The following is a 182,463-nucleotide window of genomic DNA, read 5'->3' as shown; positions in this document are numbered from 1 at the left end:
GTAGAGCTCAGCGAGCAAAGCGTCTGAACAGCACGCCGAAGGCTAAAAGGGTTTTGAAGCTTTAAGGTTTTGAGCCGTAGAGCTCAGCGAGCAAAGCGCCTGAACAGCACGCCGAAGGCTAAAGAGGTTTTGAAGCTTTGAGTTTTTGAGCCGTAGAGCTCAGGGAGCAAAGCGCCTGAACAGCACGCCGAAGGCTAAAGAGGTTTTGGAGCTTTGAGTTTTTGAGCCGTAGAGCTCAGGGAGCAAAGCGCCTGAACAGCACGCCGAAGGCTAAAAGGGTTTTGAAGCTTTTAAGGTTTTGAGCCGTAGAGCTCAGCGAGCAAAGCGCCTGAACAGCACGCCGAAGGCTAAAAAGGTTTCGGAGCTTTGAGTTTTTGAGCCGTAGAGCTCAGGGAGCAAAGCGCCTGAACAGCACGCCGAAGGCTAAAAGGGTTTTGAAGCTTTTAAGATTGTTCAGGCTTTAAGGTAATTAAAGCCTCGATCCATAAGTCTCTTAGTTTTTGAGCTAAGGATTCTCCCAACATATCTCTAGCAATGTTGGAATTAATGTTGAAAAAATCATTGCGAAATGAGGGGCGATAAGCCCCCATTCACCAACAAAAAAACTGCAAGGCGAGGGTATCGGGATGGAGCGACTTTTGGATTTGCGGAGCAAACCAAGGGAAGCGAGAGGTCGATACCCGAGCCCCACGAAAGGAGCAACATCCATGAAACTTAAAGTATACCAATATGCCAAATGTGGTACGTGTCGCAAAGCCGTGAAATGGCTTGAAGCGAAAGGACATGAACTGGAACTGATCCCTATTTTTGATACACCGCCATCGAAAGACGAATTAACCGAGCTGATTCAGAAGAGTGGACTCGAAGTGAAAAAGTTTTTTAACACGAGCGGGGAAGTCTACAAAGAGCAACAGCTTAAGGACAAGCTGCCAGACATGTCCCAGGAAGAACAGATTGCGTTACTGGCTTCCAATGGTCGTCTAATCAAACGTCCCATTGTAACCGATGGAGATCAAGTCACAGTTGGCTTCAAAGAAGAAACGTACGAACAGCAATGGAGTAACGGATAACCCATAGCTCGACACATGTACCGGGACAAGCATTGTCCATAAGTACATACCAGGGAGTTTAGCCTTGAATTGTTCACAATTCAGGGCTTTTTTGGTTCAGCGAGGCAGTGGCATAATTATGCTGAATGAGGGTTGGCGTAACTATGGTATAATGATAGAATGAGTTTCGACATTTAATATACTATTGAAGTTGGTAGCGAAGTTTGTTTATCCAGCTTTCATAGATCAAGGAGAGAATAAATTCAAGTGAATCAACGTAATGAACCTACTTTGTTACTGGTGGACGGTATGGCAGTGTTGTTCCGGGCTTTTTATGCGACATCTGCAAGCGGATATATCAGACGTACAAAGGCAGGGCTTCCGACCAATGCAGTCTATGGTTTTATCCGTTATTTTTGGGATGCGGTTCAGACGTTCGGACCAAGCCATGTCATCTGCTGCTGGGATATGGGAGGCAAGACATTTCGCGGTCAGGAATACGCAGCGTATAAAGGGAATCGTGCCGAAGCACCGGATGACCTCATTCCGCAGTTTTCTCTGATTCGTGAAGTAATGGATAGTCTCAACATTCCGAATATAGGTGCTGAGGGATTCGAAGCCGATGATTGTATCGGAACGCTAGCTAAGTATTACACCGAAGAAACCGATATGAATGTAATGGTGCTGACGGGTGACCATGACATGCTGCAGCTGATTAATGACCGCACAAGTATCATTATTATGAAAAAAGGTCACGGCAACTACATGGTTTACAATCCGGAAACGCTGATGGCTGAGAAACAATTGACGCCTCGCCAGGTCATTGACATGAAGGGTTTGATGGGTGATGCCAGCGATAATTATCCCGGAGTACGTGGAATTGGTGAGAAAACGGCTTTGAAGCTTGTACAGGAGTATGGATCAATTGAAGGGATTTTAAGCAATTTGGATCAACTTACCCCTTCGGTACGCAAAAAAATTGAGAGTGATCTCGATATGCTGCATCTGTCTCGCAAACTGGCAGAGATTCACTGCGAAGTCCCGGTGGCGTGTACGCTGGATGGCTGTGAATTGCGTTTAGACCCGGATATGGTGATGGACAAGTTTGAACAACTTGAGATGAAGAGCCTTGGCTCTTGGATGGGAGTGGCAATAGGGTGAGCAAGATGATGATGAGAAAAACGAGTAAAACGTGGTGGACTGGGGCGCTCGCCCTCGTCCTGGCATTTCCGGTTTTACTGTCCGGGGCAGTAAGTGCACCGCAGACTGTGGAAGCTAAAGCAGCTATCAGCACGAAAGTACAGAAAGTGAATGCAGCAGGACGTAGTTTTAGCGTGCAGACTGTTTCGATTCCCAAAGGTACACCGGTAACGGTAGGACTTGCGAAGAAACAGGTTGGTCAAACCGCGACATTGCCTTCTATTGTGAAAGCGTACGGCGCACAAGCCGCGATTAATGGAGCTTTTTTTGAAGCGTATCACGGAGCGCCTGATCCTTACGGTATGTTAATAGCAAATGGAAAAGTTATACATATAGGAAGATATGGCACGTCGATCGGCTTTAAGGCCGATGGCTCAGCGATGATGGATTCACTTCAAGTGAGTTTGACAGGCACGGTCACAGATACAAATGGAAAATCACGCAGCTGGTATGCAACATTTATTAACCGAACGCCTTCTGCAGACGCAAGTATCTCGATGTTATACACTCCTGAGCGCGGAGCCAACGTTGGATTTAAGGGCGGAACAGCAGTGGTTATGGAGAAGGGTGTAGTAACCAAAAAAGTACCTAACACAAATGTAGCGATTCCCAAAAACGGTTCTGTCCTTGTCTTCACAGGTCGGGAGAAGTCCACATCAGACCGTTTCACGGTTGGTTCTACAGTAGAGATGAATTACAGGTATACTAACGCAGCCGGTCAGGAAATTCCTTGGCAGGATGTTATTACGGCTGTGGGGGCTGGTCCACGACTAGTCAAAGATGGCAAGATCGCTGTTAATCCGGCAGGTGAAGGGTTCAAAGATCCCAAGATTCTGAATGCATCCGGAGCAAGAAGCGGAATTGCAATCATGGGCGATGGTTCGATTATGATTGCCACCGTTTCTGGTGCTACAATAAAACAGTGGGCAGCTGTGATGCAAAAGCTGGGAGCTAAACAGGCAATGAACCTGGATGGTGGTGCATCCTCTGGTATGTATGCAGGTGGCAAGATGCTGACCTCTCCAGGCAGGCTGTTAAGTAATACACTCGTGTTTGGCGGTTCTGTTCGATAAAAGAACAATTGCAGGAGGTATGATGCGGCATGACACCTATAAGCGATCCGATAACTGAAGAGGGTAGCACGGCAGTTCTCGCAATTAATGTAGGCCTGCCTAAGCCACTGCCTGGTCAGAAGCATGAAGTGTTGAGTGGTATCGTGAAACATCCTGTCTCTTCCCCGGTATTCCTGTCATTCACCGGAATGACTGGGGATGCCCAGGCAGATATGGTGCATCATGGTGGTCCTGATAAAGCTGTTTGTGTATATGATTACAGCCGTTATGCGGCGCTTGAGCAGTTGATGGATCGCAAGCTGAATTGGGGAGCTTTCGGAGAGAATCTGACCGTTACAGGCTGTACGGAAGAAGAGGTGCGCATTGGTGACGTATTTGAATTAGGAGATGCGCAGGTACAAGTCAGCCAGCCGAGACAGCCATGCTTCAAGCTGAGTGCACGATATGATTATAAAGAGCTGCCTTTGTATTTTCAGGAAAGTGGACATACTGGCTTTTATTTTCGAGTGCTGAAAGAAGGGGAAGTTGGTCCTGCGTCAAGTTTCAGAAAAGTTCGTACAAATGCTGCATACATGACGATCCTTGAAGCTAACCGGATCATGCATCAAGGGAAGCAGGATGCGGAAGGCATGCGGGCTCTCTTGGCTATTCCTGTGCTTTCGGATAGCTGGAGACAGACTTTGCTGAAGCGGCTAAACAAGCTTGAGCATAACTGAGCTGTATCACAGAGCCTCATTCATATTCATTGGGGCATTCGAGTTTCTTTATTTTAAACCAACGTGGGAGTGAGGAACTAACATGACAGTTTTAGGTGCGATTGAAGCAGGAGGAACCAAATTTGTATGTGGTATCGGGACAGAAAATGGAGAGGTACTGGAACGAGTAAGCTTCCCTACGACCACACCGGAAGAAACGATGGCCCACGTCATCTCTTTCTTTGAAGGCAAAGGCATTGAAGCGCTCGGTGTAGGTTCATTCGGTCCGATTGATCCCATTGAAGGAAGTCCAACCTATGGTTACATCACAACAACACCGAAGCCGCATTGGGGACAATACAATATGATGGGCAAACTCAAAGAACACTTTGATGTCCCCATGACGTTTGACACCGATGTAAACGGAGCTGCTCTGGGTGAAGCTACTTGGGGAGCTGCGCAGGGACTGGATAGCTGTCTGTATATAACGGTAGGTACAGGCATTGGTGCAGGAGCCGTTGTTGGCGGGAAAATGGTGCATGGATTGTCACATCCCGAGATGGGGCATATCATCGTACGAAGACATCCGGAAGATGAATATGCAGGATTTTGCCCATATCACGGGGACTGCCTGGAAGGTCTCGCAGCAGGGCCAGCCATTAACAAACGCTGGAAACAACCAGCTTATGAATTGCCGGCAGACCACAAGGCTTGGGAGATCGAAGCACATTATCTTGCACATGCTCTGATGCATTATGTGTTGATTCTTTCGCCTCAGAAAATTGTAATGGGCGGAGGCGTGATGAAGCAGGAGCACCTGTTCCCGATGGTTCGCAGCAAACTGCAGGAATTGCTCGGAGGTTATGTGCAGCATCCGTCACTTCACACTGGAATGGATGAGTATATTGTTTCACCAGGTTTGGGAGATAATGCTGGCTTGTGCGGTTCACTGGCACTGGCGAAATTAGCCTTGGCGAAATAAACCGTTCAGGGATTGACGAATTTTACCAGTGTGTTATGATATAGCCAACAGTATAGTACGGTTAATGAGGAAGCACCTCTCTTGCAACGATTTTGCAGGAGGGGTGCTTTTTTGTGCTGTCTGGAAACAGAGAGTGCTTTTCTTAATCGGACAGGCTGTAACATCCAAAGGAGGGAACAAACAATGGAAGTTATCTTCATGAACAAATTATCCAGAGTGTCAGATCAGAATGAGGAGATTGCCCAGTTATGGATTGGCGAGGAGGAGTATACCTGGCATTTGGGATGGAGCCAATATGAAGCAGGTGATCGGGAAGATACGATCTGGTATGAAGGAACATCGTGGGAAGAGCTGCTACACATTTATCGTCATCAACTTGCCATGCGAATGAGCGAAGGGTATCGTCCACTGCTGCATGGATTGTACCACGAAAATGAGGATTTGAAGCTGCGTAGTTATGCGGGCCAGCGCCTGCATTGTTTTAGTGAATTATACGGAAATGAGCAATTGTATGAGGAACTGTGCGCATGGCGCAGGCAAAAAGCGGCTTCGGACCGAAAAGCTCCTTATTTTGTAGCGACGAATCGTTTACTACGGTTAATCAGTGCCTTTATTCCACATACGATGGACGAACTAATGCAGCTGCCAGGTGTTGGCGAGAGCAAAGCAACGGAATATGGGCTGGAATGGCTGGAAATGACGAGTGGGATCGAGCGATTGAGATCTTTCCCGTTAGACTGGGTGTATACAGTGTTGAAAGAAGAAGAGTACGAAAGCTGGCTATACAAGCAGAAAGAGCAGAAATACAAGCAGGAACTGGATAAATTCATCACGCGTAAACATGTGCTGGAAGGAATGAAGGCAGGACATACCTTGGAAACGATTGTGACTAAGTCGGGATTATCCCGGCGGGAATTAATCGAACTTTTGGAAACGCTGGATCTGGAGGGATATGACACGGATTCTTTGCTGGATGTAGAACTGTCCGTAATGCCTGAGACTGAACAAGAGGCAGTATGGAATGCCTATGAGGAGTTGGGAGATATGTTTTTAAAGCCTGTCTTACATAAAGTTTATGGGGGAGAGCGCCCAGAAGGAGGAAGTTTGGAGCAAGTGTACGAGCGGTTACGTATGATTCGCATTCGTTTCCGCAGACATGCCGAAACTGAGCGCAATGCAGGTTAGTTAAAAAGCGTTCAAAAGCAAAAGATATCAAAAAGACGAAGTCGTCCCGAGAAGGATCGCTTCGTCTTATTCATTCGTGTGATGGTATGATATTGCGCATGTAATGATCGTTTCAGATCCAGTCTTTTTTGCGGAAAATGAAAAACATGGTTAGACCTAATGTGACCATCAAGCCAATAACCGCATAATAACTATATTTCCAGTGCAATTCAGGCATGTTATCAAAGTTCATTCCGTATATTCCGGTAATCACGGTCAACGGCATGAACACCGTGGTGATGGCGGTAAACACCCGCATGATCTCATTGGCCCGGTTTGCAATACTGGACTGATAGGCTTCTCGCAAGTTGCCCATCAGATCGCGGTATGTTTCGAACGTTTCCGATATTTTTACGGCGTTCTCATAGATGTCACTGAAGTATTTCTGCAACTGATCATCAATGAGACGCAGATCTTTTTTGTTGAGTGTGTTGATGACCTCTTTTTGAGGACCCAGCACCTTTTTAAGCCACAAGATTTCGCTTCGCAGACCAATAATCTCATTCAGGTGTGACTTTTTGGTATGCATCAGGATGTCTTCCTCAAGCTTCTCAATTCGTGCTTCAATTCGATCTCCAACGGTAAAGTAATTATCTACGATCAAGTCAACCAGCAGGTAAAGCAGGCGATCAGGGCTGCTGATCTCCTGTTCCCAGAGAATAGGCTTCAATGTACGTAATTCACTGATCTTTTGTTTGGTAACCGTGATGATAAAATGTCTGCCGAGAAAGAGATTGAGTGCTCTCAGGAAAATTTCTTCATCATCAAAACGAATACTATTAATAACGATAAAATAATGGTTCTCATAAATTTCAATCTTCGGACGCTGCTCCTCATCACTCAAGCAGTCCTCCACAGCCAGATCATGCATGGAAAAGAGCGGCTGAAGTACAGCCAGATCGTCCACGTCCGCATCAATCCAGTAAAATCCTTCCGCTGGTGGAGTCAGCGCTTGCTGAATGTCATCCACCGGGATAAATACACCATTGTTAACCAACCGGATTTTCATGTTATCTACTCCTTCTGCACCCGCCATTTTGGCGGATTTCATCATTAATATGGGCGCAAAAGAACAGATCAGCCGGTCGGCAGCGGAGCCTGGTAATCAGGGCTGTACTGCGTTCATCAATCTATAATCAAACGGAAGAAACGTCCCGTTGCCRACATGCTGATGTCAATTCTCTATGCAGTTGTTCGGAATTCGACTGCCAGTTGGGCCTCGGGTCGCCATCCATTTAATATGTCACCTCTCACATAAGGACTTATAAACACTTGTATAGTATACCGCTGGTCCAGAGTGCTTTCAAGCGCAAAAATGTGTCTATTTAGCGCTCTGAGGCAGTGTATGACAACAGAGGATGAACGGTTCCCAGTGTATACTCAAATCAAACAACTGGTTCTTGACGTGAGGGCGGTAATGTTTTAAAGTAAAAGTTAATATATTTGAATTATAATTGAATACAGCGAAATCTTATCAAGAGTAGGTGGAGGGACCAGCCCGATGAAACCCGGCAACCGGCGAAACAACGCACGGTGCTAATTCTTGCAGCGACCAAGTACCCCTGAGGTGCTGTTGTAACTGAGAGATGAGAGAGGCGCATATCTGTTTACATATGACCTTTCTCGGAATCCGAGAGAGGTCTTTGTCATATACAGAGCTTCTCAGGAAATGATTTTCGCACCCAATGCGATCTATGAAAAAGGAGGAGTCGACTCACCATGCCAATTAAAATTCCGGATACACTGCCAGCAAAAGAAGTGCTTGAAGGGGAGAATATTTTCGTTATGGACGAATCATCTGCGTACAAGCAGGATATTCGTCCGCTTCGTATAGCCATACTCAATCTGATGCCTACGAAGGAGACGACCGAAACGCAATTGCTGCGTCTGGTGGGTAACACACCCATTCAAGTTGATGTTGTGCTGGTGCATCCCAAATCTCACACATCCAAGAACACGTCACAAGAATATTTAGACTTGTTTTACAAAACATTTGACGAGATCCAGCACCGCCGTTTTGACGGCATGATCATTACGGGTGCACCGGTTGAACAAATGGATTTCGAGGATGTGAATTATTGGGAAGAGATTCAGGAAATCTTTGAGTGGACCAAAACCAATGTAACCTCGACAATGCATATATGTTGGGCCTCACAGGCAGGTTTATACCACCATTTTGATGTACCCAAAGTTCCGCTGGATGAAAAGTGTTTTGGCGTATTCCCACATACAATCAACAAACCTCATGTTCCTTTGCTCCGCGGATTTGATGAAGTTTTCAACGTTCCACACTCCCGTCACACAGAGGTAAGGCGAGAGGATATCGAGAAAAACGATAAGCTGGAGATCTTGGCTGAATCGGAAGAAGCTGGCGTATTCCTGGTTGCAACCAAAGACGGGAAGCAAATTTTTGCTACAGGACATGCCGAGTATGATCCATTTTCATTAAAGTGGGAATATGATCGTGATGTTGCCAAGGGATTGGATATCGCGCTACCGAAGTATTACTATCCTAAAGATGATCCATCCCGTATACCTCCGGCAACATGGCGTGCACACGCTAACTTATTATTCTCTAATTGGCTCAATTACTATGTGTATCAGGAAACGCCTTACGATATTGGCCCGCAAATCTAATCGAGATTACAGGAGGATACAGTAATGGAAGATAACAAGTTGAAAATGGAAAGCCGTCTAGCTCAAATTGGGTCCATCAATGAACCGGTAACAGGTGCTGTTAACTTTCCGATCTATCAATCCACTGCGTTTCGTCACCCGAAGCTGGGACAAAGCACGGGGTTTGATTACATCCGTACGACGAATCCAACACGGAAAGTGCTTGAAGAAGCAGCAGCGGTGCTTGAGTCCGGAGATGCAGGTTTTGCCTGTAGTTCAGGTATGGCAGCATTGCAAACGATCTTTGCTTTGTTCAGTCAAGGGGATCACCTGATTGTTTCTCTTGACCTGTATGGTGGTACTTATCGTCTGCTGGAACGGATTTTGTCCCGGTTCGGTATATCGGCAAGTTATGTGGATACTAATGATCTTGCAGCACTGGAGAACATCCGTCAGCCGAATACCAAGGCAGTGTTTATCGAGACGCCAACCAACCCGCTTATGATGATTACGGACATACAAGCCGTTGCTTCCTGGGCGAAAACGCACAACCTGTTGACCATTGTGGACAATACGCTTCTAACGCCTTTCTTCCAACGTCCGATTGAACTTGGAGCCGATATCATCATTCATAGTGCGACCAAATATCTGGGTGGACATAATGATGTGCTCGCTGGATTAATTATTACCAAAGGTGAAAAATTGTCTGAAGAGATGGCATTCCTGCATAACTCCATTGGAGCCGTGTTATCGCCGAGTGATTCCTACCAATTAATGAAAGGCATGAAAACGCTGGCTCTACGCATGGAACGTCATGAGTATAATGCACTTACCATTGCAAAATTTCTGTTGGAACATCCGGCGGTTGCCGAGGTATTTCACCCGGGGTTGTCCGATCATCCTGGATATGAGATCCAGCAGAAGCAATCCTCCGGGAATACAGGTATTTTCTCTTTCAAAGTGAAGGATGCACGCTATGTGGAGCCATTGCTGCGCCATATCGAGTTAATTGCATTTGCTGAAAGCCTCGGAGGGGTAGAGTCACTCATGACCTATCCAGCAGTGCAAACTCACGCGGATATTCCACTTGAGATTCGTGACGCGGTTGGAGTGGATGATCGCCTTCTCCGATTCTCGGTAGGCATCGAACACGCGGAAGATTTGATTGCGGATCTGAATCATGCACTACTGACAGCACAACAGGAAGTTGAAGGGGGCGTAACCTCATGAGCGAGACCAACAACCATAAATCCAATTCACCCGAACTGAAGTTTGATACCAAGCTGCTTCATTTTGGGGATGAGATTGATAAAACGACAGGTGCTTCCAGCGTGCCGATTTATCAGGCGTCTACTTTCCATCACTTTGATATCTTCAATCCACCGCAACATGATTACAGCCGTTCAGGTAATCCTACCCGTCAGGCACTTGAAGATTATATTGCGCTTCTTGAAGGCGGGGTACGCGGATTTGCGTATTCATCAGGAATGTCCGCAATATCCAGTGTGTTCATGATGTTCTCGGCAGGGGATCACGTGATTGTAACAGAGGATGTTTACGGAGGAACGTATCGACTGCTGACAACTATACTAAGTCGGATGCAGATTGAGACTACTTTTGTCGACATGACCGACATAGAACAAGTCAAAGCAGCACTTAAACCTAATACCAAGGCTGTATATATGGAGACACCTTCCAACCCGACCTTGAAAATTACGGATATTGCCGCTGTGACGTCCTGGTCCAAGCAGCAGGATCTGATTACGATTTTGGATAACACATTTATGACACCGTACTATCAGCGTCCCATTGAGCTTGGCGTAGATATTGTTGTACATAGTGCTACGAAGTTTCTAGGCGGTCACAGCGATGTACTGGCAGGTCTGGCTGTTGCACGTACAGACGAACTGGGCAGACAGCTGAAACAGCTGCAAAATGGGTTAGGTACCGTTCTCGGAGCTCAGGAATCTTGGCTTCTGATGCGCGGGATGAAGACACTTGGTGCGCGTATGGCTCACAGTGAACAGAGTACAGCCAAGCTGGCTGCATGGCTGAACGAGCGTCAGGATATCACAGCTGTGTATTACCCTGGACTTGCGGATCATCCGGGTCGTGAAGCGCATGAGCGCCAGTCTACTGGCTACGGAGCAGTCGTATCGTTTGACGTAGGTTCAGGTGATCGTGCAAAAGCTGTTTTGAATCAGGTGAAACTGCCGATTGTTGCTGTAAGTTTGGGAGCAGTTGAAAGTATTCTTTCGTACCCTACGATGATGTCTCATGCGGCTATGCCTGCTGAGGTTCGACATGAGCGCGGGATTACCGATGGTCTGCTTCGTTTCTCAGTTGGGCTTGAAGACATTGATGATTTGATTGCTGATCTCGAGCAAGCGTTGCAGGCCACACAATAAGTTGAAATTATATGGTTTATAAATGATTTTATATGTCAAAATTTTAACTCATTTTTTAAGCACCTTTTCATAAGGTGCTTTTTTTCACATGTAACCTGTGTTACGATATGTGGAGTACAGAAATGCGATGTTACAGCCACGACTTGCTTTTTGCTAACAAGCCGGGAGTGATCTTCGTATTATTTTCTCTTTACGAGGGAGGCTTTTTACGATGAGTACGGTAGACCGTATCTTAGATAAAGCCCTTCGGGGCGAACGTTTAGACTTGGAAGACACGATTCAGTTATTTGAATCAGATGAAGTGGACAAAATCGGGGCAGCTGCCAATGTGGTTATGAAACGTATGCACCCTGAACCATACAGAACATTTGTCATTGGGCGTAACGTCAACTACACGAATGTGTGCGACGTATACTGCCGTTTTTGTGCTTTTTACCGTAGACCTGGGTCAGAAGAAGGGTATGTTTTGCCCGATGAAGTGATTTTCCAGAAAATTAAGGAAACAGAAGATGTCAACGGAACCGAGATTTTGATGCAGGGTGGAACGAACCCAAATCTGCCTTTCAGTTATTATACGGACTTGTTGAAAGCGATCAAGGAGCGTTTCCCGAATATTACGATGCACTCCTTCTCGCCAGCTGAGATTATGAAAATGGTTGAAGTATCCGATGGTCTTACGCTAGAAGAGGTTGTACGTGCCATTCATGAGGCTGGACTGGATTCCTTGCCTGGTGGTGGAGCTGAGATTCTTGATGACCGTACACGCCGCAAAATCAGCCGTCTGAAAGGTTCATGGCGCGACTGGATGGATGTAATGCAGACGGCTCACCGAATCGGTATGAATACAACCGCTACAATGGTTATTGGTCTAGGTGAATCCATGGAAGAGCGTGCGCTGCATCTGATGCGTGTACGTGAAGCACAGGATGAGTGTATCGCGAATAAGTATGATTCTGAAGGCTTCCTCGCTTTTATTCCTTGGACATTCCAGCCGGACAATACAAACCTTAAGCTGGAGCGTCAAACACCAGAGGAGTACCTGAAAACGGTAGCGATCAGTCGTCTAGTTCTGGATAATATCAAAAACATTCAATCTTCCTGGGTTACAATGGGACCTGAAATTGGCAAGAAATCGCTCGAATTCGGTTGTAATGACTTCGGCAGCACCATGATTGAAGAGAACGTTGTGTCCTCTGCGGGAGCAACGTACAAAGTAAATATTGAATCTATCCTTCGTCTGATTCGGGAGTCCGGTTACATTCCGGCACAGCGTAATACCCGTTATGATATTTTGCGCATGTTTGATGAGGAAGGTATTGTGCCTAAAGATTTCGTCATGCAGAATTAATATTTACATTTATAGCTATTATGAGTTTGTATTCGAATACCATCATGTTAGATGAATAGTAACTCGTTCCGCAGCATTAGGGATAAAGCAGGTCAAACCTGTTTTGTCCCTTTTTGTCGTGCGTATACAGTACAGTTACACGTTATCTTGTTACGGTGTCAACCGTAGTTAAGCAGTTTGTTGTCCTTTTACCAAGGAACAGAGATCATCAAACAGTATATATTACGCATTTAACGATATGTTATATTGATTTTTAACTGATACAATGGAGGGACAGTTGTGTAGTCAAACCTGCTGGGAGGAACGAATCGATGAAAACAAGAAAACTTGGAAAGACAGCAATAGACGTACCTGTTTTAAGTTTCGGCGCATCTTCACTGGGTTCTGTGTTTCGTGATATTGACCGAGACGAAGGCATTCGCACCGTTCATGCGGCCATAGATGCAGGCATGAATTATATAGACGTTTCGCCTTATTACGGATTAACCAAGGCGGAAACAGTACTGGGTGAAGCGATCCGAAGTTTGCCGCGCAGCTCTTATACGTTATCTACCAAAGCCGGACGTTATGGTGAAAACGAGTTTGATTTTTCACGCAAGCGTATTCTGGATAGTGTACAAGAGAGTATGACTAGGTTGCATACGGACTATCTTGATATTTTATTTTTGCATGATATTGAGTTCGTGGCTCCTGAAATTATCATTGAGGAAGCTTTTCCGACGTTGTTAGAACTGAAAGAGCAGGGCGTGATTCGTTATGCCGGAATATGTGGGTTGCCACTGCCTTTGTTTGAAAAAATGCTGCCGCAACTGGATGCGGATGCGATTATCTCCTACTGTCATTATGCTTTAAATGATACGTCGTTGGTATCGCTCTTGCCATTGCTGGAGGAAAAAGGGGTTGGACTTGTAAACGCTTCCCCGCTCTCGATGGGACTGTTAAGTACACGCGGGACGCCGGGCTGGCATCCAGCAGGTGACCGGGTGAAAGAGCTTTGCTTGAAAGCTGCACGTTTCTGTGAGGAACAAGGCAGTAATATTGCGAAGCTGGCTGTTCAATTTTCCACAGCGAATGAACAGATCCCGACAACACTCGTAAGCAGTGCAAGCCAGCAAAACATTGTCAACAACGCGGCCTGGGTTGAAGAGCCTTTAGATGAGCAGCTTCTAGAAGAGGTGCTACGTATTCTGGCTCCATTAAATAATGAAACTTGGCCGAGTGGTCGTGCTGAATATAACGTGTAGATGAGTACAACGTCGAATGGATCTGAGGGGGAACAGTGATGAGAGCTATCGTATGTGAAGAAATTGATCGTTTGGTGCTGAAGGAATTGCCAGAGCCCGAAAGAGGTGAGGGAGAAGCACTGGTCGCTATTCAGCGGATTGGTATTTGCGGTACGGATCTGCACGCGTACAGAGGCAATCAGCCTTTTTTTACGTATCCTCGTGTACTTGGTCATGAACTTGCAGGCATCATTGAAGAGATTGGACCGAATGAGGCTGGTTTACAGCCAGGGGATCAGGTAAGCATTATTCCTTATCTGCATTGCGGGCACTGCATTGCTTGTCGTTCAGATAAGACAAACTGCTGTGCATCCATGCAGGTTATGGGCGTACATGTGGACGGAGGTATGAGAGAACGGATCACAGTACCTGTCTCTCATCTGCTGAAAGCGGAGGGATTAACACTGGACGAGACAGCTATGGTTGAGCCGCTTAGCATTGGGGCTCATGCCGTACGTAGAGCTGCACTTCAACCAGGGGAGCGTGTCGTTGTTATTGGAGCCGGACCTATAGGACTTGGGGTAATGGCTTTTGCCAAAGAAGCAGGCGCATATGTCATTGCGGTGGATCGTAATCTGGACAGGCTGGAATTGAGCAGAACGTGGGCTGGGGTAGATGAGACTGTGCAGGCAGACGAACAAGCTCTGCAGCGAGTATCCGAGATCACTGGCGGTGATTATGCAACGGCTGTATTTGATGCGACAGGTAATGTGCATTCCATGAATGGGGCTATTCCGTATGTGGCGCACGGTGGACAGTTGATTTTTGTTGGGCTGGTGAAGGCGGATATTACGTTCCATGACCCGGAATTTCATAAGCGTGAGATGAGTATGTTGGGTAGCCGGAATGCAACGCGTGAAGATTTTGAACAGGTGTTATCGACGTTGCGTGACAAAAAGTTAAGCATGGACGGTTATATCACACATCGAGCACCATTTGATGAACTGCCAACTGCAATGGACAAATGGCTGTTACCAGAATCACAAGTGGTTAAAGCCATTGTAGACTTATAATAATTGTGGCTTAATTGAAGAAACGCTCTCTTCCGAGGCGATGAGCAAATGGAATTCAATCCATTGGTTCATCGGGGATGAGAGCGTTTTGTATTTGTTGAGCTAGTTATTTTTATTTTTCTGGATTCGATACAATACCTGCATGGGGATCAATATGCCGAACAATGGATTTCAACCAGATCATCTCCAGGAAGTGTACTTCGTAATAAAGCGTCCCTGGAATCTGTCCAATCCAGCCCTCTGTCCCAGCGATTGGGGGAAGCTCAATTTCAGGACTGAGCCTTTCTGGTTCCCTTCGCAGGCGATTGCGTACAGCTTTTTCAACTTGAGCGCTTTGTGTGGTCAGAATGCATATTTTGCGTTTGGGGGAAAATCCCCGAAATGCAAGGTAAACCATTTCATAGGCGATCAGATAAGCGATAACAGAATACATGGCCTGATCCCAGCCAAAAACAACACCAGCAGCTGTGAGAATGACCAAGTTAAGCAGCATGATTATTTTTTCGATAAGCATCCGTTTCCCGCTAAAAACACGTTCAGGTGGCCGGGAGGACGGATCACCGATTTCCAGCGTATCCAGTGTCCCTCCATACCGAACAACTAGCCCGATTCCGAGCCCCAGGCATAACCCGCCAAACATGGCAGCAGCCAAAGGGTGCTCGACGAGCGGCGGCATGGGATGTAGCACGATGGCACCGATCGAAAAGACAACCAAACCCAGAACAGTAACCAGTACAAACTTCTTCTTCACGATCTTGTAGGACAGAAATATAAACGGAACATTGAATAAGAACAAGAACAGGCCGATTCGAAGCTCAGTCCAGTGTGCAAAAAGGGAAGAAATTCCCGTTATGCCGCCAATAATAATTTTATTGGGGTGTAGAAACAACTCAAGTCCAACGGAGGCCAATATTCCGCCAATGATGACCAGAAACAGATTCAACCAGGAGCGGGATGGCGATATGCTGCTCTTAGCAGTGCGTGGCACCGGATTAGCCGATATCAGAGGTGTTTTCACAGGTCATCCTCCTTCAGTGCGGCTTCGAGCCATTCTCCCTGGGTTCTTCACAGAAAGTTCGGCGTGCAGCCGCTCAGTTGCTTGATATGATCATAGGTCTGCTCAGCACAGACATCTCACTTATCCTTCTTTCTGCAGAACTTTAGGTTCCTCTTTTTTCTTGCGAGGATCTTTGAACTTGAATATTTTATCCAAAATACGGAATACGTGTTTGGACTCTTTGGTGAGCAATGGTCCAAGAATAGCCAGAATTAATACATACAACGCGGCAAACGGTTGGAGTAATGGTAACAGCCCACCAGCCTTACCCATGTTAGCCATAATAATTGAGAATTCACCACGAGATACAATGGTTAACCCGATATTCGCGGAAGCTTTTGGTGAAAGTCCTGCACTTCGTCCAGCTAACATACCCGCAAGGAAGTTACCAAACAGTGTGATAACGACAGCGATCAACGCAAGCCAGACTGCCTCACCGCCAAGGGACAACGGATCAATAGACAGACCAAAGCTAAAGAAAAAGATAGCCCCAAAGAAATCACGGAACGGAAGAATCAGGTGTTCAATACGTTTAGCATGCTCCGTTTCCGCCAGTACAAGACCAACCAGCAAAGCGCCGATTGCTTCAGCAACGTGGATTGTTTCAGAGAAGCCGGCTACAAGGAACAGTGCCCCGAAAACAACAAGTGAGAATAATTCATTGGAACGAATTTTGAGCAGTTTATTCAATAATGGTGTCGCTTTGCGACCGATAATGATAACGACAAGCATGAAGCCCAGAGCAATCAGAGCGGACATGATCACGCCTCCGATAGAGGAGGAATCACTGAGTACAAGTCCGGAAAGGATGGAGATATATACGGCGAGGAATACGTCCTCGAACATAATAATACCCAAAATCATCTCGGTTTCCGGATTAGCCGTTCGTTTCAAATCAACGAGTACCTTGGCTACGATGGCACTGGAAGAGATTGTTGTAATCCCTGCAACGATGAGTGCTTCAGCTGGCGGGAAATCGGCTGCAAATCCGAAGGCAAGACCTAATGTAAAGTTAATCCCGATGTAGATCGAGCCGCCAACAACGATGGAACGACCGGACTTGACCAAACGGCCTACTGAGAACTCTAACCCCAGATAGAAGAGCAGGAACAGAATACCGATCCGACCCATAAAATTGATGAACGGCTGACTTTCGATAAATCGGAAATCCAGATGCCAGATTTGCATGGCATGTGGTCCCACGGCCATCCCGATCAAAATATAGAACGGAACCACCGAAAATCTTAGTTTTGCGGATAAAAGGCCGGCTGCTGCAATCAGCACGAGTGCCAGACCCACTTCAAAAATCAAATGATCCATCGAATTACCCCCTTCCTGTCAGGAGGAGGGACTTGAAAAGCTTTTGCTGGTTGCGTTCGCCAACGGCGACTACTGTAGATTCTGAGCTAATCACAACCTCCGGACCTGGGCTGATGTGTTTTTTATGATTTTTCTCCACAACGGCAATAACCGTTGCGCCAGAGTTTTGACGTACATTCAACTCACCAATGGATTTGCCAATGCATCCGAAGGATGCTTCGATTTTGTACCATTCGATAATCAGATCGTCAAAGGTAACTTCTATATTTTCAAGCTGCTTCGGTTTGTAAGTCAGTCCGCCAACGATCGCGGCAATCTGTCTGGCTTCATTATCGTCAAGTGTAATCATGGAGATGCTTTGATCTGGATCATCATATTCAAAATGGTACATTTCACGGCGGCCATCGTCGTGAATAATAATGACGATTTTATCACCGCTGCTTGTTTCAATTTGGAATTTTTTGCCGATTCCCGGCAAGTCTGTTTCGCGTACATCCATGGATAGTATGCCTCCTTAGTAATTGAGGCTGGCCATAGAAGGTGGGCTTATCTTCCCGTAATCAAGTCATCTGCTGCTCAGGGTGGAACATCAAATGGTGCGGGGAAACAGAGCCAGTAATTCCTGACACAGCCGAATATATAATGTGAAATAAAAATTAATTTGCAAAAAAAGTGAAACAAAGAACACTTCAATAAATAGTGGTTCATACCATGTCTCAAAACTAACGTTTCATAAAGGGTTGTAGGTTATGCATGAGAACACCGTCTTCATTAAAGAGGCGGTTCCATGCGCAGGCAGCCAGACGAATACGGCAAACAGGCTCTTATCGAGCGTAGGCGTATTTCGGTGCCATCGGAGAGAGGGATAAATACATACTGGTAAACTTAATAGGCAACAGAAACAATCTGCGCTTGAACAGACAATACCACGGTTTAAAAGACAGACCTGCTGTAGGAATTCGCAGCACGATTAACAATGCGAGGACAAGAAATACAGGCTTGGTTTGCTTCATTGCAGCCAGCTTAGACATTACTTGCGGATGTTTGCGAATGACAGGTTTCTGCTTAGACTCGGGTATTTGAGACAGTACTTCAAGCCCTTCTTTATTCGAAGTGGCATCGACGGATACACCAACGGCAGACTCTGTCTGCATTGGAATCGGGAAGCACAGCGCCTGAAAGACACACAAGATGATGATAATCATGTGATGGAGCAGTCTAGGTTGTTGTCTCATGGTTGGCTTCCCCCCTTCCGTCAAGATACTGTTATAAAAATAATAACACATTTTTGCTTGATCTCCAAACCATTCATTCAGAGTTCACCAAACCTTCATTATGAATTTTGCAAAAGATTCTATTGCAGTCTTCCAAATCGTTCATTGAATTATCCTGCAAACCTCTCATTCAATTGTCATCCAAATCTTTTCTGTAGTACTGAGAAATCATGACACTCTTTCCATCAACAGCTTCGTATATCCCTTTGGGCCTTGCCATATACTTTGAAGAGAAGGAAAGGAGTGATTCTTATGGAACTGTTTGCAGTATGGACCGATGTGTCCGGGCAGGATGAAGCAGATCATTTTCACCAATGCATCAAGGAAAAAATCAAAGGTTTACATATAAGCAAAAGAGGCTTCCGGCTCACCTTCAAACATCAGGATGGGAGAGCAGTCTGGATGTGCAGAGGAAATGAGAATCACGAGGAATTCCAGCAATGGCTCCCGCGTATCAGTGAATTGCTCTCCTTGGGTATAGCCGATTTTATTATGGAGACCCAAGAACGTAACATGGTAGAAAATATCATTGCCAAAACATGTTCTGTAATGGATGAGCACGAAGTCGAAAAAGTTCACCGAATCTGTATGCCTCTGCTTATGAATAGTGAATTGGATCAACCAGGTCTGCGTGAACGCCGCCGTGCAACATTAGCCAAAGGTTTAAGGCAGGATCTGGAGGATATTCATTTTTTTCATCTCGAAGGTATTATGAATTTCCGAATCCGTTCTTATAAACAGGAATTACAGGAACTGGTGGAATATGCACTCGATGAATTCTGGATGGATCGTCAGTATGAAGAGTTCATGGGGTTGCTGAAGTACTTTGTATTTTTTCAGGAGGCGAAGGTTCCCTTGATCCATCTGATTCACAAAGGCAAACATGAATTTCAGGTGCTTGATGAAGGACTTAATCTGCTGCCGGTTCAGAAGGATGAGCAAGTTGTCGTGGAGATGCCGGGACTTGAACTGGAGATGGATATTGAAGACATGATCGTAAGTACGCTTATTTCAATATCACCTGAAAAAGTAATGCTTCATACCAGTACACCAGAGTTGCCCATCATCTCGACCATATGTCAGATTTTCGAAGATAAGGTGCAGATATGCCATCAATGTCCTGAATGCGAAGTACTCCGTTCTGGATTGCTGACAAGTCTTGACGCGGGCGATCTGGGCAATTATAATAACTGTTGATCCGTGATTATATGCTGATGAGTATTGAGGGTATGTTCACGGGAAATGTTTTAACAGGATCAACTGAGAATCAAAAGCGTTGACAAAGACACGAGCCACACGTTAGATCGGTGCAGAGAGAGGAACCTGGGCTGAAATTTCCTCCGGATATCACGTATGGTTTACCCCTTTGGAGCTGCAATTTTGAAAATAAAACCGGTCTATCCACCATTTTTCCGAAAAATGATTGGCGGTTTTGTGAGTAAGGATTTGCCGGGTCATGCCCGTTACCGTCATGCCAATGAGGGCTGTATTCCTGTTCACCAGGAACAACAAGCYGAATTAGGGTGGAACCACGAGTATAACACTCGTCCCTTTACCGGGACGGGTGTTTTTTGCGTTTTTTGCGCTTTTCCTCTAAGGGAGCGGAAATGCGTAATAGATGATCAGTCCATGCAAGGAAATGAAAATGGATGATGTTTATTTTACAGGAGGAATGAGACAAATGGCAGTAAACATTAAACTACCGGATGGTTCTGTACGTGAGTACGCAGATGGAAGCAGTATTGAGGATGTTGCCGCTTCGATTAGCAGCGGGCTTCGCAAAAATGCTGCAGCAGGTAAACTGGATGGCATCGTGGTTGATCTATCCACTCCAATTCATGAAGGGGCTTTGGTCGAGATCGTAACACTTGATTCCCCGGAAGGTCTTGAAGTGATGCGTCACAGTACAGCTCACTTGCTGGCTCAGGCGGTAAAACGTCTTTACGGTAATAAAGAAGTGCATCTGGGCGTAGGGCCAGTCATTGAGGATGGTTTCTACTATGACATGGATCTGGAACATCCTCTTAACCCGGAAGATTTGCAAAAGATTGAGAAAGAAATGGAACGCATCGTCAATGAAAATCTGCCTATTGTGCGCAAGGAAGTTAGCCGTGCGGAAGCGATCAACATTTTCAATGAAGTCGGCGACCCATACAAATTGGAGTTAATCAATGCTTTACCGGAAGATAGCGTAATTACAATCTATGAGCAAGGCGAATTTTTCGACTTGTGCCGTGGACCACACGTTCCGTCTACAAGCAAAATTAAAGTGTTCAAACTGATGAACGTAGCGGGTGCATACTGGCGCGGAGACAGCAAGAACAAAATGTTGCAACGTGTATACGGTACAGCTTTTGTAAAAAAAGCACAGCTGGACGAGCATCTGCACTTCCTGGAGGAAGCGCGCAAGCGTGACCACCGTAAACTGGGTAAAGAACTCGAAATGTTCACATTCTCGCAACTCGTGGGTCAAGGTCTGCCGATCTGGTTGCCTAACGGTGCGAAATTGCGTCGTACACTGGAACGTTACATCGTAGATCTGGAAGAAAGCCTTGGTTATCAGCACGTATACACTCCGGTTCTGGGGAATGTAGAGCTGTACAAAACTTCTGGTCACTGGGAGCACTACCAAGAAGATATGTTCCCGAAAATGATTATGGATAACGAAGAACTGGTTCTTCGTCCGATGAACTGTCCTCACCATATGATGGTGTATAAATCCTATATGCACAGCTACCGTGATCTGCCGATCCGTATCGCTGAACTGGGCATGATGCATCGCTATGAAATGTCTGGTGCTTTGACAGGTCTGCACCGTGTACGTGCGATGACACTGAATGATTCTCATATCTTTGCACGCCCGGATCAAATCAAAGAAGAGTTTGCTCGTGTTATCGAACTGATTCAAACGGTATATAAAGACTTTGGCATAAATGAATATCGTTTCCGTCTGTCCTACCGTGATCCACAAGACACCGAGAAATACTTCCAAAACGATGAGATGTGGGAAATGTCCCAGCGCATGCTGCGTGAAGTTGTGGAAGAACTTGATCTCCCGTTCTATGAAGCTGAAGGTGAAGCGGCATTCTACGGTCCGAAGCTGGACGTTCAGATCAAAACAGCACTGGGCAAAGAAGAAACACTGTCTACCGTACAACTGGACTTCCTGTTGCCTGAGCGCTTTGAGCTTGAATATGTTGGTGATGATGGACAGAAACACCGTCCGGTCGTTATCCACCGCGGCGTAATCAGTACAATGGAGCGTTTCACTGCATTTTTGCTGGAGAACTTTGCAGGTGCATTCCCGCTCTGGCTGTCTCCGGTTCAAGCCAAAGTTATTCCGGTTTCCGGAAACTACGATGAGTATGCGCGTGAAGTAGAAGCAAAGCTGAAACGTGCAGGCATTTCGGCAGAGGCAGATCTGCGTAACGAGAAACTGGGTTACAAAATCCGTGAAGCCCAGTTGGAGAAGATGCCTTATATGTTCGTAGTGGGCGAGAACGAGAAAAATGCTGCATCCGTATCCGTCCGTAAGCGCGGAGAGGGTGATCTGGGCATGAAGCTGGTTGATGAGATTGTTGCTCAGTTGAAAGAAGAAATTGCTTCAAGACAAGTTTAATTTTGAATCGTGTTCTGTAAAATAAATGAAACAAAACCGTCTGAGATCATGGCTGACCCGTGATTTTCAGACGGTTTTTTTATTGTTTGTCTCTCTGTCTATGTTAAGTCAATAGTATAGACAAGGTATAGAATGAATGCTTTTTGGTAACCCTTTGCAAGTGAGGGGGAGGTTATACCATGAAAAAGCATCTTTTAAAATTAAATGAAAACCACAAGTTCATCATCATGTGCTGTTTCGTATTTGCCGGGATTTTGATGAGTTACAATGAGGCTAAAGCCTATATATTTGAAGAAGAAAGCACTGTACTGCACGTTCAGGAATATAAAAGCCAGGATGGAAATGATGTAACCAATACGGGAAAAACCGAGCGGGTAGCTAGGTCGAATCAAGCTAAACCCGACTACACAGACGAGGCTCAATTGACTACGCTTGTATATATGGCTTTCATGTGGTCTCCGCAGCCGATGGTCCTACCCAAACCTGAAATGCCGCAGAAACGGGGAATTGAGTCTGTCGATCCCGCAATGCCAGTACTGGCACCTCGTTCAGAACAAATTCTGGAGACACAGAAAGTTACCGCAACGGGGTACACCGCTGGAATCGAGTCCACAGGCAAAACTCCAAAACATCCACAATACGGTATTACGTATTCAGGGGTAAAGGTTCGCCGGGATAAGGAAACAGTCTCGACCATTGCAGCTGATCCAAAGTTATTTCCGATGGGTTCCGTTTTATATATTCCCGGTTATGGATACGGTATTGTTGCTGATACCGGTTCAGCCATCAAAGGTAATAAGATCGATTTGTATTTTCCAACAACCAAGCAGGTCTATAAAGAATGGGGAAAAAAGGATGTTGAGGTTCAGGTGATCAAGCAGGGTGCTGGAAAATGTACCGAACAGATGCTGGCGGAGTTGTCCAAAGCCATCGATGTCTATAAAACTGTACCGGATTCATGGCTAGACAAAGCCATTTAATGAAATGTTGGAATGTTATGCCTGAATAACAGAAAGGCTCTCTTCACATAATATTGACTGGGGACGAACCCCGCACTGCAGCAAGCAGTGTAAATATGAAGAGAGAGGTGATTCGTTGTGGCAAAGAAATCCCAAGGTTACCAAACGCCAAACGAGAAGTACAATGCAGAGTTTGGACAGGAGAATGGAACAGGCAGCGCGGCTTCTAAAGTGAAGCAATCCGCTCAAAACAAAGTACAAGACAATTTCCAAACACCTGATGAAAAATATAATGCCGAGTTTGGTGTAGAAAACACAGGTCAAACCGGCCGTGCAGGCAAATACCAAAAGTAGTTCGGTGAAAATTAGAGCAACAAATCATGCAATAAAAAAGAAATGATGATTCACACACCCTGGAGCGATTGCTCCGGGGTGTTTTCATATTTCGTTATACAAAATAGTGAAATCTCAAATTTACATAATTATCCTTAGGTCTCAGTCTCAAGACGGAGAGAACTTCAACCTGTCGGCGCTGTTAACGTTGGCATGTCTGAGGTACACTGGATATAGAATAAAGACAAAGGAGACATGTGTGATGAAACGATCTACGCAAGACCGTTGGTGGGTTGGCATACCTCTTATCGCTATCGGTGCATTGATCTTGTTCAGACAATTGGGATATGACATTGATATAGGTTACTTGTTTAGAACTTACTGGCCGGTCTTTTTGATCTGGTGGGGTGTTAAAGGGTTAACAGAAATTCGTCGCAACGGTGGGTATGCTGCGATGGGACCTGTTATTGTGCTTGCTATAGGCGGGTTTTTCCTGGCTCGTAACTTGGGTGTGATTGGTTACTCACTGGGAGAGTTTATCCGTTATCTAGTTCCAATTCTGCTGATCGGTGGAGGATTATATGTACTGATTGGATCAGGACATCGGGATCGGAAACCTGATGGAAATGGAAGCAAAACACCGCCCCCGCCGCCTGAGCAGCCCTATAAGCCGTTGTCCCCTCAAGATTTGGAGATGCCCTCATCATTTGATGAAGAGTTCGAGAAGACATTTGGCAAACCAAAGCAAGAGCAACCCTCGGATAAGCATCAATCCTTTCATTCCGAAGAGGGACCGAATCTGAAAAAAGACAGTGAACAGTTCGGACAGTCCCATAAGAAATACAATTCACATTCGGATGATCAGAAATTTGGAGGCTTTGGCCACGCTAATTCTTACAACTATAAGTATGGATATGAAGAAGGCTATGGCAAAACATTTAATAAATCCACTTTCATTGGTGATTTTCATATGGGCAAAGAAGTGTTTACGCTGAAACCGATGAACATCTCCTCATTTATTGGTGATACCGTTATTGATTTGACCAAGGCGCAGATTCCATATGGAGAGACTAAAATTGTCATTTCACATTTTATTGGTGATGTTAAGTTGTTTATTCCTGAGGATATGGATCTCGGTATTTCATTAACGACTAATTCCTTTATCGGAGATATGAAATTACTGGATCACAAACGAAGCAGTTTCATGGGCAGTGCACAAGAAGAGACTCCACATTATCATGAAGCAGGCAAGAAAGTACGCATTATTGTCAGTGTGTTTATTGGTGACGTCAAAGTGAACAAGGTGGGTTAACACATGATTCGAACGATTCTCAAAGCAAACAAATGGGAACTAATGATGTATTTTGTGTTAACCGGATTGATTACACTCGGTGGATTTTACCTGTTATACGGGGATGTGCTTACAGGGAGTAATCGCAATCGGGCTTGGGCGTATATTGGAGTTGTTATTGTAGGAACCATTGTCACGGGATATATCGCTGCATTACGCCTTCAGCGCAAAATTGATGTCCTGGATCTCAATATGCTGAAAGTGTCTAAAGGCAATCTGTCGGTTAGAATGCCGGAAGCTGATGATGCATCCTTTGGCCGAGTCTATCAGGAATTCAACGTGATGATGGAGTCCATCGAGAAAAAAATGAGGTTGCTCCAGCGGCTTGGCGAGCAGGAAGTGATCGAGAAAGAACAGGCTTCTGAGCGTGCCGTTATCGAAGAACGTAAACGTATGGCAAGGGATCTGCATGATACGGTAAGTCAGCAATTATTCGCAATGCATATGTCTGCTTCGTCTTTGCCACGTTTGCTGGAAATGAATCCTGAGCATGGCCGGAATGTGCTGGATCAGTTAATTCAGATGTCTCATATTGCACAGCGCCAAATGCGTGGATTGATCGCCCAGCTCAGACCTGTAGAATTGGAAGGACGCGACTTGGCTGGCGCACTGGACAGCTGGTTTCCTGATTATTGCCGGCAAAATGGTCTAAAAGGCATAAAAGAGCTGGAACTGGATGGCGGAGTGTCGGATGCCATTGAGCACCAGCTGTTTCTCATTATTCAGGAGGCTGTCGCGAATGTGGTTAAACATGCTGAAGCCGGACTGGTTAGTCTTGCCATCCGTGAATCAGAGCATCAGATCAGTATGAGTATCAGCGATGATGGGCAAGGTTTTGTGCAACAGGCGGAAAGACCGGGGTCGTACGGGCTATCTACGATGGGTGAACGTGCAGAGAAGCTTGGCGGACAAGTGCAGATCATATCCAAGCCCGGAGCGGGTACAACAGTAAGGGTGCTCATCCCGAAATTTCAGAACGTGTCTGAGGAGGAAATGGAATGAATGGCATAGTAAACGTAATGATTGTGGATGACCACGATATGGTACGAATGGGATTGAAGACATATCTGATGCTGGAGCCTACATTTCATGTGATGGCAGAAGCTGGAAACGGACAGCGTGCGCTGGATCAGCTTCGTCAGATGAAGGAGTCGGATATGCCGGATCTGATTCTAATGGATCTGATGATGCCGGTGATGAATGGTGCGGAGGCCACACGAGCCATTATGTCTGAATTTCCGGAAATGAAGATTGTAATGCTCACCAGTTTCCTTGAAGATGATCTCGTTGTTCAAGCAATTGAGGCAGGAGCGGTCAGTTATGTACTCAAAACAGTATCAGCCGAAGAACTCATCTATGCTCTACAAGGTGCCAACAGAGGTATGCCCGTGATGACTGGAGATGTTTCTCAGGCTTTGACGCGGGGAATTCGTCAGCGGACAGCAAGAGAGAGTGAATCCGGGCTCACGGAACGGGAGAAGGAAGTACTTTTGCTCATTGCTGAAGGGAAAACCAACAAAGATATCGGAGAAGAATTACATATAAGTATCAAAACCGTTAAGACACATGTGAGCAATCTGCTGATGAAATGTGAAATGGATGATCGGACGCAGCTGGCAATTTACGCCCATCGGCAAGGCTGGGTGAAAAAGCAAGGCTGAAAATGTTGTTATGACGGGAAAAAACAGCAAATATTGCATGCTTTTATCTCCTTTTTAATTGTTTTTAAGGTACGATTAAGGTTCAAAGTACAAAATAAGGACAGTTAAAGAATATCTCTTGCAAATAAGAGATCGGGAGGTAGAGAGGCATGGACGAACGAAATTATAGATCAAATCGACAAGATGAGGAAAAGGAAACTAATCAAAACGAGAATCGCAATCCTGCCGGAAATGATGACTCCTCATATTATTACTCTTACGGACCATTCCAGTCCGTGAATCAGGAAGATACAGTTAGTACTAACGGGGCACGACAAGAAGGAAATGTGGAGATTACAAGACCCGATCCAGTAAAACCTGTACCTTCTTATAGTCATGACTCCTCTGGGCAAACGGGCAGAAACTCTGTTGGTGGCGGCTCGAGCCAAGGCGGAGGTCAAGGAACTGGAACTAATAATGGCAACTGGAACTACAACAGCCGTAGACCAAGGTCTTCTGTAAGATCACTTTTGTTCTCCTTCATCGCCGGTATGTTGGTGATCACCGTGTTGATGTACACAGCGGATAGAACCAACATGTTCACACCACAAGCCGCGCTGACGAATAACGGAACAGAATCTGCTCAGGGAACTCCGAGCAATACGGGGGGCGGAAACAACGTAACAGCATCCCTGCTGCCAACAGGTAAAGAGGATGTATCATCTGTGGTGAAACAAGCCAGTCCGGCTGTCGTGAAAATTGAAACGCTGGCTAAACAGTCCACACGTGGTTCTGGACAGGGTGGAGCGAATACAAGTGATCCGCTGTATCAGTATTTCTTTGGTGGTGGACTTGGTGGACCTAACGGAAATCAGGAACAAGGTCAACAGACTCAACCTCAAGCGAGTAATCAACTCGTACCAATGGGTATTGGCTCCGGATTTATTTTTGACAAAGAAGGTTACATTCTGACCAATCAGCACGTTGTTCAAGGTGCTGACGTTATTCAGGTAACACTTGAAAACAATAGCAAGCCATATGAAGCTAAATTGCTGGGAAGCAGTTTTGACCTTGACCTCGCTGTGTTGAAAATTGAGAAAAATAGCGGAGATAAAGATTTTCCTGTTGCACCGCTGGGCAATTCAAACAACACTCAAGTGGGTGAATGGCTCGTAGCAATTGGTAACCCGGAAGGTTTTGAGCATACGGTCACTGCAGGTGTTCTCAGCGCCAAAGAACGTACGATCAGCATCCCGGATCAAGAAACAGGTAAAACACGTGAATACAGCCACTTGCTGCAAACGGATGCTTCCATTAACCCGGGTAACTCTGGTGGTCCGTTGCTTAACCTGAACGGTGAAGTCATCGGTATGAATGTGGCCGTGAGTGCGGATGCGCAAGGTATAGGTTTTGCAATTCCGTCCAGTGTGATTTCTGAAGCGGTGAAATATTTGAAAGAGAATAAAGATGTTCCAAAAGAACCTGTACCGTTCATTGGTGCTTCTCTGATGAATCTTACCCCTGAAGTGGCTAAACAAATGGGAACAGATATTAAAGAAGGTTCGGTGGTAGCGAGCACGGTTTACCAATCACCAGCTTATCTGGCTGATCTGAGAGCGTATGATATCATTACAGGTGTAAATGGTACACCATATGCAACTAGTCAGGAACTGATCGACTTTATCAAGACCCAGAAAGTTGGCGGTGAAATCACTCTCAATGTAGTTCGTGATGGTAAGAAAATCGATGTGAAAGTGAAGATCGGCAACAAGAATGATTTCAATACGTCGCAAACTCAACAGCAATAATGGCAACCAAGAGATGAAGTAGATGAAGGTAAGAAAGTAAGAAAGGAAGAACGGAAGGGTTTGAGGCCCTTCCGTTTTTTTGCACGATGTCTCTGTTCTGTTTTTGCACAGTTTCTCTAGTATGGATTATGGAGAAGATGCGAATCGGGCTTTGGCCTGTTACAATGGGGAGACTACGATAGGGTAAAGGAGAAAGACCATGCGCTCAACGATTTTAATTGTAGATGATGATGAGAAAATTGTTTCTATGCTGCGCCGAGGCCTGGCATTTGAAGGATATGAGGTACAGACAGCTTCCAACGGAGCAGAAGGCCTTAGCAAGCTGATGGATAAGGAGCCGGACATTGTAGTGCTCGATGTGATGATGCCGCAGATTGATGGTTTTGAGGTGTGCCGTAGATTGAGGGAAGCAGGGAGTAAAGTTCCCGTGCTGATGCTTACTGCGAAGGATGAGGTTCAGAGCCGGGTGACCGGACTGGATACCGGTGCTGACGATTATTTGGTGAAGCCGTTTGCACTGGAAGAATTGCTCGCACGTGTCCGTGCTCTGCTACGTCGCAAAGCGGATATCTCCAACGTGACAGACAATCGCCTGATATATGAAGATATCATTCTGGATAATGATTCACGCGAAGTGCTCCGAGATGGCAAACGTCTTGAGTTGACAGCAAAAGAGTTTGAATTGCTTAATCTTTTTATGCAAAATCCGAGACGGGTACTCTCTCGTGACCTCATTATGGATAAAATATGGGGATACGACTATAGCGGAGAGTCCAATGTGCTAGAGGTTTATATCGCGATGCTTAGACAGAAAACAGAAGAACATGGTGGCAAACGTCTCATCCAGACGATCCGGGGAGCCGGCTACATTTTGAGAGGTGACTCGTAACATGTCCATTCGGTTAAGACTAACCGCATGGTATTCGGGTATTCTGGCAGCCGTGCTGATCTTTTGGGGTGTGGTGATTTATGCGTTTGTCTATTTTAATACGTACAACGAGGTGGAACAGCAGTTAAGAGAAAAGAGCTTGAGGATTACGGAGCAGATAGGCGTTAATCCGTTATCACAGACGCTTGACCTGGAACCTTTTGCAGAGAGTCAGCTTCAAGAAGCACAAATCTATATTCAGTTGGTCGATTATCAGAGTGGATCATATAAGCGTTCTGACAATTTAGGCAAATCTGGAATTACTTTTCCGATTGCCAAGATCCAGAATATACGTGAAGAAATAGGAATTAGTAAAATGGTTGTGGATGGTATTCCTTTTCTCGTTAACCAGCAGGCGTTGTCTCTTAAGGGAACGAATGATATCAGGGGACTGCTGCAAGTAGGGGCAAATGTCAGTTCACAGGAGCGTTTGTTGGAGGCATTACGGAATATCCTGGTATTTGGATGGCTTGTAGCTATGGCGCTTGCCATTACATCCGGTTTGATTCTGGCCCGCAAGTCCATGCGGCCGCTGGTTAATGTGATTGATGCCGCTAATCAGATACAGTCTGGAGACGATCTTAGTGTGCGTATTCAGTATTCGGGGCCTAAGGATGAGATTGGCCGTCTGATTGAAACGGTGAATAACATGCTGGAGCGTACCGAGCTGTCTTTCCGTGGACTGGAAGAGACGAATGCAGCGCAGCGACGTTTCGTATCCGATGCTTCTCACGAGCTGCGGACGCCACTGACTACAATTCGAGGAAATGTGGATTTCCTAAAGAAGCTGTGGGATCAAGATGGCAATGATCGGTCGAATCTGGATGAAGAAACGATCAAGCAAATGACTCTCGAAGCAATTGAGGATATGGCTGATGAAGGCAAACGTATGAGTCGTCTGATCAGCGATATGTTATCACTTGCGAGAGCGGATACAGGTCAGAAAATCGAGCTTAATCCTATTCCGCTGCAGATTCTGGTGCAGGAAGTGGCACGCAGAGCCCAATTTCTGGATCGTCAGGCCGACTGGCTTCCGGGTGATCTGTCGATTCTAAACGGTATTTATGTAAACGGAAGCAAAGATTATCTGCAACAAGTCTTGTTTATTTTTATCGAGAATGCCTTTAAATACACACCGGAGGGCTCGGTTACGCTAGATGCTCTGTTATACAAAGGGCAGGTTGGACTGCGGATCAGCGATACCGGTATTGGCATGGAACGGGACGAGGTACCGTTTATCTTCGACCGATTCTACCGGGCCGACGAATCCCGCGGAGCAACGCCAGGTATTGGACTTGGATTATCTATCGCCAAATGGATCATCGAGGAGCATAATGGCTCTGTTGAAGTCGTGACGAGACGCGGAGAAGGAACCACTTTTATTATCTGGCTGCCTGTAGTCTTTGCCCCGCCTATCGAATAAAGGTATAATAAACAGAGACTGCAATTACATCGGCTATACTGCCGAAAAGAAAGCGGGTGGCAACCAAGTGGAAGTACTGCGAATTTCACCGCGGGGATATTGTTACGGAGTTGTGGACGCCATGGTGCTTGCGCGTCAGGCGGCACGCAACCTGGATTTACCACGGCCTATTTATATATTAGGTATGATTGTGCATAACAAACATGTGACGGATTCCTTTGAAGATGAGGGCATCATTACACTGGACGGCCCTAATCGGATGGAGATTCTGAATCAGGTGGAGAGCGGCACGATCATTTTCACGGCACACGGTGTCTCACCGGAGGTACGCAAGCTGGCTCGGGAGAAAGGACTTACCACAGTGGATGCAACCTGTCCGGATGTAACGAAGACTCATGATCTGATCCGGGAGAAGACGGCTGAAGGTTATGAAATTATCTACATCGGTAAGAAAAATCACCCGGAACCGGAGGGTGCGATTGGTGTTGCGCCAGACCGTGTACATCTGATTGAGAAGGAAGAAGAGATTGAAGGTCTGAACGTGCCCGCAGGCAAAATTTTGATTACCAATCAGACGACAATGAGTCAGTGGGACATCAAACACATTATGAGCCGATTGCTGGAGAAGTTCCCAGGAGCTGAAATTCATAATGAGATTTGTCTCGCTACACAGGTGCGTCAAGAAGCGGTAGCTGAGCAAGCCGGGCAGTCTGACCTCGTCATTGTTGTGGGTGATCCTCGCAGCAACAACTCGAACCGTCTGGCTCAAGTATCAGAGGAAATTGCGGGTGTGACGGCATACCGTGTATCAGACGTATCTGAGATTCAACAGGACTGGTTGAAAGGTGTGCAGAAGGTGGCTGTAACGTCTGGCGCTTCAACACCGACACCAATTACCAAGGAAGTTATTCAATATCTGGAGCAGTATGAGCATGATCAGCCGGAAACGTGGGAAATCAAACGTACCGTGAACATGAGTAAATTGCTGCCTCCGGTCAGAGAGAAGACACGTACCACATAATTCTAAAAATTAAATAGTTCCAATAGAAAGATAGGAAACATCCTGTATTGCATATCCGCTTTTTGGATATGGCGTAGCGGGATGTTTTTTTGTCTATATTTTGCCTGAAGGGGAGAGAGCGGCATAAATATCACTTCTTGACGATAGGAAGAAACTGTGCTATATTTACTTTAGTGATTAAAAGCTTAAAAGCGAACAAGCGTTTAAGCGCGACAGAGTTTTGGGGTTTTAGAAATCAGACATCAGACGCACGAAGTAAACGAGTGCTCTTATACAAGGAAGGATGGGAAAATTTATGATCGTAATTGCAGGCAAAGCTACCTCGGAGGACCAAATTCAGGATATCGTTAGTGTGATTGAAAAGGAAGGGCTCCAAGCACATGTATCCCGTGGAGAGGATCGCACGATCATTGGATTGATCGGTAAAGTGGAACCTAAGATGCAAGAGCACCTTCGCCAAATGAAGGGCGTGGAGAATGTGGTGAAAATCTCGAAATCTTACAAACTGGCAAGTCGTGACTTCCATCCGGAAGATACGGTTATTTCCATCAAAGGTGTAGATATTGGCGGAAAAGAGCTTGTCGTTATGGGGGGGCCTTGTGCCGTTGAATCCGCTGCACAGATTGATGAGATTGCAGGACTCGTGAAAGCAGCTGGGGGGCAAGTGCTTCGTGGAGGTGCCTTCAAGCCGCGTACAGGTCCTTACAGCTTCCAAGGAACGGGCGTAGAAGGCTTGATCATGATGGCAGAAGCAGGTCAGAAGCATGACTTGCTCACGATTACGGAAGTCATGACGCCTGAATACGTAGATATTTGCGCAGAGTATGCGGATATTCTACAGGTGGGTACACGTAACATGCAGAACTTCGACTTGTTACGCAAGTTGGGTGAGTGCGGCAAACCGGTATTGTTAAAGCGCGGATTCAGTGCGACATACGATGAATTGCTTAATGCAGCGGAGTATATTCTTGCTGGTGGTAATCCGAATGTGATGCTGTGTGAACGCGGTATTCGTACGTTTGAACAATACACTCGTAATACACTTGATCTGTCGGCTATCCCTGTTCTGCAGTCCCTAAGCCATCTGCCAGTCATTTCTGACCCGAGCCATGGTACAGGACGCCGTGAACTGGTAGAACCGATGACCAAAGCCTCGGTAGCCGCAGGAGCTAACGGTTTGATTATTGAGATGCATACAGATCCCGATAACTCTATGACTGGAGACGGTGTGCAGTCTTTGTTCCCTGACCAGTTTGCTAACCTGCTACAAGATCTGGAGAAACTAGCTCCGATTGTGGGCAAAACATTTAATACGGCTAAACAGCCTGCTGCATTTTTTCCGGCACGAGTAGGCGTATAAATTACGTAGATAGTGGGATTTAAAAGTCAAAACCGGACCTCTACTCCAAATTTGTTCCTTGTGAACAATTTGGGTAGATGTCCGGTTTTTCGTCTATTTTGAACATATGAACATATTTATTATCAAAGGTGATAAGAAACATTTATGATGTTACGTTTTTTCCATTATTTAGGGTATTTTAGGGGTTGCTTTACCGCATTAAACCAGTCAAATGCTAATCAATAACGTTGTTATGTGAAATTTAGCATATTATAAAATGTAAGTATACCTAACATGCTCGCAAAAAATACCTTACATAAGTATTGACGATGTTATGTTTCAGAATTTATAATGACGACAGAAAAAAATTCGAATATATAGACATTTTCTTCGTGGGGTTGTTTAATGTTCGGAATATTTGGGAGGACGAATACATGTCGGTTGAAAACGTATTGAAATCAATTCAAGAGAACAACATCGAGTGGGTAGATTTTCGTTTTGTAGATTTGGCTGGTCGTGCGCATCATATCTCTTTGCCAGCTTCGGCTGTTGATGCAGACACGTTCGTAAATGGAGTAGCGTTTGATGGTTCTTCTATCCAAGGTTTCCGTGGTATTGAAGAGTCCGATATGGTTATGATGCCAGATCCTGAAGCGACTTATGTCGATCCGTTCACTGCACACCCTACATTGAATGTTATGTGTGACATTTTCACACCGGATGGCGAGCGTTATGAGCGTGACCCACGCAGCATCGCAGTTAAAGCTGAAGCTTTCCTGAAAGAGAGCGGCGTAGGTACTGCAGCGTTCTTCGCACCAGAGTCCGAGTTCTTCATCTTTGACGATGTTCGTTATGAGAGCGGCACGAACAGCTCTTCTTATTTCGTAGATTCCGAAGAAGCATCATGGAACACAAATCGCAAAGAAGAAGGCGGCAACCTGGGCTTTAAAGTTCGTACTAAAGGTGGATATGTTCCAGTAGCTCCAGTGGATACTCAACAAGATATCCGCAGCGAAATGTGTCGTTTGTTGGAAGAAGCCGGTTTGTCCATCGAGCGTCATCACCATGAAGTGGCAACTGCCGGTCAAGCTGAAATCAACTTCCGTTTTGATACGTTGAAGAAAACAGCAGATAACCTGCTTGTATACAAATACATCGTTCACAACACGGCACGTCAATATGGCAAAGTAGCAACATTCATGCCAAAACCATTGTTTGGTGATAACGGAAGCGGAATGCACGTTCACCAATCCATCTTCGATGGCGATTCCCCATTGTTCTATGACAAAGGTGGCTATGCTAACCTGAGTGAAATGGCTCTGCACTACATCGGAGGTATCTTGTACCATGCTCCAGCACTGATCGCTTTGACGAACCCAAGCACGAACTCGTTCAAACGTTTGGTTCCTGGTTATGAAGCACCGGTTAACTTGGTTTACTCCAAAGGTAATCGTTCCGCAGCTGTGCGTATCCCGGTAGCGGCTGTAACTCCTAAAGGCTGCCGTATCGAGTTCCGTACACCGGACTCCACAGCTAACCCTTACTTGGCATTCTCTGCAATGTTGATGGCCGGTTTGGACGGAATTAAACGCAAAATCAACCCAACTGAGCTTGGATACGGTCCACTGGACAAAAACATCTATGACCTGTCTGATGCAGATAAAGAAAACATCCGCAGTGTACCTGCTTCCCTCGAAGAAGCATTGGATGCTCTCGCAGCTGATAACGAGTTCCTGACTGAAGGCGGCGTATTCACTAAAGAATTCATCGATAACTACATCAACCTCAAACGTGATGAAGCTAAAGCTGTTGCAATCCGCATTCATCCGCATGAGTACAGCCTCTACTTCGACTGCTAATCGGTCGGAGGGGAACCGAAGTTGTTCTAGCTTAAAGCCTCCGGGATTCGCTCTCGGAGGCTTTTCCTTGAAACAAACAGTGCAGTGCTTTAACTTTTTAGGGTGATAAAGGAATTTGATGGCTTTTAACGCGTTTTCAGTGCATATTCCCCTTGAAGCGGTCAGGGAATACTGATATCATAGCGATAATATTTACTTCATATGTCAGTTAAGGATGGAAAGGGTGGGGATTTCGTGACAAAGAGAGCGTATAACTTTAATGCAGGACCAGCAGCGTTGCCACTAGAAGTATTGGAGCGTGCTCAGGCGGAATTTGTAGATTTTCGTAATACAGGCATGTCGATTATGGAGATGTCTCACCGTGGGGCCGTGTACGAGTCCGTACATAATGAAGCTCAGGAGCGTTTGCTGTCACTGCTGGGTAATCCGAAAGGCTATAAAGTTCTTTTCTTGCAAGGCGGTGCAAGCACACAGTTTGCGATGTTGCCGATGAACCTGCTTGGGGCAGGTCAGACAGCTAGTTACATCATGACAGGCAGCTGGGCCAAAAAGGCTCTGTCTGAAGCGAAGTTAATTGGTGAGACTCATATCTCCGCTTCTTCGGAATCTGATAAATTCATGAAATTACCGGATGTTTCGAATCTGAGTTTGCCTGAACGTACGGCTTATGTACACGTAACTTCAAACGAAACAATTGAAGGTACGCAGTTCAAGACTTTCCCTGATACCGGATCGGTACCGCTCATTGCAGATATGTCCAGTGATATTTTCTGCAAACCGTTTGATCTGAATCAGTTTGGTATGATTTATGCAGGTGCACAGAAAAACCTCGGTCCTTCGGGAATTACCGTTGTTATTGCGCGCGAGGAATTGGTGAGTGAATCTCCGAAGACCATTCCAACCATGTTCCGTTACAGCACTCATGTAGATAACAATTCCCTATATAATACACCACCATCCTTCTCGGTATATATGGTGAACGAAGTGTTGAAATGGATTGAAGAACAAGGCGGTCTGGCTGGTGTGGAACAAAAGAATATCAAAAAAGCGGAATTACTTTACAATACGATTGATTCCTCAGGTGATTTCTACCGTGGCTGCGTTGCGTCAGAAGACCGCTCGTTGATGAATGTGACGTTCAGGCTTGCTTCTGAGGAACTGGAAAAGAAATTCATTAAAGCTTCAGAGCAGGAAGGTTTTGTAGGTCTGAAAGGGCATCGCAGTGTAGGGGGGCTTCGTGCTTCAATCTATAACGCAGCCCCATACGAGAGCGTTAAGGCGCTTACCGACTTTATGAACCATTTCCAGCAGACAAACGGATAACTTTATTTTCAAAAAAAAGAAGAAATATAGCAGCAGTGAGGCTTGGATGAGCTGTGCTTCTGCTGTGGCAAAGCCTTCCACATTGACGTGTGGAGGGCTTTTCTTTAAAATTAGAGGATTGTTGTATACATGTACATGAAATAAAAAGGAGATCAAACACATATGGCATTACACATCGTTCTTGTTGAACCGGAGATCCCGGCTAACACGGGGAACATCTCGCGTACTTGTGCGGCGACTGGCACTCATCTTCATCTTGTGCGTCCTCTGGGATTTAGAACAGATGATGCGACTTTGAAGCGTGCTGGACTCGACTACTGGCATGCGGTTCACATCGAATATCATGATTCATTTGACGAGGTTCAGGAGAAGTATCCGGACGGACGTTTTTTCTACGCAACAACGAAAGCTAAAAACCGGTATTCGGATTTCGAATTTCAGGATGGAGATTTTCTCGTGTTTGGTAAAGAAACGAAAGGACTCCCGCCTGAATTAATTGCTGCTAATCCAGAAACATGTATGAAAATGCCGATGAGCGGAGATGTTCGTTCATTAAATCTTTCCAATTCAGCAGCGATTATTGTATACGAAGCACTGCGTCAGCTAAATTTTCCAGGACTGGATTAGGGAATCGCATCTTAAAAAGACGGTTAGAATTCGCTAAAAAAACATTTTTCAAAAAAAAGGACAAAAAATGTTTATTTCCAGCAGGATTCGACAAAATTTTGGCGAATCTATAGATATAGTACTAATGTACCTAGAAATTCAGAGTGAGATAGGAGAGGTGTGCCGTAGCTATGAAGCCAGCTGGAGTAGTTCGCAAAGTTGACCAATTGGGTAGGATCGTATTGCCTAAATCTTTGCGCAAAAGGTATCAAATGAATGAGGGAGATCCTGTAGAAATTTTAGTTCAAGGGGATCATATTATCTTGGAAAGATATCGCCCGAAATGTATTTTCTGCGGATCAATGGAAGATGTCAATGACTTTAAAGAGCGTTACATATGCGCACAATGCTTAGAAGAAATGACCCAGCTTTCATAAAAAGTAGCAAAAAAAAACGCCATGGATTCTATAAACTCCATGGCGTTTTTTGCATCTTTATTTATCGTTAAGCAAGTATAGGCAAGATCTGCTCCCAGACAGCGTTCAGAATACCTTGCATATTCTCTTCCTCACTGTTGATACTGATGACAGTCTCTTTGTAAGGGAGGACAATGCAGAATTGACCATGAGCTCCATCAGCTCGATAAGCATCATGCGAGCACATCCAGAACTGATACCCATAGCCTTGTCCCCAATCCCCATCTCCGCTAGTCTCAATCTGTTTACGAGTAGCTGCTCTAATCCACTCAGCTGGAACCAGCTGTTGGTTATTCCAGCGACCTTCTTGAAGTAAGAACTGACCAAATCGGCTTAATTCCTCGTTACTCAGCCACAAACCTGCACATCCCAGAGTAACGCCGAGCGGAGAAGTCTCCCATTCTATATCAAGCATACCGAGTGGTTCAAAAAGACGTGGAATGAGGTAATCTTTTACTGTCTGACCAATAGCCTCTTGCAACATGGCCGAAATCATAAACGTATCCCCACTACTGTATGTGAACTGCTCTCCTGGCCTTCGATCCAGTGGTAGAGACATATAGTGTTTTCCCCAGTCCTTTTCCTGTAATGAAGCTCGTTCGTCCGCCCAAAGAGGAGGGGAATCATGTCCCGAAGTCATTCGAAGCAGATCTCGCAGTGTAAGCTCTCGCGGAGAAGGGAATTGTGTGGGATATAGCTGTACTTGATCATAAGGGAAGTAGTCGCCTAATGTGTCATCTAACCGAATAATTCCTTCCTGAACGGCCAACCCAACCGCCATGCAGGTGAAGGATTTACTTACAGAATGTTGCACGCGCCGGCGATCCCCGTCTGGATGCCACTCATCCAGAAGTAGTCCGTTCTGTTGTACACGTACAGAGTGTACAAGAAGTTCCTCTGCTGTGATTTTATCTATGAATCCTTTAAGCTGTTCGGACATGATAACCCTCCAGTTTCAGGCTTGTATCTGAATGAATTCAGGTTGGTGAAACGTTTCCGTAATCTGATTACAAAATTAGAACCCATGTTAGTATATTCTTAGTTTAATGTCAATTCAGGTGTAATAATGAATGAGTAAACCTTATTTTATTCGCAAAAAAAGTGTCTTTGGAATCAAAAATGAAACAACCAGGTCACTTTTTTGATAAAAAAACGCGAAAAATGTAAAAAGGTTATTGACAGGATTTACTCATCGGGCTTATGATTTATTCGAAACGATTCGAAGAAATCGCTTCCAAGTAAAACGTTGATATTTAAGCTTCAAGTAAATCAATGTTGAGTGTTTTTGAAACGATTCGAGAGAATCGTTTCGATAACAAAAGGTAGTTAAGGGGAGCAAGCTGAGGGTAAAAGTTACGGCACACAGAGAAAGAAAAAACAAACCGCAGTTAAGAGCAACAAAGATGAAAGGGGTTACGATCATGGCGCACATTACTATCGAAACCGGATCGCCCACATTATGCATGAACACCAGCATACACGTGGTGTCCAGTGACTCCGGAGAGACTTCAGGCGGTACACTATATCTGCTTCATGGGGCGGGAGACAATGCGAGTACGTGGCAACGTCTGACCACAATTGAGATGTATGCAGCCCAATACGGTTGTACTGTCATCATGCCGGAAGCTAATCGCAGTTATTACACCGATATGGAATACGGCCTGAATTACTTCCACTACATCACTAAGGAATTACCCGAAATATGTGAGAGATTGCTGAAACTGAATTCCGATCCAGCCAAAACATTTGTTGCCGGTTTGTCCATGGGTGGATACGGAGCGTTGAAATGTGGGCTGACCTATCCTGAGCAGTACAGCAAAGTGGTGTCCTTATCCGGTGTAACGAATATTCAGGCACGTCTTCGTGATCCTCATATGCCAGAAGGCATGATCAAGGAAATGAAAGCGGTTTTTGGGGAACGTTTACAGGTTAAGGCTGAACAGGATATTTACGCATTGTCAGCCAGACTTCTGGAGCAGGGAAAGTCCTTGCCGAAGATTCTGAGTTGCTGCGGAGATCATGATCCTTTCGTGGAAATGAACCGGGAGTATGCCGAGTACATGCAGGGAACTGCATTTGATTTTCGGTATGTCGAGACACCTGGCACACATGAATGGAGATTTTGGGAGCAACATCTGAAAACGATGTTTGATTTTCTTTATAACGACAACACCATAGTAGAGTGAGGAGATGCAAATTGAAACCTGCAGCCGAAGGACCTAACAAAAAGCTGAAGGCAAACACGAGAGGCAAGTCGCTCTGGACTGAAGTCTGGAAGCATCGGATGACGTACACCCTGCTTGTTCCGGGACTAGTCTGGTTGATCTTGTTTGCCTACATGCCAATGGGTGGCTTGTCATTGGCATTCAAAGATTACAAGGCGAACCTTGGAATCTGGGGAAGTCCATGGAGCGGATTTGAAAATTTCAAATACGTTTTCCGTGATCCAACCTTTATTGATGCCGTATGGCGGACGCTTTACATTAACATTCTGAAACTGATCATTCAGTTCCCGTTCCCGATTATTCTGGCACTGTTGCTGAATGAGCTGCGGATGCGCAGAGGGAAAAAGTGGTTCCAGACCGTCCTGACTTTCCCGCACTTCCTATCCTGGATCATCGTATCCGGCGTAGTCATCAATGTGCTTGCCTATGACGGACTAGTGAACAGTGCACTTGGATTACTTGGTTTGCCAACGATTAATTTCTTGGGTTCGGAATCCAACTTTGTTCCCATGTTGCTGCTGACTGACATCTGGAAATCGAGCGGTTGGGGCGCAATTATCTTCCTGGCAGCAATCTCCGGTATCGATCAGGATCAATATGAATCTGCACAGATTGATGGTGCATCCCGGATGCAGCAGATGTTCCGCATTACACTGCCAAACATTATGCCAACGATCACGGTTATGTTTATTTTGTCGGTGGGCGGATTGATGTCCTCCGGTTTCGACCAGATCTTCAACTTGGCGAATGCGGCAACGAAAAATGTATCTGAAGTACTCGATGTATATATTTATCGGATTACGTTCCAATCATCAACCGACTTTTCATTCTCGACAGCGGTCAGCTTGTTCCGTTCCCTGGTGAATATGGTGCTGCTACTTCTGGCCGACAGATTTGCCAAATGGCTTGGTGGAGACGGTTTATTCCGATAAGAGAGGAGGAGAAGTGAGATGAGCAAAGCTGGAAGAAAGCCAAAGATTGGCACCGAACGGATGACCTTTCTGGATTACATGATATTCGCCGTTTTACTGGTGCTTGCCCTGATGATTCTGATTCCGTTCTGGAATGTCATTATGATCTCGTTTGCAACACAAAAAGAGTATGCTGAAAATCCGTTCCTGATGTTCCCGAAAGAGTTCACGCTTGATTCATATAAAGCACTGTTCGCTGACGGAAGAATCCTGTCGGGATACAAAAATACATTGATTTTGCTAGTTATTGGTTTGCCGCTCAGCTTGTTCCTGACAACAAGTATGGCTTACGGACTGAGCCGAGGCAATTTCCCGTTTAAAAAGTTTATCTTTTTCCTGGTACTGTTCACCATGATCTTTAACGGAGGTATCGTTCCTCTGTATCTGATTATGAAATCACTACAACTGACAGGCACGTTATGGTCTGTCATTCTGGCAGGAAGCTTCAGTGCCTTTAACATGATTCTGATGATGAACTACTTCTACACATTGCCTGAATCGCTTATGGAATCTGCACGACTCGATGGGGCAGGAGAGTGGAGAATTTTATTCTCCGTCGTTCTTCCGTTGGCAACGCCAATTATGGCAACCATTACACTCTTTTACGGGGTAGCCTACTGGAACAGTTGGTATGACGCGATGATCTTCCTGCGAAAAGCAGATCAGTTACCGCTGCAAAACGTGCTGAGGAACATTATTGTAACTGCCACAACGAATGCCTCCAATGCATCCAGTGTCGATGCAGTGAAACTGAGCAGCTTCTCCATGGGGATGAAGATGGCTGCAGTATTTGTCACGATGGTACCAATTATGTGTTTCTTCCCACTGCTACAAAAGCACTTTGCCAAAGGGGTATTAACAGGGGCTATCAAGACCTGATATACACATAGGATTTCAATGCACAAGAAATTCGACTAAAAACATGGGGGTAAAAGCATGAAAACGGGTAAAAAGTTGTCAGTCAAATCGTTATTTGCGATCACACTCTGTCTCATGATGTTGGTTGTGTCGGCTTGTTCCAACAGCAGCAAAGGCTCAGATGGTGGCAACGAAAAGGATGCGGAAGGGAATTACAAAGATAACCTGACCATTTCTGTAGCGAATCTGACCGAAGTGAAAACCGGAAATATGGACAATGAGTTCCATAAGTTCTGGGAAGACAAATTCAACATCAAGTGGGATTACAACTATATTGACTGGGATTCATGGGGTGAGAAACTTCGCCTGTGGATTAACTCGGGTGACCTGCCGGATGTAGCGGTATGGAACTATGTACACGGCGATGCAATCAATAACATTGATCAAGGCTTGTTCTATAAATTCCCGGATGATTGGAAAGAGCGCTGGCCCAATGTTGCTGCGGCTTACAAGCTGACAGGTCTTGGCGACAAGTTGGAAGAACTGACAGGCGGTACGTACGTGCTTCCTAGACCTATTTATTTCGAAAACAAACCCGCTGATCCACTGACGAACCAAATCGGTGTTATCGCTCTTCGTAAAGACTGGGCAAAAGCGGTTGGTTTTGAACTGAAAGATGCGTACACAACGTCTGAGTTGAATCAGTTTGCTGAACTGGTGAAAGAAAAAGACCCAGGCAAGGTTGGTAATAAACTGGTGCCATTGTCTTACAATGCTGCTGATGCAATGACAAACATGATCATGCCGAACAGTGTTCATGCGATGACAGACGTTCCTTTCTACAAAGGTGAAGATGGTAAGTTCCATTGGGGCCCTGCAGATCAGGAAACACTGACAGGTTTGAAATTGATGCAAAAAGCGTACAAGGATGGGCTGCTTAACCCAGAGTTCTACACTTGGAAAAACAATGAAGGACAAAACAACTTCAAAGTAACAGGTACTGCGGCTGTAACCAGTCTTGGTGGACTTGCTTCCTATAGACAAGGTCTGGATTCTGATATGAGAAAGAACCTCGGCGTTAACAGTGATGATCTCGTTCACACAGCGATCGTTCTTGGTGATGACGGTAAATACCGCAATATGGAGCAAGCGAACTTCTGGTCTGCTCTGATTTTCAACCCGAACATTAGTGATGAGAAATTCGAACGCATCATGGACTTGATCGATTACTCTGCAACCAAAGAAGGACAATTGCTGATCAACATGGGCTTCGAAGGCAAGGACTGGAAATACGATGACAACAAAGAATTGGTAAACTTGCTGCCAGAGGGAACGGTACTCGAAGATAAGTACCCTGCACGTTTTGAAGGACTTTATCTTCTTGGCGATGACTTCAGTGTAGTAAACCCTGCAATCAAAAAAGATTATCGTGATAGAGCAGTAGAATTGTTCCAGGAGAAAGCAAAACTTGGTACTGAAAGTAAATCACTAGCACCATACGATTGGGATGTTAACTTGTACGATTCTAAAGCGAAAAGTCAGGCATCTTTTGATTATCAAAACGAATATGCGAACTTGATCCTTAAAGGCGGAGACTTGGAAGCCAACTGGAAAGAGTGGGTTAACAGCAAAATGTCTCTGGTTCAGCCTTATCTGGACGAATTGAACGAAAAGTTCCAGTAAACGTAATGAAATGAAGAACAACACGGGGAAGGCAGGAGCGTTCTGCCTCTCCGTCCGATTGAACCCGGTGCGCGGTCTCTCCCCGAACGCAGCCGGGTTCTTTCTTTCAATTAAAATGTAGTTAGTGGAGGATGGTTACGTGAATAATCAGCAGTTGATGGATTTGGTCAATCAGATGACGCTGGAAGAGAAAGTTGCGCAGCTCTTGCAGCTGACTGCCAATTTCTACGAAGGAACAGATACGCTGGGGCAGATTACAGGTCCGATGGAAGAGATGGGTATTACAGAACAGTCCGTGAGAGCGAGTGGATCCATCCTTGGCTTATCTGGTGCACAAGCGATTATGGATGTACAAGAAGCCTATTTGAAAAAAAGCCGTCTTGGCATTCCGCTGTTATTCATGGCAGACGTAGTGCATGGCTTTAAAACGATTTTCCCGATTCCGTTGGCCATTGGCTGTTCATGGGATCTGGAGCTCGCGGAGAAAAGTGCCGAGATTGCGGCACGAGAATCCGCAGTATCGGGATTACATGTAACCTTTGCACCGATGGTGGATCTGGTTCGTGATCCACGCTGGGGTCGCGTGATGGAAACAACAGGCGAAGACCCGTATTTAAATAGTTTATTTGCTGCCGCTTTTGTTCGCGGTTACCAAGGGGATAACTTGACAGATGAGCTGGATCGTCTTGCAGCCTGTGTAAAACACTTCGCCGCATACGGTGCTGCGGAGGGTGGGCGTGATTACAATACGGTAGATATGTCAGAGCGTCAGCTCCGTGAATATTATCTGCCAGCATATAAGGCGGCACTGGATGCTGGTGTGGAGATGGTAATGACTTCATTCAATACCGTTGATGGTATTCCAGCCAGCGGAAATGAGAAATTAATGCGTGGTATTTTACGCGAAGAATGGGGCTTTGATGGCGTGTTAATCTCGGACTGGGCTTCCATTCGTGAGATGATTGCCCATGGTGCGGCCGAGGATGACCGAGAGGCGGCATATCGTGCGATTCGTTCGGGTGTGGATATGGAGATGATGACGCCATGTTACGTCAACCATTTGCCTGAACTGGTTCAAAAGGGTGAAGTGGAAGAGCACCTTGTCGATGAAGCGGTTTTGCGCATTTTACAGCTCAAAGACAAGCTCGGTCTGTTCGAAAATCCATTCCGAGCTGCTGACCCAGAGCGTGAGCGCGAGATTGTTTTCTCCAAGGAACATCGTCAGGTATCACGGGAACTTGCTGCGAAGTCTGCGGTACTTCTCAAAAATGATGGACAAGCTCTTCCGCTCCAGCCAGACACGAAGGTAGCCTTGATTGGACCGTTCGCTCAAAGCGAAGACATCCTTGGCTGGTGGTCTTGTGAAGGTGTCAAAGCAGATGCGGTGAAGCTGGGAACAGCGTTACAGGAGCGCCTCCCACAAGGTAAGGTTCTCGTAGCTCAGGGCAGTGATGTGCATACCATCACGGATGAGCAGATTGCTGCAGCGCTGGAAACAGCAAGTCAGTCCGATATCATCGTGCTTGCACTGGGCGAAGATTCCGAGATGAGTGGAGAAGGCGGTTCGCGGACAGATATTCGTTTGCCAGCAGCGCAGTTGCAATTGGTACAGGCGCTCAAGACGGTAGGCAAACCGATCGCCAGTGTCATTTTCAACGGACGCCCACTTGATCTGAACGGAGTTATTAGCGAATCAGATGCTGTACTCGAGGCCTGGTTCCCAGGGAGTGAAGGAGGAGCAGCGGTTGCGGATATTCTCACAGGAGCAGTGAATCCGTCCGCCAGACTCACAATGTCCTTCCCGCAATCGGTTGGACAAGTCCCGGTATATTACAACCATTTCAATACGGGGCGTCCAATCAACCCGGATAATACAGAGAATCGTTATGTTTCCCAATATATTGACAGTCCGAATGAACCGTTGTTCCCGTTTGGATATGGTCTTTCCTATACGACATTTGTTTATGGAGAGGTTGAAGTGTCGGGACAGGAGCTGACTGCAAATGATTCTCTGACGGTTCAGGTACGTGTAACCAATACAGGAGATCGTGCTGGTGTGGAGACTGTGCAATTGTACGTTCGGGATATAAGTGGCGAGGTGGTTCGTCCCATGCGTGAGTTGAAAGATTATGTGAAGCTGTCCCTTGCACCGGGAGAAACAGGTACGGCTACTTTTACATTAAAAGAAGAGCAATTACGTTATCACCATGCTGATCTCAGCTATCGCAGTGATCGTGGAGAGTTTCATTTGATGGTCGGACCAAACAGCCGGGATACACAGAGCCATACATTCAGACTTATCTGATCCGGTTCATGTTGTAACGAACGTAAGTTAATTTATTTTTAAATATCAGGTCTTTCGTGATGAAAGGCCTGGTTAACATAACAGAGGAGCGAAGAATATGGTCAGTATCAAGGATATCGCCAAAAAGGCGGGAGTTTCCATCTCGACCGTATCATACGCGCTGAATGGAAGCAACAAAGTGACCGATGAGACCCGTTCTAAAATTCTGGCCATCTCTAAGGAGCTGAACTATGTTCCCAATGCGGCTGCCAGAACACTGAAAAAGAGAGAATCGCGGATTCTGGGTGTGTTTCTGACTGACTTCAGCGGTGATGTATACGGAGACTTGTTAACGGGTATGAAAGCGATATGTAATGCCCGAGGATATGATCTTATTGTATGCAGCGGCAAACAGTCTCATCGGATGTTGCCAGAGCGAATGATTGACGGGGCCATTATTCTCGATCATACGTTTTCAAGTGAGGAACTTATGCAGTACGCTGATCGAGGACATAAAATTGTAGTGCTTGACCGTGAGTTGAAACATCCTAATATTAATCAGGTTCTGCTTGATAACAAGGCTGGGGCCACACTGGCGATGGAATATTTGATTGAACAAGGGCACAAAAAGATCTACGTAGTTACAGGTCCGGAAGGTTCGTTTGATTCCGTGCAGCGATTGAAAGCCGTAAGACAAGTTGTGGAGCGTCAAACGGATGTCAAATGGATTGAACTCGAGGGAGATTTTGAGAAAAGTGGAGGGGAACGAGCGGCGAATTACATTATACAGACGTATAACGAACCAGCGGGTGTCTTTTGTCTCAATGATGAGATGGCAATCGGTTTATGTGATCGTCTTGCAGAAAGTGAACTTCAGGTAGGCAGACAGATCGATGTGATTGGCTTTGATCATATTGAGCTCAGTAACTACGTTCAGCCCAAGCTGGCAAGCATCGATTATTCCAAGCGAAAGTGGGGCGCACTTGCAGCTGAACAATTAATAAAAATTATCGCTGGTGAACCCGTAGATCACGAACGAATATATGTCACCTTGGTAGAAGGGGAGTCTGTGACAGGCCCAAATCAGGCTGATGTTATGCTGTCCATGCCAAACGACCGTGCAGTCAGTTTCTAAACAAAGATTGGTATCATCTGTTGGTTGGCGGCAAAATCAATTGTTTATAACAAGAGACAAGTTTTGGAAGGAGGGAAACGTCCTTTTAGATCTTGTCTTTTGCTGTATGTGAAAATATAAAAAAAGCCTCTCCCATGGAGAGGCTTGGCCTTACAGGCCTTTTGTTTTGTCTTGGTTGTAGGATGAAGTGAGGATGCCTGTGATAAATAGCGTTAATACAACTGCAATAATCCAGAATGTCAGAGAAAACGACATACACTTCGCACCTCCTGCAAAAGCTCATTTACTTCTATTATAACCATATTAGTTAGAAAAGGAATGCCCTGTCCCATCATTTGTAAAATAAAAAGTGGGTAGGCACAGGTCTGAGATTACCATCCGAAGGTTTGTTGATCACACGGTTATTCAGGATTAACGAGGAGGAACCGCCGCCATCCAGATTATAGGCGTCCATCACGCCCAGCTTAAGCATTCTTCCTTGCATCTCTTCTAGGGTAGCACCAGAGCTTCCGCTCTCGTTATAACCATCGACAACCATAATGAGTAATTGATCATCCTTGTAGTTGCCAATAACGGTTCTTGGAGCCCGTTTCGGTGATACCTTCCATTTGTCTGGAATAATCGTTTTCTGTCCATTTTTCATAAGGATTGGTACAAATGTCGCTCCAAATTGCGGGCGTAGACGATCCAGGGAGCTTTTATCAAAAAATTTGCCTCCCACCAGCTTGCCGGCATCGTTAAGTCCGACAAAGAAGAGGTCTTTGAAACTGGCTTGAAAACCGTTGATATACTTACCGTTCATGACGGTTGTGCTGAGTGGATAACGCTTGCCGCCACTGTCGGCAAATCCGCCAGCATTAATCCCGGCAATGGCTCCGCTTCGTTTCACGGCCTGCATCGTCGTCTCTGATCGTCCAAGTTCACTATTTAAGGCCATCTGCATCGCACTGTGATCCTTCAGCTTGATCTTCATGGCATATCCCGTGTAAGTACCCGGATTAACCCGATACAACTCGATGGTGATCCGATCACTGTCTACACGATCCAAAGGAACCCCTAGTTTAGAGGTGATTCGCTTATTGTAGATGGTTTCTGGACGCGAAGCTTGAGCGGTAGCCTTTTGTACAAGAGTTGTCATGGTGCTGGTAGTTTTGTTGTAGAGCTGGGTCGTTCTTTTAATAGAAGAAGAAGTTTCAACAGCAGCCTCTTTTGCCCCCGCAAGCTCTTTGCTAATTGCTTGGGTCTGAGAGGTTACACGTTCCTCGGGCAAGTTCGAAGGAACCACAGTTCCGGCTTCAAACTCTGGACGAAACAGCAGCAAACATATGATCAATCCTATAAAGGGAGCGAGTGCAAGCATAAAAAAACGATTAACCTGTTTCGCGGGTGTAATCATTTGAGCAAGTCCATCTTTTTCTGGAGAGCTTCCAGTTGTTTCTTCACTTCGCTCAGTTGCGTATACAATTTGTTGCTGTTGTCCGTTTTGTTGCTTGCATTATCCTTGGTGAAATTCAGCAGTTCATTGAAGGACTGAACTTGCCCCTGCAATGCTGCAACTTCAGATGATATCGTTGTTAGCTGCTTTTCGTAATCGGTTTTCAAGGCGTCAATCTGATGATCAGTATGGACCTGAAGCTGGTTGATCATCTGTTGCTGGAGGTGGTTACTATAATAGTAGGTTCCAGTGACTCCTAGTGCAATGAGGACGATCCACATGACCAGAAACCATTTAACCGATGATCTGATCTTGCCTTTGGCGCTCCTGGTGTGATGGATGTCAGAAGACGGGTCGGATAGTTTCATATCATCACTCCTGGTTCGATAGAATAAAGATTAAAAATACCAATCCTCATTCTACCATGCTGCATTTATTTACGCAAAAATGAAATTCTTTAAATAATAGATGAAAAAGAGATTGCATCGGAAGGAAGTCCTAGGATACAATTTCTTATAGATGCAATAAGTAGGAACTTTGGATGGGTTTTTCGACTTTTTTAGATAGAAATGCAGGAAATTTATACTAGCTTTTGATCATTTCAGGCATGGAAAGAGATCCATCTTGCCGTCTCAGCAGTGAAATACAGTCAGAAAACAGAGCTTTTGAGAGCTTTAGTCCTGTATTTCCTTTTTATTCGACATAATCCGACTTTTGCTTCATCTATACTCGGACTGTCGCATAAACTGCGTATAAGGAAATAGATGGGAAACAGAAGTCAATTGTCCAATACATAACAGGGGGAACCACAATGAAAAAAGTATGGCAGGTGGTCATCGTAGATATCCACCCCACCAGCATGCTGGGTACAAAATTAATCTTGGAAGAGCAGCAGGATCTGACGGTACGAGGCATGACTTCCACGGGAACAGAAGGCCTTGAATTGGTAAGGGTACACAAGCCTGATTTAATTCTTATGGATTATCGTCTTCCAGAGGGACAGGCGGATCAATACATCGCTCAAATAAAAGGGCTATCGAATGACACGCATATTATTATTCTGACAGACGAAGACAACGTAAAGCTGTTTCGTTATCTGATGAGCCTTGGGGCGAGCGGCATGTTATCCAAACAGGCCTCGCCTAGCCAATTGATTCACCTGATCTCTGGACTAAGAGAAGGGTACGTTTCTATTCCCATGTCGTGGTTAAACAGTGAGGACTGGGGACAGCCTGCCGACTCACAGGCAGAAAAAGGTTTTATTGAACTAACAGAAACTGAAACTTTTATTATGGAAAGAATTGTTCAAGGGGTAACCTATGATAAAATAGCGAGTGAGATCAATGTGAGCCGACGCTCGATTGACAATTATTTGCGTAAAATCTATGTGAAGCTGGAAGTAAGCAGCCGAGCGCAGGCCATCGAACGTTATGCCTTGCATGCAAGGCAGTCCAAGACGGTTTCCTGATTATTGCCTTCACTGATCCTAGCAGGTCAAATTCGTGTAGTTCTGGCAGGTCAAAATCGGATTCGTCCAGACAGGTAACCTTTCAGTTATATTTGATGACCAGTCGGAATAGGTTGTAGGGCGGCTGCGAGAACAGTTTCGGAATAGGGATGAAGGGGGATCTATCCATGAAATATTTCTTTGCTTCCCGTACCAACAGGCTTTTGTCTTCACCTCTGAGGGATATACGTGAGATGTCTGGCAAGGAGTATTTCATTTCTCTCGCTGAAGAATTGCCTGCGGAGGAACTGTTTCCTTTTAAACTATTGGAGGAAGCGGCACTGTCTGTATTCAGTTCAGGCCCTTCTGCTTTGCAGTATGGTGAGCCGGGAGGATATGCCCCATTAAGGGAATGGTTGAACACCGATTGGAATAAGCGCAAGGGGATCCGGACTGTCTCCAATCAGATTCTGTTGACCACAGGCACCCAACAAGCTATTGATCTTGTAATGCGTCTGTTATTGGAGCCGGGAGACTCCGTGCTTGTTGAACATCCGACTTCACCTGGTTGTCTTGAGGTATTGGAAATGCAAGGGGCCACGATTGTACCTGTTTTGGGAGATCAGGATGGCATTTTGCCGGATTTATTGGAACAGCACATGCAGCAGGTGAGACCGAAGCTGCTTTTTGCTGCACCCAGCTTTTCTAATCCTACGGGAATCTTGTGGAGCATGGAACGTCGAGAAGCCGTGCTTGATCTGTGCTCGCGTTATGGTGTGTTGCTTGTAGAGGATGATTCCTATGGCGAGTTGCATTTTGATGGCTTGGAACCAGCCGCATTCTACGGCAAATATCCTTCACTCTTTGCATTGGATAACGCAGATCAGGGTGGACATGTCCTTTATATTGGCTCTTTCAGCAAAACGGTTGCACCTGCACTCCGCACAGGGTGGGCAGCTGGCCATCCGGCACTGATTCAGGCGATGACCTCCGTCAAACGAATTGCAGATGGACAGTCTAGTCCAATGAACCAGCGGCTGTTATACCAGTTGCTTGCACAGTCACCTTTCCGATGGAGTGATCACCTATCAATGCTGAACAGGGAATATAAAACAAGACTTAAACTGATGCTTGAATTATTGAAAAGGCCCGGCTGGAAAGGATGCAGTTATAACATCCCTCAAGGTGGAATGTATCTATGGGTGCAGTTACCAGAAGGACTCAACAGTGAGGCATTACTTAAGGCAGCTTTATTGAAGGGTGTATCCTTTTTGCCTGGAACGTTATGCTCTACAGGAACGCTAGATCAACAATACATTCGGTTAAACTTCAGCCGTCCCGGTCGCGATGAGCTGCTTCTTGGCATGAATCTGATTAGCGAAGCCATCTCTGAATTTACCGCTCGTACCTAAACAACCAGAAGGTAGTATATACAGTAATTCAAGTTTATTTATAACCAAAGAGATTACGTTATTGCATCCACTAACATTTTTATATATAATATGAATTAATGAGTGATCGGCTTCTTTATACTAGGCAACAACCGTTGCGAGTTCAGGGCACGCACTCATACATTTTAGTTATTGGGGGAAATTTTAATATGTCTAACGTTCTTTTTATTAAAGCTAATGACCGTCCTGCGGATCAAGCAGTTAGTGTTCAATTGTACGATGCATTCCTGAGCGCATACAAAGAGTCCCACCCAGGTGATACAATCACTGAGTTGGACCTCTACAATACGGATCTTCCATACTACGGCAACACTGTAATCACAGGCGGCTACAAAGCAGCTAACGGCATTGAAGCAACTCCAGAAGAGCAAAAAGCAGCAGCACTGGCTGCACAACTGCAGGATCAATTCCTGGCGGCTGATAAAGTGGTATTTGCATTCCCACTGTGGAACTTCACTGTTCCAGCACCACTGGTTAACTACATCTCTTACCTGAGCCAAGCAGGCAAAATGTTTAAATACACTGCTGAAGGCCCAGTAGGTCTGGTAGGCGACAAAAAAGTAGCATTGCTGAACGCACGTGGTAGCGTATATTCCGCAGAGCCTATGGCATCTGCTGAAATGTCCGTTCGTTATGTAACAAACGTACTTGGCTTCTGGGGCATTCAAAACCCTGAGGTTGTTGTTGTAGAAGGTCATAATGCAGCTCCAGATCGTTCCCAAGAGATCGTGGAAGCTGGTTTGAAATTGGCTAAAGAAGTAGCAGCAAGCTTCTAATTCATTTCAAATAGCTTTACTAAAAATGCCCGTTGTCTCTGTAAGGAGATAACGGGCATTTTTGTGTTTTATTTTGGCGAGGGTGAGCTTCCTAGCTCTACATTCACATGGGATACAGGTAACTCAAAAACTACAAAAGGGTCTTTATCGATCATCATATCGTTCAGTTCTTAATTGTGCTCAGGTGATAACGTTCGGTGACCTCGGCAATCTGAGCAAGTTCCTCATCCGTCGAATCGCCGGATTCATCTGAGCTAACATAGAACGTGTCCTCTTGATCATGCTTGGTCCAAGCGTCTATTTCCCCAGCCGTCAGATTTTGATCCTGAATCATAAGTTCATGTTCGGTTAATGCCTCCATACCTTTGATGGTGAGCATATACTTGCCGCGGGAAACACGTTCAAACCAGTTGTAATAGTTTTTTTGTAAAATAGCTGCTGCTGAGCCTACACCGGTTTGCCGGGCAAGAGCTGCTGGTGAAGACTCACCGCTGGATCTTAGCGCAGCTGCGACACGTATAGCTTTTTCCCGATAGGCTGTCATCAGCTGTCGGCCTCTGCTTCCGCCTATGTTATAGTCTCCACTCCGTTCATCAAATTCCTTGAGCAGACGCTGGCGGCGTATACCGCTCTTTCGGGTTACCGGTAGGGATGTGCCAGTGCCGGATATCACAGCGGGTTCACATAATACATCAATCAGAGGTGCTTTGGTTTTGTAAAAGGTGACCGTCAATAACCCCAGACCGAGCTGACTGCACAATGCGGTCAGTTCCCCCCAGCGCTGATTAACGGCGCCGCGTTTACTCCGGTTTCGCTCTACCGCCAAATATACGAGCGGGCTGAGTTTTAGGCGCTGCATGCCTTGCAATAGCAAAGACAGGTTAAACGTTTTTTTCATCTCCACAATAAGTGGCTCAGACTGATTCGCTCTGACCCCGACCAGGTCACAATGCTTAACCTCTGCCTTGACATCAAAGCCGCGCTGTTCAAAAAAAGTTTTGACAGGGGAATACAGTTCCGTTTCATACTGCACAGCCATACATTCTGCTCCTCTCCTGAAGTTGTCTGCCCGTCTGCATTACGTTGTTCCGGTTTCCTTCAATAGAACCTACATTATAGCATATTCATGCTTTTTTTTCTGAGGCCACGAGATGTCTGATAGAACAACATATGCGTAAAATTCAGGGGTAAGGTTTGAAAAAAAGAGGTCAACTTATCCAAGTTGCCGCATAGGTATGTAATACACTTTTCACATCCATATAAGACCACTGGAACTAGGGTAGCGGGACTAAGCCGGACCGCAGAAGGGTATTCAAGCAGGAGCTGCAATTCTATTGATTTCTTCATACCATTCGGAATGGTTGACAATCACACTAAAGGAGCCATGGGAGGTACCAAGCATGAATATTTTTGAACGCGTTGCGGAATATCGGGCAGAGAGTGACCGTTTGTCATGGAACGGAACATTTGAAGATTATATTGCACTGCTGAGAGAGGACCCGACTCCGGCAATGACGGCTCACGCACGAGTGTATCAGATGATTGAATCGTTTGGGGTAGAAGAGGTCGGGGGACACAAGCGGTACAAATTTTTCGAGCAAGAGATCTTCGGACTGGATCGTTCGATTGAAAAACTGGTGGAGGAGTATTTTCATTCGGCTGCGCGCCGATTGGATGTACGCAAACGGATATTGCTTCTGATGGGACCGGTCAGCGGAGGGAAATCCACGTTGGTGACACTATTGAAACGGGGCCTGGAACAATTTTCACGTACGGAAAAGGGAGCAGTATACGCTATTAAGGGATGTCCGATGCATGAGGAGCCGTTACATCTCATTCCGCTGGAGCTTCGGGCCGATGTGGAGAAAGAGATCGGTGTGCGCATTGAGGGCAATCTGTGCCCTTCCTGCCAGATGAGACTTCGCACCGAATTTGGCGGGGATATCAGCAAGGTTCCGGTGGAACGGGTCATCATTTCTGAAGATAACCGGGTAGGGATAGGTACATTCAGTCCGTCAGACCCGAAATCTCAGGATATCGCTGATCTTACAGGCAGCATCGATTTCTCCACGATTACCGAATTTGGATCAGAATCAGATCCACGGGCGTATCGTTTTGACGGGGAGTTGAATAAGGCTAATCGGGGGTTGATGGAATTCCAGGAGATGTTGAAATGTGATGAAAAATTTCTGTGGAACTTGTTATCCTTGACACAGGAAGGCAATTTTAAGGCGGGCCGGTTCGCACTAATCAGTGCAGATGAAATGATTGTGGCACACACGAACGAATCCGAGTATAAGTCTTTCATTTCTAATAAGAAAAATGAGGCTTTGCAGTCGCGGATGATTGTCATGCCGATTCCGTATAACCTGAAAGTGTCGGAAGAAGAGAAAATTTACGCCAAGCTGATTCAGCAAAGTGATATGAAACATGTGCACATTGCTCCGCATGCACTGCGTACAGCAGCTATTTTTTCCATACTTACACGATTGAAGGAAACAAAAAAACAAGGCATGGATCTGGTGAAAAAAATGCGGATGTACGATGGCGAAGAAGTTGAAGGTTATAAAGAAGCCGATCTTCGAGAAATGCAAAATGAATATTTGGACGAGGGCATGTCCGGTATTGATCCACGGTACGTCATTAACCGGATATCCAGCGCTTTGATTAAGCAAAACCTTCAGTGCATTAACGCGCTGGATATCCTGCGTGCGATTAAGGATGGGCTGGATCAACACGCCTCGATCACAAAGGAAGAACGAGAGAGGTATTTGAACTTTATCGCCCTGGCACGTAAAGAGTATGATGAACTTGCGAAGAAAGAAGTGCAGAAAGCTTTTGTTTATTCGTTCGAAGAGTCAGCCAAAACGTTGTTTGAGAATTATCTGGATAACATTGAAGCGTTCTGCAACTGGTCCAAAATACGTGATCCGCTGACAGATGAAGAGATGGACCCGGATGAGCGGCTAATGCGTTCCATTGAGGAGCAGATTGGTATCTCCGAAAATGCGAAGAAAGCGTTCAGGGAAGAGATTCTGATTCGAATCTCGGCTTACTCCCGTAAGGAGCGCAAGTTTGAATACAGTAGTCATGATCGTCTGCGGGAAGCGATTGAGAAAAAGTTGTTCGCTGATCTCAAGGATATCGTCAAGATTACAACCTCAACGAAAACACCGGATGCTACGCAATTGAAGCGCATGAATGAAGTCATTAAACGTCTTATCGAAGAACATGGATACACAGCAGCAAGTGCCAATGAATTGTTAAGATACGTAGGTAGTTTGCTTAACCGTTAACCTGCTGCACCATTCCGAATTAGGTCCTGAAGATTTGTTGTGAGGCTCCTTCACAATAGATTCAGGGCCTTTTTACATTAAAATAATCCAATAATAAACATATTTATACAATTAAATATAATCAATCCCATATTAAATAGTTCTTAGGGTATATGTGTGATTAGGTAGTTTAGTCTATAATCAATTAAAATCTGTTTAATTTTGGTTGAAAAAGTTATTGAGGAGTTGATCCGATAGGATATGGGCAGCATTTCGGCTGAAAGGCAAAAACAACTGGATTATGTGGGGTTAACTGCACAGGATTTGAAACTACTTGCTGATCATCGGCCTGTCTTCGAAAAAGTTGTTGAAGAAGTGGTGGATCACTTCTACAAGCATGTTGGGAAGTATCCTGAATTAATAGAACTGATCGCCAGGTTTTCCAATATTGAACGCTTGAAGGAAACACAGCGGATGTATTGGTTATCCATGACAGATGGCATCGTGGATGATGCATATATTGAACAACGAATCACCATTGGATTAGTTCATTCGCGCATTGGACTGACAACCAACTATTATCTCGGTGCTTACATGGCGTATCTGGATATTGCTACCACTATATTTAAGCAGCTTATCCCGGATTCGTGGCACTACGTCATACATGCACTAAGCAAAATGTTCAATCTGGATTCTCAGCTTGTGCTGGAAGCTTATGAGAAAAAAGAAAAAGAGCAGCTTCACCAGCTTACTGCTGATCAGGATGGTACACTACAAGCGATCACACAAATTACACAGGAGCTCACCGGTATGATTACGGAATTAAATGAAAATGCACTATCCATTTCCGCTGTAGCGAAGGAAACGGTTGTTTCCCAGGATCAGGCGCATGTACTCCTGGAAGAGTTAACTGGAGGAATGCAGCAGATTGAAAAAATGGGTGAGCTCATTCGTGAAATTTCGGATCAAAGTCACCTTGTTGGCTTGAACGCTGCAATTGAAGCGGCGCATGCCGGAGAGTTTGGACGTGGGTTCGAAGTGGTTGCAAGTGAAGTACGCAAGCTGGCGGCAAGCTCCAGAGATGCGCAAAGCAAAATTCAATCCAATCTGAATCAGATCATGGAAATATTAAAAAGAGTGCAGCAGGAGTCTGAGCGTACTTCGAGCGGGGCGCGAAGTCAGGCCGCACGTTCATCCGAGCTTGCCGTTTTTGCGACAGCGATGGAGAAACTTGCAACAGATTTGAGGAAACTGTAGCAGTAACGTGAACCCGGTGCACCAGGAACCTTCCATACCGTTTCCGGTTGTAATAAGCTATAATGGGTAGACAAACCTGCTGTTGTTATAGATAATATAGCCGGAGACAGGCGATTTAAAAAGAGGTCGAGGTGATTAGATGGCTTCTATCCATGATGTAGCCAAAGAAGCGGGAGTATCTGTTGCAACCGTTTCCAAAGTGTTGAACGACTATCCGGATGTTAGCGAAAAAACACGCAAAAAAGTAAATATAGCTATCGAACTATTAAAATATCAACCCAATGTAGTCGCTCGTGGACTGGTTAAACGCCGTTCATGGACAGTGGGGGTACTGCTTACCGTTCCGTTTACGAATCCGTTTGTATCCGAGTTACTTGAGGGTATCAAAACAGCCTTGGAAAATAGCGGTTATGATCTTGTTCGATTATCAACTCGATTTGATGACCCTACATATTCTTTCATCAAGCACTGCCGTAGCCGAAATGTGGATGGCGTTGTTGTTTTCGGGGAAGGCCGGGAAAACAAAAGCATTCAGGAACTGGTTTCAGCAGAGATACCAACCATGTTCATTGATACCGATCTGTTTGGCAAACGCGCAGGTTACATTACGACAGACAATGTAAATGGTGTTGCCATGGCAGTGAAGCATCTGCATGAGCTTGGGCATCGAAAGATTGCCTACATTTCAGGTACACTTGGACCTGCTGTAGCTAACCTTCGATTAGATGGATACAAGGAAGGACTTCGTTTATGTGGCATTCCTTATGCAACGATCTATCTGGAAGTATGCGACTACTCATTTGATGGCGGTGCCAAGGCAGCTCGGCGTTTGCTGGCTCTTAGGGAACAACCTACAGGCATCATCTGTGCCTCGGATATGTCTGCTTTTGGCGCGATCCATGAGATTGAGAAACATGGTTTCAGTGTGCCAGAGGATATCTCAGTGGTCGGATTCGACAATACGTATTATGCTGAGGTGTTTAAGCCGGGATTAACAACGGTGAATCAGAATATCTACACCATAGGTATTCGAGCGATTGAATATCTGATTGCGATGATTGAGAATCCAACCTATACACCTCCTGTCGTGACGGAACCTTCGAATTTAATTGTTCGTCAGACGACAGCGCCAGTAAATGAAGTGTATCCAGAACTACCTGCACAGCCATAGGCTGTGCTTTTTTTGTTACCGAGTAGTACGTTAATATTGAAGTGCGAATGGCATGGGTGGCGATCATAAATATAAAAAGAGGGGGATAAACACTAATTTTCCATATTTACAGTAAAAGGTATCATGACATAAATTTGATAATGTAACCGCTTACTYAAAAGTAAAGCAGGTTCCCAAGGGCTCAATCAGGCTCACTTGAGGAGGTTAGGTACCGTGCATTGAAGTTCCTGATTCCATCCGTGCGACGTACTATGTTGCCAGTTAACAGACCAGCAGAGGAAATCCATGCATGCAGAAGTGTGTTGTGAAATGCCCGATGTTTGACCGCGTTACAGGATGGATAACGAATTTCACAAGGAGGAGTTTACGTGCGGAGAAAATGGTTGAGGTTATGCTTGGCAGTAGTTTTAGTCTTTAGTTTGTTGCCAGGGATCGGAGCAGGAGAACAGAAGGCAAGCGCAGCAAATGCAGGTGACATTTTGTTATCTCATTCGTTTGAGGATGGCACAACTCAAGGTTGGACAGCCCGGGGCGGAGTGACGGTTGGGGTGATTGGGGATCAGGCATACCAAGGTACACATTCCCTAAAAACAACGGGACGTACGGAAGCCTGGAATGGACCTTCGCTTTCATTGTCAGATGTAGTGAACAAGAATGCTGTCGTTGAAATTTCTGGTTATGTGAAACTGGTTGCTGGTTCAGCACCGGCTAATCTGAAATTCACTGTGGAACGCCTTGATGGCAACGGGGATACGCAGTACGATCAGGTTAACGCAGCCGAGCAAGTAACCGATCAGAAATGGGTGAAGTTGCAAGGGGAATATAGTTATGAACAAGGCAGTGGCCTGCAACTGTATTTGGAGAGCACGGATGCAACAGCTGCTTATTTGTTAGATGAGTTCCAGATCCGGCTTGTTAAACCTGCTCCAGAGAATCCAGGTGAGCCGGGAGAACCAGGCAAAGCTTTGTTTAACGCTGATTTTGAAGATGGGAATATCGGAAAATGGAAGCCACGCGGTACTGAAAAGCTGGAGGTAGTCAGCGGCATCGGACACAATAGTAACCGCAGTTTGAAAACTTCCTCCAGAACGGAGACGTTTCATGGACCGTTGGTAGAGGTGCTGCCTTACTTGCAAAAGGGAAGTACAGTTCATGTCTCCTTCTGGGCGATGTATGATGAAGGGCCTGCAACACAGGTGATCAACGGCTCATTGGAGAAGGAATTTAACGGTGACTCCACTAAGCTTGAATATGCAACCTTTGCTTCTACTACGCTCAATAAAGGCCAGTGGAAGAAGATCGAAGCAGATGTCATCGTGCCAGCAGAAAGCACAGGTGTAAGTGGGTTACGAATGTATGCCGAGACACCGTGGAAGCAGTCTTCCGAAGTGACTGAGACGGATACCATTCCGTTCTACATCGATGATGTGCAGATTACAGCAACGGAAGCGATCGCGATTGAAAAGGATATACCAGATTTGGCAAAAACGCTGGGCACGTCTTATGCACTGGGCGCAGCAATTGACCAAACGGCTCTGGATGCACAAGATCCGCACTCGGATCTGCTCAAGAAACATTTTAAAAGTATTACTGCGGGCAACTTCATGAAAATGGATGCCATGCAACCAACGGAAGGCAATTTTGTCTGGTCTGAAGCGGATCGACTGGTTAACTTTGCTGCAGCGAACAATATGGAGGTCAGAGGCCATACGCTGCTCTGGCACAGTCAAGTGCCGGATTGGTTCTTTACCGATCCAAACGACCCTTCAAAGCCGGCTACGCGTGAGCAGCTTCTGAAACGAATGAAAACACATATCCAAACGATTGTGAGCCGTTACAAAGGCAAAGTGCATACGTGGGATGTTGTCAATGAAGTCATCTCGGATGGCGGCGGTCTGCGTGATCAGGCTAGCAATTCGAAATGGCGGGATATCATTGGCGATGTAGACGGCGACGGAGATGACAGTGACTACATTGAACTGGCTTTCCGTTATGCACGCGAGGCTGACCCTGACGCGGTGCTGGTTATCAATGATTACGGTATTGAAGGCAGTGTCAGCAAAATGAACGACATGGTCAAACTTGTAGAGAAACTGCTGGCTAAGGGTACACCAATTGATGCCATCGGTTTTCAAATGCATGTATCCATGTATGGACCGGATGTAAAACAAATTCGTGAAGCATTCAACCGGGCGGTAGCTCTGGGGGTTCACATTCAAGTAACAGAGCTGGATATGTCGATCTATTCCGGGAATTCGGAGCAGGAGAAACCTGTAACGGATGAAATGATGCTGGAGCAAGCTTATCGTTACCGTGCATTGTTTGACCTGTTCAAAGAGTTTGACGATCGTGGTGTTATGGACAGTGTGACGTTATGGGGACTTGCTGATGACGGCACATGGCTGGATGATTTCCCAGTCAAGGGCAGAAAGGATGCACCGCTGCTGTTTGACCGTAAACTGAAAGCTAAACCGGCTTACTGGGCATTAGTTGACCCCGCATCCTTGCCTGTATATCGAAATGAATGGACAGCCGCACAATCCAAGGTGTCTTTGCCGGATCGTAAAGGACAGGAGGATACTCTCTGGGGAGCTGTTAAGGCACAGCCATTCTCTCATGTCATTGAAGGCGCAGCAGGCACTTCAGGAGAAGTGAAGACATTATGGGATGGTAAAAAACTTAATCTGCGTATTGAAGTCAAAGATGCCACACGTTTGAAGGGCGACCAAGTAGAGGTTTTTGTCAGCCCAGAAGATTTGGCAACGAGCAAAAAGACCAACACACCGAAAGATGGACAATACGTCTTTAATCGGGATGGCGGCAAAGGGAAGGATCAGAAGCTGTATCAAGTAAAGGAGAATAAATCAGGATATATTGTCTATGCATCTTTACCGTTCTCCTCAGCTGATCTGACCGAAGGCAAAGTATTATCTCTGGATTTCCGTATCACGGATAAACAGCCTAACGGTAAAACTTCCATTATTGTCTGGAACGATACGAATAATCAGCAACCACAGAAAAAGGAAAGTCGGGGCAAGCTTAAGCTGGGACCGGCATTGAAACAAGTCAAAGTTACGTATGGCACTCCTGTTGTAGATGGCAAGGAAGATAAGGTATGGAAAAAAGCGGTGAGCATCACAACGGATGTTAAGGTTGCCGGAAATGCTGGTGCCAAGGCAAAAGCGAAATTGCTTTGGGATGAAAAGTATCTCTATGTGCTCGCTGATGTCAAAGATCCTTTACTGAGTAAAAAAAGTGCGAATGCACACGAGCAGGACTCCATTGAGTTATTTATTGATCTGAACAAAAATCAGACCAGCAATTACGAGGATGATGATGCACAGTACCGGGTTAATTTCGACAATGAAGTTTCCTTCGGAGGCAATGCTCGTAAAGAGTTGTTTAAGTCGAGTGCACGTTTGACCAAGGATGGATATGTGATCGAGGCAGCTATTCCACTGGAAAATGTTAGCTCCAAGCAAAGCAAATGGATTGGTTTCGATCTGCAGGTGAATGATGACGGTGCAGGGGATGGCAAACGCAGCAGTGTCTTCATGTGGAGTGATCCTTCAGGCAATTCGTACCGTGATACGTCCGGATTTGGCAGCCTTATGCTAATGAAAAAATAAGACTGTAGATCAAGCACTGGATCAGGATGTTTAATGAAGCGTGTAAATATGCAAAATCAGGTATAAATGGCCTGTGCTTCTGGAAATAAGTGTTGATTTTCGTCGCTGGGACGTTTAGACTATAGACATTCATCATAAACGGGTTTCAAATGTATGCCATTCGGTTTATGACTAAGTCGTTGGTCGCAAAGTCAAATGATACGGAGGGAGTGCCTGTCATCCAGACAGCGCACTCGCTTCTTTTTTACATTCACATACATATGAGGATCGCCCGGCTGAAAGGAAAGAGTGAGTGGAGCACATACATGGCACGTACAACCTACAACTTGTTATTTTATCCTATATCATTGCATCGGTAGCCTCTTATGCAGCACTTGATCTTGCAGGCCGTGTATCTCTGACGAGCGGAAGGGCACGTCACTGGTGGGTTGCTTGCGGCGCTATCTCGATGGGGCTTGGCATCTGGTCAATGCACTTTGTTGGCATGCTTGCTTTTGTGCTACCTATGCACGTTTCATATTCCACAGATCAAGTCATTTTGTCCGTTTTGCTTGCTATTGCTGCATCGGGGGTGGCACTGGATTTTGCCGGCCGTCAGTCCAATAAAATCAGTACGCTCGTGATTGCGGGCTTGCTGATGACAACAGGAATTACCTCCATGCATTACGTAGGGATGGCAGCGATGTCAATTACTGTGACGTACAAGCCTGTTCTAGTATCTTTATCGATTCTTATTGCAGCCGCTGCTTCGTTTGCCGCACTGTGGCTTATGTTTTATTTTAACCGCCGGGACTCGAAGCGTGATTGGGTTTACAAAATTGGCAGCGGATTTATTATGGGTCTTGGCATTACAGGCATGCATTATACCGGGATGGCAGCTGCACATTTTCATCAAGCTGCAGTAATTCCTGAGAGCTTGAGCAGACAAATGGAGGCAGAGGTTCTTGCTTATCTGATTACAGCAGGTTCATTTATTACGATAGGACTAACAATACTTGGCAATTTTATTAATCAGCGGATGTCCCAGAAGGATCAGCGTATTCGTGAGAACGAACAGTGGTATCAAGCACTGTACCATAATCATTCGGATGCCATCGTTTCCGTGGATCGCGAGGGTATCATTAAAGGTATTAATGCAGTAGTCACTACAATTACTGGATATCCTGAGAAAAGGGTAATTGACCGCCCAATTAATCAAATCATTGAGCAGATCAGTGTCGAGTGTTCGAGTAATGATAACGCTCGCACATGGGACAACCAGGAATTGCAACAGCGGCATTACATTGCGAAAATGAGAAATACACGAAATGAGATTCTAGACCTTAGCATTGCGGTCATTCCAGTCATTATTGATGAAAACCATGTCGGCAGCCATATTCTGATTAAAGATATTACGGAAGAGACCCAAGCTCAGGAAAACATCCGTCATCAGGCTCTGCATGATCCGCTTACAGGGCTGCCTAATCGACGCAAGCTGGATGAAGTGCTGGCTTCTACGATACAAGTATGTGAACAAAAACAGCATAAGTTTGCTGTGATGGTTATGGATATCGACCGCTTCAAAATGATTAATGACTCCTTGGGCCATTCTATTGGAGATATTTTTTTGAAAGAAGTGAGCAACCGAATTGTAACGATTATTGAAGCTTCGCATCCGGAGGCAATGTCTAATGTTACGCTGGCCCGAATGGGCGGGGATGAGTTTACAATGGTGGTCACAGGAGAACAAGCGAATGAGCTGCAAGTTGTTCATTTGGCAGAACAGATTGTTCAAGCGATTCAGCAACCTTATCGTTTAAAGGAAAATGATTTTTATGTAACAGCCAGTATCGGTATTGCCATGTACCCTGAACATGGGGTAGGAACGGATGCCTTGATTAAACATGCGGATTCCGCAATGTATGAGGTGAAGAAAAATGGCAAGAACGGCTACCAGTTCTATACGGCCCAGCTCGACTCTGAACTTTATGAACGAATTGAGTTGGAGGGTTATCTAAGGAAAGCGCTGGAGCGCAATGAGATGGTGCTGTACTATCAGCCGCAGATACGCACAGAGGACAGTCAAATGATCGGGGTTGAAGCTCTGATTCGCTGGCAGCACCCGATTAAAGGCCTACTTGCACCCGATGTATTTATCCCGCTGGCTGAAGAGACTGGCATGATCTATGAGATCGGCAACTGGACGCTTCGTGAAGCTTGCCAGCAGATGAAACTCTGGCATGCCAGCGGAGGACCGCTCATCCCGGTGTCTGTCAACTTGTCCAGTCAGCAATTTCACCAGTCCAACCTTGTGGAGCAGGTAAAGAATGCTTTAACTGAGACAGGGCTGGAAGCCAAATATCTGGAACTGGAAATCACAGAGAGCATGATGATGGATGCAGCAGTGTCCACGGCAATTCTAAACGAGCTTTCTGCTTTAGGTGTGAAGATCAGTCTGGATGATTTCGGCACGGGATACAGCTCACTAAGTTATCTGAAGCATTTCCCGATCCACAAACTCAAGATCGACCGCTCGTTTGTCACGGATATTACCGAAAGCCACAGTGATCAGGCGATCGTAGCCACGATTATCTCGATGGCCCAGAATCTTAAGATGGAAGTGATCGCAGAAGGGATTGAGACCAAAGGCCAGCTCGATATTCTGATGCAAAATGATTGTCGGGAGATTCAGGGTTACTATTTTAGCAGGCCATTACCAGCAAGCGAAGTGGAAAATATTTTCTTTGTACCCTTGCGTTTGCTTGGGGAACGTAACACGGTGTTTCATTCGGTATAAACGGCCAAGAGGCAAGTTCCTGAGTTGTATCTGGAACTTGCCTCTTTTTGATTATAGAAGTATGACTGCTTGTGTCTATAAAAACTTGCGGTGGTGCTTTTTGCCGTCATAGGTGAACCAGATCGGTTTATCCTCCACACGGGTCTCCACGTGCACCGTACGTCCCCAGAGGCGGTACAGATACGGGAGTGTGCGCTCCATGTATTTCAAATCCAGCTCGATGCCCTCATATTGATGTTTCAATACGAGTTCGCCAGTACGCAGATAGTCTGCATCTTGTACGACCAGATACGGAGAGCCGCCGTTAATGCGGGAAAATACAAGCTGGTCGCGGATGTTTTCCCAGGACTTGTCGGTGATTTTCCAGTCCGGGCCTTTTTTCTCAAACACGTAGAGATCGAGATCCTCAGTTAACTTTTTGGTCATGTAGTTACGGATAAAGGCTATTATCCAGAAATACGGTGACGATTCGGAATACCGGAAGATGATGAATACCGGATTGCTTGTCGTTATGTATGGAACGTCAATGTGGACGCTATTAGTTCAATTGGGCATAACGGTCGAAGAGATAAACAGTTCATCGAACATTTCTATATTGTTACAGTGGGGACAGTACATGACGAAGCGCTTCTTCAAGTGGAAAGCACGATTACGCGTGAAGAAATAGCCGCGATCAAAGCTTGTATGACAAATGTTGCAACACTTGATGTACCGTTGAAGGTTGATGTTGAAATTATGCAACGATGGGGTGAAGGAATTAAGCAGGAAGATTAATCTGGAACGATTTACGTAGGACACCATATGTGTAGATTAAAAAACAGCCGTATAGGCTGTTAGAAAAAGCATGGTATGTTAAGAGTCTTTTAAAAGTAACTCGCATAATTCTGAAAACATGGATTGTCTATGCATTGCTTTTAATAGATACTTTGGGTTAATATCACTATTCATAATTTTGTCTATATATCCGCAAAATTCGTGGTAATTAGGCATATTATTTACATTTAATTCTTGGACAGTTATTCCATGATTTTGCAACTTATTTAATATGTTATCAGAAATTAAAGCAGTAGTATCATTTATTTCGCGGTTGTCTACTAAATAGCGGCGGCGTGAATTCATTGAAATCATTAAAGAGTTCAGTAAGTTTGTTTGATCTTCTGTTACCTCATGATCGAGTAGATACATGAAATAAGGGTGACTATCACCGCCTATTACCATTTTCATCAGTTTGATTTGATACTTCAACAGTTCAATTTCTTTGTTCAAAAGATCGCTTCCTTTATTTATTTATTTATTTATTTATTTAATAGTGTAGCAAGGCGCTAGAGGACTTACAAATTAATTAAAGAAGAATGCCAGCAATTACCCGAGCATAGCCTTGTGGTATATCACATTGGAATATTAAGAAATCTATCAATTTCTTTTCGATCTCGTCAGTGACAGAATCGAGGAAATCAGCTATTTTGCTAGAATGCTTAGATAAGTATTTAGCTTCTTTACTAGCAACTCCTAACCAGTCTAACAGAGTGTCAAGAGCTTCTCCACCATGTCGCAATGCTTTGACAACAATAGTCTTTTTAAAACCCATTGCATCAACTGTGTCATTAGCAGGTTCTTCAACTATAGTTGGTTGTGGAAAGTGTGGTTGTACTCGATCTTGTGGATTAGCAGCATAAGTTAACGACGGAGCAACTACGCCAAGACCTAAAGCTACTACTAATGTAGCAGCAACATACTTGATTTTTTTTGAATATCAATATATTACACCTTTATACTATTTTTTCCTCTAGAGCCTTTTTTGAATATAAATGGGCGTGTATTAAATGTCAATAAAATACTTAATTTTACTATATTATATTATTTACTCTATTTTTAGTCATTTCTTGTCTAACTGCTTAAAGAAATCGGCTTCAAAGGGGGAATCATGGAAAAGAAATCGCTTATCACTAAAAAGGGAAAGGACGTGAAAACTGAAATCGGGAAGGAAAAGAAAACAATGCGGAGCGGTCGTTCATACGGTCGCCAAGCGGAAGTAATCGTTTCGGAACGCGGTCAAGAAATGGTCGCCATCATGAAAGAACACTTCGATCGTTTTCACCTGTTACCCGAACAATTCGATAAGCCGCTTGAAATGGCGCTGCTTAACATGGAACTTCGGAACCTGACGAATCCGAAACGAATCAATTTCGAACGCGGTCTTGTAACGTTCTCGCCGTCGTCCGCGTCCAAATGCGAACGGGAATTGTTCTATAAGGCGTTGAAAGTCGATAAGGACGAACAAGTAATGTTCCCGTATCAGAAACGTTGGGTTCGTAACGGTTCCGCGATTCACGGCGCTGTTCAAAAGGATCTGATTTATGCCGAGCGTATGGAAGCCGCGAAGTTTACCGTTGACCGTATGCCCGACAAAACGCCCGCATGGGAACACAACTTGAAGGACGTTAAGCAAGTCGAGCATAACGGCATTCGATTCCAAATCTTCCGCATGATGGACGGTATTCTTGTTTACAAGGACGGTTCGAAGGTTGGCTTCGAGTTCAAGACGAAATCAACGACGTTGGGTGCGATTGGCGAATACAAAATGAAGGACGCCCAAGACGGGCATAAAGAAAAATGCGTTTCTTATTCGATTCTCTTCGACGTGGACGAGTTCTATTTGACGTATGAAAGTCTTGCTAAGGATGGATGGAACAAAGGCGAAGAAGCTAAAGTGGGTCTAAATGAAGCAATTGTGAGAAAGTATATTCTTGAGCAAGAAGCTTATGGTCAGGCGGTAGATAAGCAGAATGTAAAAGTAATACGAAGATCCATTCAGTAGTAATCGGAGGCAAAAGAAGTAAAACGAGTTTAACTGGTAAGTGAAGGTGACAAATAACACTGAGAACAACCTTGCTGTCAGGCTAGCGTTTTTAGGCAGAGTTTGGAAACAGGGGGTATACTCCGAGAGAAAACCACCCGTTGGACGGGTGGTCATGATTTCAAAATATTATCACTCCAACCTATAAAAACTTGCGGTGGTGCTTTTTGCCGTCATAGGTGAACCAGATCGGTTTATCCTCCACACGGGTCTCCACGTGCACCGTACGTCCCCAGAGACGGTACAGATACGGTAGCGTGCGCTCCATGTATTTCAGATCCAGTTCGATGCCCTCATACTGATGTTTTAATACGAGTTCGCCGGTACGCAGATAGTCTGCGTCCTGTACGACCAGATACGGTGAGCCGCCGTTAATACGGGAAAATACAAGCTGGTCGCGGATGTTTTCCCAAGACTTATCGGTAATTTTCCAGTCCGGGCCTTTTTTCTCGAAAACGTAGAGGTCGAGATCTTCGGTTAACTTTTTGGTCATGTAGTTACGGATAAAGGAAGTATCTGAATCGAACTCGCGTACCTCGAACATTTTGGCCCGGCCTTGCCCAGGCTGGCGTCCCCATCGCTCCTGCTCCTCACGGGTGGGGTGATCCCAGCGCCGTTCAATGTCTTCGAAGATTTTCAGTCCCAGGTAATATGGATTCAAACTTTGCTTGGACGGCTGTACAACGGAAGAGTTCAGCTTGGCAAATTCGATCGTATCCTCACTGCTTAAGTCGAGTTCTCTTATAATACGTTGATGCCAGTAGGAGGCCCAGCCTTCGTTCATGATTTTGGTCTCCATCTGTGGCCAGAAATAAAGCATCTCTTCCCGCATCATACTCATAATATCCCGCTGCCAGTCAGTGAGGACCTCCGAGAACTCCTGAATGAACCACATAATATCCTTCTCCGGCTCCGGTGGGAAGTGATGCACCTGTAAGCTGTCCGTGGGCTTTTCTTCAGCCTGCAGATTGTCTAGCGACCACAGATCGTCATATTGACCTTCCGGTTTAGGTGGTTTCTCACCACGCTGTTCCCGGATTTTCATCTCCATGTAACGCTGTTTGTCAAGATGCCGGGGTTTGATGAGCTGCGGGTCCACATGTTCCTGAATGGCAATCACCGCATCGATAAAGGATTCAACAGCCTCTGTACCATATTCCATCTCATAGTTGCTGATCCGATCTGCCGTGGCAGCCATACTCTCCACCATATTGCGATTGGATTTGGAGAAGCGGGCGTTGTTTTTGAAAAAGTCACAGTGTGCGAGCACGTGGGCGACGATTAATTTATTCTGAATCAGAGAGTTGCCATCCAGCAGGAAGGCGTAACAAGGGTTGGAGTTGATGACGAGTTCATAAATTTTGCTCAGGCCAAAATCATATTGCATTTTCATCTTGTGAAACGTTTTGCCAAAGCTCCAGTGGCTGAACCTCGTTGGCATGCCGTAAGCACCAAAGGTGTAGATGATATCCGACGGGCAGATCTCGTAGCGCATCGGGTAATAATCGAGGCCGAATCCATCGGCAATCTCCATAATTTCAGCAATAGCGTATTCCAGTTCACGGATTTCATCGGTCATCCTAGGCTGCCTCCTTCTCTTTTTTGAAAAAAGCTGCGGAGCGCTTTGTACACTTCGCCTTTTTCCTTGATGACGTAATACATAAACTGATCCATCTTAATATGGCGGTAGGCGGACATAAGTGTACTACTGCGGTTGTATTGGTTGACTTCACCATAACCGAACATGTTGCTGCGCTTCATTAATTCGCCGATCAACTTCACACACCGCTCATTATCCGAGGTCAGATTATCGCCGTCTGAGAAGTGGAAGGGGTAGATGTTATAACTCGAAGGAGGATAACGTTTGTCGATAATATCCAGTGCCTTCATRTATACAGAGGAGCAGATCGTACCTCCGCTCTCGCCGCGAGTGAAAAATTCTTCTTCCGTCACTTCTTTGGCTTCCGTGTGGTGAGCCAGAAACACAATTTCGACTTTCTCATACTGACGACGAAGAAAACGTGTCATCCAGAAGAAAAAGCTGCGGGCGCAATATTTTTCAAATGATCCCATCGACCCGGATGTATCCATCATGGCAATAATGACCGCATTGGACTGGGGAATGATTTTGTCTTCCCACGTCTTGTAACGGAGATCATCTGGACTGATGTGATGAATGCCTGGATTGCCCGTTGTTGCATTGCGGCGCAGATTCTCCAATATCGTACGTTTCTTGTCAATGTTGGACTGCATGCCTTTTTTGCGAATATCGTTGAAGACCACGGTATGTGTCTCGATCAGATCCTTATCCTTTTGTTTCAGATCCGGCAATTCCAGTTCGGCAAAAAGGATATCTTCTAATTCCTCGATGCTGACCTCAGCTTCCACAATGTCATGACCTGGTTGATCGCCGGCTTTTTCGCCTTTGCCTGGCTTCTGGGACGCAGGATCACGGCCAATGACATCACCGACCTGGCTATCGCCGTCCCCCTGACCGACATGTTTTTGCTTCTGGTAGTTATAGACAAAACGGTACTCATCCAGACTACGGATGGGTACCTTGATGATTTGTTGTCCATCGGACATGATGATATTTTCTTCAGTAATCAGATCGGGCAGATTTTGCTTAATGACATCTTTCACCTTTTGCTGATGGCGCTGCTGGTCTTGGTACCCTTTGCGGTGAAGCGACCAATCTTCCCGGGATACGACGAAAGAGTAAGGCTGGTGTGAATTTGACATGTAGGCACCCCCCATTGATTACGCGGCACAGTTTGGCCTGTCGGTAATTAAGTATATTCACGGGCGGGGATGATATGTGATGCGATCTCAACTAAAATGAATGAACTGCGCTGAATTCGTTTTTATAATAGGTTAAAGCGAGGTATATGTTTAAGTTTTACAAAAATCATGATCATATGTGATATCTTTCCTTTACAATAGAGAAAAAGGTCTGATTCTGAGCATCGAACCCAGATGCATGTAAAGGAAGGATTAAGTGTGGATAAACGTGCAGTAAAAGCCTGGATTATGTATGACTGGGCCAATTCGGCTTATGCAACAACCGTACTGGCAGCGGTATTGCCTGTATTCTATGCTTCTGTGGCTGCGGCAACACTGGACAAAGAGACTGCGGCTTCTTACCTTGCTTATACACATTCGATTGGAATGTTATGTGTGGCGCTGTTAACCCCGCTGCTGGGAACACTGGCTGATCTATCGGGACGAAAAGGGGATTTCCTGCGTGTATTTGCGATAACGGGAATTGTTGCGACGCTCGGCTTCAGTGCAATTGGAGAAGGAGACTGGTTGCTTGCGTCTGCTCTGCTCGTATTATCCACGATTGGATTTGCCGGTGGGAATACGTTCTATGATGCGATGTTACCCGATTTAGTTCCTACAGAACGAAGAGATATGGTGTCCTCCAAAGGTTACGCCTATGGTTATATTGGCGGAGGGCTCCTTCTTGCAATCAATCTGTTAATGATTCAGCAGCCGGGCTGGTTCGGAATGCCGAGTACACTTGCCGGCACGCGACTTGCATTTATTTCGGTTTCACTTTGGTGGCTGCTGTTTTCTATTCCAATCTTTCGGCATGCACCCAAACGGCCTGCTTCGCCTGATCTGCCTGCATCGTGGACTGGTTACACGAAGGTTGGTGTAAGGAGATTACGGCAAACCTTCGGGCAAATACGACGTTTTCCGCAACTACTTCGAATGTTGGTGGCATTCTGGTTTTTTAATGACGGGATCAACACCATCATTCTGATGGCCACGATCTATGGGACAAGCATTGGCATTGGCACATCGGATTTGATGCTGGCCTTGCTAATTACGCAATTTATCGGTTTTCCGTGTACGTTGCTTCTGGGTGCATGGGCGCAACGGTGGGGAGCGAAGCAAGTATTGTTGGTAAGTTTGAGTGTCTATATTTGTATCGTTATTCTGGGTTACTTTATGACCCAAGCGCTTCACTTTTATGTGCTCGCTGGGTTGGTTGGCGTTGTGCAGGGGATTAGTCAATCAACAGCGCGTTCCCTATTCAGCAATCTGATGCCAGCTGGACGAACGGGTGAGTACTTTGGATTTGTTAACATTACAGGGAAGTTCGCTTCGATCTTTGGCCCATTTGTATTTGGGTACGTGGGACAGATTACAGGTTCTACCCGTTGGGGGATTCTGTCACTGATCTTCTTTTTTGTAGCCGGCATTGCGGTATTGTTGACTGTACAGGTGCAGAAAGGAATGCAGGATGCCCGGTCAGCCGACCAGGAAGAACTGGAACGTATGCAAGGCCTAGGTATGGCTGGAAAAGGGAAGGATGTTACCTTTACCGGATAAAGTTTAGTTTGGTTAGATTAAGTTAGGTTAGGCTAGTTAGATTAGGTTTGATATTGTAATCGTTTCGTGTCTCTTATTGATTATCTCGGTCTCTGGATTCTGTTTATCTCATAACAGGAACTGGAGGCTTTTTTGCAATGTTACGTACTTAGATCAGGGGCAAGCGAATAAATTATGAAAAGGTGAAAATAAAAGATTGACATGATACATTTTGTATCATAGAGTAAAGGTATAAATACATATTGTATCCTAGAGTGTCGAAATTTCCTGTCATTAGCAAGGTAATGATCATTCGGTCGATCCGATCCCACCGCATATTCTTATAAATTTACAGAGGAGAGGCTGCCATTGATAGATACGCAAGGAAACGGACTTGTCTTTTTATTATGCGTTCCCCGCAGTGGCAGTTCGTTATCCACCGTTATGTTGCAAAATCATAGTCGCATATTTGCCACGCAAGAGATGTGGTTTCTGATGAATCTCGTCGATTTGTCCAAGGCTGACTCTCGCGCTTACGGTGGCAGTTCCATCATCCGTCAATTTTATCAAGCGATGGTGTCCGAAGATGTTTTCGAAAAGGCATGCAGAAGCTTTGCTCTTGAAATATATAATGGATTCCTGGAAGGGAGCGGAGCAGACTTCATCGTTGATAAATCTCCGCGTTATTATTATATGCTTGAATGGCTGGATCGGTTGTTTCCGCAGTCCAGACGCATTCATCTTCAGCGTAATCCCCTTTCTGTAGCGGCATCCTTTAAAAAAGTAAATCACCATACCGGCGAAAAATTTGATCTGATCCAGAGTCTCAATAGTTCAAAACTCAATATGAAAGCCATAGATCTGACGCTTGGATTAACTCGATTAAATGATTATTTTGCCGAGGCTCATCCATGTGCCTACGAATTGAAGTACGAGCAACTCGTCATGAGACCACAGGAAGAACTTGAGAAGTTATGCACTTTTCTAGGCATCTCTTATGAACAAGGCATGGAGCGCTATGGACAGTTTGTTCATAGTACGAAAGCTGACATGTTCTACAGTATGGGGGTAGGGGACCCATTCCTTTCATCTCATCAGGAGGCTCATCAAGGTTCGGTTAACAACTGGAAAAACATACTCAAAAGACAGGAAGTTGAATTATATTGCCGTGTACTCGGAGCGAATCTATTTCATAGGATGGGATACAGTGAACAGTTACAAGCAGCAGAACAGTGGACGGGGGTCCACTTTCAGGCGGAGCCGGATCAGGAGGTACTAGAGCGGCTTGGGAAACAGCTCGCGGTGGCTACGGAGTGCCGTTGGCAGCCGAATTACCGAATGAATGCGTTGATGGTTGGCTCACATAATCGGTCTCCGATCCAGAGAAGCAGTGAGGGACAGGAATCGGCAAAGATTGATCCGGCACTAGAAGCCGTGGCTACGATCAGACAGCTGCAAGCAGCTCTTCGAGCAGCAGATCAGCGACTGGAACGTGGGTACACGGAGCGGGAACGTTTGAAGAAGCAGCTTGATTCTGCCCAAAGTAAATTACATCGTATCAAATCATGGATACCATTTGGTCATCAAATCAGCGCCTGGGCATCCCAGCGTAAGATCGTTCGGGGAGGAAAGTCATGAGTGCCATAGCTGGAATCGTACATACAGATGGTCAGCAAGCACTATGGGAGGACAGCTGGCGGCTCTATGCGAGTCTTGGACATATCCCGGTGGATACAACAGGGGTATGGAAAGGAGATCAAGCATTCCTCAGTTGTCATGCCCAGTGGATTACGCTGGAGTCTGTGAACGAGAAATTGCCTCTTTATGATGAAGATAGTCGATTGAGTATCACCGCAGATGCCATTCTGGATAATCGGGAACAACTAGCGGATCAGTTGCAGATTTCACGATCAGAGCTGGCTGGACTGGCGGACAGCGAACTGATTCTGAGAGCGTATCAACGCTGGGGAGAAGGTGTGGCTGGTCATCTACTTGGGGACTTTGTATTTGCGATCTGGGATGAACGCCGCCGCATGTTGTTTGCTGCAAGGGATATCACGGGCATGCGGGCATTTTATTACCGACATGACGGTCCACGATTTGCCTTCTGTACGTTGATGAAGCCATTGCTTGAGCTTGGAGGGGGGCAGAAGGCAATCGACGAAAATTGGTTATCCGAATTTCTGGCCATTCCCGACATGCACGATTCAGCTGATATTCATTCCACGGTGTATCGCGGAGTGAACCAGCTGCCCTCTGCGCACACGTTGACGTTTCAAAACGGAAAGATCGAACTTAGGCAGTATCATCGCTGGGATGATGTCGAACCACTTCGACTTAAATCGGATGATGAATATGTAGAAGCTTTTCGTGAAGTGTTCAGCCAAGCCGTAGGTTCTCGCTTACGGACGCATAGACAGGTTGCGGCAGCTTTAAGTGGTGGACTGGATTCAGGGGCTGTTGCGGGTTTTGCTTCCGGGACGCTCCGGAGTCAAGGGAAACAGCTTCAAGCATACAGCTACGTGCCTGTTCCGGATTTTACGGATTACACGTCGAAAACGTTACTCGCAGACGAGCGACCATTTATCCGTTCTACCGTTAATCACGTAGGCAATATCTCGGAGAACTATCTTGATTTTGAAGGACGAAGTCCGCTCAGTGAAGTGGATACGTGGCTGAACATGATGGAGATGCCTTATAAATACTTTGAAAATTCATTCTGGATCCGTGGATTTTATGAAAAAGCAAGTGAGCAGGATGCCGGTATTTTGCTGACAGGTGCACGTGGTAATTTTACGATCTCTTGGGGACCTGCACTTGATTATTACGCCAGTTTGTTGAAAAGTGGCCGTTATTTCCGCTGGTTCCGCGAGATGCAGCAATACAGCGAACGTACAGGCATGTCATTCTCACGTATCGCCCGGATCACAGGCCGTAAAGCATTCCCGGACTTTTTCAAAGGAAACAAGGGGACAGCACAGCCAGCAGGTGCCCAACTGATTCATCCGGATTTGGCCCAGAGAACGGGTGTGCTGGATCGGCTCAAATCCATTCTGGTGCTACAGGGCGGTGCACGAGCTGACGCACTTCAGGTGCGAGCCGACAAGTTCAACAATCTGGCGATCGCGAATAAAAATGGGGCTGTCGCCACCAAGTGTTCTCTCCGTTACCGGGCTTGGGAACGTGATCCAACAAGTGATCCGCGCGTGATCCAATTTTGTCTCTCTGTACCCATTGAACAGTATGTGCGTCAAGGAACGGATCGTTCTCTGATTCGCCGAGCAACGTCACCGGAATTGCCGGATAAGGTAAGGCTCAATCAGCGTGTGCGGGGAGTACAGCCAGCAGATTGGCTTCATCGTATTTTACCTGACTGGCAGGCGTTTACCTCGGAACTGCTAACCTTGTGTTCTGACAGTCAGGTAGCTGGCATATTAAACACGGATCGGATTAAATCAGCTCTCGCTAATTTTCCGAGTCCCAAGCCCGAACTGGCATCCCATCCCGATTTGCGTTTAATGATGCACAGTTTGATTGTATATCGCTTTATTAAGAAGTTTTGATCTACGGTGTAGAGCTCTTGAAAGGAGGTGAATACAATGCAAAACGAAAAAAAGGAATGGCAAGCTCCCGTTCTTGAAGTGTTGGAAGTGAATGAAACAATGGCAGGGGTAGGTTACAGACAAATCGACTGGATTACCGTCCACGATGCCGATATGTACGATCCAACGTCTTAATCTTTTAGTTTCCCCAGCTAGTTCATACTTAAAGGGCGGAAATGCAACCAATCCAGCTTTTTCGCCTCCGCCCTAATATTGAGCTTGTGAATATCAGGGCTTTTTTCATATCTATAAATGAAGGAGGCGCCCTTATTGTTGCCTTTGTACTATGAAGCATATGGTTTACGCTGGTTGAGTCAGATTCCGATGCCTGAGTTGCAGCGTGTAGCTCTGACTGCCGAAACGCAGCAGGATGTAGTTGATGTACAGATCGAGTCATTTGATCTGGCAGGGTTATGGGAGAAATGGGATGTTGGCAGCGACAACTTTGTGGCGCGTGATGGTTGTCTTTTTTTCAGAATCGAAGAAACAGGTCTGTTTTTAATGGAGCACGGGCAAAGGATCGTTGTTTCTCCGGTATCTGGAGCCGATGAGAAAAAAGTCCGGTTGTTTATCCTCGGAACATGCATGTCCATAATTATGATGCAACGTGGCATTCTTCCATTGCACGGTAGTGCAGTTGTGATTAATGGTTGGGCGTACGTATTCGTCGGTTATTCTGGAGCAGGAAAGTCCACGTTGTCAGCGGCACTGGCATCACGCGGGTACCCTCTTCTCACTGATGATGTAGTTGCCTTGACCTGGGATGCTGGAGGAAGGGCCATCGTGTCCCCTGGATATCCCCAGCAGAAATTATGGCAACCCAGTCTGGACGGTTTCGGTATGAAACAGCAGGATTATGCAACCGTGCATGCTGAAATTACGAAGTATGCCATACCGGCTCAACACTATTTTCACGAGAGAGCTGTACCACTCGCAGGCATATATGAGCTTGTACCACAACCGGACCACGAACCCGGGCCTGTGCAACTGGAAGCGGTTAGCGGACTTGAACGTCTTCACTTGCTCTGCTCTCATACTTTTCGTGTTGGACTGGTGATGCGTCAGGGACTTGCCCAATGGCTGTTCGAAACAGCTTCAAAACTCTCAGCCAGTGTGGAGATCAGTAGAATAAGGCGAACCGGTTCAAATTTCACGGCGTTTGCAATGGTGGATCAGATCTTCGAACATATACGCAAAGGAGTGCATACAGAAATATGACAGCCATTACACCCATTCATGCAAAGGATGTAGTAACCCGGAAGGAGGGCAATTTGGTCAGTGATATGGGCGGTGAAAAGGTAATGATGAGCATCAGTTCCGGCAAATATTACAACCTGGGCAGCACAGGCGGACGGATATGGGAAATGATTACGGAGCAGAGAACGCTGGACGAACTGATCGAGACTCTTGCTTCAGAGTATAACGTTGATCCGGATCAATGCCGCGAACAGGTTGTGCCTTTTTTGGAGCACCTTTTACGTGAAGGTTTAATCGATATTTCCCGCGGAGTGTAGGACGATGCTGCTTGGTAAAGTAAGGGCATATTTCTCACTCTCGGGTACGATGCGGCGTTTGATATGGGAGTCTTATATCTTGCTGGGATGGGCACGTATCCAGAAGGCAAGACCATTTGCCAAAATTGCTCCGAGGCTGGGTACGCCCATGGTTGAGACGCCAGTTACTGGACTGAATCGCAATCAAGTGGTTGAAATAAGGAACATATCGAGAGCGCTTATGCTTGCCAGCAAGTATACATTATGGGAAAGTCAATGCCTCGTCATGGCCATAGCTGCTATGAAAATGCTGGAACGGCGTAATATCGCGAGTACGTTATATATGGGCACTGCACGGAATAAGCAAGGACAACTGATGGCACACGCCTGGCTGCGGAGCGGGAAGCTGATCGTGACAGGAGCAGATACGATGGACCAATATACGGTGGTCGGCGTGTTTGGCAATCGATGTCCTGAGAAGGGATCTGGAGAGATTGTCTATGACTCATGAAACGGAATGGTATTCAAAAGGGTTTCCGAGGGAACTCAAGCTGATCTTGAGTATGCTTAGAGGTGATCTTACAGATCTAACTTCCAAGGAGATTGCGAGCCAGATGCGCGATATCAACTGGTCTCTTTTTGTACAGCTTGTGTATCACCATCGTTTGTATTCCGTCATTTATATGAAATTAAAGAACATGGACCTTCCGTATGTTCCGGAGGCAGTGATGATGAGTTTGAAGCAGCAGTATACGACTAATACCTTCCGTATGTTGCATTTAACGGCCGAGATGGAGCAAGTGTGCGGAGCATTTCGGGAGCGGGGCATTCGTACGATTACTTTGAAAGGACCTGCTCTGGCGCATGATCTTTATGGTGATGTGTCCATGCGAACGTCCAAAGATCTGGACATTCTGATTCCAGTTCAAGAGGTCGAGACGGCGGAACGCATTCTCGCGGATCTCGGTTATCAACGCAAGGAGGGCGAGAGGGAACTTACGGTTCGCAGCTGGAAGTGGAGGGAACATCACATCTGTTATATCCATCCCGAAAAGCGGACTCAAGTGGAGGTCCATTGGCGGCTTAATCCTGACTCTGGCCGGGAAACCGATTTTGAGTTGTTATGGAAACGAAGCCGGTTCAGCTCATATACCCAGACACCTGTACGTATGTTGGAAAGAGAAGATTTGTGGGTTTATCTGGTGACACATGGTGCAAGACATGGTTGGTTCAGATTGCGGTGGTTACTAGACAYCGATCAGATGATTCGCACGATGCCTATGGATATGAAAAAGGTAGAGCGTCGTTTGAAAGCAGAGGGCCGGTTATCGATTGGTTCGCAGGCATTACATCTTGCCTCGGATCTGCTGCATACACCGCTGAGTGAGCCATACACATCGATCATGGCTATGCGAGATCGTGCGGGAAAACGATTAGYAAGAGAAGGTGCGCTGTTTATGAATGATATGCTGAACAGTCCGGAAGAACTGCACAACTATCGATCCTATTTGTTTGCCCTTCRAAGTCCCAAGCAGAAATGGTTTTTCTTTATTGAACGTTTATATCCTAGTACCTGGGACGTGCATCAACTGCCGCTTCCACGTCCTTTGTTTTTTCTATATTTTCCGTTACGTCCGTTTCTCTGGTTCTGGCGGCGTTTCAAACGAAGCTCGATGACAGAGAGGGGAAAAGTATGATTTCTGAATTAAAATATTTTATGAGAAAACTTCATCAGGTTGCCGGACCCATTTTATATTGGAATCTGCTGGCTATGATCTGTATCGGTCTAATGGAAGGAATCGGCATCTACATGCTCGTTCCTATGCTTAGTTTAATCGGTGTTTTTGAGATGGGAACGTCAGGCATACATATACCCTGGTTAACCGAGGCACTCCGTCAATTCCCGGAAAAAGGTCAATTGATTCTTGTTCTGTCCGCTTTTGTACTTATCGTCTCTGGACAGGCGTGGATGCAGCGCCTTCAGACAATCCGTAGTACCCGTATTCAGCAGCAATTCGTACGAACGCTGCGCCTGGAAACCTATAGTTCGATCCTTAGAGCACAGTGGTCTTTTTTTCTCCAAAAACGAAAATCCGATTTTAACCATATATTAACGACAGAGCTCGCGCGTGTTAGTCAGGGAACAAGTCTGATGTTGCAAATGGCAGCTTCTCTCATTTTTACGGGGATTCAGATCGGCCTGGCTTTCTGGTTATCCGCCAAGTTGACAGCACTTGTACTTGTCAGTGGTTTGTTATTATTCGTACTGTTAAGAAAGTTCGTTAAACGTGCCAAACAGATTGGGGATCAGACTTCGGAATTCTCGCAAAGCTACTATTACGGGATCACCGAGCACTTTAACGGGATTAAGGACATCAAAAGTAATATGCTGGAAAATTCACATATTCGCTGGTTTGACCGCATGTGTAGGCAGATTGAGCGTAATGTGGTGCAGTTCAGTCAACTAAACACGGGTACACAGCTCATACATCGGGTGTCTGCGGCGTTGATTATCGCGGCGTTTATCTATCTTTCTCTACAAGTGATGTCGGTGCCTCCGGCCAGCCTGCTTTTGATTATTTTAATTTTTTCACGATTATGGCCGAGATTTACTGCAATTCAGTCCAATCTGGAGTATATCAGCTCGATGCTGCCTGCATTTCGGATGGTGAGAGAGTTGCAGATACAGACGGAAAAAAGCCGTGAGATTAGTGAAAAGGATTCATGGGGACAAATGCCCCATAGTTCTGTATCTGTTGCTGCTCAGCCTGTGGTATCCATGGATCTAGTTCGCGATATCGTCTGTGAAAACGTGAATTACCGTTACGAGGGAAGTGACACGTATGCATTAAAGAACGTGCAAGCGTCTATTCCAGCTCAAGGCATGACTGCTATTGTAGGGAAGTCCGGGGCGGGGAAAAGCACACTTATTGATCTTATCATGGGTTTGGTGAAGCCTGAGGATGGTCGTATCTTGATCGACGGAAAACCTTTGAATGAGGAACAGTTATTGAACTGGAGAAGTTCGATCGGTTATGTGTCGCAAGATCCTTTTTTGTTCCATACAAGCATTCGTGAAAACTTACGTCTGGTTGATCCAAACGCAAGTGAAGAACAGATGTGGCGTGCACTTCAATTTTCCTCCTCCGCTTCATTCGTTCGCAGGCTTCCCCAAGGTTTGGATACCGTTATAGGCGACCGTGGGATACGCTTGTCGGGTGGTGAACGTCAGCGCCTGGTTTTGGCTCGAACCATGCTTCGTAATCCTTCTGTGCTCGTACTGGATGAAGCAACAAGTGCACTGGACAGTGAAAATGAACAGCATATCCATGAAGCGCTCGAACAATTGAAAGGGCATGTCACCATTATTGTCATTGCACATCGATTATCTACCATTCGAACGGCAGACCGTGTAATCGTCTTGGAAGAAGGGCGTGTCATCCAAGAGGGTGGTTATCAGCAATTATCTATGGATTCGGCAGGCACATTCAGCAAACTGCTTCATATGCAAGCTGGCGCAGCCGGACAGTAAACTGAAAGTTGTACGTTTATAGAGCGGATTAATAGAAAAGGGTTGTTAGAACGGAGTAGGGTTGAAAAAGGCGTGCCGCGGAGGGACGCCTTTCATATGTCATTTTGCTATATAAGTTGAACAAAAGAAAGGTGTAAAGAATAGTTCAACTTAGAATTGAATGTATTCATAAGTTAACGCTGATTTAGGTGTGAAGGAAGAACTAAAGCACCAATCTGTTGCAGATGCTCTACAATCTCCTGGATGGCTTCCTCAATGCTGTATTGTTCTGTATCTATGATAAATGAAGGGGACGTTGGAATATCATAGGGGGCAGAGATGCCGGTAAAATGAGGGATTTCACCTTTGCGAGCTTTTTTGTAAAGTCCCTTGGGATCACGCCGCTCACATTCTTCAATGGAACAACGGACATAGATTTCAACGAAGTCCTCCGGTTCAAACAGTTGCCGAACCATCTCCCGGTCCTCAGCGTGGGGGGAAATAAATGCCGAAAGCACAAGCAGTCCCGCGTCTACCATCAACTTGCATACTTCTCCGATACGCCGCAAGTTCTCCTGTCTGTCAGCTGCAGTAAAACCAAGATCTCGATTCAATCCATGCCGTACGTTATCACCGTCAAGTACATAACAGCGAACACCATGTTCATGCAAATATCTCTCTAGTGCAAAGGCAATAGAGGATTTGCCCGCCCCGGATAAACCTGTAAACCATATTGTGCGACTGCGATGTCCGTTGTTATTCTCCCGATCCTGCCGATTTAGACTCGATGCTTGCCAAGTAATATTACGCTCTTCCTTCGACATGTTACCCCACCTCTTTTCATCTAATCATATGTATAATATTTTAACATATTTGCTAGATTATAGCTCATGAAAATTCTCTGAAAAAGCAGCGTGAACCTTATGTATATCGGGTATAGATGTTATACATAGAGAGCAGGAGGACAAATATCATGAGTGACAACATTCAACATATTCAAGTAGGTTTCAAATGCCCTGATTGCGGTCAGGAAGTGAACACCTATTTTATGCAGCAGCAAGTCAATACGGTTCGCTGCGAAGGCTGCAATCGGGCTTACACACTCATGAAACCGACGATCGGAGATGAAATTTTACTGGATTGGGAACAGGAGGCTTTGTATCATAAGTTGCGTGCTGAGCGCTCTGAAAAGGACAACCATAATATGTCCGCACTCATCATCAAAGTGATAGAACTTCTAACCTGGAGAGATCAGGGGGACGGTCAAACTCGCGCAATCCAGACGGTAAAAGATTGGCTGGCAACCAGTGGTAAACCTCAGACTTTACTTGAGCTTTTCCATCAACCAACCTCAAATACACGCGAGAATAAACGGCTATAGCGCTAATGATTACATAAAATCGACGCTCCTGTGGAATATTACCTGAAGGTGTTTGTAGACCATGAGACAAACCGAATATTCAGGAACAGGAGCGGATAACATGAAGCGAATGGTGCTATATCTGCTGCTCGGCTTGTTAACAATTAGCATGCTGACATCACAGGCAGAAGCATCTCCCATTAACGGAGCATATCATTTTGGATTTAAGAAAAGTCAGAACGGCGAACTGCCTTCCATCGATCAGGAAGGTTTTAAATCTATACTGGAGCATAATCATGCCATCTTTTTGGGGGATACCAAACAAAAAGAACTTTATCTGACTTTTGATAATGGCTATGAGAATGGGTTCACACCTGCAATTTTGGACGTGCTACGCACGAAGAAGGTGCCAGCAGCTTTCTTTGTTACAGGACATTATTTGAAAGATCAGCCGGATCTTGTCAAACGTATGGCTGCCGAAGGGCACATTGTGGGAAATCATTCGTGGAGTCATCCTGACATGACTCGAATTTCGAACACTCAAATTAAAGAGGAACTGGAAAAAGTGAAATCCGAGGTGCAACGTCTCACTGGGCAACAAGCTACCTTTTTGCGTCCCCCTCGCGGTATTTTCAACAATCGTACACTTGCTGAGAGTTATGCGCAGGGATATGTCAATGTGTTCTGGTCTGTAGCGTATAAAGATTGGGACACCAATGTACAGCGCGGGGCGCAATATGCTCATCAGCAGGTGCAGAAACAGCTACATCCTGGAGCAGTAATTTTATTGCATTCCGTGTCTAAAGACAATACGGAGGCACTTGCAGGCATCATTGATGAAGCGCGAAAGCAAGGATATGTTTTCAAAAGTCTGGACGAATTAAAAACGAAAACATATTAATCCAAGCTTAGACAAATGCTGTAGAATTAGATGCATTGGCTTAGGATAAGGTGGGATTAACTAACGTGAATTTCGAAGAAATTAGGATATGTCTGAAACGCTGAAGAAAGCAGATTCTGCTGAATTTTCGTTCCAAACCAGAAAGTTGTTTTCGCAGGCGTGCAGGTGCACGTCGAGGGAGAGGGACACAGCAGGGGCCGAAAATGCGGTAATAGATGCACTTCAGTCGGTTTCAAGACAGGCCCTAATTCGTATAATCTCGTTTGTAATAGTAAAGGGCATGCCTGGTAATTCTGCTAAGCATGCCCTTTTTGTGCTATTTTCATTCATCCTAGTGGATGATGTTATAGATGATTCCAGTCGTTTTGGGACCGCAGTGACTGCAAACGACACAACCCGCCGTAGTTAATTCTACGCGTGCTCCGGTTTGCTCCTGCAGCGTCTTTTTCAGGTTTATTGCATCTTCCTCAGCCATGGTATGAACGACGATCATTAAATCCTTATCGATCTGTTCTTTGTTGCTGAGTGTATTTTGCAACATTTGTTCCAATGCCTTTTCTCGTTTACCGCGTACTTTGTAGGCCGGTGACATCTTACCATCGGTTACGCGAATAACGGGACGGATTTTAAGCAGGCTGCCGATCAGATTTTGCATACCGGAGCAGCGACCGCCTTTATATAAGTATTCCAGTGTATCAATAACAAACTCTGTGCGCACCGTTGGTTTCATGGCTTCAATCTGCTGAGTAATCTGGGCCAGAGTTTGCCCCTGTTCTGCTGCGTACACAGCTTTCATAACCATCAATCCAATGCCTGAGGAGAGGTTTTTGGAATCAACTACGGAAATACGTCCCTCCGGGAATTCAGAACTGGCGAGAAGAGCGTTCTGATAGGTGGAAGAAAGCTCAGAAGATAAGGAGATATAAAAGATATCGTCGCCTTGTTCTATGTAAGGTTGAAATGCGGTTATGAAATCAGCGGGTGAAGGTGCTGCTGTTTTGGGCAGTGAACCATGGAGACTTACACGTTCATATAATTGCTCTGGTTTGATCTCTTCTCCGTCTTTCAGGGATTCTTCACCAAACACCACATACAAAGGAATGATGCCGATTTCATACTGCTGGATCCACTCCGGAGCCAGATCACTGGTGCTGTCCGCAAAAATTTTGATTCTTGGCATGTCGATCTCCTTTAGAATTCAAATATTTGGTCATTCATATGTTAAGTATAACGGGGCAAAGTATAAACCGCCTAAGTTTAATTATAAAGAACCGTGACTCTCATGGGAAGCATTAGGTCAAGTATATTCCGCCAAGTAAAAGTACTGCGAACAACAAAATAAGAATCCCGTTCAAAATTGTACCAACGATGGCAAAGACTTTTCTGCGATTTTTGAGCACCAATCCAATAATACCAAGAATAGCTCCGAAAAAATTAAGGATTATACAGACGAGAAAAGCTAATGAACCCAAGACTACTGCCGGATGGATAGCAAGTTCTTCTCGGCTGATGGATGACCCCAGAAGTTCCATCGTGTTGTTCAGTGCGAGGGAAAGCAATACAAATGTCACGATATGCCCCAGTAGCCCGACGAGCCCAACAATGAAACTGGATATTCCCGGTCCCGAATGCTTCAGATTTACTGTAGATGGTTCTGCTGATTCTGGTGGAAATGTGTAGCCATCGTCATTCGTGTTATAGGGATTCGAGTTGTTAGAAGGTGATGATGAGTTATGGTTGCTTGAGTTTTGTGAATTGTAATGATCCATCAGGACTTGTCGCCTCCTTCAAAAATATCATAAGTTATTAGGATACTAAATGTTTACTACCCTGTACAGTGTCCAGCGATTCCGAAGCAAATATTCAAAAGGCATTTCTTTTACTTTATAGCTTGAATTCGCTACAATATATGGAGTCAAGGAGTTTGAAACGAATCAAGGGAGAGAATGGATATGCAACGAAGATGGATGATGCTTGGAGCCATATTAACGATGCTGTCGGTAGCGATTGGTGCTTTCGGTGCACACATGCTTAAGGACAAAATTGGTGCTAGTGCAATTGCTACTTACGAAACAGGCGTACAGTATCACATGATTCATGCGCTGGCTTTGCTTATTGTTGGATTAACCGCTGGGCAGCTAGGCACATCAACGAAGCTAAAATGGGCAGCACGTTTGCTGTTTGCAGGTATCATCATTTTTTCGGGAAGCCTGTACATACTTAGCATATCGGGTATCAAAATTTTAGGAGCCATCACACCAATTGGGGGCGTAGCTTTTATTGCTGGTTGGCTGCTGTTTGCAATGGATGTCTGGCAAAGAGGCAAGAAGGATTTTTAATATCTTTGTTACAGGAATAATCATATAATAAAAGCAACCTGTGCCCGAATGTTTCTCGCATTCCAGATCAGGTTGCTTTTTTTTGTGAACGTTGTGGTGAAAATTTAGTTCGAATGAAGTTCGTGTTAAGTATTTGTTTACATCTGTAGGCTTAGAGTAAGAACTCATCAATTTCGTTAGTTCGGAATGTGTAAACTTGTTTTTCATCCACATGGTAAATGCTAACCACATTGGTATCCCGGTCAAAATTAAGTATTCGACAAGGAATGCTTTGATGTTTGCCATGTTTGTTGTTTACGACAATTCGGGTGAGGCGATTTTCTTTAATTAAGGATTCAATCCAGGCATCGAACGAATTCGAATCAGCAACATGGGAAGTGTCAGCAGTAGATTTTTTCTTATCCACTTTTGGAGCGGATTCCTTATCAACTGTTTCTTGTGTTTTTGTTTTGGACGAAGCCGAACCAACGATCTGGTCTGACTTGCTGGAGGTTAACTCTTCGTTAGATGGTTGTAGTGACTCCATGAAATTTTGATTAGAGTCAGTAGTATTTGTCGTAGTCTGAGTCATAGCTTCAATGATATGACCAAGCTCAATTCCGGAGTGAATCCGAAAGTCCGCAATTTGTTCTTCATTGTTTATGAACGCGATCAGGGACTGCAGTGCCAATGCATTTGAACGGCTCTTAATTAGTATATCGACATTAAATAAATAGCCGACGTCATCTTGATTGGATAAGGTTTGTTTCATTCATCCCAGCCCCGTTAAATAATGTGTAAGCACGTATGTACTCTAATATACTATAGCACTAATATGATAGAAATCATAGTGCCAAAGGCTTAGAGAAGCTAGATTTTGAAACATGGACTTGCTCTTTGTTTTTCTGTTCTTATGTTCGCCTGAGGCGTTCTATAACTCATGCTCACAACTTTTCTAATTTCACGGCAGGTGTCCACACGGTGATTCATCAAAAGGCATACAATTATCGTGATCTGTTGAAGAGGAGGTGGATCGTGAGATTATGGTGACAATGGAGCCGATTGTGGTGGGAGAACATGTGCTTGTTGGGGTCGAAGTGAAACTTCCCAAAACGACACTGTTAACGATTAATACATCCAAAGGATATATCATGTGCGGCGCTCTTGATGTGGGTTTATTGAATGAGAAGCTAGGTGATCGCAAGATTGTGGCAGCACGGGCCGTAGGTGTGCGAACACTGGAGCAACTTCTTCATGCACCAATGGAATCGGTGACGACCGAGGCAGAGGCGATGGGGATCACTACGGGCATGACGGGGGTAGAAGCATTGTTAAAAATGATCTGAAGCAAGTGCCGGAGCTATCGCACACGACAGAAATAGAAAAAAGGGACGAAGTTGGATGCAATCCTTCTTGTCCCTTTTCCCTGAATATACCGAGCCATTAAGACTTTGCTGGTCTAAGTATCTCCGCTTGCGTTATTTTACAAGTTAATTAGATATTTCCCGGTAGTCTCTTTTGTAAAGTTATCTACAGTAGTTGTTCAAGCTTCTCTGGTCTTATTTCGCAAATAAAGCCGCGAGGTTATCCTGGAAAGGTGCACGAACAATACCTTTTTCCGTGATTATGGCAGTGACGTATTCGTTAGGAGTTACGTCAAAAGCCGGGTTAAATACTTTCACTCCTTGTGGTGCAGTACGCTTCCCAAATCCTTCTGTTACTTCCTCAGCAGCACGCTCTTCGATTGGAATCAGATCGCCGGACGCTGTGGATAAATCAATGGTTGATAGTGGACTTGCAACATAAAAAGGAATGTTGTGTGCCTTGGCCAGCACAGCGAGGCTGTACGTACCAATTTTGTTGGCAACATCACCATTAGCTGCTACGCGATCTGTGCCAACGATGACAGCCTGTATCCACCCTTTGGACATGACCATGCCAGCCATGTTATCACACAGCAACGTTACATCAATTCCCGCTTGCTGCAACTCAAATGCTGTCAGCCGGGCACCTTGCAGAACGGGGCGTGTCTCGTCAGCAAATACCTTCAGATGCATGCCGCGCTCCTGAGCGAGATACATCGGAGCAGTTGCCGTACCATATTTGGCTGTAGCCAGGCCACCCGCATTACAGTGAGTCAACACTCCCATACCATCCTCGAACAGAGGCAGGGCATGCTCCCCGATCATGCGACACACTTCTTCATCTTCTTTCTGAATTAACAACGCCTCTGCTTCAAGCGCATCTGTGCTTTCATCCAGACTCAGGCCAGCTTCTACCACTTGGTTAGCTTTTTGCATCATGCGATCTAGCGCCCAGAATAGATTAACCGCTGTTGGACGTGATGTCGCCAGATGTGCACAGACAGATTTCACATGATCGAGCCAACCTTGAATGGCGATGCCATCGTAAGCTTTGGCTCCGAGCACCACACCGAAGGCTGCTGCGATACCAATGGCAGGCGCGCCGCGTACTTTCATGGAATGGATGGATTCCCATACTTCCTCAGGGGTGTACAGTTTCAGCATCAGAATCGTTTCGGGCAGTAGACGCTGATCGAGCATTTCAAGCTTGTCCTTTTTCCAATTTAGCGAAGACAGAGGCTGATGTTCAGGGGTTGTCATGGATGTTCCTCCGATCAATAATGTTAGACTTTAACTGCAGTGAGTGTAGAAGATACCAGATCAAGCACTTCTCCGATTGAGTTTATTTGACGATTGTTCTTAATGAGCGCTTTACCAACTGCCAGTGCCTTGCGTTGTGCACGTTCACGTTCAGCAGCGTCCGTAAGGGTATCGATATCAGCGACGTGGGCAAGTCCCACGATGCGGCGTACCATTTTCGCTCCAGTGAAACCAATCGTATCTCGGAATAGTTGCTGTACATACATATTTTGATAACCCGGCGTTTTTGCCATTGGGTCAATGAGATCGGTACTCCACAGTGCACGGAAACGAGTATCGAATTCAGTCCAGACATCACGTACCATGTCCAGCAACTCTTTTTCACGTGTATTCCTTGTGGACTGATCCTGAAAACGGCCAGACAGCGAAACATAATGAAGCAACAGGTTCGCCAGCACGGCGCCTACGTCAAAACCCATCGGCCCATAGAAAGCAAACTCGGGATCAATGACTTTGGTCGACTCAGGTGTGACAAAAATGCTGCCTGTATGCAAGTCGCCGTGAAGAAGTGCTTGCCCATGGGTCAGAAATTTTTCCCTGAGTAGGGCAATCTCCAAATGCAGTACTTCGTCCGTACGAAGCGCTTCAGCTTCATCCTCGATCGCTGCTTCATAGTTGTTATTTTGTGCAATGCGATACGGTTCATCAAAGATCAGGTCTTCTGTTATTTTACATTGGTCAGGGTTGACGAATCGTCCCTGCTGTTCTTTCTTCTGTTGTTGATTCATGCCGAGGTCGGAAGTGAAGAAGAGGGTTCTCGCCATAAACTCCCCAATGTGCTGGGCAAAAAGAGGGTAGGAGGCGCCGTCAATCAGACCTTTACGCATAATAACGTGGTCACTTAAATCCTCCATAACCGTTAATGCAAGATTATCATCATAATGATACACCTCGGGCACCATCCCTGGGCACAGACGATACTCCTCCTGTAATATTTCACGTTCAATGCGAGCACGTACAAGGGAAAGAGGCCAGGATTCGCCAACCACTTTCGCATAAGGAAGCGCCTGTTTGATAATGATACTTTTATCGGAGTTCTGATCTGTGATATGGAAAACGAGGTTCAGRTTGCCGTCCCCAATCTCGTGACAATCCAAATTCGCATCTGCCGCAAATGGACCCGGTAAAGTTTTGGCTAATTCAATCGCTTCTTGTGGGGTTAAAGGATGATATTGAGTCAAAGATGCCACCTCCATATATATGAAGAAACAGGAAAACCCACTTCTTTGCTTGGTTTATGACAGTATATCGGATAAAGCGTGGTTTTTGAACTTTTTTTTGAGACAAGCCTGAGTTGTTGTGATTCGAAGAACGAGCTCACGGGTAAAAATGAATAGGCCGGACGGTTGAATAAAACCGCACCGCACAACACTTCCGCGAAATTAGCGGGTTCTAACATTTACTCTCTGTCTTGCACGCAGGGTCACCTGAAATGATGCTGGACAGCTAAAATTTTAATTTAAAGGATGGGATTAATATGGCTACAAAAAACAAAACAGATCAAGCGAAATCCGTTGAACAAGTACTTAATCGTCAGGTGGCTAACCTGAACGTACTGTATGTCAAAATCCATAACTATCACTGGTACGTAAAAGGCCCGAACTTCTTCACACTGCATGTAAAATTTGAAGAATTTTATAACGAAATCACCGTTCAAATGGATGAAATCGCTGAGCGTCTGCTTACACTGAAAGGCAGCCCGGTAGCAACGATGAAAGAGTATCTGGAGATGGCCTCGATTCAGGAAGCTTCCGGTAAAGAAGATGCTAACGCTATGGTGCAAAACCTGATTGAAGACTTCGCGACACTTTCCAATGAGTATCAAGAAGGAATTGATATGGCCGATGCGGCTGAAGATCAGCCAACTGCAGACATGCTGACAGGCTTTAAAGCAGATCTGGAGAAACATATGTGGATGCTTCGTGCATACCTGGGTTAAACCGTTTCATGGCGGACTCAGATCCGTTCGTGAACCACTTCGGGGTTAATGTTTTCATACGTAAAATCTCAGTGCCGCCTGCTAAATGTTGTCAGATGGGTGTCCGAGCGTCTATACTGCTGTCAAGAGTGACAGGGGAGGGCTAACACAATGTTTGACGCAAGGGCGGTACCGGCATTAAAGGAATGGGCTTCTGCCATCAAAGCGCTGGAAAACGGTCGCCAGATCATGGTGATGCGTAAAGGCGGGATCGTAGAGGAAACAAAACATTTTGAGTTGAAAAGTCCGGCATTTTACTTGTATCCGACTTATGAGCATCAGCGTAAAGAACTGATCAAGTCCTCGGATCAATCCTATGTTGAAGAGTCGCTGGCCGAATGGGTGCCTGAAGCTTCAACCATCCGCATTACAGCGTATGCTGAAGTAACGCAGGATTTGGAGATTCGAGATCAGGAGATGTTGGATCGACTTCTGGAATATCACATGTGGACAGCGGATTTTGCTGAATCCCGCTTAAAGTGGAAAAAGAAAGATCCGCTCCACGTTTTGATTCTCCGTGTGTACCGTCTGCAGGAACCGATGGAGATTCCCGTATTGCCAGAGTATAACGGCTGCCGTTCATGGATTTCCATTCCGAATGGTTTGGTGCCGCGCGGAATGACGCCGGTGCTGGACGTTGCGGATTTTGCCGATCAGGTACAGAAGATTAACGAGACACTCAGAATGTAATTCCTTATTTACGAAAGCTTATTTGAAGTAATTGTAAAGGACTTGTCCAGAAATATGGATAAGTCCTTTTTCATTCCATGTGGAAGCTGAATAAACTGTGAATTTTGTGATTTATATCACTGTCCTACATATGGAAAGTTGTTTTCTGATTTGATTCAAACAATCATTTATTATAGAATCATAAGGAATGAAGTTTTCCGAGAAGGATAAGAATTGATAGGAAATGACTTGATAATCATTGAGAATCAGTTTAGAATTATTCTAAAGTGATTGCTACTCTACAGCGTATGAAGAATGTGAGTTAGAGTGGCAAAGAGAAATTGCTTTACAGAAGTATGAGGAAACAGAGAAAGTCAGGGGAAGCCCTGTTCAGATATAATAGGTGCTTTTTCTTTTCGACAGCAAACATCAATTTAATCAATGGAGGGAAACATTACACATGACTACGAATTTCGTCATTGAAGGTCTGAAAGCGACCATTGAAGGTAAAGAAATCCTGAAAGGCATCAACCTGGAAATGAAAGGTGGAGAAATCCACGCGATCATGGGACCGAACGGAACAGGTAAATCCACGTTGGCTTCTGCTCTGATGGGACATCCTAAATATGAAGTAACAGACGGCACAGTAACTCTCGATGGTGAAGACGTACTGGATATGGCTGTAGATGAGCGCGCACGTGCTGGTCTGTTCCTGGCCATGCAATACCCGAGCGAAATTGCGGGCGTAACCAACTCGGACTTCTTGCGTAGTGCAATCAACGCTCGCCGCGGTGAAGGTAATGAGATTTCCCTGATCAAGTTCATTCGTCAAATGGAAGGAAAAATGAAAGAACTTGATATGAACCCTGAGTTTGCTCATCGTTACCTGAACGAAGGTTTCTCCGGTGGTGAGAAAAAACGGAACGAAATTTTGCAAATGATGCTGCTTGATCCTAAAATTGTTGTACTTGACGAGATCGACTCCGGTCTGGACATCGATGCCCTGAAAATTGTCGCAGACGGTGTAAATGCAATGAAGAGCGAAGATCGCGGTTTCTTGATCATCACGCACTATCAACGTTTGCTTAACTACATCACTCCAGACTATGTACACGTTATGATGCAAGGCCGTATCGTGAAATCTGGTGGACCTGAACTGGCTCAACGTTTGGAAGCTGAAGGTTATGACTGGGTAAAAGCAGAACTGGGAATTACAGACGAAACTGTAGGTCAAGAAGCGTAAAGACAAAACGGAGGAGGATAATAGATGACTACACAAACAATTCTTCCGGTTGAATCTGAAGCGCTTCGCGCCTTGTCGGAAAGTAATAATGAACCCGGCTGGTTGACTGAGCAGCGGCTCGAAGCTTTGAAGCTTGCGGGCGAGCTGGCGCTTCCCAAACTGGAAAAACAAAAAATCGAACGCTGGAGTATCAGCGAGTATGGCACATATAAAGCAGGTGCAGTGATTTCATCGCTGGAAGAAGTACCTGCATCAATCAAAGATCTGGTTCAAGATCAAGCAGAAGGCAGTCTGGTGATCCAGCGCAATTCTGGTGCAGTATATTCCAAGTTGTCTGCTGATCTGGCAGCCCAAGGGGTTATCTTCACTGATCTGGCTACTGCTGTTCGTGAACATGCTGACCTGGTCAAGTCTTACCTGAACACAGCAGTCAAAGCCGATGAACATTCCATTGCCGCATTGCATGCAGCCTTGTGGAATGGCGGGGTGTTCCTGTACGTACCGAAAAATGTAAACATTGAAGTTCCACTGCAAGCGGTAATGCTTACAGACGATGCATCTGCAACTTTTGCACCTCACGTACTCGTTGTGGCAGAAGCAAACAGCTCGGTGACTTACGTTGACAACTATGTGTCTGGTGAGCTCTCTGCACCGGTATTCCATAACGGAGTTGTGGAAGTATTCGTAAAAGCGGGTGCAAAAGTACGCTTCGCGACCGTTCACCAACTGAACGTTAACGTAACGGATGTATCCTTCCGACGTGCTGTTCTGGAAAATGACAGCTCCATTGAGTGGATCGTTGGTGAAATGAATAATGGTGATACGGCAAGCAACACGATGAGTGTCTTGAAAGGCAATGGGTCCACTTCGGATTCCAAAGTGATTGCGGTTGGTTCCGGTTCACAGAAGATTAACTATACAACCGAAGCTCGTCACTTCGGTAAAAATACGCCAAGTCAAATGATTACACGTGCGGTTATGCGTGAAGAAGCTTCGGCAATCATCAACGGCATTACCAAGATCGAAAAAGGCGCTACAAGAGCTGATGGACAGCAAACCGAGAAAGTATTGATGCTTAGCCCTAAAGCACGTGGAGATGCCAACCCGATCCTTCTGATTGATGAGGATGATGTAACAGCAGGTCACGCGGCTTCTGTAGGTCAAGTGAATGCGGAGCAAATCCATTACTTGATGTCTCGCGGGATTAACCGTACGGATGCGGAACGCCTGATCATTTATGGCTTCCTTGCACCGGTGGTGGCGGATATTCCTTTGGAAGCACTGCGTACCCAATTGCAGTCCCTGATTGAGAAGAAGCTGGGACAATGAACCCATCCATTCGCGAGCAGTTCCCGATCCTCCACCAGGAAATCAATGGACACCCGCTCGTATATCTAGACAGTGCTGCAACTTCACAAAAGCCTCGTGCTGTGATTGATGCGGTTAAACATTATTATGAATATGAGAACTCCAACGTGCATCGCGGTGTGCATACACTCGGAAGCCGGGCAACGGACGCTTATGAAGGTGCTCGTGAGAAGGTTGCCAAGTTTATCAACGCTCGCCGTACGCAGGAAATCATCTTCACACGTGGCACAACGACTGCCTTGAATCTGGTAGCTTCGTCTTATGCCCGTGCCAACTGCAAAGAAGGCGATGAAATTGTCCTTACGCAGATGGAGCATCATAGTAACCTGATTCCTTGGCAGCAAGTTGCCAAGGAGACAGGTGCCACATTGAAGTACATTCCGCTGCAGGCAGACGGTCATATCGAGTTGTCTGATGTGGAGCAAACGATAACGAGCAATACTAAAATTGTCGCTATTGCCTATGTATCCAATGTGATGGGACTCGTACATCCCGTTAAACAGATCGCTGAAATCGCCCATCGCAACGGTGCAGTTATTGTTGTGGATGGCGCACAAAGCACACCGCATATGAAGGTGGATGTGCAAGATCTGGACTGTGATTTCTATGCGCTGTCTGGTCACAAAATGTGCGGACCGACCGGTATCGGTGCTCTCTACGGCAAAAAGGCGCTGCTGGAGTCCATGGAACCGATTGAATTCGGCGGTGAAATGATTAATGACGTGGGATTGTACGATTCCAATTGGAAAGAACTGCCGTGGAAATTTGAAGGCGGAACCCCGATTATTGCGGGAGCAGTAGGATTGGGCGCTGCCATTGATTTTCTGGAGCAGATCGGCATGGATGAAATTGCTCATCATGAAGGTGTACTGGCTGCTTATGCAACGGAACGCCTATCAGAGATTGATGGACTCAGCATCTATGGACCAGCTAAACGTCATGTTGGTGTAGTGACCTTTAACTTGGGAGATGTTCATCCCCATGATGTGGCAACTGTGCTGGATGCGAGCGGTATAGCTATTCGTGCAGGACATCACTGCTGTCAGCCGCTGATGCGCTGGCTTGAAGTAAGCTCAACGGCTCGTGCGAGCTTTTATCTATACAACAACGAGCAAGATGTAGATCGGCTTGTCAGCGCCTTAATCCAGACAAAGGAGTATTTCGGCGATGCAACTTGATGATCTGTACCGGCGTGTTATAATGGACCATTACAAAAACCCGCGTAACCGCGGAACGTTTGACAATGACGTCGTTACGGTGAATTTAAACAATCCAACGTGCGGCGACCGGATTTCACTGCAGCTGATGCTGAATGACGGAATCGTTCAGGAGGCCAAGTATACGGGGGAAGGCTGTTCGATCAGCATGTCTTCGGCATCGATGATGACCGAGGCTGTCAAAGGCAAGACGATTGAACAGGCACTCGATTTGGCTAACCGTTTCTCCTCACTGATGCAAGGGGAAGAAGTCGATTTCGACGATTATGAAGATCTCGAAGCCCTATCCGGTGTAAACAAGTTCCCTGCACGCATCAAATGTGCCACTCTGGCCTGGAATGCATTACGCAAAGGAATTGACGAAGAGGACAATGTACAATAACGATAGGGAGGTCGAGTAAGATGGCTAAAAAAGCACCAGAAATGGAAGAGTATAAATATGGTTTTCGCGATGAGCATAAATCTATCTTTCAAACCGGCAAAGGTCTGACGGCAGAAGTTGTAACGGAAATTTCCAAAATCAAGAACGAACCGGAGTGGATGTTGGAATTTCGTTTGAAATCCTTGAAACAGTTCGAGAAAATGGCAATGCCTAAATGGGGCGGCGATCTGGACGGACTGGACTTTAATGAAATTCAATACTATGTTCGCCCTTCGGAAAAGCAAGGAAAAACATGGGAAGAGGTTCCTTCCGAAATCAAAGAAACGTTTGATAAACTGGGTATTCCGGAAGCGGAGCAAAAGTTCTTGGCAGGGGTATCGGCTCAGTATGAGTCCGAGGTTGTATATCACAACATGCAAAAAGAACTGGAAGACCAAGGTGTAATCTTCATGGATACGGATACGGCTCTGAGAGAGCACCCGGAAATCCTGCGTGAATATTTTGCGACTGTTATTCCGCCAGCAGATAACAAATTTGCTGCGTTGAACAGTGCGGTATGGTCTGGAGGAAGCTTCATCTACGTACCAAAAGGCGTAAAATGTGAAGTACCTCTACAAGCATATTTCCGGATTAACTCCGAAAACATGGGCCAATTCGAACGTACATTGATCATTGCAGACGAAGACAGCTTCGTTCACTATGTAGAGGGATGTACTGCTCCAATTTACAGCACAAACTCCCTGCACAGTGCAGTAGTTGAGATCATCTGTAAGAAAAATGCGCGTGTTCGTTACACAACGATTCAAAACTGGGCACCAAACATCTACAACCTCGTTACCAAACGTGCGGTTGCTGAAGAGAACGCAACGATGGAATGGGTCGATGGTAACATCGGTTCCAAACTGACGATGAAATACCCAGCGGTTGTACTGAAAGGCCGTGGTGCTAAAGGTTCCGTTCTGTCCATCGCTGTTGCAGGTAAAAACCAGCACCAGGATGCAGGCGCGAAAATGATTCACCTCGCTCCGGATACAACTTCCACGATCGTATCCAAGTCGATCAGTAAACATGGGGGCAAAGTAACGTACCGTGGTCTGGCTTCCTTTGGACGCCAAGCTGAGGGCGCGAAATCCAACATCAAATGTGATACACTCATTCTCGATAATGAGTCCACATCGGATACGATTCCTTACAACGAAATCATGAATGATAACATCATGTTGGAGCATGAAGCAACGGTATCGAAAGTGTCTGAGGACCAACTCTTCTACTTGATGAGTCGTGGTCTGACCGAAGCTGAAGCTACACAGATGATCATCATGGGCTTTATCGAGCCATTCACAAAAGAATTGCCGATGGAGTATGCCGTTGAGATGAATAGATTGATTAAATTCGAGATGGAAGGTTCCATCGGTTAACACATATGAAATGGGAAAAGACGAACTGTCATGGTTCGTCTTTTTTTTTGCCATAAAGAGAGTAATCCCTGATTTTAATTGCAAAAATAAGACTTAGAGCACAGGCCAATTCATAGAGTTAAGCATTAAATGATAGAAAAGGATGTGATGCTATGAATGCAAACCCTTTCGAAGGGTATCGAATTACCAGTTCATTCGGTTATCGAATTCATCCTATACATGGAGGCCAGACGTTTCATCGAGGGGTAGACCTGGTCACCGACCCTTGGAACGGCCCTGTATACGCTTTTCTTGAAGGAACGGTACGTTTTGCTGCGGAAGGACGCACAGGCTCCGGCTTTGGGGGATACGGGCTCACCGTGGCGTTGGAGGATCATCGTGAATACCTGCATTGTTATGCTCATCTTTCTCGTATTGCTGTCCGTGCAGGCCAGAAGGTGAAGCGAGGTCAGCTTATTGGATATCAGGGTAGCACAGGGCAAAGCACAGGTCCGCATGTACATTATGAGATTCGTAAAACAAGCTCACCTTCATACGGATACACTGCGAGTGAAAATGGAGTTGTTGAACCTACAGCATATTTGTTAAAAGAATATGGAACAGTCTCGCAGGAAGAGGAGGGCCCGCCAATGACAAGTGAGGAAAAGCAATTGTTGGTGCTGATGCAGAAGCAACTGGAGCTTCAAGGGAAGTGGATCCAAGAGCAGAAGCGATTATCCAAAATGAGCTGCCCTGACTGGGCGCAGGAAGCACTGGCTTATTATCGTCCTTTTATTCAGGATGACACAGGAAGTTATGACTTTTGGAGAACACTTGTGATCATGTATCGGAAGGAAAGAGGAGTACAGATACAAAAAGAGGACTGAATGTCCTCCCACTTTAAGAAGTATAAATTCAACTCCTATGGGCTATAAACCAAATTGCGAAGATTGCCGATTCGCCCGGTTCCTCTGGCGGGAAAGCGTCATATGTTAGGGTATACCTGATAAAGAGGAGGCAATCACATGAGCGAAGTAGGTTATGGCTGTAAAGGCAACGTTGGTGGTGTAGGCGGTGTAGGTGGGTACAATCCATGTACGTCGGTTGGCGCTATCTTGGTACTGTTCATCTTGTTGGTTATCATTACAAAAGCATTCTGTGTGTAACTCAATCGACTGAATATACGTAAGACAGATCAAGGGAAGCTCAGCTGAGCTTCCCTTTTCTTTTTTTTTTCTGTTATATTGACTTATTGCACGTAAATCTCAACGATAGCAATATCTCTTTCTTTGGCTAAATCAATAAACGCCGTAGAGGTCTGAACGAGTGGGCGGAAGTAGTCGGCTGGATTATTCATGACGATGACACCAGTCTGTCCTGTTGTAAGGAGTACTTTTTTGCCTATAAAATTCGGAAGCATATGTTTAATCAGTTCCTGGGTAGCTTCGCCATTCAACTGACCGAAACTGAGGCTGTACAACTCACACAGAACAGAAATCAGCTCTTGTTTGGTTTGGTATACCCGATTTGTTGTCATCGCACTGTATACGTCAGCTACAGCTGTTATACGAGCATAAGGATGGATTTCATCCCCTCGCAAGCCATGTGGATAACCACTCCCATCTTCACGTTCATGATGTTGGAGGGCAACCATAGCGATGATTTCATCTTCAGTGGAAGCTTTAATAATATCGTAACCGTAAAAGGTGTGTTTTTTCATTTCTGTGAATTCTTCTGTCGTTAGTTTGCCTGGTTTATGTAAGATTTCAGAAGGAATTTTGGACTTGCCAATATCATGAAGATACCCTGCTTTGGCTACCGTAAGACATTCATCGGGACTATAACCCATCCAGCCGGCAATATAAAAAGCGAGCATACCGACCTGCAAGGAGTGATTGTAAGTGTAGTCACTGTCTCCATCCAGCATAAGCAGCAGGGAAACAACGTCTTTTTGTTTCTCGAGTTGTCCCGTTAAGGTTCCCAAAATTTCATCAACCTGTGACTCATCAATAAAGCCTTTTTCTATGGCTTGTTGGAACAGAGATTCTGTGCCTTTGATCGTGTCGTTAAACAGATTGGTTAACAGACGGGTCTGATCGGAAGGCAAGTTTTGTTCATCAGAGTGAAGGTTGGATGTATGTTCTACATCTGCGAAATCAATTCCATGATGCAGCAGTTTAGATATATCATCTTCACTGAGAACGGAACCTTTCATCAGCATGTGGAGACCTGAAGTGTTGTAGATATCATTTTTTAGCAGGTCGCCGGGTTTAAGATCTGTAACATGCACTCTCACGTATAAACCACCTTTTCCTCGACTTATATCGACACATATCATTATAATAACAAGAAAAAAATGGGTTGACAACGACTTATTTACTGTTCATTTACCTCTGTAAACAGCGGATAGACCCATTTTTTCTAGTCCAAAGGGTTCCAGGGGCCTAGTTGATGGCCTTTCCACTCCGAGCCGTCTTCCCAAATTTCCTTTTTCCAGATTGGTACGGTTTGCTTCAACCTTTCAATGGCATAACGGCTGGCATCGTAACAGTCGCTGCGATGAGGCGAGGATACCGCGATAACGACACTGATCTCGGCGATGTCAACTTTGCCGATTCGATGACTGATTGCACAGCGTACACCTGGCCAGCGTTCTGCAATTTCTGTGCCAATTGCAGCCATTTGGGACAGAGCCATAGGTACATATGCTTCATATTCCAGATGTACCGTGCGCTGTTCACCGGTCATTTCCCGTGTCGTACCTACAAAAGTTAAGGCAGCACCGTGATTGGCGGTGATGACCAAATTAGTGGCCTCCTCAACAGACAAGGGAGCATCGGTAATCAGAAACAGACCGTCTTCTGTGCGATGTTCCTGTGTACGTGGTTTGTTCTCATCCGGATTCATAGTACCGTCACCTCCGGATACAGGAGGAATCAATGCCAATTCGTCATCTGCTGTAAGTAATGTATCGGCAGGAGCGTAGCTCTGGTTTACTGCAAGAAATGAGGAACGGATCTGCGATGCAGCTTCAGGATAAGCCTGACTCAATTGTTCTTTAAGTTTAGAGGCCGTAGGTGCATCACCGTCATACTCAAATTCCAATTGGGATGTATTTAAACGTTCTGCAATACCTGCAAATAGTTGAATTGTCAATTTCATGGAATGAATCGCTCCTTTTTGATCTCTAAACCCTATAAATATATCATAACGACGTAGAAAATGTTATGCTTATCCATTAGAAGAATGTACGTTTAATGAACGGCAGGGGAGGCAGTGTAATGCGCAGCAGCGAGAAGCAAACATTAACGATTCTGCATACCAATGACATACACAGTCATTTTGGCTCCATGAGCGCGATCGCTGCTATGATCAATGAGGAACGTGCCCAAGGTGGGCACTTGCTTGTCCTGGATATTGGCGACCATATGGATCGAATGGCAGTTGAAACGGAAGGCACATTAGGTATGGCTAACGTAGATGTGCTGAATCTGACAGGCTATGACGCCATTACGATTGGAAATAATGAGGGGCTAACCTTTACACCAGACCAGCTCGCGCAGTCTTATACCGGACTACTCTGTCCGATTGTATGCGGCAATGTGCTAGAACAGGATACAGGACGTCCTCCAGTTTGGATGAAGCCTTGGACTATTATTGAAAAGGGACCTTTTCGTATTGGTCTGCTGGGAGCAACCGCACCATTTAACACCTTCTATGAACTGCTGGGCTGGCAAGTAACGGATCCCATAGAAACGTTAAGAGAGCAAGTTAAGACGTTGCGTGAGCAAGTGGATGTGATTATAATTTTGTCCCACCTGGGTCTTTCAACGGATAAAAGACTGGCAGAGCAGGTCGCTGGCATTGATGTTGTTTTAGGTGGGCATACCCATCATATACTGGAAGAGCCTCTGATAACGGATAAGACCGTGCTGGGAGCAGCGGGGAAATTTGGGCAATGGCTCGGGAAAGTCGTACTGGAAAGAGCAGGAGAATCAGAGCCTCTGCAGCTGGTGAGCAGTGGTTGTGTACCCGTACAAAGCAACCTGCTGGAGGAAAAGGTGTCCTTGGCTATTGCTACGAATCGTGCGGAAGCTGAAAGAATGCTGGATCAGACAGCTGTCATCACAGATCGGATGCTGCCCGTTTTTTACGAGATGGAATCTCCCTTCGCTACATTACTTGCACAAGCCGTCCGGCATTTTACGAGAGCTGAGTTATCGCTTGTCAATGCAGGGCAGTTGCTCGGAAATCTCCCACAGGGAAGCATTACCAAAGGAATGTTACATTCCCTATGTCCTTCTCCTATAAATGCTTGTACAATAAGCTTGAATGGTTATCAGATTCGTGAAGCACTTGAGCAGTCACTGCTGGAAGAGTTCATCTCTAAACCCATAGTGGGATTTGGTTTTCGAGGGCGAATTCTCGGGACGTTATGTGTCGACGGATTGGAAATTCGATATGACCCCAACGCGCCAGCCTATGATAAGATCAAATCCATTTATGTGAATGGTGAAGCTATGGATAATCAGCGTGAATATGTCATTGGAACGCTTGACATGTTCACGTTTAATGTGGGGTATCCTTCTTTGGCTCAAGGAAGCAACATACAATATTATCTTCCGGAATTTATACGGGATTTGTTGGAAGAGGAATTGAAACGGCCAGGGGCGGTGGAGGAGAGTCTGCGCAAACGCTGGTTACAAGGTTAAAGCTCGAACAAGACTGCCTTCTGCTGATGCGGCGGCTAGTGTTCATTACATCTACGGAGCGGGAGAGGATAGGCTGTGCGTTTAGTACATATAAACTTATTGCAGCCTGGCATGAAGCTGGGGAAACGAATTTATAGTGAAGAAGGTCTGGTTTTACTCAGTGAAGATGTAGAACTGACGAGCCGATTAATCGGACGGTTGAAAGATCTGGGGATTGGATATGTCTATATTCAGGATGCTGCGACAGAAGACATTATCGTGCCGGACATGTTACAGGAAGAAACTAAGCGAAGGGCACTTGTGGAGATCAAACAGCAATTTCAACATATGTCTGGCCTCAAAAGTAAAAACCGGATCACGCACTTTGGTAAAGCGCTGAGCGGTGTAATGAACAGCATTCTGGAGGATATCGGCAGTCAAAAAGAAGCGATGATCATGTTAATGGACATGAACTCCAGCGATTTTGACCTATATAATCACTCGTTGAATGTTTGTGTGTATACACTTGTACTCGGGGTGGCCTCTGGTTATACGCGCCAGCAGCTTATGGAGATTGGTCTTGGTGCCCTTTTGCATGATATTGGAAAAACACAGATTTCCTCCGACATATTACATAAACCTTCTCGACTTAGTGATGAGGAATACAAAATCATTCAGCAGCATACAACGTATGGACACCGTATTCTCAAGGATGAACCCGGGATTCCTCTACTCGCAGCACATTGTGCGCTCCAGCATCATGAACGAATTGACGGCAGTGGCTATCCTTTCGGTTTGAAAGGCAATGAAATCCATGAATATGCGAAGTGGATTGCTCTTGCCGATTCTTATGATGCGATGACAACCAATCGGGTCTATCGCCAAGCCTTATTGCCACATCAAGCCGTAGAAGTGCTGTACACAGGCTCTGGAACCCTTTATGAGCAGTGGATGCTTGAACAGTTTAGAGACTGTGTCGCGATCTATCCCGTAGGTATTTCCGTAACACTCAGTACTGGAGAAGTTGGCGTCGTAGCAGCGATTCAACCTCGGGTGCCACAGCGGCCGTTAATTCGTGTTATCAAGGATGCTGAAGGGCAGGTGCTCAGTGCACCGTACGAAATAAACCTTGCGACGAAGCTTTCCGTTATGATTACAGGAGTGGAGGGCGTGGGGAATTCTGCTTCTCTTCTGAAGCATGAACAGTTGAATAGTTGAGCAAACGAAGTTTAGAGTAAGCGCTCAGGCGGTCATATCGGGAACGTGAAGCTAATTTCCGAATGAAACATGAGCGTTTTTTGTCATGTAATGGTCAGGGTTTGGCTGTGCAGGAAGATTCATAATTGTGCTATGATAAAAGATAACTCCCAAAAAAGGTATCTAAGATATGATGTAAATAAAACTTTTTAGGTTAATAAAAGGAATAAGGTGAAGAACTATGACCATGCTAAACTCAGGATCGGTACAACCGATGCCTTTATCGCCAACGAATGATCCGTGGGATCCGATTGGCTCTCTGCGTACATATGGCCGCCATGTGCTGACCAGTGTAGAAATGACAGTGACACATCTGTGCAACATGCGCTGTGAGCACTGTGCCGTAGGGGATATGCTTACGATGCAAGAGGCACCCTCACTTCCGCTCTCACTCATGTTGAAACGATTGGATGAAGTAGAGCATCTGCAGACGATCAGTCTGACGGGCGGTGAACCCAGCTTTAGCCAAAAGACGGTGGATGAGATGATCATTCCTCTGCTTAAATATGCTAAGGACCGCGGAGTTCGCTCGCAAATCAATTCCAATCTGACGCTGGATATCAGTCGATATGAAAAGTTGCTTCCATACCTGGATGTGATGCACATTTCCTTCAACTATTTGAACGCGGATGATTTCCATCAGGTCGGCTTTGCCAACAGTGGTAGAGAGGTGAAACGTGAAGTTGCCGTGAAGATGTATGAAAAGATGATTGAGAACGCCCGTAAGTTGAGTGAGGCTGGCATGTTTATCTCTGCTGAGTCGATGATTAATTATCGTACGCACGATAAGCTGGAGGGCATTCATCAACTGATCCGGGAAATGGGCTGTGTACGGCATGAAGTACATCCGATGTATAATTCCAACTTTGCATCTTCTCTACCGGTATTGTCGCTGGATCACATGAGATCTGCCATTCACCGTTTGCTTGATGTACGTGATAAAGATATGTGGATGCTCTTCGGAACGTTGCCTTTCTTCGCTTGCAGTGCGGCTGAGCAGGATCGTGAGCTGATTAACCGATTGTACAGTGAACCTAATGTGACTGTTCGTAATGATCCAGATGGACGCAACCGTGTGAATGTCAATATGTTTACGGGTAACGTATACGTGACTGATTTTGCAGATATCCCTGCATTCGGTAATATTCATGATCGTAAACTGGATGATGTATTTCACGAATGGTCTGCGGAGCACCCGCTCAATCAGACCGTAAACTGCCATTGTGATATTGCATCCTGTTGCGGACCCAACTTGCTTGTTGCTGATATGTACTATAAAGGCGTGGACTTCAAATCTAGAAAAGCTATTTTACGTTAATATTCCAGCTGCATTCCTGAAATAGACAGAGAAGGGGAGTTACATCTTGGGCATTCACACCGAATTTCACTTTGGACAGCTGGTATTTAATCTGGTTTGTGTCTTTTTGCTCGTATTTCTGAATGGTGTATTTGTCGCAGCAGAGTTCTCTCTGGTCAAAGTAAGACAGACACGCCTGACACAATTGCAGAGTGAAGGAAACCGCCTGGCTGGTTATGCCTTGAAGGTGAACGGTAAACTGGATGCCTATCTGTCGGCAACTCAGTTCGGGATTACACTGACATCTCTCGGACTGGGCTGGTTAGGGGAACCGGCAATCTCCAAACTACTTGTTGAACCACTGATGTTTAAGCTAGGCGTTTCCGATACAAGCCTGATTACAACGGTATCCGTTATTATCGGATTTTGCATTATCACATTTTTGCACATTGTTCTTGGTGAGCTGGCTCCTAAATCGCTTGCGATTCAAAAAACGGATGGGGTAGCGCTGCTTTTATCGGCACCGTTACTGTTATTTTATAAAATTTTCTTCCCGTTCATCTGGGTTCTTAACGCATCAGCGAATGCTTTATTACGTCTGGCTGGTATTGAACCGGCGAGTGAAAGTGAAGCCCATTCAGAAGATGAGCTTCGCATCCTGATGAAGCAGAGTGCCAAAAGCGGGGTCATCGACAAGGATGAGATCAAACTAATGGATAATATCTTTGATTTCTCCGACATGCTGGCGCGGGAGGTCATGCTGCCTCGCACAGATATGGACTGTTTGTATACCCATCTGTCGCTGGAGGAAAATCTAAAGATCATCAATGCAACGAAACATTCCCGATACCCGGTAGCGGGGGAAGATAAAGACGAGATTATTGGATTTATCCATATTACGGACCTGCTACTGGCGGAGCCAGAGCAACAACAGGATCTGGCTTCAATGGTGCGTCCGATTCTGAACGTACCCGAGTCGATGGAGATCAGTCATGTATTACGTCTGATGCAGAAAAAACATTCTCAGATGACCCTTGTCGTAGATGAATATGGGGGTACTGCAGGATTGCTCACAGCAGAAGAGATTCTGGAAGAGATCGTTGGGGATCTTTATGATGAGTTCGAAGATGAGCGTCCACATATGGAACGGATCGGTGATGCGTTTTCGATCGACGGACGTTCGCTGATTGAAGAAGTTCATGAATGGACGGGAGCAATTATAGAGGACGAAGAAGTAGATACCATTGGCGGCTGGTTGTTCAAGGAACTGGAGGGTAGTCCGGCCAAAGGGAGAACGCGTGAACGGAACGGCTATGTTTTTGAAGTCGAAGAGTCTACACGTTTACGAATTAATCGGGTCAAAGTATACAAGCAGACGAGAGCAGAAGAGACAAGCACAGAAGATGAGCAGTGAACTGCTGCCGACTCAAAATCATGATAAATGTAGTAAATAATCAAGACCCTTGGAAGCAGCGCTAAGCTGGCTTTCAAGGGTCTTTTTTGAACCGTGAGAATAAGCTTTTTACGAAATAGCAAAATTCTTCGCACAGTTTCTGCAAAAAGGGATTATCCTGCCCAATACGACATATGGTTATAAGGACAGGAAATGATGGGAATATACTGCATGTTATGAAGGAACGAAAGAATGCATATCAGCGGATGATAAAGGAGGCGTTTTGATTGAAAGATCCTCAGGTTCGGGCTTATGTTCCTTTTGTGGGTCCATTTGATCCGTGTAAACCTCTAGGTATTCGTACGTATCTGGTTCCACCGCAATTATTTATTCCCTTTCAGCCGATGGGGTGGCCGCAGTATAGTCCTGCCGAAGCCTTAAGATTAGGTACATTGTGGCCAGCATTGTATAGTCCGTACACTTCGAAGAAAACAAAGGAAAGGGCGGTGGAGAGTGATGGAGAAGGAACAGCCGAAGGCCTGTGATGCCAAGTATTACGAACTGTTGGAGGAACTGCAGGCGCTGGATTTTGTCTTGGTCGAGCTAAATCTGTATTTGGATACACATCCGGGGGATTTTCAAAGTATTGAGCAGTACAATAAATTCAGCCAGGAACGGATGCGTGTTGCACACGAGTTTCAGCAGTTATATGGTCCGCTGACGAATTTTGGTCATTCTTTTTCCAAGTATCCGTGGGAGTGGTCCCAGACACCATGGCCTTGGCAAGTATAAAATCAAAGGAGGCTTCCTGTACATGTGGGTTTATGAAAAGAAATTGCAATACCCGGTTCGGGTGAGTAAATGTGATCCTCATATGGCGAAGCTGTTGATGGAACAATATGGTGGTGCAGACGGAGAACTCGCGGCAGCCTTACGCTATCTGAATCAGCGTTATACCATCCCAGACAAAATTATCGGTCTGTTAAATGATATCGCGACGGAGGAATTTTCTCACTTGGAGATGATTGCAACGATGATCTACAAGCTCACCAAGGATGCCACGATTGAGCAATTGGAGCAGGCTGGTTTGGATGCTCACTATGCAGGACATGATCGGGCGCTTTTTTATAACAACGCTGCTGGTGTACCCTTCACAGCCTCCTATATTCAAGCAAAGGGCGACCCCATCGCCGATTTGTACGAGGATATCGCAGCTGAAGAGAAAGCCAGGGCTACATATCAATGGTTAATTGATTTAACGGATGACGTGGACTTGCAAGACAGTCTGAAATTTTTGCGGGAACGCGAGATTGTGCACTCTCTACGGTTCAGGGAGGCCGTTGAGATTTTGAAGGACGATCGGGAAACAAAGAAAATATTTTAATGAGGAGCAAGCAGACATACAGTCAGAAGAGATAACGGGCAGTCCAAGTGGGCTGCTTTTTTGTGTAGGATGCATTCGATTACATAAATAAAATCAAAAAAAGGACGAGTGATCAAGGTTGTTGACCCCAAAGTCGTCCTGCAGAATTAACCTAATGTATGAATAAGTGCTTTTAGTATTCAACGACCATGGCAACATTTTGCCATCCAGCTCCAACGGTCCAGAACAATACTTTGTCACCGCGCTGTATCTTGCCGGAGGTTATCGCTCGATGCAGTGCTATAAATGGGCTGCTGGTGGAGGTGTAACCGAACTCGTCTCCAATATAGATAGCGATTTCATCATCAATACCGATATTTTCGGATACCGCGCGGATGTTCGCAATCGACAGCTGGGAGAAACATGCAGCTTTGACCTCATCCGGCCTGATTTCATTCCGTGTCAGCAACGTACGAATAGAGTCTGAAGCAGCATCGACACAGATTGAATCGTCAAACGGTGTGAACTTCACATGAAAAGCTCCTGCATCCACACCGGTACTTCCTAGCTTAGCTAGTCCTTCGGCTGGAAAAAGGGAATTTTGATACACACAGGTATCCGTCTGATAGATGGAATCGATAAACCCAACGGCATGTTCATCCCGTTCTACAATTACGGCTGCGGCAGCATCTCCGAAATTTGCAAAATAAACCGGATCATCCGGACTGGCATGAGGAGCGATATAGTCTGAACCGATGATCAAAGCCCRCTTGATTCTGGGATTGCCGAGCATTTGCCGAGCTACCTGCTCAAAAGCCGCAGTCATACCTGCGCAGTTGGCATTACTATCAATACAGATGGTATGGGGTGCTCCGCTGATCAAATGGTGAATCATTAAGGAATTCGTAGGGAAAATATATTCTGGTGTTTGGCTTGCATACGCAATCAAGTCGATATCTTGGCCGGTGAATCCGGTTTTAGCGAGCACATTTTGGGTTGCCTCGAAGGCCATCGTCAGTGAATTTTCGTCATCGCGATCAATTTTGTAACGTGATTCACGTCCGAGTGCTTTTAACAAACCACGAATATCGACCCCTCTGGCATCAAAATGTTCAATATAAAAGTCATTGTGCACCTTGGTTTCAGGGTGATACATATCGATATCTACAATACGAATTCCAGCCATCGTCATCCTCCTCTTAAGTGGAAAGGCAGAGCTGCTATTAAAACACCAAACGAGTCAGGGAGTTACGCCGAAATGATTTCCAGATTTTCCAGCCCTACGGTTCGGCCAAGTCTGGCAAGCTGCATTTTTAATATGGCATTGTTCTCGAGGGTCAGGACTACTTTTTTGTATTCATCCTTTTTGAACATGGTCAAGCATCCCTCAAGAAGAGGTACAATCTCAGGGGCAGTGACATTCAGCTTTTTGCAGTCAATATCCAGGTTAAACTCCTTGGTATTGATAGAGGCGATTGTATCCTGATACGCCGAGATCGAACGAAGACCGTCCTCTTGAGAAAAGGAACCTTCCAATTCAATGTGCAACACCTTGTTTGAAGCGTCTGTTTTTAGAATGAATTTTCCCATTACGTGTTCTCTCTCCTTTGTAATATGAGTGAAAGCTATCCTCTATGGAATGATGCCGTCCATTAGACCCTAAAGAGAAGGGGACCAGGTTGTTAAGCCGGAAGGATAATTTACCCATATTATAAAGGTAATAATGTAAAAAGATCAATAAAAAGGTCGAATGGTGTATAAAAATGTAGAACATTGAATTACTGGATTTCCTCAAGCGTGGCAAGCAACACATTAAAAGCACTGATAATACGCGGAGCACCTACACAAGGCGCCAGATGGAGTAATACGCCCTTCAGTTCATCTACCGTAACCCCTACGCTTAGAGCCATAGCATAATGAACACCGAGCTGTTCGAACTGTCCCTGCGTGATTAAAGACGAAATAATAGCGACTTCTTTCCATTGGTCTGTGATTGTTGTACGTTGAAAAATATCACCATATGCCGTTCCCATAATAAATTCGGACAACTCAGGGAAATGCTCTTTAATCGGGGCCAGTGCCTTTGCACCATATTCCCCTGAAAGCTTGGCAAAGCGGTCTAACCCTTGTGTCACCTGTTCACTCATGATTCGTTCCTCCTAATCCAAATTGACAACGCGGTGAGCTGTTGGCGGAATTTCATCCCGATCGGTTAACAGTTCGATAACAACGACTTGTTTTAGCTCCAGAGATGCCTCCAATGCTGCAGAGAACTGTGATAACGTTTCTGCACGAAAAGCCGTAGCTCCCAGAGATTCAGCGAATTTGACGGCATCCATTGGAACCTCGAATAGTGTGCCATCCGTGCGTCCCGTCGTTTTTTCCATACCTTTCAGTGCCATGTCCAGCTGTTTGTTATTTACAACGATAAAAATGACAGGAATATTTTTGCATACGGCGGTATTAATTTCCGAGCCCAGCATCATGAAACATCCGTCTCCGGTGATGCATACAACCGTTTCATCTGGTGAAGCGGCCTTGGCGCCAATAGCCATGCCGATAGCATTTCCCATACAGGCAAAATAGGCATCAAATATGAAACTGCCGGGTTTCTTCACTTTGTAACGCTGAACGGCATGAAAGCCATGGCTGCCATCATCAACGAACAACTTATGATCGTAGGGAAGTAGGTCGCTCATCTGATCCAGCACGGAAGCAAGGGACAAATGCGGTAGTTCCGGTAACGGTGATTGATATTCAAATGACTCTGAGACACCTTCAGAAGCAGATGCAAGAGAGGACGGCAGGGTGCTGAGCAGATATTGCAGATTGTTTTTGATGTCGCCTGTGATATGTAAGGTCTGAGATTGAAGGATTTTCCCTACGAAAGTGGGATCAGTATCCATCTGTATCAACTGCTTAGGATGATTATGCGGCTTGAGATTACAGAGCGTCATATCGCTAAGCCTCGATCCGAGAACAATATAAAGATCACTTTCATTCAGCATCTCGTCACCATGAGGGAACCCGCCTACGCCACATGGACCGTGATACAAGGGATGATCCCATGCGATGGCTCCTTTGCCGCCTGGAGTTGTCACAACAGGAATCTTTAATATCTCAGCCAGTTGCCGCAATTCTTCATGTGCCCCGGAACGAGTTACGCCTTTCCCTGCAATGATCAATGGACGCCGGGCTTGCTGAGTTAAAGGCAGTATTCGATTCAGATTATGGATGCTAATCAATGGCTCAGGTTCAGGAATAACGATATGGCACGCTGGAAGCTGCTCGGTTTGTACGTCAAAAGGGAGACAAAGATGGACAGGGCCTTTGTTCGGGCCTAGTGCAATCGAAATCGCATGATTCAGGATGGTTCCAAAGTGATCTCCACGCTCAACCAGTTTACTAAACAGTGTAGCAGGTCTGAACATTTCGGCCAGATCGGCCAAGTAAGAAGAGGAATCCTGGCACTGTGGGATGCCCAGTTCCTGAATGGATTGATGACCAGTAAGGAATAAGACGGGAAGGTTGTTGGCTTTGGCATGAGCTGCTGCTGTGAGCAGATTGGTTCCTCCAGGGCCCGAGGTGGCAAAAGCCACTCCCAGGCGGCCTGTCTGCAATGCGTAACCCGATGCAGCAAAGCCTGAACTGGCTTCATGGCGGCCAGGGATAAAATCTATTCCGTAATCTACCATTTTCAGAAGAGCAGGACAGATTGATTTTCCGATAATACCGAATACATGAGTGACACCCAGATTGCGTAGTGTTTCTGCTAAATAGTCCGCAACAGTTCTCACGCGTGGACACCTCGTTTCAAGTAGTAGGTTTTTAGAACCAGGCGGCTTATCCGATTGTGCATGTTAGTATTTGTCTAAGGTTGTAAGAAGAAGGATTACTTGGCATTAGAAATCGTATCTTTTTTTGTGGTTTTTTGTCAATCTTTTTCCTGATTCAAATTTCCTAATGCTTAAGATGTGAATGATTTGATTTTTTGTGAATCCGATTTCACATATAGAAAGCAGGTTCTGCAACTTAATACCTAGTTACATTAACGCAATGATGCAACAACGCAATGAATAAACAGAATTTCTATATGTTGAACTATTTGTATACACGTCGTCGGAGTGGATGGTATGTAATCTTTAAATCAACTTAAATAACATCAGATTTCTGATATACTGAGAATGAATTGGAGGGGATGCAATGACATCATTGAAAATGGCTGTAATCGGCCTAGGTAAGATGGGTTTACATATGATTCATCAAGCGGAGAATACATCAATGGATGTACCCGTTGAGATTACTGCGGTGTGTGATGCGAATGAGCAAGGATTGCAAGCTTTTGCATCAACTCATCCATCGGTGAAAACATATCTTGACTACAAACAGCTTCTGGATGAGCAGCAGATTGACCTCGTGTATATTGCTGTACCACCTAAATATCATTATCCGGTCGTTATGGAAGTGTTGAAGCGCGGGATTCATGTATTCTGTGAGAAACCGCTCGCGAATAGTTTAGACGAAGCACGCAGGATGGTGGAAGCCGCGGAGCAAGCTGGCGTGGTTCACGCTGTTCATTTTTCGATGCCGCATGAATCTGCCGTGTTAAAGCTGAAAGAGATGGTTAAACAACAGACAGTAGGCGACATTCGCAAAATCGATCTGATTCTGCAATTCCCGCAGTGGCCGCGCTCATGGCAGCAGAATGATTGGATTACAAGCCGTGATCAGGGAGGATTCATCCTTGAAGTTGGCATACACTGGATTCATATGATCCAAAATGTATTCGGGCGGCTCCGTGTACTGAACGCTCAAGTGACTTATCCGGCAGATCAACCGGATGCATGTGAACAGGAAGTACAAGCTGTGCTTGAAGTAAAGGACGGACCCCGTGTTCATCTACAGGGGATTTCTCATTTTGCGGGTGAAGAGAGAGTATCCATGATTGTGTACGGCACCGAAGGTACCCTTGCGCTGGAAAACTGGGAGGAACTGATGAGTGGGCAGATCGGACAGCCGCTTTCTCCCGTAGAAGTGCTGGAATCCTCTAATGAGTTGCCTGTTCTGAAACATGTAATCGCAACAATTCAGGGCAAACCTGGCAGAATTTATACGTTCCACGATGGTTATGAGGCACAGCAAGTGCTTGAAGCACTTCGGAACAGCCATTAAATAAATCTTACTCCGAAAGGAAGCGGTTTGAATATGACTACAAAAAATGCTTTACGTAAGCCGGAAGCGATGATTTTTGACATGGATGGTACGCTGTTTCAGACAGAGACCTTGCTTTTGCCTGCCTACCAGCAGTTATTTGATACCTTGCGTGCAGAGGGACATTTTGAAGGAGAAACCCCGCCGGAAGAGCGGATGCTTGGAAGTCTGGGTATGCTGCTTGAAGATATTTGGAAAGTGGTTATGCCCGAGGCATCCGAAGCGGCTCATCGCCGTGCAGATGAATTACTGCTGCAATTGGAGATTGAAGGACTTGATGGAGGCGACTCGAAACTGTATCCCGGTGTGAAAGAAACGCTAGAAGCACTAAAAGCCCAGGGGATTCGTCTGTTTGTCGCCAGTAACGGTCTGGAAGATTATGTGAAAGGCGTTGCGTTTGCACACGAGATTATGCCGCTGTTTGAAGGGGTATATAGTGCGGGCCAGTACAAAACACCTTCCAAGATTAATTTGGTGCAGATTCTGCTACAGAAACACCGGATTCAAGATGCTTGGATGGTAGGGGATCGTTCTTCGGACGTCGAAGCAGGCAAAATGAACAACCAGACCGTTATCGGCTGTGCTTATGCCGGGTTTGGCCGGGACGAAGAGCTTGCCGGATCAGACGCGCTGATCTCGGATTTTACCGATTTGCTCCGCCTATATGAAGAAGCAGAATAAGCCGGTAACACGGCTTAATCTTTAATATATCCACCCTTTATCATAAACCTGCATGGGCGATTTCACGCCTTTGCAGGTTTTTTTGGGGTTGGAGCACGAAGTCACATCCTCCCCTGTAGAAAGTTGATTTCCCTATCCCGCATGTATTGTAAATCCCACTATACTTTCATTCAAAAGCTATAGGGGGTCTGATTCTGATGAAACCATCCAAACTGAACGCTTACATCTTCATCATCCCAAGTCTCTTTCTCACGCTGGTATTCGGAATCTATCCGTTGTTATGGGCTCTGCGTTACATGTTCTATGATTATCAGGGCATTGGAAAACCGATCTTCATCGGACTTGATAACTTTGCACGGATTATGCGTGATGGACAGTTCTGGGACTCGGTCAAAAATACAGGGGTATATGCGCTGGGTAAACTCGTCATCACGATTCCGCTGTCCCTGATTCTGGCGATTATCCTAAATCGCAAATGGCGTGGACGCTCTTTGTTCAGAGCGGTTTTCTATCTGCCAACGATTTTTAGTGCATCCGTTATGGCGATTGTCTTCTTCATCATTTTCAATTCATATAACGGCATTCTTAATCAACTGCTGCTTAAGTATCATATCATTTCCTCGCCGATTGGCTGGCTGGATGCGAATCATGCGATGCTGACAACGATCATTATTGCTATCTGGGGAGCTGTCGGTAACTATATGTTGTTGTTTATTGCAGGTCTGCAAAGTATTCCTGAAGAGTTATACGAGGCAGCATCACTGGATGGAGCGAGCGAGTTCCAGAAATTGCACAATGTAACGATTCCATTACTTGGACCTGTGATGCAGATGATTATTATGCTTGCGATCACCACAGCACTTAAAGGATACGAAAGCATTATGGTATTAACCGAGGGTGGACCTTATGGCAAGACAGAGGTCATGTATCTGTACCTGTTCAAACTGTTGTTCCCTGTTTCAGCAGACACACAGTCCCTGCAACAGCTCGGTTACGGAAGTGCGGTCGGCTTCACGACAGCTCTCATTGTAGGGGCGGTTACGCTCATTTACTTCCAAATTTCCAAAAAACTTAATGATGTCTACTAATGACGAACAGGAGGAAACGATGATGACTCAAACCGTGCTTGCACCTGCATCTTCCGATTCAAGTTCATTCCGCTGGACTCGCTGGACAAAGCGAACAATCCTCTTCATCTTTCTGATGATCATTGCACTCTTATCCCTGTTCCCGATCATCCTGGTGTTACTTGGATCGTTCAAAACCAACCAGGAACTTACCGGAGGAGCAACGATCTGGCCGAAGATATGGCAATTTACAAACTACGCTCAGGCGTGGAAGACCGCGAATTTTTCCGGCTTTACGATCAACAGCGTCTTTGTAAGTATCGCTACAACGGTAGGTACACTGCTGGTATCTTCGATGGCAGCTTATGCGGTGGATCGGGTGAACTTTAAAGGCAAAAAGGCGTATACCCTGCTCATGGCATCCACGTTGTTTATTTCAATTGGTGCTGTTGTACTTAGACCGCAATTTGATCTCATGGTCAAGCTGGGTCTGAATAATTCGCTGTGGGGTGTCATCATCATATTAATCAGTGCCCATGCGGCAACCTATTTTATTCTTGTGGGCTTCTTCAAGAGTATCCCCCGTGAACTGGATGAGGCAGCGATGATTGATGGCTGTAATTTCTTCACCACCTACTGGCGGATTATCCTGCCCCTTCTGCGCCCAGGTCTGGCTGTTGCTGGTTTGGGTGTGTTCCAGAATTCATGGAATGAATATATTCTGCCTTTTGTATTCACGATGAGTAATCCCAAGCTGCAGACATTGCCGGTAGGTCTGGCGAACCTCCGTTATGGCATCGGGGCTGCAGCTGAGGTTCAATTAATGATGGCTGGAGCATGTCTGTCCATTTTGCCACTGTTAGTTGTGTACATCTTTGCGAATAAGTCCTTCATGCAAGTCACGCTGGGGGCTGTCAAAGGTTAGGTTGGAAGAGCGGAGGAAGAGATATTTGAGGAACCGTATTCCGTGCAGATTCCGCTGTGCTATACTCTTTTTAATTACAGCGGACAGGGCTAGCCCTTGTTCAAGGAGCGACCGCCTATGATGTCTTATTTCTACAAAATGTCTCTGAAAAAACGAATACAACTTATTTATATTTTTCTTGTTGTTTTGTGTATCAGTGTGACGGGCATTTGCTCTTATCTCTTCGCTGCCAAAAGCATAGAGCGAAATGCTCTTGAATTAAAGAAGAGCATTCTGAACAAGTCCGTACAGGTGATGGACGAGCATCTGCGTCATATCGTCGTTTCATCTTATTCATTCATGCTGAGTGACACGTTCACACAGGTGATGCAGGATGTGCGCAATCATAATGATGGGCGTTATTATCAGAATCTCTCTCTGCTTCAGACAACATTTGCTCAGTTGAAGCTGGTAGAGCCGCTGATTGATACCGCATACCTGAAAACACCTATTGGTAGCTTTTTCTCGACGAAGGATTTTCCTAATCAGAGTACGGCGTTTGATAACGAATATGGAGAAATGGTCAAAAAGCCAGGCTGGAATACAATGTGGTTTGGTTCACACGTCACCGGCTTATTTGAGTCCCGGGGTAATGTGTTGTCCCTGTTGCTCAAACCGATTGTGATCGACAACCACAACTTCTCAGAGGTATACATGGTCGTTAACATGAGGGAAGCCGCGATGCGAAATATTTTAAATCAGGATCTGATGAGTGGTCAGGTGCAATTGTTTTTGCTTCATAAAAACGGTAGTGAGGTCATCCGTCCGGGAGCAGGCACTTTTGATCTGGTGACAGAATCCGGATTTGCACAACGTTTAAATCGCGGAGCAGGTGATTTCACGTATACGAACGGACAGGGGCAAGACATGCTGGTGAACTACTCGGATCTGTCGATGAATGAGGACTGGGTTATGGTCAGTGTTCAGTCCAAGGCTGATTTGTTATCCCCACTGAAGAAAATTCGCTGGTTGGTCATTCTGATTATGTTGTTCTGTATCCTGCTTGCACTTGCGCTATCTGACCTGTTATCTTCTGCACTGCTGAAACCGCTGAACAAACTGAGACGTCTCATGGTTGAAGTGGAATACAATGACTTGGACGTACGGTTTCGCAGCAAATATGACGATGAGGTCAGTGCCGTAGGACATCGCTTTAATCGGATGTTAGAGCAGATTCAGGTTTTGTTTGAAGAGGTCCGAGCCACAGAACAGGACAAACGGCGTTTAGAAGTGAAGGCGCTTCAAGCCCAGGTTGATCCACATTTTCTGTACAATACGTTAAATACGATGTTCTGGAAAAGCGAAAGTGGGGAGAAGAAGGATGTCAGCGCCATGATTGTCTCCCTTTCTCTGCTGTTCAGACTCGGGTTGAATGATGGGAAAGACATAACCACCGTGGAGCAAGAGATCAAACACGTCGAGCAATATATGCAGCTCCAGCAGCAATGTTACGAGAACTTGTTTGAATACCGAATTGAGGCAGAGGAGTCATGCAGGAGTATCGGAATTTTGAAAATTTTGCTCCAGCCTCTGGTGGAAAATGCGATTCTGCACGGCTTTAATGATAAGGAAGATCTGGGACACATTCTCATCCGCATTGATCGGCATGAAGATACACTCCGATTGGAGGTCAAGGACAATGGATGCGGTATGGATGTAGCGAAAATGAATGCGGAAGAAGCAACAGAGGGCAATCGGAAAGGCTATGCCATATCCAATCTGATGGACCGATTAAGCCTACAGTACGGTGAGCAAGCTTCTCTTGTATTTGATAGTGAAATAAATGTGGGGACTACAGTGGTCATCACCATTCCGATTAGTTAGGAGGGAGCGTACGTATGGAGCAACTGACGATGTGTGTTATGGATGATATTCAGGCTGTGGTCAAGGGCATCACTTCCACTATTCCGTGGGAGGAGCATGAGGTCCGGATTGTGGGCACAGCGAACAATGGAGAGCAAGGCTGGTCTCTTCTGGTCGAACAGCAGCCAGACATTGTCATTACGGACATCAAAATGCCTCGGCTCAGCGGACTCGAACTCATGAAGCGGGCAATGGATGCTGGACTGCGTTCCAAGTTTATTTTTATTAGCGGATACTCCGATTTTCAATATGCTCAGGAAGCCATCAAGCTTGGAGCCTTCGATTATCTGCTCAAACCGTTTACCCCTGAAGAAATCTTGGGTGCGGTGCTAAAAGTGAGAGAGGTCATTGAGAGTGAACAGGCGAAGTCGCAGCAACTTCAAAAGCTGAAACAGAAAGCAGTTAGCAGCAGTGAGTACGAACGTCACAGTTATCTTCTGGGTCTGCTACGGCATGAGATTGGCGGGTTCCTGAATGAAAGCCGATGGGATGAGCTTGACATTGAGCTGGATTCATCCAACCTTAATGTCATGGTCATTGAAGTTGATGGCTATACACGCTATGGATCAACGATGCACCTGGATGCAGAGATCGTTCCATTTGCGGTTCAGAATATCGTCAGCGAAACGTTGAATCGGCATACGAGAAGCGTTGTGCTGCGTGAGAATCGTTACCGGCTGGCCGCTATATTTAACACATCCGACCAGATTGATATATCCGATCTTATGGAGCAATGCCGCCACAATGTGGAGCAATTTAGCAAAAAGACGATTTCCATCGGTCTGGGCACCATTGCACGGAGACCGCAGGAAATCTGGATATCCTATGCCAATGCAGATAAGGCGATATCCTATCGCTTTTACAGTGAGGGGAACTGCATTTTCAACTATGCAGAACTGGAGAATCAGGAAGTGATCGCTCCCGTCTATCCTTTGGAAAAGGAAAAGGAGCTATTTTACGCACTGAAATGTGGCAATGAAAGTTCTTGTCACCGAATTATCGATGAAATTTTGGAAGTCTGGCAGAATGCCAGAGGTTTTCCCGAGCCACTAACGATGATCCGTCTGTTGTCGGGACTCGCGTTTGCGATCTACCGGGCGTTCTGTGATGAGATCACAGAAGAAGAGCGCCTTCGTCTAGAAGCAGATTTGACCGTGCTTGAAGCGATGCGGTCGTTGACGTTTGACGGCTGGGGAGATTACATCAAGCATTTCAGCAGTATGGGCTGTGAGATCATGGATAAGAGAAGGCTTACGGATGTCAAACAGGCCATTAGCAAATCCCAAGAGTTTATCAGTATGAACCTGTCCGAAAATCTAACATTGCAAACTTGTGCTCAGTCGGTGCACTTAAGTCCAAGTTATTTTGCGAATGCGTTCAAGAAAGAAACAGGTATGACACTTATCCAATATATTACGAAGTTAAGAATGGAAAAGGCGAAGGAACTACTGGTTGCGGGTGTACAGGTACAGGAAATATGCCAGATGCTGGGGTATGAGGACAGACCGTATTTCAGCGGCCTGTTCAAGAAGTATTGTGGCATGACCCCTACACACTTCCGGCAGATGTATGAAAACGGATAAGACGGAGATCGTCATTTTTCCCACCTTGCATAGTCAGAATGTCCCTCACTTTGATAGAAGTGGAACGTTTATCATTACGTTAACGGGGAACCAGATAGGTTGTCCAGACAAGCATAAGGGGGCATTTCAATGGTTAAGAAGTGGATGATGACTACACTAAGTGCTGTGCTTGCATTAACGGTAGCGGGTTGTTCGACAGACAGTGGAACGACAACAGACAATGGGGCTGCAGCTGGCGGCGGAGAACAGAGTAGTGGCAAAACGAAAGTAATCTACTGGACTCCCGATCGACACGATGCTGATTTTATGAAATCCAAGATTGAGCAGTTCAACCAGACGAATAAAGACAACATTGAAGTGGAAATGACCGTCATGGGTGATAATTATCCGCAGGCCGTTGATATCGCTTTTGCGAGTAAACAAGCTCCTGATGTGTTTCAAATTGATGATTTCCAAACGTATTACCAGAAGGGGTATCTTGCTCCAATCGACGGATATATGAGCGATGCCATGAAGGCCACGTTCAAAGACAGCATGATCGAAAATAAAAACACAATTGATGGAAAAGTTTATACCCTTCCGAATACAGGCCAGATCTGGAGACTGGTGTACAATAAAGATATTTTCAAAAAAGCAGGCATCGCCTCTCCACCTAAAACCATTGCCGAAATGGTAGCGGACGCGAAGAAAATTACGGAAGCAGGCAAAAGTGAAGGTATCTATGGCTTCGCCAGCCCGTTCAAAAGTGGTAGCGGTTTCTGGAGAGCGGCGAACACGATTGCTGGTGCAAGCACGAACGAAGGAATCGACGGCTTTAACTATAAGACTGGTCAGTTTGACTTCAACATGTACAAGTCGATTGCCGAAGCGCTTCGTCAAATGAATCAGGATGGCAGCATGCTGCCGGGTGTGGAAAGCCTCGATATTGACCCGCTGAGAGCGCAATTCGCACAAGGCAAAATCGGAATGTACATCAACCACTCTGGTGAGCCGGGCGTGTACAAAGATCAGTTCCCAACGAAAGAAAATTGGGGTGCCGCTCCTGTGCCAACAGACGATGGTACGATTAAAGGCGCTTCACAAGTCATTGGTGGTTCCTATATCGGCATCAATGCTGACTCAAAGAACAAAGAAGCGGCATGGAAGTTCATGGAGTACGTATACAGCACGGATCTGCAAAGTGAGTATTATGAAAAAGGGTATGGTATCTCCCTGATTCCTGCAGTACTCAGCTCGGATAAAAAACCTAGCATTCCAGGCATTGAAGGTTTCTTACCTAAGAAGTATGACGCGATCTTCCCCGCCAATCCAAGTGTGATTACAGAGAGTTCTTTGGAAGGTATGAAATGGGCTGAAGCATTCTCCGCTTATATATTCACTGGTGGTGATCTGGATGGCGTGATCAAGGATCTGAACACACGTTATAATGCAGCACTTGAGAAAAGCAAAGCGGCTGGCCTGACTAAAATTGAAGCTGATCCATCGTTTGATTCATCCAAGCTTCAAGGTAAACTATCCAAAGAAGAGTAGAACCTAAACATGGCGGCCGTCGTATTCATACTTCGGTCGTTTCACTTTACTGAAATTTTTAAAATTTTCTTGCCTGGGAGAGGGGAATTTTCAATGATTGTTGACCAGAATTCGGTAAAACCACATATCATTAACGAAACAAGTTCGCGTAAAATTTTGGGGATGGGTGGAACACTCATGATGGTTGAAGTTACCTTTGCCAAAGGTGGGATCGGCGAAGTTCACTCCCATGATGCGCACGAGCAAGTCAGTTATATTGTAAAGGGTAGTTTTGAGGTTCAGGTGGGCGATGAGACCAAAGTTCTCAAAGCGGGAGATAGCTTTTATGCCGGCTTGAATGTGCCACATGGGGTAAAGGCGCTGGAAGATGCGATCATACTGGATGTGTTCACGCCGTTCCGTCAGGATTTTCTTGAGGCAGACCAATGAGTGATTTTTATCTTTCGGCGGATGAACTACAGCAGGCGGCTCTGTACTACCAGGAGCATTTTCCGGAGGAAGCTCGAAATTCAGTGACGATTGCGAACCGGGCTATACTGAATGAATTTATTGTGCCATATACGAATGATCTGACCAGCTGGATTCCACTTGGCATGCCGGTGGACTGGCTTCTTAATCCGACCAATGATCTGGAGTTCACTTGGGGCATCAACAGGCACTGGCATATGCTTGATTTGGGTAAAGCTTATCTGATGAAAGGCAACCCGTTATATGTGACTACATTTATAGATCACTATCGCACGTGGAGAGAACAGAACCCGGTGCCTGTTCATCTGGCATATGATGAGGCTGTTTTTTTTCAGAAACCTGGTCCCTGGCGTTTGCTTGAAACAGGTCTGCGTGTGCAATCCTGGATTGCCGCGTACAAATATATGGAATCCAGTCCGCAACTGGACGATGCATTTCGGACCGAATTTCTGCAAGGGCTTGAGGAGCATGCTGAATTCCTGACACATTATCTCGGCAGTACGGAGATCAATCACGCCATTATGCATATGCAGGGTTTGTATATGATTGCTGCTTTTTACAAGGAGCATCCACGCAGTCCATTCTGGCGTCAAGTGGCTACCGAGCGGCTGGAACTGTGTCTGCTGCATCAGTTGAATGAAGAAGGTATTCAGGTCGAATTGAACACCCACTATCATAATGCAAGTATTGAGATGTTTGGTACACCGTATCTGCTGGCCGGTATTTCGGGACATCCGTTCTCGGCGTGGTATGGAGAATGTTTACGTAATATGGCCGCATTCACCGAAGCCATGATTAGACCCGATCATCAATCGACAGGCATTGGAGATTCAGACTGGCTTAGTGACGGAAGACAGCGGTTGACACTGTTAGGTGCGATTCTGGGAGACGAGGATCTAATGGCACGCGGAGCTGACAGTTCAGAATGTCTCTGGTTGGTGGGTGTGGAGAAGTATGAGCAATGCGTCAGGTTACAGGCTGTTGCTTCGCGTTCATTGACGAGCCGTACCTTTCCACAGACCGGATATTATGTAATGAGGGATGATCGTCAATATCTGTTCTTTGATGCAGCCTCGATGGGTGGTGCTCACGGTCATGCGGATGCTTTGAACATCGAATGGATGTGGAATAACCGACTGTTTTTTACGGATACGGGACGTTATACGTACGAGGAAGGGCAGTGGCGTCATTATTTCAAAAGCACGCGGGCACATAATACGATTACCGTAGACGGGACAGATCAGACACCTTATGTATCCACTCAGCAATGGGGTGAGCCGGAGGCGGAAGCGACAACACACCGCTATGAGAGTCACGCGAGCTATCACTTTATGGATGCTTCACAAGATGGATATACACATCTACCCGATCCGGTTAGCCATCGTCGGTGGGTGCTTGCAGGCAAAAGTGTACCTTTGCTTCTGGTGGTGGACTGGCTGGATGCTGAAAAGACACACACACTGGAACAGCGATTCCACCTGCATCCGGAAGCGAGACTTGTGCTACGGAAGGAAGATCAGGCTAAACAGAGAGCTGGCATTCGATTTGATGATAATTCAGTCAAGCTCTGCATGAAGTTTTTGATGGCGGGAGAAGGCAGTGAAACATTTGAGTTGACAGAGCAGGTGGGCTGGGTATCTGAAATCTACGGCTCGAAGTCCGAAACAGCTGTTATTCAGGGCCAAGCTGAGTTCTCGGGCAAAGTGGGAGTTGTGGCTATATGCTTGCCGGCCAATGAATCAGAAGAGGCTGTGAATGTTACAGGGGTTGCGCTTGAGCCGGATCAAATGAGGTTCACGCTCTCTTATGAGTATTTTGGCGAGGAAGCCCAGATTGTGATCGACGCACACCAAGTGCAATGGAAGTAATAAACCAAATGTGAGTGCTGTAATTGGATAAAAAGATGTGCACCATGCTTAAAGCTAGAGAGGTTGAAGCAGGACTGAAAAAGGATTGAAGGCTCATGTATTATTGAGCCTTCAATCCTTTTTACTTTGCTGGGCTTGCAGGCTACGCTGTATGTTCAGCGAGTTGGTTTATTTCACCCTCCGGTTACGCTTGACTCTCGCTGCTTTAGAAGTAACGGGCCTGGGTGAAAGAGGTTTCCTGACTGTTTCGACAGGACGATTACGGTACACCCACAAGGCATATTCGAGCGGCTGTGTGATCGCTTTATAATAGATGCTTCGTTCACCAATTCGGGCGAAGACTTCACGGGCAGGTTTGGGATTGACTTCGAGCAGATAGATCTGTCCGCTTTTGTCTATCGCCAAATCGAGTGCAAGCTCGCACAGATCCCCATACGTATCCTCCAGGAATGAAGCCACATCAATACCAAATTTCTCTGCTGTTGCCGTTACTTCTTCGCGCAGATCTTCTTCCGGAATCCACTGTTTCATCAAGCGCTGCATGCCAACAGCCTGACCGCCGCCGTGAAGGTTGGAGGTTACACTTTTCTCTGCGCCCATACGTCCTGCGCATCCTGTAAGTTCCCATTCACCTTCTCCATTCTTTTGAACCAGCATGCGGTAGTCATGTACCCTTCCGTTAGGAAGCTGGAGCTGAATTCCTTTTTGCACTAAATATTTATCTTTCATTTTCCAGTGCTGGAGCAGGGGGCCAAGCCTGGATAAATGAACCTTGCGCGGTGTAATAATGCGACGTTTCTGATCCCGGCCTTGAACAAGCACTGTGCTGGGTTCCTTGATGCTGCGTTCTACGCGCAGAATGCCGCGTCCACCTGTACCGTTGATCGGCTTCAGATAGATAAGCGGAGAGTTCTTGAGCATACGGTTCACATCGGACATGTCCTGAAATAAAATCGTTTCCGGCAAATGCTGCCGAAAGGCGGATTTTTCGGAAAGTGTCTGATGAATGGTCCATTTATTACGCAACGGTCGGTTCAGAAAGAGTAGATGCCCATATTTCTCGCGAAAGGCAAGCAGTTGCTGGAAACGGTGATTGCGCTGAATGCGGCATCGGTCAAAGATCAGATCAGGGAATGCTCTCCATTCCCTGGACCAGCCTTTCTTTTCGTCATACACCATCGCTTCAATCTGCCTGCCGCCAGAATGTACATCCGCAGGTGTGAATACGTAAATATCGAGTCCCCGTTTGCGCCCCTCAAGAATCATTCGGCGGTAGATGCTTCGTTCTTCCAGAGCACGGTGTTCATTCAGATACAATGTCATGATGCCCAGAACAGGTGAGGACACAAACAATCACCTTCTTTGTATGCAGTATTCCTGCCCTTCATCGTACAGACTGACGGGCAAGATAGGCGCTGTACTGGAAAATACGCTCCAGTGAACGCCGTCTGATCTGTGGTTCATCAAATTTCATCGGTTTCGCATTGGCTTCGAAAAACCAGATTTCGCCCAGATCATCTACTCCAAGATCCATGGACATTTCACCAAGCGTATGCCCCGAGCCACGCTCAACCTGTCTTGCTATCATTAGTGAGGTGGACTTCACCCGTTTCATAAGAGCTGTAGTCATTTCTTCCCCGAATAACTCGGTGAGCAGCTTCTCCGGGTCTTCTACAGTGCCGCCGCGAGGCACGTGAGTTGTAATACTGCGCGATCCTGCGAGCCGTGCTCCGATGCCAGTCACACTCCATTGGCCCTTGCCATTCTTCTGCACAAGCACACGAAGGTCGAATGGGCGTTTGTGGGAAGATGCGAGTTCAATGCCTTGCTGCATAATATAAGGCGTATGTCCGGTTTCTTTGCGAATTCGAGCCCATAACTTGGATAATGTGGCTGCCTTGTACGTCATACTTTTCCGAGTATTCTGGATTTTAAGCCGGTAAGGCAGTTTTTCTTTTTCTTGATATTTAAGCATCATGATGCCTTTGCCAGCCTTTCCGCTCTCCGGTTTGAGATACAGATAAGGATAGGTTCGCAAAACTGTACCGAGTGAAGATGCACTGCGCATCCGTCGGGTATGGGGAACCAGTTGCTGAGTAGTCTTGGATTTTTTGAGCCATTCGAACAGATTCCATTTATTGAAAAAATACGGATTATACAGCTCGATGCCGGATTGAAGACATTCTTCAATTTTTCGCTGAACCGAAGGCTTGCGCTCGTCTTCCCGGTTAGGAATACGGTTATACAACACGTGAGGGAGGGGGAACGGCTGTGAAGTCCATTTGCCGCTCCCTTTGTTGTACGTATATCCTTTCACGGTAGGTCCGCTCACATTAAGATCGCGGACCGTCACGATATAAACGACATATCCCATGCTTTCACCTGTTTGCAGAATATCCTGAAAATTGTGATGATTCCCTCTGAACATCCGCTGTTGATCATGCATGGTAAGCACGGCGATCACAGGTTTGAAATCATCATGAAGGCTCATCAAATGCCTTCCTTCTTCCGGAATTTGCTCAAATACAGGCAATGCTCCAAAATGTGTTCCACCGACGATTTGCCCTCCACCCGGAGTAAAGGGTGACGGAAGATGGAGCGCCCGGGTTTGGCGTTCGCTTCGAACATCCATACATGTTCCTCCTGATCAATGCCCAGATCAAAGCCAATCTCACCAATCAGATGCTGGTGCTGGGATTCAATCGCCTGGGCCAGTGTAATAGCGACGGATTTCGCCTGCTGCAGAACCTCGCCCGCACGTTCCCCGAAATTGCGGCTGAGCGCCTGTTCAGGGGTCATTAGAGAGCCGCCATTTTTGATGTGGGTTGTGACACTTCCTCGTCCTGCCTTTTTGGCTCCAATGCCGACAACAACCCACTGGTTGTTCCCGTTTTTGTGCATGTGAAAACGAAAATCAATAGGGCAATCGTCAATTTCGATTAGCCGTATTCCCTGTTGAACAACATAGCCGCGTAATTGTTTGCCATGTCGACCTTGAAGCATACGCATCAGACTATTAAACGAACCGAAGCGCAGCAAGGCATTTCCGCCTTTTTTGCGATAACGTGCAAAATATCCACGTTTGGGCGAATAGGTTAAACGATAGATTCCGTTTCCGAGGCTGCCCGCGGTTGGTTTATAATAAACGAACTGATGCCGCTCGAGCATTTCCTTCATCTGTTCGATCGTTGGGTTGGTAATAGATTCAGGGATATAACGCCCTGCAGTTGGTTCGTTCTCCAGTAATTTATAAATATCCGATTTATTGAAGAAGCTCCAGTTGAAAAAAGGAATTTTGCGGCGGATAAATCGTTCACGAAGCTGATTGATCGCCGGTGAAAAATCAGAGCGACGACTCGGTAAACGATTGTAGACGACATCGGGCAATGGCACCGTCCTGCGGAAGAAACTTCCGCTCTCATTAAGAAAGTAACCGGAAACCGTCTCGTTCTGCCAGTTGATATCCCGCGGGGTGAAGGCATAGATGTAGGATTTGCGGCTTCCTTCACGAAGCAGCTGCTTGATGAAACCAGTACGGGAACCAAATGGATTCGAGCTTGAAGATGAACCATCGGACAGTACTCCGATGAGCGGTCCAAGCTGCACTTCACCATCCTGAAGGTTGCGAAGATAAATGTTGCCGCGTTTGGGAACGTTCATTAAGTTACGGATGCCTGATGCCAGATACAGATGTTTCCCGGCTTTGCGAATGGGTTTGATGGTGGCGGGCACGCGATCACGCCCGAAACGCAGATGTATCGTCTTTTTTCCAGACAGATTGAGGCTTTTCATTAAAGCATTAGATACATACACCACTTTTTCGGGTTTTTGGGTGAAATGCAGATTACAAAAGGTCAAACTCATGATTTATCCTCCTATCCTGAAAAAGATCCTTGTGCTCCTTGGCAAGCAGGCATTACAGGCCTCAGTCGCCTGGAATCGGGATGCGTTTCAGGCCAGCTTTGCTGGATGAATTCGGCATTTTCATTGGACGTGAGACGTCCGCGAGAACATGTTGTTGCAGCAGATAACGGGCGTAAGCAAGCGGTTGTGTGTACGTCAGGGCGTGCATGTGTTTGTCATTCGCCTCGGCAAATGAGGTGCGGCCTGGCTTGGAATTCACTTCGATTAACCACAGTCTGCCGTCCACATCGGCTCCGAAATCAAGACCAAGTTCCGCAAGTCTGCCGAAATGGCTCTCTAACATCGGAGGGATGAGAGTGGCAGCGTGTTTGATCTGTTGCTGCAGTGATGCAGCCTGGTTTTTGCCATATTTTTCGGTAAGGTATGCATCAGCAGGATAAGCGTTACCCCCGCCGTGAAGATTCGAGGTAAGAGAGCCTTCGGCTCCTTCCCGAATCATGCATCCCGTCAGCGTCCAGCGCCCTTGCCCGTTTTTTTGTACCAGTGCCCTTATATCAAATGCTCTTCCATGATGGCTAAGATCCAGATAAGGCTGCACAATCAACTTTTGTACAGCCTGATGTGATTCCAGCCAGGAAGATACGTCTGTTGCTCGATGAAATGTCATATTGAAGTATTCATTGTTTGTATTACGTCCTTCCACGATCCAAACAGATGGCGTATCCCTCTTGGATAAGCGAAAGGTATTCTTGCCATGAGTTCCTGATGCAGATTTGAAAAATAAACCTTTAGGCCAGCGTGCAAGCCATATTTCCCAGGGAATAGTTGACCTTACTCTGGATGTTGGAGCAAGCAGTGCCCGAATCCTGTTTGACCTGACTAGCGCGCGATGCACTTCCCATTTGCCAGGAAGTGCGGTTGACCAAGAGCGCTGGCGAAGACCGGAGGCATAAGGTAAATATTGTTCCAACTGCTGCTTTGCATTTTTGGAGAGTGGGTGCAGGCAGCGGTTCATCACCAGATCAATCGCAGGAATACGAATAGCTCTCCATTGCTTCTGATGATAGGTGTATGCTCTCTGAAGGGTACCTTCGATAAATTTGACCGGGATCGGAATGACGATGATTCGCAGCCCGTACTTGGGACCTTCCACACAAAGCCTGCGGCAGAATCGTTCATCTGCAAAGGGAGGTGAGCCTTCTGCTTCTCGGACGAGTATAGCCATGGTGTTGTTTTGCGACGATGTATACATGTTGCTGCACCTCCTCCATGAGATCAAACTTCAGAATCCGGCCAGATATGTGGAGTATTCAAGCATTGCTTTGACCGATGGGCGAATTTTGCTCTCACTCAGCGGTGTATTATCGTTTTTGGATGGTTTTGAATTTACCTCAAGCAGCCATACGCGTCCAGTTGTATCCAGCGCCAGATCAATGCCGAGTTCACCAAAATGGGCAGGAATGGCACTCTCGATTCCTTTGGCAATGTCCAGTGCAGCTGTATGCAGTCCTGCATATGCCGAGGCTTTGGCGGCGCCGGATAGCTGTGTTTTGGCTACGGCTTCTTTGACCGTACTGAGACTTCCACCCCGCGCCAGATTGGAAACGTAGTGACTACCACCTGCAATCCGGGCGACGATGGAAGTTACGCTCCATTTGCCGGTTTTGTTCTTCTGCACAAGCGCGCGGAAATCAACGGGTCTGCCGCTGTGATCAATCAAGGTTAACCCTTGCTGGATCTGGTAGCGTGTTGTTTTCATTTTTCCGGACATACTGGCATACAGTTTATCCAGAGAAGCATAAGTTTGTTTGCGGGTACCTCCGACACTTGTCGCCAGAGTTAGGTATCCTCCTTCTGGCTGACGGGAAACCCGGATAATGCCTTTGCCCAGTGAACCGCGCACCGGCTTCAGAAAGATGACCGGATAACGTTGGCACATCGTCTTAAGGGTTGCTGATGTTTTGAGCAAGTGGGATTCGGGCAGTACCCGTTTGAGTGTCGGGAGCGACTTAAGTGCGTCAAACACCTCATTTTTGTCTAGGAACTTTTCATTAAATGTGTGTGTGCCGTAGAGCGATTTTACTTCTTTCATAAAATGCTGTACGCTAGGTTTGTTCTCGAGTTTGCGGGACGTCAGCCGGTTATTGACCACATCTGCTACTGGCAGAACGGTCTTTTTCCAGCCGTCATCATATACCCAGCCTTTCATGTAGCCGGTTACTGCTCCGATGTCCTCCGGTGTAAAAAAGGATACATAGGCGCCCTGCTTCCGGCAGGCATGCACTAATTCCTGGCAGAACATCGTAATCGAGCCAAAGGGCCGATCGGGCTGATCGGGGTAATCCTGGCTGATCATAACGCTGATGTAGGGCCCCAGGCGAAGCGTATGGCTGGAAGCACGGTAAGATAACCTCAGGACTGAACGGGGAACAAGGCCGGTTTTACTGGCTACCGTCTGATTGAGTCGTAATCCGTCATACCGAGGAACTGGAATAACGGTAACTTCACGACGGTACGAACCGAATTGCAGTTGAAGAGGTCTTCCCGAAGGAATCTTAAGTGTCTTGAGAACCCCTTCGCCCAGCATGATGACGTCGTCCTGCAGGATGCCCGAGCCGGTAACCTGTATCGTTACTTTTTTAGTGGACATCACGGATCTCCTTCCGGGCGGCAGCTTGATGTCTGATCTTGAAGTTGAACGGCATCTGAACATGGCATGTGCTTCATCATATGAGGACATATACCCCTTGGTGATTGACCCACCCGGAATTAAATGTGTTTGATTTGGGGCGTTTTTTGGCGACCTGATCCCGAACCTTTTGTTTGAGCGCATAGAATGCATGTTCTTACACGGATGAACAACCAATTTAGAGGAGGAATTATAATGAATATTTATGACAAAGCCAATGATTTGGCAAAAGCACTAAGAGAGAGCAACGAGGTAGAGGAAATTACCTCTGCGATGAAATTGATTGAAGCTGATCCAGAAGCCAAAGCAATGCTGGACAACTTCCGTAACCAACAGATGGAACTGCAACAACGAATGATGAGCGGAGATATGCCAGCACCGGACGAGATGGAAAAGATGGAAAAAGTCTTTGAAGTATTGAGTCTGAACCTGAACATCCGCCGCCTGTTTGATGCAGAACGTCGCCTTAGTGTGATCATTGAGGATGTAAATAAAATTATTGCAGACAGCTTGGCTCATCTGTATGGCGGAGCAGAAGCCTAAGCTATAAGCTCGGTAAGCATACCCTTGTCTGTTTTTTTCTCTAATCCTCTCATATTACCTCTGCATCGTTCATAGACTAGCTATATATGGTACGAAGGAGCTGTGAATGGTGAAGAGGTTGAAAAAAACAAAACATGTCATCTATCTGCTGATTGCATTGTCGATGCTGGTTATTGCGCTTCCGCATATTTCCTTTGCTGGCGGAATGGACTGGGTTAATATTTTTGGCATCGTGTGGGTGCTGTTCTCTCTGCTGATTGTAGGTGCTCACCTCCATTTCATTCTTGGCGTGGACGAGGAGAAGAAACGTGCGCTGGAGGCGATACGCCGGGCGAAGTTACGGCAATGGGAGATGAAGCTGCTGGACAAGCAGGAGCAGAGTAAATCGATGTGAGCTGGGTAAGACCGAAATCCTTGAATCAAGGGGTTCGGTCTTATTTGTGTATTTAGATAGAGCACCCATGATGCGATTCTTTACGATAGAAGCGAGATTTTTTACTTAACAAGTTCAGGTGCCAGATGGGGTTATTTTCCTAAGGTCGTGTTATAATAGATACAGTATGGTACAGATGCAACCTCGGGGGTGGTACAGATGGACGGACAGGAAGAGAACGTCACGAAGCATGAACAGCTTCTACAGCATATTGAACAATTGAAGGTAGGCAGCAAAATCTCAGTGCGAGGACTTGCGCGTGATTTGGGCGTAAGTGAGGGGACAGCTTATCGTGCTGTCAAAGAGGCTGAGAACTTCGGACTGGTCGTGACCAAAGAGAGAATCGGCACAGTGCGGATTGAGAAAAGACCTCGGGGCATGTCGGAGCAGTTGACTTTTGCCGATGTTGTCACAATTGTGGAGGGCCATGTGCTTGGCGGTAATGAGGGGTTAACCAAACCATTGCACAAATATGTGATCGGAGCGATGAAGGAACAGGCGATGGCACGATACATTGATGCTGGAAGTCTGCTTATTGTCGGGAACAGGGAAGATGCCCACTCCTTGGCGTTGGAACAGGGAGCCGGCGTATTGATTACGGGTGGTTTTGGTACAAGCAGAGATGTAAGGATTATGGCTGATGAGCTGGGACTGCCGATTATCTCCTCCAGACATGATACCTTTACAGTGGCCTCCATGATTAACCGAGCCATCTTTGACCGGCTGATCAAGAAAAAAATTATGCTGGTAGAGGATATCATCGGCCAGAAACCGCGATTGCAGGTGCTTAAAGTAACGAGTTCCGCAGCCGATTTTCATACGTTGGTGTCAGAGACAGGGGAGCATCGCTTTCCGGTAGTTGATGAATGGAACCGGGTCATCGGAATTGTAAGTCTGAAAGATGTAAGTGAACTGCCGGCAGATCAAAGTATTGAAAAGTGTGTTGTTCGTCGCCCGATTACAGCATCGTTGCAGACCTCTCTTGCTTCCGCTGCACAGATCATGACTTGGGAAGGCATTGATTTTCTGCCCATTGTTGATCGCAACCGCAAGCTTATTGCTTCCGTTACACGCAAGGAAGTGTTGCAGGCCATGCGTGATGCGCAGAAGCAACCTCAGCTTGGTGAAACCTTTGATCATCTGATCTGGAACGGATTTGCGGAGGAGCGCGGTGAGCAGAATGAACTGTTGTTCCACGGCTTTATTATTCCCCAGATGGCTACGGATCTGGGGACGATCTCGGAAGGCGTACTGTTGAATGTCATGACACAAGCTGCGCGCAGGGCAGCATGGGACGTCACAGGCAACGATCATGTGGTCGATAACGTAACAACGTATTTTGTCCGTCCGGTGCAGATTGAGGATCAGATTATGGTACGCCCCATGATTCTGGAGACGAGTCGCCGGACGTGTAAAATGGATATCGTCATTACTCGCGAGGGTAGTGTGGTATGCAAAGCAGTCATGACGCTGCAGTCCATAGACCATGCTTGAAATTATTGCGTAGATGTTCTCAAAACCGATCGATTGAACATCATATCCAGGCACATCAAAAAGAGAGCGATTGCCCAATCAGGGGAAAAGGTGAACCGTGTATTTGCTGTGAAGCCTTTGCATCTCAGCATGTAAAGCTAGCAGCTATGCTGCAAAGCCTATACGGCATACCATATTCACCCGATTGTACGGGCATGCTCTCTTTTTTCAATACATTGTCCCAACCAGATTTACTCCGAAATGCTTGGGATTGTACAAGAATCAAGCCTAAGCAGGTGAGTCGCTGGAATGTTGCTTAAGTCTGGCATAGTAGCTACGATTGCGAATACCAGCAAATACGTTATAGGCTCCCATGACCAGGAAAAGCGCTTCCACAATGACAGACAAGGTAGAACCGGTGAAAACAAACATCAGGATCAGCGCGAGAGTGATGAGCATGCAGCCCATCCAGATATTCGTCCAGGAACGATACAAACCCGCTTCATGGTTGTCGGGTGTCCGGCGTGAACGAATGCTGTTCAGTGCAGAACAGATCATAGCGATAGCGAAGAGGGCGATAAGTGCATATTTAAATACTTCGATCAACACGCAGAAGCAGCTCCTTTTCTGAAAAACATATACTGCCCTTATTGTATCATGTGAACATGAAAACAAGGGCAGTTTTTTGCAGTTTTCGGATATTAAGCCGGAACATGCGTGCGAATCTGTACCCAGACCTGCAAAACGCCTTCCATGACAAGCATCGTTTTAACCTGAACGGAGTACTCTTTTTCTCTGACTTTATAAATTTTCTGGTTCAGCATGATACGTGTCATTTTGCTATATTCATCGATGTTAAATACATCTCTGCCTCGCAGGACTTCAAGCTCGTCCCCGAGTTTTTGCAGCATCAATTTCAGTGAAGCTTCGTCGGGGCCTTTGTCGGATTCTTCAGCACGAACTTTGATCTCTTTGATGACGGTTTGGCGTTTACTGTACTTTTTCAGTGTTTTGATATCCTCCTCGCTCTGGTGCAGCTGCAGCTGCAGTTCCTGATTATTCAGCCACAGTTTGTTGTAACTGAGATGAAAAACACCGTTATACACGACACATCCAGCGATCATGCCGAGCACAAATACGGCAGTCATGCGCATCAGCGGGCGGTAGCGGGAGAAAGGAGGCAGTCTCATGCGGGGTCATCACGGGTCATCGTCATCTAACCCCGGCCCCCGCCGCACACCCATTTCACCAGTTCGGTTCCCATATGTGCACCCATAAAGGCTGAGATCAGATATAGGATTTGTTTGACTGCTGGTGACAGGTTCCCATCCAGAAAATTGCTCTCAATCACACGCATCGGGTCGATCGTACCGCCTACAGCGGCAGCGAGTGCCCATATTTTGATCTTGCCGGAAATATCGAGCATTGTTTGGGTGGGGGGCTGGAGAGAGATAACAGCCCCTATACCTCCAATCATCGCGCCGCCCAGCACGATTCCGAATGCGATAAAAAAGTCAAGAATGGCTTTGGATAAAAAAGTGCTCACCCGTAACACCCCTTTCAGACCCAGCAGTCTACCTCCTGTGTTTAGTCAGCAACAGGGGAAGCAGCTTGTACTTCTAATGTATGGGCGAGCCCCCTGACGTTATGATAAAATAGAATAATAAACTCTTATATTTAGATAGAGATTTAATTTTAGCGGGAACATTCATGTAGGTGCATACTTACGCGAACTTCGATGATTCGGATTTTGCGCATTATAAAGTACACTACGGCGGCACACAGCATCAATGATGAGAGCTGCCACTGTAAGCGGGGAAAGGAAGTAAAAAAACATGAGTTCTTTTGTGCATTTGCATGTTCACAGTGAATATAGTTTGCTGGATGGCGCTGCGCGTATTCCGGATCTCGTGGATAAAGCCGCAGATCTGGGAATGACGACACTGGCGCTGACCGATCATGGCGTGATGTATGGTGCTATTCCATTTTATAAAGCCTGCATAGCACGGGGAATTAAACCGATTATCGGCTGTGAAGCATATATGACGGCGGGTTCTCGTAAGGAACGGGGAAGCCGGAAGGATCAACCGATTCATCATTTGATTTTGCTGGCGAAAAATATGACCGGTTATCGTAACCTGATGAAGCTGTGTTCCATCGGACATCTGGAGGGTTTCCATTACAAACCGCGTATCGATATGGAGAGTCTGGCAGCACATCATGAGGGGATTATCTGTCTGAGCGCCTGTTTGGGCGGCGAAGTTCCCCAACATCTGCTGCATGGACGTGAAGAAGAAGCGCGCCGTGCGGCAATGCGTTACAAAAATATTTTTGGCTCCGATTTTTATCTGGAACTGCAGGATCACGGGCTGGCTGAGCAAAAAAGAGTCAACCCTCAACTGATCAAGCTCGCAGCTGAACTGGAAATTCCACTAGTCGCAACGAATGATGCCCATTATCTATCCGAAGAGGATGCAGAGCTGCAGGACGTGCTAATCTGTATTGGAACAGGCAAAACCGTTGACGACGAAACACGTTTGCGAATTGGAACAAACCAACTGTTTTTGAAGAGCGCAGAGCAGATGTCTCGCCTGTTCCCTCATGTGCCGGAGGCCATTGCCAATACGGTGCGGATCGCAGATTCTTGCGAACTGGAGCTGGAGTTTGGCAAATCGATTTTGCCAGAATACCGTCCATTGCCTGAAGGTCTGAGTCCATCGGCATATCTGCGTCAGTTGTGTGAGGAAGGCATGAACGCACGTTATGCCAATTCTGATCGCTGGAACGATGAGGTGCTCCGAACAGAGCTGGATCAACGTCTGGACTATGAGCTACGTGTTATCGACAGTATGGGGTTCTCGGATTATTTCCTGATCGTATGGGATTTCATCGCGTATGCGCACAGACAAGGCATTGTTACCGGGCCAGGCCGGGGTTCATCAGCAGGAAGTCTCGTTGCGTATACACTGCGCATTACGGATGTCGACCCGATGAAGTACAACTTGCTCTTTGAGCGGTTCCTTAATCCTGAACGTATATCCATGCCCGATATTGATATCGATTTCAGTGATGAGCGGCGTGACGAGGTTATTGATTACGTAGCCGATAAGTACGGCAAAGCCCATGTTGCGCAAATTATTACATTTGGTACGATGGCTGCTCGGGCTGCTGTTCGGGATGTGGGGCGCGCGCTTAATGTACCCTATGGCGAAGTGGACAAGGCTGCGAAGCTGATTCCTGCACAGCTTGGTATCAACATTGAGCGTGCAATGGAAGCTACGCCTGAACTGAAGATGCTGTATGAAACGAAACCGAAGACACGTGAGCTACTGGATATGGCGATGAAGGTTGAAGGCATGCCGCGCCATGCTTCCACTCATGCTGCGGGTGTTGTCATCTCCAGGGACCCGCTGACAGATGCTGTACCACTTCAAGAAGGTAGTGAGGGTACAGCTTTAACGCAGTACTCTATGGAAAATCTGGAGTCTATTGGGCTACTTAAGATGGATTTCCTCGGTCTGCGTACGCTCTCCATTATTGAACGGTGCTTGCGCTGGATTGGGGAGCACGCAGAAGTTCCCGATTTCACACGGATTGCTGACGACGATCCACTTACGTATGAGATGCTGGGACGCGGCGATACGATGGGTATATTTCAGCTAGAATCTGCCGGAGTACGCCGTGTGTTGAAGGAAATGAAGCCGAGTGTGTTCGAAGATATTATCTCCGTACTGGCGTTGTATCGTCCAGGTCCAATGGAGTTTATCTCCAAATACATTCAGGGTAAGCATGGTCAGATTGAAGTGGAATATCCACATGATGATTTGAAGTCGATTCTGAAAGATACGTACGGCATCATCGTGTATCAGGAGCAGATCATGCAGATTGCATCCCGCATGGCGGGCTTTTCCTTGGGAGAAGCGGATTTGCTTCGCCGAGCTGTATCGAAGAAAAAGCGGGAAGTACTAGATCTGGAACGAGGCCACTTTGTTCAGGGCAGTCTGAAACAGGGATATAGCGAAGCAGAAGCAGACCTTGTCTACGATATGATTGTCAAGTTTGCGAACTATGGTTTTCCGCGTGCTCACGCAGCAGCTTATGGGGTGCTTGCGTTCCAAACGGCATATCTAAAGGCCCATTATCCCATCCATTTCATGGCCTCCATGCTTACTGCTGTTATGGGCAGCCATCGCAAGGTTGCAGAATATGTAGTCGAATGCCGTCATATGCAGATTGATGTGCTTCCGCCAGATGTGAATGAGAGTGGCATTTTGTTTACTCCTGTTTTTACTTCATCTGCTGTGCAGGAGAACGGTGAAGCAGGGGGATTGGGTGGTATTGAACAAGATAGTCGGAATGAGCTTGGAGAACCTGTAGAGCATGCTGGAAAACATGAAGCTAGCCAAACCCGCGATGATGTTTCTCATGAAAACTATGGTGAACATGCGGAATACGACGATGCTCCGTTACCGGATGATCCTGGGCCTCTGCCTGATGATCCAGAATTTATAACGAAATTCGAGAAAAATGGATCCGGGGACGATTGGCAGGCTGTGTCCGCTATGGCTGACTCTGAAGGATCCGGGCATCGGTTAGATCCGGGTCTGGTGAGGGTTTCCGCATTGGATTCTGTGCAGGGTCAGGATAAAACACAGGTTCTTGATGGGATGCAGCGTACCGAACATGCTCAGTTTGAGGATGAGGTACACAACCAGAGGCATGATCAGGCGCAAAGTGATGATGCGCACGACCAGGAACCTGATCAGGTACATGGACAGATTCAGGTTAAGGCATCTGGACAGTTATCAGGTACGGATCATGGAGAAGCCTCTGATGATGTGGAAGCGACAGAATCAAGCGGTAATGACAGCGAAGCGGTTACCCTATGGTCTTCGGGAGCCATTCGTTTTGGGCTGGCTGCGGTAAAAAATGTAGGTACACAGGCCATGGAAAGCATTATGGCTGTTCGACAGGAAAAACCGTTCGATAGCCTGCTCGATTTTTGTCGCCGTGTTGACCTGAGGGTGTGCAATAAACGTGTCATTGAATCGCTGATTCAGGCGGGGGCGTTTGACAGCTTGCCAGGACATCGTGCTCAATTGCTGGCGATGTTAGATGAGACGGTTGAAGCGGCTCTGAAATGGCGTAAAGAGCGTGAAGACTTGCAGATTCAGCTGTTTGACTTTGTGGAGACACCAAACTGGGAGATTGAATATCCTGAAATTCCGCCATTCTCAGCCAGTCAACAATTGGAACTGGAACGTGAATTGCTTGGTCTGTATCTGTCCGGTCATCCATTGGATGATTATGAAGATGTTCTGGCATCGAGCGGGGCTGACCGGATCATGGAATTGACGGAGGCGGCGGACGATACGATGGCCGTCGCCGCAGGTATGGTGGTGTCTGTGAAGTCGATTACGACGAAACAGGGCAAGGCTATGGCGTTCATGGAGCTGGAAGACCAGGTCGAACGCTGCGAAGTTGTTCTCTTTCCCGAGGTATGGCGGCGGAGCCAGCAGCATGTCGGGAAAGGTGAACTTCTCGTCGTGCGTGCCAAGGTGCAGCAGCAGGACGAGGGGTTTAAGCTGCTGGCCGAGGAAGTGTCGCCGCTGACACCGGCGGCACTGGAACAGCAGCTGCGCAGCCGCGAGCGCCGCGGCAAGCCCGGCAGCGGCAGCGCTTCGCGCCCGGCGCAGGCGGCTTCGCCGCAGCGTCCGGCGGGCGCTGGAGCCGCAGCGCAGCGCAGCAGCGCAGGCGGTGACGCTTCCGCTGCGCGCGCAAGCGGAAGCCGTGCCCCTGCCGCGACGAGCAGCGGGGCAGGCACAGGCACTGCAGCCAGCGCAAGCGCGGGCAATGCAGCGCCAGCGTCTAGCGCGGCGGAGCAGGGCCGCGCGCCGCGTGGGGCCGAGCAGCGGGTGTTCGTGAAGCTCACCCCGCAGGCCGAGAAGCCCGAACTGCTGGCGCGCCTCAAAGAGTTGCTCCAGCAGCACCCTGGCCCGGTGGCGACCGTGCTCTTCTACGAGCAGCAGCAGAAGCTGCTCGCCCTGAGCGACGCCTACCGGATCAAACCTTCACCGGCATTGTTCTCCGAAATGGAGAAGATGCTTGGTGAAGGCACAGTCAAAATCAAATAGGGCTGAAGCAGCTGATGACCACCTTCAGCCTTCAGCAGAGATGTCCGCCGTTTACAACATAAAACGGCGGACATTCTTTTTTTCTACATAAAAGTATTAGCAAGCATCAAGCGTAATCCCCTCTTATATTTAAGCGCCAACAATCAACAAGAATATTTATTTGCGTGAATATACACTTTTTTTATGTGTAACGATCATAAGAAGGACTACTCCGGTGAAAAGCAGCAAAAACCGCGGAAAAATCCTATTTTATGAGAAATGATCTCTACTTGTGGTTCACTAGCATATCTGCTGTGGTTCGCTATCTTTCACAGCACTTGCATACGACTTGAGCAAATCGGGGAATAGCCGCGGGGCAACATCCGCTTGAGCATGTACATTCGCACAATTTATGAACATTTTGGAAGTTCACTGCATACACTTGAGAACACCGAAGAACCTTGAGGTTCTCGGGGGATTGATGCGGGAGGTCGAGATATGTCATATGAGATCGCGGAAGCTATGCTGGCCCGGCGGGGTGTACAGATTGATGCTATCGCAGAAATTGTATATCGTTTGCAGAAAGGGTACCACCCGGAATTGACCATGGACGACTGTGTAACCAGCGTGAAATCCGTTTTGCAAAAAAGAGAGGTGCAGTACACGCTGTACACAGGCATTGCGCTTGATGAACTGGCGGAAAAAAAGCTTCTGCCCCAACCGTTGCAAGCCATTATGGAAGCGGATGAGTCCCTCTACGGAGTGGACGAGACTCTGGCTATAGGGATAACACATGTGTATGGAATGATTGGTTTGACCAGTTTTGGATATCTTGACAAAGAAAAAATGGGTGTTATTCATGATTTGAACGAACAAAAATCTGCGGTTCATGTGTTTCTCGATGATCTCGTCGCTGGTCTGGCCGCAGCAGCCTCCGCCCGGATCGCACACAAAAATATTAAAGCCAAGAAATACTCTTCAGACATTTAAAATCCATTATTACCATGTAGATAGCGATGTATTGCTTCAACCTGTTTAAGAGAATCAGGGGGCGGCTATGGCTGCCCTGGAAGGTTTTTGCCGAGTGGAAAAAGTCTGCGACTTACATCACATAACGATGACCTTCTGGCTCGCCAAGCAGCGGTCAATGTCCCGAATCATCCGATTTTCTCCCTGAAGGTCTTCAACCCTTCCTTGCAGAAAAAAACGGAGGTATGGTATCATTAGTCCAATATACGGGCTCTGAACATTAGCTTAGGGGGCGGACATGGCATGTGGACGGTGATTTACATTGCGCCGACAGCAAAGGTTGCGGACAAGATCAAGACCAAGCTTTCGGAAGAAGGTTTTCTGGTACAGACCCGTCCCATCAGTTTATCCAAGCAACAATATGAGATTCGCGTCCCTTCTGGGGAATTGGAGGAGGTTCAGGAAGTGTTGAATTCCATTCTGCATTCCTGATTCACTTGATATTGAAATGCCTTGGCAGATAACAAAAAGTACCACCGGTACATAAGGGACTGACCGCGGAAGCGGAAAGAGGAATCGACTTGCATGTGCGTTATGCTGCTGTCCTTCCTTCTTTTTTTGTTAATCGGTTATTGCAGGTAACATCAATCGTGCAGAAAGAAGCCGTTGATTCTTGCCTTATATCGGCGGATTTTTTGTTGTGAATGCTGGTCAAGGTCTAAGGCTTTGCATGAGTTATAAGCGTAAGCGGTTCACCGCAGCATGCAGATCAAGCTGATTGTTACAGCGGACTGCAGCCTGCGGCCATCAAATTATTGGCTGGAGAGGTGTAGTTGTGTTCAAAGATATATTCCAAAAGAAACGGAAGTACGCTACCATACCTTCCGAGCGTGCAATTCCAGGTGAACGTCAAGAAGCCGTCGAGCGCCCAAAACGTGAAATACCTGAAGGGCTTATGAACAAGTGCAGCAAATGCGGCACCATTCAATATAGCAAGGAACTGGAGAAAAACCTGAAAGTATGTCCTGCCTGCGGTTACCATATGCGTCTTAACGCCATGGAACGAATTGCAATGGTATTGGATGCAGAAGGTTTTATTGAACATGATGCTGATATGGTTTCGGTTGATCCGCTCGGATTTCCCGGTTATAGTAGCAAACTGGAGCAGCAGCGTCTGAAATCTGGTTTGAAGGAAGCCGTTATAACAGGGGAAGGTACCATTGAAGGTCTTCCTGTTGTTGTCGCTGTAATGAGCTTCGATTTCTTCACAGGCAGTATGGGCTCTGTAGTCGGAGAGAAAATTACCCGGGCTGTTGAACATGCCATTGAGAAGAAGCTTCCTTTAATTATTTTCTCTACTTCAGGCGGTGCACGGATGCAGGAGAGTATTCTGAGTCTGATGCAGATGGCTAAAACAAGTGCGGCTTTAGCTCGTTTGGACGAGCAAGGCGGGCTTTATATTTCGGTGATCACCGATCCGACAACCGGCGGGGTATCGGCTAGTTTCGCGAGCCTTGGCGATATTATTATCGCTGAACCTGGTGCTGTATTTGGTTTCGCAGGCAGAATAGTAATTGAGCAAACGATCCGTCAGAAGCTACCGGATGACTTCCAGACCGCAGAATTCAACCTCCAGCATGGTCAACTGGACATGGTTGTTCACCGGAAAGAACTTCGGGCAACCCTTGGCAAGCTTCTCGATATGCACAGTGAAAAGGGAGGGGTCTAAATGGCGGGTAGTTTGCCATATGAAGCGCCTCTGATTGAGATGCGCAAAAAAATTGAAGAACTCGTTCAGTTTGGACAGGAAAAAGGGATTGATTTTACCGAAGAAATTGCCCGTCTCGAAGAACGTTATCATAGACTCGAAGAAGAGATTTACACCAGCATAACACCAGCTCAGAAGATGCATTTGGCTCGTCACCAACAGCGTCCAACAGCACTGGATCTGATTCAACTCATCTTTACCGATTTTACCGAATTGCATGGTGACCGTATGTTTGGTGACGATCTTGCGGTTGTTGGTGGACTCGCCAAGCTGAATGGACAAACCGTAACGGTACTTGGTCAACAGCGCGGAAAGGATACAAAGGACAACATTGCTCGCTTTTTTGGAAGTGCTCATCCGGAAGGGTTCCGTAAAGGACTGCGTCTAATGAAGCAGGCCGATAAATTTGGCCGCCCGATCATTACGTTTGTTGATACTAAAGGAGCGTATCCGGGTAATACTGCAGAAGAGAGAGGTCAATCGGAAGCGATTGCCCGTAATTTGCTGGAGATGGCTAAGCTGTCGGTTCCAGTCATTGTTGTTGTTATTGGTGAAGGTGGAAGTGGCGGTGCCTTGGCTATGGCTGTAGGTAACCGTGTGCTTATGCTTGAACATGCCATCTACTCGGCGATTTCTCCGAATGGTGCTGCTTCTATTTTGTGGAAGGATGCATCGAAGGCAGATCAGGCTGCTGAGGCGATGAAAATTACAGCGAAAGACCTGCTGGAGATGGAAGTTATCGAAGAGATTATCCCTGAGCCGCGTGGCGGGGCTCATCAGGATTACGATACAGCTGCGGCAGCGATATCAGAAGCTCTTGTTCGTCATCTGGAAGAGATGAAAGGGTGGAGTGCGGAGCAGTTGAAACAGGATCGCTACGAGAAATTCCGGAAAATCGGCTCAGTAACCTTTGAAGCACCAGCAACAGAGGAAGAAATTGCTGAAAAAAGCGAGTCTACAGGTGAAGCAGAACCACAATCCGGAGCAGAATCTGTCCAAGTGGAAGCATCGGAACAGCCGCTAGAAGCAGAACCTGTGAAAAATTTGTCGGGAAATGCAGAATGATGTGACGAATTTCCTATACAAATGATCGAAAGTATAGTAAATTTAATAGTTGGAAAAAGAAAAATAGAGATATAAAGTTAGACCTTTAAAATCGGAGGAAACCCAAAATGCGCAAAACGAAAATTGTATGTACGATTGGCCCATCCAGTGAATCCCTGGAGAATACCAAGAAACTGATTATGGCAGGCATGAACGTAGCCCGTCTGAACTTCTCCCACGGTGATTTCGATGAGCACGGCGGACGGATCGTAGCGATTCGCCAAGCATGTGAAGAGCTGAACAAAACTGTAGCAATCCTGCTTGACACCAAAGGACCGGAAATTCGTACAGGTAAACTTGAAGTTGAGCCAATTGAATTGGTTCAGGACGAGTACATCACTTTGACAACAGAAGAAATTCTGGGAACCAAAGATCGTCTTTCCATTACGTATGCAGATCTTCCTAAGGATGTTGAAGCTGGATCTACAATTCTGATCGACGACGGTCTGATCGGACTGACTGTGGTGGAAGTGCAAGGCACCGAAATCAAATGCCGTATTGTTAATGGTGGTACGATCAAAAGCAAAAAAGGTGTTAACGTTCCAGGCGTTGCGATTTCCCTGCCAGGTATCACCGAAAAAGATGCTAACGATATCGTATTTGGTATTGAGCAAGGTGTGGACTTCATCGCAGCTTCTTTCGTTCGTAAAGCAAGTGACGTACTTGAGATTCGTGAATTGCTTGAAAAACATAACGCAGGTCACATTCAAATCATCTCCAAAATCGAAAACCAACAAGGTGTTGACAACCTGGACGAAATCCTTGAAGTGTCTGACGGCCTGATGGTTGCTCGTGGAGACCTTGGTGTAGAGATCCCTGCAGAAGAAGTACCACTGGTACAGAAACGTATGATCGAAAAATGTAACGTTGCGGGTAAACCGGTTATTACAGCTACACAAATGCTGGATTCGATGCAACGTAACCCGCGTCCGACTCGTGCGGAAGCAAGTGACGTAGCCAATGCAATCTTTGACGGTACAGATGCAATCATGTTGTCCGGTGAGACAGCTGCAGGTAAATATCCGGTAGAATCCGTGCTCACGATGTCCCGTATCGCAGAAAAAGCAGAATCCGCTCTGCCTTATCAAGAGCTGTATCTGAAACAACGTGTGGCACAACAGACAACCGTTACTGAAGCGATCAGCCAATCCGTTGCGCTGTCCGCCCAAGATTTGAACGCTAAAGCGATCATCACTTCGACGGAATCCGGACATACAGCGCGTATGATCTCCAAATATCGCCCAGAAGCTCCAATTATCGCTGTGACTACAGAAGACAGAACTTCCCGTCGTCTGGCACTGGCATGGGGTGTAACTCCGGTTAAAGGAAGATTGGTAGATTCTACGGATGCTTTGTTCGAAAATGCCATTGAAGGTGGCGTGAAATCCGGTCTGGTTAAAGAAGGAGACTTGGTTGTAATCACAGCAGGTGTACCTTTGGGTCGTTCCGGTTCTACAAACCTGATTAAAGTAAGTCAAATTCCGAACAACGCTTAAACTAAAGCAATATTCGGTAAGTACATGAAAGAAGCAATGGGGCTGATGTCCTGTTGCTTTTTTTCCATCTTCATGACACGATTCTGCGACGTTACGCGTATGAATGGTAGAGCCAAGGAGGTTGAGTACGTGCAAAAAGAAAGTCATGGTAACTGGTATACAGCCCGTCTTCGTGTACGTTATCAGGAAAGTGACCAGATGGGTGTCGTCTATCATGCGAACTACCTAAACTGGTTTGAGATTGGCCGTACCGAGATGATTCGCCAAATGGGGTATACATATCGTAAAATGGAGGAACAGGGACTGCTGCTTCCTGTAACTGGTCTGGATGTGAAGTATCACAAGCCGGCACGGTACGATGACGAGATTATCATTTTCACTCGAATCACTGCTTTTAGCGGCCTGCGCCTGAATTACGAGTACGACATAAGACGTATGTCTGAGGGACATGATGCTTCACTCGCTATCGGTGAACAGGTGTGGGCACATGATGAATCACTCCCAGGTGAACGCTTGGTGACGGGCTCTACCCAGCATGTGTGGGTGAATACAGACTGGAAGCCGGTTAGACTGGATAAGGTCGCCTCGGAGCTATACAGCGCGCTTGAAAAGGTGTGGTTTTCAGGAAAGGAGTAACATATCAATGCGAAAATGGATGTGGGCTTTACTTTTATTTATTCCGGTGATTGAGCTGTTTGGTTTCATTCTGATGAGTGATTGGATCGGGGCCGGAAAAACATTGCTTCTTATGATTCTCACGTCCTTGATTGGTATAGCCATGTTGCAGTTTGAAGGGCGAAAGGTATTAATGGATGCCAAGCAGGAGATGGAGCGCGGTAAGGTGCCTGGGCGGAAAATGGTCGATGGTCTTTTCGTTTTTGTTGGCGGATTTTTGCTGCTGATTCCCGGTTTTGTAACCGATCTGATCGGTTTTACCTTAGTATTTCCGTTAACACGTCCAGTATATCGACTGTTCTTCCTGGGTTGGCTGGAGAAAAAAATGAGAAATGGCAGTATTTCATTTTATCGCCGTCCGAAATAAAACTGCAATATCTTTTTTGCACCCAAAAATCTCCGTTCCGCAGACACCTTCTGCTTGGAACGGAGATTTTTTTCGATTTAGTTGAAGACGTACAAGTCACTTGCTCCTTAAAATCAGACTCATCGGACTCTGCCATTGATAATATATGTCCTCAGATCACGCAGTACATTCGCCCGATTAAAGGCATCGAGGATAACAAGACTCACCGGGCCAATAATGAGGCCTAGCACACCAAACAGCTTTAAACCAACGAACATGCCCACTAAAGTAGCAAGAGGGTCTAATCCGACACTACTAGCAAGAACTTTCGGTTCAATGATCTGCCGAGCAATGAGCAGGATAAGATAAATAACACTAATACCGATGCCGAGATAAATATCCCCGTTCATGAACAAATACGCTGCCCAAGGTACCATTACCAGGCCTACACCGAGATAAGGAAGCAGGTCAACTAGGCCAATCAACAGAGCAATCGTGAACGCTGATTTGACTTGAAGAATGAGCAGTCCAATCATGACGAACAGCGCTGTAATGGAAATCATGATAAGTTGTGCGCGTACATACCCGAAGAGGGCTTTTTTGAGATCATTCCAGATGTCGGAGATCGGTTTGCGAACAGCAGACGGAACCCAGCCTGAGACCGTGATACTATGACGCGTCCAGCCTTTACTAATAAAGAAGGTAGATAGTAGTACCACGATGAGAACCGCACCCATATTAGGCAGCGAGGTAAGCAGGTTTAGAATCAGGTTGAAAAAACCAGTAACAAGATCGCTTACTGCTGTTCCGACGGTCTCCGTTGTTTTGCTGATGTTGCTATTAATGGTTTCTTGATAGTTCGGATTTTCTTTGTAGAAATCGTTAATCTGCACAATTAAACTTTGGATTGTATCATTCTGCGTCCAGCGTACAAACGTTTCTTTGATTTGATCTACATGTAGATCAAAACTGGTGGTCAGTGAAATAACTTCTTTAACCATACGAGTAACAGCCGCAGATAAAATTACAGCGATTGCTCCAAAATACAATAGGAGTGATAGGGTTACTGCCAGCCAGCGCGGAAAACGAAGTCTGTTCTGGAGCAGCTTTACGAGCGGATTCATGGCATAAGCGATAATCCAGGCAATAACAAAAGGATATAATAGCGGGAACAACAGATATATGGCTACAGCGATCAGAAAGGTAGCTATAATGACCCATAGACCGCGTAGTAGACGTTTGAGAATGATTCGATCCAAGGCTCAACTCCCCTTTATTCAGTCAAGAGCTTATCTTATTAATATAGAGCAATCGTAAGCTTTTGAAACGCAATAAGAACAGTCTGCTGTCAGGTACCAGAATTCTGCTATGTACATCGTCTGCCTAAAGTATGCCTGAGGTTGACAAATTATAGCAATACATTTTGCGATTATATTTTTGTTTACATTCTCTAATGACATGAATTGTTTAGTACACATTAAATGTCAACCCTGCTTGTGTAAAGGTTTTCAAAAATGCTTTATAGGCCCGATAAATATGTTTGATGTGCGAATGAACTCTCATCATGTTCACATAAACGACAAAATCCAGTATGATGATATAAGTAAATACGGATTGACAGATAAGAAAACCGAATTTTGACAACTTAGGTCATTTTGAAAATGAAACGGTTTACAAAAGAGGTTAGGTGCATTTCGGCACTGATATGACTTAGAATGATTCCTGATTTCGCTTATTAAAGGAGAGATGTAATATGACAGCTACCAAAGGTCTGGAAGGCATCGTTGCAACAACCTCTTCGATCAGCTCTATTGTAGACGGTGTGCTTACATACCGTGGATACGATATCGATGATTTGGCTGAACATGCAAGTTTTGAAGAAGTTGCTTATCTGCTCTGGTTTGGCAAGTTGCCAACCACAGATGAATTAAAGTCACTTCGTAAAAGTCTAAGCGATTACGCGCCAATTCCAAGCGAATTGATCGCCCAAATCAAGTTGTATCCAAAACACATCAGCACAATGGCAGCTCTACGCTCTGCAGTCTCCGCACTTGCGCTCTATGACGAGCAGGCCGACGAGATGACAGAAGCCGCGAACGAAAACAAAGCGGTGAAGTTGCAAGCGCAATTGCCAACAATTGTAGCGGCAATCTCACGTATTCGTAAGGGCCAAGAGCCTGTGGCTCCAAAAGAAGACGCTTCCATCGCTGAGAACTTTTTATACATGATGACAGGAGAAGAGCCGTCTGAAACGGCGGTAAAAGCACTTGATCAGGCACTTGTTCTGCATGCAGATCACGAGCTGAATGCTTCGACATTTGCTGCCCGAGTTACGGTAGCGACCCTGTCTGATATTTATTCAGGCGTAACTTCTGCCATCGGTGCACTCAAAGGGCCTCTGCATGGTGGTGCAAACGAAGCTGTTATGAAAATGCTGGACGAGATCGGTACACCGGATCGTCTGGAAGCGGCTATTCAGGAGAAACTGAATAACCGTGAGAAAATCATGGGCTTTGGACACCGTGTTTACAAAAATGGTGACCCACGTGCGAAGCATTTGCAGAAGATGTCCAAAGAACTGGGTGAGATGAACAACGATACCCGTTTGTATGACATGTCCGTGAAGATTGAAGAAATCGTGACCGGTCAAAAAGGTTTGAAGCCAAATGTCGATTTCTATTCCGCTTCCGTATACACTCAACTGAAGATTGATCAGGAATTGTTCACACCGATCTTTGCGATCAGCCGTGTGTCCGGTTGGACAGCGCATATTCTGGAGCAACTTGCAGATAATCGTATTATCCGTCCGCGTGCCGAGTACACCGGTCCAACAGATCAGAAGTACGTCTCCATCGATCTTCGCTAAACTTTAGCAAAAACAGTATAATCATATAGATGAGGTGAGGGGCTTGTGAATATGAGGCTATACTGCCGAGTAGAGACAGCCCTTCCTTCCTGCAAAAATGTGGTATGCTTCATACTGTGAAACCAAAACTTAGGAGGAATTGTAATTATGAAATTGGAAAAATTTGCACTCCCAACTGAAGGCGAAAAAATTCAAATTGATAACGGTACGCTTCAAGTACCTAATAATCCAATCATTCCATTCATCGAAGGTGACGGTACAGGCCGTGACATCTGGAAAGCTGCTGTACGGGTTTTGGATGCAGCCGTTGAAAAAGCATATAATGGCACGAAAAAAATCGCTTGGTATGAAGTGTTTGCTGGCGAGAAAGCATTCAATACATACGGAGAGTGGCTGCCGAATGATACGCTCGAAGCAATTCGTGAGTATATTGTAGCAATCAAAGGACCTCTGACTACGCCAATCGGCGGCGGTATCCGTTCCCTGAACGTGGCACTGCGTCAAGAACTGGATCTGTACACTTGCCTGCGTCCTGTTCGTTATTTCGATGGTGTACCTTCCCCGGTTAAACGTCCTGAGCTGGTAGACATGGTTATTTTCCGTGAAAATACAGAGGATATCTATGCAGGGATCGAGTACGCTGAAGGTTCGGAAGAAGTGAAAAAAGTGATCCAGTTCCTGCAACAGGAAATGGGCGTTAACAAAATTCGTTTCCCTGAAACTTCCGGTATCGGTATCAAACCTGTATCTGAAGAAGGTTCGAAACGTTTGGTTCGTGCAGCGGTACAATACGCTGTTGATCACAACCGTAAGACTGTTACACTGGTACACAAAGGTAATATCATGAAATTCACTGAAGGTGCCTTCAAAAACTGGGGTTACGAAGTGGCTGAAGCAGAATTCGGCGATAAAGTGTTCACTTGGGCACAATACGATGTAATCAAAGAAAAAGACGGTACAGATGCTGCCAATGCAGCACAAAAAGCAGCAGAAGATGCTGGCAAAATCATCGTGAAAGATGCTATTGCCGATATCGCTTTGCAACAAGTATTGACTCGTCCGGGTGAGTTTGATGTTATCGCAACATTGAACCTGAACGGTGACTATCTGTCTGATGCTCTTGCAGCACAAGTTGGCGGAATTGGTATCGCACCAGGTGCGAACATCAACTACGTAACTGGACATGCTATTTTCGAAGCAACACACGGTACTGCACCGAAATACGCGGATAAAGACGTTGTGAACCCTGGTTCCGTAATTCTCTCCGGCGTAATGTTGCTTGAGCACCTGGGCTGGCAAGAAGCGGCTAACCTGATCTACAAAGGCATGGAAACATCCATTAACAATAAAACGGTAACGTATGACTTTGCACGTCTGATGGACGGCGCAACCGAAGTGAAATGTTCCGAATTCGCTGATCAAATCATCAAAAACCTGTAACAAAAACCTGTAAGGGGAGATGTGAATCGTGACTATTCAGCGCAAAAAAATCACAGTCGTTGGTGCCGGTTTTACCGGTGCCACAACTGCACTGATGCTTGCCCAGAAGGAACTCGGGGATGTTGTACTGGTTGATATTCCTCAACTGGAGAATCCGACCAAGGGTAAGGCACTCGATCTGCTGGAGGCTAGCCCTGTGCAAGGGTTCGACAGCCATATCGTGGGAACTTCCAACTATGAGGATACAGCTGGTTCGGAGATTGTGATCATTACAGCTGGAATTGCCCGCAAACCGGGCATGAGCCGTGACGATCTGGTTAATACGAATGCAGGTATCGTGAAGTCCGTGTGTGAAAATGTGAAAAAATATTGCCCTGATTCCATTGTCATTATTCTGAGCAACCCGGTGGATGCAATGACTTATGCAGCGTATCAGACACTCGGTTTTCCTAAAAACCGCGTGATCGGACAGTCGGGTGTGCTCGACACGGCCCGTTACTGCACGTTCATTGCGCAGGAGTTAAATGTATCCGTAGAAGACGTACGTGGCTTTGTGCTGGGTGGTCACGGTGACGATATGGTACCGCTCGTTCGTTATTCGAGTGTAGGCGGTATTCCAATCGATACCCTGATCCCGGCGGATCGCATTGATGCGATTGTGCAACGTACCCGTGTAGGCGGCGGTGAGATTGTTAATCTGCTGGGTAATGGCAGTGCATACTATGCTCCGGCAGCTTCACTGGTTCAGATGACGGAGGCTATTTTGAAGGACAAAAAACGCATTATTCCGGTTATCGCTTACCTTGAAGGTGAGTACGGATATCAAGATCTGTTCCTCGGTGTGCCAACCATTCTGGGAGGCAACGGAATTGAGAAGATTTTCGAACTGGAATTGACAGCCGAAGAAAAAGCGGCGCTTGATACGTCTGCAGATTCGGTGCGTAACGTCATTTCAATCGTTAATATTTAAGTTTTGAAGACTTTTTGAACATAAAAAGTGAGAAAACCTCCGTAAACGCGGAGGTTTTCTTTTCTTTGGATAAGTTCCCCAGTATAATAAAATGTGATATACAGCACAGCGAAAATGTYGAGGAGGATGAAAATTTTGACAATGATTATGTATTTGCTCCATATCGTCGGAGCACTGGCCATGGGATTTTATCTGATTCTACCATTTGTGGTCGGTAAAATTCGCACATTGAGCTTACCAGCACAGGAGGGAGCATTCGCGTCACTTCGTTCGTTAAACAAAGTTGCGCAGTATGCACTAATTATCCAGCTTCTTACAGGTGGTTATCTGATGACCAAGGGTAGTTACTCCCATATCTGGATGGCTGTTGTCGTAGTACTGCTTCTGGCTATTGCAGCCATTGGCGGAATTATGGGTAAACCGTTGCGTCTTGCAGCAGAAGGTGTGAAAAATAATAAAGATGTGACACCGTACCAAAGCAAAATTCGTATGTTCAGTACATTACTTGCGGTGTTCTTGCTCATCATGGTGTATCTCATGGTAGAAAGAACAATGTTCTAAAATAACTCATATAGATTCATCGATCACAGATGGTCTATGATCTTAAGGTAAAGCGTTTGCACCTATTCAGGACAAGCGGTTAGAGCAACATCAAGGCGCTGGTTCAGTAAACGAGCTTGCCTTCGAAAGCTGTGGCGTAAGTCCCATAGCATGAACTTAATTGAATAGTTCAAACTGGTAAAACTAAAGAGACAGCCTCCTGTTAGGGGCTGTCTCTTTAGTTTTGTTTATAACTTTTCCAGGTATCAGAACGTAATACAACGGCATAGACATGCCTGCAATGAAAGTGCTCAATTAACTAATACTTCCAGCGTGCATACGCACAGCATTTCGACCATTCCGCTTAGACTCATACAGGGCATGATCGGCGTCACGGAGTAATGATTCCAGCGTATCCGACTCACTGCCGGTTTGGGATACGCCAAAGCTGGATGTGAGATAAACGGGCTCGCCTTCTACGTCGAGCGGTTGATTCAACAATGCAATTCGCAACTTTTCCGCGAGATTATAAGCTTGTTGGAGCGTATTGTTTGGCAAGGCAATAACGAATTCTTCTCCTCCATAACGGGCAAATGACATCCCACTGTTCAGATAGCTACTGCACACAGTTACAACGTGAATGAGGGCCTGATCGCCGACATCATGTCCGTACGTGTCGTTGATTCGTTTAAAGTGGTCAACATCAAACAATATAAATGAGATTGGACGATGGTTAAGCAGGGCTTCCTGAAGCAATTCCCTGCCTTTGTTCAAAAATTGAGTCCGATTGTAAATCTTGGTTAATCCATCGTAATAAGCTAGCTGCTTCAGCTGTTCCTGTAAAAAGCGTTGTTCGGTAATATCAATTAACATAATAAGAATACCTACAACCGCATTGCTACTATTGAATACATACGATGTTCTGACCTGGTAACAGACGGTTTCACCACTTAACTGCCAGTAAAGGTCTGTTTGCAGTCCTTCTCTGTCGTATTCAACAGGAAAGGTTTCTCCTGCAAGTCTGAGCCATATGTCATTCAGGGGTTGGCCAACCATCGTTGTTTGAATATCAGGCAACATAAGCCGGAGCGATCGGTTGAAATCAACGAGACGATATGAACTGTCCAGCACGAGAACTCCTTCACGCATGCTCTCAAAAATGCTATCTTTCGCAATCGGAACAATGGTTAGCAGACGAGAGGACAGAATAGCCCAAATATACATGGCAGATGTGACACACATCAGAACAGGAACAGGGTCTAAACCAGACGGGGTCAAGCCGAGCAGATACACGAATGCAGCAACCATCGGAATAATTTGCGAAACAATCAGCGTAAGCAGTTGACGACGATACATCTTTTTGGTGTGCCGCCATTGTGCGATTAATATAAGGCCAGCACATAATAGACAGGAGAAGGTGAATGCACCGTGCACAACATACCATTGTCCGATATCCATCGCCATGACAGGGATGGTGCTGTCCTCACGCAGCCACACTCTTTTGTAATAAAGGTGGTGCCAATCATTCGTAGAAACGAGAAAAACTGTGATGGAAGGAATGATGAACAGCGCTGTCGTCAGCCATTTGGACAACTTTTTCCCGGTGTATCGAATCATTAAAATCAGACCAAGTGGAGCCGAGACAGGCATGCCAATATACTGAACGATATTCCAGAACTTCATCTGTTCAAGTGTATTACTGGCGAGACCGATCGCATATCCGAAAGTGTAGACCGAAAGGGAAGCAGTGTACAGTATGAAGATGCTGGCATTTGGAAAATGCGCTCTTCTGAAATACGTATACATACACAGAAACAAGTTCAGAACGGCTGAAGTAGTCACAAGTGTGATGTATGAATTAATATGCGATTCCATGTTCAGATCTCCATGTCGAATTAAATTATAATCATCGTGTATATTTTCCATTGTACATCAGCCCCCGCTGCTTAGGAATACGCTTTGAAACATGAAAAAGGTGGAATTATAAAAAAAGTAAACAGACGTTGCTTAGACATGTTTGAAATCTATTCGTAAACTTGTCGTTTGAATTTCCATAAAAGTGGTAAGTAACAATGCAAAAGCATATGGAATGATCACTGCTCCGAATACGTAGAAGAATAATCTGATCTGTTCATGCCATCCTAGAGAGTGAGACTTAGGAGGAACGAAAAACAAGTAAGGATATGATTTGTATCCGAGTTTTCTAACTTCCAGCATGTTTAATTCGAAAGGAGAATGTACAATGCCAAGCACGACTCAGCAAAATCAAAAAACGATGCCTGCACAGCATCAGGATCAGCGTCCAGGGATCGAGTCCGAGATGACCCCAAAACCGGAATTTGAGAAACCTGAGTACAAGGCGGCTGGTAAACTAATGGACAAGGTGGCTCTGATCACTGGAGGGGACAGCGGCATTGGACGGGCTGTTGCCGTGACGTATGCGAAGGAAGGCGCCGATGTGGCGATTGTATATTTGAGCGAGCATGAGGATGCCAAGGAAACGAAACGCCAGGTGGAACAGGAAGGGCGTAAGTGTATCCTCATTGCAGGTGACATCGGTGATGTGAATTTCGCGAAGAAAAGTGTTCAGGAGACGGTGGATGAGCTCGGAAAACTTGATATTGTGGTTAACAATGCGGCTGAACAGCATCCGCAGCAGAATCTGGAAGATATCACGCCAGAGCAACTGGAGAAAACGTTCCGCACCAACATCTTTGGTATGTTTTATGTAACACAGGCTGCTATGCCACATCTGAAACAAGGAAATACAATCATTAATACGACCTCCATTACCGCTTATCGAGGAAGCCCGACACTGCTGGATTATTCCTCTACCAAAGGGGCGATTACGTCATTTACCCGCTCTTTATCGATGAATCTGATTGAAAAAGGGATTCGTGTGAATGCCGTAGCCCCTGGTCCGATCTGGACACCACTCATTCCTTCGACATTCGATGAGAAGAAAGTAAGCGAATTCGGAGCAACACAGCCGATGAAACGTCCAGGACAGCCCGATGAATTGGCACCAGCTTATGTGTATCTTGCGTCTGATGACTCCTCTTATGTAAGTGGACAAGTGATGCATGTGAATGGCGGCGAAGTCGTTAACGGATAAGTAATGACCCGTGCTATTGAAGTTTCTCAGGCGGAAAGGGTACGGGGTGTATCGAGAAAGACGGAACGCTAAAGTATGATAGCGATTCGTCTTTCTTTGTTTCTATTTTCCGAAATATGAAAGGATTCAGGACAAGGGAGGGAAGTTAAGTCCTATTGTAAGATGCGATTTACAAAAGTCTGCATCTGCGCTGATATATCTATGATACTTTATACAGGTCTGACTATAAAGCAATGGAGTGAGTCAGACGGGAAGAAGGCAGACTTATTGCTCATTTTACATGGAAAGATATCTCATTATATGTGATATGATAGACCGGATAAAATATTCGGGAGGCACTCCTATGAAAATTAGCAAACAGGACGCAGTACATTATATATGGGGAGCACAGTGTGATGGCTGGCATCTTGTTCAAGGCGAAACACTTAGTGTGATTCATGAGCGAATGCCTRCAGGTACGACGGAAACAAGACATTTACATACGAAGAGCCGTCAGTTCTTTTTTGTTCTTAGCGGTGAGGCATGTATGGAGCTTGATGGAGAAATCATAATATTGGAAGCGCACGAAGGCATTGAGATTCCACCGGGTGTCCCCCATCAGATGCAAAATCGAAGTGCGGCAGATGTAGAATTTCTTGTCATTTCACATCCAACAACACGCGGTGATCGCACCGAGCAGTGATTGAAAGGTTATTCTGTCATCGGAGTGGTTATGTAAATTGTCTTGTTCGACGGATTAAAATATAACAGAAGGAAGAGATAAATGAGACCGTTTCGCATCCGCTTGGCACTGATTATGATGGTGCTCATTGGCGTATCCGTCATTGTAGCCGGATACACGATGGGCAGAGTTTTCAAGACTACTCATATTGCCGCACTGGAACAAACGATGGTGCGTGAAATTAATTTGTTAAAAGCAACGTTCCCGTTTCATGATGCTTCGAATCCGACATCATCAGAAACACGGAAGTATTATTCGGATCGGGCGCTGGAACTGGATCGTCTGACAGACTCGAGGGTAACCTTCATCAATAAAGACGGCATAGTCATTGGCGATTCCGAGAGCGATCCTGCAACAATGGATAATCACTTGAACCGGGAAGAGATCCGGACGGCTACGGAAGGGACTTTTGGACAGTCCATCCGATATAGTGCAACGTTAGGGCAGGACATGCTGTATGTCGCGCTGCCTGTTAATTCGGATCAAAGTGACATGATTGAAATGCCAAGTGGCAAATTCGACGGTTTTATTCGGCTGTCTATGAGTTTGCAAGCGGTGGACCAAGGACTGCAACGCGGGTGGATGATTATGTTTGCTGCTCTCGGCCTGCTTTTTCTCATTGTGGCCTTTGTCAGTTACCGGGTAGCTAGAGGGTTAACATCGCCCATTGAGCATATCACCAAAGTGGCACACCGAATTACAAAGCTGGAGTATGATGCCAGAGTAAAAGTTACACGCAGGGACGAGATCGGCCAGTTGGGTCTGGCGATTAACGGTATGGCAGACAGTCTGCAGTCTCAGCTCAAAACGATTCGAGACAATGAAGCATTGCTCCAAAGTGTCTTGGCGAATATGACTGGCGGGATTGTCATGATTGATGCAACGCAATCGATAGCTCTGGTTAACCGGGAAGCAGAGCGTATGCTCGGCATTCAGGCCGTAAAAGTTACAGGGAGACCTTACACGGAACTTAAGCGGCATTACGAGCTGACACGCACGATTGAAGAGAGTGTGGCTTTACAGGAACGTATGCATGAAGAAGTGAGTGTTTTTAACCCGGAAGAACGGTTGATAAGGCTTGATGGTGTACCCATGTCAGAAGACAATGGTGGATATCGAGGAATGTTGTTCCTTTTGCAGGATGTAAGCGCGATTCGTCGATTGGAATCCATGCGTAGCGAATTTGTAGCAAATGTCTCTCATGAACTCAAAACACCTGTGGCAGCGGTTAAGGGTTTCGCAGAAACCTTGCTCAGCGGTGGTGTACAGGATAAGGAAACGGAACGTTCTTTCCTGCAAATTATTTATGATGAAGGTGACCGGCTAAATCGCTTAATTGGAGATATTTTGGAGTTATCCAAGATTGAATCCAAACGTGCACCTCTGGAATGCTCTCCTGTACATGTGCACTCGTTCTTCGAAATGGTGCTGGGAACCTTGTCCAAGGTGGCGGAGAAAAAGCAGATTCGTCTGGAAATGAATGTACCTGAGGAACTGTATATCGAAGCGGATGAGGATAAAATGAAGCAGATTTTCATTAATCTTTTATCGAATGGCATTAACTATACGCCTGAGGGTGGAAGAGTGAAACTCCAAGTAAAGATGGATCAGACAAGCGAGGAAGAACAGGTTGTTTTCTCGGTGTCCGATACGGGGATTGGCATACCCAAGAAGGATCTGCCGCGAATCTTTGAACGTTTCTACCGTGTGGATAAAGGCAGGTCACGTAATTCCGGAGGCACGGGACTTGGACTCTCTATTGTTAAACACTTGGTGGAGCTGCACCACGGAAAGGTGACGGTTGATAGTGAACTGGGCATGGGAAGCACCTTCCGTGTCACCCTACCATTAATTCAGGAGGAAGAAATCTAGTTTACTTCGGGAAGAAATGTAGGCGTATAGAAGCAAAATGTAAAATGAGTCTTTTGCTTTACACAGCGTTAACAAATTAGTGCTATGATAGAAAAAGTGTTGTGGCAACAGACAACCTATGAAGAGAGAAGGGGTATCATGGCACAGCGTTTGCTGGTTATTGAAGATGAACCGACATTATCGAGATTACTTACGTATAACCTGACACAAGAAGGGTATGACGTAACGGCTGAGGACCATGGGTCAGCAGGATATGACCGGGCCTTGTCCCAGGATTTCGATTTGATTTTACTGGACTTGATGCTGCCAGGCATGAATGGTCTGGATATTCTGAACAAACTGCGTATTCAAGGGGTAAGTACACCTGTCATTATCCTTACGGCGAAGAACGGTGAAGCCGAGGTTGTACAAGGCTTGAAATCGGGTGCGGATGATTATATTACGAAACCTTTTGGTGTATCCGAGCTCTTGGCACGGGTAGATGCGGTACTCAGACGTTATTCCAATGGCGATGATCTGCCGCAGCCTGAAGATAAAGACGGCTCACGCATTATTCTTGGCGAACTTGAAATTTATCCGTTGAAGTATGAAGTGACTTTGGGTGGACAATCGATCAGCCTGCGTCCGAAGGAGTTCGAAGTCCTGTTATATCTCGCTAAAAAACCCGGAGTTGTGCTGACTCGGGATGACCTGATGAATGCGGTCTGGGGTTTCGATTATATCGGAGGCCAGCGAACCGTAGATGTACACGTCAGTTCATTACGCAAAAAGCTGGAGCTTGATCCTGAATCCGTTCATATTGATTCCATCCGTGGTGTAGGTTATAAATTGGTTGTCAAAAGAAAAACTCCCCATCATTCTAGCTAAATGATCGGGGAGTTTTATTTTTACGTACATTTTACACAAAGGAAGATTTTTCTTCATTTATGGGGAGTAGGATGATGTTATCCAAGTGATACTTTGTACCTATAATCCCACCTTAGGGCGGAGCTAACACGTAGAGGAGAATGTGTAAATATGCCCACTTTGTTAGAAGCTAGACCTGAGAATTTAAATGCTGATTTACAAAAAGAGGAACAATCATCTGTTATGCCTGACTTGGAACCAGACGAAACAGTGAGTAAAATTCAGGATGAGCATGCCGTATCATTGTACGAATATTTCCGTCAGGTGCCCGTAGCAAAGGGAGATACTACCTGCGGAGAAGCAGCAGCTATGCTGAGTGATGGACTAGAACACCCGTGTGTTGTGCTCTGTGATGAACACATGAAACCGACGGGAATATTGATGCGGGAGACCTTATATCGTTTATTAAACGGAAGGTTCGCCGCGGACTTATTTTATCGTAAACCGGTTGTGAATGCAGCTAACGCATCACCGGTTATTGTAGATATACATATGGAACCAGCAGCCATTATTGATGCCGCACTTCGGCGGGATGAGGATCATTTCTATGATTGCCTGCTTGTAACGGAAAAGGATCGCTTGCTTGGTGTGCTCACCATACGTGATGTGATGTCGCTTTCCCGTAAGCTGCAGCAGAAGGCATCCGCAGACCGGATATGCACCGTGACGGAGAGTGGACAGGAAATTTCACGCATCCATGAGGCCGTAACCAAACTGGTTCAAGCTGCGCATCAAACTGTACGAGAAGCTGGGCAAGTTATTCTTTTATCGAATGAGGGAGAAGGCCGTTTGCATCAAGTCGAGTCTTCCTACCTTCAGGTTCATGAGCATATGGGAGATCAGGGCAAACACGCAAGTCAGATGCTCGAATTCATTAAAACGGGTGCGGGGATGGCGCGTTCTATTCGAACGCTCGCGGATCAGAGCGGACTTCTGGCTTTAAATGCATCGATTGAGGCTGCTCACGCCGGAGAATATGGAAGAGGGTTCCAGATCGTGGCCGGAGAGATCCGAGCCCTCGCCAAGCAGACACGCGAAGTTGCAGGTAACATGACAATATTGCTTCAGGAAATTGAGAGTTTAACCCAACAGACGGTATCTCTCATTCAGTCAAGCGGGACGGAGATCGATGACAGTGCGGTGTATGTGAAGGAAGGAGCAGCGACATTCGGAAAGTTAAACCGTGCAGTAAATGCGTTGTCCTGCATTGTTGAAACCATCGCTACCGAAGGCGGGGAAGCGGGTAGGGTTGCGGAGAATATTCAGTTGAAGCTAAAAGCCATGATTACGGATCATTCCGAGTTATGAATTAAAGCACAACCGAGGCACAGTATAGCGAAAATGCGAAAAGAAAAAAGAGAGACCTGGGCTTTGATCATAGCGGCCTAGGTCTTCTTCAGGTGTTTTTACATTCCGTTAACATGAAGGTCGTACTGTTTTTACAATGTTACGTTAGGATATTAAAGATGACTGTGCTGATTGCTAGAGAATACGAACGCCGGTCTCAACGTAAAGGGAATCCGATGATCCCTGTAGCGAAGGAGAAGTGAGCATCCATGAAAGACCTCATTCACATTGATGGACTTAATTTATACTATGATACGCATCACGCGCTTAAAAATATATCGATGGATTTGCCGGAGAAAACCGTTACGGCGTTTATCGGGCCGTCTGGCTGCGGTAAATCCACATTGCTCCGCACACTGAACCGGATGAATGACATGATTCCGGGTGTTCGCGTGGAAGGACAAGTTATGCTGAACGGTTCGGATATTTATAGCAATGAAATTGAGGTGGAGACGCTACGGAAACGGGTAGGAATGGTATTCCAACAACCGAATCCTTTCCCCAAATCTATCTATGACAATGTAGCGTATGGACCGCGTCTGCACGGTGTAACCCAAAAGGCAGAGCTGGATCAACTCGTCGAACAGAGCCTGGTTCATGCGGCACTGTGGGATGAAGTGAAGGATGTGCTGAAAAAATCGGCATTGAGTCTGTCTGGTGGACAGCAACAACGTCTGTGTATCGCACGTGCACTGGCTGTACAACCGGATGTGTTGCTGATGGACGAAGCAACTTCGGCGCTGGACCCGATCTCCACGCTGAAAATCGAGGAATTGGTCAAAGAGTTGCATCATAAATATACCATCGTCATGGTTACGCATAACATGCACCAGGCAGCGCGAGTATCTGGACGTACGGTGTTTTTCCTGAATGGTGAAGTGGTGGAGGCAGCTGATACGGAGACGTTATTCTCCACACCGCAAGATTCCCGGACCGAGGACTATATATCCGGCAGGTTTGGTTAAGGCGAGCTGAATAGGAACGATCCCGGCTTACCCGGAGATGATGGAGAAGGAGGACATGAAATCTATGATTCGCAGAAAAGAATTTGATCAAGAGCTGGAAGAACTGCGCACCCTGCTTAAACAAATGGGGGAACATGTAGGAAATGCCTTGGACGGTGCGATTGAGAGTTTGCAGACATTGGATGTGGAGAAAGCTCAGGTCATTATCAAGAATGATGCGAATCTCAATGCCCTTGAGGACAAAATCATGGAGCTGGGCTCCAAGCTGATTATTACACAGCAGCCCGTAGCCAAGGATTTAAGACGTATTATCGTGGCTTTCAAAATCTCCAGCGACTTGGAGCGTATGGGTGACTTGGCCCTCGACGTGGCGAAGGTAACGATCCGTATGGAAGGTCAGGAGCTGATTAAGCCGTTGGTCGATATCCCGCGTATGGCGGAAGTCGTGAAATCCATGATTGATGAATCCATTGAGTCCTATCTGAAGGAAAATACGGATCTGGCCTATAAAATGGCACAAACCGATGATCAGGTGGATCAGTTGTACAGCAACATGATTCGTGATCTCTATACATTGATGACAGATCATCCAACCAATGCATCACAAGCGATGCTGCTATTGATGGTTGGGCGTTACATTGAACGTATCGGTGACCATGCGACCAACATTGGCGAGAGCACGGTGTATCTGGTTACAGGTCAGCGGCCAGACCTGAACCAGTAATTTATTCTGGGTAAAGGTTGCTGCACGAGTAATGAATTTGTTCATACAAGATAAGAGTTGATGATCGAAATGAGAGAACTTTCTTCCGGCTGGCCTGTGCACAGGCTGACTGGGAAGGAGGTTCTTTTTTTGCGGAAGAAATGTGGTGAAAAGGGTTGTGAAGTTTTTTGATGTAGGTGGCAGGTATGGTATCATGAGAGTAGGTATGTAAGTACAGTCTGACCATATGATACGCGAGGTGCTGGAATGGACAAGTTTATTCTTATAGATGGAAATAGCATTATTTATCGGGCATTTTTTGCAATGCCTCCCCTGACGAATTCGAAAGGTCTGCATACGAACGCGGTATACGGCTTTACGACGATGCTGCTGCGCTTGCTGGAAGAACACAAGCCTACACATGTAATGGTGGCGTTTGATGCGGGTAAAGTGACGTTCCGTCATGAAGGGTATCAGGAATACAAAGGTGGACGGGAGAAAACACCGCCGGAATTGTCCGAGCAGTTCCCTTTGCTTAAAGAATTATTGAAAGGACTCGGGATTGCACAGTTTGAACTGGCTGGTTTCGAGGCGGATGATATAATCGGAACGCTAACTAAACGAGCGGATGATGCAGGTAGACAGGTGCTCGTTGTATCGGGTGACAAAGATATGCTGCAGCTTGCTTCCGAGCATGTACATATCGGGCTGACGCGTAAAGGGGTTACGGAGATTGAGCTATATGACCCGGCTCAGATTAAGGAACGTTACGGTCTGACGCCGTTGCAGATTATTGATCTGAAGGGTCTGATGGGGGATGCTTCCGATAATATTCCGGGTATTCCGGGTGTCGGGGAGAAAACTGCGCTGAAGCTGCTGCATCAGTTCGGTTCGGTGGAAGAGGTGCTGAACGGCACGGGTGAACTGAAGGGCAAGATGAAGGAAAAGATTGAAGCTCACGCCGAGGATGCAAGAATGAGTAAACAGCTTGCGACGATACACCGTGAGGTTCCACTGGAGCAGACATGGGAGGACATGCAGTTTGATGGATTGAAGGAAGCAAGCGCGGGACCTGCACTGGCTAAGCTGGAGTTTAAGTCGTTGCTGGAGCGCTTGTCCTTTAGCGGCAGCATCGCTTCCGAGCAAGAGGTCGTTCCGGCAGCTGAGGTTGAATCAACGATTGCAACGGAAGATAACCTGGCTGAACTGATTGACGTGCTGGGTTCGATCGATGTGTTGCATGTAGAGACCCATGGAGATAATCCGCATCAGGCGAAGTTGGTTGGCCTTGCTGTGGGTGCTGAAGAGAAGTATACGTTCGTATCTCCGGAGTTGTTACAGTCCGATGCCGCGGCTCCTGTGCGAGAATGGCTTGCGAGTGCTGACCAGCCAAAGCGTGGATATGATCTGCATCGCGTGGATTTGGCTTTGCATGCACATGGCATTGAATTCGCCGGTGCAGCATTTGACGTGCAACTGGCTGCCTATTTGCTTGACCCGACCGAGTCGAATCAGACGATTAGTGGGCTGACGTCCAAGTATGGGCTGCCTTCACTGGTTGAAGACGACACCGTTCTGGGTAAAGGCGCTAAATACAAAGTGCCTGATGCGGATGTTCTGGGCGACTTCCTGTGCCGGAAAGCTGCTGCGCTGGCTGCGATTATCCCGCTTCAGGAGCAAGCGCTGGAGAGCGATGAGATGAATTCGCTATTCCATGAGCTCGAAATGCCTTTATCCCGTATTCTCGCTGACATGGAGAAGCAGGGCATTAAGGCCAATACAGCTGACCTGCAAGCGCTTGGTAGTGAATTTGAAGGGCAGATCGACAAGCTGATGGCGGAAATCTACAAGTTGTCCGGTACAGAGTTTAATCTGAATTCACCAAGACAACTCGGCGAGATTTTATTTGACAAGCTGGGCCTACCTGTCGTGAAAAAAACAAAAACAGGCTACTCCACCGACGCGGAGGTGCTCGAAAAGCTGGCTCCTTACAACGATGTGGTGCAGCACATTTTGCAATATCGCCAGCTTGCCAAGCTGCAGTCCACTTATGTGGAAGGTTTGCTGAAAGAGATATCGGATAGAGATGGCAAGGTGCATACGTTCTATCGTCAAACCATTGCAGCAACAGGACGACTGAGCAGTCAGTTCCCGAACTTGCAGAACATTCCGATCCGTATGGAGGAAGGGCGCAAAATTCGGAAGGTCTTTGTACCGTCCGAGCCGGGTTGGTCTATACTCGCAGCCGACTATTCCCAGATTGAGCTGCGTGTACTGGCTCATATTTCAGATGATGAGCGGTTGAAAGAAGCTTTTGTGCAAGATATGGATATCCATACGAAAACAGCGTCCGATGTTTTTGGCGTTAAGCCGGAGGATGTGGACAGTGATATGCGTCGTTCTGCCAAGGCGGTTAACTTCGGAATCGTATACGGGATCAGTGATTACGGCCTTTCTCAAAATTTGCACATTACGCGGAAAGAAGCGGCACAGTTTATCGATCAATACTTCGAAGTATTCCAGGGTGTGCGTCGTTATATGGATGATATCGTGAAGGAAGCCCGGCAGGACGGTTATGTGAAAACATTGCTGGAGCGTCGTCGTTATCTTCCCGAAATCAACGCAAGCAATTTCAATCTGCGTTCCTTCGCGGAACGTACGGCGATGAATACACCCATCCAAGGTACTGCGGCTGATATCATTAAGCTGGCGATGGTACAGATGGATGAGGCGCTGCGGGAACGCAATCTTCAGAGCCGTATGCTGCTCCAGGTACACGATGAGCTCGTGTTTGAAGTGCCGGCAGATGAACTGGAACTGATGAAGGAGCTTGTACCTTCAGTCATGGAAAAGGCGCTTTCGCTGTCGGTGCCGCTAAAAGCTGAAGTTAGCTTTGGTGAGAACTGGTATGAAGCAAAATAGATAAGAAAGGGTCCCGCTGAGTGTCATCTTCCGTTATAATATAAGGGAGGTGAGAACATCATGCCGGAACTACCGGAAGTCGAAACAGTCAAAAGAACATTGAATCAACTTATTGTAGGCAAAACCATTGATCATGTTACCGTTAATTTGCCGCGGATTATTCAGCGGCCTGATGATATAGAAGCATTTGCACTGGAACTGGCAGGACATACCGTGATTGGTGTTGAGCGCCGGGGCAAGTTTTTACGTATTTTGCTGGACGGGCTTGTGCTGGTCTCCCATCTGAGGATGGAGGGACGTTACGGGGTGTACCATCAGAATGAAGAGGTAGAGAAACATACTCATGTCATCTTCCACTTCAATGATGGTACGGAATTGCGATACAAGGATGTTCGTCAGTTTGGAACGATGCATCTGTTCAGTGCGGGCGAAGAACTGGTTTCGAAACCGCTCATGAAGCTTGGATTGGAGCCGCTGGATGAAGCTTTTACCGTAAGTGCGTTTGCTGAAGCAGTGGGGAAACGTACCACCAAAATCAAAGCCGTTTTGCTCAATCAGGCATATGTTGTCGGGATCGGGAATATTTATGTGGACGAGGCACTCTTCCGTGCAGGTATACATCCCGAGACGATTGCCAAGACGCTGACTGAGGCACAGCTGGAGGTGCTGCACGAAGCCATTGTGGCTACGTTGCAGGATGCGGTGAATGCCGGGGGATCCTCGATCAAGTCATATGTCAATGGACAAGGCGAGATGGGCATGTTCCAGCATCAGCTGAAAATTTATGGCCGTAAAGCGGAGCCGTGCCATACATGTGGCACGTTGATTGAAAAAAGTGTTGTTGGCGGACGTGGCACGCATTTTTGCCCGAATTGTCAGCGACTTTGATCTCCCGAACCAGAACTGAATCAATGAAATGATGAAATCATAGCACCCTTGGATTCCTCCCTCCATATACTGATATGGCAGAAATAAGCGGGCATATACCCATACTGACATCATCAGTTGGCACGTACCGCACAGGGGAGGAATCCGGGGTGCTGCATCATTTTATTTCATTACTGGCGCTTGCTTTTGCAGTGAGTTTAGATGGTTTCGGAGTTGGAATTACATATGGACTTCGGAGGACCAAGATTCCGCTCTTATCCATTGCTATTATTTCACTTTGCTCGGGATTGGTTATTGCATTGTCTATGCAGGTTGGGGTGTTATTATCTCATGTGGTGTCGCCAGGTGTGGCTTCGATTGTGGGAGCTGTCATTCTGATTGTGATCGGTGCGTGGTCGCTCTTGCAACTGATTCTACGGCGAGGGAAAGAACGTGAGGAAACAGAAATTGGAGTGTCGCAGGAAAAGCTGGTAGAAGGAAGAGCGACTACAGAGCCGGGTCTGACATCTGGAGGCAAGAATCAATTAATGGTCCTGGAAGTGCAGCCATCACCAACGGATGGATCGGTGGAGCGCATGGTATTTACACTGGAACTGCGCAAGCTAGGTGTGGTTATTCAAATTCTGCGTAGTCCGTCCAAGGCAGACATGGATAATTCAGGCAGTATCTCTGCACAGGAAGCGATGTGGCTGGGGATTGCGCTGTCACTGGACGCTTTTGGGGCAGGTTTGGGTGCGGCGTTACTTGGATTTCCTACGTTGTGGACAGCACTGGTGATTGCATTGTTCAGTGGAGCGTTTCTTTCGCTTGGTATGAAAGTAGGATTACGATTTGCAGCACAGCGCTGGATGCAGAAGCTTTCGATTCTGCCAGCCCTGCTGTTAATGATTATGGGAATATTCAAGTTGTTTTGAGGAGTAATAAAGCTGTTATGAGGTGAGACGATGAATATAGGCTTAACGGGCGGAATCGCAACAGGCAAAAGCAGTGTTTCCGCCTATCTGGCCAGTAAGGGAGCGCTGCTCATTGATGCAGATATTATTGCCCGGGAAGTCATGTTGCCTGGGCATCCCGTTTTGGCTGCCGCTGTTCAGCGGTTTGGACAAGCCATACTGAATGAGGATGGAACACTGGATCGGAAGAAGTTGGGGAGTATTGTTTTTCAGCACCCGGAGGAACGTAAAGCACTTGAGGCCATCACTCATCCCGCGATACGCAAAGAGATGAGAGAGAGAGCTACTGCATATGAAGTGAACCATCCGGACAAGCTGGTGGTATCGGATATTCCATTGCTGTACGAGTCGGGTCTTGAGAATGGTTTTGAAGAAGTTATGGTTGTGTACGTCCCGAAAGCGATACAACTGGAACGGCTGATGAGTCGGGACCAGATGAGCCGGTCTGATGCGGAAGCGCGTATTGCGGCACAGATGGATATTGAACGCAAAAAAGAGCGGGCAGATATCGTTATTGATAACAGCGGTTCATGGGCGCAGACGGAGCAGCAATTGCAATCTTTTTTAACGCATAAGGGCTTGTTATGAAAATATTGCGTAAAAAACGTGTATTGCTAATCATGTTTGTTTCCTTTGTACTTGTGTTATTTCTAAACAGCAACTGGATGACATGGTTTTACCCGATTGAATACAAGGAAGAAATTCGAGCACAATCTCAGAGTTATGAAGTTGATCCGTTTCTGATCGCCTCTATTATCAGGGTAGAGACCAATTTCAAGACGAGCAAAGAATCCAAGCGTGGTGCGATCGGATTGATGCAACTCATGCCGGATACGGCGAACTGGATTTTGGAACAAGCCAAGATCCCCCACACTTCGCTGGAGGAATTGAAACATGAACCCGGACGAAATATCCAACTGGGGACATGGTATTTGCGGAATCTGTCAGACCAGTTCGACGGCAACGAAATTGTGATGATTGCCGCGTATAATGCCGGACCGGGGAAGGTCAGCAGCTGGCTGAAAAACGGTGTGTGGGATGGAACTCTTGAAACGGTGAAAGATATTCCTTTTGGTGAAACACGCCACTATGTACAACGGGTTATTTACTATTATAATCAGTATGTGAAGATCTACGATACGTTCTAGAGCAATTGCTTGGAAAAGAGATAAGGAGAAGCACAGAGCAGACCGGTAGTGTACCGGCCGCCCTATGCTCCTCTGTGTAACGTATTACGATGCAGATAATTATTGGTATTGACCTGCCAATTGCTGTTCTGCAATTGTTACCAGACGCTTCGTGATGTATCCACCGATCGAACCGTTCTCGTAAGAAGTCATGTTACCTTGGTATCCATCTTGTGGGATGCTGATTCCGAGTTCTTGAGCTACTTCATATTTCATTTGCTCCAGAGCTGCAGAAGCTTTAGTTACGACCAAGTTGTTGGAGTTACCGTTGCTTTGTGCCATTGCTGTTCACCTCCTCGCGGGTTGGTAAAAGTATTATGTGTCGCGAATGCGATTTTCATTACAAGATATGCTCAGGGAATATGTGGTAAAAAGTAAAAGTGGGAAGTGATCTTAGTTGAAATGTCCTTATTGTGGTTATTTAGGTACCAAAGTGCTGGACTCCAGACCAGCCAATGAATCCAAATCCATCCGCCGCCGCCGCGAATGCGAGCAGTGCGCGAGAAGATTCACAACATTTGAAATGATTGAAGAAACACCGTTGATCGTCATCAAGAAGGATGGCAGCCGGGAAGAATTCAGTCGTGACAAAATTCTCCGTGGTTTGATTCGTGCCTGTGAGAAACGTCCTGTCTCCGTAGAAACGCTGGAGATGATGGTATCTGAAGTGGAGAAGTCACTACGTAACACAGCCGAAGCTGAAGTGGAAAGCCGCCAAATTGGTGAGCTGTTAATGGAGCAGCTGTTTCCGGTGGATGAAGTGGCGTACGTACGATTTGCTTCTGTGTACCGCCAGTTCAAAGACATTAACATGTTCATGAAAGAACTGAAATCACTGCTGTCCAAGGAAGATTTGGAGGACTAAATGTAGTGGGGGAAAGGAGAAGAGCAATCCGGAGCTGCATCTGGTATGTGCCTTATGTGCCCGTAACATGAATGTTCTTCTCCATAAGATTTCGGTGCATGAAAAGAGTGTTGACAGTCCAGAAGGGATTTTATATGATATAGGAGTCGCCTGTAAAAATGAATTTTAGCAGTGCAATTACATATCCTGGGGCCTTAGCTCAGCTGGGAGAGCGCATCGCTGGCAGCGATGAGGTCAGGGGTTCGATCCCCCTAGGCTCCATAAGAGTTTGACAAAAGAACGGCAGAGATGCCGTTCTTTTGTTTTGGTGAAAATCAATCACACGGTAGAATTCCAGATAAGGTGAGCTGGAGGAGGGATGTTATATGTCAAAAAATGATAATATGTTAGCCATTCTATGGATGTTGAATTCGGGAGAGAAATGTACTGCACAACAAATATCCGAAAAGTTAGAAGTCAATATAAGAACCGTTTATCGATACATTGATGCATTATGTTCTAGTGGCGTGCCTATCATATCTGACCCAGGCCATCATGGTGGCTATAGCCTGTTGCATAATTTTATCAGAGCGCCTCTGCTATTTGATACGGAAGAAAAGAAGGCACTCCTTCATGCTGCTGTTTTTGCAAAAGAAGCAGGATACCCGTTGACTGAGACATTAGAGAATGCGACAGCCAAGTTGAAAATGTATTCGAATGAGCAACAGGAGAGCACACTAAACCATCAATTATCTGGATTTGAAGTGATAAATCGCATGGTCAGCCCTTCGAGTCAGCTCATACTAGCGGAATTGGAGCATGCTGTAGAAAATGAAATCACTGTAGAGATGGATTACCGTACAAACCATGAGGAGAAGCCAAAGAACAGGATGATAAATCCTTATGGAATAGTTTACTGGAACAATAGATGGTATACAGTTGCATTTTGCCACCTAAGAAATGAAATACGGAGTTTTCGGGTAGATCGGATTTTACTTATCAAGTGTACTCAACTCAAATTTAAGCGTCCTAAAGCTTTTTCTAGCCGTGATTTTTTTATGAGAAACCTGTTACCTGATCTTGTGGGGAAGGAAGGGTTAATTTCTTTAAGGATCGAAGGCAGGCCAGAAGCGTTAGACGAATTAAGCATGCATTGGTTTTTCGGTCATCATCTGCAAGAGCGAACAGCTAATCAAGCCATCTTTTTATTTGAGGAAAAATCCATTCATCATTCTGTCCCTTATTTTCTCCTATCCTATGGTAAATCCATTCGAATCATCGAACCCCAGCGTGTGAAAGACAGACTTGTTGCTGTTGCAACAAAGTTAATGGAATATTATCAACAATAATAGCTTCACTGACAGCGGATGTCAGTGAAGCTATTTTATAATGAGATAGTCAGTGATTATCGATGGATTATAGTCCTTGATAGATAAGAAAAGGGAGAAATTTAAAAATGAAAAACACAGTATATCTTTATGTTTTTGACAGCATGTCCGATTGGGAAATAGGTTATTTAACAGCCGAGTTGAACTCAGGAAGATACTTTAGAAAGGGGTTATCTCCAGCACGAATCGTTACTGTTGGGATCGAAAAGACTCCAGTAACTACAATGGGTGGATTGAAAATAACACCTGATATTAAAGTAGATGAGTGCAACATTAAAAGCATAGATGCACTCATCTTACCTGGTGGGAATACCTGGACGGAGGCTATACATAAGCCCATTTTAAAAATTGCGGAGAGGTGCCTACAGGAGGGGATTGTAGTTGGAGCCATTTGCGGTGCTACCATAGGACTTGCTCAAGCAGGGTTGTTAGATTCCCGCCCGCATACAAGCAATGATCTGGCTTACCTTAAAATGATTTGTCCGTCTTACACAGGCGAAGAATACTACAAATCGGAATCTGCTGTTACCGATGAAAAACTGATCACGGCTTCTGGAGTAGCTCCACTTGAATTTTCTGTTCATGTTTTAAGAGAGCTAGATGTGTTTTCTCCAGAAACCTTAGACGCATGGTATCATCTTAATAAAACGCATGAAACTCAATATTTTTACGCGTTAATGAATTCAATTCAATGACAGCTCCATTCAAAGAAGAATGCCATCACATTTAAGTGATGGCGTTTTTTTGATGGATTACTTCATTAGTCTGTCTTCTTATCGGAAGTCAAAGAAAAAGACGTTCTCTAAAATGCTCCTTTACAAGGAGTATACTTTTGGTTGTATTTTTAGCCTCAAGGGGCCGCAAAATTCTGTACACGCTTTCACTTAGCAGATGATTCAATGAACCTTACAAAGATCGTGGCTACTTCGGCGCGGGTAGCGGTGGATGTAGGAGCAAATAAATTATCTTGCTTGCCTAATACAATACCGGTGCCCCGCAGTGCCTTGACGGCCTCGAACGCCCATGAGCTGATCTCACTCTCGTCTGCGAATGGTTTAGATTGGCTTTCAGGTATTTCATAGCCCTTGTACTCCATGTAGTTGTAAAGGATCACTAACATCTGCTCGCGTGTCATCGGAGAATGGGGGGGCAAACTGGTCTGGGTTTAAACCGTTAACTAAACCTTTTTCTGCCGCCCACTCGACTGCCGCCGTGTACCACTGTCCGTCCGTCACATCCCTATAGCGGGAACTCGTATAGTCGGCGTGATCTACGTTCTCCAGATTGGCCAGTACCTGCACGAACATTGCGCGCGTCATAGCGTTACCGGGTTCGAATGTCGTAGACGTTGTGCCGTTGAAAAGATCGTACGTGTAAATGGAATTAACGTAACCGTAGAACCAGTTGTCCATGGTGGTATCCTTAAAAGGATTGCTTGATCGCACAAGGAAGCCGAGTGAGTTAGCATCATTGAATGCAAACTCCGTAGCGGCACGAATGTTAAGTGACATTCCGTTGTTTAAATCGACTTTTGCTCCTTGCGGTCCTGTTACAACCATGCCGTCACTCTGTATCTTCGATCCGTCATGGATAAGAATTTGATTACCGTTTGGCAGGTTCACATGCGCTCCTTTGCCGCCTATTGTGATCGTGCCGTCGCTCGCAATCATCGAACCGCCTGGAATGGTCACTGTGCTTTTACTGCTGAGTAGTGTCAATTGGGCGCTCTTGTCCCCCGGAATGGTCACCTTACCGTTTGCGTCTATCGATGTGCCTTCAGGTACTTTAATCTCCATCCCGCCCTTGGTTACAATCTTGCCGCCACCGGGCAGGGTAGTGATTCCATTTTTGTCCGTGACAGCGGGTTTATCCTTCGGTGTAGTCACGGTGTAGGTCGACTTTGACATTCCAGTGACTGTCCCGGTGCCCGTGCTGTCGGTGTTGCGTGTACTACCAATGTTGCTTGTATTACCGGTGTTGCCCGTACTGCCAGTATTGCCCGTAGGGCCACCAGAATCAGGCGCGGTAGGAGCTTTCGTCGCCGTTGGCATCGCCGTCACACTGATCTCCGCGCCGTCTCCCTTCGCGTTCACCGCAACGATCTTGAAGCTGTAGCTTTGGCCGTTTGTCAGGTTATTGAAAGTATATTTAGTTTCCGCCGCATCCAATGTGACTGGCGGTACGTTGCCATACCATACCTTGTAGCCTAATATCGCACTGCCACCGTCGTCCGCAGGAACAGACCAGCTTAAAGTGACCCGTCCGTCACCTGCTGTCGCCTTGAATCCGCTCGGTGCACCGGGCGCGGCCGGTTTTCTCTGTGCGAACATCCAATCAAAGACATCGGTGTAGTCATTGTTCCAAGCCGGCAAATTAGAGGACTGCGCCGTGGGAGCTATACTCCAAGTTCCCATAGTTATTTGATTGTAGAGAACCGCCGCTTCAACTTCATGCGCTATATAATCAGCTAGAACAGGTGTGTTGGCAGGATTCGGCCTCAGATTCGGCTGATCAAATTGATTGTAGGGCCATGTAAGTACTTCATTACTTTCAAAGCGGGAAGCTCTAGCGTTAATCATCTGTGGCATATTCGTATTGATGTAGTTATTGAGGTTAGTCTGGTAGCTTCCAACGTTATGAGCATTTAAAAACATCCAATACGCCAAAGTGTTGTGAGCATCATTGGCCTTGGCGTTCGGTGAACCGCTTACTGGAGCCATAGGTGCGGCGGCAGCGAAGAAGCCGGGATAGCTGTTAACTAAGTTGTTCGTATATTGGCCGCCCCAGGAGAAGCCTGCTGCGTAAACACGGTTAGGATTTACATCACCGCTGGCAATCAGGGAATCTATGACCTGCTTAACGTTCTCTGTTGAGGGAACAGATACGCCATTATAGGAAATATTCAGGATGTGGCTGGCGTATTTTTCAGGATTCTGTGCCATTTTTTTCATCAGAGCGACGGAACCGTTGGCGGATTTCATGGCTGCTTTTTGGTCTGCCGCTGCGTTTGTTCCGCCGCGTGACATGCCATGGGTATACACATACAGCGGTAATCCTTTCATCACGTTACCATCTTCATCCTTGTGAAGGTAGAGCGAGCGATTGACCGAGTTATCCGCGAATGTTGTGAACTTATCAAGGATGGGATTCACAACTTTTTCCTGTTCAAAAACTACGTTTTGAAGCGGATTCCCTTCTGTCAGTACGATCTCACCCTTTGTGATGAGGGTGTAAACCTGTTTTGTCGAGTTACTACTGCCATCTAGTGTTGTATTGCCGCCGCTTTGTGAATAAAACTCAGACTCAACGACGATGTAGCGGCCGCTCGCCAGTCCGTCCTGATAATCTGGCGAATTGCTTACCGACCCCACATAGCCTCGTACCTTAGGTTCATCATTAGCGTATACCCTTGTGATCTTGCGTGGTCCTTCAAAAGTAACCGCTTCACCGTTCAGGGTCGTATTCCTAGCCGATAAGGCAAACAAGTCCGGATTAAGCGCGGAGCCTAACGCCGCCTTCCCTTCGCCTAAATCTATGATAACAGCCGTTGTGTACTCGCCACTGGCGAAGTTGTCATTCCATACGATAAAGGGAAGTATGCCCGCGTCTGGATCATTTTTGAATGTCACATGAATGGTATGGTTAGCCTCAATATTCGAAAAGGTATAAGTGCCAGCAGATAGAGTCACGGTCTCATCGTCTACCGTTACTGTATCCACAACTTTACCGGAATCGGGGCTAAACGTAATTTCTTTATTAGAACCTCGTTCTACTCTTAGGACATCGCCAGGTGGGTTCGACATGATCGAGCCGCCAGGTCCGGCAGTGGCGGTAATTGTTAATCTAGTGTCCACTTCATTGGCCGGGATGAGCTGCAGGCTGTCTGTAAATGAATCAGAGCTGGTATAAGCTGCGTCCGGAACTCCAAAAGAGGAAACGACTTCATAGCGGTCACCGCCGTTTTCTGTCGAGTTATTGATATAGACCTCGAAGGTAAAATTTCCCTCCTGTAAGATCAAATCTCTTTTGGGTATTCTCATCTCCACGATGTATCCTGTTTCCGTGGTCTGGGTCCATGCAGCTCTGCCTGGAGCGGCCTGCCCTGAAAACACACCCGTCGCGCTGACACGCCACTGGTTCGAGCCACCTGTTCCAGTACCAACATAAAACTCCAGGCTGTCGTAACGATGATCACCCCCAGCTCCCTGATATAGATTACTGTCGTTCACAACTACGCGGGCATATAGGAAGTCATGATCCCAAAGGATTCTGGCTGTGCCCGTCGCATGGGGTCTTGGGTCAGTAGGCACAGTACTTTTGTTGATGTGATGTTCCATAGTTTGGCCCCAGAGGGGGTCGTTTGACCCGAGTTCGGGAGTTCCAAAAATGGCGGCCTTTGTTTCATTCGCTTCTGCTGAACTCTCGATGTTGTCATTGTCGGCAGCGTAGCTCGTAGGCATTAGCGAGGCCACCATGACCAAGCAACAAAGGAACGCGAGCATTTTTCTAAATCGTTTTGGCATCAATGAAATCCTCCTTATTTTTCGATCTGGTACGCTCATGGTTTACTTGCATCCGTATTTGGAAGCGCTATCAAGTTGGCAAGCGCCCAACTATATATATTATGTTTATCCGGGTTCAAATCCTTTAATTTCAATGTAGAGTATATTTTGGAATAAAAATGATTACTTCGAAGTATAGGGACAACGCTTCAGTCCACATCAAATTTCAAATTGCAATAAAAAAATCCACATTATTAACATGATAGTACATTGAATTCAAATCGTCAGAGACGTAATATGAGAAGAAATGTAAGCGTATTCATTTTGAGGAGGAATATCTAGCTCCTTTAGCGAGGCGGGTCTTGTTTTAAAGATAAGCTATGGTTTGTATGCTTCTGAATATTAAATGAGGGGAAGAATGCTATGCGAAAGCGAATGGCAAACATAACTTTGGTTTTACTTTTGACCTTCAGTAGCTGTTTTAGTTTGGGTATGCCATTTAACAATCAAGCTTCAGCTGACCCAATAACACCAACGATATTGGCGCATTATCCATTGCTTGAGGATGTACTGGATACGTCAGGTAACGGTAAGCATGGAACGGCAGTAGGCAACATTACGTATGCCGATGGTCTTACACTGCCTGGAGGAACCGATAGTACTACGAACTACGTACAACTTCCTACAGGTTTGTTTGATCGTCAAGAGAACACAACAATCTCTGTATGGATCAAGAGTAACAACGGACGCGGAAACTACGCCGCCTTATTCTATGGTACACCAGCAGCTGAAAATCAATTGCCAACGAATTACTGGCTGTTTAATCCATCTAATCCAAGTGGTGATTTTAAGTCCGTACTTACAGATGGCAATAATGTTGATCAGCCTTGGACGACGGAGGTAGGCGTATCAGGCACTTCTACGTCACAGTATGAAGGTCAATGGGTTCACTATACAACGGTCATCACAGAAGGCTCCATTACAGGTTACATTAACGGAGTAAGTATAGGCACAGTCGCCAAAGAGAAAACAATAGCTAGCTTTGGTACGGATTTGCAAGCTTATATCGGTCGCTCCAACTATTTAGGGGATGCTACTTTTGCAGGTAGCTTTCAAGATTTAAGAATTTACGGAGAGGCACTAAGTAGTGATAATATCGCTGAACTATATCAACAATCGCTCGATGAAAAGCAAGTACAACTAAGCAAAAAAGAGCTGACGTTAGGTGAACTATCTGCCGTTACCGAATCTCTTGAGCTTCCTTCTGCCGATAAGTATGGCGCATCGATATCATGGACTTCCAGTGACGAAAGTGCAATTAGTGCAACGGGGGAAGTGTTTTTACGAGAAACGCAGCAACAAGTGACGTTAACAGCAACGATTTCTTTAGGTGGGAACCAAGCAACGAAGGAGTTTATCGTGACCTTGCTACCTAAGGATGACTCTATTGAGAAGATTGCCGTTAAGGGTGTTTCGCTCAATGAACCTACACTTCGTTTATCAGTGGGGGACAGCGAGACATTAGTGGCTACAATTTCACCTGCGAATGCAACCAATAAAAGAGTTAACTGGACATCAAGTGATTCCAGTGTAGCGAATGTCGATGCTGCGGGTAACCTTATAGCGGCTAGTGAAGGTACAGCCACCATTACGGTCCAAACGGAGGATGGAAATTATGTAGCTGTCTCAACGATTAGCGTTCATGAAAAGTCACAACATGATGATCTAATTCTTCATTACAACATGAAAACCACTGCAGAGGTAGATGGTCACCTCGTACTGAAGGATGTCGCCAATAAGAAAATTACATTTGATGGAATATTAAGAAACCCAAACCATGGACAATTCATTTCGAACAGTGAGGTTGGTTTTATATCCTTCAATGGTGGAAGTTCTACATCGAATAGTGGTTATGTTGAGATTCCTAAGGGCTCCAATGGACTGGATCTATTACAAGGTCTGAATGAGATTACCGTATCTTCCATCGTGAACTGGACGAATGATGGTACTAATCGTTGGATTTTCGGTCTGGGTACAGTGTTGACACCAGAAACGAACAAATATTTTTTTGTAACCCCACGTCACGGTAGCGGATCAGGCAATATGATTGCTACAGGAATCTCCAAAAATGGCTGGCCGAACGAAGCGTTAGTCACAGGCAACGCAAACTCCAATCTGATCGGTGGACAGTGGAAGCATGTAACGGTGTCCTTTTCTGAAGCCAGCAACACGATCACATTATTCGTGGATGGCGTAAAGGCTGCTTCAGGTAATGCGAAGGGACTAAAACTGTCAGACATCATTAATCCGGATTCTACGTTCTCTGGTTTTATCGGAAAGTCCATCTTCGCGAACGATCCATATCTTCAAGGGAGCGTGGCTGATTTTCGAGTATATAAGCGCGCTTTGACGGAGCAAGAAATGGGGGAATTATATCAACAAGAAGCAGTAACTCATATCTCTCAAATACGTCAGCTTACTGTTGATGATGCAGCGAATCAACTTAGCATCGATCGTTACTTGAACGAAGCAGATCAGAGTGCGGATAAGATAACGAAAAACGTTACTTTACCGACAAGTGGTAAAAACGGGGTGAGTATCACCTGGAGTTCCAGTCAGCCTACAGTTATTTCTAACAGTGGCGCTGTACAACGTCCAAATGCTCAGTCAAGCGATGTTCAAGCAGAGCTAACGGCTACATTAACGTATCAAGGCGTATCTACATCGGCTGTATTCCCTGTTACGATCTTGAAGCAATTTGATGACCAGCAAAAGGTTGATCTGGATGCTGAACAATTAGAGATCTACAATGCAGACAACGTTAAAGGAAATTTGCGTTTTGTGACTAAGGGTGAACAAGGCTCCACCATTACGTGGACGTCTAGCAGATCGACTGTTGTTAAAGGAACAGCCGAAGCGGCCGGTAATGCTACACAGTTAGGTTGGGTAAGCCGTCAAGCTACGGATATACCCGTTAGGCTAACAGCTACAATTACGAATGGATCAGCGTCTAAAGAGCGTACGTTTGACCTTACCGTTAAAAAAGCTGCTGCGTCAGTACAGCTCGATGCGTACTTCTTTGCGTACTTTACAGGTGAATATGAGGGCGGAGAAGAAATCTCCTTCGCTACAGCCGAAGATCCATTGTACTGGAAAGCGCTCAATAATGGGAAGTCGATTCTTCAATCGACTATGGGTGAAAAGGGACTTCGCGATCCATTCATTATTCGTTCAGCAGAAGGTGATAAATTCTATATGCTGGCGACCGATTTAAAAATGGGTGAAAGTACGAATTTCGACCAGGCTCAAATTATAGGTAGTCATTACATGATGATCTGGGAGTCAGAGGATCTCGTTAACTGGAGCGAGCAACGAATGGTCAAGGTTGCTCCCAAGACAGCAGGAAATACGTGGGCGCCAGAAGCGATATATGATCCGGTAACTGGAGAGTATATCGTATTTTGGGCTTCATCGATGAAAAATACAGAGACATACGGTGATTTTAACGGGAGACCGGCAGGTCAGTACAATGTGATGTACTATGCAACAACCCGAGATTTCTACAACTTTTCTGAACCAAAGGTTATAATTGATGAGTCACTGCCAACCATTGATACGACGTTTATTGAGCATAACGATATGTTGTATCGGTTCACCAAGTCAGAAGTGAATACGAAAGTGTATGTGGAGAAAGCACCAGATTTCTACTATGACAAGGACGGTATTGCAGCAAATGGTTTTCAATATGAAGCTGTTCCGGGTACACGTGATAACAAACTTGGCTTGATCGGGAAAAATGGAAACAACGAAGGACAAACGATATTTAAAGATATTCATCAAGACAAGTGGTATCTATTCCTTGATTCATGGCCCTATCATGTACGATATACAACAGATCTGGATAGCAGCACGCAATATATTAATAATGTATTAAGTAGTGATCAATATGCACTTCCGCCAGGACCAAGGCACGGAACGGTGATTCCAATCTCACGAGCGGAGTATAATGCTTTGCAAGACAAGTATGCTTTGCAAGGCCCAGCACCATCAACAGACCCGGTTTTACATTACTCATTTGATGCAAATACTGTGAATGGTACAACGTTGAACGATATTTCGGGGAATGGCCATCACGCAACACTAGTAGGTGGAGCAACCATTAATGAAGAGGATCATATCGGAAGAACGGGTGCTTCGCTAGAGCTTAATGGGTCAACAGGTTATGTGAAGCTGCCAGATAACCTGATTCAATCCTTGAATCTGGAGAAGGGCACGTTCTCTTCATGGGTTCAAATGGACAAAAATCAGTCCAATCAAAGAATATTTGATTTTGCTTCCGAAACAGGTAGACAGGTTAACCGTAACACCATGTACTTGAGTACACAAGGGGATTCAGGTAGTTTAGAGTTCGCTGTTGTAACCCCTTTTACAGAGAAATTTAGCAATGACAGCACGAAACTCGGATCAGATTATAAATATGCATTGCGAAATGCTGGACTATTGCCAACGAAGACTTGGCAGCATGTTGCCGTTACTATGGATGAATTTGAAGCAGTGCTTTATGTGAATGGGAAAGAGGTTAAACGTAGCTCGACATTTAATGTTGAACCGAGAATGTTACTGCAAACAACGATGAATTACATTGGTAAATCCAGAAATAATTCTGATCGTTTGTTTGCTGGTAAATTGGATGACTTCCGTATTTATAATCGTGCATTATCTGGTCAAGAGATTGCAGCATTAGCGGATGAAGACGTTACTCCTCCAGTAGAGCAGCCATCTGCGGCTGAGCTTATTCTGCACTACGATATGAAGGATATCGATCGTGCGACTGCGACGGTTATGGACCAAACCGGAAAATTCAACGGGAAATGGATGAATCCGTCTAAAGCAGAATGGATTCGTACAGAAGATGCTGGTGTGCTGAGCTTTAACGGGGGCAGGGCGGACTCCTATGTAGTGCTGCCACAAGGAGTTCTCGATGGATTAACGGATATCACCGTTTCATCGATTGTGAACTGGAGCGGTAAAAACGCTGCGGAGTGGTTGTATGCATTAGGAAGGCCAAATAATAATACGCACTATACGTATTTCACACCACGATACAATGCTAACGGTCTAGCGCGTTTAGGCATCGCGACGAATGCCTGGAATAATGAGTCTTCAACTTCTACCACGGGCTTAAAGAATAATGAATGGAAACTAGTTACGACTGTTGTTTCAGGCAAGGATGGTACACTAACCATTTATATTGATGGTGTTGCTGTTGCATCAGGCTCAACGAATGGAATGACGCTAGAACAAATAAAAAATACTTCAGGTAGCAGTGGATACATCGGTAAGTCATTCTATACAGCTGATCCATACTTCGGTGGGTTGATTGCGGACTTCCAATTCTATGATGGTGCTATGACTGCGGCAGATATTACAAAGCTTAAGGCTCGTGCGGATCAGAAAATTGCTTCAATGAAGGACATGCTTGTATCGGCTGCGACAGAGAAATTAACAATCCAAGATCTCCTTGCTTCAAATACATCCAAAGATGCAATTACAAGCAATATAACCTTGCCAACATCAGGTGCATATGGCACCACAATAAGCTGGACAACGGATAAGAGCAATTTGATCTCAACCACAGGTGTCGTAACTAGACCAAATAACGTAACTGGCGATCAAGTTGTAGCGTTAACAGCGGTATTTACAGATGGTACAGAGTCAACAAACAAAACCTTTACATTAATGGTTAAAGCATTGCCGAGCGATGCCAATGCTGTAGATGAAGCAAAAGCGGCACTAGTTGTTCATAACATTCAGGATGTAAGAGGTCATCTCTCCTTACCGACATCTGGATTATATGGATCAACGATTACTTGGGCTTCGGCTCAACCAAACATCCTTTCAGGGACTGGTGAAGTGCAACGTCCGGCCTATGGTAGTGGAGATTTAGACGTGAAGCTTACAGCTACGATTACATTAAACTCAGCATCCACTGCGAAGGAGTTTATTGCCAAGGTCAAGGAAATGCCCGCTGATGAAAAATACGCAGGATACTTCTTCACCTATTTCACTGGAGAAGGGACTTCAACAGGGGAGCAAATTTACTTTGCATTAAGTAAAGGCAATGATCCGTTGAACTGGCGAGAATTAAATGAGGGCAAACCTGTATTGACATCGACCTTAGGGGAGAAAGGCGTACGTGATCCGTTCATTATTCGTTCGCCTGAAGGCGACAAGTTCTACATGATTGCCACCGATCTGAAAATTAACGGTAATGGTGACTGGGGCAAAGCACAGACATGGGGCAGTCGTTCCATTATGGTCTGGGAATCGAATGATCTGGTCAACTGGACAGATCAACGCATGGTGGAGGTTGCACCGAAAGAAGCTGGTAATACATGGGCACCAGAAATTATGTACGACAAGACAACAGGTGAATATATCGTATTTTGGGCATCAAGAATGTTTAACGATGCCTCCCATACAGGTAACGCTTATCAAAAAATGATGTATAGCAAGACGAGAGATTTCTATACGTTTACTGAACCGAAAGTATATTTGGATTATGGATATTCCATCATTGACACCACAATGATGGAACACGATGGAAAAGTGTATCGTTTTACGAAGGATGAACGAGACAACGGAGCTGCTGCTCCATTTGGCAAGATGATTTTCCAGGAGATGGGTGACTCGATCTTAGATCCAACCTTCAAGATGATTAATCAAGGGGTTGGTAACATGAAATGGGTTGAGGGGCCAACAATCTTCAAATCGAATACAGATGAAAAATGGTATTTATTCGTGGATGAGTTTGGTGGAAGAGGTTATATTCCATTCGAGACAACCAATCTTGCATCAGGCGAGTGGACATTATCTTCTAACTACAACTTACCAGCTAGTCCGCGTCACGGAACGGTCATTCCGATTACACAAAGTGAGTATGATGCACTCAGTGGGAAGAAGGTACCCGTTAACGGAGTTAGCTTGAACAAAACGAAATTGTCCATCGTAGAAGGTCAATCAGGACAATTGACAGCTACGATCAGACCGGCAAATGCAACGAATAAAGCAGTAAGCTGGAGCTCAAGTAATCCAGCTGTAGCTACTGTAAATGCGACAGGTCGAGTAACAGCGGTGGCACCGGGAACAGCAAGCATTACAGTAACTACAGTAGATGGTGGTTTATCATCCAGCGCTACAGTAACGGTGACACCACAAGTACCAAGCAGTGGTAATGGAGATGGTGGCGGTGGCGGGGTGAATATCGGTAACGTCCCTGCACCTACAGTACCACCAGCTTCTACAGGTGGAAGTGAGCCAGTGGTGATGGACAATGGTCAAATCAACATTAAGCCAGTTGTTAATGAGAGCGGTGTTTCTAACGTGAAGTTAAGTCCAGATACGGTGAAGCGTGCACTTGATCAAACGACCGGTAGTAAGCTACAGGTACAACTTGAAAGAGATCAAAGCTTGAACGAGCTAACCGTTGAGCTAGCGGTAGATCCCCGCTTAACAAGTGCAACTTCTAAGGTAGGTCACATCGAGATAAACACAGGGTCAGCAGTCGTAACGTTGGCTACCGAACGGCTTGGAACAGGAACAGGCGCAGGGAAAACGTTAGAATTGTCCATTAAAAAAATAAGAGCTAATCAACTGCCAGCTAGTGCACAAGCTCGACTGAACGATGAGATCGTATACGATATCAAGTTAACGCTTGATGGTAAGATTCTTATGGAGTTTGATGGCCGAGAAGATCTCGTGATTGCACTGCCATACACACTTAAGGCTGCCGAAAATCCAAACAGCGTCATTGTATACGATGTGAAGGACAACGGAGAGCTAAGAGTCGTGACGAATGGTAAATATAATGCAGCGACAGGTCAAGTAGAGTTTAAGCCAAAGGATCTAAACAAGTATACGGTAGCTTATGTTGCAGCGAGCTTTCAGGATGTGACCCAAGGCTGGGCGAAAGATGCGATCTCGGCATTGGCAGCAAGAGGCATCTTAAAGGGTGTAGGCGATGGCGAGTTTGATCCGAAAGGTCAGGTGACAAGAGCAGAATTTATCACCATGCTGATGAATATGTTGGAGTTATCGGATGAGAGCGAGGCGGCAAGCTTTAGTGATGTGAAGCAAGGAGAATGGTACCATGGAAATATCGCAACCGCGCAGAAGCTGGGGATTGTGAACGGGAAACCAGATGGTAGTTTCGGTGTACGTGAGAACATTACGCGAGAAGATATGGCCGTTATGGTATACAAAGCAATCCAGGTGAAACAACTAGCATTAGCAAGTGGTGAAGCTACAGCCTTCAAGGATAAAGCAAGCATCGCAAACTATGCGAAGCAAGCGGTAGAAGCAATTCAGGGAGCAGGCATCATAAAGGGTGTAGGTAATGATGAGTTTGCGCCGAAGAAAACGGCTAACCGTGACGAAGCAGCCGTGATGATCTATAATTTATGGAGTCTGATGTAGATGTGTTAGTATAGGGAAGTTGCTATGGATTGAATTTGATAAGAGGCTCCGCAATAAACAACTCGCTGAACACAAGGATTTCCAAGTGTTTAGCGGGTTGTTATTTTGCTGTCTGAATGTATGAGGGTATGACGCTTTTTCTTATTGATGGCATTAGATTTATAGAAAAATTAGGTGCTGTTACAAAAAGATTTATGAATTGAGTGTTTTTTGTAATGTATTATTGATCAAAAGAGAAGTACAATGAATGAAAATACTCTATACTAGGGCGGATTAAAAATGAAATTTATAGAGGTTAGGAATGCTCGAAAACATAATCTGAAAAATATAAACGTAATCATTCCAAAAGGGAAACTCACTGTAGTGACAGGAGTCAGTGGATCAGGGAAATCAACACTTGCTTTTGATATCCTCTATGAGGAAGGACGTAATCGTTACCTTCAATCGATCGGCTTTTTTGGACAAACCAATCAAGAAGACCATTTTGACGAGATTAAGGGTCTGTCACCAACGATTTCAGTTGAGCAAAGAATTATTCGGCAATCGAACCCGCGTAGCGTAGTAGGAACACGTACATATATCAGTCAATTATTGGGACAGCTCTTCTCACTTGAAGGGCAAATGACATGCTCAAGATGCAATACTACACTTGATTGCGATCTATATTGTGAGAAGTGTGGGATTCAGGAAAGCAGACTCACTCCTCCCTATTTTTCTTTTAATACAGGACTCGGAATGTGTTTAGATTGTCGAGGTCGAGGATATAGTTTCGAATTAATGAGAGATAAGATTGTACCAAATAAGAATAAAAATGTACTAGAAATATGCAGAGGTTTAGGTTTTTTTGGGAAGTCACTACTGGCTCAACTTAGTAACTTTGCAAACATCAATAATATAGACCTTACACTGCCATTTTGTCGTCTTTCTGATGAAACACAACAATTCATTTATTATGGAATGCATGATGTATTTGAAGGTCTATTGCCTTGTATACAAAGAAGAATGAGTTCTACAGATCGAGCACGAAGCGTAGGAGAAACTCAATTTTGTTCAAGAGTAACTTGCCCAACTTGTATGGGTTTCCGAATTGGAGAAGAAGCTCGCAGAGTGACTATAAATGCCAAGCATATCGGTCATTTAGGGAACATGAGTATCTATGAGCTTAAAGCTTTTTTTAGCGATACTATACAATTAGGGCAGATTTCTGCGAACGGTAAAGCGATTATAAACCTAATTATTAGACGACTTCATCTTCTTGTTGAATTGGGCTTGTCTCATCTATCGATAAATAGAAGTTTACCATCATTAAGCGGAGGGGAGATTCAGCGGCTTTTTCTTATGTATCACATCGAATCTGCCTTTGATTCGTTAACCTATATTTTCGATGAGCCAACTTCAGGTCTTCATGAAATTGAGAAGGAATTGATTATTCATAAATTAAGGGGAATACAACAAGCAGGGAACACCGTTATTGTAGTAGAACATGACCCTATGGTGATCAAGGCTGCGGATTATGTGTTGGAACTTGGACCACAAGCTGGTGAAAAAGGGGGGGGAGTCGTTTTTCAAGGCTCCGTCGAAGATATGTTACAAGCAACACAATCGATTACAGGGAAATATTTATCAAAGCAATATGATTTGCCAAGAAAAGAAGAGAACCACTATCGGAGAGTTACTGATATTACGCCAAAACTTACTCTTAAAAATGTAAGTGTTCATAATCTTAAAAATTTTACGGTTAATATCCCCTTAGGTTTGCTAATAGGTGTTACGGGAGTGTCTGGCAGTGGAAAGAGTTCCTTGATATCAGATACATTGGTTCCTCTTTTAAAACAGCGTTTTAAAAAGTCGACAGATATTAATGATGATGAAAACGACTCTGGAGGCCATGACGAATTAATAAACTGTGAACTAGAGGGATATGGGGAGTTAAAAGGTTGTATTGCAGTATCTCAGTCCCCAATTGGAAGACATAAAACATCTATCCCTGCAAGCTATATTGGAATATGGGATAAAATACGTTTGGTATTTGCTTCACAGCCTTTGGCTGCGGAGAGAGGTTACAGTCCCGGACACTTTTCATTTAATTCTTCTGATGGACAATGTGAAAAATGTAAGGGTGAGGGAATCGTACTATTAATAGGCGAGGTTACCCGCGAATGTTCGGAATGCAATGGCAGAAGATACAAAACTGAAATTCTGGAAGTGAAATATGAAGATAACAATATATTCGATATTCTAAATTCTTCAATAACGGATGCTGCAAAAATATTTAAAAATGATCGATCGATTGTGCATATGTTACATACTCTTGAGCGCGTAGGAATGGGCTATTTGAAGTTAGGACAGCCAACTCCTTCTCTAAGTGGCGGTGAAGCTCAGAGAGTAAAACTGGCGAAAGAACTAGGTCATATTCGAAAATCAAATATGCTCTATGTTCTTGACGAACCAACTACTGGCCTAGGTTATTCTGATATTTCTAAATTAATGTTATTAGTAGAAGATTTAACTCAAAAAGGGAACACGGTCATCGTTATAGAACATGATCCAGAGTTCCTGTCATTCTGTGATTGGATTATTGAACTTGGACCCGGAGGTGGAGATAAAGGGGGATATGTAATTGCTCAAGGCTCACCCTGGGATCTAATGAATAATAAGGAATCGATAATCTCGAAATATTTAAAATTATGAATTAGGGAGAGATCATGAAAGATTCTAAAGAAAACAAATCAATACAACGAAGCTATTGGCCAACGAATGATTGGCAGACTTCCGCCCCAGAAGAGAAAGAAATGAATGAAGATATCCTTGCAAAAGCTAATAATTACATTATCGAGAACTTTAGTAATGTAAACAGTTTGCTTGTAATTAGAGATGGTTTTATTGTCAATGAACGGTACTTTAATGGATTTAATGAGAAAGACTTAATGGATATGAGGTCTGTGACCAAAAGCTTCACTTCGACATTAGTTGGAATTGCAATTCATGAAAAATATTTATCTGGTGTTGATGAGAAATTAGGGGATATATTCACTGAACACATTTCTGATCGAACTTCTTTAGTGGGACAAACTTCTATCGAGCAATTGTTGACAATGTGTTCAGGTTTTTATTGGCAAACCGATCGTTGGTTAGTAGAAAGAATGACAGACCGGTTGATTCGCAGTAATGACTGGGTTGATTTCATCTTAAGACTACCTGTTAACCCTGCCTTAAAGGGGAGCTTTCAGTATAAAAGTCCGGATTCACATTTATTATCTGCTATAGTAGCTAAAGTAACGAATCAAGAAGTTGAATACTTTGCTGACAAGCACCTTTTTTCTCCTCTTGGTATTCGAAAGAGAACTTGGCTCACTGACCCCAAGGGAATTCCATATGGAGCGTGTGACTTAAAGTTATTATCACGGGATATGGCGAAGCTCGGGTATTTATATCTGAATAACGGAGTTTGGGATAATAAACAGATCATTTCTTCTTCTTGGGTTGAAGATTCAACCTGTGAAAAAAGTGGTGGGTCGGAGTCAATTGGAACGTACGGGTATCATTGGTGGATAAGCGAAGAAAGAGGTCATAAGGTGTTTTTTGCGGCAGGTGCGGGAGGGCAATATATTTGTTGTGTTCCTGAACTGGATGTAGTCGTTGTTATCACGGCAAAGGTTGCTGCACGAAATTGGAAGAATCCAAGATCAATCATTCGTGACTTCATTATTCCATCCGTTACAAGATAATTATCCTTTGTGTAAAGCTGTTATATGATCTGTACAATCTTATAGGATAGGCATTCCTGAATAGGGCAATGGATAGAGGATTAGTCTAGAAAATACTTGTATTCGTCTAAATGCTCAGATTATAATGAAGTAAATATTTGGTATGTGCAACTGGCGTAAACGTGGAGAACCACGAGGAAGCACATATTTCATATGCCGTACGCCTGGGCAAAGTATCTGGTCTTAGACCGGATACTTTTATTTATTTAATGGGAGATGAAGACAATGGAACAGTTAAGGCGAGCAAGAAATGTAGCAGTATTCATTTTTGAACAGGTTGAACCTTTGGATTTTGCAGGACCGTACGAAGTCTTTATCTCAGGAAGTAACAGAGGGCAGGATTTCAATGTTTTCACTGTCGCGGAAAATAACGGTCCAATCCAAACATTGGGAGGGCTAAGCATCAATCCAGCGTATATTATCGATGATTGTCCTAATCCCGATATATTAGTTATTCCTGGAGGTTGGGGTTCAAGAAAAGAA

General features: G+C 45.8%; 152 protein-coding genes, 1 tRNA gene, 2 pseudogenes and 2 riboswitches (1 of these 157 running past the window's edge). Of the genes and pseudogenes, 117 read left to right on the top strand and 38 right to left on the bottom strand.

Annotated elements, in window-relative coordinates:
* Positions 1-707: 707 nt before the first annotated feature.
* The 6 genes from AB4Z30_RS10190 to AB4Z30_RS10165 all read left to right on the top strand — a co-directional run bounded on the left by AB4Z30_RS10190 (position 708) and on the right by AB4Z30_RS10165 (position 6,184).
* Positions 708-1,070, top strand: coding sequence for an arsenate reductase family protein (locus AB4Z30_RS10190; protein WP_441925834.1), 363 nt, complete (start codon positions 708-710; stop codon positions 1,068-1,070).
* A 246-nt stretch (positions 1,071-1,316) separates the two neighbouring features.
* The gene (locus AB4Z30_RS10185; RefSeq protein WP_441925832.1) at positions 1,317-2,210 is read left to right on the top strand and encodes a 5'-3' exonuclease; all 894 of its coding nucleotides are present in this window, start codon (positions 1,317-1,319) and stop codon (positions 2,208-2,210) included.
* A gap of 5 nt (positions 2,211-2,215) precedes the next feature.
* Positions 2,216-3,322: a phosphodiester glycosidase family protein gene (locus AB4Z30_RS10180; RefSeq protein WP_441925860.1), complete on the top strand. Its 1,107-nt coding sequence runs from the start codon at positions 2,216-2,218 to the stop codon at positions 3,320-3,322.
* A 29-nt stretch (positions 3,323-3,351) separates the two neighbouring features.
* Positions 3,352-4,038 (top strand): MOSC domain-containing protein, encoded by a 687-nt coding sequence (locus AB4Z30_RS10175; protein WP_441925830.1) that lies wholly within the window; start codon positions 3,352-3,354, stop codon positions 4,036-4,038.
* Positions 4,039-4,120: 82 nt separating this feature from the next.
* On the top strand, positions 4,121-4,999 hold the full coding sequence (locus tag AB4Z30_RS10170; RefSeq protein WP_441925828.1) for an ROK family protein: 879 nt from the start codon (positions 4,121-4,123) through the stop codon (positions 4,997-4,999).
* Positions 5,000-5,182: 183 nt separating this feature from the next.
* The gene (locus AB4Z30_RS10165) at positions 5,183-6,184 is read left to right on the top strand and encodes an HRDC domain-containing protein (protein WP_441925826.1); all 1,002 of its coding nucleotides are present in this window, start codon (positions 5,183-5,185) and stop codon (positions 6,182-6,184) included.
* 112 nt (positions 6,185-6,296) lie between these two features.
* On the opposite strand, the gene corA is transcribed toward AB4Z30_RS10165, so the two are convergent.
* The gene (corA, locus tag AB4Z30_RS10160; RefSeq protein ID WP_434753047.1) at positions 6,297-7,232 is read right to left on the bottom strand and encodes a magnesium/cobalt transporter CorA; all 936 of its coding nucleotides are present in this window, start codon (positions 7,230-7,232) and stop codon (positions 6,297-6,299) included.
* 459 nt (positions 7,233-7,691) lie between these two features.
* Positions 7,692-7,816, top strand: a riboswitch (SAM riboswitch).
* 126 nt (positions 7,817-7,942) lie between these two features.
* On the opposite strand from corA, the gene metA reads away from it, so the two are divergent.
* From metA to AB4Z30_RS10130, 6 genes are all read left to right on the top strand, one after another.
* Entirely contained in the window at positions 7,943-8,860 is a 918-nt protein-coding gene (gene metA / locus AB4Z30_RS10155; protein ID WP_441925823.1) for a homoserine O-acetyltransferase MetA, read from the top strand.
* 24 nt (positions 8,861-8,884) lie between these two features.
* Positions 8,885-10,069, top strand: coding sequence for a PLP-dependent transferase (locus AB4Z30_RS10150; protein ID WP_441925821.1), 1,185 nt, complete (start codon positions 8,885-8,887; stop codon positions 10,067-10,069).
* On the top strand, positions 10,066-11,247 hold the full coding sequence (locus AB4Z30_RS10145) for a trans-sulfuration enzyme family protein (protein ID WP_441925819.1): 1,182 nt from the start codon (positions 10,066-10,068) through the stop codon (positions 11,245-11,247). Before AB4Z30_RS10150 ends, AB4Z30_RS10145 begins: the two co-directional genes overlap by 4 nt.
* A gap of 211 nt (positions 11,248-11,458) precedes the next feature.
* On the top strand, positions 11,459-12,595 hold the full coding sequence (gene mqnC / locus AB4Z30_RS10140; protein WP_441925817.1) for a cyclic dehypoxanthinyl futalosine synthase: 1,137 nt from the start codon (positions 11,459-11,461) through the stop codon (positions 12,593-12,595).
* 311 nt (positions 12,596-12,906) lie between these two features.
* Positions 12,907-13,839 (top strand): aldo/keto reductase, encoded by a 933-nt coding sequence (locus AB4Z30_RS10135; RefSeq protein ID WP_441925815.1) that lies wholly within the window; start codon positions 12,907-12,909, stop codon positions 13,837-13,839.
* Positions 13,840-13,877: 38 nt separating this feature from the next.
* The gene (locus AB4Z30_RS10130; protein WP_441925813.1) at positions 13,878-14,891 is read left to right on the top strand and encodes a zinc-binding alcohol dehydrogenase family protein; all 1,014 of its coding nucleotides are present in this window, start codon (positions 13,878-13,880) and stop codon (positions 14,889-14,891) included.
* Positions 14,892-15,003: 112 nt separating this feature from the next.
* On the opposite strand, the gene AB4Z30_RS10125 is transcribed toward AB4Z30_RS10130, so the two are convergent.
* The 4 genes from AB4Z30_RS10125 to AB4Z30_RS10110 form a co-directional block, all read right to left on the bottom strand.
* Entirely contained in the window at positions 15,004-15,909 is a 906-nt protein-coding gene (locus AB4Z30_RS10125; RefSeq protein WP_441925811.1) for a YitT family protein, read from the bottom strand.
* Between the two features lie 120 nt (positions 15,910-16,029).
* Positions 16,030-17,268: a cation:proton antiporter gene (locus AB4Z30_RS10120; protein ID WP_441925809.1), complete on the bottom strand. Its 1,239-nt coding sequence runs from the start codon at positions 17,266-17,268 to the stop codon at positions 16,030-16,032.
* A 4-nt stretch (positions 17,269-17,272) separates the two neighbouring features.
* A complete protein-coding gene (locus AB4Z30_RS10115; RefSeq protein WP_434752074.1) occupies positions 17,273-17,767 on the bottom strand; it encodes a cation:proton antiporter regulatory subunit in 495 nt (164 codons plus the stop codon).
* Between the two features lie 325 nt (positions 17,768-18,092).
* Positions 18,093-18,503: a hypothetical protein gene (locus AB4Z30_RS10110; RefSeq protein ID WP_441925807.1), complete on the bottom strand. Its 411-nt coding sequence runs from the start codon at positions 18,501-18,503 to the stop codon at positions 18,093-18,095.
* 291 nt (positions 18,504-18,794) lie between these two features.
* On the opposite strand from AB4Z30_RS10110, the gene AB4Z30_RS10105 reads away from it, so the two are divergent.
* The 16 genes from AB4Z30_RS10105 (at position 18,795) to AB4Z30_RS10030 (ending at position 37,188) form a co-directional block, all read left to right on the top strand.
* The gene (locus AB4Z30_RS10105; RefSeq protein WP_441925805.1) at positions 18,795-19,739 is read left to right on the top strand and encodes a putative sporulation protein YtxC; all 945 of its coding nucleotides are present in this window, start codon (positions 18,795-18,797) and stop codon (positions 19,737-19,739) included.
* Between the two features lie 484 nt (positions 19,740-20,223).
* Complete coding sequence (gene thrS / locus AB4Z30_RS10100) at positions 20,224-22,161, top strand: threonine--tRNA ligase (protein WP_441925803.1); 1,938 nt, start codon at positions 20,224-20,226, stop codon at positions 22,159-22,161.
* Positions 22,162-22,601: 440 nt separating this feature from the next.
* Positions 22,602-23,141 (top strand): 3D domain-containing protein, encoded by a 540-nt coding sequence (locus AB4Z30_RS10095; RefSeq protein WP_441925858.1) that lies wholly within the window; start codon positions 22,602-22,604, stop codon positions 23,139-23,141.
* Between the two features lie 117 nt (positions 23,142-23,258).
* Positions 23,259-23,474 (top strand): hypothetical protein, encoded by a 216-nt coding sequence (locus AB4Z30_RS10090; RefSeq protein ID WP_441925801.1) that lies wholly within the window; start codon positions 23,259-23,261, stop codon positions 23,472-23,474.
* A 241-nt stretch (positions 23,475-23,715) separates the two neighbouring features.
* Entirely contained in the window at positions 23,716-24,765 is a 1,050-nt protein-coding gene (gene liaF / locus AB4Z30_RS10085; protein WP_441925799.1) for a cell wall-active antibiotics response protein LiaF, read from the top strand.
* A gap of 3 nt (positions 24,766-24,768) precedes the next feature.
* Positions 24,769-25,806 (top strand): HAMP domain-containing sensor histidine kinase, encoded by a 1,038-nt coding sequence (locus AB4Z30_RS10080; protein ID WP_441925797.1) that lies wholly within the window; start codon positions 24,769-24,771, stop codon positions 25,804-25,806.
* Complete coding sequence (locus tag AB4Z30_RS10075; RefSeq protein WP_441925795.1) at positions 25,803-26,465, top strand: response regulator; 663 nt, start codon at positions 25,803-25,805, stop codon at positions 26,463-26,465. Before AB4Z30_RS10080 ends, AB4Z30_RS10075 begins: the two co-directional genes overlap by 4 nt.
* Before the next feature lie 149 nt (positions 26,466-26,614).
* Complete coding sequence (locus AB4Z30_RS10070; RefSeq protein WP_441925793.1) at positions 26,615-28,252, top strand: S1C family serine protease; 1,638 nt, start codon at positions 26,615-26,617, stop codon at positions 28,250-28,252.
* 199 nt (positions 28,253-28,451) lie between these two features.
* Positions 28,452-29,141 carry a response regulator transcription factor gene (locus AB4Z30_RS10065; protein WP_441925791.1) on the top strand — a complete coding sequence of 230 codons (690 nt, stop codon included), beginning with the start codon at positions 28,452-28,454 and terminating at the stop codon, positions 29,139-29,141.
* Between the two features lies 1 nt (position 29,142).
* Positions 29,143-30,603 carry a sensor histidine kinase gene (locus AB4Z30_RS10060; RefSeq protein ID WP_441925789.1) on the top strand — a complete coding sequence of 487 codons (1,461 nt, stop codon included), beginning with the start codon at positions 29,143-29,145 and terminating at the stop codon, positions 30,601-30,603.
* Positions 30,604-30,670: 67 nt separating this feature from the next.
* Positions 30,671-31,624 (top strand): 4-hydroxy-3-methylbut-2-enyl diphosphate reductase, encoded by a 954-nt coding sequence (locus AB4Z30_RS10055; protein ID WP_441925787.1) that lies wholly within the window; start codon positions 30,671-30,673, stop codon positions 31,622-31,624.
* A 295-nt stretch (positions 31,625-31,919) separates the two neighbouring features.
* A complete protein-coding gene (gene aroF, locus AB4Z30_RS10050; protein WP_441925785.1) occupies positions 31,920-32,984 on the top strand; it encodes a 3-deoxy-7-phosphoheptulonate synthase in 1,065 nt (354 codons plus the stop codon).
* A 413-nt stretch (positions 32,985-33,397) separates the two neighbouring features.
* On the top strand, positions 33,398-34,822 hold the full coding sequence (gene glnA / locus AB4Z30_RS10045) for a type I glutamate--ammonia ligase (protein WP_090919896.1): 1,425 nt from the start codon (positions 33,398-33,400) through the stop codon (positions 34,820-34,822).
* Between the two features lie 234 nt (positions 34,823-35,056).
* Entirely contained in the window at positions 35,057-36,145 is a 1,089-nt protein-coding gene (gene serC, locus AB4Z30_RS10040) for a 3-phosphoserine/phosphohydroxythreonine transaminase (RefSeq protein ID WP_441925782.1), read from the top strand.
* A gap of 162 nt (positions 36,146-36,307) precedes the next feature.
* A complete protein-coding gene (gene trmL / locus AB4Z30_RS10035) occupies positions 36,308-36,772 on the top strand; it encodes a tRNA (uridine(34)/cytosine(34)/5-carboxymethylaminomethyluridine(34)-2'-O)-methyltransferase TrmL (protein ID WP_441925780.1) in 465 nt (154 codons plus the stop codon).
* A gap of 170 nt (positions 36,773-36,942) precedes the next feature.
* Positions 36,943-37,188 carry an AbrB/MazE/SpoVT family DNA-binding domain-containing protein gene (locus tag AB4Z30_RS10030; RefSeq protein ID WP_090919903.1) on the top strand — a complete coding sequence of 82 codons (246 nt, stop codon included), beginning with the start codon at positions 36,943-36,945 and terminating at the stop codon, positions 37,186-37,188.
* A 67-nt stretch (positions 37,189-37,255) separates the two neighbouring features.
* Here the strand turns inward: AB4Z30_RS10030 and AB4Z30_RS10025 are convergent, their stop codons facing one another.
* Positions 37,256-38,167, bottom strand: a complete 912-nt coding sequence (locus tag AB4Z30_RS10025) for a serine hydrolase domain-containing protein (protein ID WP_441925777.1) — start codon at positions 38,165-38,167, stop codon at positions 37,256-37,258.
* A gap of 481 nt (positions 38,168-38,648) precedes the next feature.
* On the opposite strand from AB4Z30_RS10025, the gene AB4Z30_RS10020 reads away from it, so the two are divergent.
* The 6 genes from AB4Z30_RS10020 (at position 38,649) to AB4Z30_RS09995 (ending at position 46,383) form a co-directional block, all read left to right on the top strand.
* Positions 38,649-39,413, top strand: a complete 765-nt coding sequence (locus tag AB4Z30_RS10020) for an alpha/beta hydrolase (RefSeq protein ID WP_441925775.1) — start codon at positions 38,649-38,651, stop codon at positions 39,411-39,413.
* A gap of 11 nt (positions 39,414-39,424) precedes the next feature.
* Positions 39,425-40,384: an ABC transporter permease gene (locus AB4Z30_RS10015; RefSeq protein ID WP_441925773.1), complete on the top strand. Its 960-nt coding sequence runs from the start codon at positions 39,425-39,427 to the stop codon at positions 40,382-40,384.
* 18 nt (positions 40,385-40,402) lie between these two features.
* Entirely contained in the window at positions 40,403-41,302 is a 900-nt protein-coding gene (locus AB4Z30_RS10010) for a carbohydrate ABC transporter permease (protein WP_441925771.1), read from the top strand.
* A gap of 57 nt (positions 41,303-41,359) precedes the next feature.
* Positions 41,360-42,964 (top strand): ABC transporter substrate-binding protein, encoded by a 1,605-nt coding sequence (locus AB4Z30_RS10005; RefSeq protein WP_441925769.1) that lies wholly within the window; start codon positions 41,360-41,362, stop codon positions 42,962-42,964.
* Positions 42,965-43,121: 157 nt separating this feature from the next.
* Positions 43,122-45,269, top strand: coding sequence for a glycoside hydrolase family 3 N-terminal domain-containing protein (locus AB4Z30_RS10000; RefSeq protein ID WP_441925856.1), 2,148 nt, complete (start codon positions 43,122-43,124; stop codon positions 45,267-45,269).
* Positions 45,270-45,366: 97 nt separating this feature from the next.
* Complete coding sequence (locus AB4Z30_RS09995) at positions 45,367-46,383, top strand: LacI family DNA-binding transcriptional regulator (RefSeq protein ID WP_441925767.1); 1,017 nt, start codon at positions 45,367-45,369, stop codon at positions 46,381-46,383.
* A gap of 331 nt (positions 46,384-46,714) precedes the next feature.
* Here AB4Z30_RS09995 and AB4Z30_RS09990 read toward each other — a convergent pair whose 3' ends face one another.
* Together AB4Z30_RS09990 and AB4Z30_RS09985 are read right to left on the bottom strand one after the other, a co-directional pair.
* Positions 46,715-47,779 (bottom strand): phosphodiester glycosidase family protein, encoded by a 1,065-nt coding sequence (locus AB4Z30_RS09990; protein WP_441925765.1) that lies wholly within the window; start codon positions 47,777-47,779, stop codon positions 46,715-46,717.
* Positions 47,776-48,186, bottom strand: coding sequence for a hypothetical protein (locus tag AB4Z30_RS09985; RefSeq protein WP_441925763.1), 411 nt, complete (start codon positions 48,184-48,186; stop codon positions 47,776-47,778). Before AB4Z30_RS09985 ends, AB4Z30_RS09990 begins: the two co-directional genes overlap by 4 nt.
* A 443-nt stretch (positions 48,187-48,629) precedes the next feature.
* Here AB4Z30_RS09985 and AB4Z30_RS09980 point away from each other — a divergent pair, with 443 nt between their 5' ends.
* The 3 genes from AB4Z30_RS09980 to AB4Z30_RS09970 all read left to right on the top strand — a co-directional run bounded on the left by AB4Z30_RS09980 (position 48,630) and on the right by AB4Z30_RS09970 (position 51,492).
* On the top strand, positions 48,630-49,286 hold the full coding sequence (locus AB4Z30_RS09980; protein WP_441925761.1) for a response regulator transcription factor: 657 nt from the start codon (positions 48,630-48,632) through the stop codon (positions 49,284-49,286).
* 167 nt (positions 49,287-49,453) lie between these two features.
* Positions 49,454-50,677, top strand: coding sequence for an aminotransferase-like domain-containing protein (locus AB4Z30_RS09975; protein WP_441925759.1), 1,224 nt, complete (start codon positions 49,454-49,456; stop codon positions 50,675-50,677).
* Between the two features lie 188 nt (positions 50,678-50,865).
* On the top strand, positions 50,866-51,492 hold the full coding sequence (locus AB4Z30_RS09970) for an FMN-dependent NADH-azoreductase (RefSeq protein ID WP_441925757.1): 627 nt from the start codon (positions 50,866-50,868) through the stop codon (positions 51,490-51,492).
* Between the two features lie 163 nt (positions 51,493-51,655).
* Here AB4Z30_RS09970 and AB4Z30_RS09965 read toward each other — a convergent pair whose 3' ends face one another.
* Complete coding sequence (locus AB4Z30_RS09965) at positions 51,656-52,531, bottom strand: DUF2161 domain-containing phosphodiesterase (RefSeq protein WP_441925755.1); 876 nt, start codon at positions 52,529-52,531, stop codon at positions 51,656-51,658.
* 361 nt (positions 52,532-52,892) lie between these two features.
* Between AB4Z30_RS09965 and AB4Z30_RS09960 the strand changes: the two genes are divergently transcribed.
* The 5 genes from AB4Z30_RS09960 to AB4Z30_RS09940 all read left to right on the top strand — a co-directional run bounded on the left by AB4Z30_RS09960 (position 52,893) and on the right by AB4Z30_RS09940 (position 63,600).
* Positions 52,893-54,788 carry a PrkA family serine protein kinase gene (locus tag AB4Z30_RS09960; RefSeq protein WP_441925753.1) on the top strand — a complete coding sequence of 632 codons (1,896 nt, stop codon included), beginning with the start codon at positions 52,893-52,895 and terminating at the stop codon, positions 54,786-54,788.
* Positions 54,789-55,028: 240 nt separating this feature from the next.
* A complete protein-coding gene (locus tag AB4Z30_RS09955; RefSeq protein WP_441925751.1) occupies positions 55,029-56,024 on the top strand; it encodes a protoglobin domain-containing protein in 996 nt (331 codons plus the stop codon).
* 139 nt (positions 56,025-56,163) lie between these two features.
* Positions 56,164-57,195, top strand: coding sequence for a LacI family DNA-binding transcriptional regulator (locus AB4Z30_RS09950; protein ID WP_441925749.1), 1,032 nt, complete (start codon positions 56,164-56,166; stop codon positions 57,193-57,195).
* 368 nt (positions 57,196-57,563) lie between these two features.
* Positions 57,564-60,824 (top strand): endo-1,4-beta-xylanase, encoded by a 3,261-nt coding sequence (locus AB4Z30_RS09945; protein ID WP_441925747.1) that lies wholly within the window; start codon positions 57,564-57,566, stop codon positions 60,822-60,824.
* Between the two features lie 292 nt (positions 60,825-61,116).
* Entirely contained in the window at positions 61,117-63,600 is a 2,484-nt protein-coding gene (locus AB4Z30_RS09940; RefSeq protein ID WP_441925745.1) for an EAL domain-containing protein, read from the top strand.
* A 75-nt stretch (positions 63,601-63,675) separates the two neighbouring features.
* On the opposite strand, the pseudogene AB4Z30_RS09935 reads toward AB4Z30_RS09940, so the two are convergent.
* Positions 63,676-64,044, bottom strand: a pseudogene (locus AB4Z30_RS09935) (SpoVR family protein); the annotation flags it as partial.
* 84 nt (positions 64,045-64,128) lie between these two features.
* On the opposite strand from AB4Z30_RS09935, the gene AB4Z30_RS09930 reads away from it, so the two are divergent.
* The gene (locus AB4Z30_RS09930) at positions 64,129-64,374 is read left to right on the top strand and encodes a hypothetical protein (protein ID WP_441925743.1); all 246 of its coding nucleotides are present in this window, start codon (positions 64,129-64,131) and stop codon (positions 64,372-64,374) included.
* 78 nt (positions 64,375-64,452) lie between these two features.
* Here the strand turns inward: AB4Z30_RS09930 and AB4Z30_RS09925 are convergent, their stop codons facing one another.
* Positions 64,453-64,866 carry a hypothetical protein gene (locus tag AB4Z30_RS09925; RefSeq protein ID WP_441925741.1) on the bottom strand — a complete coding sequence of 138 codons (414 nt, stop codon included), beginning with the start codon at positions 64,864-64,866 and terminating at the stop codon, positions 64,453-64,455.
* 1,441 nt (positions 64,867-66,307) lie between these two features.
* On the opposite strand from AB4Z30_RS09925, the pseudogene AB4Z30_RS09920 reads away from it, so the two are divergent.
* Positions 66,308-66,440 (top strand): annotated as a pseudogene (locus tag AB4Z30_RS09920) (IS200/IS605 family transposase); the annotation flags it as partial.
* A gap of 159 nt (positions 66,441-66,599) precedes the next feature.
* Here the strand turns inward: AB4Z30_RS09920 and AB4Z30_RS09915 are convergent.
* Together AB4Z30_RS09915 and yhbH are read right to left on the bottom strand one after the other, a co-directional pair.
* Entirely contained in the window at positions 66,600-68,036 is a 1,437-nt protein-coding gene (locus AB4Z30_RS09915) for a SpoVR family protein (RefSeq protein WP_441925739.1), read from the bottom strand.
* Entirely contained in the window at positions 68,033-69,199 is a 1,167-nt protein-coding gene (gene yhbH / locus AB4Z30_RS09910) for a sporulation protein YhbH (protein WP_123065012.1), read from the bottom strand. The genes AB4Z30_RS09915 and yhbH overlap by 4 nt, the downstream gene beginning before the upstream one ends.
* Before the next feature lie 258 nt (positions 69,200-69,457).
* On the opposite strand from yhbH, the gene AB4Z30_RS09905 reads away from it, so the two are divergent.
* From AB4Z30_RS09905 to AB4Z30_RS09865, 9 genes are all read left to right on the top strand, one after another.
* A complete protein-coding gene (locus AB4Z30_RS09905; protein ID WP_441925736.1) occupies positions 69,458-70,798 on the top strand; it encodes an MFS transporter in 1,341 nt (446 codons plus the stop codon).
* A gap of 348 nt (positions 70,799-71,146) precedes the next feature.
* A complete protein-coding gene (locus AB4Z30_RS09900; protein WP_441925734.1) occupies positions 71,147-72,415 on the top strand; it encodes a sulfotransferase family protein in 1,269 nt (422 codons plus the stop codon).
* Positions 72,412-74,340: an asparagine synthase-related protein gene (locus tag AB4Z30_RS09895; RefSeq protein ID WP_441925732.1), complete on the top strand. Its 1,929-nt coding sequence runs from the start codon at positions 72,412-72,414 to the stop codon at positions 74,338-74,340. Before AB4Z30_RS09900 ends, AB4Z30_RS09895 begins: the two co-directional genes overlap by 4 nt.
* A 36-nt stretch (positions 74,341-74,376) precedes the next feature.
* Positions 74,377-74,514 carry a paeninodin family lasso peptide gene (locus tag AB4Z30_RS09890; RefSeq protein ID WP_441925730.1) on the top strand — a complete coding sequence of 46 codons (138 nt, stop codon included), beginning with the start codon at positions 74,377-74,379 and terminating at the stop codon, positions 74,512-74,514.
* Positions 74,515-74,649: 135 nt separating this feature from the next.
* The gene (locus AB4Z30_RS09885) at positions 74,650-75,597 is read left to right on the top strand and encodes an aldolase (RefSeq protein ID WP_441925728.1); all 948 of its coding nucleotides are present in this window, start codon (positions 74,650-74,652) and stop codon (positions 75,595-75,597) included.
* Complete coding sequence (locus AB4Z30_RS09880) at positions 75,594-75,893, top strand: lasso peptide biosynthesis PqqD family chaperone (protein ID WP_441925726.1); 300 nt, start codon at positions 75,594-75,596, stop codon at positions 75,891-75,893. The genes AB4Z30_RS09885 and AB4Z30_RS09880 overlap by 4 nt, the downstream gene beginning before the upstream one ends.
* A 4-nt stretch (positions 75,894-75,897) precedes the next feature.
* Positions 75,898-76,383: a lasso peptide biosynthesis B2 protein gene (locus AB4Z30_RS09875; RefSeq protein ID WP_441925724.1), complete on the top strand. Its 486-nt coding sequence runs from the start codon at positions 75,898-75,900 to the stop codon at positions 76,381-76,383.
* On the top strand, positions 76,373-77,569 hold the full coding sequence (locus AB4Z30_RS09870; RefSeq protein ID WP_441925722.1) for a nucleotidyltransferase domain-containing protein: 1,197 nt from the start codon (positions 76,373-76,375) through the stop codon (positions 77,567-77,569). Before AB4Z30_RS09875 ends, AB4Z30_RS09870 begins: the two co-directional genes overlap by 11 nt.
* Positions 77,566-79,404 carry an ABC transporter ATP-binding protein gene (locus tag AB4Z30_RS09865; protein WP_441925720.1) on the top strand — a complete coding sequence of 613 codons (1,839 nt, stop codon included), beginning with the start codon at positions 77,566-77,568 and terminating at the stop codon, positions 79,402-79,404. The genes AB4Z30_RS09870 and AB4Z30_RS09865 overlap by 4 nt, the downstream gene beginning before the upstream one ends.
* Before the next feature lie 173 nt (positions 79,405-79,577).
* Here AB4Z30_RS09865 and cysC read toward each other — a convergent pair whose 3' ends face one another.
* Positions 79,578-80,207 carry an adenylyl-sulfate kinase gene (gene cysC, locus AB4Z30_RS09860; RefSeq protein WP_441925718.1) on the bottom strand — a complete coding sequence of 210 codons (630 nt, stop codon included), beginning with the start codon at positions 80,205-80,207 and terminating at the stop codon, positions 79,578-79,580.
* Between the two features lie 149 nt (positions 80,208-80,356).
* Here cysC and AB4Z30_RS09855 point away from each other — a divergent pair, with 149 nt between their 5' ends.
* Together AB4Z30_RS09855 and pdaA are read left to right on the top strand one after the other, a co-directional pair.
* A complete protein-coding gene (locus AB4Z30_RS09855) occupies positions 80,357-80,764 on the top strand; it encodes a hypothetical protein (RefSeq protein ID WP_441925716.1) in 408 nt (135 codons plus the stop codon).
* A 100-nt stretch (positions 80,765-80,864) separates the two neighbouring features.
* Positions 80,865-81,644, top strand: a complete 780-nt coding sequence (pdaA, locus tag AB4Z30_RS09850) for a delta-lactam-biosynthetic de-N-acetylase (protein ID WP_441925714.1) — start codon at positions 80,865-80,867, stop codon at positions 81,642-81,644.
* A gap of 331 nt (positions 81,645-81,975) precedes the next feature.
* Here pdaA and AB4Z30_RS09845 read toward each other — a convergent pair whose 3' ends face one another.
* Positions 81,976-82,824, bottom strand: coding sequence for a DegV family protein (locus tag AB4Z30_RS09845; RefSeq protein ID WP_441925712.1), 849 nt, complete (start codon positions 82,822-82,824; stop codon positions 81,976-81,978).
* 112 nt (positions 82,825-82,936) lie between these two features.
* Positions 82,937-83,413 (bottom strand): hypothetical protein, encoded by a 477-nt coding sequence (locus AB4Z30_RS09840; protein WP_441925710.1) that lies wholly within the window; start codon positions 83,411-83,413, stop codon positions 82,937-82,939.
* Between the two features lie 183 nt (positions 83,414-83,596).
* On the opposite strand from AB4Z30_RS09840, the gene AB4Z30_RS09835 reads away from it, so the two are divergent.
* A complete protein-coding gene (locus AB4Z30_RS09835; RefSeq protein ID WP_441925708.1) occupies positions 83,597-83,983 on the top strand; it encodes a DUF423 domain-containing protein in 387 nt (128 codons plus the stop codon).
* 151 nt (positions 83,984-84,134) lie between these two features.
* Here AB4Z30_RS09835 and AB4Z30_RS09830 read toward each other — a convergent pair whose 3' ends face one another.
* A complete protein-coding gene (locus tag AB4Z30_RS09830) occupies positions 84,135-84,734 on the bottom strand; it encodes a hypothetical protein (RefSeq protein WP_441925706.1) in 600 nt (199 codons plus the stop codon).
* 271 nt (positions 84,735-85,005) lie between these two features.
* Here AB4Z30_RS09830 and AB4Z30_RS09825 point away from each other — a divergent pair, with 271 nt between their 5' ends.
* Entirely contained in the window at positions 85,006-85,308 is a 303-nt protein-coding gene (locus AB4Z30_RS09825) for a YunC family protein (RefSeq protein WP_441925704.1), read from the top strand.
* A 213-nt stretch (positions 85,309-85,521) separates the two neighbouring features.
* Here AB4Z30_RS09825 and mtnA read toward each other — a convergent pair whose 3' ends face one another.
* A complete protein-coding gene (mtnA, locus tag AB4Z30_RS09820) occupies positions 85,522-86,586 on the bottom strand; it encodes an S-methyl-5-thioribose-1-phosphate isomerase (RefSeq protein WP_441925702.1) in 1,065 nt (354 codons plus the stop codon).
* Positions 86,587-86,609: 23 nt separating this feature from the next.
* Entirely contained in the window at positions 86,610-87,827 is a 1,218-nt protein-coding gene (gene mtnK / locus AB4Z30_RS09815; RefSeq protein WP_441925700.1) for an S-methyl-5-thioribose kinase, read from the bottom strand.
* Between the two features lie 296 nt (positions 87,828-88,123).
* Between mtnK and AB4Z30_RS09810 the strand changes: the two genes are divergently transcribed.
* From AB4Z30_RS09810 to AB4Z30_RS09770, 9 genes are all read left to right on the top strand, one after another.
* The gene (locus AB4Z30_RS09810) at positions 88,124-88,585 is read left to right on the top strand and encodes a Dps family protein (protein ID WP_441925698.1); all 462 of its coding nucleotides are present in this window, start codon (positions 88,124-88,126) and stop codon (positions 88,583-88,585) included.
* Positions 88,586-88,735: 150 nt separating this feature from the next.
* Positions 88,736-89,314, top strand: coding sequence for a DUF1802 family protein (locus AB4Z30_RS09805; protein ID WP_441925696.1), 579 nt, complete (start codon positions 88,736-88,738; stop codon positions 89,312-89,314).
* Between the two features lie 439 nt (positions 89,315-89,753).
* Entirely contained in the window at positions 89,754-90,536 is a 783-nt protein-coding gene (gene sufC / locus AB4Z30_RS09800) for a Fe-S cluster assembly ATPase SufC (protein ID WP_441925694.1), read from the top strand.
* Positions 90,537-90,560: 24 nt separating this feature from the next.
* The gene (gene sufD / locus AB4Z30_RS09795; protein WP_441925692.1) at positions 90,561-91,865 is read left to right on the top strand and encodes a Fe-S cluster assembly protein SufD; all 1,305 of its coding nucleotides are present in this window, start codon (positions 90,561-90,563) and stop codon (positions 91,863-91,865) included.
* A complete protein-coding gene (locus AB4Z30_RS09790) occupies positions 91,862-93,082 on the top strand; it encodes a cysteine desulfurase (RefSeq protein WP_441925690.1) in 1,221 nt (406 codons plus the stop codon). Before sufD ends, AB4Z30_RS09790 begins: the two co-directional genes overlap by 4 nt.
* The gene (gene sufU, locus AB4Z30_RS09785; protein ID WP_090920111.1) at positions 93,072-93,503 is read left to right on the top strand and encodes a Fe-S cluster assembly sulfur transfer protein SufU; all 432 of its coding nucleotides are present in this window, start codon (positions 93,072-93,074) and stop codon (positions 93,501-93,503) included. Before AB4Z30_RS09790 ends, sufU begins: the two co-directional genes overlap by 11 nt.
* A 20-nt stretch (positions 93,504-93,523) precedes the next feature.
* The gene (gene sufB, locus AB4Z30_RS09780) at positions 93,524-94,921 is read left to right on the top strand and encodes a Fe-S cluster assembly protein SufB (protein ID WP_434752004.1); all 1,398 of its coding nucleotides are present in this window, start codon (positions 93,524-93,526) and stop codon (positions 94,919-94,921) included.
* Between the two features lie 152 nt (positions 94,922-95,073).
* Positions 95,074-95,787, top strand: coding sequence for a M23 family metallopeptidase (locus tag AB4Z30_RS09775; protein WP_441925687.1), 714 nt, complete (start codon positions 95,074-95,076; stop codon positions 95,785-95,787).
* Between the two features lie 138 nt (positions 95,788-95,925).
* Positions 95,926-96,066, top strand: coding sequence for a hypothetical protein (locus tag AB4Z30_RS09770; protein ID WP_167375722.1), 141 nt, complete (start codon positions 95,926-95,928; stop codon positions 96,064-96,066).
* An 83-nt stretch (positions 96,067-96,149) separates the two neighbouring features.
* On the opposite strand, the gene AB4Z30_RS09765 is transcribed toward AB4Z30_RS09770, so the two are convergent.
* Both AB4Z30_RS09765 and AB4Z30_RS09760 read right to left on the bottom strand, forming a co-directional pair.
* Positions 96,150-97,196: an HD-GYP domain-containing protein gene (locus AB4Z30_RS09765; RefSeq protein ID WP_441925684.1), complete on the bottom strand. Its 1,047-nt coding sequence runs from the start codon at positions 97,194-97,196 to the stop codon at positions 96,150-96,152.
* 125 nt (positions 97,197-97,321) lie between these two features.
* On the bottom strand, positions 97,322-98,062 hold the full coding sequence (locus AB4Z30_RS09760; RefSeq protein ID WP_441925682.1) for a molybdenum cofactor biosynthesis protein: 741 nt from the start codon (positions 98,060-98,062) through the stop codon (positions 97,322-97,324).
* 119 nt (positions 98,063-98,181) lie between these two features.
* Here AB4Z30_RS09760 and AB4Z30_RS09755 point away from each other — a divergent pair, with 119 nt between their 5' ends.
* From AB4Z30_RS09755 to AB4Z30_RS09725, 7 genes are all read left to right on the top strand, one after another.
* The gene (locus tag AB4Z30_RS09755) at positions 98,182-99,612 is read left to right on the top strand and encodes a bifunctional metallophosphatase/5'-nucleotidase (RefSeq protein ID WP_441925680.1); all 1,431 of its coding nucleotides are present in this window, start codon (positions 98,182-98,184) and stop codon (positions 99,610-99,612) included.
* 75 nt (positions 99,613-99,687) lie between these two features.
* Complete coding sequence (locus tag AB4Z30_RS09750) at positions 99,688-100,809, top strand: HD-GYP domain-containing protein (RefSeq protein ID WP_441925678.1); 1,122 nt, start codon at positions 99,688-99,690, stop codon at positions 100,807-100,809.
* 220 nt (positions 100,810-101,029) lie between these two features.
* Positions 101,030-102,166, top strand: coding sequence for a radical SAM/CxCxxxxC motif protein YfkAB (gene yfkAB / locus AB4Z30_RS09745; RefSeq protein WP_441925676.1), 1,137 nt, complete (start codon positions 101,030-101,032; stop codon positions 102,164-102,166).
* A gap of 46 nt (positions 102,167-102,212) precedes the next feature.
* The gene (locus tag AB4Z30_RS09740) at positions 102,213-103,559 is read left to right on the top strand and encodes a hemolysin family protein (protein ID WP_441925674.1); all 1,347 of its coding nucleotides are present in this window, start codon (positions 102,213-102,215) and stop codon (positions 103,557-103,559) included.
* 266 nt (positions 103,560-103,825) lie between these two features.
* Entirely contained in the window at positions 103,826-104,083 is a 258-nt protein-coding gene (locus tag AB4Z30_RS09735; protein ID WP_441925672.1) for a spore coat associated protein CotJA, read from the top strand.
* The gene (locus tag AB4Z30_RS09730) at positions 104,055-104,330 is read left to right on the top strand and encodes a spore coat protein CotJB (RefSeq protein ID WP_441925670.1); all 276 of its coding nucleotides are present in this window, start codon (positions 104,055-104,057) and stop codon (positions 104,328-104,330) included. The genes AB4Z30_RS09735 and AB4Z30_RS09730 overlap by 29 nt, the downstream gene beginning before the upstream one ends.
* Before the next feature lie 22 nt (positions 104,331-104,352).
* Positions 104,353-104,922, top strand: a complete 570-nt coding sequence (locus AB4Z30_RS09725) for a manganese catalase family protein (protein ID WP_441925668.1) — start codon at positions 104,353-104,355, stop codon at positions 104,920-104,922.
* A 172-nt stretch (positions 104,923-105,094) separates the two neighbouring features.
* Here AB4Z30_RS09725 and AB4Z30_RS09720 read toward each other — a convergent pair whose 3' ends face one another.
* The 4 genes from AB4Z30_RS09720 to AB4Z30_RS09705 form a co-directional block, all read right to left on the bottom strand.
* Positions 105,095-106,087, bottom strand: a complete 993-nt coding sequence (locus tag AB4Z30_RS09720; RefSeq protein WP_441925666.1) for a 3-oxoacyl-[acyl-carrier-protein] synthase III C-terminal domain-containing protein — start codon at positions 106,085-106,087, stop codon at positions 105,095-105,097.
* 62 nt (positions 106,088-106,149) lie between these two features.
* On the bottom strand, positions 106,150-106,491 hold the full coding sequence (locus tag AB4Z30_RS09715) for a hypothetical protein (RefSeq protein ID WP_441925664.1): 342 nt from the start codon (positions 106,489-106,491) through the stop codon (positions 106,150-106,152).
* 188 nt (positions 106,492-106,679) lie between these two features.
* Positions 106,680-107,048, bottom strand: a complete 369-nt coding sequence (locus AB4Z30_RS09710) for a carboxymuconolactone decarboxylase family protein (protein ID WP_441925662.1) — start codon at positions 107,046-107,048, stop codon at positions 106,680-106,682.
* Between the two features lie 12 nt (positions 107,049-107,060).
* Positions 107,061-108,698: a thiamine pyrophosphate-binding protein gene (locus AB4Z30_RS09705; RefSeq protein ID WP_441925660.1), complete on the bottom strand. Its 1,638-nt coding sequence runs from the start codon at positions 108,696-108,698 to the stop codon at positions 107,061-107,063.
* Between the two features lie 406 nt (positions 108,699-109,104).
* Between AB4Z30_RS09705 and AB4Z30_RS09700 the strand changes: the two genes are divergently transcribed.
* From AB4Z30_RS09700 to AB4Z30_RS09660, 9 genes are all read left to right on the top strand, one after another.
* Positions 109,105-110,073, top strand: a complete 969-nt coding sequence (locus tag AB4Z30_RS09700) for a Gfo/Idh/MocA family protein (protein ID WP_441925658.1) — start codon at positions 109,105-109,107, stop codon at positions 110,071-110,073.
* Between the two features lie 33 nt (positions 110,074-110,106).
* Positions 110,107-110,793, top strand: coding sequence for an HAD family hydrolase (locus AB4Z30_RS09695; protein ID WP_441925656.1), 687 nt, complete (start codon positions 110,107-110,109; stop codon positions 110,791-110,793).
* A 197-nt stretch (positions 110,794-110,990) separates the two neighbouring features.
* Positions 110,991-111,881 carry a carbohydrate ABC transporter permease gene (locus tag AB4Z30_RS09690; protein ID WP_441925654.1) on the top strand — a complete coding sequence of 297 codons (891 nt, stop codon included), beginning with the start codon at positions 110,991-110,993 and terminating at the stop codon, positions 111,879-111,881.
* Between the two features lie 22 nt (positions 111,882-111,903).
* The gene (locus tag AB4Z30_RS09685; protein WP_441925854.1) at positions 111,904-112,785 is read left to right on the top strand and encodes a carbohydrate ABC transporter permease; all 882 of its coding nucleotides are present in this window, start codon (positions 111,904-111,906) and stop codon (positions 112,783-112,785) included.
* 117 nt (positions 112,786-112,902) lie between these two features.
* Positions 112,903-114,648, top strand: a complete 1,746-nt coding sequence (locus tag AB4Z30_RS09680; RefSeq protein ID WP_441925652.1) for a sensor histidine kinase — start codon at positions 112,903-112,905, stop codon at positions 114,646-114,648.
* 14 nt (positions 114,649-114,662) lie between these two features.
* Positions 114,663-116,270, top strand: coding sequence for a response regulator (locus AB4Z30_RS09675; RefSeq protein ID WP_441925650.1), 1,608 nt, complete (start codon positions 114,663-114,665; stop codon positions 116,268-116,270).
* 129 nt (positions 116,271-116,399) lie between these two features.
* Positions 116,400-117,800 carry an ABC transporter substrate-binding protein gene (locus AB4Z30_RS09670; protein ID WP_441925648.1) on the top strand — a complete coding sequence of 467 codons (1,401 nt, stop codon included), beginning with the start codon at positions 116,400-116,402 and terminating at the stop codon, positions 117,798-117,800.
* 93 nt (positions 117,801-117,893) lie between these two features.
* Positions 117,894-118,229, top strand: coding sequence for a cupin domain-containing protein (locus tag AB4Z30_RS09665; RefSeq protein WP_441925646.1), 336 nt, complete (start codon positions 117,894-117,896; stop codon positions 118,227-118,229).
* Positions 118,226-120,136: an alginate lyase family protein gene (locus AB4Z30_RS09660; RefSeq protein WP_441925644.1), complete on the top strand. Its 1,911-nt coding sequence runs from the start codon at positions 118,226-118,228 to the stop codon at positions 120,134-120,136. The genes AB4Z30_RS09665 and AB4Z30_RS09660 overlap by 4 nt, the downstream gene beginning before the upstream one ends.
* A gap of 168 nt (positions 120,137-120,304) precedes the next feature.
* Here AB4Z30_RS09660 and AB4Z30_RS09655 read toward each other — a convergent pair whose 3' ends face one another.
* From AB4Z30_RS09655 to AB4Z30_RS09635, 5 genes are all read right to left on the bottom strand, one after another.
* Positions 120,305-121,483: a YheC/YheD family endospore coat-associated protein gene (locus AB4Z30_RS09655; protein ID WP_441925642.1), complete on the bottom strand. Its 1,179-nt coding sequence runs from the start codon at positions 121,481-121,483 to the stop codon at positions 120,305-120,307.
* Positions 121,484-121,520: 37 nt separating this feature from the next.
* Positions 121,521-122,627, bottom strand: a complete 1,107-nt coding sequence (locus tag AB4Z30_RS09650) for a YheC/YheD family endospore coat-associated protein (RefSeq protein WP_441925640.1) — start codon at positions 122,625-122,627, stop codon at positions 121,521-121,523.
* Positions 122,627-124,000 carry a YheC/YheD family endospore coat-associated protein gene (locus AB4Z30_RS09645; protein WP_441925638.1) on the bottom strand — a complete coding sequence of 458 codons (1,374 nt, stop codon included), beginning with the start codon at positions 123,998-124,000 and terminating at the stop codon, positions 122,627-122,629. Before AB4Z30_RS09645 ends, AB4Z30_RS09650 begins: the two co-directional genes overlap by 1 nt.
* A 61-nt stretch (positions 124,001-124,061) precedes the next feature.
* Entirely contained in the window at positions 124,062-125,252 is a 1,191-nt protein-coding gene (locus AB4Z30_RS09640) for a YheC/YheD family endospore coat-associated protein (protein WP_441925636.1), read from the bottom strand.
* A 30-nt stretch (positions 125,253-125,282) separates the two neighbouring features.
* On the bottom strand, positions 125,283-126,650 hold the full coding sequence (locus AB4Z30_RS09635) for a YheC/YheD family endospore coat-associated protein (RefSeq protein ID WP_441925634.1): 1,368 nt from the start codon (positions 126,648-126,650) through the stop codon (positions 125,283-125,285).
* A gap of 234 nt (positions 126,651-126,884) precedes the next feature.
* Here AB4Z30_RS09635 and AB4Z30_RS09630 point away from each other — a divergent pair, with 234 nt between their 5' ends.
* The 3 genes from AB4Z30_RS09630 (at position 126,885) to AB4Z30_RS09620 (ending at position 129,159) form a co-directional block, all read left to right on the top strand.
* Positions 126,885-127,232 carry a YlbF family regulator gene (locus AB4Z30_RS09630; protein WP_441925632.1) on the top strand — a complete coding sequence of 116 codons (348 nt, stop codon included), beginning with the start codon at positions 126,885-126,887 and terminating at the stop codon, positions 127,230-127,232.
* A 106-nt stretch (positions 127,233-127,338) separates the two neighbouring features.
* A complete protein-coding gene (locus tag AB4Z30_RS09625; protein ID WP_441925630.1) occupies positions 127,339-127,626 on the top strand; it encodes a hypothetical protein in 288 nt (95 codons plus the stop codon).
* A 198-nt stretch (positions 127,627-127,824) separates the two neighbouring features.
* Positions 127,825-129,159 carry a DRTGG domain-containing protein gene (locus tag AB4Z30_RS09620; RefSeq protein WP_441925628.1) on the top strand — a complete coding sequence of 445 codons (1,335 nt, stop codon included), beginning with the start codon at positions 127,825-127,827 and terminating at the stop codon, positions 129,157-129,159.
* 267 nt (positions 129,160-129,426) lie between these two features.
* Here the strand turns inward: AB4Z30_RS09620 and AB4Z30_RS09615 are convergent, their stop codons facing one another.
* From AB4Z30_RS09615 to AB4Z30_RS09605, 3 genes are all read right to left on the bottom strand, one after another.
* Positions 129,427-129,747, bottom strand: a complete 321-nt coding sequence (locus AB4Z30_RS09615) for a YtpI family protein (RefSeq protein ID WP_441925626.1) — start codon at positions 129,745-129,747, stop codon at positions 129,427-129,429.
* 92 nt (positions 129,748-129,839) lie between these two features.
* Positions 129,840-130,328, bottom strand: coding sequence for a hypothetical protein (locus AB4Z30_RS09610; protein ID WP_441925624.1), 489 nt, complete (start codon positions 130,326-130,328; stop codon positions 129,840-129,842).
* A gap of 26 nt (positions 130,329-130,354) precedes the next feature.
* On the bottom strand, positions 130,355-130,684 hold the full coding sequence (locus AB4Z30_RS09605) for a YtrH family sporulation protein (protein WP_090920214.1): 330 nt from the start codon (positions 130,682-130,684) through the stop codon (positions 130,355-130,357).
* A gap of 289 nt (positions 130,685-130,973) precedes the next feature.
* Between AB4Z30_RS09605 and AB4Z30_RS09600 the strand changes: the two genes are divergently transcribed.
* The 8 genes from AB4Z30_RS09600 (at position 130,974) to AB4Z30_RS09565 (ending at position 141,630) form a co-directional block, all read left to right on the top strand.
* Positions 130,974-135,272: a DNA polymerase III subunit alpha gene (locus AB4Z30_RS09600; RefSeq protein WP_441925621.1), complete on the top strand. Its 4,299-nt coding sequence runs from the start codon at positions 130,974-130,976 to the stop codon at positions 135,270-135,272.
* A 477-nt stretch (positions 135,273-135,749) separates the two neighbouring features.
* Entirely contained in the window at positions 135,750-136,241 is a 492-nt protein-coding gene (locus tag AB4Z30_RS09595; RefSeq protein ID WP_441925619.1) for a phosphatidylglycerophosphatase A family protein, read from the top strand.
* A gap of 282 nt (positions 136,242-136,523) precedes the next feature.
* Entirely contained in the window at positions 136,524-136,712 is a 189-nt protein-coding gene (locus tag AB4Z30_RS09590) for a glutamate decarboxylase (RefSeq protein WP_090920220.1), read from the top strand.
* Between the two features lie 343 nt (positions 136,713-137,055).
* On the top strand, positions 137,056-137,949 hold the full coding sequence (gene accD, locus AB4Z30_RS09585; RefSeq protein WP_441925617.1) for an acetyl-CoA carboxylase, carboxyltransferase subunit beta: 894 nt from the start codon (positions 137,056-137,058) through the stop codon (positions 137,947-137,949).
* The gene (locus AB4Z30_RS09580) at positions 137,950-139,053 is read left to right on the top strand and encodes an acetyl-CoA carboxylase carboxyltransferase subunit alpha (RefSeq protein WP_441925615.1); all 1,104 of its coding nucleotides are present in this window, start codon (positions 137,950-137,952) and stop codon (positions 139,051-139,053) included. It begins immediately after the preceding gene.
* Positions 139,054-139,160: 107 nt separating this feature from the next.
* The gene (gene pyk, locus AB4Z30_RS09575; protein WP_441925613.1) at positions 139,161-140,588 is read left to right on the top strand and encodes a pyruvate kinase; all 1,428 of its coding nucleotides are present in this window, start codon (positions 139,161-139,163) and stop codon (positions 140,586-140,588) included.
* 99 nt (positions 140,589-140,687) lie between these two features.
* A complete protein-coding gene (locus tag AB4Z30_RS09570; RefSeq protein ID WP_441925611.1) occupies positions 140,688-141,224 on the top strand; it encodes an acyl-CoA thioesterase in 537 nt (178 codons plus the stop codon).
* 1 nt (position 141,225) lies between these two features.
* Positions 141,226-141,630 carry an FxsA family protein gene (locus tag AB4Z30_RS09565; protein WP_441925852.1) on the top strand — a complete coding sequence of 135 codons (405 nt, stop codon included), beginning with the start codon at positions 141,226-141,228 and terminating at the stop codon, positions 141,628-141,630.
* Positions 141,631-141,749: 119 nt separating this feature from the next.
* Here the strand turns inward: AB4Z30_RS09565 and ytvI are convergent, their stop codons facing one another.
* A complete protein-coding gene (ytvI, locus tag AB4Z30_RS09560) occupies positions 141,750-142,868 on the bottom strand; it encodes a sporulation integral membrane protein YtvI (RefSeq protein WP_441925609.1) in 1,119 nt (372 codons plus the stop codon).
* Between the two features lie 494 nt (positions 142,869-143,362).
* On the opposite strand from ytvI, the gene citZ reads away from it, so the two are divergent.
* The 4 genes from citZ (at position 143,363) to AB4Z30_RS09540 (ending at position 147,446) form a co-directional block, all read left to right on the top strand.
* On the top strand, positions 143,363-144,475 hold the full coding sequence (citZ, locus tag AB4Z30_RS09555; RefSeq protein WP_441925607.1) for a citrate synthase: 1,113 nt from the start codon (positions 143,363-143,365) through the stop codon (positions 144,473-144,475).
* A 147-nt stretch (positions 144,476-144,622) separates the two neighbouring features.
* Positions 144,623-145,915 carry an NADP-dependent isocitrate dehydrogenase gene (gene icd, locus AB4Z30_RS09550; protein ID WP_441925605.1) on the top strand — a complete coding sequence of 431 codons (1,293 nt, stop codon included), beginning with the start codon at positions 144,623-144,625 and terminating at the stop codon, positions 145,913-145,915.
* Positions 145,916-145,943: 28 nt separating this feature from the next.
* Positions 145,944-146,885 carry a malate dehydrogenase gene (gene mdh, locus AB4Z30_RS09545; protein WP_441925603.1) on the top strand — a complete coding sequence of 314 codons (942 nt, stop codon included), beginning with the start codon at positions 145,944-145,946 and terminating at the stop codon, positions 146,883-146,885.
* Positions 146,886-147,032: 147 nt separating this feature from the next.
* Positions 147,033-147,446, top strand: coding sequence for a hypothetical protein (locus AB4Z30_RS09540; protein WP_441925850.1), 414 nt, complete (start codon positions 147,033-147,035; stop codon positions 147,444-147,446).
* Between the two features lie 294 nt (positions 147,447-147,740).
* Here the strand turns inward: AB4Z30_RS09540 and AB4Z30_RS09535 are convergent, their stop codons facing one another.
* Positions 147,741-149,300: a histidine kinase N-terminal 7TM domain-containing protein gene (locus AB4Z30_RS09535; RefSeq protein WP_441925601.1), complete on the bottom strand. Its 1,560-nt coding sequence runs from the start codon at positions 149,298-149,300 to the stop codon at positions 147,741-147,743.
* Between the two features lie 367 nt (positions 149,301-149,667).
* Between AB4Z30_RS09535 and AB4Z30_RS09530 the strand changes: the two genes are divergently transcribed.
* The 12 genes from AB4Z30_RS09530 (at position 149,668) to AB4Z30_RS09475 (ending at position 162,965) form a co-directional block, all read left to right on the top strand.
* The gene (locus AB4Z30_RS09530; RefSeq protein WP_441925599.1) at positions 149,668-150,540 is read left to right on the top strand and encodes an SDR family oxidoreductase; all 873 of its coding nucleotides are present in this window, start codon (positions 149,668-149,670) and stop codon (positions 150,538-150,540) included.
* Between the two features lie 343 nt (positions 150,541-150,883).
* A complete protein-coding gene (locus AB4Z30_RS09525) occupies positions 150,884-151,222 on the top strand; it encodes a cupin domain-containing protein (RefSeq protein WP_441925597.1) in 339 nt (112 codons plus the stop codon).
* Positions 151,223-151,303: 81 nt separating this feature from the next.
* Positions 151,304-153,133, top strand: a complete 1,830-nt coding sequence (gene pnpS, locus AB4Z30_RS09520; RefSeq protein WP_441925595.1) for a two-component system histidine kinase PnpS — start codon at positions 151,304-151,306, stop codon at positions 153,131-153,133.
* A 138-nt stretch (positions 153,134-153,271) separates the two neighbouring features.
* A complete protein-coding gene (locus AB4Z30_RS09515; RefSeq protein WP_090920260.1) occupies positions 153,272-154,000 on the top strand; it encodes a response regulator transcription factor in 729 nt (242 codons plus the stop codon).
* Between the two features lie 150 nt (positions 154,001-154,150).
* Positions 154,151-155,347, top strand: a complete 1,197-nt coding sequence (locus tag AB4Z30_RS09510) for a methyl-accepting chemotaxis protein (RefSeq protein ID WP_441925592.1) — start codon at positions 154,151-154,153, stop codon at positions 155,345-155,347.
* A 248-nt stretch (positions 155,348-155,595) separates the two neighbouring features.
* Positions 155,596-156,351 carry a phosphate ABC transporter ATP-binding protein PstB gene (gene pstB / locus AB4Z30_RS09505; protein WP_145329193.1) on the top strand — a complete coding sequence of 252 codons (756 nt, stop codon included), beginning with the start codon at positions 155,596-155,598 and terminating at the stop codon, positions 156,349-156,351.
* Between the two features lie 64 nt (positions 156,352-156,415).
* A complete protein-coding gene (gene phoU, locus AB4Z30_RS09500; RefSeq protein ID WP_441925590.1) occupies positions 156,416-157,075 on the top strand; it encodes a phosphate signaling complex protein PhoU in 660 nt (219 codons plus the stop codon).
* A 246-nt stretch (positions 157,076-157,321) separates the two neighbouring features.
* Complete coding sequence (gene polA / locus AB4Z30_RS09495) at positions 157,322-159,976, top strand: DNA polymerase I (RefSeq protein WP_441925588.1); 2,655 nt, start codon at positions 157,322-157,324, stop codon at positions 159,974-159,976.
* A 60-nt stretch (positions 159,977-160,036) separates the two neighbouring features.
* Positions 160,037-160,864 carry a DNA-formamidopyrimidine glycosylase gene (gene mutM / locus AB4Z30_RS09490; protein ID WP_441925586.1) on the top strand — a complete coding sequence of 276 codons (828 nt, stop codon included), beginning with the start codon at positions 160,037-160,039 and terminating at the stop codon, positions 160,862-160,864.
* 149 nt (positions 160,865-161,013) lie between these two features.
* Entirely contained in the window at positions 161,014-161,778 is a 765-nt protein-coding gene (locus tag AB4Z30_RS09485; protein ID WP_441925584.1) for an MntP/YtaF family protein, read from the top strand.
* 30 nt (positions 161,779-161,808) lie between these two features.
* Positions 161,809-162,405, top strand: coding sequence for a dephospho-CoA kinase (coaE, locus tag AB4Z30_RS09480; RefSeq protein ID WP_441925582.1), 597 nt, complete (start codon positions 161,809-161,811; stop codon positions 162,403-162,405).
* Positions 162,402-162,965 (top strand): lytic transglycosylase domain-containing protein, encoded by a 564-nt coding sequence (locus AB4Z30_RS09475; RefSeq protein WP_441925580.1) that lies wholly within the window; start codon positions 162,402-162,404, stop codon positions 162,963-162,965. The genes coaE and AB4Z30_RS09475 overlap by 4 nt, the downstream gene beginning before the upstream one ends.
* A 99-nt stretch (positions 162,966-163,064) precedes the next feature.
* On the opposite strand, the gene AB4Z30_RS09470 is transcribed toward AB4Z30_RS09475, so the two are convergent.
* Entirely contained in the window at positions 163,065-163,286 is a 222-nt protein-coding gene (locus AB4Z30_RS09470; RefSeq protein ID WP_017689472.1) for an alpha/beta-type small acid-soluble spore protein, read from the bottom strand.
* A gap of 115 nt (positions 163,287-163,401) precedes the next feature.
* Here AB4Z30_RS09470 and nrdR point away from each other — a divergent pair, with 115 nt between their 5' ends.
* The 4 genes from nrdR (at position 163,402) to AB4Z30_RS09450 (ending at position 165,931) form a co-directional block, all read left to right on the top strand.
* The gene (nrdR, locus tag AB4Z30_RS09465; RefSeq protein ID WP_090920285.1) at positions 163,402-163,869 is read left to right on the top strand and encodes a transcriptional regulator NrdR; all 468 of its coding nucleotides are present in this window, start codon (positions 163,402-163,404) and stop codon (positions 163,867-163,869) included.
* Between the two features lie 188 nt (positions 163,870-164,057).
* Positions 164,058-164,130, top strand: a tRNA-Ala gene (locus AB4Z30_RS09460).
* A gap of 104 nt (positions 164,131-164,234) precedes the next feature.
* Positions 164,235-165,197, top strand: a complete 963-nt coding sequence (locus tag AB4Z30_RS09455; protein ID WP_441925577.1) for a helix-turn-helix transcriptional regulator — start codon at positions 164,235-164,237, stop codon at positions 165,195-165,197.
* A 107-nt stretch (positions 165,198-165,304) separates the two neighbouring features.
* Positions 165,305-165,931, top strand: coding sequence for a type 1 glutamine amidotransferase family protein (locus AB4Z30_RS09450; protein ID WP_441925574.1), 627 nt, complete (start codon positions 165,305-165,307; stop codon positions 165,929-165,931).
* Positions 165,932-166,116: 185 nt separating this feature from the next.
* Here the strand turns inward: AB4Z30_RS09450 and AB4Z30_RS09445 are convergent, their stop codons facing one another.
* Together AB4Z30_RS09445 and AB4Z30_RS09440 are read right to left on the bottom strand one after the other, a co-directional pair.
* The gene (locus AB4Z30_RS09445) at positions 166,117-166,332 is read right to left on the bottom strand and encodes an S-layer homology domain-containing protein (RefSeq protein ID WP_441925572.1); all 216 of its coding nucleotides are present in this window, start codon (positions 166,330-166,332) and stop codon (positions 166,117-166,119) included.
* A complete protein-coding gene (locus AB4Z30_RS09440) occupies positions 166,313-169,759 on the bottom strand; it encodes a sugar-binding protein (RefSeq protein WP_441925570.1) in 3,447 nt (1,148 codons plus the stop codon). The genes AB4Z30_RS09445 and AB4Z30_RS09440 overlap by 20 nt, the downstream gene beginning before the upstream one ends.
* 402 nt (positions 169,760-170,161) lie before the next feature.
* Here AB4Z30_RS09440 and AB4Z30_RS09435 point away from each other — a divergent pair, with 402 nt between their 5' ends.
* The 4 genes from AB4Z30_RS09435 to AB4Z30_RS09420 all read left to right on the top strand — a co-directional run.
* Positions 170,162-178,213, top strand: a complete 8,052-nt coding sequence (locus tag AB4Z30_RS09435) for an immunoglobulin-like domain-containing protein (RefSeq protein ID WP_441925568.1) — start codon at positions 170,162-170,164, stop codon at positions 178,211-178,213.
* A gap of 279 nt (positions 178,214-178,492) precedes the next feature.
* Complete coding sequence (locus AB4Z30_RS09430) at positions 178,493-180,904, top strand: excinuclease ABC subunit UvrA (protein WP_441925566.1); 2,412 nt, start codon at positions 178,493-178,495, stop codon at positions 180,902-180,904.
* Between the two features lie 14 nt (positions 180,905-180,918).
* Positions 180,919-181,941, top strand: a complete 1,023-nt coding sequence (locus tag AB4Z30_RS09425; RefSeq protein ID WP_441925564.1) for a serine hydrolase domain-containing protein — start codon at positions 180,919-180,921, stop codon at positions 181,939-181,941.
* Between the two features lie 136 nt (positions 181,942-182,077).
* Positions 182,078-182,157: riboswitch (ZMP/ZTP riboswitch) on the top strand.
* A 48-nt stretch (positions 182,158-182,205) separates the two neighbouring features.
* Positions 182,206-182,463 carry the 5' portion of a DJ-1/PfpI family protein gene (locus AB4Z30_RS09420; RefSeq protein ID WP_441925562.1) on the top strand. The gene runs 342 nt beyond the window's last position, so the window shows 258 of its 600 coding nt (coding positions 1-258); it begins with the start codon at positions 182,206-182,208; the stop codon falls past the right edge of the window.

Source organism: Paenibacillus sp. 2TAF8, assembly GCF_052114825.1.
In the GTDB taxonomy this organism is placed as follows: domain Bacteria; phylum Bacillota; class Bacilli; order Paenibacillales; family Paenibacillaceae; genus Paenibacillus.
Note: the sequence above shows the minus strand (reverse complement) of the source record. Positions and strands in the feature narration are given on the sequence as shown.

What these genes read in the sequence shown, in the direction of transcription:
- AB4Z30_RS09620 (WP_441925628.1), top strand. Translation starts at nt 127,825, where the DNA reads ATGGACGGACAGGAAGAGAACGTCACGAAGCATGAACAGCTTCTACAG.
- AB4Z30_RS09830 (WP_441925706.1), bottom strand. Translation starts at nt 84,734, where the DNA reads ATGAAACAAACCTTATCCAATCAAGATGACGTCGGCTATTTATTTAAT.
- mtnA (WP_441925702.1), bottom strand. Translation starts at nt 86,586, where the DNA reads ATGACAACCCCTGAACATCAGCCTCTGTCTTCGCTAAATTGGAAAAAG.
- AB4Z30_RS10095 (WP_441925858.1), top strand. Translation starts at nt 22,602, where the DNA reads ATGGCTTTCATGTGGTCTCCGCAGCCGATGGTCCTACCCAAACCTGAA.
- AB4Z30_RS09625 (WP_441925630.1), top strand. Translation starts at nt 127,339, where the DNA reads ATGGTGAAGAGGTTGAAAAAAACAAAACATGTCATCTATCTGCTGATT.
- AB4Z30_RS09590 (WP_090920220.1), top strand. Translation starts at nt 136,524, where the DNA reads ATGTGGACGGTGATTTACATTGCGCCGACAGCAAAGGTTGCGGACAAG.
- AB4Z30_RS09755 (WP_441925680.1), top strand. Translation starts at nt 98,182, where the DNA reads ATGCGCAGCAGCGAGAAGCAAACATTAACGATTCTGCATACCAATGAC.
- AB4Z30_RS09825 (WP_441925704.1), top strand. Translation starts at nt 85,006, where the DNA reads ATGGTGACAATGGAGCCGATTGTGGTGGGAGAACATGTGCTTGTTGGG.
- pdaA (WP_441925714.1), top strand. Translation starts at nt 80,865, where the DNA reads ATGAAGCGAATGGTGCTATATCTGCTGCTCGGCTTGTTAACAATTAGC.
- AB4Z30_RS09630 (WP_441925632.1), top strand. Translation starts at nt 126,885, where the DNA reads ATGAATATTTATGACAAAGCCAATGATTTGGCAAAAGCACTAAGAGAG.
- yfkAB (WP_441925676.1), top strand. Translation starts at nt 101,030, where the DNA reads ATGACCATGCTAAACTCAGGATCGGTACAACCGATGCCTTTATCGCCA.
- AB4Z30_RS10115 (WP_434752074.1), bottom strand. Translation starts at nt 17,767, where the DNA reads ATGGATGTACGCGAAACAGACTTGCCGGGAATCGGCAAAAAATTCCAA.
- AB4Z30_RS10025 (WP_441925777.1), bottom strand. Translation starts at nt 38,167, where the DNA reads ATGTCCGAACAGCTTAAAGGATTCATAGATAAAATCACAGCAGAGGAA.
- AB4Z30_RS10060 (WP_441925789.1), top strand. Translation starts at nt 29,143, where the DNA reads ATGTCCATTCGGTTAAGACTAACCGCATGGTATTCGGGTATTCTGGCA.
- AB4Z30_RS09665 (WP_441925646.1), top strand. Translation starts at nt 117,894, where the DNA reads ATGATTGTTGACCAGAATTCGGTAAAACCACATATCATTAACGAAACA.
- AB4Z30_RS10020 (WP_441925775.1), top strand. Translation starts at nt 38,649, where the DNA reads ATGGCGCACATTACTATCGAAACCGGATCGCCCACATTATGCATGAAC.
- AB4Z30_RS10110 (WP_441925807.1), bottom strand. Translation starts at nt 18,503, where the DNA reads ATGAGACAACAACCTAGACTGCTCCATCACATGATTATCATCATCTTG.
- pyk (WP_441925613.1), top strand. Translation starts at nt 139,161, where the DNA reads ATGCGCAAAACGAAAATTGTATGTACGATTGGCCCATCCAGTGAATCC.
- AB4Z30_RS10175 (WP_441925830.1), top strand. Translation starts at nt 3,352, where the DNA reads ATGACACCTATAAGCGATCCGATAACTGAAGAGGGTAGCACGGCAGTT.
- AB4Z30_RS09470 (WP_017689472.1), bottom strand. Translation starts at nt 163,286, where the DNA reads ATGGCACAAAGCAACGGTAACTCCAACAACTTGGTCGTAACTAAAGCT.
- AB4Z30_RS09570 (WP_441925611.1), top strand. Translation starts at nt 140,688, where the DNA reads ATGAATGGTAGAGCCAAGGAGGTTGAGTACGTGCAAAAAGAAAGTCAT.
- AB4Z30_RS09535 (WP_441925601.1), bottom strand. Translation starts at nt 149,300, where the DNA reads ATGGAATCGCATATTAATTCATACATCACACTTGTGACTACTTCAGCC.
- AB4Z30_RS10190 (WP_441925834.1), top strand. Translation starts at nt 708, where the DNA reads ATGAAACTTAAAGTATACCAATATGCCAAATGTGGTACGTGTCGCAAA.
- AB4Z30_RS09810 (WP_441925698.1), top strand. Translation starts at nt 88,124, where the DNA reads ATGGCTACAAAAAACAAAACAGATCAAGCGAAATCCGTTGAACAAGTA.
- AB4Z30_RS09650 (WP_441925640.1), bottom strand. Translation starts at nt 122,627, where the DNA reads ATGAGCCTTCATGATGATTTCAAACCTGTGATCGCCGTGCTTACCATG.
- phoU (WP_441925590.1), top strand. Translation starts at nt 156,416, where the DNA reads ATGATTCGCAGAAAAGAATTTGATCAAGAGCTGGAAGAACTGCGCACC.
- AB4Z30_RS09730 (WP_441925670.1), top strand. Translation starts at nt 104,055, where the DNA reads ATGGAGAAGGAACAGCCGAAGGCCTGTGATGCCAAGTATTACGAACTG.
- aroF (WP_441925785.1), top strand. Translation starts at nt 31,920, where the DNA reads ATGATCGTAATTGCAGGCAAAGCTACCTCGGAGGACCAAATTCAGGAT.
- AB4Z30_RS09445 (WP_441925572.1), bottom strand. Translation starts at nt 166,332, where the DNA reads ATGGAGTACAAGGGCTATGAAATACCTGAAAGCCAATCTAAACCATTC.
- AB4Z30_RS09640 (WP_441925636.1), bottom strand. Translation starts at nt 125,252, where the DNA reads ATGTATACATCGTCGCAAAACAACACCATGGCTATACTCGTCCGAGAA.
- icd (WP_441925605.1), top strand. Translation starts at nt 144,623, where the DNA reads ATGAAATTGGAAAAATTTGCACTCCCAACTGAAGGCGAAAAAATTCAA.
- citZ (WP_441925607.1), top strand. Translation starts at nt 143,363, where the DNA reads ATGACAGCTACCAAAGGTCTGGAAGGCATCGTTGCAACAACCTCTTCG.
- AB4Z30_RS09715 (WP_441925664.1), bottom strand. Translation starts at nt 106,491, where the DNA reads ATGGGAAAATTCATTCTAAAAACAGACGCTTCAAACAAGGTGTTGCAC.
- AB4Z30_RS10075 (WP_441925795.1), top strand. Translation starts at nt 25,803, where the DNA reads ATGAATGGCATAGTAAACGTAATGATTGTGGATGACCACGATATGGTA.
- mutM (WP_441925586.1), top strand. Translation starts at nt 160,037, where the DNA reads ATGCCGGAACTACCGGAAGTCGAAACAGTCAAAAGAACATTGAATCAA.
- AB4Z30_RS09680 (WP_441925652.1), top strand. Translation starts at nt 112,903, where the DNA reads ATGATGTCTTATTTCTACAAAATGTCTCTGAAAAAACGAATACAACTT.
- polA (WP_441925588.1), top strand. Translation starts at nt 157,322, where the DNA reads ATGGACAAGTTTATTCTTATAGATGGAAATAGCATTATTTATCGGGCA.
- AB4Z30_RS10165 (WP_441925826.1), top strand. Translation starts at nt 5,183, where the DNA reads ATGGAAGTTATCTTCATGAACAAATTATCCAGAGTGTCAGATCAGAAT.
- AB4Z30_RS09580 (WP_441925615.1), top strand. Translation starts at nt 137,950, where the DNA reads ATGGCGGGTAGTTTGCCATATGAAGCGCCTCTGATTGAGATGCGCAAA.
- AB4Z30_RS10180 (WP_441925860.1), top strand. Translation starts at nt 2,216, where the DNA reads ATGATGATGAGAAAAACGAGTAAAACGTGGTGGACTGGGGCGCTCGCC.
- AB4Z30_RS10105 (WP_441925805.1), top strand. Translation starts at nt 18,795, where the DNA reads ATGGAACTGTTTGCAGTATGGACCGATGTGTCCGGGCAGGATGAAGCA.
- AB4Z30_RS09540 (WP_441925850.1), top strand. Translation starts at nt 147,033, where the DNA reads ATGTATTTGCTCCATATCGTCGGAGCACTGGCCATGGGATTTTATCTG.
- AB4Z30_RS09670 (WP_441925648.1), top strand. Translation starts at nt 116,400, where the DNA reads ATGGTTAAGAAGTGGATGATGACTACACTAAGTGCTGTGCTTGCATTA.
- AB4Z30_RS09775 (WP_441925687.1), top strand. Translation starts at nt 95,074, where the DNA reads ATGAATGCAAACCCTTTCGAAGGGTATCGAATTACCAGTTCATTCGGT.
- glnA (WP_090919896.1), top strand. Translation starts at nt 33,398, where the DNA reads ATGTCGGTTGAAAACGTATTGAAATCAATTCAAGAGAACAACATCGAG.
- liaF (WP_441925799.1), top strand. Translation starts at nt 23,716, where the DNA reads ATGAAACGATCTACGCAAGACCGTTGGTGGGTTGGCATACCTCTTATC.
- AB4Z30_RS09805 (WP_441925696.1), top strand. Translation starts at nt 88,736, where the DNA reads ATGTTTGACGCAAGGGCGGTACCGGCATTAAAGGAATGGGCTTCTGCC.
- AB4Z30_RS09770 (WP_167375722.1), top strand. Translation starts at nt 95,926, where the DNA reads ATGAGCGAAGTAGGTTATGGCTGTAAAGGCAACGTTGGTGGTGTAGGC.
- AB4Z30_RS09695 (WP_441925656.1), top strand. Translation starts at nt 110,107, where the DNA reads ATGACTACAAAAAATGCTTTACGTAAGCCGGAAGCGATGATTTTTGAC.
- AB4Z30_RS09995 (WP_441925767.1), top strand. Translation starts at nt 45,367, where the DNA reads ATGGTCAGTATCAAGGATATCGCCAAAAAGGCGGGAGTTTCCATCTCG.
- sufB (WP_434752004.1), top strand. Translation starts at nt 93,524, where the DNA reads ATGGCTAAAAAAGCACCAGAAATGGAAGAGTATAAATATGGTTTTCGC.
- AB4Z30_RS09840 (WP_441925710.1), bottom strand. Translation starts at nt 83,413, where the DNA reads ATGGATCATTACAATTCACAAAACTCAAGCAACCATAACTCATCATCA.
- AB4Z30_RS09890 (WP_441925730.1), top strand. Translation starts at nt 74,377, where the DNA reads ATGCAAAACGAAAAAAAGGAATGGCAAGCTCCCGTTCTTGAAGTGTTG.
- pstB (WP_145329193.1), top strand. Translation starts at nt 155,596, where the DNA reads ATGAAAGACCTCATTCACATTGATGGACTTAATTTATACTATGATACG.
- AB4Z30_RS10170 (WP_441925828.1), top strand. Translation starts at nt 4,121, where the DNA reads ATGACAGTTTTAGGTGCGATTGAAGCAGGAGGAACCAAATTTGTATGT.
- AB4Z30_RS09845 (WP_441925712.1), bottom strand. Translation starts at nt 82,824, where the DNA reads ATGCCAAGAATCAAAATTTTTGCGGACAGCACCAGTGATCTGGCTCCG.
- AB4Z30_RS10145 (WP_441925819.1), top strand. Translation starts at nt 10,066, where the DNA reads ATGAGCGAGACCAACAACCATAAATCCAATTCACCCGAACTGAAGTTT.
- AB4Z30_RS09685 (WP_441925854.1), top strand. Translation starts at nt 111,904, where the DNA reads ATGACTCAAACCGTGCTTGCACCTGCATCTTCCGATTCAAGTTCATTC.
- AB4Z30_RS09675 (WP_441925650.1), top strand. Translation starts at nt 114,663, where the DNA reads ATGGAGCAACTGACGATGTGTGTTATGGATGATATTCAGGCTGTGGTC.
- AB4Z30_RS09865 (WP_441925720.1), top strand. Translation starts at nt 77,566, where the DNA reads ATGATTTCTGAATTAAAATATTTTATGAGAAAACTTCATCAGGTTGCC.
- AB4Z30_RS09790 (WP_441925690.1), top strand. Translation starts at nt 91,862, where the DNA reads ATGAACCCATCCATTCGCGAGCAGTTCCCGATCCTCCACCAGGAAATC.
- AB4Z30_RS09970 (WP_441925757.1), top strand. Translation starts at nt 50,866, where the DNA reads ATGTCTAACGTTCTTTTTATTAAAGCTAATGACCGTCCTGCGGATCAA.
- pnpS (WP_441925595.1), top strand. Translation starts at nt 151,304, where the DNA reads ATGAGACCGTTTCGCATCCGCTTGGCACTGATTATGATGGTGCTCATT.
- AB4Z30_RS09530 (WP_441925599.1), top strand. Translation starts at nt 149,668, where the DNA reads ATGCCAAGCACGACTCAGCAAAATCAAAAAACGATGCCTGCACAGCAT.
- AB4Z30_RS09875 (WP_441925724.1), top strand. Translation starts at nt 75,898, where the DNA reads ATGCTGCTTGGTAAAGTAAGGGCATATTTCTCACTCTCGGGTACGATG.
- AB4Z30_RS09895 (WP_441925732.1), top strand. Translation starts at nt 72,412, where the DNA reads ATGAGTGCCATAGCTGGAATCGTACATACAGATGGTCAGCAAGCACTA.
- AB4Z30_RS09425 (WP_441925564.1), top strand. Translation starts at nt 180,919, where the DNA reads ATGAAAGATTCTAAAGAAAACAAATCAATACAACGAAGCTATTGGCCA.
- AB4Z30_RS10150 (WP_441925821.1), top strand. Translation starts at nt 8,885, where the DNA reads ATGGAAGATAACAAGTTGAAAATGGAAAGCCGTCTAGCTCAAATTGGG.
- AB4Z30_RS09760 (WP_441925682.1), bottom strand. Translation starts at nt 98,062, where the DNA reads ATGAAATTGACAATTCAACTATTTGCAGGTATTGCAGAACGTTTAAAT.
- AB4Z30_RS09430 (WP_441925566.1), top strand. Translation starts at nt 178,493, where the DNA reads ATGAAATTTATAGAGGTTAGGAATGCTCGAAAACATAATCTGAAAAAT.
- AB4Z30_RS09980 (WP_441925761.1), top strand. Translation starts at nt 48,630, where the DNA reads ATGAAAAAAGTATGGCAGGTGGTCATCGTAGATATCCACCCCACCAGC.
- coaE (WP_441925582.1), top strand. Translation starts at nt 161,809, where the DNA reads ATGAATATAGGCTTAACGGGCGGAATCGCAACAGGCAAAAGCAGTGTT.
- AB4Z30_RS09725 (WP_441925668.1), top strand. Translation starts at nt 104,353, where the DNA reads ATGTGGGTTTATGAAAAGAAATTGCAATACCCGGTTCGGGTGAGTAAA.
- AB4Z30_RS09975 (WP_441925759.1), top strand. Translation starts at nt 49,454, where the DNA reads ATGAAATATTTCTTTGCTTCCCGTACCAACAGGCTTTTGTCTTCACCT.
- AB4Z30_RS09990 (WP_441925765.1), bottom strand. Translation starts at nt 47,779, where the DNA reads ATGATTACACCCGCGAAACAGGTTAATCGTTTTTTTATGCTTGCACTC.
- AB4Z30_RS09635 (WP_441925634.1), bottom strand. Translation starts at nt 126,650, where the DNA reads ATGTCCACTAAAAAAGTAACGATACAGGTTACCGGCTCGGGCATCCTG.
- AB4Z30_RS10000 (WP_441925856.1), top strand. Translation starts at nt 43,122, where the DNA reads ATGGATTTGGTCAATCAGATGACGCTGGAAGAGAAAGTTGCGCAGCTC.
- AB4Z30_RS09855 (WP_441925716.1), top strand. Translation starts at nt 80,357, where the DNA reads ATGAGTGACAACATTCAACATATTCAAGTAGGTTTCAAATGCCCTGAT.
- AB4Z30_RS09955 (WP_441925751.1), top strand. Translation starts at nt 55,029, where the DNA reads ATGGGCAGCATTTCGGCTGAAAGGCAAAAACAACTGGATTATGTGGGG.
- AB4Z30_RS09985 (WP_441925763.1), bottom strand. Translation starts at nt 48,186, where the DNA reads ATGAAACTATCCGACCCGTCTTCTGACATCCATCACACCAGGAGCGCC.
- sufU (WP_090920111.1), top strand. Translation starts at nt 93,072, where the DNA reads ATGCAACTTGATGATCTGTACCGGCGTGTTATAATGGACCATTACAAA.
- AB4Z30_RS09600 (WP_441925621.1), top strand. Translation starts at nt 130,974, where the DNA reads ATGAGTTCTTTTGTGCATTTGCATGTTCACAGTGAATATAGTTTGCTG.
- AB4Z30_RS09440 (WP_441925570.1), bottom strand. Translation starts at nt 169,759, where the DNA reads ATGCCAAAACGATTTAGAAAAATGCTCGCGTTCCTTTGTTGCTTGGTC.
- cysC (WP_441925718.1), bottom strand. Translation starts at nt 80,207, where the DNA reads ATGTCGAAGGAAGAGCGTAATATTACTTGGCAAGCATCGAGTCTAAAT.
- AB4Z30_RS09880 (WP_441925726.1), top strand. Translation starts at nt 75,594, where the DNA reads ATGACAGCCATTACACCCATTCATGCAAAGGATGTAGTAACCCGGAAG.
- AB4Z30_RS10135 (WP_441925815.1), top strand. Translation starts at nt 12,907, where the DNA reads ATGAAAACAAGAAAACTTGGAAAGACAGCAATAGACGTACCTGTTTTA.
- AB4Z30_RS09515 (WP_090920260.1), top strand. Translation starts at nt 153,272, where the DNA reads ATGGCACAGCGTTTGCTGGTTATTGAAGATGAACCGACATTATCGAGA.
- AB4Z30_RS09660 (WP_441925644.1), top strand. Translation starts at nt 118,226, where the DNA reads ATGAGTGATTTTTATCTTTCGGCGGATGAACTACAGCAGGCGGCTCTG.
- AB4Z30_RS09915 (WP_441925739.1), bottom strand. Translation starts at nt 68,036, where the DNA reads ATGACCGATGAAATCCGTGAACTGGAATACGCTATTGCTGAAATTATG.
- AB4Z30_RS10130 (WP_441925813.1), top strand. Translation starts at nt 13,878, where the DNA reads ATGAGAGCTATCGTATGTGAAGAAATTGATCGTTTGGTGCTGAAGGAA.
- corA (WP_434753047.1), bottom strand. Translation starts at nt 7,232, where the DNA reads ATGAAAATCCGGTTGGTTAACAATGGTGTATTTATCCCGGTGGATGAC.
- thrS (WP_441925803.1), top strand. Translation starts at nt 20,224, where the DNA reads ATGGCAGTAAACATTAAACTACCGGATGGTTCTGTACGTGAGTACGCA.
- sufD (WP_441925692.1), top strand. Translation starts at nt 90,561, where the DNA reads ATGACTACACAAACAATTCTTCCGGTTGAATCTGAAGCGCTTCGCGCC.
- AB4Z30_RS09455 (WP_441925577.1), top strand. Translation starts at nt 164,235, where the DNA reads ATGTCAAAAAATGATAATATGTTAGCCATTCTATGGATGTTGAATTCG.
- AB4Z30_RS10080 (WP_441925797.1), top strand. Translation starts at nt 24,769, where the DNA reads ATGATTCGAACGATTCTCAAAGCAAACAAATGGGAACTAATGATGTAT.
- AB4Z30_RS09435 (WP_441925568.1), top strand. Translation starts at nt 170,162, where the DNA reads ATGCGAAAGCGAATGGCAAACATAACTTTGGTTTTACTTTTGACCTTC.
- AB4Z30_RS10070 (WP_441925793.1), top strand. Translation starts at nt 26,615, where the DNA reads ATGGACGAACGAAATTATAGATCAAATCGACAAGATGAGGAAAAGGAA.
- AB4Z30_RS10030 (WP_090919903.1), top strand. Translation starts at nt 36,943, where the DNA reads ATGAAGCCAGCTGGAGTAGTTCGCAAAGTTGACCAATTGGGTAGGATC.
- AB4Z30_RS09950 (WP_441925749.1), top strand. Translation starts at nt 56,164, where the DNA reads ATGGCTTCTATCCATGATGTAGCCAAAGAAGCGGGAGTATCTGTTGCA.
- trmL (WP_441925780.1), top strand. Translation starts at nt 36,308, where the DNA reads ATGGCATTACACATCGTTCTTGTTGAACCGGAGATCCCGGCTAACACG.
- AB4Z30_RS09595 (WP_441925619.1), top strand. Translation starts at nt 135,750, where the DNA reads ATGTCATATGAGATCGCGGAAGCTATGCTGGCCCGGCGGGGTGTACAG.
- AB4Z30_RS10065 (WP_441925791.1), top strand. Translation starts at nt 28,452, where the DNA reads ATGCGCTCAACGATTTTAATTGTAGATGATGATGAGAAAATTGTTTCT.
- AB4Z30_RS09510 (WP_441925592.1), top strand. Translation starts at nt 154,151, where the DNA reads ATGCCCACTTTGTTAGAAGCTAGACCTGAGAATTTAAATGCTGATTTA.
- AB4Z30_RS10010 (WP_441925771.1), top strand. Translation starts at nt 40,403, where the DNA reads ATGAGCAAAGCTGGAAGAAAGCCAAAGATTGGCACCGAACGGATGACC.
- AB4Z30_RS09710 (WP_441925662.1), bottom strand. Translation starts at nt 107,048, where the DNA reads ATGAGTGAACAGGTGACACAAGGGTTAGACCGCTTTGCCAAGCTTTCA.
- AB4Z30_RS09965 (WP_441925755.1), bottom strand. Translation starts at nt 52,531, where the DNA reads ATGGCTGTGCAGTATGAAACGGAACTGTATTCCCCTGTCAAAACTTTT.
- metA (WP_441925823.1), top strand. Translation starts at nt 7,943, where the DNA reads ATGCCAATTAAAATTCCGGATACACTGCCAGCAAAAGAAGTGCTTGAA.
- AB4Z30_RS09610 (WP_441925624.1), bottom strand. Translation starts at nt 130,328, where the DNA reads ATGAGACTGCCTCCTTTCTCCCGCTACCGCCCGCTGATGCGCATGACT.
- sufC (WP_441925694.1), top strand. Translation starts at nt 89,754, where the DNA reads ATGACTACGAATTTCGTCATTGAAGGTCTGAAAGCGACCATTGAAGGT.
- AB4Z30_RS09960 (WP_441925753.1), top strand. Translation starts at nt 52,893, where the DNA reads ATGAATATTTTTGAACGCGTTGCGGAATATCGGGCAGAGAGTGACCGT.
- AB4Z30_RS09690 (WP_441925654.1), top strand. Translation starts at nt 110,991, where the DNA reads ATGAAACCATCCAAACTGAACGCTTACATCTTCATCATCCCAAGTCTC.
- AB4Z30_RS09450 (WP_441925574.1), top strand. Translation starts at nt 165,305, where the DNA reads ATGAAAAACACAGTATATCTTTATGTTTTTGACAGCATGTCCGATTGG.
- AB4Z30_RS09475 (WP_441925580.1), top strand. Translation starts at nt 162,402, where the DNA reads ATGAAAATATTGCGTAAAAAACGTGTATTGCTAATCATGTTTGTTTCC.
- AB4Z30_RS10005 (WP_441925769.1), top strand. Translation starts at nt 41,360, where the DNA reads ATGAAAACGGGTAAAAAGTTGTCAGTCAAATCGTTATTTGCGATCACA.
- AB4Z30_RS10120 (WP_441925809.1), bottom strand. Translation starts at nt 17,268, where the DNA reads ATGGATCATTTGATTTTTGAAGTGGGTCTGGCACTCGTGCTGATTGCA.
- mqnC (WP_441925817.1), top strand. Translation starts at nt 11,459, where the DNA reads ATGAGTACGGTAGACCGTATCTTAGATAAAGCCCTTCGGGGCGAACGT.
- AB4Z30_RS09700 (WP_441925658.1), top strand. Translation starts at nt 109,105, where the DNA reads ATGACATCATTGAAAATGGCTGTAATCGGCCTAGGTAAGATGGGTTTA.
- AB4Z30_RS09835 (WP_441925708.1), top strand. Translation starts at nt 83,597, where the DNA reads ATGCAACGAAGATGGATGATGCTTGGAGCCATATTAACGATGCTGTCG.
- AB4Z30_RS09645 (WP_441925638.1), bottom strand. Translation starts at nt 124,000, where the DNA reads ATGAGTTTGACCTTTTGTAATCTGCATTTCACCCAAAAACCCGAAAAA.